This is a genomic window from Pseudoclavibacter sp. JAI123, assembly GCF_013409665.1.
In the GTDB taxonomy this organism is placed as follows: domain Bacteria; phylum Actinomycetota; class Actinomycetes; order Actinomycetales; family Microbacteriaceae; genus Pseudoclavibacter.
On sequence record NZ_JACCCM010000001.1, the window covers coordinates 564,849 to 790,248 of the forward strand.

The 225,400-nt window shown below is 68.9% G+C and carries 220 protein-coding genes, 1 pseudogene and 2 riboswitches (2 of these 223 only partly in view); of the genes and pseudogenes, 139 read left to right on the forward strand and 82 right to left on the reverse strand.

Features of this window, described 5'->3' with window-relative positions; translation table 11 throughout:
- The 5 genes in view from HDC34_RS02755 to HDC34_RS02775 are tightly spaced (at most 53 nt apart) and all read left to right on the forward strand, a layout consistent with a single transcriptional unit that may run on beyond the window.
- A protein-coding gene (locus HDC34_RS02755; RefSeq protein ID WP_179555748.1) for an ABC transporter substrate-binding protein crosses the window boundary here: on the forward strand, positions 1-342 show its 3' end. The gene continues 1,209 nt to the left of window position 1, outside the view; 342 of the gene's 1,551 nt are visible here — the last part of the coding sequence; its start codon lies beyond the left edge, outside the window; its stop codon occupies positions 340-342.
- Between the two features lie 53 nt (positions 343-395).
- Positions 396-1,337: an ABC transporter permease gene (locus HDC34_RS02760; protein WP_179555749.1), complete on the forward strand. Its 942-nt coding sequence runs from the start codon at positions 396-398 to the stop codon at positions 1,335-1,337.
- Positions 1,334-3,163 carry a dipeptide/oligopeptide/nickel ABC transporter permease/ATP-binding protein gene (locus HDC34_RS02765; RefSeq protein WP_218854867.1) on the forward strand — a complete coding sequence of 610 codons (1,830 nt, stop codon included), beginning with the start codon at positions 1,334-1,336 and terminating at the stop codon, positions 3,161-3,163. Before HDC34_RS02760 ends, HDC34_RS02765 begins: the two co-directional genes overlap by 4 nt.
- Entirely contained in the window at positions 3,160-3,990 is an 831-nt protein-coding gene (locus HDC34_RS02770) for an ATP-binding cassette domain-containing protein (protein WP_179555751.1), read from the forward strand. Before HDC34_RS02765 ends, HDC34_RS02770 begins: the two co-directional genes overlap by 4 nt.
- A complete protein-coding gene (locus HDC34_RS02775) occupies positions 3,987-5,450 on the forward strand; it encodes a glycoside hydrolase family 43 protein (RefSeq protein ID WP_179555752.1) in 1,464 nt (487 codons plus the stop codon). The genes HDC34_RS02770 and HDC34_RS02775 overlap by 4 nt, the downstream gene beginning before the upstream one ends.
- On the opposite strand, the gene HDC34_RS18130 is transcribed toward HDC34_RS02775, so the two are convergent.
- Complete coding sequence (locus HDC34_RS18130; protein WP_179555753.1) at positions 5,426-6,046, reverse strand: TetR family transcriptional regulator; 621 nt, start codon at positions 6,044-6,046, stop codon at positions 5,426-5,428. The genes HDC34_RS02775 and HDC34_RS18130 overlap by 25 nt on opposite strands.
- A gap of 99 nt (positions 6,047-6,145) precedes the next feature.
- Between HDC34_RS18130 and HDC34_RS02785 the strand changes: the two genes are divergently transcribed.
- The 10 genes from HDC34_RS02785 (at position 6,146) to HDC34_RS02830 (ending at position 18,567) form a co-directional block, all read left to right on the forward strand.
- On the forward strand, positions 6,146-7,372 hold the full coding sequence (locus HDC34_RS02785) for a glycoside hydrolase family 1 protein (RefSeq protein ID WP_179555754.1): 1,227 nt from the start codon (positions 6,146-6,148) through the stop codon (positions 7,370-7,372).
- A 14-nt stretch (positions 7,373-7,386) separates the two neighbouring features.
- Entirely contained in the window at positions 7,387-8,658 is a 1,272-nt protein-coding gene (locus tag HDC34_RS02790; protein ID WP_179555755.1) for an MFS transporter, read from the forward strand.
- Between the two features lie 87 nt (positions 8,659-8,745).
- Positions 8,746-10,539 carry a beta-glucuronidase gene (uidA, locus tag HDC34_RS02795; RefSeq protein WP_179555756.1) on the forward strand — a complete coding sequence of 598 codons (1,794 nt, stop codon included), beginning with the start codon at positions 8,746-8,748 and terminating at the stop codon, positions 10,537-10,539.
- Between the two features lie 32 nt (positions 10,540-10,571).
- Positions 10,572-11,810 (forward strand): D-mannonate dehydratase ManD, encoded by a 1,239-nt coding sequence (gene manD / locus HDC34_RS02800; protein ID WP_179555757.1) that lies wholly within the window; start codon positions 10,572-10,574, stop codon positions 11,808-11,810.
- Positions 11,800-12,336, forward strand: coding sequence for a gluconokinase (locus HDC34_RS02805; RefSeq protein WP_179555758.1), 537 nt, complete (start codon positions 11,800-11,802; stop codon positions 12,334-12,336). Before manD ends, HDC34_RS02805 begins: the two co-directional genes overlap by 11 nt.
- Positions 12,326-13,420 (forward strand): LacI family DNA-binding transcriptional regulator, encoded by a 1,095-nt coding sequence (locus HDC34_RS02810; RefSeq protein ID WP_179555759.1) that lies wholly within the window; start codon positions 12,326-12,328, stop codon positions 13,418-13,420. Before HDC34_RS02805 ends, HDC34_RS02810 begins: the two co-directional genes overlap by 11 nt.
- Positions 13,405-14,403 (forward strand): Gfo/Idh/MocA family protein, encoded by a 999-nt coding sequence (locus HDC34_RS02815; protein ID WP_179555760.1) that lies wholly within the window; start codon positions 13,405-13,407, stop codon positions 14,401-14,403. Before HDC34_RS02810 ends, HDC34_RS02815 begins: the two co-directional genes overlap by 16 nt.
- A 120-nt stretch (positions 14,404-14,523) precedes the next feature.
- Complete coding sequence (locus HDC34_RS02820; protein WP_179555761.1) at positions 14,524-15,999, forward strand: MFS transporter; 1,476 nt, start codon at positions 14,524-14,526, stop codon at positions 15,997-15,999.
- 41 nt (positions 16,000-16,040) lie between these two features.
- On the forward strand, positions 16,041-17,525 hold the full coding sequence (locus HDC34_RS02825) for a carboxylesterase/lipase family protein (protein ID WP_179555762.1): 1,485 nt from the start codon (positions 16,041-16,043) through the stop codon (positions 17,523-17,525).
- Between the two features lie 31 nt (positions 17,526-17,556).
- Positions 17,557-18,567: an SDR family NAD(P)-dependent oxidoreductase gene (locus tag HDC34_RS02830; protein ID WP_179555763.1), complete on the forward strand. Its 1,011-nt coding sequence runs from the start codon at positions 17,557-17,559 to the stop codon at positions 18,565-18,567.
- A gap of 83 nt (positions 18,568-18,650) precedes the next feature.
- Here the strand turns inward: HDC34_RS02830 and HDC34_RS02835 are convergent, their stop codons facing one another.
- Positions 18,651-22,157 carry a glycosyl hydrolase gene (locus tag HDC34_RS02835; RefSeq protein WP_179555764.1) on the reverse strand — a complete coding sequence of 1,169 codons (3,507 nt, stop codon included), beginning with the start codon at positions 22,155-22,157 and terminating at the stop codon, positions 18,651-18,653.
- Positions 22,158-22,320: 163 nt separating this feature from the next.
- Here HDC34_RS02835 and HDC34_RS02840 point away from each other — a divergent pair, with 163 nt between their 5' ends.
- The gene (locus tag HDC34_RS02840) at positions 22,321-22,944 is read left to right on the forward strand and encodes a TetR/AcrR family transcriptional regulator (RefSeq protein WP_179555765.1); all 624 of its coding nucleotides are present in this window, start codon (positions 22,321-22,323) and stop codon (positions 22,942-22,944) included.
- 100 nt (positions 22,945-23,044) lie between these two features.
- Here HDC34_RS02840 and HDC34_RS02845 read toward each other — a convergent pair whose 3' ends face one another.
- The 3 genes from HDC34_RS02845 to HDC34_RS02855 form a co-directional block, all read right to left on the reverse strand.
- Entirely contained in the window at positions 23,045-26,662 is a 3,618-nt protein-coding gene (locus HDC34_RS02845) for a glycosyl hydrolase (RefSeq protein WP_179555766.1), read from the reverse strand.
- A 119-nt stretch (positions 26,663-26,781) separates the two neighbouring features.
- Positions 26,782-27,570 carry an SDR family NAD(P)-dependent oxidoreductase gene (locus HDC34_RS02850; protein ID WP_179555767.1) on the reverse strand — a complete coding sequence of 263 codons (789 nt, stop codon included), beginning with the start codon at positions 27,568-27,570 and terminating at the stop codon, positions 26,782-26,784.
- A complete protein-coding gene (locus HDC34_RS02855) occupies positions 27,570-28,403 on the reverse strand; it encodes an SDR family NAD(P)-dependent oxidoreductase (protein ID WP_179555768.1) in 834 nt (277 codons plus the stop codon). Before HDC34_RS02855 ends, HDC34_RS02850 begins: the two co-directional genes overlap by 1 nt.
- Positions 28,404-28,484: 81 nt before the next feature.
- Here HDC34_RS02855 and HDC34_RS02860 point away from each other — a divergent pair, with 81 nt between their 5' ends.
- From HDC34_RS02860 to HDC34_RS02885, 6 genes are all read left to right on the forward strand, one after another.
- Entirely contained in the window at positions 28,485-29,093 is a 609-nt protein-coding gene (locus tag HDC34_RS02860) for a TetR/AcrR family transcriptional regulator (RefSeq protein ID WP_179555769.1), read from the forward strand.
- 178 nt (positions 29,094-29,271) lie between these two features.
- Complete coding sequence (locus tag HDC34_RS02865; protein WP_104310154.1) at positions 29,272-30,780, forward strand: sugar ABC transporter ATP-binding protein; 1,509 nt, start codon at positions 29,272-29,274, stop codon at positions 30,778-30,780.
- Positions 30,780-31,832 (forward strand): ABC transporter permease, encoded by a 1,053-nt coding sequence (locus HDC34_RS02870; RefSeq protein WP_374757217.1) that lies wholly within the window; start codon positions 30,780-30,782, stop codon positions 31,830-31,832. The genes HDC34_RS02865 and HDC34_RS02870 overlap by 1 nt, the downstream gene beginning before the upstream one ends.
- Entirely contained in the window at positions 31,829-32,902 is a 1,074-nt protein-coding gene (locus tag HDC34_RS02875) for an ABC transporter permease (protein WP_179555770.1), read from the forward strand. The genes HDC34_RS02870 and HDC34_RS02875 overlap by 4 nt, the downstream gene beginning before the upstream one ends.
- Before the next feature lie 96 nt (positions 32,903-32,998).
- Entirely contained in the window at positions 32,999-34,030 is a 1,032-nt protein-coding gene (rhaS, locus tag HDC34_RS02880) for a rhamnose ABC transporter substrate-binding protein (RefSeq protein ID WP_104310157.1), read from the forward strand.
- 282 nt (positions 34,031-34,312) lie between these two features.
- On the forward strand, positions 34,313-34,645 hold the full coding sequence (locus tag HDC34_RS02885) for an L-rhamnose mutarotase (protein WP_179555771.1): 333 nt from the start codon (positions 34,313-34,315) through the stop codon (positions 34,643-34,645).
- Positions 34,646-34,848: 203 nt separating this feature from the next.
- Here HDC34_RS02885 and HDC34_RS02890 read toward each other — a convergent pair whose 3' ends face one another.
- Both HDC34_RS02890 and HDC34_RS02895 read right to left on the reverse strand, forming a co-directional pair.
- On the reverse strand, positions 34,849-35,364 hold the full coding sequence (locus tag HDC34_RS02890; protein WP_104310158.1) for an adenine phosphoribosyltransferase: 516 nt from the start codon (positions 35,362-35,364) through the stop codon (positions 34,849-34,851).
- Between the two features lie 70 nt (positions 35,365-35,434).
- Positions 35,435-36,307, reverse strand: a complete 873-nt coding sequence (locus HDC34_RS02895) for a LysR substrate-binding domain-containing protein (protein ID WP_179555772.1) — start codon at positions 36,305-36,307, stop codon at positions 35,435-35,437.
- 68 nt (positions 36,308-36,375) lie between these two features.
- Here HDC34_RS02895 and HDC34_RS02900 point away from each other — a divergent pair, with 68 nt between their 5' ends.
- Positions 36,376-36,858, forward strand: a complete 483-nt coding sequence (locus HDC34_RS02900; protein WP_179555773.1) for a GNAT family N-acetyltransferase — start codon at positions 36,376-36,378, stop codon at positions 36,856-36,858.
- Positions 36,859-37,072: 214 nt separating this feature from the next.
- Here the strand turns inward: HDC34_RS02900 and HDC34_RS02905 are convergent, their stop codons facing one another.
- Positions 37,073-38,083, reverse strand: coding sequence for a LacI family DNA-binding transcriptional regulator (locus tag HDC34_RS02905; protein WP_179555774.1), 1,011 nt, complete (start codon positions 38,081-38,083; stop codon positions 37,073-37,075).
- 257 nt (positions 38,084-38,340) lie between these two features.
- Between HDC34_RS02905 and rhaI the strand changes: the two genes are divergently transcribed.
- Genes rhaI through HDC34_RS02925 form a run of 4 tightly spaced genes read left to right on the forward strand, consistent with a single transcriptional unit; the run spans position 38,341 to position 44,359 of the window.
- On the forward strand, positions 38,341-39,507 hold the full coding sequence (gene rhaI / locus HDC34_RS02910; protein WP_104254704.1) for an L-rhamnose isomerase: 1,167 nt from the start codon (positions 38,341-38,343) through the stop codon (positions 39,505-39,507).
- 58 nt (positions 39,508-39,565) lie between these two features.
- Positions 39,566-41,602 (forward strand): bifunctional aldolase/short-chain dehydrogenase, encoded by a 2,037-nt coding sequence (locus HDC34_RS02915; protein ID WP_179555775.1) that lies wholly within the window; start codon positions 39,566-39,568, stop codon positions 41,600-41,602.
- On the forward strand, positions 41,599-43,080 hold the full coding sequence (locus HDC34_RS02920; protein WP_179555776.1) for a rhamnulokinase family protein: 1,482 nt from the start codon (positions 41,599-41,601) through the stop codon (positions 43,078-43,080). The genes HDC34_RS02915 and HDC34_RS02920 overlap by 4 nt, the downstream gene beginning before the upstream one ends.
- 19 nt (positions 43,081-43,099) lie before the next feature.
- Complete coding sequence (locus tag HDC34_RS02925; protein WP_104310164.1) at positions 43,100-44,359, forward strand: alpha-hydroxy acid oxidase; 1,260 nt, start codon at positions 43,100-43,102, stop codon at positions 44,357-44,359.
- Between the two features lie 298 nt (positions 44,360-44,657).
- Here the strand turns inward: HDC34_RS02925 and HDC34_RS02930 are convergent, their stop codons facing one another.
- From HDC34_RS02930 to HDC34_RS02940, 3 genes are read right to left on the reverse strand one after another with little or no spacing between them, the layout of a single operon-like run.
- A complete protein-coding gene (locus HDC34_RS02930; RefSeq protein WP_179555777.1) occupies positions 44,658-45,521 on the reverse strand; it encodes a Cof-type HAD-IIB family hydrolase in 864 nt (287 codons plus the stop codon).
- A 10-nt stretch (positions 45,522-45,531) separates the two neighbouring features.
- Complete coding sequence (locus HDC34_RS02935) at positions 45,532-45,744, reverse strand: DUF2945 domain-containing protein (protein ID WP_179555778.1); 213 nt, start codon at positions 45,742-45,744, stop codon at positions 45,532-45,534.
- Positions 45,741-46,001, reverse strand: coding sequence for a hypothetical protein (locus tag HDC34_RS02940; RefSeq protein WP_179555779.1), 261 nt, complete (start codon positions 45,999-46,001; stop codon positions 45,741-45,743). The genes HDC34_RS02935 and HDC34_RS02940 overlap by 4 nt, the downstream gene beginning before the upstream one ends.
- A 94-nt stretch (positions 46,002-46,095) precedes the next feature.
- Here HDC34_RS02940 and HDC34_RS02945 point away from each other — a divergent pair, with 94 nt between their 5' ends.
- From HDC34_RS02945 to HDC34_RS02955, 3 genes are all read left to right on the forward strand, one after another.
- Entirely contained in the window at positions 46,096-46,440 is a 345-nt protein-coding gene (locus tag HDC34_RS02945; protein ID WP_179555780.1) for a PadR family transcriptional regulator, read from the forward strand.
- Positions 46,437-46,871 (forward strand): hypothetical protein, encoded by a 435-nt coding sequence (locus HDC34_RS02950; RefSeq protein WP_179555781.1) that lies wholly within the window; start codon positions 46,437-46,439, stop codon positions 46,869-46,871. The genes HDC34_RS02945 and HDC34_RS02950 overlap by 4 nt, the downstream gene beginning before the upstream one ends.
- 76 nt (positions 46,872-46,947) lie before the next feature.
- Complete coding sequence (locus HDC34_RS02955; RefSeq protein WP_104310170.1) at positions 46,948-47,196, forward strand: hypothetical protein; 249 nt, start codon at positions 46,948-46,950, stop codon at positions 47,194-47,196.
- Between the two features lie 33 nt (positions 47,197-47,229).
- Here HDC34_RS02955 and HDC34_RS02960 read toward each other — a convergent pair whose 3' ends face one another.
- From HDC34_RS02960 to HDC34_RS02980, 5 genes are all read right to left on the reverse strand, one after another.
- Complete coding sequence (locus tag HDC34_RS02960) at positions 47,230-47,505, reverse strand: hypothetical protein (RefSeq protein ID WP_179555782.1); 276 nt, start codon at positions 47,503-47,505, stop codon at positions 47,230-47,232.
- A 77-nt stretch (positions 47,506-47,582) separates the two neighbouring features.
- On the reverse strand, positions 47,583-48,605 hold the full coding sequence (locus HDC34_RS02965; RefSeq protein ID WP_179555783.1) for a nitronate monooxygenase family protein: 1,023 nt from the start codon (positions 48,603-48,605) through the stop codon (positions 47,583-47,585).
- Positions 48,606-48,623: 18 nt separating this feature from the next.
- A complete protein-coding gene (locus HDC34_RS02970; protein ID WP_179555784.1) occupies positions 48,624-49,259 on the reverse strand; it encodes a Type 1 glutamine amidotransferase-like domain-containing protein in 636 nt (211 codons plus the stop codon).
- A gap of 64 nt (positions 49,260-49,323) precedes the next feature.
- Complete coding sequence (locus HDC34_RS02975; RefSeq protein WP_179555785.1) at positions 49,324-50,781, reverse strand: amino acid permease; 1,458 nt, start codon at positions 50,779-50,781, stop codon at positions 49,324-49,326.
- A 91-nt stretch (positions 50,782-50,872) separates the two neighbouring features.
- Entirely contained in the window at positions 50,873-52,420 is a 1,548-nt protein-coding gene (locus tag HDC34_RS02980) for an aminotransferase class I/II-fold pyridoxal phosphate-dependent enzyme (protein ID WP_179555786.1), read from the reverse strand.
- Between the two features lie 75 nt (positions 52,421-52,495).
- On the opposite strand from HDC34_RS02980, the gene HDC34_RS02985 reads away from it, so the two are divergent.
- Positions 52,496-53,401, forward strand: a complete 906-nt coding sequence (locus HDC34_RS02985) for a LysR family transcriptional regulator (protein WP_179555787.1) — start codon at positions 52,496-52,498, stop codon at positions 53,399-53,401.
- On the opposite strand, the gene HDC34_RS02990 is transcribed toward HDC34_RS02985, so the two are convergent.
- The 3 genes from HDC34_RS02990 to HDC34_RS03000 are packed head-to-tail and all read right to left on the reverse strand — an operon-like array spanning position 53,367 to position 55,910.
- A complete protein-coding gene (locus HDC34_RS02990; RefSeq protein WP_179555788.1) occupies positions 53,367-53,879 on the reverse strand; it encodes a GNAT family N-acetyltransferase in 513 nt (170 codons plus the stop codon). The two genes, HDC34_RS02985 and HDC34_RS02990, sit on opposite strands and share 35 nt — an antisense overlap.
- Positions 53,880-53,910: 31 nt before the next feature.
- A complete protein-coding gene (locus HDC34_RS02995) occupies positions 53,911-54,936 on the reverse strand; it encodes a beta-propeller fold lactonase family protein (protein WP_179555789.1) in 1,026 nt (341 codons plus the stop codon).
- A complete protein-coding gene (locus HDC34_RS03000) occupies positions 54,933-55,910 on the reverse strand; it encodes a Gfo/Idh/MocA family protein (RefSeq protein ID WP_179555790.1) in 978 nt (325 codons plus the stop codon). Before HDC34_RS03000 ends, HDC34_RS02995 begins: the two co-directional genes overlap by 4 nt.
- 303 nt (positions 55,911-56,213) lie before the next feature.
- On the opposite strand from HDC34_RS03000, the gene HDC34_RS03005 reads away from it, so the two are divergent.
- Positions 56,214-56,438 (forward strand): hypothetical protein, encoded by a 225-nt coding sequence (locus tag HDC34_RS03005; RefSeq protein WP_068477982.1) that lies wholly within the window; start codon positions 56,214-56,216, stop codon positions 56,436-56,438.
- Between the two features lie 18 nt (positions 56,439-56,456).
- Here the strand turns inward: HDC34_RS03005 and HDC34_RS03010 are convergent, their stop codons facing one another.
- Positions 56,457-57,986 carry an RNB domain-containing ribonuclease gene (locus tag HDC34_RS03010; protein ID WP_179555791.1) on the reverse strand — a complete coding sequence of 510 codons (1,530 nt, stop codon included), beginning with the start codon at positions 57,984-57,986 and terminating at the stop codon, positions 56,457-56,459.
- A 162-nt stretch (positions 57,987-58,148) separates the two neighbouring features.
- On the opposite strand from HDC34_RS03010, the gene HDC34_RS03015 reads away from it, so the two are divergent.
- Both HDC34_RS03015 and HDC34_RS03020 read left to right on the forward strand, forming a co-directional pair.
- Positions 58,149-59,123, forward strand: coding sequence for a squalene cyclase (locus HDC34_RS03015; protein WP_179555792.1), 975 nt, complete (start codon positions 58,149-58,151; stop codon positions 59,121-59,123).
- Positions 59,124-59,179: 56 nt separating this feature from the next.
- Positions 59,180-60,223, forward strand: coding sequence for a hypothetical protein (locus tag HDC34_RS03020; RefSeq protein WP_179555793.1), 1,044 nt, complete (start codon positions 59,180-59,182; stop codon positions 60,221-60,223).
- 171 nt (positions 60,224-60,394) lie between these two features.
- Here HDC34_RS03020 and HDC34_RS03025 read toward each other — a convergent pair whose 3' ends face one another.
- Positions 60,395-61,147 carry an IclR family transcriptional regulator gene (locus HDC34_RS03025; protein ID WP_218854870.1) on the reverse strand — a complete coding sequence of 251 codons (753 nt, stop codon included), beginning with the start codon at positions 61,145-61,147 and terminating at the stop codon, positions 60,395-60,397.
- 164 nt (positions 61,148-61,311) lie between these two features.
- Between HDC34_RS03025 and HDC34_RS03030 the strand changes: the two genes are divergently transcribed.
- The 4 genes from HDC34_RS03030 to HDC34_RS03045 all read left to right on the forward strand — a co-directional run bounded on the left by HDC34_RS03030 (position 61,312) and on the right by HDC34_RS03045 (position 65,542).
- Positions 61,312-62,667 (forward strand): RraA family protein, encoded by a 1,356-nt coding sequence (locus tag HDC34_RS03030; protein ID WP_179555794.1) that lies wholly within the window; start codon positions 61,312-61,314, stop codon positions 62,665-62,667.
- A gap of 87 nt (positions 62,668-62,754) precedes the next feature.
- The gene (locus tag HDC34_RS03035; protein WP_179555795.1) at positions 62,755-64,104 is read left to right on the forward strand and encodes a TRAP transporter large permease subunit; all 1,350 of its coding nucleotides are present in this window, start codon (positions 62,755-62,757) and stop codon (positions 64,102-64,104) included.
- Between the two features lie 12 nt (positions 64,105-64,116).
- Positions 64,117-64,380 carry a hypothetical protein gene (locus HDC34_RS03040; RefSeq protein WP_179555796.1) on the forward strand — a complete coding sequence of 88 codons (264 nt, stop codon included), beginning with the start codon at positions 64,117-64,119 and terminating at the stop codon, positions 64,378-64,380.
- A gap of 79 nt (positions 64,381-64,459) precedes the next feature.
- The gene (locus HDC34_RS03045; RefSeq protein ID WP_179555797.1) at positions 64,460-65,542 is read left to right on the forward strand and encodes a DUF4870 domain-containing protein; all 1,083 of its coding nucleotides are present in this window, start codon (positions 64,460-64,462) and stop codon (positions 65,540-65,542) included.
- Positions 65,543-65,691: 149 nt separating this feature from the next.
- Here HDC34_RS03045 and HDC34_RS03050 read toward each other — a convergent pair whose 3' ends face one another.
- From HDC34_RS03050 to HDC34_RS03065, 4 genes are all read right to left on the reverse strand, one after another.
- Positions 65,692-66,495, reverse strand: coding sequence for an ABC transporter permease (locus HDC34_RS03050; protein ID WP_179555798.1), 804 nt, complete (start codon positions 66,493-66,495; stop codon positions 65,692-65,694).
- Between the two features lie 38 nt (positions 66,496-66,533).
- A complete protein-coding gene (locus HDC34_RS03055; RefSeq protein WP_308807246.1) occupies positions 66,534-67,388 on the reverse strand; it encodes an ABC transporter permease in 855 nt (284 codons plus the stop codon).
- Between the two features lie 98 nt (positions 67,389-67,486).
- Complete coding sequence (locus HDC34_RS03060; RefSeq protein ID WP_179555799.1) at positions 67,487-68,668, reverse strand: ABC transporter substrate-binding protein; 1,182 nt, start codon at positions 68,666-68,668, stop codon at positions 67,487-67,489.
- 68 nt (positions 68,669-68,736) lie between these two features.
- Positions 68,737-69,807, reverse strand: a complete 1,071-nt coding sequence (locus tag HDC34_RS03065) for an ABC transporter ATP-binding protein (protein ID WP_257023062.1) — start codon at positions 69,805-69,807, stop codon at positions 68,737-68,739.
- A gap of 115 nt (positions 69,808-69,922) precedes the next feature.
- Here HDC34_RS03065 and HDC34_RS03070 point away from each other — a divergent pair, with 115 nt between their 5' ends.
- The 3 genes from HDC34_RS03070 to HDC34_RS03080 all read left to right on the forward strand — a co-directional run bounded on the left by HDC34_RS03070 (position 69,923) and on the right by HDC34_RS03080 (position 72,086).
- Entirely contained in the window at positions 69,923-70,723 is an 801-nt protein-coding gene (locus tag HDC34_RS03070; protein WP_308807247.1) for a GntR family transcriptional regulator, read from the forward strand.
- A gap of 59 nt (positions 70,724-70,782) precedes the next feature.
- A complete protein-coding gene (locus HDC34_RS03075) occupies positions 70,783-71,283 on the forward strand; it encodes a DUF5956 family protein (protein ID WP_179555802.1) in 501 nt (166 codons plus the stop codon).
- A 107-nt stretch (positions 71,284-71,390) separates the two neighbouring features.
- Positions 71,391-72,086 (forward strand): cache domain-containing protein, encoded by a 696-nt coding sequence (locus HDC34_RS03080; protein ID WP_179555803.1) that lies wholly within the window; start codon positions 71,391-71,393, stop codon positions 72,084-72,086.
- Between the two features lie 176 nt (positions 72,087-72,262).
- On the opposite strand, the gene HDC34_RS03085 is transcribed toward HDC34_RS03080, so the two are convergent.
- The gene (locus HDC34_RS03085; protein ID WP_179555804.1) at positions 72,263-72,643 is read right to left on the reverse strand and encodes a hypothetical protein; all 381 of its coding nucleotides are present in this window, start codon (positions 72,641-72,643) and stop codon (positions 72,263-72,265) included.
- A gap of 200 nt (positions 72,644-72,843) precedes the next feature.
- Between HDC34_RS03085 and HDC34_RS03090 the strand changes: the two genes are divergently transcribed.
- Complete coding sequence (locus HDC34_RS03090; protein WP_179555805.1) at positions 72,844-73,272, forward strand: VOC family protein; 429 nt, start codon at positions 72,844-72,846, stop codon at positions 73,270-73,272.
- On the opposite strand, the gene HDC34_RS03095 is transcribed toward HDC34_RS03090, so the two are convergent.
- The 4 genes from HDC34_RS03095 to HDC34_RS03110 form a co-directional block, all read right to left on the reverse strand.
- Positions 73,269-73,655 (reverse strand): hypothetical protein, encoded by a 387-nt coding sequence (locus HDC34_RS03095; protein WP_179555806.1) that lies wholly within the window; start codon positions 73,653-73,655, stop codon positions 73,269-73,271. The genes HDC34_RS03090 and HDC34_RS03095 overlap by 4 nt on opposite strands.
- Before the next feature lie 174 nt (positions 73,656-73,829).
- Complete coding sequence (locus tag HDC34_RS03100; protein WP_179555807.1) at positions 73,830-74,084, reverse strand: hypothetical protein; 255 nt, start codon at positions 74,082-74,084, stop codon at positions 73,830-73,832.
- A 94-nt stretch (positions 74,085-74,178) separates the two neighbouring features.
- On the reverse strand, positions 74,179-74,979 hold the full coding sequence (fabG, locus tag HDC34_RS03105) for a 3-oxoacyl-ACP reductase FabG (RefSeq protein ID WP_179555808.1): 801 nt from the start codon (positions 74,977-74,979) through the stop codon (positions 74,179-74,181).
- A 118-nt stretch (positions 74,980-75,097) separates the two neighbouring features.
- Entirely contained in the window at positions 75,098-76,066 is a 969-nt protein-coding gene (locus HDC34_RS03110; RefSeq protein ID WP_179555809.1) for an aldo/keto reductase, read from the reverse strand.
- A gap of 328 nt (positions 76,067-76,394) precedes the next feature.
- On the opposite strand from HDC34_RS03110, the gene glnT reads away from it, so the two are divergent.
- The 4 genes from glnT to HDC34_RS03130 are packed head-to-tail and all read left to right on the forward strand — an operon-like array spanning position 76,395 to position 80,928.
- Entirely contained in the window at positions 76,395-77,834 is a 1,440-nt protein-coding gene (glnT, locus tag HDC34_RS03115) for a type III glutamate--ammonia ligase (protein WP_257023063.1), read from the forward strand.
- Positions 77,835-77,884: 50 nt separating this feature from the next.
- On the forward strand, positions 77,885-78,793 hold the full coding sequence (locus tag HDC34_RS03120; RefSeq protein WP_179555810.1) for a glutamine amidotransferase: 909 nt from the start codon (positions 77,885-77,887) through the stop codon (positions 78,791-78,793).
- A complete protein-coding gene (locus HDC34_RS03125) occupies positions 78,781-79,530 on the forward strand; it encodes a protein glxC (RefSeq protein ID WP_179555811.1) in 750 nt (249 codons plus the stop codon). The genes HDC34_RS03120 and HDC34_RS03125 overlap by 13 nt, the downstream gene beginning before the upstream one ends.
- A gap of 21 nt (positions 79,531-79,551) precedes the next feature.
- Entirely contained in the window at positions 79,552-80,928 is a 1,377-nt protein-coding gene (locus tag HDC34_RS03130; protein ID WP_218854872.1) for an FMN-binding glutamate synthase family protein, read from the forward strand.
- 100 nt (positions 80,929-81,028) lie between these two features.
- Here the strand turns inward: HDC34_RS03130 and HDC34_RS03135 are convergent, their stop codons facing one another.
- Complete coding sequence (locus HDC34_RS03135; RefSeq protein WP_179555812.1) at positions 81,029-81,592, reverse strand: AAA family ATPase; 564 nt, start codon at positions 81,590-81,592, stop codon at positions 81,029-81,031.
- A 427-nt stretch (positions 81,593-82,019) separates the two neighbouring features.
- Between HDC34_RS03135 and HDC34_RS03140 the strand changes: the two genes are divergently transcribed.
- The 8 genes from HDC34_RS03140 to HDC34_RS03175 all read left to right on the forward strand — a co-directional run bounded on the left by HDC34_RS03140 (position 82,020) and on the right by HDC34_RS03175 (position 92,840).
- Positions 82,020-83,033, forward strand: a complete 1,014-nt coding sequence (locus HDC34_RS03140) for a LacI family DNA-binding transcriptional regulator (protein ID WP_179555813.1) — start codon at positions 82,020-82,022, stop codon at positions 83,031-83,033.
- Positions 83,034-83,164: 131 nt separating this feature from the next.
- Positions 83,165-84,514, forward strand: a complete 1,350-nt coding sequence (locus HDC34_RS03145) for an extracellular solute-binding protein (RefSeq protein ID WP_179555814.1) — start codon at positions 83,165-83,167, stop codon at positions 84,512-84,514.
- A gap of 147 nt (positions 84,515-84,661) precedes the next feature.
- The gene (locus HDC34_RS03150; RefSeq protein WP_179555815.1) at positions 84,662-85,660 is read left to right on the forward strand and encodes a carbohydrate ABC transporter permease; all 999 of its coding nucleotides are present in this window, start codon (positions 84,662-84,664) and stop codon (positions 85,658-85,660) included.
- Positions 85,657-86,601, forward strand: coding sequence for a carbohydrate ABC transporter permease (locus HDC34_RS03155; RefSeq protein WP_104310210.1), 945 nt, complete (start codon positions 85,657-85,659; stop codon positions 86,599-86,601). The genes HDC34_RS03150 and HDC34_RS03155 overlap by 4 nt, the downstream gene beginning before the upstream one ends.
- Positions 86,602-86,653: 52 nt before the next feature.
- The gene (locus HDC34_RS03160) at positions 86,654-88,168 is read left to right on the forward strand and encodes an alpha-N-arabinofuranosidase (RefSeq protein ID WP_179555816.1); all 1,515 of its coding nucleotides are present in this window, start codon (positions 86,654-86,656) and stop codon (positions 88,166-88,168) included.
- A gap of 61 nt (positions 88,169-88,229) precedes the next feature.
- Complete coding sequence (locus HDC34_RS03165) at positions 88,230-89,474, forward strand: FAD-binding protein (RefSeq protein WP_179555817.1); 1,245 nt, start codon at positions 88,230-88,232, stop codon at positions 89,472-89,474.
- Between the two features lie 181 nt (positions 89,475-89,655).
- Positions 89,656-90,330, forward strand: coding sequence for a TetR/AcrR family transcriptional regulator (locus HDC34_RS03170; protein ID WP_179555818.1), 675 nt, complete (start codon positions 89,656-89,658; stop codon positions 90,328-90,330).
- A 14-nt stretch (positions 90,331-90,344) separates the two neighbouring features.
- A complete protein-coding gene (locus HDC34_RS03175; protein WP_179555819.1) occupies positions 90,345-92,840 on the forward strand; it encodes a YhgE/Pip domain-containing protein in 2,496 nt (831 codons plus the stop codon).
- A gap of 1 nt (position 92,841) precedes the next feature.
- Here the strand turns inward: HDC34_RS03175 and HDC34_RS03180 are convergent, their stop codons facing one another.
- Positions 92,842-93,579 carry a GPP34 family phosphoprotein gene (locus HDC34_RS03180; protein WP_179555820.1) on the reverse strand — a complete coding sequence of 246 codons (738 nt, stop codon included), beginning with the start codon at positions 93,577-93,579 and terminating at the stop codon, positions 92,842-92,844.
- 77 nt (positions 93,580-93,656) lie between these two features.
- Entirely contained in the window at positions 93,657-94,316 is a 660-nt protein-coding gene (locus HDC34_RS03185) for an XRE family transcriptional regulator (RefSeq protein ID WP_179555821.1), read from the reverse strand.
- 101 nt (positions 94,317-94,417) lie between these two features.
- On the opposite strand from HDC34_RS03185, the gene HDC34_RS03190 reads away from it, so the two are divergent.
- The 3 genes from HDC34_RS03190 to HDC34_RS03200 all read left to right on the forward strand — a co-directional run bounded on the left by HDC34_RS03190 (position 94,418) and on the right by HDC34_RS03200 (position 96,372).
- A complete protein-coding gene (locus HDC34_RS03190; protein ID WP_179555822.1) occupies positions 94,418-95,008 on the forward strand; it encodes a hypothetical protein in 591 nt (196 codons plus the stop codon).
- A complete protein-coding gene (locus tag HDC34_RS03195) occupies positions 95,005-95,538 on the forward strand; it encodes a ferritin (RefSeq protein ID WP_104310218.1) in 534 nt (177 codons plus the stop codon). The genes HDC34_RS03190 and HDC34_RS03195 overlap by 4 nt, the downstream gene beginning before the upstream one ends.
- A 114-nt stretch (positions 95,539-95,652) precedes the next feature.
- Positions 95,653-96,372: a CoA pyrophosphatase gene (locus HDC34_RS03200; RefSeq protein WP_374757218.1), complete on the forward strand. Its 720-nt coding sequence runs from the start codon at positions 95,653-95,655 to the stop codon at positions 96,370-96,372.
- A gap of 218 nt (positions 96,373-96,590) precedes the next feature.
- On the opposite strand, the gene HDC34_RS03205 is transcribed toward HDC34_RS03200, so the two are convergent.
- Complete coding sequence (locus HDC34_RS03205; RefSeq protein ID WP_179555823.1) at positions 96,591-97,427, reverse strand: exodeoxyribonuclease III; 837 nt, start codon at positions 97,425-97,427, stop codon at positions 96,591-96,593.
- A gap of 97 nt (positions 97,428-97,524) precedes the next feature.
- On the opposite strand from HDC34_RS03205, the gene HDC34_RS03210 reads away from it, so the two are divergent.
- From HDC34_RS03210 to HDC34_RS03255, 10 genes are all read left to right on the forward strand, one after another.
- Positions 97,525-98,250, forward strand: coding sequence for a hypothetical protein (locus HDC34_RS03210; RefSeq protein WP_179555824.1), 726 nt, complete (start codon positions 97,525-97,527; stop codon positions 98,248-98,250).
- Positions 98,247-98,552, forward strand: coding sequence for a transcriptional regulator (locus HDC34_RS03215; protein WP_104310221.1), 306 nt, complete (start codon positions 98,247-98,249; stop codon positions 98,550-98,552). Before HDC34_RS03210 ends, HDC34_RS03215 begins: the two co-directional genes overlap by 4 nt.
- Before the next feature lies 1 nt (position 98,553).
- Positions 98,554-99,516: an ABC transporter ATP-binding protein gene (locus tag HDC34_RS03220; RefSeq protein ID WP_179555825.1), complete on the forward strand. Its 963-nt coding sequence runs from the start codon at positions 98,554-98,556 to the stop codon at positions 99,514-99,516.
- Positions 99,517-99,521: 5 nt separating this feature from the next.
- Positions 99,522-100,274, forward strand: coding sequence for an ABC transporter permease (locus HDC34_RS03225; RefSeq protein WP_179555826.1), 753 nt, complete (start codon positions 99,522-99,524; stop codon positions 100,272-100,274).
- A 175-nt stretch (positions 100,275-100,449) separates the two neighbouring features.
- Entirely contained in the window at positions 100,450-101,544 is a 1,095-nt protein-coding gene (locus HDC34_RS03230) for a peptidoglycan-binding protein (RefSeq protein ID WP_179555827.1), read from the forward strand.
- The gene (locus HDC34_RS03235; RefSeq protein ID WP_179555828.1) at positions 101,535-102,137 is read left to right on the forward strand and encodes an ATP-binding cassette domain-containing protein; all 603 of its coding nucleotides are present in this window, start codon (positions 101,535-101,537) and stop codon (positions 102,135-102,137) included. Before HDC34_RS03230 ends, HDC34_RS03235 begins: the two co-directional genes overlap by 10 nt.
- A gap of 131 nt (positions 102,138-102,268) precedes the next feature.
- The gene (locus HDC34_RS03240; protein ID WP_179555829.1) at positions 102,269-103,219 is read left to right on the forward strand and encodes a hypothetical protein; all 951 of its coding nucleotides are present in this window, start codon (positions 102,269-102,271) and stop codon (positions 103,217-103,219) included.
- A 66-nt stretch (positions 103,220-103,285) separates the two neighbouring features.
- Positions 103,286-103,600, forward strand: coding sequence for a hypothetical protein (locus HDC34_RS03245; protein WP_104310229.1), 315 nt, complete (start codon positions 103,286-103,288; stop codon positions 103,598-103,600).
- Positions 103,601-103,616: 16 nt separating this feature from the next.
- Positions 103,617-104,324, forward strand: a complete 708-nt coding sequence (locus HDC34_RS03250; RefSeq protein WP_179555830.1) for a hypothetical protein — start codon at positions 103,617-103,619, stop codon at positions 104,322-104,324.
- A gap of 81 nt (positions 104,325-104,405) precedes the next feature.
- Complete coding sequence (locus tag HDC34_RS03255) at positions 104,406-105,131, forward strand: GPP34 family phosphoprotein (RefSeq protein ID WP_179555831.1); 726 nt, start codon at positions 104,406-104,408, stop codon at positions 105,129-105,131.
- A 172-nt stretch (positions 105,132-105,303) separates the two neighbouring features.
- Here the strand turns inward: HDC34_RS03255 and HDC34_RS03260 are convergent, their stop codons facing one another.
- Together HDC34_RS03260 and HDC34_RS03265 are read right to left on the reverse strand one after the other, a co-directional pair.
- Positions 105,304-110,082: an NAD-glutamate dehydrogenase gene (locus HDC34_RS03260; protein ID WP_179555832.1), complete on the reverse strand. Its 4,779-nt coding sequence runs from the start codon at positions 110,080-110,082 to the stop codon at positions 105,304-105,306.
- A gap of 89 nt (positions 110,083-110,171) precedes the next feature.
- Complete coding sequence (locus HDC34_RS03265) at positions 110,172-111,215, reverse strand: Gfo/Idh/MocA family protein (RefSeq protein WP_179555833.1); 1,044 nt, start codon at positions 111,213-111,215, stop codon at positions 110,172-110,174.
- A 136-nt stretch (positions 111,216-111,351) separates the two neighbouring features.
- Here HDC34_RS03265 and HDC34_RS03270 point away from each other — a divergent pair, with 136 nt between their 5' ends.
- The 5 genes from HDC34_RS03270 (at position 111,352) to HDC34_RS03290 (ending at position 117,586) form a co-directional block, all read left to right on the forward strand.
- On the forward strand, positions 111,352-112,842 hold the full coding sequence (locus HDC34_RS03270; protein ID WP_179555834.1) for a hypothetical protein: 1,491 nt from the start codon (positions 111,352-111,354) through the stop codon (positions 112,840-112,842).
- 233 nt (positions 112,843-113,075) lie between these two features.
- On the forward strand, positions 113,076-114,158 hold the full coding sequence (locus HDC34_RS03275; RefSeq protein WP_218854873.1) for an amino acid ABC transporter permease: 1,083 nt from the start codon (positions 113,076-113,078) through the stop codon (positions 114,156-114,158).
- Positions 114,155-114,973 carry an amino acid ABC transporter ATP-binding protein gene (locus tag HDC34_RS03280; RefSeq protein WP_179555835.1) on the forward strand — a complete coding sequence of 273 codons (819 nt, stop codon included), beginning with the start codon at positions 114,155-114,157 and terminating at the stop codon, positions 114,971-114,973. The genes HDC34_RS03275 and HDC34_RS03280 overlap by 4 nt, the downstream gene beginning before the upstream one ends.
- An 89-nt stretch (positions 114,974-115,062) precedes the next feature.
- Positions 115,063-116,085: an ABC transporter substrate-binding protein gene (locus HDC34_RS03285; RefSeq protein WP_179555836.1), complete on the forward strand. Its 1,023-nt coding sequence runs from the start codon at positions 115,063-115,065 to the stop codon at positions 116,083-116,085.
- Positions 116,086-116,188: 103 nt separating this feature from the next.
- A complete protein-coding gene (locus HDC34_RS03290; RefSeq protein ID WP_179555837.1) occupies positions 116,189-117,586 on the forward strand; it encodes an MFS transporter in 1,398 nt (465 codons plus the stop codon).
- Here HDC34_RS03290 and HDC34_RS03295 read toward each other — a convergent pair.
- Positions 117,570-118,634, reverse strand: a complete 1,065-nt coding sequence (locus tag HDC34_RS03295; protein ID WP_308807249.1) for an alpha/beta hydrolase — start codon at positions 118,632-118,634, stop codon at positions 117,570-117,572. The two genes, HDC34_RS03290 and HDC34_RS03295, sit on opposite strands and share 17 nt — an antisense overlap.
- Before the next feature lie 170 nt (positions 118,635-118,804).
- On the opposite strand from HDC34_RS03295, the gene HDC34_RS03300 reads away from it, so the two are divergent.
- From HDC34_RS03300 to HDC34_RS03335, 8 genes are all read left to right on the forward strand, one after another.
- Positions 118,805-119,338, forward strand: coding sequence for a hypothetical protein (locus HDC34_RS03300; protein ID WP_179555839.1), 534 nt, complete (start codon positions 118,805-118,807; stop codon positions 119,336-119,338).
- 54 nt (positions 119,339-119,392) lie between these two features.
- On the forward strand, positions 119,393-120,130 hold the full coding sequence (locus HDC34_RS03305) for a lysophospholipid acyltransferase family protein (protein ID WP_179555840.1): 738 nt from the start codon (positions 119,393-119,395) through the stop codon (positions 120,128-120,130).
- Positions 120,127-121,347: a glycosyltransferase family 2 protein gene (locus tag HDC34_RS03310; protein WP_218854875.1), complete on the forward strand. Its 1,221-nt coding sequence runs from the start codon at positions 120,127-120,129 to the stop codon at positions 121,345-121,347. Before HDC34_RS03305 ends, HDC34_RS03310 begins: the two co-directional genes overlap by 4 nt.
- Positions 121,348-121,395: 48 nt before the next feature.
- The gene (locus HDC34_RS03315) at positions 121,396-122,220 is read left to right on the forward strand and encodes a hypothetical protein (protein ID WP_179555841.1); all 825 of its coding nucleotides are present in this window, start codon (positions 121,396-121,398) and stop codon (positions 122,218-122,220) included.
- Between the two features lie 140 nt (positions 122,221-122,360).
- Entirely contained in the window at positions 122,361-123,131 is a 771-nt protein-coding gene (locus HDC34_RS03320; RefSeq protein WP_179555842.1) for a copper resistance CopC family protein, read from the forward strand.
- Between the two features lie 49 nt (positions 123,132-123,180).
- Positions 123,181-123,786 carry a copper chaperone PCu(A)C gene (locus HDC34_RS03325; protein ID WP_179555843.1) on the forward strand — a complete coding sequence of 202 codons (606 nt, stop codon included), beginning with the start codon at positions 123,181-123,183 and terminating at the stop codon, positions 123,784-123,786.
- Entirely contained in the window at positions 123,786-125,051 is a 1,266-nt protein-coding gene (locus HDC34_RS03330; protein ID WP_179555844.1) for a Dyp-type peroxidase, read from the forward strand. Before HDC34_RS03325 ends, HDC34_RS03330 begins: the two co-directional genes overlap by 1 nt.
- Positions 125,048-126,604, forward strand: a complete 1,557-nt coding sequence (locus HDC34_RS03335; RefSeq protein WP_179555845.1) for a PepSY domain-containing protein — start codon at positions 125,048-125,050, stop codon at positions 126,602-126,604. Before HDC34_RS03330 ends, HDC34_RS03335 begins: the two co-directional genes overlap by 4 nt.
- Here HDC34_RS03335 and HDC34_RS03340 read toward each other — a convergent pair.
- Positions 126,540-127,040, reverse strand: a complete 501-nt coding sequence (locus tag HDC34_RS03340) for an MSMEG_6728 family protein (protein WP_179555846.1) — start codon at positions 127,038-127,040, stop codon at positions 126,540-126,542. The genes HDC34_RS03335 and HDC34_RS03340 overlap by 65 nt on opposite strands.
- Positions 127,041-127,153: 113 nt before the next feature.
- On the opposite strand from HDC34_RS03340, the gene HDC34_RS03345 reads away from it, so the two are divergent.
- The gene (locus tag HDC34_RS03345) at positions 127,154-128,611 is read left to right on the forward strand and encodes an HNH endonuclease signature motif containing protein (protein ID WP_179555847.1); all 1,458 of its coding nucleotides are present in this window, start codon (positions 127,154-127,156) and stop codon (positions 128,609-128,611) included.
- A 137-nt stretch (positions 128,612-128,748) separates the two neighbouring features.
- Here HDC34_RS03345 and HDC34_RS03350 read toward each other — a convergent pair whose 3' ends face one another.
- Complete coding sequence (locus HDC34_RS03350) at positions 128,749-129,702, reverse strand: manganese catalase family protein (RefSeq protein WP_179555848.1); 954 nt, start codon at positions 129,700-129,702, stop codon at positions 128,749-128,751.
- A 129-nt stretch (positions 129,703-129,831) separates the two neighbouring features.
- Complete coding sequence (locus HDC34_RS03355; RefSeq protein WP_179555849.1) at positions 129,832-131,172, reverse strand: APC family permease; 1,341 nt, start codon at positions 131,170-131,172, stop codon at positions 129,832-129,834.
- Between the two features lie 154 nt (positions 131,173-131,326).
- Positions 131,327-131,393: riboswitch (guanidine-III (ykkC-III) riboswitch) on the forward strand.
- A gap of 10 nt (positions 131,394-131,403) precedes the next feature.
- On the opposite strand from HDC34_RS03355, the gene HDC34_RS03360 reads away from it, so the two are divergent.
- From HDC34_RS03360 to HDC34_RS03370, 3 genes are all read left to right on the forward strand, one after another.
- Positions 131,404-131,718 carry a multidrug efflux SMR transporter gene (locus HDC34_RS03360; protein WP_179555850.1) on the forward strand — a complete coding sequence of 105 codons (315 nt, stop codon included), beginning with the start codon at positions 131,404-131,406 and terminating at the stop codon, positions 131,716-131,718.
- Between the two features lie 2 nt (positions 131,719-131,720).
- Positions 131,721-132,083, forward strand: a complete 363-nt coding sequence (locus HDC34_RS03365; RefSeq protein ID WP_179555851.1) for a multidrug efflux SMR transporter — start codon at positions 131,721-131,723, stop codon at positions 132,081-132,083.
- A gap of 424 nt (positions 132,084-132,507) precedes the next feature.
- Positions 132,508-133,170, forward strand: coding sequence for a lytic murein transglycosylase (locus tag HDC34_RS03370; RefSeq protein ID WP_308807251.1), 663 nt, complete (start codon positions 132,508-132,510; stop codon positions 133,168-133,170).
- Here HDC34_RS03370 and HDC34_RS03375 read toward each other — a convergent pair.
- From HDC34_RS03375 to HDC34_RS03385, 3 genes are all read right to left on the reverse strand, one after another.
- The gene (locus HDC34_RS03375) at positions 133,167-133,493 is read right to left on the reverse strand and encodes an ATP-dependent DNA ligase (protein WP_257023066.1); all 327 of its coding nucleotides are present in this window, start codon (positions 133,491-133,493) and stop codon (positions 133,167-133,169) included. The two genes, HDC34_RS03370 and HDC34_RS03375, sit on opposite strands and share 4 nt — an antisense overlap.
- A 70-nt stretch (positions 133,494-133,563) precedes the next feature.
- The gene (locus tag HDC34_RS03380) at positions 133,564-134,142 is read right to left on the reverse strand and encodes a hypothetical protein (RefSeq protein ID WP_179555852.1); all 579 of its coding nucleotides are present in this window, start codon (positions 134,140-134,142) and stop codon (positions 133,564-133,566) included.
- A gap of 142 nt (positions 134,143-134,284) precedes the next feature.
- Positions 134,285-135,553 (reverse strand): ammonium transporter, encoded by a 1,269-nt coding sequence (locus HDC34_RS03385; RefSeq protein ID WP_104310262.1) that lies wholly within the window; start codon positions 135,551-135,553, stop codon positions 134,285-134,287.
- A 233-nt stretch (positions 135,554-135,786) separates the two neighbouring features.
- Here HDC34_RS03385 and HDC34_RS03390 point away from each other — a divergent pair, with 233 nt between their 5' ends.
- The 10 genes from HDC34_RS03390 to HDC34_RS03435 all read left to right on the forward strand — a co-directional run bounded on the left by HDC34_RS03390 (position 135,787) and on the right by HDC34_RS03435 (position 144,135).
- A complete protein-coding gene (locus HDC34_RS03390; protein ID WP_179555853.1) occupies positions 135,787-136,653 on the forward strand; it encodes a DUF1684 domain-containing protein in 867 nt (288 codons plus the stop codon).
- A complete protein-coding gene (locus HDC34_RS03395) occupies positions 136,650-137,756 on the forward strand; it encodes an LLM class flavin-dependent oxidoreductase (protein WP_179555854.1) in 1,107 nt (368 codons plus the stop codon). The genes HDC34_RS03390 and HDC34_RS03395 overlap by 4 nt, the downstream gene beginning before the upstream one ends.
- Complete coding sequence (locus HDC34_RS03400) at positions 137,753-138,817, forward strand: GNAT family N-acetyltransferase (RefSeq protein ID WP_179555855.1); 1,065 nt, start codon at positions 137,753-137,755, stop codon at positions 138,815-138,817. Before HDC34_RS03395 ends, HDC34_RS03400 begins: the two co-directional genes overlap by 4 nt.
- 116 nt (positions 138,818-138,933) lie before the next feature.
- Positions 138,934-139,770: an alpha/beta fold hydrolase gene (locus HDC34_RS03405; RefSeq protein WP_179555856.1), complete on the forward strand. Its 837-nt coding sequence runs from the start codon at positions 138,934-138,936 to the stop codon at positions 139,768-139,770.
- A 303-nt stretch (positions 139,771-140,073) separates the two neighbouring features.
- On the forward strand, positions 140,074-140,280 hold the full coding sequence (locus HDC34_RS03410) for a hypothetical protein (RefSeq protein WP_179555857.1): 207 nt from the start codon (positions 140,074-140,076) through the stop codon (positions 140,278-140,280).
- A gap of 30 nt (positions 140,281-140,310) precedes the next feature.
- Entirely contained in the window at positions 140,311-140,859 is a 549-nt protein-coding gene (gene pyrE, locus HDC34_RS03415) for an orotate phosphoribosyltransferase (RefSeq protein ID WP_179555858.1), read from the forward strand.
- A gap of 38 nt (positions 140,860-140,897) precedes the next feature.
- Positions 140,898-141,398 carry a septum formation family protein gene (locus tag HDC34_RS03420; RefSeq protein ID WP_179555859.1) on the forward strand — a complete coding sequence of 167 codons (501 nt, stop codon included), beginning with the start codon at positions 140,898-140,900 and terminating at the stop codon, positions 141,396-141,398.
- 39 nt (positions 141,399-141,437) lie between these two features.
- Positions 141,438-141,863, forward strand: coding sequence for an SRPBCC family protein (locus tag HDC34_RS03425; protein WP_179555860.1), 426 nt, complete (start codon positions 141,438-141,440; stop codon positions 141,861-141,863).
- Between the two features lie 113 nt (positions 141,864-141,976).
- A riboswitch (FMN riboswitch) is annotated at positions 141,977-142,103 on the forward strand.
- 101 nt (positions 142,104-142,204) lie between these two features.
- Positions 142,205-143,014, forward strand: coding sequence for an ABC transporter permease (locus tag HDC34_RS03430; protein ID WP_104310272.1), 810 nt, complete (start codon positions 142,205-142,207; stop codon positions 143,012-143,014).
- A 56-nt stretch (positions 143,015-143,070) separates the two neighbouring features.
- Positions 143,071-144,135: an ABC transporter substrate-binding protein gene (locus HDC34_RS03435; protein WP_179555861.1), complete on the forward strand. Its 1,065-nt coding sequence runs from the start codon at positions 143,071-143,073 to the stop codon at positions 144,133-144,135.
- On the opposite strand, the gene HDC34_RS03440 is transcribed toward HDC34_RS03435, so the two are convergent.
- The 5 genes from HDC34_RS03440 to HDC34_RS03460 form a co-directional block, all read right to left on the reverse strand.
- Positions 144,132-146,525: a beta-glucosidase gene (locus tag HDC34_RS03440; RefSeq protein WP_179555862.1), complete on the reverse strand. Its 2,394-nt coding sequence runs from the start codon at positions 146,523-146,525 to the stop codon at positions 144,132-144,134. The genes HDC34_RS03435 and HDC34_RS03440 overlap by 4 nt on opposite strands.
- The gene (locus HDC34_RS03445) at positions 146,522-147,919 is read right to left on the reverse strand and encodes an aldehyde dehydrogenase family protein (protein ID WP_179555863.1); all 1,398 of its coding nucleotides are present in this window, start codon (positions 147,917-147,919) and stop codon (positions 146,522-146,524) included. Before HDC34_RS03445 ends, HDC34_RS03440 begins: the two co-directional genes overlap by 4 nt.
- Positions 147,916-148,827 carry a carbohydrate ABC transporter permease gene (locus tag HDC34_RS03450; RefSeq protein ID WP_104310275.1) on the reverse strand — a complete coding sequence of 304 codons (912 nt, stop codon included), beginning with the start codon at positions 148,825-148,827 and terminating at the stop codon, positions 147,916-147,918. The genes HDC34_RS03445 and HDC34_RS03450 overlap by 4 nt, the downstream gene beginning before the upstream one ends.
- A gap of 1 nt (position 148,828) precedes the next feature.
- The gene (locus tag HDC34_RS03455; RefSeq protein WP_218854876.1) at positions 148,829-149,701 is read right to left on the reverse strand and encodes a carbohydrate ABC transporter permease; all 873 of its coding nucleotides are present in this window, start codon (positions 149,699-149,701) and stop codon (positions 148,829-148,831) included.
- Between the two features lie 103 nt (positions 149,702-149,804).
- Entirely contained in the window at positions 149,805-151,130 is a 1,326-nt protein-coding gene (locus HDC34_RS03460) for a sugar ABC transporter substrate-binding protein (RefSeq protein ID WP_179555865.1), read from the reverse strand.
- Between the two features lie 121 nt (positions 151,131-151,251).
- On the opposite strand from HDC34_RS03460, the gene HDC34_RS03465 reads away from it, so the two are divergent.
- Genes HDC34_RS03465 through HDC34_RS03475 form a run of 3 tightly spaced genes read left to right on the forward strand, consistent with a single transcriptional unit; the run spans position 151,252 to position 153,969 of the window.
- Positions 151,252-151,914, forward strand: a complete 663-nt coding sequence (locus tag HDC34_RS03465) for a GntR family transcriptional regulator (protein ID WP_179555866.1) — start codon at positions 151,252-151,254, stop codon at positions 151,912-151,914.
- A complete protein-coding gene (locus HDC34_RS03470) occupies positions 151,907-152,836 on the forward strand; it encodes a dihydrodipicolinate synthase family protein (RefSeq protein WP_179555867.1) in 930 nt (309 codons plus the stop codon). The genes HDC34_RS03465 and HDC34_RS03470 overlap by 8 nt, the downstream gene beginning before the upstream one ends.
- On the forward strand, positions 152,833-153,969 hold the full coding sequence (locus HDC34_RS03475) for a mandelate racemase/muconate lactonizing enzyme family protein (RefSeq protein WP_179555868.1): 1,137 nt from the start codon (positions 152,833-152,835) through the stop codon (positions 153,967-153,969). Before HDC34_RS03470 ends, HDC34_RS03475 begins: the two co-directional genes overlap by 4 nt.
- Here the strand turns inward: HDC34_RS03475 and HDC34_RS03480 are convergent.
- Positions 153,966-154,616 (reverse strand): TMEM175 family protein, encoded by a 651-nt coding sequence (locus HDC34_RS03480; RefSeq protein WP_179555869.1) that lies wholly within the window; start codon positions 154,614-154,616, stop codon positions 153,966-153,968. The two genes, HDC34_RS03475 and HDC34_RS03480, sit on opposite strands and share 4 nt — an antisense overlap.
- A 17-nt stretch (positions 154,617-154,633) precedes the next feature.
- A complete protein-coding gene (locus HDC34_RS03485) occupies positions 154,634-155,212 on the reverse strand; it encodes a sugar O-acetyltransferase (RefSeq protein ID WP_179555870.1) in 579 nt (192 codons plus the stop codon).
- A 118-nt stretch (positions 155,213-155,330) separates the two neighbouring features.
- Between HDC34_RS03485 and HDC34_RS03490 the strand changes: the two genes are divergently transcribed.
- Positions 155,331-156,254 (forward strand): site-specific DNA-methyltransferase, encoded by a 924-nt coding sequence (locus HDC34_RS03490; RefSeq protein WP_179557074.1) that lies wholly within the window; start codon positions 155,331-155,333, stop codon positions 156,252-156,254.
- A gap of 43 nt (positions 156,255-156,297) precedes the next feature.
- Here HDC34_RS03490 and HDC34_RS17605 read toward each other — a convergent pair whose 3' ends face one another.
- The 6 genes and pseudogenes from HDC34_RS17605 to HDC34_RS03520 all read right to left on the reverse strand — a co-directional run.
- Positions 156,298-157,014 carry a DUF805 domain-containing protein gene (locus tag HDC34_RS17605; RefSeq protein WP_179555871.1) on the reverse strand — a complete coding sequence of 239 codons (717 nt, stop codon included), beginning with the start codon at positions 157,012-157,014 and terminating at the stop codon, positions 156,298-156,300.
- 41 nt (positions 157,015-157,055) lie between these two features.
- On the reverse strand, positions 157,056-158,219 hold the full coding sequence (locus tag HDC34_RS03500; RefSeq protein ID WP_179555872.1) for a cysteine desulfurase family protein: 1,164 nt from the start codon (positions 158,217-158,219) through the stop codon (positions 157,056-157,058).
- Between the two features lies 1 nt (position 158,220).
- The gene (gene nadC, locus HDC34_RS03505; protein WP_179555873.1) at positions 158,221-159,108 is read right to left on the reverse strand and encodes a carboxylating nicotinate-nucleotide diphosphorylase; all 888 of its coding nucleotides are present in this window, start codon (positions 159,106-159,108) and stop codon (positions 158,221-158,223) included.
- Entirely contained in the window at positions 159,108-161,021 is a 1,914-nt protein-coding gene (locus HDC34_RS03510; RefSeq protein WP_179555874.1) for an L-aspartate oxidase, read from the reverse strand. Before HDC34_RS03510 ends, nadC begins: the two co-directional genes overlap by 1 nt.
- Before the next feature lies 1 nt (position 161,022).
- Complete coding sequence (gene nadA, locus HDC34_RS03515) at positions 161,023-162,321, reverse strand: quinolinate synthase NadA (protein WP_179555875.1); 1,299 nt, start codon at positions 162,319-162,321, stop codon at positions 161,023-161,025.
- A 37-nt stretch (positions 162,322-162,358) separates the two neighbouring features.
- Positions 162,359-163,042 (reverse strand): annotated as a pseudogene (locus tag HDC34_RS03520) (NUDIX domain-containing protein); the annotation flags it as partial.
- A gap of 75 nt (positions 163,043-163,117) precedes the next feature.
- On the opposite strand from HDC34_RS03520, the gene HDC34_RS03525 reads away from it, so the two are divergent.
- Complete coding sequence (locus tag HDC34_RS03525; RefSeq protein ID WP_179555876.1) at positions 163,118-163,765, forward strand: TrmH family RNA methyltransferase; 648 nt, start codon at positions 163,118-163,120, stop codon at positions 163,763-163,765.
- Here HDC34_RS03525 and HDC34_RS03530 read toward each other — a convergent pair.
- On the reverse strand, positions 163,762-164,412 hold the full coding sequence (locus HDC34_RS03530; protein WP_179555877.1) for a TetR family transcriptional regulator: 651 nt from the start codon (positions 164,410-164,412) through the stop codon (positions 163,762-163,764). The genes HDC34_RS03525 and HDC34_RS03530 overlap by 4 nt on opposite strands.
- Positions 164,413-164,481: 69 nt before the next feature.
- Here HDC34_RS03530 and HDC34_RS03535 point away from each other — a divergent pair, with 69 nt between their 5' ends.
- On the forward strand, positions 164,482-165,120 hold the full coding sequence (locus HDC34_RS03535; RefSeq protein WP_179555878.1) for a biotin transporter BioY: 639 nt from the start codon (positions 164,482-164,484) through the stop codon (positions 165,118-165,120).
- 14 nt (positions 165,121-165,134) lie between these two features.
- On the opposite strand, the gene HDC34_RS03540 is transcribed toward HDC34_RS03535, so the two are convergent.
- Complete coding sequence (locus tag HDC34_RS03540; protein ID WP_179555879.1) at positions 165,135-165,725, reverse strand: TetR/AcrR family transcriptional regulator; 591 nt, start codon at positions 165,723-165,725, stop codon at positions 165,135-165,137.
- Between the two features lie 22 nt (positions 165,726-165,747).
- Here HDC34_RS03540 and HDC34_RS03545 point away from each other — a divergent pair, with 22 nt between their 5' ends.
- From HDC34_RS03545 to HDC34_RS03575, 7 genes are all read left to right on the forward strand, one after another.
- A complete protein-coding gene (locus tag HDC34_RS03545; RefSeq protein WP_179555880.1) occupies positions 165,748-166,992 on the forward strand; it encodes an MFS transporter in 1,245 nt (414 codons plus the stop codon).
- Positions 166,993-167,207: 215 nt separating this feature from the next.
- Positions 167,208-167,297: a potassium-transporting ATPase subunit F gene (locus tag HDC34_RS18135; RefSeq protein ID WP_104310291.1), complete on the forward strand. Its 90-nt coding sequence runs from the start codon at positions 167,208-167,210 to the stop codon at positions 167,295-167,297.
- Positions 167,298-167,311: 14 nt separating this feature from the next.
- On the forward strand, positions 167,312-168,979 hold the full coding sequence (gene kdpA, locus HDC34_RS03555; RefSeq protein ID WP_374757236.1) for a potassium-transporting ATPase subunit KdpA: 1,668 nt from the start codon (positions 167,312-167,314) through the stop codon (positions 168,977-168,979).
- Positions 168,980-168,981: 2 nt separating this feature from the next.
- Positions 168,982-171,099: a potassium-transporting ATPase subunit KdpB gene (gene kdpB / locus HDC34_RS03560; protein WP_179555882.1), complete on the forward strand. Its 2,118-nt coding sequence runs from the start codon at positions 168,982-168,984 to the stop codon at positions 171,097-171,099.
- Positions 171,100-171,138: 39 nt separating this feature from the next.
- Positions 171,139-171,807, forward strand: coding sequence for a potassium-transporting ATPase subunit KdpC (kdpC, locus tag HDC34_RS03565; RefSeq protein WP_179555883.1), 669 nt, complete (start codon positions 171,139-171,141; stop codon positions 171,805-171,807).
- A 3-nt stretch (positions 171,808-171,810) separates the two neighbouring features.
- Entirely contained in the window at positions 171,811-174,381 is a 2,571-nt protein-coding gene (locus HDC34_RS03570; RefSeq protein ID WP_179555884.1) for an ATP-binding protein, read from the forward strand.
- A complete protein-coding gene (locus tag HDC34_RS03575) occupies positions 174,378-175,079 on the forward strand; it encodes a response regulator (RefSeq protein WP_179555885.1) in 702 nt (233 codons plus the stop codon). The genes HDC34_RS03570 and HDC34_RS03575 overlap by 4 nt, the downstream gene beginning before the upstream one ends.
- Here the strand turns inward: HDC34_RS03575 and HDC34_RS03580 are convergent.
- The 3 genes from HDC34_RS03580 to HDC34_RS03590 form a co-directional block, all read right to left on the reverse strand.
- Complete coding sequence (locus HDC34_RS03580) at positions 175,076-175,381, reverse strand: hypothetical protein (RefSeq protein WP_179555886.1); 306 nt, start codon at positions 175,379-175,381, stop codon at positions 175,076-175,078. The genes HDC34_RS03575 and HDC34_RS03580 overlap by 4 nt on opposite strands.
- A 173-nt stretch (positions 175,382-175,554) precedes the next feature.
- Positions 175,555-175,701 (reverse strand): hypothetical protein, encoded by a 147-nt coding sequence (locus tag HDC34_RS03585; protein WP_167516425.1) that lies wholly within the window; start codon positions 175,699-175,701, stop codon positions 175,555-175,557.
- Positions 175,702-175,803: 102 nt separating this feature from the next.
- The gene (locus tag HDC34_RS03590; RefSeq protein ID WP_179555887.1) at positions 175,804-176,418 is read right to left on the reverse strand and encodes a LysE/ArgO family amino acid transporter; all 615 of its coding nucleotides are present in this window, start codon (positions 176,416-176,418) and stop codon (positions 175,804-175,806) included.
- A 70-nt stretch (positions 176,419-176,488) separates the two neighbouring features.
- On the opposite strand from HDC34_RS03590, the gene HDC34_RS03595 reads away from it, so the two are divergent.
- Positions 176,489-177,427, forward strand: a complete 939-nt coding sequence (locus HDC34_RS03595) for a LysR family transcriptional regulator ArgP (RefSeq protein WP_179555888.1) — start codon at positions 176,489-176,491, stop codon at positions 177,425-177,427.
- Between the two features lie 35 nt (positions 177,428-177,462).
- Here HDC34_RS03595 and HDC34_RS03600 read toward each other — a convergent pair whose 3' ends face one another.
- Positions 177,463-177,960: an SRPBCC family protein gene (locus tag HDC34_RS03600; protein ID WP_179555889.1), complete on the reverse strand. Its 498-nt coding sequence runs from the start codon at positions 177,958-177,960 to the stop codon at positions 177,463-177,465.
- 125 nt (positions 177,961-178,085) lie between these two features.
- Between HDC34_RS03600 and HDC34_RS03605 the strand changes: the two genes are divergently transcribed.
- On the forward strand, positions 178,086-178,370 hold the full coding sequence (locus HDC34_RS03605) for a hypothetical protein (protein WP_179555890.1): 285 nt from the start codon (positions 178,086-178,088) through the stop codon (positions 178,368-178,370).
- Positions 178,371-178,403: 33 nt separating this feature from the next.
- Here the strand turns inward: HDC34_RS03605 and HDC34_RS03610 are convergent, their stop codons facing one another.
- From HDC34_RS03610 to HDC34_RS03620, 3 genes are all read right to left on the reverse strand, one after another.
- Positions 178,404-178,733, reverse strand: a complete 330-nt coding sequence (locus HDC34_RS03610; RefSeq protein ID WP_179555891.1) for a DHCW motif cupin fold protein — start codon at positions 178,731-178,733, stop codon at positions 178,404-178,406.
- Positions 178,734-178,780: 47 nt separating this feature from the next.
- Positions 178,781-179,794 (reverse strand): LLM class flavin-dependent oxidoreductase, encoded by a 1,014-nt coding sequence (locus tag HDC34_RS03615; protein ID WP_179555892.1) that lies wholly within the window; start codon positions 179,792-179,794, stop codon positions 178,781-178,783.
- Between the two features lie 74 nt (positions 179,795-179,868).
- Complete coding sequence (locus tag HDC34_RS03620; protein ID WP_179555893.1) at positions 179,869-180,510, reverse strand: SRPBCC domain-containing protein; 642 nt, start codon at positions 180,508-180,510, stop codon at positions 179,869-179,871.
- A 107-nt stretch (positions 180,511-180,617) separates the two neighbouring features.
- Between HDC34_RS03620 and HDC34_RS03625 the strand changes: the two genes are divergently transcribed.
- A complete protein-coding gene (locus HDC34_RS03625) occupies positions 180,618-182,252 on the forward strand; it encodes a bifunctional 3'-5' exonuclease/DNA polymerase (protein WP_179555894.1) in 1,635 nt (544 codons plus the stop codon).
- 18 nt (positions 182,253-182,270) lie between these two features.
- Here HDC34_RS03625 and HDC34_RS03630 read toward each other — a convergent pair whose 3' ends face one another.
- Both HDC34_RS03630 and HDC34_RS03635 read right to left on the reverse strand, forming a co-directional pair.
- Entirely contained in the window at positions 182,271-183,431 is a 1,161-nt protein-coding gene (locus HDC34_RS03630; protein ID WP_179555895.1) for an AAA family ATPase, read from the reverse strand.
- Positions 183,432-183,534: 103 nt separating this feature from the next.
- Positions 183,535-184,905 carry an NAD-dependent succinate-semialdehyde dehydrogenase gene (locus HDC34_RS03635; RefSeq protein ID WP_179555896.1) on the reverse strand — a complete coding sequence of 457 codons (1,371 nt, stop codon included), beginning with the start codon at positions 184,903-184,905 and terminating at the stop codon, positions 183,535-183,537.
- A gap of 222 nt (positions 184,906-185,127) precedes the next feature.
- Here HDC34_RS03635 and HDC34_RS03640 point away from each other — a divergent pair, with 222 nt between their 5' ends.
- The gene (locus tag HDC34_RS03640; RefSeq protein ID WP_179555897.1) at positions 185,128-186,804 is read left to right on the forward strand and encodes an AAA family ATPase; all 1,677 of its coding nucleotides are present in this window, start codon (positions 185,128-185,130) and stop codon (positions 186,802-186,804) included.
- A gap of 5 nt (positions 186,805-186,809) precedes the next feature.
- On the forward strand, positions 186,810-187,226 hold the full coding sequence (locus tag HDC34_RS03645; RefSeq protein ID WP_179555898.1) for a hypothetical protein: 417 nt from the start codon (positions 186,810-186,812) through the stop codon (positions 187,224-187,226).
- Positions 187,227-187,253: 27 nt separating this feature from the next.
- On the opposite strand, the gene HDC34_RS03650 is transcribed toward HDC34_RS03645, so the two are convergent.
- Genes HDC34_RS03650 through HDC34_RS03660 form a run of 3 tightly spaced genes read right to left on the reverse strand, consistent with a single transcriptional unit; the run spans position 187,254 to position 189,045 of the window.
- Positions 187,254-187,712, reverse strand: a complete 459-nt coding sequence (locus HDC34_RS03650) for a nuclear transport factor 2 family protein (protein WP_179555899.1) — start codon at positions 187,710-187,712, stop codon at positions 187,254-187,256.
- Entirely contained in the window at positions 187,709-188,212 is a 504-nt protein-coding gene (locus HDC34_RS03655) for a nuclear transport factor 2 family protein (RefSeq protein ID WP_179555900.1), read from the reverse strand. Before HDC34_RS03655 ends, HDC34_RS03650 begins: the two co-directional genes overlap by 4 nt.
- A gap of 2 nt (positions 188,213-188,214) precedes the next feature.
- Complete coding sequence (locus HDC34_RS03660) at positions 188,215-189,045, reverse strand: SDR family oxidoreductase (protein WP_218854879.1); 831 nt, start codon at positions 189,043-189,045, stop codon at positions 188,215-188,217.
- A 244-nt stretch (positions 189,046-189,289) separates the two neighbouring features.
- On the opposite strand from HDC34_RS03660, the gene HDC34_RS03665 reads away from it, so the two are divergent.
- The 10 genes from HDC34_RS03665 to HDC34_RS03710 all read left to right on the forward strand — a co-directional run bounded on the left by HDC34_RS03665 (position 189,290) and on the right by HDC34_RS03710 (position 197,042).
- Complete coding sequence (locus HDC34_RS03665; protein WP_179555901.1) at positions 189,290-189,853, forward strand: MarR family winged helix-turn-helix transcriptional regulator; 564 nt, start codon at positions 189,290-189,292, stop codon at positions 189,851-189,853.
- A gap of 77 nt (positions 189,854-189,930) precedes the next feature.
- Positions 189,931-190,116, forward strand: coding sequence for a hypothetical protein (locus HDC34_RS03670; protein ID WP_179555902.1), 186 nt, complete (start codon positions 189,931-189,933; stop codon positions 190,114-190,116).
- Positions 190,117-190,247: 131 nt separating this feature from the next.
- A complete protein-coding gene (locus HDC34_RS03675; RefSeq protein ID WP_249312679.1) occupies positions 190,248-190,691 on the forward strand; it encodes a PaaI family thioesterase in 444 nt (147 codons plus the stop codon).
- Between the two features lie 92 nt (positions 190,692-190,783).
- Positions 190,784-191,221, forward strand: coding sequence for a DUF3151 domain-containing protein (locus HDC34_RS03680; RefSeq protein WP_179555904.1), 438 nt, complete (start codon positions 190,784-190,786; stop codon positions 191,219-191,221).
- A 146-nt stretch (positions 191,222-191,367) separates the two neighbouring features.
- A complete protein-coding gene (locus HDC34_RS03685; protein ID WP_179555905.1) occupies positions 191,368-192,654 on the forward strand; it encodes an adenylosuccinate synthase in 1,287 nt (428 codons plus the stop codon).
- A 73-nt stretch (positions 192,655-192,727) separates the two neighbouring features.
- Complete coding sequence (locus tag HDC34_RS03690) at positions 192,728-193,531, forward strand: alpha/beta hydrolase (protein WP_308807258.1); 804 nt, start codon at positions 192,728-192,730, stop codon at positions 193,529-193,531.
- Between the two features lie 78 nt (positions 193,532-193,609).
- A complete protein-coding gene (locus HDC34_RS03695) occupies positions 193,610-194,017 on the forward strand; it encodes a DoxX family protein (RefSeq protein ID WP_179555906.1) in 408 nt (135 codons plus the stop codon).
- A 48-nt stretch (positions 194,018-194,065) separates the two neighbouring features.
- On the forward strand, positions 194,066-195,646 hold the full coding sequence (locus HDC34_RS03700; RefSeq protein WP_179555907.1) for a CYTH and CHAD domain-containing protein: 1,581 nt from the start codon (positions 194,066-194,068) through the stop codon (positions 195,644-195,646).
- A 41-nt stretch (positions 195,647-195,687) separates the two neighbouring features.
- A complete protein-coding gene (locus HDC34_RS03705) occupies positions 195,688-196,482 on the forward strand; it encodes an SDR family NAD(P)-dependent oxidoreductase (protein ID WP_179555908.1) in 795 nt (264 codons plus the stop codon).
- The gene (locus tag HDC34_RS03710; protein WP_179555909.1) at positions 196,479-197,042 is read left to right on the forward strand and encodes a pyridoxamine 5'-phosphate oxidase family protein; all 564 of its coding nucleotides are present in this window, start codon (positions 196,479-196,481) and stop codon (positions 197,040-197,042) included. Before HDC34_RS03705 ends, HDC34_RS03710 begins: the two co-directional genes overlap by 4 nt.
- A 21-nt stretch (positions 197,043-197,063) precedes the next feature.
- On the opposite strand, the gene HDC34_RS03715 is transcribed toward HDC34_RS03710, so the two are convergent.
- Entirely contained in the window at positions 197,064-198,251 is a 1,188-nt protein-coding gene (locus tag HDC34_RS03715) for an ROK family protein (RefSeq protein WP_179555910.1), read from the reverse strand.
- Between the two features lie 174 nt (positions 198,252-198,425).
- Here HDC34_RS03715 and HDC34_RS03720 point away from each other — a divergent pair, with 174 nt between their 5' ends.
- From HDC34_RS03720 to HDC34_RS03740, 5 genes are all read left to right on the forward strand, one after another.
- Positions 198,426-199,955: a sugar ABC transporter ATP-binding protein gene (locus HDC34_RS03720; RefSeq protein ID WP_104310319.1), complete on the forward strand. Its 1,530-nt coding sequence runs from the start codon at positions 198,426-198,428 to the stop codon at positions 199,953-199,955.
- Positions 199,952-201,046 carry an ABC transporter permease gene (locus HDC34_RS03725; RefSeq protein ID WP_179555911.1) on the forward strand — a complete coding sequence of 365 codons (1,095 nt, stop codon included), beginning with the start codon at positions 199,952-199,954 and terminating at the stop codon, positions 201,044-201,046. The genes HDC34_RS03720 and HDC34_RS03725 overlap by 4 nt, the downstream gene beginning before the upstream one ends.
- Positions 201,047-201,138: 92 nt before the next feature.
- Positions 201,139-202,212 (forward strand): substrate-binding domain-containing protein, encoded by a 1,074-nt coding sequence (locus HDC34_RS03730; RefSeq protein ID WP_179555912.1) that lies wholly within the window; start codon positions 201,139-201,141, stop codon positions 202,210-202,212.
- Between the two features lie 87 nt (positions 202,213-202,299).
- A complete protein-coding gene (locus tag HDC34_RS03735) occupies positions 202,300-203,532 on the forward strand; it encodes a Gfo/Idh/MocA family protein (protein WP_179555913.1) in 1,233 nt (410 codons plus the stop codon).
- Positions 203,533-203,535: 3 nt separating this feature from the next.
- Entirely contained in the window at positions 203,536-204,546 is a 1,011-nt protein-coding gene (locus HDC34_RS03740) for a sugar phosphate isomerase/epimerase (RefSeq protein ID WP_179555914.1), read from the forward strand.
- 14 nt (positions 204,547-204,560) lie between these two features.
- On the opposite strand, the gene HDC34_RS03745 is transcribed toward HDC34_RS03740, so the two are convergent.
- Positions 204,561-205,061: an Lrp/AsnC family transcriptional regulator gene (locus HDC34_RS03745; protein ID WP_104310324.1), complete on the reverse strand. Its 501-nt coding sequence runs from the start codon at positions 205,059-205,061 to the stop codon at positions 204,561-204,563.
- Positions 205,062-205,152: 91 nt separating this feature from the next.
- Between HDC34_RS03745 and HDC34_RS03750 the strand changes: the two genes are divergently transcribed.
- The 4 genes from HDC34_RS03750 (at position 205,153) to deoC (ending at position 208,245) form a co-directional block, all read left to right on the forward strand.
- On the forward strand, positions 205,153-205,785 hold the full coding sequence (locus HDC34_RS03750) for a YitT family protein (RefSeq protein ID WP_179555915.1): 633 nt from the start codon (positions 205,153-205,155) through the stop codon (positions 205,783-205,785).
- A 702-nt stretch (positions 205,786-206,487) separates the two neighbouring features.
- Positions 206,488-207,093: a GNAT family N-acetyltransferase gene (locus HDC34_RS03755; RefSeq protein WP_179555916.1), complete on the forward strand. Its 606-nt coding sequence runs from the start codon at positions 206,488-206,490 to the stop codon at positions 207,091-207,093.
- A 34-nt stretch (positions 207,094-207,127) separates the two neighbouring features.
- Positions 207,128-207,553, forward strand: coding sequence for an organic hydroperoxide resistance protein (locus tag HDC34_RS03760; protein WP_104251527.1), 426 nt, complete (start codon positions 207,128-207,130; stop codon positions 207,551-207,553).
- Positions 207,553-208,245 carry a deoxyribose-phosphate aldolase gene (gene deoC, locus HDC34_RS03765; RefSeq protein ID WP_179555917.1) on the forward strand — a complete coding sequence of 231 codons (693 nt, stop codon included), beginning with the start codon at positions 207,553-207,555 and terminating at the stop codon, positions 208,243-208,245. The genes HDC34_RS03760 and deoC overlap by 1 nt, the downstream gene beginning before the upstream one ends.
- Positions 208,246-208,630: 385 nt before the next feature.
- Here the strand turns inward: deoC and HDC34_RS03770 are convergent, their stop codons facing one another.
- From HDC34_RS03770 to HDC34_RS03785, 4 genes are all read right to left on the reverse strand, one after another.
- Positions 208,631-209,008, reverse strand: coding sequence for a hypothetical protein (locus tag HDC34_RS03770; RefSeq protein WP_179555918.1), 378 nt, complete (start codon positions 209,006-209,008; stop codon positions 208,631-208,633).
- Positions 209,008-210,063 carry a DUF2599 domain-containing protein gene (locus HDC34_RS03775; RefSeq protein WP_179555919.1) on the reverse strand — a complete coding sequence of 352 codons (1,056 nt, stop codon included), beginning with the start codon at positions 210,061-210,063 and terminating at the stop codon, positions 209,008-209,010. The genes HDC34_RS03770 and HDC34_RS03775 overlap by 1 nt, the downstream gene beginning before the upstream one ends.
- A gap of 151 nt (positions 210,064-210,214) precedes the next feature.
- Complete coding sequence (locus tag HDC34_RS03780; protein ID WP_179555920.1) at positions 210,215-210,850, reverse strand: GntR family transcriptional regulator; 636 nt, start codon at positions 210,848-210,850, stop codon at positions 210,215-210,217.
- Positions 210,847-211,908: a cation diffusion facilitator family transporter gene (locus tag HDC34_RS03785; protein WP_179555921.1), complete on the reverse strand. Its 1,062-nt coding sequence runs from the start codon at positions 211,906-211,908 to the stop codon at positions 210,847-210,849. Before HDC34_RS03785 ends, HDC34_RS03780 begins: the two co-directional genes overlap by 4 nt.
- A gap of 87 nt (positions 211,909-211,995) precedes the next feature.
- On the opposite strand from HDC34_RS03785, the gene HDC34_RS03790 reads away from it, so the two are divergent.
- Positions 211,996-212,331 (forward strand): chorismate mutase, encoded by a 336-nt coding sequence (locus HDC34_RS03790; RefSeq protein WP_104251534.1) that lies wholly within the window; start codon positions 211,996-211,998, stop codon positions 212,329-212,331.
- 27 nt (positions 212,332-212,358) lie between these two features.
- Here HDC34_RS03790 and HDC34_RS03795 read toward each other — a convergent pair whose 3' ends face one another.
- Positions 212,359-213,546 carry a MalY/PatB family protein gene (locus HDC34_RS03795; protein WP_179555922.1) on the reverse strand — a complete coding sequence of 396 codons (1,188 nt, stop codon included), beginning with the start codon at positions 213,544-213,546 and terminating at the stop codon, positions 212,359-212,361.
- 99 nt (positions 213,547-213,645) lie between these two features.
- Between HDC34_RS03795 and HDC34_RS03800 the strand changes: the two genes are divergently transcribed.
- On the forward strand, positions 213,646-214,947 hold the full coding sequence (locus tag HDC34_RS03800) for a PLP-dependent transferase (protein WP_308807259.1): 1,302 nt from the start codon (positions 213,646-213,648) through the stop codon (positions 214,945-214,947).
- 199 nt (positions 214,948-215,146) lie between these two features.
- Here HDC34_RS03800 and HDC34_RS03805 read toward each other — a convergent pair whose 3' ends face one another.
- Together HDC34_RS03805 and HDC34_RS03810 are read right to left on the reverse strand one after the other, a co-directional pair.
- Positions 215,147-216,679: an HNH endonuclease signature motif containing protein gene (locus HDC34_RS03805; protein WP_179555923.1), complete on the reverse strand. Its 1,533-nt coding sequence runs from the start codon at positions 216,677-216,679 to the stop codon at positions 215,147-215,149.
- Positions 216,680-216,893: 214 nt separating this feature from the next.
- On the reverse strand, positions 216,894-217,433 hold the full coding sequence (locus tag HDC34_RS03810; RefSeq protein WP_179555924.1) for a CGNR zinc finger domain-containing protein: 540 nt from the start codon (positions 217,431-217,433) through the stop codon (positions 216,894-216,896).
- A 26-nt stretch (positions 217,434-217,459) separates the two neighbouring features.
- Here HDC34_RS03810 and HDC34_RS03815 point away from each other — a divergent pair, with 26 nt between their 5' ends.
- Complete coding sequence (locus HDC34_RS03815) at positions 217,460-217,777, forward strand: hypothetical protein (RefSeq protein WP_179555925.1); 318 nt, start codon at positions 217,460-217,462, stop codon at positions 217,775-217,777.
- A gap of 105 nt (positions 217,778-217,882) precedes the next feature.
- Positions 217,883-218,350, forward strand: a complete 468-nt coding sequence (locus HDC34_RS03820; RefSeq protein ID WP_179555926.1) for a hypothetical protein — start codon at positions 217,883-217,885, stop codon at positions 218,348-218,350.
- Between the two features lie 250 nt (positions 218,351-218,600).
- On the opposite strand, the gene HDC34_RS03825 is transcribed toward HDC34_RS03820, so the two are convergent.
- Entirely contained in the window at positions 218,601-219,065 is a 465-nt protein-coding gene (locus HDC34_RS03825) for a DIP1984 family protein (RefSeq protein WP_151421980.1), read from the reverse strand.
- Between the two features lie 53 nt (positions 219,066-219,118).
- The gene (locus HDC34_RS03830) at positions 219,119-219,412 is read right to left on the reverse strand and encodes a hypothetical protein (RefSeq protein ID WP_179555927.1); all 294 of its coding nucleotides are present in this window, start codon (positions 219,410-219,412) and stop codon (positions 219,119-219,121) included.
- Positions 219,413-219,672: 260 nt separating this feature from the next.
- Between HDC34_RS03830 and HDC34_RS03835 the strand changes: the two genes are divergently transcribed.
- From HDC34_RS03835 to HDC34_RS03845, 3 genes are all read left to right on the forward strand, one after another.
- On the forward strand, positions 219,673-220,746 hold the full coding sequence (locus tag HDC34_RS03835; RefSeq protein ID WP_179555928.1) for an aminotransferase class V-fold PLP-dependent enzyme: 1,074 nt from the start codon (positions 219,673-219,675) through the stop codon (positions 220,744-220,746).
- A 32-nt stretch (positions 220,747-220,778) separates the two neighbouring features.
- Complete coding sequence (locus HDC34_RS03840) at positions 220,779-222,455, forward strand: threonine/serine exporter ThrE family protein (protein WP_179555929.1); 1,677 nt, start codon at positions 220,779-220,781, stop codon at positions 222,453-222,455.
- A gap of 99 nt (positions 222,456-222,554) precedes the next feature.
- Entirely contained in the window at positions 222,555-223,595 is a 1,041-nt protein-coding gene (locus HDC34_RS03845; RefSeq protein WP_179555930.1) for an NAD(P)-dependent alcohol dehydrogenase, read from the forward strand.
- Positions 223,596-223,761: 166 nt separating this feature from the next.
- Here HDC34_RS03845 and HDC34_RS03850 read toward each other — a convergent pair whose 3' ends face one another.
- Positions 223,762-224,943 carry a Gfo/Idh/MocA family protein gene (locus HDC34_RS03850; protein WP_179555931.1) on the reverse strand — a complete coding sequence of 394 codons (1,182 nt, stop codon included), beginning with the start codon at positions 224,941-224,943 and terminating at the stop codon, positions 223,762-223,764.
- A 146-nt stretch (positions 224,944-225,089) separates the two neighbouring features.
- Between HDC34_RS03850 and HDC34_RS03855 the strand changes: the two genes are divergently transcribed.
- Positions 225,090-225,400: the beginning of an excinuclease ABC subunit UvrA gene (locus tag HDC34_RS03855; protein ID WP_257023068.1), read on the forward strand. 2,266 nt of this gene lie beyond the right edge of the window; the window shows 311 of its 2,577 coding nt (coding positions 1-311); its start codon is at positions 225,090-225,092; the stop codon falls past the right edge of the window.

Below are 225,400 nucleotides of genomic sequence, written 5' to 3' on the forward strand. Positions count from 1 at the left end.
CAGTCCGCAGTCTCCTCCGGTCAGTACGGCCTCTCGTACCAGATCCTGGGCTTCAGCTCCGACCCCGCCGATGCGGCCACGAACTTCTCGGCATCAGGCTTCGGCAACCCGCGCGGTTTCACGGACCCGAAGATCGACGAGCTGTTCGCGAAGATCAACAGCACGATCGAGTTCCAGGATGCGGTTCCGACCTACCAGGAACTCAACGCGTACACCGTCGACCAGGCCTTCCAGATCCCCATCGTCTTCACGGGCTCCAACTGGGTGACCACGGATGGCATCGTCTTCGAAGCCGAGGCGAACACGCTGTCGACCTGGCGCTTGTTCAAGATCGCCGAGTAATGCGCCGCGGGGCGGTGGATCCTTCCACCGCCCCGCAAGCCCAGGAGGCACCAATGACCACATACATCCTTCGGCGACTCGGCACCGGCATCATCCTCGCGCTGCTCGTCACGTTCATCACCTTCATGCTCCTCAGCACCTCCTTCGAGGACGTGGCCCGCACCATCCTCGGGCCCTCCGCGACACCGGAGACCGTGGCAGCGCTCATGGAAGCCCGCGGCTGGGACCGGCCAGCGATCGTCCAATACGGTGACTGGCTGCTCCACGCCCTGCAAGGAGACTTCGGGCAGTCCGTCTACACGAGCCTGCCCGTGCTGCCGTCAGTGCTGCAGCGCCTCGCCGTCACGCTGGCGCTCATCGTGCCCGCGCTCGCACTGACCGTCCTCCTCTCCACCGTCCTCGGCGTGTGGGCCGCCTCCCGCGGAGGCTTCGTCGATCGTTTCGCGCAGGGCATCTCGCTCGTCGGCTACCTCATCCCCGCCCTCCTGCTCGCGATCGGGCTCGTCGTCATCTTCGCGGTCCAGCTCAAGTGGCTCCCCGCCACGGGCTACACGCCACCGACGGAAGACCTCGGCGGCTGGATCCGAAGCATCACCATCCCCGTCATCGTGCTCACGATCGGCGGCGTCGCCAACATGGCGGCGCAGGTCCGCGGCCGGATGATCGACGAGCTTCGCCGAGACTACGTCCGCACTCTGCGGACTCGAGGAATCTCCTCGAAATCGATCGTGCTCAAGCACGCGCTCAGGGGCGCGGGCGGACCCGCGCTGACGGTCATGTCGCTGGAGTTCATCCAGATGTTCGGCGGCGCCCTCATCATCGAGAACGTCTTCGCCCTGCCCGGCTACGGCAGCTTCGCCTTCAACGCCTCGCTGCAAGGCGACATCCCCGTCATCCTCGGGGTCGCCGCATGGAGCGTCATCCTCGTCACCGTCGTCAACCTCGCCACCGACCTCGCCAACGGCTGGCTCAACCCGAGAGCGAGAGTCAATTGAGTCTCGAACAACCCCCGAAGACCGAAGCGGTCTCCGTCCCATCGACCGAGACCATCGCCACCGTCGAGAATGCCGCAGACGTCGCCAGAACGTCGATCTGGCGCCGCCTGCTGAAGGACCCGCAGGCAGTCGTCACTGCATCCATCCTCTTTATCATCTTCGCGCTCGGCGTGCTCACGCCTCTGCTGACTCAGCACGGCCCGAACGAGGCCGACTTGAGCATGGTGAACGCGCCGGTCGGCACGCCCGGCTACCCGCTCGGCGGCGATGAAGCAGGCAGGGACATCTGGACCCGCCTGCTGCACTCGGTGAACACCGCAGGCATCTCCGCGCTCATCGGCACGAGCATGGCGCTCCTGGTCGGCGTCGTCGCCGGTCTGGTGGGCGGCTACTTCGGCCGGAGACTGCAGGGAGCCACGGAATGGCTCTTCAGCCTCATCATGACCTTCCCCGGCGTGCTCCTGCTCATCATCCTCATGCCGGTCACCGGTGGCGACTACCGGGTCACGATGCTCATCTTCGGTGTGCTCCTCGCGCCTGGCGTCTACCGCATCGTGCGGAACCTCGTCCTCGGCGTCAAGAACGAGCTCTACGTCGACGCGGCCCGAGTATCCGGGCTCGGCAACTTCCGTATCCTCAGCCGCCACGTCCTCTTCGTGATCAGGGGCCCCATCATCATCGCGGGCGCATTCATGGCAGGCTCTGCGATCGCCGTGCAGTCTGGGCTCGCGTTCCTCGGCGTCGGGTCCGTGCAGATCCCGAGCTTCGGCGCCATGATCGCCTCCGGATTCCGCAACCTGTACATCGAGCCGACCCAGTTCCTCTGGCCGAGCCTCACACTCGGTGTGATCACCGCCTGCCTCGTCCTGCTCGGCAACGCGCTCCGCGACACGCTCGAGGGGTCGAAGCCCAAGGCCGTGAAGATGGGCAAGGGCCAGCGGGTCATCGAGGATCTTCCCGAGGAAGAGCCCGTCGACGGGGAGCGAGAGGTGCTGCTGCGCATCCGGGACCTCATGGTGGCCTACCCGAGCCCGAGCGGTGAGCTCAACGTGGTCGTGGACAGCCTGTCCCTGAACGTGCGCCGCGGCGAGATCATGGGCCTCGTCGGCGAGTCCGGCTCCGGCAAATCGCAGACCGCCTTCGCAACGCTCGGTGTCCTCCCTCCCGAGGCCGTCATCGTCGGCGGCTCCATCCGGTTCGACGGACGCGAGCTCATCGGGCTCACCGATCGCGAGATGCGCGCCGTCCGCGGCACCGAGATCGCCTACATCCCGCAGGAGCCCATGTCGAACCTCGACCCGAACTTCCGGGTCGGCGCGCAGCTCGTCGAGGGCGTACGGGCGGCGATCGGGGGGTCGAAGGCCGAGGCCAGACGGATCATCCTGGAGCTCCTCCAGCGCTGCGGCATCGCCGACCCGCAGCGCACCTACGACTCGTACCCGTTCGAGATCTCGGGCGGCATGGCGCAGCGGGCGCTCATCGCCGCTGCGATCGCGAGCCGACCGAAGCTGCTCATCGCCGACGAGCCGACCACGGCACTCGACGTCACCGTGCAGGCAGAGATCCTCGACCTGCTGCGAGACCTGCAGGAGGAGCTCGACATGGCCGTGCTGCTCGTGACCCACAACTTCGGCGTCGTCGCCGACGTCTGCGACAACATCACGGTCATGCAGAGCGGCGTGGTCTTGGAGACAGGGTCTGCCGTCGACATCTTCCAGCGACCCGAACACGAATACACCAAGATGCTGCTCGGGGCGATCCTCGACGAGGAGACCGTTCGAGCAGACCCGCCAGTGGCGGCTGCAGGAGAAAGGCACGCACGATGACGCTGCTCGATGTCCGCGACCTGAAAGTCGCATTCCCTGGTCGTGGGTGGCGGGCGAAGCCCGTGGAGATCCTCCACGGTGTCTCGCTGCAGGTCGGACGCGGAGAGTGCCTCGGGCTCGTGGGCGAGTCAGGCTCGGGCAAGACGACGATCGGTCGTGCCGTGCTCGGGCTCGTCCAGCCCTCCGGGGGTGAGATCGACTTCGATGGGCAGCGGATCGACCACCTGCCGGTCCGTGCCAGACGGGCGCTGTCGAAGGACATCCAGGTGGTGTTCCAGGACCCGTACACCTCGCTGAATCCGTCGATGACGATCGGCGACATCCTCGCGGAGCCACTCGTCGTCGAGGGCGCGACTGGAAAGGATGCTCGAGCGAGGGTCAGAGTGCTCCTCGACCAGGTGGGGCTCCCCTCGAACGCGATCGAGCGTCTCCCGAGGGAGTTCTCCGGCGGGCAGCGCCAGCGTGTCGCCATCGCCCGCGCTCTCGCCCCCAAACCCAAGCTGATCGTCTGCGACGAGCCCGTCTCGGCCCTGGATCTCTCGACGCAGGAGCGTGTCCTCGACCTGTTCATCGAGATCCAGCGGGCAACGGGAGTCGCCTACCTCTTCGTCTCCCACGACCTCTCCGTCGTCCGGCACATCAGCCATCGTGTCGCGGTGCTGTACCGCGGCGATCTCGTCGAGACCGGTCCTGCGGCGAAGGTCACCAAGGATCCAGACCACGCGTACACGAAGAAGCTGCTGCTGGCAGCACCCGTCGCAGACCCGATCGCCCAGCGCGCGCGGCGTGAGGAGCGGCACCGACTCGCTGAGGTGGCCACAGCATGAGCGGCGCACCCATCCTCGCCGGCTTCTACCCGGACCCCACGATCTGCCGGGCTGGCGACCGGTACTACCTCGCCAACTCGTCCTTCGAGTACTTCCCGGGTGTTCCGATCTTCGAGAGCGCCGACCTACGCACCTGGACACAGGTCGGCAACGCGCTCACCACGAGCGAGCAGCTCGACGTCCGACCTGGGATCGACGGGGCAAGCGGAGGGATCTACGCGCCGACGCTCCGATTCCACGACGGGCGATTCTGGTTGATCACGACGAGCATCCACAGCGTCGCGGAGGGGCACCTCCTCTACACCGCCGTCGATCCGGCGGGTCCCTGGAGTGCGCCCGTTCGCATCCCTGGCGCGATCGGCATAGATCCCGACATCGCCTGGGACGACGATGGAGTCTGCCATCTGACGTGGAGCGACGTCATTCGAGGCGGGATCTCGCAGATGCCGATCGACCCGCACACCGGCGAGTCGCTCGGTGAGGTGGTCGCTCTCTGGAATGGCACCGGTGGCTCGAACATCGAGGGGCCACACATCATCCGGCGCGGCTCCTGGTGGTACCTGCTCGCGGCGGAAGGGGGCACCGGGCATGGGCACATGGTGACCGTCGCCCGCGCCGCCTCCATCGACGGTCCCTATGCAGCAAATCCGGCCAACCCGATCCTGACGCATCGGAGCACCAGTGATGCCGTCCAGTCCACCGGGCACGCCGACCTCGTGGAGCTCGTCGACGGCAGCTGGGCGATGGTGCACCTGGGGACTCGGCCGCTCGGCTCCTTCCCCCGCTGGCATGTGCTCGGCCGGGAGACGTTCCTGGTCGGCGTCGATTGGGTGGACGGCTGGCCGGTCGTCGACGAAGCCCGCTTCGAGGCGCCCGCGGGCCAGCACGGATTCACCGACGAGTTCCGCGAAGACGACCTCGACCCCCGCTGGGTCGCGCCCGGGGTGGATCCCACCGGCTTCGCCAAGCCGAGCGCCAGCGGTCTGCGCCTTGCGCAGGCTGCTGGGGGCGCTCCAGAGGCCCCTGCTCTCCTCGCCTGTCGAGTTCAGGATCACGCCTGGGCGGTCGATGTCGTCGCCGATGGCGACCTGGCGCTGAGCGTGCGCATCGACGAGCTCCACAGCGTGGCAGTGCGACGACTCGACGGCCGCCTGGACGTGCTCATGGTCGTGGGGCCCGTCGAGCAGGTGCTGCACTCGACCCCGCTGTCCGCCGGTGCGGTCGACCTGTCAATCCGGGTGGCGCCGCAGCAACGCGTCTCCGCGTCCCGGATCGGACCTGACACCATCAGCCTCGGGTGGTCGTCCGCCGGCTTCTACCAGGAGCTGGCAGCAGTGGACGGGCGCTCCCTCTCCACTGAAGTCGCCGGCGGCTTCACAGGTCGCGTGGTCGGCGTCGAAGCTCTCGGCGGCGGCGTCACGGTGCGACGGTTCAGCTACATGCCACGATCGGCGTCCTGAGCGAGCTCTGGCACGAGCACCGACAGCAGTCCGCGAACCAGCTTCTCGGTATCGATCTCAGCTGGCGTGAACAGCCACTGCGTCTGCAGGCCGTCGATGGTCGCGATGGTGACGGCCGCCATCTCCGCCGGGCTGAGCGCTCCGGAGGTGCGTCCCTCGTCGTGGAGGCGCGTGAACAGGCGCGTCAGGAACGAGCGGATGTTCGCGAACCGGGCCACGAAGTGCTCATGAGCCGGATGCGCGGTGCTCGTCGCCTCGCCGACGAGCACGGCCGTGAGCTGGATGAGTCCCGGCTCGGTCCTGCGGTCGAGCAGCATGGCGCTCAGTTCGCGGAGCACCTGCACCGGGTCGGCGTCAGCCGCGAAGGTGCGGTGCTCGCGCAGGAACGCTGCGCGCCGTTGGTCCTCGAGATCGAGGACTGCCGTGAGGAGCTGCTCCTTGCGTGGGAAGTGGTGCAGGAGGCCGGTGTAGCTGATCTCGGCGTCGCGGGCGATCTGGGCCATGGAGCTGCCATGGAACCCGGACTCCTTGAACACGCGGGCGCAGGCGTCGATGATTCCGGCGCGGATGCGCGCACTCTTCGCATATTCGGCCACTGCCGTCCCCCAAAGTCGTAGACGTTCACTACTTTATGCTACGGTCATGCAACCGGTTGTCAAAACCGCGGTCCCAGATCGAAGAAACGAGGATGTCCGATGACGAACTTCCCAGCAGGATTCCTGTGGGGCGCTGCGACCGCCCCCCATCAGATCGAAGGCAACAACGTCAACAGCGACTGGTGGGTGCGCGAGCAGCAGATGCCAGGTATGGAGCTCTCCGGCGACGCGTGCGACAGCTACCACCGCTATCGCGAGGACATGCAGCTCCTCGCAGATGCCGGGCTCACCTCATACCGGTTCGGGCTCGAGTGGGCCCGCATCGAGCCGCTGCCCGGTCGGTTCTCGAAAGCGGAGCTCGCGCACTACCGACGCATGATCGACACCTGTCGGGAGCTGGGCCTCGAGCCCGTCATCACGCTGCAGCACTTCACGACCCCGAACTGGTTGGCCGAACAGGGCGGATGGTCCTCGCCCGAGGCGCTCGAGCTCTTCACCCGTTTCGTCCGAGAGGCCTGCGGAATACTCCATGACGTCCAGTGGGTCGCGACCATGAACGAGCCCAACATGCAGGCGGCGATCATGACCGCCATGCAGCGCATGAGCCAGCAGCAGGACGCGACCTGGCAGAGCCCGACGGTCGACAGCGAGCAGTCGGACGAAGATCGCAAGCGTTCGTCTCGCAACTTCCTCGCGAACGCGGACCCCGCCATCGGTCGCAGGTTCGTGGAGATCCATCATGCTGCACGCGACATCGTCCGAGAGCTGACGAACGCCAAGGTCGGCTGGACCATCGCGGCGGGTGCCCTCGTCGCCCAGCCCGGTGGGGAGGAGCGGATGCTGGAGATCCGGTACGGCAAGGAGGACGTCTTCTGGGAGGGCAGTCGCGGTGACGACTGGGTCGGCGTGCAGGCCTACTCGAGCCAGGAGGTCGACGCCGACGGCCTCGTCCCCCATCCTGACCGCCCGGACAATACCCTCGTCGGGACGGCGTACCGCCCTGATGCCCTCGAGATGGCTGTGCGTCACGCGTGGGATGTCACCCAGGGGGTGCCGGTGCTCGTGACCGAGAACGGCATCGCCACCTCCGATGACGAACAGCGCATCCGCTACACGGACGAGGCGCTGCAGGGGCTGCAGCGGGCGATGCGTGACGGTATCGACGTGCGCGGCTACCTGCACTGGTCGCTCCTGGACAACTTCGAGTGGGGTCACTGGGAGCCGACCTTCGGGCTCGTCGCGGTGGACCGGGAGACCTTCGAGCGCACGCCGAAGCCCAGCCTCGCCTGGCTTGGAGCTGTCGCAGCCCGCAACGAACTCGGCTGACCGGCGTCCTCGTCGTGGTCGATGTCACGCAGGAGGACGGGATCGCGATTCATCGCGACCCCGTCCCCTGGTGGGCGGTCGTGCTGGTCGTCGCCGCGACCTTTGGGGCGGGCATGGCGATGCTGGTGCCCATGACGTACACGCTCGCGGTTCGGCTCGACCAGCTCGCTCCGGGGCAGGTGGGTGCGCTTGGCGTCGTCCTGGGTATCGGCTCGGCCACGACGCTGGTCGTCGCCCCGCTCTCGGGCATCCTGAGCGACCGCACCCGGACGCGCTTCGGTCGGCGCAGGCCATTCACGGTCGCAGGTCTCGCCCTCGGGCTGCTCTCGGTCGGGATCATGATCGCGGCGCCGAACGTCGGGGTCCTCACCCTCGGCTGGGTGGTCGCGGCCGCGGGCTGGGGGACTGCGACCGGCTCCATCGGGAACTGGCAGGCCGACCGTCTTCCGGTCAAGCAGCGCGGCTCGGTGTCCGGCGCAACCGGGTTGGCCATGCAGGTCTCGCCGGTCGTGGGGATGCTGGTCGTCGCCCCGCTCAGCGGCCGCACGGACCTCGCGTTCCTGGTGCCCGCGGGTGTGGCCCTCGTCTTGGTCGGCCTCTTCGTCATCTTCGCGCCGGAGCAGGACACTCGCGGGATGGCACTGGAGGAGGAGCGCCTCACCGTGCGGATGGTGCTGCGTAGCTTCCTCTTCAGTCCCCGCGCGGCACCGGACTTCGCCTGGGCCTGGCTCGGCAGGTTCGTGTTCTTCCTGGGGTTGACGGCGACGACGAGCTTCACGGTCTACTTCATCGCGCAGCGTCTCGACCTGGCGGTGGCAGACGTGGTCGGAGTCATGGCGCTCGTCTCGGCGCTGAGCATGATCACGGCCACGTTCGGGTCTCTGGGCGGTGGCTGGCTCAGCGATCGTCTGGCTCGCCGGCGACCATTCGTCTTCCTGGGCTCGCTCCTGTTCGGCGCAGGGAGTCTCGTGCTCGCCTTCGCCGGCGATTTCACCTCGATACTGACCGGCATGCTCATCAGCTCGCTCGGTATCGCGTTGTTCTCGACCGCGGGTCAGGCCCTCGTGCTGGACGTCCTGCCGGATCGGGATTCGCAGGCTGGCCGGTACATGGCCATCACGCTCTTCGCACAGAAGATCCCCGGAGTCCTCGCTCCACTGCTCGCGCCGCTGCTCCTGCTCGTCGGTGGCGGCGATGAGAACTTCACGGTGCTCTACGGAGTGTCGGCACTGCTGGCGGTTGCCGGCGGCGCCGTCATCGCCACTCGGGTCACGGGTGTGCGCTAGACCACGCCGTGCAACCGATTGCCAACCTTTCCTATTTCTGATTGACTCGACCCACACCACATCGCAATGAAGCGCAGAGAGGCCCACATGCTGAAGCCAAAGCCCACACCCACCCGCGAGCTCGTCAACCTCGACGGCGTCTGGAAGTTCGGCATCGACACGCGACTCGGCGACGAGCCCTGGTCGGGCCCGTTGCAGACGCCACTCGAGGCAGCCGTCCCCGCGTCGTACAACGACCTCTTCACCGACCCTGAGATCCGCAACCACGTCGGCTGGGTCTACTACCAGCGCGAGGTGCGGGTGCCCCGCGGGTGGGGGAGCGAGCGCGTCCTGCTTCGCTTCGACGCGGCAACGCATGCCGCACGCGTCTACGTGGGTGACCAGCTCGTGGGCGAGCATGTGGGTGGATACACGCCCTTCGACATCGACATCACCGACCTGGCACCCGCCGGCTCCGCCTTCCGGCTGACCGTGGCCGTCAGCGGCGACCTCACGAACGAGACCATCCCACCTGGCAAGATCGAAGTGGGGTTCGATGGGAAGCGCAAGCAGACGTACTTCCACGACTTCTACAACTACGCGGGCCTCGCGCGCTCGGTGTCGCTGCACAGCGTGCCCGTCCGCAGCATCAGCGACGTCACGGTGCGAACGACGTTCGAGGACAAGGTCGGTGCCGTCGACTACCAGGTGGATGCGGCCGACGGACTCGACGTGCGTGTGCGACTCGCGGACGCATCCGGAGCAGTCGTGGCGACGGCAGACGGCGCAGCCGGCGTGCTCACCGTGCAGGATGTGACGCTCTGGCAGCCGGGTGCCGCCTACCTCTACGAGCTCACCGTCGAGGCGCTCGACGGCAGCGATATCGTCGACAGCTACCCGGTCCCCGTCGGGGTCCGCACGGTCGAGGTGCGCGGGGCCGAGTTCCTCGTCAACGGAGAGCCGTTCTACTTCACCGGCTTCGGCAAGCACGAGGACACGACGGTGCGGGGCAAGGGGCACGACAACGCCTACCTCGTGCACGACTTCCAGCTGCTGGAGTGGACCGGCGCGAACTCCTTCCGCACGTCTCACTACCCGTACGCCGAGGAAGTCCTGGAGTTCGCCGACCGCCACGGCATCCTCGTCATCGACGAGACGGCCGCCGTCGGCCTGAACATGGGCGTCGTGGGCGGCATGTCGGGAACGCCCCCATTCCCGACGTTCTCCGAGCAGTACGCGAACGAGCGGACCCAGGCGGCGCACGAGCAGCACCTGCGGGAGCTCATCACGCGGGACAAGAACCACCCGTCGGTGGTCATGTGGTCGATCGCGAACGAGCCAGCCTCGAACGAGGACGGCGCTCGCGAGTACTTCGAGCCGCTCGTGAACCTCGTCCGCGAGATGGACCCGACACGTCCGATCACCTACTCGCTCGTCATGTTCGCGACGTTCAAGAACGACCAGATCATCGACCTCTTCGATGTCGTCAGCATCAACCGGTACTACGGCTGGTACGTGACGGCCGGGGACCTCGCGAGCGCGGAGCTCATGCTCGAGGGCGACCTCAGAGGTTGGATCGAGCGCACCGGCAAGCCGATCATGATGTCCGAATACGGGGCGGACACGCAGGAGGGTCTCCACTCCGTCTGGGACCAGGTGTGGACGGAGGAGTACCAGGCTTCGTTCCTCGCGATGTACCACCGGGTCTTCGACCGCCTCCCGGAGTTCGTCGGCGAGCAGGTCTGGAACTTTGCGGACTTCGCGACGACCAACGGACTCCACCGCGTGGGCGGCAACCGCAAGGGAGTCTTCACCAGAGACCGCAAGCCGAAGGCAGCCGCCCACGAGCTCCGCCGACGGTGGCGGGGTCTCGACGGACGCAAGCCCGGCAGCGACGACTGAGCCGCGACAACCGCGAAGGAACAGGAACCATCATGATCATCGACAAGGCAGAAGTCATCGTCACGAGTCCCGACCGGAACTTCGTGACGCTGAAGCTCACGACGGACGACGGGCTCACGGGCATCGGCGATGCGACCCTCAACGGCCGAGAGCTGGCCGTGGTCGCCTACCTCAGCGAGCACGTCGTGCCGCTCCTGCTCGGCAGCGACGCGCACCGCATCGAGGACACCTGGCAGTTCCTCTACCGGAGCGCGTACTGGCGGCGCGGGCCGGTGACGATGGCCGCCATCGCCGCCGTCGACATGGCGCTGTGGGACATCAAGGGCAAGGCCGCGGGCATGCCCGTCTACCAGCTCCTCGGCGGGGCCTCGCGCACGGGGCTCCTCGCCTACGGGCACGCTTCCGGCAAGACCACCGACGAGGTGTTCGACTCCATTCGCTCGCACCAGGAGCAGGGGTACCGGGCGATCAGGGTGCAGACGGGGGTGCCCGGCCTCAAGTCCATCTACGGCATCGCCTCGAACGCCACCTACGAGAGCAACAAGGGTGTGCGCTACGACCATGAGCCCGCGCAGCGGGGCGCGCTCCCCAACCAGGAGGACTGGGACACCCGCAGCTACCTGCGTCACGTCCCGACGGTCTTCGAGGCGGTCCGCAACGAGTTCGGCCCAGAGCTGCCGCTGCTGCACGACGCCCACCACCGGCTCACTCCCATCCAGGCGGCGAGCCTCGGCAAGTCGCTCGAGCCGTACGACCTCTTCTGGCTCGAGGACGTGACTCCGGCAGAGAACCAGGAGGCGCTGCGCCTCGTGCGGCAGCACACGACCACGCCGCTGGCCATCGGCGAGATCTTCAACACCGTCTGGGACTACCAGACGGTCATCCGGGAGCAGCTCATCGACTACGTGCGCAGCGCGGTCACGCACACGGGCGGCATCACGCACCTCAAGAAGGTCCTCGACTACGCCTCGCAGTACCAGATCAAGTCGGGCATGCACGGTCCGACCGACATCTCGCCGGTCGGCATGGCCGCCGCGATGCATCTCGGCCTGTCCATCCACAACTTCGGTATCCAGGAGTACATGAAGCACGGTGCGAAGACCGACCAGGTCTTCAAGCAGAGCTTCACGTGGGAGAACGGCATGCTCCACCCCGGTGACGCTCCCGGGCTGGGCGTCGAGCTCGACGTGGACGAGGCTGGCAAGTACCCATACGTGCAGGCCTATCTCCCGTTCAACCGACTGCACGACGGGACCGTCCATGACTGGTGATCCCCCTCCTGCGGGCGTCGGGGGGCCGCGCATCGTCGTGATGGGCGTCTCCGCTGCCGGAAAGAGCTCGGTCGCTTCTGGGCTGGCGGCGAGACTTGGCACTCGGTGGCTGGATGCGGATGACCTGCATCCGGCCGCGAACATCGAGAAGATGGCCGAGGGGATTCCGCTCGAAGACGAAGACCGTTGGCCGTGGCTCGACGACGTGGCAGCGCGGATCGAGGCGGAGGGTCGGGCAGGTGGCATAGTTGTCGCATGCTCGGCGCTCCGCCGGGTCTACCGCGATCGCATGCGCGCGCGGGCAGCCGATCTGGTCTTCGTGCACCTGGTCGGCAGCCGGGAGCTCCTCGCGAGGCGTGCGGTCTTGAGAGAAGGGCACTTCATGCCAGCGAGCCTGCTCGATACGCAGCTGAACACCTTGGAGCCCCTCGACTCGGACGAAGCGGGGTTCACGCTCGACGTGAGCGGCACCATCCAGGAGATCGTCGACGAGGCAGCCGAGCGAGTCGCCCAGCATGCCCGCTGAGCAGAGAAGTGCCCTCGACGCGGAGGATGCGCTGCCGGACGAGCTGCCACCTGAGCTCGCAGCGAGGCTGCAGAAGCGGGGCGGAACTGCGACCATCTACGACATCGCCGAGCTGGCGGGGGTGAACCCGTCGACCGTCTCGCGGGCGCTCAGCAAGCCGGGACGCATCAGCGCGAAGACGGAGAAACGCATCCGCGCCGCGGCAGAGCGACTCGAGTTCCGGTTCAACCCGATGGCTCGTGCCTTGCCGACAGGTCGGACGCATACGCTCGCGCTGGTCGTCGCGGACATCACGAACCCCATGTTCTTCGGTATCGTCCGCGGGGCCGAGCAGGCGGCTTCTGCCGCCGGGTACACGCTCATCATCACCGAGTCCCAGGAGTCGGGGGCGAACGAGGCCGAGGCCATCTCCCGCGTCCTGCCGAGCGTCGACGGGCTCGTGCTGGCGACCACCCGTCTCGACGACGAGCGCATCTCCGAGATCGCAGCTCGCAAGCCCCTCGTCGCCATCAACCGCGACATCGGCGGCGTCGCGAGCGTGCTGCCTGAGATCGAGGCAGGTGTCACCGACCTCCTCGAGCATCTTGTCGGGCACGGTCACCGCACTGTCTCGTACCTCTCCGGCCCGGAGAACTCCTGGATCAGCCGCCGCAGGTGGGAGATCCTCCTCGACGTCGCGGAACGACTCGACGTCGGGCTGGTCGAGATCGGGCCGAATCCTCCGACGATCGAGGGTGGCCGGGCTGCGTGGCGTCGCGTGATCGCAGCGCGCCCCACGGCGGTCATCGCCTTCAACGACCTCATGGCGATCGGCGTGATCCAGTCGGCCGCTGCCGCGGGTGTCAGCGTGCCCGGCTCGCTCAGCGTGGCTGGCTTCGACGACATCTTCGGCAGTGAGCTCATCGTTCCGGCGCTCACGACTGTCCGGGCCCAGCTTGTCCTTGCGGGGCAGCTCGCGGTTGAGAAGCTGCTCGGGCAGATCGATGACGACGCGGATGTCGCCGTCGACGAACCCCTCGCGACGAAGCTCATCGTGCGCGAGAGCACCGCGGAGGCTCGGTCCGGTCCGTGGTCGACGGGATGATCGCCTCGGGGCTTCGCTGGGCGGTTGTCGGCACGGGGGACATCTCGCGGCGAGTGATCGCGGATCTGCGCGAGGTGTCGATGGGCTCCATCACGGCTGTCTGGGGGCGATCCGAGGAGCGTGCGGGACTGTTCGCCGCCGAGTTCGGGATCCCATCGTGGACCAGCGAACTCGCTGAGCTGCTCGGGCGCGGGGACGTCGACGTCGTCTACATCGCCACTCCCTCAGAGACGCACTGCGAGATCGCCGTGCAGGCCCTGAGAGCAGGAAAGCACGTGCTCATCGAGAAGCCGATTGCCATGTCGGCCGCCGAGGCGCGCGAGATCTTCGATGTCGCGGCAGGGCAGGGCCTCTTCGCGATGGAGGCAATGTGGATGAAATTCAATCCGCTGCACAAGGAGATCGAGCGACGTGTTGCAGCGGGTCTGCTGGGTGAGGTGAGCTCGGTCAGGGCGAGCTTCGGCACGCCTTTCCATGCACGTGGCGGGCGCACGAGCCCTGCCCAGGCCGGAAGCGCCCTGCGGGATCGCGGCATCTACACCGTGACCCTCGCGCACTGGTTGCTGGGCGAGGGTGGTGTCGGCTATGCAGAGGGGACGCTGCTCGACGGCGTCGATGTCCGTGGTTCGGCCGTGCTGCGCTTCGGCGCGACCCCACACGCTCAGCTGGCATGGTCGGGGACGGAGTTCCTGGACCTGTCGGCGGCGGTGAGCGGAGATCGGGGGTGGGTCGAGTTCGAGGCGATGTTCTGGGCTGGCACAAGGGCACGCATCCACGCTGGTTCAGCGGAGCGGATCTTCGTGACGCCCGAGGTCGTGGACTTCCCGCGCGTGGGAAACGGCTACCAGCCCATGCTCCGCGAGGTCGAGAGCATGATCTCAGACGGCGCGATCATGCATCCCCGGCACGCGCCGGACGCCACCATGCAGGTCACGCGCACGCTGGATTCCATCGAGCAGGCGGTCCGAGCGCAAGCAGAGTAGGTGCCGGCGGGCCTCTGATGGTCGGGACGGGTCCTGTCGATGCGCACGCCGCGGCTCCTGCATGAGAGTTCTTGACAACCGATTGCCAAATGGATCGCGAAGTGATTGGATTGCCGCATCATGCAACGGCGCATCCGACGAGACTCCAGACCTGAAACGACCAGCGCTCCCCAAGAGGAGGAGCGACGCTGGACGACCTCCATCGCGGTCCACTACGAGGAGAAGAAGCCGACCAGCAGGTACATCCGCTGGTACCTGCTCGTCGCGCTGGTGATCTCCGCGATCTGGGCCTCGGTCAACGGCATCCTCATGCCGAACCAGGTCCAGCTCCTGGAATTCGGACGGCTGTTCGTGGGCCCGGATGCAGGTGTCGACCTGACGGCGCTGACGGAGCTCAGCCGAGCCGTCGCAGCTGGCGAGGTCCAGCCGTCCGCGGATGAGACCAGGCAGCTGGCGATCCTCACAGACTTCGAGACGGCGCGCGCGGCGAGTCTTGCCGTGGTCACGACGGTCAGCGCCATCGTCGTCATGCTGCTGCAGCCCGTCATCGGCGTGTTCTCTGACCGGACACGCTCTCGGCTCGGACGTCGAGCCCCCTGGATCCTGTACGCGGGCCTCCTCGGCGCGCTGCTGCTCGTCGCCGTCAGGTACGCCCCATCCGTCGCCGTGCTGGTCGTGCTGTGGACCTTCACCGAACTGGTGATCAACGTCGTCAGCACCCCGTTGCAGGCGACGGTCGCCGACCGTGTGCCGCGTGAGCGCCGCGGCCGTGTGACCTCGTACACGAGTCTCGGCGCGATCGTCGGCGGGCTCCTCGGAGGTATCGGGGCGGGGGCGCTGTTCGGCATGATCGGTCTCGACTTCTACTTCGTGCTGGCCCTGCTCTTCGCGCTCGCCGTCGTCCTGTTCGTCGCGCGGAACCGTGACGAGTCCTCCGTCGAGATGGAGCGGCAGCCGTTCCGCTGGGGAGAGTTCATCAGGGGATACGCCAGCGCTCTGAAAGCGCGGGACTTCCGCTGGCTCTGGATCTCCCGTGCACTCTTCTTCTTCGGCTACAGCACCTCGACGGTCCTGTCCCTCTACATGCTGCAGAGCTACATCAGCCCGGCCTTGAGCGCTGAGCAGGCGTCCGCGACGGCGCCCCTCATCTCGATGGCGTCGCTGCCGGCGACGCTGATCGCGGTGACGGTCTCCGGCCGCTGGTCAGACCGCGTCGGGCGGCGCAAGCCCTTCATCATCGCCGCATCCCTGCTCATGGCGATCTCGATGACGGTGCCGCTCATCTCGCCCACATTGCCTGGCCTCTTCACGCAGGCGATTCTCACGGGACTCGCGTTCGGCATCTACCTCCCCGTCGACAACGCGATGTTCATCGACGTGCTCCCAGACCCCGAGCGAGCAGGCCGAGACCTCGGCCTGTCGATCGTCGCCACCAACCTCGGACAGTCCATGGCTCCGGCGCTGGCCGCGGTGATGGTCGCCATCACCGGCGGGTACGCGATGGTGTGGGTGGCCGCCGCCATCCTCGTGGCCGCCGCGACCCTCACCATCTCGCCGATCAGGGAACGCCCCAGACGCACGCCCGTGGCGGCCTAGATCATCGCTGCGCATCGTCCGCGCGCCAGGGAGCTGAAGGCATGAGATATCGCGAGGTGACGACGACGGCCGGAGTCCTCCGCGGGGTCGAGGCCCAGGGCGTCTTCACCCTGCTCGGTGTGCCGTATGGCGAGGATACGTCAGGCCAGGGAAGGTTTCGCGGCCCGCAGCCAGTGCCCCACTGGGATGGGGCGCGGGACGCGATGCAGTTCGCTCCGGCCGCGCCCCAGCACGACACTCGGGGCGCTCTCGAGCTGCTCATGCATCCGAGAGGCGGGTCGCCCCTGGAGGGGGGTCCGATCAGCGAGGACTGCCTGCGCCTGAACGTCTGGGCGCCTGCTGGACGCGACGCGGCAGAGCTGCCCGTGCTCGTCTGGCTGCATGGAGGCGGCTTCCTCAGCGGCACGGGCAATGAGATGTGGTTCAACGGGGACGTGCTCGCCGCCGACAGCGACGTGGTCGTCGTCACCGTGACCCATAGACTCGGCGCCTTGGGCTTCGCGGATCTCCGAGATCACGGGTATCCCGACTCAGCGCATGCAGGCATGCTCGACATCGTCCAGGCACTCAGGTGGGTCCACGAGAACATCGCTGCGCTCGGCGGTGACCCGGGCCGCGTGACCGTCGCTGGACAGTCTGGCGGCAGCGCGAAAGTGGCCGCGCTCCTGGGCATGCCAGCCGCCACCGAGCTGTTCGCCCGCGCCGTCATGATGAGCGGTCCCTTCGCCAGGGTCGTGCCGCAGGTCGCCGCGTCCGGATTCCGCGACCGCTTCCTCGATCACGTCGAGTTCTCGGATGTGCGCGAGCTCGAACGCATTCCCCTGAAGGAGCTCATACAGGCTCAGGCGGCAGCACTGGCGGGAGGCTCGATCGGGGCCTTCAACGCAGAGGCCATGGAGTCCTTCGCGGGCGTCGGGCCGGTCATCGATCCCGTGCACCTCCCCGAGCATCCGTTCTGGCCGATCGCCACGCCGCTCATCGAGGGCAAGGAGCTCATGGTGAGCTGGACCGCCCACGAGGTCACCGCCTTCTTCGAGCGTGATCCAGGCTTCCATCCGGGGCTCACACAGGGCGAGGCGATCGAGCGGCTCAGTGGGTTCGGCATCCCCGGTGCAGCAGACCGCTTCGACGCCAGGGCGCGGTCCGTGCCGGGCGACGACCCGCACCTCGTCTTCGCGGGCATCGTGAGCGAGCTGCTGTTCGCAGCCCCGGCGCGCGACCTCGCGACTCGCGCGGCGGCGTCCGCCGCCTCAGTGTGGGCCTATGAGTTCGCAGAGCCGAGTGACGCGATGGATGGGGTGCTCGGGGCTTGTCATTCGATCGACATCCCGTACGTCTTCGGAACCGGCCCGCGGATACCGCTCGTGGGGGAGACCCTCGAACGTCGCGCTCTGTCGAAACGGCTCCGCGCGCACTGGGTCGCGTTCCTCGACTCCGGACGCCCGGCGGCTGGCGACGACGACTGGCGGCCCTGGTCCGATGGTCTCAGCGAGCCCATGCACTTCACGACCCGACCATCCATCTGACATCAGACCCCGAGAGAAAGCAGCAGTCCCGATGACCAACGAAACACCCATCACCGCGCAATCCAGCATCGGCCAGTGGCTCGACCACCCGACCGGTGGCCCGCTCATCCGATCACTCCTGGAGCAGTCGGGCACGGACCCGGCGATGCTGGCACCCATGCGCAGCCTCCCGCTGCAGCAGCTCGTCGCGGCCAGCGGCGGGCAGATGCCGCAGTCCGTCGTGGACGACCTCGTCCTCGCCGCCAACGGCGGCGTCGCGCCGGAGCCCGGTGCCGGTCCGCAGGGCGAGCTCGTCTTCTCAGGTCGCTTCGCCGGGAAAACGGTCGTCGTCACCGGCGCCGCATCCGGCATCGGGCGCGCAACCGCATCCCGCGTCGCCAGGGAGGGGGGTCGGGTCGTCGCCGTCGACGTCTCGCAGGAGCGCCTCGATGAGCTCGTCGCCAGCCATGCAGGCGCCGACATCGTGGCCGTCCGTGCAGACATCACGGTGCAGGCGGACGTCGACGCGATCGTGACGGCTGCCGACGGTCGCATCGATGCGCTCGCCAACGTCGCCGGCATCAACGACGACTTCTCGCCGGCGCACGAGACCAGCGACGCGGTGTGGGACCGAGTCCTGGCCATCAACCTGACCGGTGCGTTCAAGGTGCTGCGGGCTGTGCTCCCGACGATGCTCGAGGCTGGCGGCGGATCGGTGGTCAACGTCGCCAGCGAGGCCGCGCTGCGCGGCAACAGCTCAGGCAACGCCTACACCGTCTCCAAGCACGGCATCATCGGCCTCACGAAGTCCTCGGCCTTCATGTACGGGCCTCAGGGCATCCGGGTGAACGCCGTCGCACCCGGTGGCGTCGCGACCGGCATCCCTATGCCGCCGAACATGTCGGAGCAGGGCTCCGCGCGACTCCAGCCGTTCCAGGCGATGATCCCGACCATCGCGACTGCGGAGCAGCTCGCGGCGTCCATCACGTTCCTGCTGTCGGACGACGGCGTCAACATCAACGGGGCCGTCCTGGCCTCCGACGGTGGCTGGTCCGTCCAGTAGGAGAACTGGTCCGTCCAGCGAGAGCAGAGAAAGCGGCCTCCCTCCTCGAATCGAGGAGGGAGGCCGCTTTCTCGTTGCGGCGGCTACTCGCTGGTCACGCGTCCTCGGCGCTTCTTGATGAGGAACGCCGCTCCGGTTCCCGCGAGCAGAGCCCCGAGGAGCGCGAGGAAGCCGGCGAGGCTGCCGTCGACGCCCGTCGTGGCGAGGTCGCCGTCCTGACCGCCGGCGTCCGAGCCGCCGGAACCGTTGCCGGAACCGCCATCGCCGCTGTTGCCCGGCGTCGACGTTGGCGCGGTCGTGCCGCTGCCATCAGTAGAGGTCGGCTGCGGCGTCGGCTCGGTCGTGCCGGTCGGCTCCGGCTCTGGCTCCGCGATGCTCTCGACTGCGCTGTTCAGCGTGACGGGACCTGTGAGGCCAGCCGGGATGAGGCCGGATCCGCCGTGCACGCTGTTGTACGCCTGGTACTTCACGTTGGCGGCGGGATCGCTGTTGTACAGCTCTTTGAGGCCTTCGCGGCGGTTGCTCTGCACGGGCTGCACGTCGATCTCGATGATGTTGGAGCCGTTCACGAGCGCCGGCGCGATGTCGACTTCGTAGGGTGCGGCGTACAGCTGCGTTACGAGCTCGTGCTCGGTGCCGGGGTTCACGCGCACCGTCGCGGCGTTGTGCACGGTGCCGAGGTTCAGCACCGCTCCGCCTTCGAGCAGGTCGGCTGCATCCGGAATCTCGACTGAAGTGCGGTAGGTGCCCGAGTCGGTGACGTACCGAAGCTCGTGGCCGAGGAAGCCGTCGGCGCTCCAGTCGCCGAGCACCTCGCCGGTGTACTTGGACGTGCTCGCCTCGCCTGGCGCGTTCGAGCCGATGTTGTCGGCCGTCACCTCGAGCGAGAACGCCCCGAGCTCGTGGGTGACGCCGCGTTCGGTGGTGTCGATCGATGACGGACTTCCGTCGGAGACGGCGGCGTCGGCGATGCCGGTGCCGGCTGGCTCGCAGAGCAGGGCGACCGCTCCGCTCGCGTCGAGCGTCGCCGAGACGACGTTGCCGTCGACCTGTGCGTCGAAGATCTCGCCCGTCTCAGGGTCGAGCCACCAGCACGCGTCGAGGCCATCGCCGACGGTGAGGTTCACACCCGTGGCCACTTCCGCGAAAGTGTTGCGCACGTAGGCGAGCTCGCCTCCGGTCGGGAGCGTGCGGCGCCCGAAGCGGATGTCCGTGTTCTCCTCGTAGGAGATGGGCGCGTCGACCGAGGCCGCGAGGGCCGCGGGGACGGCAGCCGCATCGACGGCGCCGCCCATGGCCGCGGCGATCTCGCCGACCTGTGCGTCCAGGGCTGCGTAGTCGCCGCCGGCGTAACCGGGCTGTGCGGCGGGAGCGGTGCCCACGAAGACGATCGGAGCGCCCGCGTCCTTGAGCTTCTGCAGCGCCTGCATCGTCTCGAGCGGCACGGTGCCGCTCTCGACGAGCATCGCGTCGAAGGATGCGTTGCCGCCGTTCGCGACGAGGTGCGAGCCGTCCCAGCTGAGGCCGGTCTGGATCGTGTCGTCGTTGATCGCATCCCACGCCCAGCCGTTCGCCTGGGCCGTGGTGACGGATGCGAGCGGCGTGGAGCCGCCACCGAACCCGCCGCCGCTGGCCAGCGCCCCGAAGAGCGGCATGTAGATGGCGACGTCGCTGCTGTTGGTGCCTGACTGCATCAGGTAGTTCGCACGCGAGGCGTAGGAGTTCATCGACGCGTAGTAGTCGGCGATGCCCGCAGTGTCGGCCATCTCGACGCCGATCGTGGGCCAGGCGCGCCAGCCCTCCTCGGCGTAGAGGTTGTCGTCGGAGGTGAAGGCGGGGTCGTCGTTGCCGCTGTAGGTGGCGCTGAGGCCGTGGTAGAAGAAGTTGTTCACGCCGCTCGTGGCCATGAGGTCGTAGCCCTGCTTCATGAACTCGGGCGTGATCTGGAACGGCACCGAACCCAGCGTGAAGACCTCGGAGGTGACGAGGTTCTTGCCGTAGAGGTGCGCTCCGGATGCGACGCGCTTCAGCGAGTACTCGTCGAGCCCCTCCGTCTCCGGGATGTCGACGTACTGCGACGACTTGAGGGTGTCGATGGGTGGGTTGTACGCCTGCTGGCGGTAGTCGATGCCGTACTCGCCGAGGGTCGTCGAGAAGGCCTCGAGGCCCTGCAGGAACGAGTCGTTCAGGAGCACGCCGTAGTCGTGCACGATTCGCTGCGACTCCTCCTCGCTGAGGTTCGAGGCGAGGAGCGGGACTCCGCTGCCGCCGCCGAAGCGGCTGACCTCGGGGGTCTGCATCCCGAGGGCCGCGTACTCGGGCTTGACCGTCGGGGTGCCGTCGATGAGGAACGAGTCCTGGTAGAGCGAGTAGAGGGAGGGGAGGTACGGGGTGATGTCGTAGCCGAGCAGCTCCTGCGACTCCGCCGCGGCCTGAATGAGGTCGTTGTAGTGGCGGTCGGTGTAGAACTCGTAGCTGTCGTTGAAGGCGGCGCGGATGTCGCGCGACTCGACGATGTCGTTCAGCGCCGCTTCGCCGAGCCAGCCGTCGACGAGCTTCGTGATGGCGACCGGGTTGAGGTGGTCGACGACGTAGTTGCGCTTGTCGGTCGTCGTGTTCTCGATGATCGAGTTGAAGCCGTAGGCGCCCGTCGCGGCGCTGTAGAGCGCGACGACCTCGTAGTCGCCGGCTTCGAGCTTCGAGGTGTCGACGCCGAAGGTCGTCTGCCCGTCGCTCGGGTAGGAGAGCTGGGCGGCGTCGAGATCGAGGACTGGCTGCTGCTCGTACGTCTTGACGGCGCTGAGATCGGAGGTGAGTGTCTGGTTCGCCGTGGTCAGGTCGGCGCCCTGGCCGGTGATCGGGGCGAGCATGACCGAGTTGAGGTGGACGTTCGCCGGGTCCCACTCGCCGAAGTCGAAGCCGAACTTCTCGGAGGCGAAGAGCGGGCTGACCTCCGGCTTCGGGATTCCGAGTGAGACCTGTCCCGTCCCAGAGGGAACCGACACGTCACCCGACACGAGGGTGAGCGCTCCAGTCGCGTCCACGCGAACGGTGGCCCGGCCGAGCGCCATCGTGTTCTGGCTGTCCTCGAGGCCGATGGAGTCGTCGCTCGCCAGGTACCCGCTGCCGATGTTGAGGTCGACCGTGATGCCGAGCTCGTTCGCGCGGGCGACGACCGCGTCGAGCTTCGCGAAGTACTCGGGCGACTCGTAGCCGAGGATCGCCTCGGTGTCGTGACCCGGGGCGGCGTCGTAGATCGAACCTCCGTTGCCTCCGTTGCCGGCGATGCCCTCCTCGGTGAGGAATCCCTTGGAGAAGGCGACGATCTCGACGGCGCCGAAGCCGTTCTCGTGCAGGTAGTCGACCTGGGCGAGCAGGTCTTCCTGGCTGGCCGCGTTGCCCGGCCACCACCAGCGCACGCCGGGCCGGAAGTCGACACCCGGCTCGGCGAACTCGGTGGGGTCGATGGCACTGGTCGTCGTGGAGTGCTCGTCTCCGATGGCGGGGCCCGCGACCGCGAGCGTGCAGGCCACGGAGAAGGCCGCCCCGAGCGCAAGCGCCCGTCGACCTCTTCTTCGTTGATCGTTCATCTTTGGACCTCTCTGGCATCGTTGCCAATGACGGGGTGTGAACTGTCGCGCGGGCGCACACCGTGGGGGAGAGCTGCGGTGTGCGGCGCGAACCGCTTCGATTGAATCGATTCACGGGTGAACCTAACACGTGTTAGGGAACGCGGCAAGAGACAATGAGGACATGCCTCCAGGCCTCAGCTACAGCTCCATCCCGCGGTACTCGCGACGGGACGTCACCCCGCATCCGCGACGCGACGAGATCCTGGACGCGGCAACGCGTGTGTTCACGGTCAAGGGCTTCAACGCGGCATCGATCCGCGAGATCGCCGTCGAGGCGGGCATGTCCCACACCGGTGTGCTCCACCACTTCCCGGACAAGGCCGTGCTGCTCGAGACGCTCCTCGAGCGCCGCGGCCAGCGGGCCGCTACGGAGGTCGGCCTCGACTTCTCCACCGGGCTCTCCTACCTGCGGGGGCTGCTTGCGCTCGCCACTCGCGACGTCGCCAAGCCAGAGGGACTTCTGATGTTCAGCATCGTGTCGGCCGAAGCGCTAGCTCCCACGCATCCAGCACACGCCTCGATAGCGCGCTGGTACGAGTTCCTGCGCTCGACGGCACTCGACGCGCTCGCGGACCTGCAGGAGAGAGGGCTCTACGCTCGCGCCGACGTTCCGCTGGAGCTCGCGGCAGTCCAGATCGCCGGCCTCAGGGCAGGGCTGACGCAGCAGTGGCTCCTGGCGCCCGAGGTGGATGCGGTAGGAGCGTTCCGCGTGCAGTTGCAGTCCTACGTGACCGAGCAGCTCTGAAGCAGGAAGCGCGCCAAGAACCCGCGAGCTTGTGGACCCAACGCGGCCCCTGCATCCACACGTTCGTGGATGCAGGGGCCGCGCTCGGTTCTGCTCTGGACTACTCGATGGTCGCGCGTCCGCGGCGCTTTTTGATGAGCAGCGCCGTCCCTGCGCTCGCGAGGACAACCCCGAGGAGCGCGAGGAAGCCGGCGAGGCTGCCGTCGATACCCGTCGTGGCGAGGTCGCCGTCCTGTCCGCCAGCGTCAGAGCCGCCGTTGCCGGGGCCGGCTGTCGGCGCGGTCGTGCTCGTGCCGTCAGTCGAGGTCGGCTGCGGCGTGGGCTCGCCCGTCGGCTCGGGGCTCACGGTCGGCTCGGGCGCGGCGAGTGCCACCGTGTCGCGGTAGGGGGTCAGCGTGATGGGACCCATGAGTCCGGTGCGCTGGCTCTCGGCGGTCTGGTAGTTCGAGTCGCCGGTCGCCTTGACCGCATTGAACATGGTGGTGGCGACGCGCACGACGACCGAGTTGTCACCGGGCTCGAGGTGGTGTCCGAGATCGATGCGCGAGCGGTCGGCCTGGTTCACCGTGACCTGCTCGCCGTTCACCCAGACCTGGGCGGTGTCGAGCACGTCACCGAGTCCGAGGTAGGCACCGTCCGCTTCCTGCCAGGTGTCGGGCAGGGTCACCGTGGTGCTGTAGGTTCCGAGTCCGGATGCGCTGCTCAGGTCGACATCACCGGAGATCTCGAGCCACGACGGCAGCTTGCCGTCAGCGTCTGCGGAGATCTCGATGGCCTGCTGGTCGGTCTTGAGTGTCTTGGACGCCGTCATGCCGGTGGAGTCCGGCCCTGGGCCCCACGTCTGCGCGGCCAGCGACCAGGTCGTCAGTCCCTGAGCCGGGGCCAGCCCGCTGACCTCGGTCTTCGTGGACGTGCCGTCGCTGAACTCAGTGCGGTACGTGCCGTCACCGGTGGCGCGCACGGAGACACTGCCGTCGCCTGCCGGTGCGAGCACCTGCGCGTCGCTCGCGACCGCATGCGTGCCCGGCTCCGTCTCGTCGACGAGCGCGAAGATGGCCGTGTCGTGAGCGGCGACGTCGATGGAGATCGTGACGCTGTCGCCGTCCTGCGTGAACTCGCCGACCGGCGTCACCTCGCCGGACCACGGGTCGAGGTGGTAGGGGCGGCCGGTGCCCGCGAGGGTCAGCGTCTGCTGGACCGCCTCGCCGGATCGGTTGTAGACGAAGTCGTACGTGACCCCGTCGGCGGCGCGACGCACGAAGCCGAGCGCCGAGCCCTGATCGCTTGGGGATACGGCGGGCGTGATCGAGTCGCTGCTGAGAGCCGAGGGCAGCTCGGCCTCGCTGCCGAGCTGCGTGACGCTGGGCTGCGCGAGGAGCTCCGCGACGACCGTCGCCAGCTCGTCAGCTCCCGGCTCAGCGCCCGTTAGCTCGCTCGGCGCCTGGCCGACGACATACACGCGGAGCCCCTGCTTCGCGAGGTCGCGCAGTGAGCGCGCCCCGTCGAGGGAGATCGTGCGCTGGTCGTTGAGGACAACCGCCTTGTATCCGGAGCGGTCGCCGAACAGGCCGCCCTCCGCATCCGGCGCCAGGCCTTGTTCTGCGAGGAACTGGGGTGCGAAGTAGTCGTAGGTGTACCCGGCGGATGAGGTGGCGGAGTCGGTGCCGAGCATGTGCTGCTCTGCCTGCTGGCCGCTCACCGACGAGCCCTTGAGGCCGAGATCCTCGTAGTAGACGCCGAGGTCGAGCTTTGCCTGGCCTTCGCGCAGCACGTACTGGGTGCGGGCGAGGGCGTCGTTGACGCCCGTCATGTCCTCCCAGTTGGCCTGCCGAGGCCCGAACACGTCGTTCACGTTGAGCGCGCCGAAGATGTCCCACGGCTGGTAGCCGGGCCAGGTGCCGCCGTCGCGACCGGCGGTGCCGACCCCGGTCGGCGCATCCGGGTACGCGAAGCCGTGCCACACGAGTTGGTTCACGCCACCCGCGTAGCTCTTGTAGACGCTGTCGAGCAGGCCCTGCGAGTACTTGCCGCCGAGGACCGAGCCCTCGCCGCTGTCGGAGAACTGCCCGCCGATGTTGGGGCCGGCCATGCCGGAGCGGTAGCCGCCGAAGAACACGGCGCAGCACTCGACCGAGACGATGTCCTTGCCTGCGAGGTGCGCGCCCCCGCTGACGGCTCGGTAGTTCTGCTCGGCGCCCAGCGGGTTGGGGCTGCCGAAGTTCAGTGACTCGCCCTCGGGGATGCCAGCTGCGGAGGAGGCGTGCGACGTCGAGGTGGGGAGCCCGTACGCCTGCACGCGGAAGTCGAGGCCGTGTGTCTGCGCCCACGACTGCATGGGGGTCACGTACTCGTCGATGAACAGGTCGCTGACCGTCTCGCGGTAGTCCTCGCGGGCCTTGTCGCCGACCTCGCCGATCTCGAACGCCGCCTCGTGCGACCCCTGGATGCCGATGCCGGCCAGGGCGGGAAGGACCTCGGTCGCGTCGTAGCCGCGGCGCTCCTCGAACTGGTCGAGGAAGCTCCACGTCCATTTCTGGGATTCGCCGAGCTCGAGGGAGTCCTCGAAGATGGCGCCGCCGCCGACCTCGTCGAGGTTCGCCTTCACTGCGTCGGTGAGGATGTTCTCGTCCCAGAAGTCGGCCTGGATGTCGACGCCGCCTCTGCCGAGGTGATCGACGACGTAGTTGGGCTGCGTCGCCGTGTAGCCGCCGCGCTGCCCGACGAGGCCGGATGCGGTCTGCTGGAAGTCGATGACCGCCCAGCGGGTGCCGTCAGTCGGGAACGTGTAGTCGAGCTGCCCGTCGACGACCTTGTCGGTCACGTCGAGGATGCTGCCGGGCACAAGCGCGGCGGGACCCTCGCTGCCGGGTGCGCAGTCGGCTTCGCACTGTGCGATCACCGTGCGGAGGCGAGTGGTCTCCGCGACGTTCACGAGGGGCGCGTCGACCGCGTGATCGGCCGAGATCGGGGTCACGGTCAGGGTTCCGGTCGCACCGAGGCGGTCGCCGACGGCAGTCACGGTGACCTTCTCAGCTGATCCATCTGCCCCGAGCGTCACGACGTCGCCGACCGCGAAGCCGCCGAGACTCGCGACGGTCAGGCTCGTCTGGCCTGCGGTCGCCGCCTCGGCGAGCTTCGTCGCGACCGAGGGTGGTGCCGTCAGGGGCGCCGGGAGGGCGCCGGCGATCGTCTCACCAGGCGCGTGAGCTGACCAGCCGAAGATGAGCTGCTGCTCTGCTTCCGGCTGGTTGAAGCTGTTCAGGGTGGGGACGGTCGGCGGGTAGTGGGGCCCGAGGTTCTGGTCGACGATGAGGCCCAGCTCGGCGGCCTTCGCTGTGATGACCTCCATCTTGTGGGCCCAGGCGGGTGTGCCCCAGCCGTACTCGGCCAGGAACGCGTTGCTCTGGTTGCCCTCGCCGGCGACGATGAACGGCGCGACCTCGACGCCGCCGGCGCCGGAGGCGGCGATCTGGTCGAGCTGCTCGCGCAGCACGCTGTCCTCGGTGTAGGCCAGCGGCATCCACCACCGGAACATCGGTCGGACGGATGCGGGTGGATCGGCGAACGCGGCGGCATCGATGACGGGTGTCGTCGCCGGGGGAGCGGTCGGCTCGGCAGTCGCCGGGGCGGCGAGCAGCGGAGTGAGGAGGACCGAGAAGGTCGCTGCCGCCGCGAGCGCGACGGTGCGGCGCTGGCGGCCTCGAGTGGGTTGGGGCACGGGTGTTCCTTTCCCTGCGCGAGGCAGGATGTGTGGGTTCGATTCGCCTGTGAAACGATTCATGTGAAGGTCGGAAAACCCCGCTCCCTCGACTGCTCGGGGGAGCGGGGGTGACGAGCTCAGGCCTGGATGACAGCCCCGCCGTCGGCGTTGAAGTTCTGGCCGGTGATCCAGCGGCTGTCGTCGCTGGCGAGGAAGATCAGCACCGGGGCGATGTCCGCGGCCGGGTCGCCGAACCTGCCGAGCGGATTGACCGACATCTGCTGCTTCACGAATTCGGAGTACTCGGGTGCGAGTCCGTGCAGGATCGTGTCCGTGAGTGCGACCGGCGCAAGCGTGTTCACGCGGATGCCGCTCGCTCCGAGCTCCCGGGCGGCAACCATCGAGAGGCCCCGGATCGCAGCCTTGTCGGGGACGTAGGACGCGTATCCCTCCATCCCCGTCTCGTACACGCCGGAGACCAGGTTGATGATGGAGGCTGTCCCCTCCGTCCTGGCCATGTGCGGGTGGCAGAGCTGCATGAGCCGCCACACGGCCATCACGCCGACTTCGAACGCGGTGCGAAGCGACGAGATGTCCTGCTGCAGGAAGGGGGTGAGCTCAGCTTCGAAGTTGGCATTGTTGACCAGCACGTCGATACGGCCGAAGCGCTCGACGGTTTGCGTGACGTAGTTCTCGAGGTGCCCCACATCGGTCACGTCGCAGACCACGCCGAGAACCTCTGCCCCTTCGGCTTCACAGAGCGCAACGGTCTCGAGCAGCGCCGCCTCGCTGCGTGCTGAGATGGAGAGCTTCGCTCCGGCCTTCGCCAGCTCGATGGCGTTCTGTTTGCCGAGTCCCTTGCTCACTCCCGTCATCATGACGACCTTGCCGTGAAGGCGCCCCTGGTTCTGGTTCTCCGTCGACATCAGATCGTCTCCCCGGCGTCGGCGAGCAGCGTGCTGCCCGTCATGATCACCGACAGGTCACTCGCGGCGAAGAGCACGACGCGGGCGATGTCATCCGGAGTGCCCGTGCGGCCGATCAGGCTCTGGTTCATGACGTCGAGATCGGGCAGTTCCACGCCTGCGGCCTTCGCTGCTTCTATTCCGGCGGCTGCGGCGGCGATGTTCCCTTCGGTCGGCACGTAGCTCGGGGCGACCCCGAGAACGCGGATCCCCATGGGCGCGAGGTCGAGCGCGAGCGACTTCGTGAGCCCTCGGGCGGCGTGCTTCGAGCTCGCGTAGGCGGCCATGCCGGGGAAGCCGACCTTGAACCCAGCCGTGGAGATGATGTTGACGATCACGCCACCCGAGTCGCCTTGGCTCATGTGCCTCGCGGCCTCGCGGGAGCCCAGGAAGGTGCCTCGGGTGTTCACGGCGAAGACCTGATCCCACATCTCAGCTGGCATGTCGAGCACGGGGGCGTTCGGGAAGATGCCGGCGTTGTTGACCCAGATGTCGATCCCACCGAGCTGGTCGACGGCGAGATCGGCGGCCGCGGCGATGGATTCCGTGCTGCTTACGTCGGCCGCGGTCGCGAAGGCTTGTATCCCGTGCCGTGCTCCGATCTCGGTGGCTGCGGCCTCCGCGCGTTCGAGGTCGAGGTCGAGGATGAGGAGGTCCGCCCCGGCTTCGGCGAGCCGTTCGCAGATGGCGCGGCCCAGGCCCTGGGCTCCACCGGTGACGACTGCGCGGCGCCCTCTCAGTGAGATGAGGTCGGCGATGGGCGCTGTCGAGACGTCGGGGAACGGGTACGGCATGAGACCTCCACGTTGAGTTCTGAGCGAGTATTGGCAGAGTATGTCAATACTCCGACCTCGGCAAGGAGGAACAATGTGGCTATGAGTGAGACACGACGGCCTGGTCGTCCCGCGTCCGCGGATCACGGGCAGCTCCGCATCCAGATGCTGCAGGTCATCCTCCGGGATGGGTACGAGCACGTCACGATGGCGCAGCTCGCCGCGGAGGCCGGCATCAGCGTGCGCACGCTGCATCGCCATTTCCCGTCCAAGGCCGACATCGTCTGGCAGGGCGCGGAAGGCGGGCACGAGGCGTTGAGGCGCGAACTCGGCACGGTGGATCCCGAGCTTCCGGTGCTGCAGGCGCTCGCGGTCGCCGTCGGCAGGGTGTTCGAACTCGAGGCGGAAGATGAGCCGACCGCGCGTCTCCGGCTCCGCGCCATCGCGGCGATGCCGCCTGAGCTGTCATCCCGCCCCGATGCGTACTCGGGGTGGCGGGGGGAGACGGCGGTGTTCCTGGCGCGCAGGCTGGGCCTCGGTCCGGACGACCTGGTCGTGCGGGCGGCGAGCGCGGCCGTCCAGGCGACGATGGCAGAGGCTCTCTCGTGGTGGGCGACGAACGCCGGTTCGCACGAGAGCGCCCACTCGGCGATCGAACGGGCATTCCTGGGGTTGGAGCGCGCGCTGGTCCCGAGGGGCGGGCGCGCGTGACGCGTCCGTGTAACAAGTCCGCATCCCCCGCTTGACGTTTTCTGCGAGCGTCGCGTAGTGTCACATCCAGTCGCTTGAAACGATTCACAAAGTAGGTGAACGACAAGCGGATCACCACGCTCACCACCGAGCATCCCCTCGATACCCCGCAATACTCAACGAAGAGAACGGAGCCACCGTGACGAGTTCGCAAGTCGTACTCGAGCTGCGCGATGTGCAGAAGTCATTCGGATCCGTCGTCGCACTCCGATCCGGCACGATCGCCGTCGAGTCCGGTTCCATCCACGCACTCGTGGGTGAGAACGGCGCCGGCAAGTCCACGCTCGTCAAGATCGTCGCTGGCCTCTACCAGCGCGACGCCGGCACCTTCCAGCTCGGCGGCGAAGACGTCAACTTCACATCCACGGCCCAGTCGAAGGCCGCGGGCGTCGCGGTCATCTACCAGGAGCCCACGCTCTTCCCCGACCTCTCGGTCACCGAGAACATCTTCATGGGCCGCCAGCCCACGAACCGCTTCGGCCGCATCAACCGCGCAGCGATGCGCGATGAGGCGAAGGCGCTGTTCGCCAGACTCGGCGTCAACATCGACCCCGACCGCCCGGCCGAGGGTCTCTCGATCGCCGACCAGCAGGTCATCGAGATCGCCAAGGCCGTCTCGCTCAACGCGAGAGTCCTCATCATGGATGAGCCGACCGCCGCCCTCTCCGGCGTCGAGGTCGACCGCCTCTTCGCCATCGCGCGCAGCCTGCGCGATGAAGGCCGAGGCCTCATGTTCATCTCCCACCGCTTCGACGAGGTCTTCGCGCTCTGCGACAAGGTCACCGTCATGCGCGACGGCAGCTACATCGCCACGAACCTCATCAGCGAGACGACGGTGGATGCGCTCGTGCAGCAGATGGTCGGCCGCGAGGTCACCGAGCTGTTCCCGAAGCAGGACGCCGTCATCGGCGAACCCGTCCTCGTCGTCGAGGACCTCGAGAGCCCCGGCATCTTCCACGACATCAACTTCACGGTCCGCTCCGGCGAGATCGTCGGCCTCGCCGGCCTCGTCGGCGCCGGCCGCAGCGAAGTCGCCCGCGCCGTCTTCGGCGTCGACAAGTACAAGTCGGGGCGTGTCACCGTCGACGGCAAGACCGTCAAGCCGGGCTCACCCGTCGCCGCCATGCAGGCTGGCCTCGCGCTCATCCCCGAAGACCGCCGCAAGCAGGGCCTCGTCGTCGACTCCGGAGTCGGCGAGAACATCACGAGCGTCATCCTGAACCAGCTCACCAAGCTCGGCGTCATCAGCGGCCGCAAGCAGAACGACGACGCCCGCGAATGGGCAACGAAGCTCGAGGTGAAGGCGCAGGCGCTCGACACGATCGCCGGCACCCTCTCCGGCGGCAACCAGCAGAAGGTCGTCATCGCCAAGTGGCTCGCGACGAACCCCAAGCTGCTCATCATCGATGAGCCGACGCGAGGCATCGACGTCGGCACCAAGTCAGAAGTGCACCGCCTGCTCTCCCAGCTCGCGGGCACCGGGATGGGAATCCTCATGATCTCCTCGGAGCTCCCAGAAGTCCTCGGCATGGCCGACCGCGTGCTCGTCATGCACGAAGGCCGCATCGCCCAGGAAATCGATCGCAGCCAGGCCACCAGCGAGAGCGTCATGCGCGCCGCGACCGGCGCAGTGACGGTGGTGCTCTGATGGCCACGACCACCACCCAGGGGCCGCACCCCACCGCCGGCGCACCCATGCCGCCCAAGAAGGCCCTCCGCTTCGGCAACTTCGGCAAGGCGCGCGAGCTCGGCATCCTCCTCGCCCTCGCGATCGTCCTCATCGTCGCGACCGTCGCCAACCCGAACTTCCTGTTCAGCCCCGACGGCTGGCGCGACCTCTTCCTGACGCCGTCCATCCTGCTGCTCGTCGCAGTCGGCCAGGCCATCGTGCTCATCACCCGAAACGTCGACCTGTCCGTCGGCTCCGTGATCGGCCTCACCGCCTTCCTCACGGGCCGCCTCTTCATCGACTTCCCGGGCATCCCGATCCCCGTCGTCGTCATCGCGGCCGTGCTGTTCGGCGCGATCCTCGGCTTCGTCAACGGCGCGCTCGTCGCCTACGTGCGAGTCCCCGCCATGGTGATCACCCTCGGCACGCTCTACGCCTACCGCGGCATCAACGTCATGTGGGCTGGATCGAGCCGCATCAATGCAAGCGACATGCCCCGCGACTTCCTCGGGCTCGGCACCGGTCAGATCCTCACGATCCCGATCCTCACGATCGTCGCCGTCATCGTGCTCGCCATCGCCGCCTGGGTCATGAAGAACACCCGCCCAGGCCGCGAGTTCTACGCCATCGGCTCCGACCCCGACGCCGCGAAGCTCTACGGCCTCCCCGACGTGCGCCGCGTGCTCACCGCGTTCGTGCTCTCCGGCGCGCTCGCCGGACTCGCCGGAGTGTTCTACGTGGCCCGCTACGGCACCGTCAGCTCCCAAGCCGGAGCCGGTTGGGAACTGGATGCCGTGGGCGCTGCCGTCATCGGCGGCGTCGCCATCACCGGTGGCGTCGGAACGCTCTGGGGTGCAGCCATCGGCGCGATGCTCCTCATGACCATCAACCGCGTGCTCCCGCTCGTCGGCATCCCGGACTTCTGGCAGCGCGCCGTCGTCGGTGTGCTCATCCTCGCCGCGATCGTGCTCGACCGCGTCCTCGCCATCCGCCAATCCCGCAAGCTCGTCGAAGCGAGGGAGGAATCATGACCGCTCTCACGACCCCAACGTCGTCCGCTGCCACGCAGCGCACCATCGAGAACTACTCGCAGCCAGCCTGGCGGCGGATGCTGTTCACCCGAGAGATGGCGATCGTCGCCCTCCTCGTCGTGGTGTGCGTCGTCTCCATGGCCGCGGTGAAGGGCTTCTCGCAGCCCATCACCATCACCTACCTGCTCATGGACGTCGCCGCGGTGCTCATCATCGCCCTCCCGATGACGCTCATCATGATCACCGGCGAGATCGACCTGTCGGTCGGCTCCATGGTCGGACTCTCCAGCGTCACCACCGGCGCCCTCTACCAGGCGGGCCTCCCGTTCGAGGTCGCAGCCCTCGCCGCGATCATCGTCGGCGTCATCGGCGGAGCGTTCAACGGCTTCCTCGTCACCAAGGTCGGCCTGCCATCGCTCGCCGTCACCATCGGTACGCTCGCCCTCTTCCGCGGCATCGCGGTCGGCGTCCTCGGCACCGCGGCGGTCACGTCGTTCCCCGAGTTCTGGACCGACATCGCGAAGGCCAAGATCGTGGGCACGCCCCTGCCCGCCATCATGATCCCGTTCCTCATCCTGCTCGCGATCTTCATCATCGTGCTGCACTACACGCCCTTCGGACGCGGGGTCTACGCGATCGGCCTCTCCAAGGAAGCCGCCCACTTCTCGGGCGTCCCCGTCGGCCGCACGAAGTTCATCCTGTTCGTGCTCTCCGGCGCCCTCGCGGCCCTCGCCGGCATCTACTTCACGCTGCGCTACGGCTCAGCGCGAGGCGACAACGCGACCGGCCTGGAGCTGCAGGTCATCGCAGCGGTCGTGCTCGGCGGCGTCTCCGTCTTCGGCGGACGCGGCAAGCTCTTCGGAGTCGTCGCAGCCGTCCTCCTCATCGGCGTCCTCGCGAGCGCCCTGCGCCTCGCCAACGTCACCTCCGACGTCATCAACATCATCACCGGAGTGCTCCTCATCGCCTCCGTCGTCGGAGCAAGCCTCCTGCCCAGGATCCGCCGCAAGCGGCCCAGGGTAGAGAAACCGCTGGTCGGCACGACCAGCGGGACAGCTCCGAAGGCCTGAGCGGCCCCACGACCTGAAGCTCACATCCACCCACACACGCAACACCCCAACCGTCGCCCGGAACACCGAGCGGCTCAGTACCCGAAGGGAAACCCCATGAAGCTCGCAACGAAGCGGCTGAGCGCAGCTGGCGCACTCGCAGTGAGTGCAGCACTCGTGCTCACTGGATGCACCACCGGCGGCGACGACACCGCAGCAGGCGGCGGAGACACCGGCAACCTCACCGTCACCTTCCTCCCCAAGAACCTCGGAAACCCGTACTTCGAGGCGTCCAGCGTCGGCGGCCAGGCCGCTGCCACCGAGTTCGGCGGCACCTTCGCCGAGGTCGGCCCGTCGGAGGCAACCCCCGACGCGCAGGTCAGCTACATCAACACGCTCACGCAGCAGGGCGTCGGCGGCATCGTCATCGCCGCCAACGACCCCGAAGCCATCTGCGACGCCCTCAACGAGGCCCGCGACGCCGGCACGAAGGTCGTCACCTTCGACTCCGACACCAACCCGGAGTGCCGCGACCTCTTCATCAACCAGGCCGACGCCGACGGCATCGCCAAGGCGCAGATCGACCTCATCGCCGAGCAGATCGGCGGATCCGGCGAGATCGCCATCCTCTCCGCAACGGCCAACGCCACGAACCAGAACGCCTGGATCGAGAAGATGGAAGAGTACGTCGGCACCGAGTACCCCGACATCACCATCGTCGAGACCGTCTACGGCGACGACGACGACCAGACCTCGTTCGACAAGACCGCAGCTCTCCTCCAGACGCACCCCAACCTCAAGGGCATCGTCTCGCCCACGACGGTCGGCATCGCGGCTGCAGCACGCTACATCCAGACGTCCGACTTCAAGGGCAAGGTCGCGGTGACCGGTCTCGGCACGCCGAACCAGATGCGCGAGTTCGTCGAGGACGGCACCGTCACCTCGTTCGCCCTCTGGAACCCGGAAGACCTCGGCTACCTGTCGGCCTTCGCAGCCCAGGCACTCATCGCCGGCGACATCACCGGCGCTGAAGGCGACACCTTCACCGCAGGCGAGCTCGGCGAGTACACGGTCGGCGCCGACGGCACCGTCCTCCTCGGAGAGCCCTTCGTCTTCGACAAGGACAACATCGGCGACTTCAGCTTCTAAGAACTGAGCAGCTGAAGGCGGGCGCCAGTCGCCACGCCGAACCGAACTGCAGACGCCGCGCCGGGGCCACCTCCCGGCGCGGCGTTTGCGCGTCCCGCTCACTGCGCGCCCGTCGTTCCCCGCGCATCCCCCCCCGAGCGCATCCATGCGGGAGATGCATGCTCGTCGCGCAACGCAGCTGCGCCTCCCGGATGTTTGCGGAGGTGGGTGGTGGCGGACGGGTCGGCAGATGCGGAACGGCACTCACTCAGGCCAGCCGCCAAACCAGATAGGAAGAACCTCATGCCAAGAATCGGATTCCAGCTCAAGGTCGCACCGCAGCACATCGACGAGTACGTCCGTCGTCACGCCGAGGTGTGGCCCGAGATGCTCGCCGAGATCGCCGCCGCAGGGCGACGCAACTACTCGCTGTTCCTCGCCCCGGACGGCACGCTGTTCGGCAGCTACGACGTCGACGACGAGGCCGCCGCCAACGCCTACCTTGCGGCCTCCCCGGTCGCCGCCCGCTGGGAGGCTGACATGTCCCAGTTCTTCGACGGACTCGACGGCCGCGCCGATCAGGCGGCGTCACCCCTCGTCGAGGTCTTCAACCTCGAAGACCAGCTCGGCGCCTAGCGGCCACCTGTCGCGGGGAGTCGGCGCGGCCCCGCCGCTGATAGGTCGCTTTCATCCCGTCCAGGCGCCCGATACGGGGCGAAAGTGCCCCATCCGGCGAGGGGTGCGTCGATGCGGCACGCTGAGGGCACGCAGAGGGCTGGCAGGGGCAGGCGGCGCGCAGGTTGGGGCCGCGCAGCGGGCGAGCGCAGGTCGAGCCGAGCTCAGACCTCGAAGAGACTGTGCACGGGGCCGCAGATACGCTGACCGTCGAGCTCGAGCAGCTCCATCAGCACGGCCGTGCCGGCGAGCGTGTAGCCCAGCTCTTCGAGCAGCTGCTGCCCGGCGCGGAGCGTCCCACCAGTCGCGAGGATGTCGTCGACGAGGAGCACACGTGTGCCGGCGGGGAGGTCCTTCGACGCCTCGAGCCGGTCCGTCCCGTACTCGAGGTCGTAGGTGACTGAGACTGCGGGGCGCGGCAGCTTGCCCGCCTTCCGGATGGGGACGAGGCCGACGCCCGTCGCGTTGGCGATGGCGCCTGCGAGCAGGAACCCTCGCGCCTCGACGCCTGCGACGACGTCGAATGTTCCGGCGAAGGGCTCGATCACGGCGTCGACGGCGGTGCGCAGGGCAGGCCCGTCGGCGAAGAGCGGGGTGATGTCGCGGAACTGGATGCCCGCTTCCGGGAAGTCGGGGATCGTCGCGATGAGCGACTCGGCGCGCGCGAGCTCAGGGTTCACGCGTCAAGGATACGTGTGGGGAGCGAGCGGGCACGGGTCGCGCGGGCCCCCGACCCCCGGCGATGATCTCTCAGTCCACGTCGATGAAGGCGCGCAGGATGGGCCGGTGATCGTCGGCGCGCGATGCCCACGCGAGCTCACTGAAGGCGCCGGTGTCCTTCAGACCGAGCACCGCGATGCCTGGCGGCGGGGAGAGGACGGTGCTCGCGGGAGCCACGGTCACCCCGATGCCAGCCGCGACGAGGTGCAGCAGCGTCGTCCAGGTGCTCCCCGTCTGCACGATGGTCGGCATCCGCCCGCCTGCCAGCACTGGCGCGAGGTTGCGTTCCGTCGCCAGCGCCCCGGCTTCGGCGGGGAAGAACACGAAGGGGTCGCCGGCCAGCTCACTCGCGCGGATGCTGCCCCGCGTCGCGAGTGGGTGCGCGAGGGGCACGGCTGCCACGAACCCTTCCGCGCGGAACGGCGTCAGCCGCACACCGTCGACGGGGTCCGGGTCGCGGACGATCGCGAGGTCCAGCTCGCCGAGCGCGACCTTCACGAGGAGGTGCGCCGTCCATCCTTCGAAGAGCTCGATGTGCACTCGAGGGAATCGTGCTCCGAACCGCTGGACCCGTTCGACGGGGCCGAGCGGGAGTGCTGAGCTGACGAACCCGACGTCGAGTCTGCCCTGCTCTCCGCGGCCGATGCGGGTGACCTCATCCACGATGCGTTCGGACTGCGCGACCAGCGAGATGGCCCGCTCGCGGAGCACGACGCCCGCCGCGGTGAGGCTCACGCTGCGGGAGGAGCGGGCGAACAGCTCGACGCCGAGCTCCGTCTCGAGTCGCTTGATCTGCTGGGACAGCGCGGGCTGCGCCACGTGCAGCGCGGCCGCGGCCCTGCCGAAGTGCAGTTCGTCGGCGAGCGCGAGGAACGACCGAAGCGCTCGAATCTCCAGATCCATGCATCCAGCTTATGGATGCGTGCGCATCCGTATTGGACTCGCGGCCTCCGCTTCGCGAAACTCAGCTCATGACGACGACGACCATCACCTTCGCCCCGCTGCAGGATGACGCGGACGCGGCGGCATTCCGCACCCTCAACGAGGAGTGGATCACCACGTTCTTCGCGCTCGAGGACGCCGACCGTGCCGTGCTCGGTGACCCTCAGCGCGCGATCGTCGACCAGGGCGGGACGGTGCTGATCGCACGCGACGGTGAGGCGCGCGTGGGCTGCGTCGCGTTACTGCGGGTCGGCGAGGGCGTCGCTGAGCTGGTCAAGATGGCGGTCGCCCCGGAAGCCCGCGGGGCGGGGATCGGGCGGATGCTCATCACGGCCGCGATCGAGACTGCGCGCGAGCAGGGCCTCACGAAGCTCATGCTCGAGAGCAACCAGTCGCTGGCTCCGGCCGTTCGCCTCTACGAGTCGGTCGGATTCCGACACGTGCCAGCATCGGCGCACGCACCGACGCCATACTCGCGTGCCGACGTCTTCATGGATCTCGACCTGGTCTGAGGGCACAGGCGCCTCTGAGCGTCTGCTGCCTGCCTGCCTGCTGCCTCCGCCCCGGTTGCAAGACCTGGGGCTTGAGCATCCGCACCATCGGATGCGCGTGCGCAACCCCGAGGTCTGCGCGCGGGTTGCCGTTAGGCCTGGGGGTTGTGCATGCCGGGCGGCGCGGGGAGGTGCGCGAACCCCAGGTCTGCAGGAGGTTGAGCGGCGCGGGGCGCTAGACGCGGGGCGTTGTGGACGCGCGGGGCACGAGCTCCGGAGTGAAGCGGATGTGCTCAGGGCTGGCTTTCGGGTCGCGGGCGGAGGCGACGAGCAGGTCCATGGCCTTGGAGCCGATGAGGTGCGCCGGCTGGTGGATGGAGCTGAGGGAGGTCGATGCGAAGGCGGCGAAGTCGATGTCGTCGTAGCCGATGAGGGCGATGTTCTCCGGCACCCTCGCATGGCTGGTCCCCTGCAGGCTCTGGAGGAGGCCGAGCGCGAGCATGTCGTTGGCGGCGAAGACCGCGTCCGGCAGCTCTGCGGCGCCTCGCTCGGCGAGGACGAGCCCCGCGCGCCGACCCTCTGACATGGAGAGCGCATCCGTCGCCAGCACCTCGAGCGTCGCGCCGGCGACCTCGCTCACCGCGTCGCGGGCTCCCTCGAAGCGGTCGGTGACCTGCTGGATCTCCATCGGGCCGCCGACGAACGCGATGCGTCGGTGCTCGGTCTCGAGGAGGTGCTCGACGGCGATGCGGCCGCCCGTTCGGTCGTCGACGGCGACGGATGGGTAGCGTTCGTCGTCGCTCTCGCGGTCCACGAGCACGACCGGCGTCCCGCGCTTGTGCAGGAGCTCGAGCTGGGGCATGTTCGCCGCCATGGGCGTGACGAGCACCCCGAAGACGCGCTGCTCCTCGAAGAGCCCGAGGTGGGTGCGCTCCCGCTCCTCCTGTTCGTCGCTGTTGGCGACGAGCACTGAGAAGCCAAGCTCGGCGGCGCGCTCTTCCGCGCCGCGTGCGACCTCGGTGAAGAAGGGGTTGCGGAGGTCGAGCACGATGAGGCCGACGGTGCGGCTCTCGCCGGCGCGCAGCTGCCTGGCGGCGTCGTTGCGGACGAAGCCGAGCTCCTCGATGGCCGACTGGACGCGCTCGACGGTTGCCTCGGACACCTTCTCGGGGTGGTTCAGGACGTTCGAGACCGTGCCAACGGAGACGCCGGCGAGAGTCGCGACGTCGCGCACGCTGACTGCCATGGGCCTCCTTTGGTGTACTGAGCAGGATAGGCCACGGGTGAGCGCTCCCGGACCTCGTCCTCGGCGCGGCGTCGTGCGTTCGGCGGGCAGTTCTGCCCCGGCGCTGCGACGCGATTGAAACGTTCTTGACTTCGCGGACGCCGCCTCGTAACCTGAACGCACTGAAACGATTCAATACCTGATCGTGTTCCCGGAGCCGTGGACGACGTCGTTCGGCCCGGGGCAGACCCACAACCGACCAATGAAGGCGACGAACCGTGAGCATCCTCTCCGCAGACCAGCTTGCAGCGCTCGAAGGACAGGGCATCGAGCTCCCGTCCTGGGCGTTCGGCAACTCAGGCACCCGATTCAAGGTGTTCCAGACGGCAGGAACGCCGCGCGACCCGTTCGAGAAGATCTCCGACGCGGCCCAGGTCAACAAGTACACCGCGCTCGCCCCCAGTGTGGCCCTGCACATCCCATGGGACGTGGTCGACGACTTCGCCGCCCTCCGCAAGCACGCTGAAGACCTCGGCGTCGAGCTCGGCACCATCAACTCGAACACGTTCCAGGACGACGACTACAAGTTCGGCGCCCTCACGCACGAAGACGCAGCGGTGCGCCGCAAGGCCATCGACCACCACCTGCGTTGCATCGACGTCATGGACGAGACCGGCTCGCGCGACCTGAAGATCTGGCTCGCCGAAGGCTCCAACTACCCCGGCCAGGCCGACCTGCGCGGCCGCCAGGACCGCCTGCACGACTCGCTGCAGGAGATCTACGCCCGCATCGGCGACCACCAGCGCCTCGTGCTCGAGTACAAGTTCTTCGAGCCGGCGTTCTACCACACGGATGTTCCGGACTGGGGAACGAGCTACGTGCAGGTCGCGGCCCTCGGCGAGAAGGCCATGGTCTGCCTCGACACCGGCCACCACGCGCCTGGCACGAACATCGAGTTCATCGTCATGCAGCTGCTGCGCCTCGGCCGCCTCGGCTCGTTCGACTTCAACTCGCGCTTCTACGCCGACGACGACCTCATCGTCGGCTCGGCAGACCCGTTCCAGCTGTTCCGCATCCTCGCCGAGGTCATCCGCGGCGGCGGGCTGAACAACCCGGACGTGGCCTTCATGCTCGACCAGTGCCACAACGTCGAGTCGAAGATTCAGGGCCAGATGCGCTCTGTCCTCAACGTGCAGGAGATGACGGCGCGCGCGCTGCTCATCGACAAGGACGCCCTCACGGCGGCCCAGAAGTCGGGCGACGTGCTCGTCGCGCACGAGGTCTACATGGATGCGTTCTCGACGGATGTGCGTCCCGCCCTCGCCGAGTGGCGCGAGTCGCGCGGCCTGCCCGCGAACCCGCTCGCCGCGTTCCGCGCATCCGGTTACGAGCAGCAGGTCGCCGAGGAGCGCGTCGGCGGCGTCCAGGCCAGCTGGGGCGCGTAAGCGCCACCGCGCCGACCAGCCCCCGACTTCACGACCTCAGAGCTTCGAAGGAACTGACATGACGAACCCAGCAGCAGCCGATCTCATCTCGCGCAGCAACCGCCTCGGGAAAGACCCGAAGAACACGAACTACGCGGGTGGCAACACGTCCGCGAAGGGCACCGAGACCGACCCCGTGACGGGTGAGCCCGTCGAGCTCCTCTGGGTGAAGGGCTCCGGGGGAGACCTCGGCACGCTCACCGAGCAGGGCCTCGCCGTGCTGCGCCTCGACCGCTTCCGTGCGCTCACGAACGTCTACCCGGGCGTCGAGCGCGAGGACGAGATGGTCGCGGCCTTCGACTTCTGCCTCCACGGCAAGGGCGGTGCGGCCCCGTCGATCGACACAGCCATGCACGGCCTCGTGGATGCGGCGCACGTCGACCACCTGCACCCCGACTCCGGCATCGCGATCGCCACGGCCGCCGACGGCGAGGAGCTGACGGCGAAGATCTTCGGCGACAAGGTCGTCTGGGTGCCCTGGCGTCGCCCCGGTTTCCAGCTGGGCCTCGACATCGCGAACATCAAGGACGAGAACCCGCAGGCCATCGGCTGCATCCTCGGCGGCCACGGCATCACGGCCTGGGGTGACACATCGGAGGAATCGGAGCGCAACTCGCTCTGGATCATCGACACTGCAGCGGCATACATCGATGCACACGGCAAAGCCGACCCGTTCGGCGGCGTCGTGAGCGGCTTCGAGGCGCTCCCCGCAGACGAGCGTCGCGCTCGTGCGGCGGCACTTGCACCCTCGATCCGCGCCGTCGCGTCGCACGACGCCCCGATGATCGGGCATTTCACCGACGACGAGCGGGTGCTCGACTTCCTCGCGAGCGAGAAGCTCGCCGAGCTCGCCGCCCTCGGCACGAGCTGCCCCGATCACTTCCTGCGCACCAAGGTCAAGCCGCTCGTGCTCGACCTGCCGACCACGGCATCCGTCGAAGAGCAGCTCGCCCGCCTCGAAGAGCTGCACTCGGCGTACCGCGCCGACTACAAGGCCTACTACGACAAGTTCGCGACGGCCGAGTCGCCCGCCATCCGCGGCGCCGACCCGCTCATCGTGCTCGTCCCGGGCGTCGGCATGTTCTCGTATGGCAAGAACAAGCAGACCGCACGCGTCGCCGGTGAGTTCTACTTGAACGCGATCAACGTGATGCGCGGCGCCGAGGCGCTCTCGAGCTACTCCCCGATCTCGGACGAGGAGAAGTTCCGCATCGAGTACTGGGCACTCGAGGAGGCGAAGTTGCAGCGCATGCCGAAGCCGAAGACGCACCAGGGGCGCATCGCGTTCGTCACTGGCGCCGCATCCGGTATCGGCAAGGCCATCGCTACCCGTCTCGCGGCAGAGGGCGCGTGCGTCGTCGTCGCCGACCTCGACCTCGAGAAGGCGCAGGCCGCAGCGGCTGAGCTCGGAAACACCGACGTCGCGATCGGCGTCGCGGCGAACGTCGCGGACGCAGCCGGCGTGCAGGCCGCCATCGACGCGACCCTCCTCGCGTTCGGCGGCATCGACCTCGTCGTCAACAACGCCGGCCTCTCGCTCTCGAAGCCGCTGCTCGAGACGACCGAGAAGGACTGGGACCTGCAGCACGACGTCATGGCGAAGGGCTCCTTCCTCGTGTCGAAGGCCGCCGCCAAGGCACTCATCGAGCAGAAGCTCGGCGGCGACGTCATCTACATCTCCTCGAAGAACTCCGTCTTCGCCGGCCCGAACAACATCGCCTACTCGGCGACGAAGGCCGACCAGGCCCACCAGGTCCGCCTCCTCGCGGTCGAACTCGGCGAGCACGGCATCCGCGTCAACGGCATCAACCCCGACGGCGTCGTGCGCGGCTCCGGCATCTTCGCGGCAGGCTGGGGCGCCAACCGCGCCGCGACCTACGGCGTGAAGGAAGAAGACCTCGGCCAGTACTACGCGAACCGCACCATCCTCAAGCGCGAGGTCGTGCCCGAGAACGTCGCCGACGCGGTGTACGTGCTCACGGGCCCGGAGCTCACGCGCACGACCGGCCTGCACATCCCCGTCGACTCGGGCGTCGCGGCGGCCTTCCTGCGATGACCGAGTCTGCTGCGAAGGGGACGGCTGCCGGCGGCCGCGGTGGGGCGGATGCGCCTCGCACGGTCGCGGCGGTCGACCTCGGCGCCACGAGCGGTCGTGTCATCACGGGCACGATCACGGATGGCGTGCTCACAATGCGTCACGAGGCGCGCTTCCCGAACAACCCGGTGCGCACCCGCGATGGGCTGCACTGGAACCTCCTCGGCCTGTACCAGCACGTCCTCGACGGGCTGGCGGCGGCGGAGCGGGATGCGCCCGGCCAGATCGCGAGCATCGGCATCGACTCGTGGGCCGTCGACTACGCGCTGCTGCGCGACGGTCGTGTCCTCGGTGTTCCGTACGCGTACCGCGACGAGCGGACCGCGCGCGGCGTCGAGGCCGTGCACGCCATCGTGTCGCCGGAGGAGCTCTACCGCCGCAACGGCCTCCAGCACCTGCCGTTCAACACGGTCTTCCAGCTGGCCACCGACGGCGAGCTGCTCGAGCTCGCCGAGCAGATGCTGCTCCTGCCCGACCTGCTCGCCTACTGGCTGACGGGCGCGCAGGTCGCGGAGCGCACCAACGCCTCCACGACCGGTCTGCTCCGCGCCGACACTCGCGAGTGGGATGCGGAGCTCGCAGAGCAGGTCGGCGTGCCCGCGCGCATCCTGCCGCACCTCGTCGACCCGGGCGCCGTGCTCGGCTCGCTCAAGGGTGAGGCCGCTCGGGTTGTCGGACGCGACATCGACGTGGTCGCGGTCGGCTCCCACGACACCGCCTCCGCGATCGTCGCCATCCCCAACACGGGCCGCGACTTCGCCTACGTCTCGTGCGGCACGTGGGGACTCGTCGGCCTCGAGCTCGACGAGGCCGTCGTCACCGACGCCGCCCGCGAGGCGAACTTCACGAACGAGGGCGGCGTCGACGGCCGCGTGCGCTTCCTGCACAACGTCATGGGCCTGTGGCTGCTGTCCGAATCGCAGCGCCACTGGGAGCCCGCGTCGACGGATGCGCAGCGCTCGAGCACCCTCCAGCAGCTGCTCGCAGACGCGGCGCAGGTCGCCGGCGACGTGCCGATCTTCGACGTCAACGACCCCGTCTTCATGGCGCCGGGCGACATCCCCGGACGCATCACCGCCTGGCTCACCGAGCGTGGCCTCGAAGCGCCGACGACGCCCGCCGGCATCGTCCGCTCGATCGTCGAGAGCCTCGCGCAGGCCTTCGCCGACGCCGTCGCGACGGCGTCGAACCTCGCCGAGCATCCGGTGAGCGCCATCCACATCGTCGGCGGAGGGTCGCAGAACACGCTCCTCTGCCAGGTGACGGCCGACCGCTCGGGCCTGCCCGTGCTCGCCGGCCCCGTCGAGGCGACCGCCATGGGTAACCTGCTGGTGCAGGCACGCGCACACGGCTGGGTTCCCGACAGCCTCGCCGAGATCCGATCCATCGTCGCGAGATCGACGCAGATCATCCGCTACGACCCGAAGCACACCCGATAGAAGCGAAGGCAGCTGCCCCATGGTGAAACGTCAAGCCCCCAAGCCCCTTGAGCTGCTCGAGCTCATGCAGTTCAAGAAGCCCGACCTCAACGGTCGCCGCCGTCGCCTCAACTCGGCGCTGACGATCGAGGACCTGCGCCGCATCGCGAAGCGCCGCACCCCGAAGGCGGCCTTCGACTACACCGACGGCGCCGCCGAGGGCGAGCTGTCGCTGCGCCGCGCGCGCACCGCGTTCCGCGACGTGGAGTTCAACCCGTCGGTGCTGCGCGACGTCGCGAACGTCGACACGTCCAGCACGGTCCTCGGCGGGCCGATGGCGATGCCGTTCGCGATCGCCCCGACCGGGTTCACGCGACTCATGCAGACCGAGGGCGAGACGGCCGGAGCCGGTGCGGCCGCGGCCGCGGGCATCCCGTTCACGCTGTCGACGCTCGGAACGACGACCATCGAAGAGGTCGCGAAGGTCAACCCGAACGGCCGCAACTGGTTCCAGCTGTACGTCATGAAGGACCGCTCGATCTCCTACGGCCTCGTCGAGCGTGCCGCGAAGGCGGGCTTCGACACGCTGCACTTCACGGTCGACACCCCCGTCGCGGGCGCCCGCCTGCGCGACAAGCGCAACGGCTTCTCCATCCCGCCGCAGCTGACGGTCGGCACGATCATCAACGCCATCCCGCGCCCCTGGTGGTGGATCGACTTCCTCACCACCCCGAAGCTCGAGTTCGCGTCGCTCGCGACGACGGGCGGCACGGTCGGCGAGCTGCTCGACTCGGCCATGGATCCGACGATCAACTTCGAGGACCTCAAGGTCATCCGCGAGATGTGGCCGGGCAAGATCGTCATCAAGGGCGTGCAGAACCTCGAGGACTCGAAGACGTTCGCCGACCTCGGCGTCGACGGCATCGTCCTCTCCAACCACGGCGGGCGGCAGCTGGATCGGGCTCCGATCCCCTTCCACCTGCTCCCCGCCGTCGCACGCGAGGTCGGCAAGGACCTCGAGATCGGCGTCGACACCGGCATCATGAACGGCGCCGACATCGTCGCGTCGGTCGCGCTCGGCGCGAACTTCACGATGATCGGCCGCGCCTACCTGTACGGCCTCATGGCCGGCGGACGCGAGGGCGTCGACCGCACCATCGCGATCCTCTCCGACGAGATCATCCGCACCATGAAGCTCCTCGGCGCGCACACGCTCGAAGAGCTCAACCCGTCGCACGTCACGCAGCTCAAGCGCTACGTGCCGACGTCGTTCATCGAGGCGGCACCCGACCGCGCGTAGTTTCGGACGCTTCGCTGACCGGCGGATGCGCCCGCCGATCGCGGAACGTTGTGGCACTGTGCTGCTCCCGCTCCGGGGAACAGCACAGTGCCACAACTGCTTTGGGCTGGGCTGGCCGCCGGGCTGGCTCGGTTCCAGCCGGTCAGATTGATGGGTTTTCGCGACTGGTGATGGGAAAATACCCACCACCAGTCGGCGTAACCCATCACGCTGGTCCGGCGGAACCCATCACCGGTTGGCAAAACCCATCAGAGTCGAAACTGCGTTGCGCGACGCTAGGTGGAGGTCGCTTCGACACCTATCCCTTCGCGTCCAGCAGCGCGCTCACGACGGTGAGCACACCCTGCTCCTGGTTGGAGGGCGCGAGGTACCGCGCTAGCTCCTTCACCTCTGGATGCGCGCCCGCCATCGCGTAGGAGCGGTCGGCCTCGCGGAACATCTCGACGTCGTTGAAGAAGTCACCGAACACTGCCGTCTGCGCGGCGGTCACGCCGAGGCGCTCCTGCAGCTGCCGAACCGCCCTGCCCTTGTTGGCCTCTGGCGGCATGATGTCCATCCAGTGGTGGCCGGAGACGACGACTCGGTGGGATTCGCGGAGCTCGTCGACCTCGGTGGCGGCGCCCGTCTCGACCTCAGCGAAGTCGTAGACGGCGATCTTCACGTACTCGTCGTCCGTGTCGAGCACGTCGTCGACGACGGTGAGCGCCTCGTAGTAGTTGCGGGCCTCGGCGATGAACTCGTCGTCGCCGCGTTCGATGTACGCGGACTTCTTGCCGCACAGCACGAAGCCGAGGTCGTGGCCACTTGCGGCGAGGCCCCGCAGGAGCGCGATCGCGCGCGCGATGAACGCGGTCTCGAGCGTTAGCGAGCTGACCTCCGCTCCATCCCGCACCACGAAGGTGCCGTTCTCGGCGATGAACGACATGCCCTCCGAGTCACGCTCGAAGAGCTTCGCGAGCGTCGCGTACTGGCGGCCGCTCGCTGGCGTGAACTCGACGCCTGCCTCGCGCATCCGCGTCAGCAGCGCCCAGAACTCGTCGGGAACGGTGTGGTCGTCGAGGAGCAGCGTGCCGTCCATGTCGGCGACCACCAGCCGCACGTCGTTGCCGTCGAGCGACGTCTCGTAGTGGCGATCGGCGGTCTCGAGAACGGTGTCTGCCATGCGGGCAAGCCTACGAGAGCTTGCGGAGCGCTGACCCCTTGTGCGCGGCCTTCGCCCCAGTCTTCTCCGACTCGATGAGGTATGCGGGCTCGTCCGTCGATGCGGTGAACTTCTGCCCGTCGAACTGGAAGTCCGTGGTCTTCTTCTCGATGATCTTGCCCTGCGTGCGCCCCTGCGACGTGTTCCAGCTCACGCGGTCGCCGTTGCTGAAGTCTGCGGTCATGGTGTCTCCTCGCTGCTGCTGCTGCTGCTGCTGCTGCTGCTGTCGCTGCTGTCGTTGCCGTCGGTTTCGTTCGGGCCGTCAGAGTGTGGATCGGTTCGTGTGCTCGGGTTCGGCTTGCGGTACGCGATGATGGCGAACACCACGCCGAGCGCGAACCAGACGATCCAGATGCTGCCGTCGTTGCCAAGATCTATGAGCGCGACGATGAAGAACGCGAGCGCCACCCACGCGTATGTGTTCAGCAGCAGCTTCCTCATGTGCGCATCCTGCCCGTCCGTGCTGGACGTGGAATGGATGCGCCGCGAAGCGGACTAGATGCGAATGCGCACTAGTCCGTGCAATGATCTAGTCATGACTTCGACTGACTGGCCGGGCGAGTGGGTGCGAGCTGCCCTGCCCGGAGCGGTGCTCGCACTCGTGAGCGAAGAGGACGCCTACGGGTACCTCATCGCGCAGCGACTCGCGACGGCAGGGTTCGGGACGATCAAGGGCAGCACCCTGTATCCGCTGCTGGCTCGCCTCGAGCAGGACGGTGTCCTCGCCTCGACGTGGCAGGACGGTTCCGGGGGGCCGGGGCGCAAGTACTACTCGATCACCGATGCTGGCCGGCACCGACTCCAGGAGCACCGACGCTTCTGGCAGGACTTCACGACGACGACGGCGGCGGTTCTCGCCGAGAAGAGGAACACGAGATGAGCAGCGGACAGCTGGACGACTACGGTGATCAACTGACCGACGAGCTCGAACTTCGCGACGTCCCGATCGATGCCATCGAGCGCATCGTTCGGGAGGTGCGGAGTCACACGGCGGAATCCGGGGAGGACCCGCTGGATTCGTTCGGGACACCTCAGCAGTACGCGGACCATTTCGCGCCGCGGACCTGGACGCGCAGGGCTCTCTGGTGGATCGTCGCGCTCGCGGGGCTGCTGGGGGCGGGGGCCGGGTTCCTCATCCTCAGCGGGATCTTCGGTCTGTTCGATTCCTCGGCTCAGCTGTGGGGGCTGCCTCCTGGCGTCCGCCTCGGGGGCGGGGTGCTGTGCCTGGCGGGGTTCATCGGTTTGCTGGTCTGGATGGCGATGGGATCGCGCCGCCGCTCCGCGACGTGGCGGGTGCAGGAGTCGACCTGACGCCGCTTCGGCGAGCGACTCTGCCCTCCGGGTGCAGACTCACATTCGGTTCGGGTGAGAGTGCGAGACTGCCGCCATGACTGAGCAGACTCCCCACCACGTGACACTCGATCTGACCGACGAGGGACGCCACGCGGTCCTCATCGCCGCTCTTCAGGAGTACGCCGACGCCGCCCTCGACAGCGTTGAGCGCGACGAGAGCACGACTGCCGAGCGCGATCACTTCCAGATCATTGCGACCACCGCTCAAGGGCTCGTCGACGAGATCATGGCTGCTGGCGGACATGCTGTTCCGGTCGCGGCCCCGGATCTGTCATCGAGCTGACTCCACGCTCGCCCTACCGGCGACGACCTCCGATCACAGCTCGGGGGCACCTGAGCCGTAGCCGGTCTCGCGCTCGCGGGCTTCCCGGGCGTCATTCTCCAATTCCTGCTGGCGCCTCTCCTTGCGGCCGCTGGAGTAGCTGGAGAAGCCGACAATCGTGACGCACACTCCGGTGGCCACGTTCAGCCAGCTGGCGTTGCCCGTCGCCAGGAGCACTGCCGAGACGATCGTGAACGCCGCGCCCGTTATGAGCAGGACCAGCCCGAAGGTTCCGGCGTTCCGCTTGCTCTCATTGCGCATGGACTGCATGGACGGCACTGTAGCGGTCTCTCCCTCATGCTCGGGTTCTCGGTCGGGGTGCTGCCGCCCGGTTGAGGGGCACCGTCTCAAGGCTCCAGGGCATCCAGGATCGCGACGATCGGGCCTTCCTCGGCGTCGCGCCACCCTTGTCCTGCCCAGAGGTTGACGAGCGTGCTGTCACCCGCGGCCGTCGCGTTCGCCCGCATCGCGCGGGTCAGATGGTGGAGAGCTGGATACCCGACGGGCGCATCCGCGTGGCTTTCGACGAAGGCGTTCACGAGCGCCCGTGCGGGGCGGCCGGTGAAGGCACGCGTGAGGGTCGTCTCGGTGTAGCGGTCATCCGCGAGTGCCGCCTTGTGCGTCGCGGACGCTCCGCTCTCGTCGGACCGGAGCACCGCGGTTCCGACCGCGGCCAGGTCTGCGCCCGCGTCGAGGACCTCGCGCACCCGGTCGCGACGAGTGATACCACCCGATGCGATCAGCGGCAGGTCCGTGACCGTGCGCACGCGCTCGACGAGCGTCGCGAGCGGGACGTTCTCCGGGAAGGTGTCCGCATCCCAGACGCCGCTGTGACCGCCGGCGTCGTACCCCTGAACGGTGAGGGCATCGGCGCCGGCTGCTGCAGCCCGTCGCGCCTCGTCGACGGACGTCACCGTCTGGATCGTGAGGATCCCAGCGGTCTTCAGCCTCCGGAACACGTCCGGTGAGGGGAGCCCGAACGTGAAGCTCACCACCGGGGTTCGACTGCGGATGAGAGCATCCAGCTTCTCCGCCCATTCGTCGTCGTCTTCCAGCCTGGGCGCCATGGTCGCGGCGTCGTCGTGCGTGGACGCGTGCTGCCGGATGCGCTCCCAGTACGCGGCGTACCCCGCTTCGTCGATGGGGTGTGGGTTGGGGACGAAGAGATTGACACCGAACACCGGCACCCCTGCCTCGGTCACCTCAGCGATCTGCGCCTCCAGGGCCGCCGTTGTCTTGTACCCGCCAGCGAGCTGCGCGAAGTGTCCTGCTCTTGCGGCCGCGATGACGAGGGCGGGGGAGCTCGGGCCGCCAGCCATGGGCGCGACGGCGATGCGCTTGAACGTGTCCAGGGGCGAGGGGAGGGGCATTGTCGAACCTTTCCGTGATCACCCCGTGCAGGGTGACTCGATCACTTTCGCACCAGTTCCAGTGGCGACGAGCGCCTGGTCATCGGCGAGGGGGAGCAGCGGGTAGTCGGGGCCGTAGGCGTCCACGGTTCTGCGGATCAGCTCCGGCGGGTAGGGCGGCAGCTGCCCGTCCGCGTGCGGGATGACCGTCTGCTCCACCAAGCCGAGGCCGGCGAGATCCGTGAGCGTCGGCCCATCCGCAGGATCATCCATCAGCGACGCAGGCGTGACGTCGGGCCCCGCGATGATCGACCCGGCGCTGGAGCCGACGTAGGGGAGCCCCGCTCGCACGAACCTGACCAAGGGCTCGTCGCAGCCGGAAACGCGCAGCCCCTCGAGGAGCGCGAAGGTGCTCCCGCTGGCCACGTACACCGCATCCAGCCCTTCCAGCACGCGCTCGAACTCGGTCGGGTCCAAGTCGCGAACGGTGATCCGGACGATCTCATGGCCGAGCTTCGCCACCGAATCGCGTTCCGCTCGCACGAACGGAGCCTCCGCGAACGCCGCCTGAGCGTCGTCGATGTAGCCGAGGCGGAGCGGAGCTGCCCCACCAGTCGAGTCGGCGAGGAAGGGTGCCAGCGCACCCGTGCAGCGAGAAAGCAGCAGGATGTTCACGCCGGGAACGGTACCAGCCACCCCCGACAACGGCGCCGACCCGGTGTCCGCGACACGGGCCGCGCTACTCGTCCTCGTCGAGCGGATGCGCGATGGTCGGGATCGGGGCCGTGAGCGGTCGCCCTTCCCGCTGCAGCTTCCGTTTCTGCAGCTGCCAGAGCACGGCGAGGATGAGGAACCAGACGGGGGCTGCGAGGAACGGCAGGCGCGTGTCGTCGCCGTAGATGAGCGTGCCGGCGATGAAGACGAAGAACGCGAGCACGAGCCACGGGGCGACGCGGGCCAGCGGCATCTTGAACTTCGACGCGCGGTGCTTCTCGGGGTAGCGCCGCAGGTACACGATGTAGCTCACGACGATGGAGCCCCACGTGAAGAGGATGAGGGTCGCGCACATCGACGAGACGAACGTGAAGGCGGCGATGACCTCGTCGCCGGCGAAGAGCAGCGGGATGGCGGAGAAGAGGAAGACGCAGGTGAAGAAGACGGCCTTCGTCGGCACGCCCTGCCTGCTGGTCATCGCGAACCCCTTCGGGGCGTGACCGTCCTTCGAGAGCCCGAAGAGCATCCGGGTGCCCGAGTACAGGCCGGAGTTGGCGCTCGACGCGGCCGAGCTGAGCACGACGAGCTGGATCGCGAACGCCGCGAGGCCGAAGCCGGCGATCGCGAGCGTCGACACGAAGGGGCTCTTGCCCGGCTCGATCTTGTCCCACGGCGTGACGCTCATGATGACGATGAGGGCGCCGACGTAGAAGATGAGGATGCGTGCGACGATCGAGTTGATGGCCTTCGGCAGCGTCTTGCGGGGGTTCTCGGTCTCGGCGGCGGCAGTGCCGACGAGCTCGACCCCGATGAACGAGAAGATGCCCATCTGGAAGCCGAGCACGAACCCGCTCGCGCCCATCGGGAACATCCCGCCATGCTCCCAGAGGTTCCAGAGGGTCGCGGTGTCGCCGTCGGGGCTCTGGAATCGGGTGAGGATGAGCACGATGCCCACGGCGATGAGGCCCAGGATGGCGACGATCTTGATGATCGCGAACCAGAACTCGGTCTCACCGAACCACTTCACGGGCTGCAGGTTCAGGACCGTCAGCACGACAACCGCGATGAGGGCGGGCAGCCAGCTCGGGATGTCGGCGTTGAACCACTGCACGTACGCGGTGATGGCGACGATGTCGGCGACGCACGCGATGACCCACGAGAACCAGTAGTTCCAGGAGACGAAGAACCCGGCCCACGGGCCGAGCATGTCCTTCGCGATGTCGCCGAAGGTCTTGTAGTGGAGGTTCGAGAGCAGCAGCTCTCCGAGGGCGCGCATGATGAAGAAGACGAAGAACCCGATCACCATGTAGACGAAGATGATCGACGGCCCGGAGACGCTGATGAGCTTGCCGGAGCCGAGGAAGAGCCCCGTCCCGATGGCGCCGCCGATGGCGATGAGCTGCAGGTGGCGGTTCTTGAGGCCGCGCTGCATCTCGCCCTGCGGCGGTTTCGTGGCGGTTGTCGCGCTGGTTGTCGTGGACATGACACTCCCTTGTGCTGATGCCTTGATGCTGAAGTTGACTGCTGAGGTTGACGGCGGATCGAGGTCTGGCGGCCGCGCCACGGCCGCAGGGTCAGGCGACCACGCGGAACGTGCTGAGCTCTGCGTCGTTCGCGCCGCGGACGTACCCGGAGGGGGCGGCTCCCGTGTGCCGGAGGAAGTCGACGACCTCCTGGCTGAGGACCTCGCCGGGCAGCACGTTCGGCACACCTGGCGGGTAGGCGGCGAGGGAGTCCGCGGAGATGCGGCCGACCGCCTCCGTGTACGGCACCGTCTCGACGGGGCTGAAGAACGCGTCCGAGAGGCCCATGGCGCGCTCGCAGCTCGCGGGCAGCGAGACCGGGCGAACGGGCTCGACCTCCGCCTCCGGCAGCGCCTGCAGCGCACCCCACAGCCGCTCGACATCGACCCGCGCCGTCGCGCCGACGAGCACGAGCAGAGCTGACGGGGTCGACAGCTCGCAGTACACGCGGTGGTCGCGCAGCAGCTGGTAGTGCGCATCCGTGCCCGTGATGCCGGCGCCGCGCGTGTCGATGGCGATCTTGAAGGGGTCGTTCGCGATCGCATCCGGGCTCGCGAGGATGTCGGGTGTCGCGTCACGATAGCGGCGGTCGTCGTGCACGAGCCCGCGGATGCGCCGGGCGGCGGCGAGGGCCGCTTCGACCGCATCCGGCCGAGTCACCAGGTGCCTTCTCGCCTCGTCGAGCGAGGCGAGAAGGAGGGCGCTGCAACTCGTTGACTGGTACGAGCGCACGACCCGGTCGACGAGCGACTCGATGCGCCGCGCCTGCGGTCCGTGCCCGAGCTGCAGCATCGCCGACTGCGTGAGCGAGCCCGCCCCCTTGTGGGTGCTGGAGATGACGAGGTCGGCGCCGAGCCGCACCGCGTTGGTGGGCAGCTCCGCGTGCATCCCGAAGTGCGAGCCCCACGCCTCGTCGACGATGAGCGGCACCCCGTGCCCGTGCGCGACGCCGGCGATCGCGGCCACGTCGGCGACGGCGCCGAAGTAGCTCGGGGTGACGATGTAGACGGCCGCAGACTGGGGATGCTCGGCGAGGGTCGCAGCGACCTGCGCCGCGGTCACGCCGTGGGCCGCCCCCAGCCCGGAATCGACGGCCCCGTGCACGAAGTTGGGCGTCAGGCTGGTGTGGGTGATGCCGTCGATGACGCTCGAGTGCACGCTGCGCTGCACCGCGAACTCTGTGCCGAGGCCGCGCACGACGGTCGTCGCGACGTGGTTGCCGCCCGATGCGCCGTTGGTCGTGAACCAGACGCGGCTCGCACCCCACGCATCCGCGGCGAGATCTTGCGCCCGCATGAGCGGGGTGACGCGGCCCGGCGTCGTGAGGCGCCACGTCTTCTGATCGACGCCGCTGAACAGCATGGGGAAATCGAGCGAGAGCGCGTCTGCGCCCACGAGGCTCGCCACGCCAGGTGCGTTCACGGCCTTCGCGTGGTGGGCTGGCACGTGCATCCGCTGCCAGTCGTGGGAGGCGAGGGAGCGGAGTGCGTCGGCGTACGGGGTCTCGAACTGCGCTCGCGGGATGTGCCGGTCGGCTGTGGTCGTGGTGTCGTCGTCCTGAGCAACGCTGCTCGCGACGGGTGCGTGGAGGATGGACATGGGTTCAGGCTAGGAACGAAGTCACGACGGCGATATAGCAGGATCCTGCCGCCAGTGACATACGGTCTATGTGTGATGAACCTCCAGCAGTTTCGGGTGCTCCTCGCCGTGCAGGAGCACGGGAGCCTGACGGGAGCGGCGAAGGCGCTGCAGTACGGGGTGCCGACGGTGACGCACCACCTGCGAAGCCTCGAGTCGCACCTCGGCGCCCGGCTCGTCGTGCGCGGACGGCGCGGCACGTCCCTGACCCCGCTCGGGGAGTCGTTCGCCGCCGACATCGCGCAGGCGGTCGCGCGCATCGACCGGGCGGAGCAGGCGGTCGCCGACCAGCGCGACGCCGGCGTCGTCACCCTGCGGGTCGGCACGTTCGCGTCGATGGGGTCGCGCCTGCTGCCCGCCGCGATCGCCGCCCTGCAGAAACGCACGTCGGTGCGCGTCGAGGTCGTCGAGGGGGAGCCGACCGAGGTCGTGCGGATGCTGAGGAGCGGCGAGGTGCACGCGGGGCTCATCTTCGACGTGTCCGTCGAGCCCGCGTTCGTCGTCCCCGATCTCGTGCTGCAGCGGCTGCTCACGGAGCCGTACCGCGTCATGGTGGCGCGCGACAGCGAGTGGGCGGCGCGGGAAAGCATCGACTTCGCCGACCTGCGGGAGGTGCCGTGGGTGTTCAGCCGCAGCAACGACGAAGCATCCGACCGCGTGCTTCGCCGTGTCGGCCAGTCGCTCGGCTACCCCGTTCGCGAGCTGATGCGCACCGACGACCTCTACATGATCCATGGCCTCGTCGCCGAAGGGCTCGGCTTCGCGCTCTCGACGGATGCCGCCATCGACCCCGACTTCGACGTCGTGCTGCGCCCCGCCGTGCAGGACCTGGGGGAGCGGCACGTGTCGTTTGTCACCCGCCGGGGATCCGTGCCGAAAGCTGCGGGCTGGCTCGCGGAGATCCTGCTCAGCGGCCGAGCGCCTGCAGCGGATCGCCCGTGAGCCGGAACGTGTCCCACTCATCCATCGGGAACGCCCCGAGGCTCCTGTAGAACCCGATCGACGGCTCATTCCACTTCAGCACCGACCACTCGAGGCGCCGGTACCCCTTCGCGACGCACTCCTGCGCGAGCGAGCTGAGCAGCGCCTTCCCGATGCCCCCACCGCGCGAATCCTCCCGCACGTAGAGGTCCTCCAGCCAGATGCCGTGCTCACCCTCCCACGTCGAGTAGCTCAGGAACCAGAGGGCCATGCCGTCGAGGCGCGCGGGGTCGGTGCCGGCCCTGGCCCCTGTCTCGTGCGGCGCTTCCGCGACCGTCGCGAAGACCGCCGGTTTCTCGCCGAAGAAGCTCCGATGGAGCTGCTCCTCGGTGGTCTTGACCGCGTCCGGTTCGCGCTCGTAGATCGCGAGCCCGTGGATGAGGTCCAGGATCTGCGGGACGTCGGCGGGGGAGGCGGGGCGGATGAGCGGCTCGGTCACGGCACGACGCTAACAGCCGGTGCGCCAGGCGTCAGACCCAGCGCACCCAGTTCGCGCCGCTGCCCGTCTCGACCTGCTGCAGCTCGGTGAGGTGGTTGCCGTGGACCTCGTACAGCGACACCTGCGTGGAACCCTCGCCCGCGGCGACGAGGAAGTGCCCGTCGGGGCTCATCCCGAAGCCTCTCGGCTGCTGCTGCGTGACCGTGAACGCGCGCGCGTCCTCGAGTGAGCCGTCCTCGGAGACCTTGAGGGGCGCGAGCGTGCTCGTCGTGCGCTCCGAGGTCCAGAGGAACTGCTCGTCCGCACCCCAGTGCACGTCAGCGCCCCAGATGGAACGGGGCTCGAGCGGATTCGCACCGAGAGTTCCCCGCTGGAGGCCCTGGAGTGCGTCCGCGAAGCTCGCCGCGTCGACGAGCGACAGGATGCCTGTGGCCTGGTCGCGCGCGAAGCGCAGCACCTCGCCGCTGAACTCGGTGATCACGTAGGCGTCGGTCTCCGCGCCGTTGAGCACGATGTGGCGGGGCCCGCTGCCGGCCGGTGCTGCCGCGCCGACGGGGTCGAGCGGCTCGAGCTCGAGGTCGTCCGTGATCTCGTACTGCCCTACGAGGTCGTCGCCGAGCGAGACGAAGTACGCGAAGCGGCCGTCGCTGCTCGGGGCCACCGAATGGAGGTGCAGGTGCTCGACGACGGCCGTCGGCTCGCCGACCTCGCCGTCATCGACCGGCGCGATGAGGCCGTAGTTCGCCGAGTACGCGGCACCGAGCAGCGCGGACCCGTTCTTCGTGAGCGCAACGTAGTTGAGTCCACCGCGGGGCGTATCGCGCCGCGAGACCTGCGTCAGCTCGCCCGACTCGCGGTCGAGGCGCAGCGTCACGATTCCCGCCGGGCTGCCCTTCACCGCGGCATAGACGAAGTCGCGGTCGGTGTCGACGACGAAGTTCGAGCATCCGGTCAGCCCGGAAGCGACGGAGAGCCGCTCGAGGGCGGTGCCGTCGAAGCGGAAGACCGAGATCGAGCCTTCGCCGGCGTTCGCGACGAGTACGAGTTGGGTGGTCATGCAGTCTCCTTCTGTGTTGCGGTGGCCGCGCGCGCAGCCACGACGACCGAGAGCACGTCGGCGCTGTGGTCGAGACGACGGTCTCGCGCGTCTGTGTCGTGCTCGCGGATGATGCGCTCGAACTCCTGGAACTCCTCCACCATGCGGTGCGGGTACTTCGTGAGGTCGACCTGCTCGGCGCCGCCGCCGCGGGGCGCGTAGCTCACAGAGGCCATGACGTTCGGCGGGCCGTCGACGACGATCCAGCCGTCCTCGCCCTGGATCTTGCTCCGGATGGGGCCGTCAGAGTCCTTCGCGCAGACGCACACGGCGGTGGTCTCGCCGTAGTCGAGGACCAACACGCCTGACGTGTCGACGCCGCGCTGCACGTTCGGCGTGTAGCTCACGTGCTTCGGCCGACCGAGCAGCCCGACGACGAAGTGGATGGCGTAGATGCCGAGGTCCATGAGCGCTCCGCCGCCCTGCGCGGGGTCGAAGGCCGGCAGTACCGTGCCGTCGCGGAAGGCGTCGTAGCGGGACGAGTACTGCGAGTAGTCCGACTGGATGAGCTTGACCTTGCCGACCAGGTCGAGGTGCTCCCTGATCCAGCGGTAGTTCGCGAGGTACTGCGTCGTGATCGCCTCGATGAGGATCAGATCGCGTTCCGTCGCGAGGGCTCGCAGCTCCTGCAGCTCCGATTCCTCGAGCACGAACGGCTTCTCGCAGATGACGTGCTTCCCGGCCTCGAGCGCCTTCCGGGAGACTTCGAAGTGCAGGGAGTTGGGCACGGCGACCCAGACCGTGTCCACGGATGCGTCGGCGAGGCAGTCGTCGAGGTCCGTGTAGACCCGCTCGATGTCGAACTGGGCCTGGAGCTTCTCGAGGTGCTCGCGTCGACGTCCCGAGATGGCGGCGAGCTCGAGCCCCGGAACGTCGGCGACGTGGGGGAGGAAGTCGGCGACGATCTGCCCGGCGCCGATCACGGCGAGCCTCATCGGCGGGTCCTCGGGTGCGTGGCGAGCGTGGGGGAGATCGTGGGATGCACGCTGTCGATCCTATTCGGGGCGTGACCCGTGCTCGTCGTCCGTGCCCGTTCGCGGAGTTCGACTAGCACCGCCGCCTGCGAACGAGGGCGAGATCGCGGAGGAAACATCCAGGGCCTCGCCGACTCGCGCGCCATCGCGGGGAGGGGAGTTCTCCCCGCCTCCCGCACGCGCCCTGCAGTGCGAGTGCATCGCAATCTGCGGGTCTACGCTCGCCGACATCCCGGACCAGCCGGGCCTGTCGAAGGAGTTCTCATGCGTCGAATCGCCTCAAGCATCACCGCAGCCCTCTTCGCCGTCGGCATCGCCGTCTCCGCTCCGGCGATCGCGAATGCCGGCACGGAGCAGATGTACTGGACCGGCGGATCGCTCGCCGACTGCCAGGCAGTGCAGCGCACGTACATCAGCTCGTGGACGAAGATCACAGAGTCCTGCCACCGCAACGGCAACGGCTACTCGTTCACCTGGACCTCCATCTAGGCGCCCAGGGCCGGGCGTTCAGCGCTCGAGTTCGGAGGCGCCCGGCGAGACGACGCTGAGTGTGACCGTCCGCCTGTCCGGGTCGACCGACTCGACGCGAACCACGACCGGGGCGCCCAGCTCGAGCGCCGAGGCGTCGCCGACGACCCTCGCCCTCACCGCCGGATCGCGCAGCAGCACGGTCGCCTTCGCCCGTCGCTCCGTGGCTTCACCGGTCGGTGAGGACTCGACGACGATCCCGTCGAGCTCCTCGCCGACCAGTGGTCCGAGCAGCACTGCCTCGAGCAGGTCGACGGTTCCTCGCTCGTACGCGTTCGCGCGCTGCGACCCCGCTGCCATCTCAGCCGGGAGCGCGCCGAGCGCATCCACCACCCAGGACGGCACCTCTCGGCCGGCGCAGAACGCCAGCGCGATCTCGGTGCCGTACCGGTCGACGAGGCGTCGGAGGGGCGCCGTGACGTGCGCGTACTCGGCCGCGATAGCGCTGTGCGATGCGCCGCGCGGGACCTCAGGATGCTCCGGCGTTCCGAACGCCGCGTATCCCGCGCCGCGGAACAGTCGGGTCGCCTCGGTCGCGAACGCCGCGTATTCGGGACGCGACGTGTCGATGGTTCGCACGAACTCGGCGTAGGAGGAGCTCGGGGTCCAGTCGAACCCGAGGGCCGTGGCGACACGGCGCAGGCGCTCGACATCTTCGGGGCGAGCCTCATCGAGGGTGCGCCAGATGCCGACTCCGGCGAGGCGATGCATCCTCGCCGCGGCGATGCCGGTGAGCAGTGACAGCTGCGCGTTGAACTCCTCGCTCGCCAGCGGCTCGCGCAGCACCAACCGGTAGCGGGTCCCATCTTCGCTGCGCTCGATCTCCTGGTCTGGGACCTCGAGCGTTGCGCCCCCGCGCGTGAACTGGGCGTCGATGCGCAGCTGACCCACCTCGGCGAGAAGCTGCAGCAGCTCGTCGGCGGTTCCGTCGTCGAGCTGTCGCTGTACCGACGCGTAGTCGAGCTGCGCCCGCGAACGGACCACGGATCGACGTACGTCGATGTCGTCGAGCAGCTCACCCGACGCGTCGAGCCGCATCCGCCACACCACAGCCGGTCTGTCGACGTCGGGGAGCAGGCTCGCGGCACCCTCGCTGAGGACGGTCGGATGCAGGCCGAAACGGCCGTCGGGGCCGTACACGGTGAGGGCGCGCCGGTGGGTCTCGGCGTCGAGCGCGCCACCCGGCTCGACGAACGAGGCGACGTCGGCGATCGCGTAGAACACCTCGAACCGGGCGGGTTCAGCGTCGGCTGCCGCGACGCGTCGGAGGAAGAAGGCCTGGTCGAGGTCGCGGGACCCGACGGGGTCGAGGGTCACGAAAGGCAGGTCGCGGAGGTCCTGCCTGACGGAGTCTGGTCCGGCGTGGAACTCGAGTGCCGCAGCTGCCTCGGCCTCGAGCAGCGCGTCGGCGGGGTAGTCGACGGGGATCTCGAGTTCGGTGCGCAGCCGCTCGAGGTGCGGGGCGAGCACATCGGCGGCCGCGCCGGCCTGCACCGCGCGCTTGCTCATCGGGTGCTCAACTCCGGAGCGTGGACTCGGCTGTTCGACTGCATAGCGTCAACGTAGCCGGTGCCGCCGACATTCGAGCCGAGCATGCATCCCGCGCCGAAGCCACCTCTCGATCTCGCCCCCGTCCGCGGATACGCTCGGTGCGAGGACGAGGAGCGCCTGATGGACACCCAACTCGAGGCTTGGCTGCTGGACTCCGACCCGTCACTGCGGTGGCAGGTCGAGCGAGACCTGCTCGGTATGCCAGAGCAACGCTGGCGGGCGACCCGCGCCCGCGTCGCGAGCGAGGGGTTCGGGGTAGAGCTGCTGTCGCATCAGGACCCGGAGGGCACGTGGGCAGGCGGCGCGTTCTTCCCCGAGGGGTGGGAGTTCGAGCACCAGCAGCCCCAGCCGTGGACCACAACAACCTGGGTGCTCAAGGACCTGCGCGAGTGGGGGCTGGAGGCGCGGGTGCTCGAGGGCACGGTGGAGAAGCTGAAAGCCGTCACGTGGGAGTACGACGACCTGCCCTATTGGCAGGGCGAGGTCGACTGCTGCATCAACTCCTGGACCCTGTCGAACGGACTCTGGCTCGGGGCCGACGTCGACGGCATCGTCACCTGGTTCCTCGAGCACCAGCAGGGTGACGGCGGCTGGAACTGCGAGTGGGTGGAGGGATCTGCGACATCGTCGTTCCACTCGACCCTCAACTCGCTCATCGGGCTGCTCGACTACCAGCTCGCCACCGGCGACGCGGAACGCGTGCGCGCATCCCGCCGCCGCGGCGAGGAGTATCTGCTCGAGCGCTCGCTGTTCCGCAGGCTGTCGACGGGGGAGCCGTTCTCCGAGCAGGCGACGAGTCTCGCCTACCCCCGCCGCGCCTGGTACAGCGTGCTCGGCGCGGCCGACTACTTCCGCGCGGCGGCGCTCGCGGACGGCATGCCGCCGGACACCAGGATGTCCGAGGCCATCGAGATCATCCGCGCCCTGCGCCAGCCGGATGGTGCCTGGCTGCAGGGCCACCGGCTCGCCGGAGACGTGTGGGTGCACGTGGATGCACCCACAGGCGAGCCGTCCAAATGGGTCACCTTCCAGGCGCTGCGAGTGCTCGACTGGTGGGATGGCGCCAGCCGGCGTGACGCGGCCGCAACGCTCTGAGCGGAACCGGATGCGCTCCATACGTTTTCCATAGGCCGGTGGGTCACGATAAGCGCATGGTTGACTTCAACAAGATTCTCGGCGCGGCCTCCAAGGCCCTCGGCAACTCCGGTGGCTCCGGCAACTCCGGCAACCGGGGCGGCGGTAAGAGCGGCTCCGGGGACTGGAAGGACATGGTTCGCAAGGTCGCCGATCAGGTGACCGGCGACGGCCAGCAGTCTCGCGGCCAGCAGGGCTACCCGAGCCAGCAGGGCTACCAGAACCAGCAGGGCCACCCGGGCCAGGCGCCCCAGTACGGCCAGCAGGGCCGGTACGACCAGCGCCCGCCGAGCGCTCCGAGCCACGGCTCACGTCCCGGTGCGGGCGCCGGGTCGGGAAGCGCCGCCGACAAGGCGGCCATCGCGAAGTACGACTACCTGCTCAAGACGGCTGCGCCCGATCAGCTCGAGCAGGCCCACCGCGAGGCGTTCCAGCGCCTCACCCCTGAGCAGCGCGACCAGGTGCGCGAGCGTCTGAGTGCCGAGTCCGGCCCGTACGACCGCCCCCAGTCGAGCTCGCCAGACGACCTGGCGCGCGCCGCGACGCGCGGAGAAGTGCAACGGCCCGGCTTCATGGCGAAGGTGCTCGGCGCGGGCAAGCGCATCGCCTCCTCGCGAGGCGGCGGGAACTTCACGCCAGGATCGAGTCGCGGCGGTTCCTCCCGCTTCGGCCGAGGGATGGGGGTCGCGGGAGCCGGGGCGGCCGCTGCGGGTGCGGGAGCGCTCGGCGGAATCGCGCTCGGCGTCGTCGGAGGCGCCGTGGCGAGCTCCGTCGCCTTGCCTCTGCTCGGTGACGCGATGGCATCCGGTATCGACTTCGACGGCATCGCCGCGTCCGGTATCGAGGGCTTCGAGGGGCTCACCGCCGACCTCGGTGAGTTCGGCGGCATCGGCGAGACCGTCTCCGGTCTCGGCGATCAGGTCGGCGGGTTCGGTGACCAGTTCGCCGGCGCCGGCGAGCAGCTCTCAGGAGCCGGCGATCAATTCCTCGGCGGCGTCGAAGAACAGGCGGGCAACTTCGGCTTCGACATCCCCGGCCTCGGAGACCTCTTCGGCAAGTAGCTCACGCCTACTCGGGGGTTTCACGCCTGGCGCTGACCAACTCCCGTGATGGATGAGCGTTCGCGCTGCCCCTGAGCTCGCGATCCGCGAATCCATCACGGAAGTTGGCCGCCTGGGCATCACGGAAGTCGGCCACCTGACGGCGAGACCGGCGCTGGAGCTCCAGAGTTCCTAGAGCTGCTCGCCGATGACGCGAGCGGCTTGGATGACGCGCGACCGGAACTTCGCGAGTCCGTTCTCGGTGATCGTCTCTTCCGTGGTCACGAGGTTCACGACGCCGATGACGCTGCCGCGCGAGTCCGTGGTGGCCGCCGTGAGGCTCACCGTTCCCGGGTAGCGCTCGGAGTGGCTCTCGTAGGTGCCCGTCGCGGCAGCTTCGGCGAGCTCCGCTCGGAGCGAGTCGGCGGTCTGCTGGCGTCCGCTGGCGAGCGCGAGCCCCGCGTAGTTCGCCAGGAACTCGTCGAGCTCCTCCGGCGGGACCGCCGCGAGCAGCACCTTCCCGCCGCCGACGTCGAGGTCGAGGCGCTGCCCGATCGGGAACCGGTAGCGGAGCGATTCGGGTGGCTCGACGCGCGCGACGAGGATGCGCGACCAGCCAGATCGCACATAGACCGACGACGTGAATCCGGTCGTCTCGGTCAGGTTCTGTAGCACTGGATGTGAGACGGCGGCGAGCCGGTCCTGGAGCATGAACGCGTGCGCGTGGGCGAGGACAACCGGGCCGAGCGTGTAGCCGGCCTCGGTAGAAGCGAGGTACCCGCGCCGCGCGAGGGTCGTCGTGATGCGCTGCGTGGTCGTGATGTGCAGTCCGGTGGCCTTGGATATCTGCGTCAGCTTCATCGGCGTCCGTGACGCCTCGACGCACTCGATGACGTCGAGCGCTCGTTCGAGCGTCCGGCCCTGATTGACGCGCTCAACGCTCACTCGGATCGCCCTCTCTGCCAGCTGGTTCTTCAACGTACCACCGGGTGCAATGCGCCCCCATCCGAGGCTCGTCCTAGCCGTGGACACGCACGCCTGCTATCGTTACGCGAAATCAAGTTGCGCAGAGTGATAGAAGCCTCTGCCAGATGACAACGGAGTCGTTCATGAGAATCGCTGTCCTCGGCCTCGGTGAAGCCGGAAGCATGTACGCGAAGGCGTTCGTCGACGCGTCGTGGGACGTTGTCGGCTTCGACCCCAGGGGAGTCGAGATCCCCGGAATGGCAACCGCCGGCTCGATCGCCGACGCGGTCGCGGGGGCGGATGCGGTGCTCGGCCTCACGACGGCGGCCCACGCCGCAGGTGCCGCGCGCGATGCCGCCCCGCACCTCCAGCCCTCCGCCGTGTTCCTCGACCTCAACGCGGGGTCTCCGCAGCTCAAGCAGGCCGTCGCCGCCGAGATCGGCGACCGCGCGAAGGTCGTCGACGGCGCCGTGATCGGCTCGGTGAAGAAGTACGGGGCGCAGGTGCGTGTCATCCTCTCCGGGCCGGACGCCGAGTCCGCCGCCGAGGTGCTGCGTTCGATCGGCGCGACGGCCGACGTCGTCAGCGACGCCATCGGCGACGCATCCGGCCGCAAGCTGCTGCGCAGCGTCTACATGAAGGGGCTTGGCGCGCTCATCAGCGAGTCCATGGCCGCCGGCCGCGCAGCGGGCGAAGCAGCGTGGATGCGCGCGCAGATCGTCGAGTCGCTGGCCGACGGCGAGGCCGCCACGTCGCGGCTCGACGAGGGGACGCGCATCCACGCCGACCGGCGCGCCCACGAGCTCGGCGACAGCCTGGAGCTGCTCGGCTCGCTTCCCGGCAACTGGCCCGTCACCGAGGGCGCACGCCGCCGCCACCTCGACCTGGCCTTCGAGGCGAAGCCGGACTTCGCCGCCGAGCTCGAGGCAGTGCCGACGGCGGCGCTCGGCGACGGCGGCGACCGACTCGGCTTCGCGAACTCCCGCATCAAGCCCATCTGGGCGTCGGGCCCGATCGCCGGCCCTGCCCGCACCGTGCTCGTCAATCCCGGCGACAACAAAGCCCTCCACGAGGCGCTCAAGGTGGTCCGACCCGGTGAGGTACTGGTCGTCGCGGGCGGCGGCCACGAGGAGCGGGCGCTCCTCGGTGAGCTCATCGCGGAGCGCGCCGTGAACGCGGGCGTGCGGGGCATCATCGTCGACGGCGCCGTGCGCGACGTGTCGGCCATCGCCGAGATCGGCCTGCCCGTCTGGGCCGTCGCTGTCTCACCGGCCGGCCCATACAAGTCGGGCCCGGGGCGAGTCGGCGAGACGATCTCGCTCGGTGGGGCCGTCTGCTCGACGGGCGACTACGTCGTCGCGGACGAGGACGGCGTGCTTGTGCTCCCCGTCGACCGCGCATCCGCGGCGCTCAAGGCGGGCCGGGCCGTGCTCGCCGACGAGGCGGGCCGCCGCGCCGAGATCCTGCGCCAGCGCGCCGAAGCCAATCCCAGCGCCTGACCCGGCGCACCAGACCATAGACAGCAAAGGAGCTGCCATGTGCACCACCTACCAGGGGCCCCCGCCCCGCCGACGTGAGGGAGGGTCATGCCTGTCGCACTGATCGCCCTCGTCGCGTTCATCGCCACCATCGTCATCTGGAACGTCGTCGTCAAGCGGAACATGGCGGAGGCCATGATCCTCGGCTTCCTCGTCACGCTCGCGTTCGCCGGCTTCAACGCCCCCGAGTACGCCGTGACCGCGGTCGTCGACGCGTCGGAGAACCAGGTCCTCTACGCCGCCGTCGCGTTCGTCTTCATGACGCACTTCGTCGAGCGCACCGGCGTCATCGACCGTCTCATCGCCATCCTGTCCTCCCTCTTCGGGAAGCTCCCCGGCGGCCCCGCGATCGTCGACACCCTCGCATCCGGTGCCATGGGCGCGGTCGCGGGCGGCTCCAACACGGGCAACGCGGCATCCTCTGGTTCCATCACCGGGCCGTGGATGGTGCGCACCGGCTGGAAGCGCTCGCGCGCAGCCACCGTCATCGCCGGCAACGCGGGCCTCGGCACGGCGCTCCCGCCGAGCGCCTCCATGGTCATCATGATCGGCTTCGCGGGAACTCTCGTCACGACCAGCGAGGTGTACCTGGCGCTGCTCGTGGCCGGCATCTACCAGTTCGTGTTCCGGATGGGCCTCATCGGCTGGTTCGTGAAGCGCGACAAGATCACCGCCGCGTCCGGCCCCGAGCTCCTGCCGTGGCGACGCGCGATGAAGCGCGGCGGCTCGTCGACGCTCATCTTCCTCGGCGCCCTCATCCCGATCGTCATCTCGGTCGGTCCGCTTGCGGACTTCCTGCAGGCGACACCGGCGCTCTCCGAGGCGATGGGCTCGATCTCGCTCATCGTGTGGATCCCCGTGCTCATCATGTTCTTCGCCGCGATCGTGGCTTGGAAGGACCTCCCTCGCTCGCCCCGCGGCTGGTGGGAGCTCATCACGAGCGGTGCGCCGAAGTTCTCCACGATCGTCGCGCTCCTCTTCTTCGCGGTCGTCGCCAGCGAGGTGCTCGCCGAGCTCGGCCTCGCCGAGGACGTCGACCAGTTACTGAGCGGCGTCGACATCCCGCTGTGGCTGCTCGTGACGTTCATCGGTCTGCTCATCGTGCTCGTCGCGGGCCCGCTCTCCTCGACCGCGACCCTCACGGCCGTCGGCCAGGTATCGCTGTTCACGCTCATCGCCGCTGGCATCGACCCGCTGCTCGCCGTCATCGCGATCCTCGTGTTCGCGTCGACGGAGGGTGCATCCCCGCCGGCCTCCGGCGCCATCTTCGTCGCGAGCGGACTCACGGGTGCCAAACCCGAGTCCACGTTCGTGCCGCTCATCATCTACTACGTCGTGCCGTTCTTCGCGCTCGGCGTCCTGATCGCGCTGGGGATCGTCCCGGTTCCCGGCGGATAGGAGTCTGAAACCATGCGCACCGCACTGCACCGCATCCTGCATCCACTCTTCGGCATCGCCATGATCGTCTTCCTGCTGCTGGCGTTCGTGCTCGTCTTCGCCCAGGTCATCGGCCTCGTCTTCGTGCAGCCCTGGCTCATCGAAGGCGCGTCGGAGACGCTGCTGCACCCGGCCATCATCTCGGCCATCGTCGTCGGCCTCATCGGCTACGCCCTCTTCAACTGTCTGCCCAAGGTCGAGAAGAAGGCCGAGCTCGCGGAGGAAGACGAGGACTGACCTCACCCGCCCCGATACCCGCGTCCGGGGTCGCCGACCGCGACCCCGAGACGAGGGCGTCGGCCGTTAGGCTCGGATGATGGCGAACCGCAGTTATCTCTACGTTGTCGACGAGATCCCAGGTCAGGGGGACCCGCTCAAGCGGGTCACCGGTCTCTCGGAGTGGAAGTGGGATGTGCCGCTCGTGCACGAGCTGCTCGTCTCCGGGTCCGGCCGCCTCGTTCCCTCGACGATCTGGGATGCGCCCGCCATGGCGATCCTCGGCGACTACGACCAGGGCGTCGCCAACCTCGAGCGCCTCTTCGCGCAGCTCCCGCACGACGAGGAGACGCAGCGACAGATCGCCGAGGCGCGCAACGCGCTGAACGACCCCGCGAACCGCGGTCGCTACCTGCTGCTCGAAGTCGCTGAGATCCACGTGCTGGGCGTCACGGACGACGACAACCCCTTCCCGGAGATGCTGACCGAGGCGCAGGGCATGGTCCGCGACGACGAGGCGAGCGTGGACTCGCTCATCCGCTACGCGCTCGGGCTTCCCGCCGAGAAGCGCCAACAGCTCACCGGTTCCGGGTCGTGGGCCAACAACCTGTACTTCGCGCCATCCGGGGCACCGCAGCAGGAGCCTGCCGCGGCACCGGATGCCCAGCCAGAAGTCCAGCCAGCACCGCCGGCCGCCGCCCAGTACGCAGCGCAGACCGAGCAGCAGGCGCCGCAGTTCCCGCCGCCGACGGGACAGCCGCAGCAGGTCCTTCTCGTCAGGCCTCTCGCGAACGGGGCCGTGCAGTGGGGCGTCGGGCTGCTCGCGCTCATCCCGTTCCCGTTCGTGAGCGCCATCGTCGCGGGAATCGTCATGACGGCGGTCGGACGGTCGCGCGCACCGGCGACCGAGGCCGGGGAGCGGAACCGGACGAACGCCGCCAACTGGGGGATCACCTACCTGATCTCCTCAGTCATCCTCATCGCGCTGCACATCGCGTTCCTCATGACCTTGGACGAGTACTCGTCGACGTTCTACCCGATCGGCATCCCCATCACCATCTGGTTCGCCCTCTCGGTGACGCACGTCGTGCTCTCGATCGTGGGCCTCGTGAAGGCCTCGCGGGGCGTCGTCTTCAAGCCCATCGCGCTGCCGTTCTTCAGCCCCCGCGCTCAGGTTCGCTGACTACGCAGCTGCCCGTGAGCTCGGCGTCTGCGAGCGGCCCCTGTCCAACTTGCGTGATGGATGGCCGAATCCGGTGTCTCACGGCGAACAACAGGGCATCTCGTCCCGGAAGTTGGCCGGTGGGCAAGACCGGAGACCCGCCCGTGGCGCTAGTCGTCGCCGCGGGTGAGGCGCTGCGAGAAGTAGACGGGGATGAACGACAGCAGGATGAGGACCGTCGCGGCGACGTTCACGAGGCTCGCCTCGTTGGGTCGGCCCATCTGGTTCATGATCCACAGCGGCAGGGTGTCGACGCCCGGCGGGGCGGTGAAGATCGTGACGACAACCTCGTCGAAGCTGAGCGCGAAGGCGAGGAGCGCGCCGGCGATGAACGCCGAGCGGAACTGCGGGAACGTGACGAGGCGGAAGGTCTCCCAGATGCCAGCGCCGAGGTCCATCGACGCCTCCTCGAGGCTCTGGTTCATGCGCCGCAGCCTCGCGAGCACGTTGTTGAAGACCATGACGATGCAGAACGTGCCGTGGGCGATGATCATCCCGAAGTAGCCGAGCTGGATGCCGATGGGGTCGAGGATGCTCGAGTACGTGTTGCTGAGAGCGACACCGGTGACGACGCCGGGGAGCGCGATGGGCAGCACGACAAGCAGGTTGACAGCGTCGCGCCCGAAGAACGAGTACCGCTGGAGCGCGAAGGCGACGAGGGTCCCGAGGATGCAGGCGATGATCGTCGCGCCAGTCGCGGTGATGATCGAGTTCAGAATCGCCGTGTGCAGCGACGTCTCGCCTGCCGCCTTGATCCACCAGTCGAGCGAGAAGCCGGGGATCGGCCAGGCGGAGATGCGGGCGGAGCTGAACGAGTTGGCGACCACGAGCAGTAGCGGCACGTAGATGAACCCGAGGACGGCGATGACAAACGCCCCGAGCGCGAAGCGCGCGGTCTTGGAAAGCCTGAGCATGCTGACTCCTTGAAAGAGGCGCTTCTTTGGGAGAGGCGCTAGAGCCGCTCGAGCGCGCCGGTGCGGCGCACGGAGAGCAGGTAGATGAGGACAAACGCGATGGGGATGACGGAGAAGGCGGCGGCGAGCGGCGGGTTGAGGTTGATGTTCGAGGCGATGATGCTGCCGATCATCTGCGTGGAGCCGCCCACGAACTCGGCGGTGATGTAGTCGCCCAGGCTGAGCGAGAACGTGAAGATGGAGCCGGCGATGAGCGCAGGCACGATGAGCGGCAGGACCACCGAGCGGACCGTCAGCCAGTTGCCGGCGCCGAGGTCGGACGCTGCGTCGAAGAGATTGTCTGGAATCTGCCTGACGGCCGTGTAGACCGGCATCGCCATGTACGGGAACCACAGGTAGCAGAGCGTGAGGATCACGGTCGGGATGCTGAAGCCCGGCCCAGAGATGCCGAACGGGTTCATGAGCCAGTTGAAGAGGCCGTCTTCCGTGAAGGTGATGCGCATCGCGAGCACCTTGACGAGGTAGCCGGCCCAGAGCGGCATGGTGATGGCGATGACCAGGAGCTCGCGGTTGCGTGGGCTGGCGATCTTCGCCATGAAGATGCCGAGCGGGATGGCGATAGCCGCGCAGATGAGGGTCACGGCGATCGCGATGCCGAGAGTGCGGAAACTCGTCGAGAGGTAAGCGGGCGTCGTGATGATCGCCTCGAAGTTCGCGAGCGTGAAGCCGGGCTTGACCTTCGACGTGAACGGGTCGGTGACCCAGAAAGCCGTCACGAGCAGGAAGGCCAGCGAGAAGATGTAGATGCCGACGAGCCACAGCATGGGAGCTGCGAGGAGCCCGCCGAGCCGCGCGCTGCGGTGCCGGTGGAGCCACGAGTCGAGTGTCGTCACGAGGGGTGCCTTTCAGTGGTCGACGGCTTGGGTGGGCGATGCCTGAGGGGTGGTCGGCGGCGGCTGTCTCGCCGCCGCCGACCGGGGTGGAATGGGGCTTAGCCCTTCACGGACTGCCAGGCGTTGGTCCACTCCTGGAAGTTCGTGCACTGCACGTCGGTGCGGCCGTCAACGCACTGCTCGATGGGGGTGGTCCAGAACCACACCTTCGAGAAGTACTCCTCGTCGAGGGCGTGGAACTCCTCGCAGTGGGCGGTCGCCTCGGCGTTGAGCTCGCAGAAGGCGCCGTTGGCCGGGGCCATGCCGAAGTTCATCGCGATCTGGCCGTTGACCTCGGCTGCGCTTGTGTAGTCCATCCACAGGTAGGCGCAGTTCGGGTTGGCGGATTCAGCGGAAACCATCCAGGCGTCGGACCAGCCGGTTGAGCCTTCCTCCGGCAGCACACCCTTGAGGCGGTCGTCTTCGGAGAGCTTGCGGAGGACCTCCCACGAGGTGCCGACGACCGACGTACCGCCCGTGAACGAGGTGATCTGCGCAACCGGGTCGCTCCAGTACTCGCTGACGATGCCGTTCTGAGTCTTGAGCAGCTCGACTGCCGCGTTCAGCTGCGTCTCGTCGAGCGCGTACGGGTTGGTGATGCCGAGGTCGGGTTGGGTGGCCATGAGGTACACGGCGGCGTCGGCGATGTAGATGGGGGCGTCGTACGCGATGATCTGGCCGGCGTACGGGCTGTCGGCCTCCCAGGCGACGTTCCAGCTGGTGGGCGCCTCGGTGACGACTTCGCTGTTGTACTGCAGGATGTTTGCGCCGCGGCCGATCGGGACGCCGTAGCTCTTCCCGTTGATCGTGTCGTACACCTGGCCCTTCATGCCCTCGACGATGTCGTCGCCGAAGTTGGGGATGAGGTCGACGTTGATGGGCGCGACGTCGCCGCCCGCGATGAGTCGCAGGCTCGCGTCGCCGGAGGCCGAGACGAGGTCGTACTCGCCCGTGCGCATGAGCGTGACCATCTCGTCACTGGTGCCGGCGACGCGGCGGTTGACGACACATCCGGTCTCTTCCGTGAACTGGTCGCTCCAGGCGGGCTCGACGAATCCGCTCCAGGCGACGATGTTAACCTGCCCCTCGCCCTCGCCGAGCTCCTCGAGCATGGGCACGTCGGGGACGTCGATGCTGAGGCCGCCTTCGCCGCCCCCGCCTCCCGCGTCGGAGCTGCAGCCCGTCAGGACCAGGGCGGATGCGGCGGCCATGGCAGCGAATGCCACGTGCGATTTCTTCATGGGTGCTGTCCTTCGGTTTGAGGGTCAGGTGGTGGGGTGGAGCGGGTGGAGAGAACTGGGAAGACGGGTCAGGAGATGACGGCGACGTGCTCTTCGTGCCAGGTCGCCCGTACCGTGGAGCCGCGCGCGAAACCGCGGCCCGTGGTGCTCGTCTCGGTGTTGTGCATTTCAGAGATGAGGCGCACATCCGTGTCGGTGCGGATGATGAACCGGGTGCTCGGGCCCGTGTAGACGACTTCTTCGATGACTCCGACGGCCCCGTGCAGGCCGGGCGAGACGGCCTCGTCGATGGCGTGCAGCGTGATGCGTTCCGGGCGGATGCTGACGAGCCCGTCGATTCCGGTGGCCGACTTGGCCGCATCCGCTTCGAGGAGGTTGGAGACGCCGAGGAACCCGGCGACGAACGGGGTCGCGGGGGAGTCGTACACCTCGATGGGGGTGCCGATCTGCTCGATGCGGCCCTTGTTGAAGACGGCGATGCGGTCGCTGAGGGTCAGCGCCTCCTCTTGGTCGTGCGTGACGAAGATGAAGGTGATGCCGATCTCGCGTTGGATCTGCTTGAGCTCGATCTGCATCTGCTCGCGCAGCTGCTTGTCGAGGGCGCCCAGGGGCTCATCGAGGAGGAGCACGCGGGGCTTCAGGATGAGGGCGCGCGCGAGGGCGATGCGTTGGCGCTGCCCGCCGGAGAGCTGGCTGGGCTTTCGATCGGCGAGGTGCGCGAGCTGCACCTGCTCGAGGGCCTGCTGTACCCGCTCGGCGCGCTCTGCCTTGCTCGCTCGGCGCACGCGGAGGCCGTAGGCCACGTTCTGGGCGACGGTCATGTGCGGGAAGAGGGCGTAGTCCTGGAAGACGGTGTTCACCTCGCGGCTGAACGGCGGCACGTTGGTGACGTCGGTGCCGCCGAGACTGATGGTGCCCGCTGTCGGCTGTTCGAATCCGGCGATCATGCGCAGCACGGTGGTCTTGCCGGAGCCGGATGGGCCGAGCATCGAGAAGAACTCGCCGGAGCGGACCTGCAGGTCGAGCGATTCGACGGCGGTGAAGTCGCCGAACCTCTTGCTGACGCCCGTCAGGGTGACGCCTGCGGGTGCCTGGGCTGGCTGGTTGGTCACGCCTTCGCGTGTGTCGGTGGTCGACAAGTGGGCCTCCTTGGAACGGCGCTGTCTGCGGATTAAGCGCAAACATATAGTTCCAGAAGTCATATTTCAAGCTCGTGTCCAAGTTGTAACAGTGCGGATGCGCCACAATGGCGAGGTGCCGCAGATCCCTCAGACAGAACCCGAAGCTGGGGTGCCGTCGCGCCTGCGCAATGCCGTCTTCCAAGCGGTCGCTGACGAGGGCAAGGCGGCCCTGGTCGAGCGGCGCCTGAGCGTCGCCATCAACCGCGGCGTGCTGCAGGCGGGAGAACGGCTCCCGCCTGAGAGTGAACTCGCGAAGTCGCTTGGAGTCTCGCCGGTCACCGTCCGTGAGGCGCTTGTCCTGCTTCGGCAGCGGGGCCTCGTCACGACGAAACGCGGACGCGGAGGTGGCAGCTTCGTCACCGCAGGCGCCGACCCCGCTTCACACGCCGCTGACGAGCTCGCCTCCATCTCGCGCACCGCCCTGCGCGACCTCGCCGCGCACTACTTCGCGGTCACGGCAGGCTGCCTGGAACTCGCCGCATCCCGTGCTGCACCAAGCGAAGTCGATGCGATCCGTTCCAGGCTCACGGCGTTCGGTGGGCGGCTCGCGCAGGGCCCGGACGGCCAGGAGAGTCAGGCAACGCCGGCTCAGTGGCGCCACGTCGCAGACGACGTGGTCGTCGAGCTGTGCGCACTCGGGCAGTCGGTGAGGCTCACGAAGGAGCAGATGCGGGTGCAATCGGAGGTTTCGCCGTTGCTCGGGCTTCTTGCTGTGGATAACGCAGAGCGCGAGGTACAGCGAGGCGAGATACTGAGGCTTGTCGACGAGGTCGAGCGGGGTGATGTTGTCGGTGCGCGCGAAGCGCTGCGCTCGACGATGGTCGACGTCGTGGCACGGCTCGAGCTGAAGCGCAGGTCGCTGCTCGAGCAGTAGGTCTCTCAATCGTGCGAATCGGTTGAGAACAGGGGGAATGATGGCTGGGGGGCCAAGAGATGCCGATCAATGACAACGAAGTGCGCGCCGCCGCGCTCGCGGGACTTCCTACGTGGTCGTGGGGTGACTTCCCGCAGGATCCGCCGCAGACCGCACAGCTCATGCGTCTCGAGCCGAACGGGTGGCTCGCGCTCATCGCATTCCTTGCCGGCCCGAGTTGGGTGTACCAGGAGGCTGCACGGTACGAACCGGTCGTCGCGACTTTCGGTGGTGGACAACGCGTCGGTGGACCTGCCGACATGTCGGCGAGCGAGGCCGTCATCACAGAGATCCACGACGACATGGTCGAGTACCTCGCGGAAGCGGGAGTCTCCGAGCCGCCCCGGGCGGTGCAGTGGATGCTGTGCCTGCCCGAGGGGGTCAGCGAGGGGGAGATCAATGGCGTGTGCAACCTGGCGGTGCAGGACGTCGCCCCTGACGATCTCCGCGGCCAGGCCCTCGAAGTGCACGCTGCCCTGCGGGTGCTCCTGAACGGGCGGATGCCACCGCTGTCGTGGTGAGGATAGGTGCGCCGCGCTCTCCCGGGAGGGTGTCCGCAACGCCACCTCTGTGCAAGCAGCGCTCGGCTGTGTAACATCGGCCATCACCGATGCAGAGGAGCGCCTCCATGACGATCGACGCCACTGCGGTGCGACACGGGCCCGCGCCGATCCTCGATGAGTACTTCAAGGCGACCCTCGCTGTGCTCGCCTCGGTGAGTGCCGACCTCGGCTCTGTGCTCGGCGATCTCGAGGCTCGGGGTGAGCTCACCGACCGGCACCTCGACGAGCTTGTCGAGCCGCTTGCGCTCGCGGTCTTTCAACGCACCTCGTCCGTCGCTTTCGGGGCCGGATTTGTTGCATCCCTCGACCTCAGGGGTCCGTCGCGCGGCCACTTGTCCTGGTGGCAGGGGCCCATGCGCTCGCAGCTGCGGCTCGCGGCGCAGAGCCCGAGCCGAGAACACATCGACTACAGCGGCTTCGAGTGGTTCCGGGTGCCGCACGAGACTGGCGAGGGGCACGTCGCAGGCCCGCATGTCGACTACCTCTGCAGCGACGAGTACACGCTCACGGTCAGCCTGCCCGTGTGGCACGGGAAGCGTTTCCTGGGGGTCGTCGCCATGGACCTCCTCGTCGACGACGTCGAGCGGGAGCTGCTTCCCGCGCTGCGCGAGTTCGGCGACGTGAGCGTCGTGAACGCGTCCCAGCGGGTGCTCGCGTCGACCGAGGCGCGGCTCGCTCCGGGCGACTCGGTGCGCGCTCTTGAGGGCTACGCGAGCAGCGACTGCGCCCTCGCCGGGCTGCGGGTGCTCACGCGCGGCTAGGGCCTGTCGCCTGTGACGCCGATCGGCTCGGGGGCGCCCTGCGTCTTCGTCGGGGTATCCCCGTCAGCTTCCTTGGCTAACTTCCGGGATGGATGCGCTTCTCCGGGCGTTTGCGCGCACCGGAGCGCGGTTTCGTCACGGAAGTTGGACAGAGCACAGCGGGGTGAGGCTCTGCCTCAGAGTTCGAGGGCGACGGCGAGCGTCAATGCTGCGAGGACCACGCAGGCCGGCGTCATCGTGGCCCGCTCGGCGCGACTTCGAGAGATGCCGTTCATGACGATGCCGATGACGAAGTAGCCGAACAGCACCCAGGTGGACACGACCGCAAACGTCGAGTTGCCGCCAGGGAGGGCACCTGCTCTGCTGAGCAGCAACACCGCGAACGCCGCGTAGAGCAGCACGGAAAGTGCACTGCCGATGCGGAGGTTCTTGGGGAGAGTCTCGTGCTGACCGCCCCACAGGAGGTGGCCAACCGGCGTGCCCAGGGCACCGAGCACTTGCACGACGGCGATGCCCGCGAGCACCGCCGTGGCGATGACAGCGAAGAGCGCGCTCATGATCCCGCCTCGGTTGTCTCCAGTTCGCGCAGCCATTCGAGGGCGAGTCGCGTCGAGCGAACCCCATAGTCGAGGGTCGTAAACCCTAATAGGGATATAAGCCTAGCTTGCCTGTGGCCGGTCAGCGTGTGCGGGCGGCCCACGTGTAGTGCGAAGTTCTGTGCGCGGGCGTGTTCGGATCAACGTGCGACGATGCAGGCATGAGTCCTGATTTCACGCCGGCCCTTGTGCCGGAACTGCTGGTCACCGACGTGCGCCGGAGCCTGGACTTCTGGGTCGGTGTCTGTGGTTTCACGGTCAAGTACGACCGGCCGGAAGAGGGGTTCGCGTACCTCACGCTCGGCACGGCGCACCTCATGCTCGAGCAGCGCGGCGTCGGACGCAACTGGGTGACCGGCCCGCTTGAGGTCCCGCTTGGCAGGGGTATCAACTTCCAGATCGCCGTGCCGGACGCGGATGTGATCGCCGGCGCCATCCTGGAGTCTGGCCGCGAGCTCTTCATGCCGCCGGAGACGAAGTGGTACCGGGTCGGCGAGGACGACATCGGGGTCCGTCAATGTCTCGTGACGGACCCCGACGGTTATCTCATCCGCTTCCAGGAGAGCCTGGGGCGGAGAACAGCTGACTAGTTCTGCGTGACCGCGGGCGCCTGGCGGCCGCGGCGGGCGGCGATGAACGAGCGCACGCCGGCCGTGATGAGCGCGACGAGCAGGACCAGCATGATCGTGCTGCTGATGATCGCGCCCGGGCGCTCGGCCGTGCCGGCGAAGAGGTCGCCGAGCTGAGCGACGTTCATGAGCGAGCCGAGGGCGCCCAGCAGTGCTACGGCGAGCGCGCCGTGGATGGCGTGCTTGCGGAGCTTGGGGTTGCGGGCGATGAGGCCTGCGATCACGAGCAGGACGCCGACTGCTGCTGGGATGAGGGCCGTGAGGCTGCCGGTGTCGCTGACGAAGTACGCGACGGCACCCGTCACGACGAGGAGGGCACCGATGAGGATGGTGAGGAGAGGCATGCGGGATGGGATCCAATCTCGCGGTAGGCCAGCGGCATCCCAGGCGGACCGCTTCGCGCGGGCTCTGCCCTGGCGCGTGACGGCCGGCGACGGGGGAGTCGCTGGTCGTTGGTGTCTGGTCCCGCCAACTTTACCAGTCGGTCGGTTTCGACCCGCAGTCTGGAACCCAGATCGTCAGCGGGCTGCGCCCTCGATCGCGTCGCGCCCGGACTCGCGCGATTCGAACGCGCCGAGGAAGGTGCCCTGGCCGTCGTGGGCGCGGAACTCTCCTTGCACGAGCTCGACGAACCCGGCGAAGTCGTCACCGGTCGGGGTCTCGCGCATGGCCACCCAGAGGCCGTTGGCGGGTGAGAGCCAGCGCAGTTGGCGAGGGGTCGCCTCCACTGCCGACTGGGGTGTCGACGGTCGGGGGATCTCGAGCAGGCTCATGGGGTTCCTCGGTTCGAAGTGGTTGGCCGGATAGTTAGGCTAGCTAGCTATTCCTGGGAGTGGGCATAGGGTTGTCTGAGGGCGGTGCTGCGGATCAGGCGACGGCGTCGGGTGATTCGGGGAGCGTCTGTCCGCCATCGACGACGATCGTCTGACCGGTGATGAATGCGGCTTCGCTGCTTGCGAGGAACGCCGCCGCGAAGCCGATCTCCTCCGCGCGGCCGAGTCTCCGCAGCGGCACGGCCGACGTCATCGACGCGAGGTACTGCTCGCCCATCTCCTCGAGTCCAGCCGACTCGACGTTGCCTGGCAGCACGGCGTTGACGGTGATCGCGTGCTTGGCGAGCTCGATCGCCGCCGTGCGCATGAAGCCCAGCTGGGCCGCTTTGGACGCGCCGTAGTGCGACCATCCCGGGTAGCCGGTGATCGGGCCCGTGATGGATGAGGTCATGACGACCCGGCCTCGCCCCGATTCCTGCAAGGCGGGCAGGCACGCCTGGACGGCGTAGATCGTTCCCTTCACGTTCGTGTCGAGCACCTCGTCGAGCTGTGCCGGCGTCATCGTGGCGAGCTCGGCCTGCGGGAAGATGCCAGCGTTGGCGCACAGCACATCGATACCGCCGAGCAGGTTGGAGGCGGATGCGGCCAGGGTGCGGCACGACTCCGGGTCGGCGACGTCGACCGTGAAGCCGACCACGCGTCCTGGTTCCTCCGGCCCCGCAAGCTCCTCGAGCGAGGCGACGGCCGCATCCACTCCCGTCTGAGAGCGGCCAGCGACGGCAACGCGCGCGCCCGCCTGCACGAACACGCTGGCGATGCCGAAGCCGATGCCCTTCGTGCCGCCCGTGATGACGACGCGGGTATCGGACAGGTCGAAGAGCGGTGCAGCTGGCATGGGGCGCCTTTCGTGGATGGGCAGGTGTGGCCATTCCATCGCGACGAGGAGCTGCGGCGGGCGGTGCGAAACCTCCCGGCGATCGCTCGTAACCCAGTGTTTACGCCGAGCCGCGCCGTCACCACCAGAACGGAGGCTGGGTGACGTAGGGCGCCTCGAGCCGCGCCACCTCGTCATCGGTGAGCGTCAGCTCGAGCGCGGCGACGGCGTCGTCGAGGTGCCTGGCCTTCGTCGCGCCCACGATCGGTGCCGCCACCGTCGGGTTGCGCAGCACCCAGGCGAGCGCGACCCGAGCCATCGGCACGTCGCGTTCTGCGGCGATCTGCTCGACGACATCGATGATCGGGCCATCGGCGTCGGCGTCGAACGCCTTCGCGACGGCGTCGACCTCGGCGCGTGACGACGATTGGCCGCGCGGGCGGGTCAGGCGCCCCTTGCCGTTCGGCGAGTAGGGCACGAGGCCGACGCCCATGTCGGCGCACATGGGGATCATCTCCCGCTCCTCCTCGCGCTTCAGCAGGTTGTACTGGTCCTGCATGGCGACGAAGGGCGTCCATCCGCCGACGGCCGCCGCCTGCTGCAGCTTCGCGAACTGCCACGCGTACATCGACGATGCGCCGAGGTAGCGCACCTTGCCCGCGCGTACGAGGTCGTCGAGCGTCTGCATCGTCTCCTCGACCGGGGTCGCGTCGTCGAACCGGTGGATGTACAGCACGTCGACGTGGTCGGTGCCGAGCCGCTCGAGAGAGGCGTTCGCCTGCTCGAGGATGGCCTTCCGGGAGAGGCCCGAGCCGCCGGGGCCGTCGTGCATCTTGCCGGAGACCTTGGTCGCGAGCACGATGTCCTCGCGTCGGCTGAAGCGGCGCATCGCGCGGCCGATGATCTCCTCGCTGGTGCCCTGCTGGTAGACGTTCGCGGTGTCCCAGAAGGTGATGCCGAGCTCCACCGCCTGGCGGAGCAGCGGCGCCGCCGCGTCGTCATCGAGGGTCCAGCTGTGCAGGCCGCGATTCGGGTCGCCGAAGCTCATGCAGCCGAGGGCGAGGCGACTGACGCGGAGGCCGGTTCGGCCGAGGTTCGTGTACTCCATGCCAGGAGCGTATGGCGGACCACCGACATCGAGGGAGTTCCTGCGAGTACCCGTTACGCAGTGCCCGGCTTGCTGGCTCTCGCCACCCGACGCCAGACCTGGGGGTTGTGCAGGTGAAGGTACGCGCGGGGATGTGCAACTGCGAGGTCTGCGGATGTGGCTTCGCCAGACCTGGGGGTTGTGCCTGCCTTTCGGCGCGCCCGGGTGCGCAAGGGCAATGTCTGCGCGCGCCGCCGCCGCCCGCGCCGTGCCACCGCCGTAACCCAGTGTTTACAGGGGCGAACGCTCTGGAAACATCCGCATGTCTACTATTGGCGAACAAGGTTTCATGTCAGGTAACATCGACAACATGCGGGAGACGACCATGACGCAACTAGCCCCCAAGCTGGTCGAGGCCACCCCACCAGGCGGGGACAGCCTCGCGGCTGGCGACCGCATCACGCTCCGCGACCTGGCGCAGGCGCACGGCGTGCACTTCATCCTCGCCACCTTCGTCGACCTCAACGGGAAGCCGTGCGCGAAGCTCGTGCCGACCTCGGCGGCCGACGAGCTCGAAGCGGGCGCCCTCGGGTTCGCGGGCTTCGCCGCCGGCCTCATCGGCCAGGAGCAGCACGACCCCGACCTCATCGCGATCCCCGACCTCGACTCGTTCACGCCGCTGCCGTTCGTTCGCGAGGGGCTCGCGCTCGTGCACTGCGACCCGCACGTCGACGGCAAGCCGTGGCCGTACGCGCCCCGGAACATCCTGAAGCGCGCCATCGCCGAGCTCGCCACACGCGGCATGACGGCCAAGGTCGGCGCCGAGGTCGAGTACTTCCTCGTCGACCGTGCAGAAGACGGCACCCTCGCCCCGGCGGACAAGCGGGACAACGGTCCGCGCCCCTGCTACGACGCCCGAGGCGTGACGCGGATGTACGACCACCTCGCATCCGTCTCGACCGCCATCAACTCGCTCGGCTGGGGCAACTATGCCAACGACCACGAGGACGGCGCCGGGCAGTTCGAGCAGAACTTCGACTACGCCGACGCGCTCACGACGGCCGACCGGGTCATCACGCTCCGCTACATCCTCAACGTGCTCGCCGAGGAGCGGGGCATGACGGCCACGTTCATGCCCAAGCCCTTCACCAACCGCACGGGCACGGGCCTCCACCTGCACCTCTCCCTCTGGAGCGAGCAGGACGAGCCGCTCTTCCCCGCGACGACGGGCACCGACAGCGAAGCGGATGCGCGCGGCCTCGGCCTCTCGCCCGTCGCGTACGGCTTCGTGGCCGGCCTCCTCGAGCACGCCCCCGCGCTGCAGGCGTTCCTCGCCCCCTCGGTGAACTCGTACAAGCGCATCGGCACGGCCACCTCCAGCTCCGGGGCGACCTGGTCGCCGCGCAAGGCGTCGTACGGCGGCAACGACCGCACGCACATGGTGCGCGTGCCGGACAACAAGCGCGTCGAGCTCCGTTCTGGTGACGGCGCCGCCAACCCCTACCTCGCGGTCGCGACGGCCATCATGGCGGGCATCGACGGCATCGACAACAGCATCGACCCGGGCAACCCGTCAGGGCCTGGGCAGGCGCCGGAGGGCGCGGCCGTGCTCCCCGCAACGCTCCTCCACGCCGTCGAAGCGCTGCGCCGCGACCCCGTACTCCTCGCCAGCCTCAGCGGCGACGAAGCCACCGGCCGTTACTTCGCCGACGCCAAGGAGACCGAGTTCCTCACCTGGCACGCACAGGTCAGCGACTGGGAACTCGACACCTACCTCACCGCCTTCTAGCCCCTCGCTCTCTGAAGAACAACCAGCTCAACCTCGAAAGGACCACGCCCGTGTGTGGAATCGCCGCGCTGCAGTTGCGCAACCCCCAGCTCAGGCCGCAGATGGGCGACCTGCTCTCGACCATGCTCTGCGAGATGGTCGACCGCGGACCCGACTCCGCCGGCCTCGCCGTCTACGACAACCCAGACCTCACCGGCAGTGCGGCGTCGACCCTCAGCCTGCTCGGGGGCACGCAGCTGCTCACCGCAGAAGAGCTGACGGCCGAGCTCGAGCGCACCCTGCCTGCGGGCGCCGCCCCCAAGGTCTCGGTCGTCGGGGACACGACGCTCGTCAGCGGGGAGCTGTCGACGAGCCTCCTCGCGGATGCGGTCAGCGCGGCCCTCCCGACCGCCACGATCATCGGCCGCGGCGGCCACCTCGCCGTCATGAAGAGCGTCGGCAACCCCATGGATGTCGCCTCCAACCATGGCCTCGAGTCGATGTCAGGCAGCCAGGGCGTCTCGCACACCCGTATGGCCACCGAGTCGGCCGTGACTGCCGGCGGTACGCATCCGTTCGCCGTCGCAGACGACCTGTGCCTTGTGCACAACGGCTCGTTCTCGAACCACGCGTCCATCCGCCGCGAGCTGAAGCGCACTGGCGTGCAGTTCGACTCCGAGAACGACACCGAGGTCGGGGCGCGCTATATCGCCTCCCGCCTGGAGCAGGGTGACACCCTCGAGGAGGCGCTCATCAACCTCGGCGAGGTCTTCGACGGCTTCTACACGCTTGTCGTCACGACCGCCGACAGCATGGCCATCGTGCGCGACCCCATCGCCTGCAAGCCCGCCATCGTCGCCGTCACCGACGACTACGTGGCCATGGCCTCCGAATACCGCGCCCTCGCGCAGCTCCCCGGCATCGAATCGGCCGACATCTTCGAACCAGTCCCCGGAAAGGTCTACACGTGGTCACTCTAGACAGCACCCAGTACGCGGCAGCCCCAGCGGTCGCACCGGCCCCCGTCACGTCTCCGGCGGCAGCCGCTACCACCACCATCGACCTCGCGGGCCAGGATGTGCGAGTCGTGAACGCGGCGGTGCAGACGGCCGAAGGCGGAACCAGGTGGAGCATCCAGCACCCCGCCGGGAAGCACAACGTCGCGGTCGGCATCACCTCCGCCATCGACGTCACGATCGACGGGCACGTCGGCTACTACGCCGCCGGGATGCACCAGCAGGGCTCGGTCACGATCAACGGCAACGCCGGCGTCGGGCTCGCCGAGAACATCATGAGCGGCACCGTGCACGTCACGGGTGACGCCTCCCAGTCGGCGGCCGCCACCGGCCACGGCGGTCTCGTCGTCATCGACGGCAACGCGGGGGCCCGCTGCGGCATCTCCATGAAGGGCGTGGACATCGTCGTGGGCGGCAGCATCGGCCACATGTCGGCGTTCATGGCGCAGGCCGGACGCCTCGTCGTGTGCGGCGACGCGGGGGAAGCGCTCGGCGACTCCATCTACGAGACGCGCATCTACGTGCAGGGCACCGTCGAATCGCTCGGCGCCGACTGCATCGAGAAGCCCATGCGCGACGAGCACCTCGCGGAACTCGCCGAGCTGCTGCTCGCCGCCGGCCGCGACGACGACCCGGCGGCCTTCAAGCGCTACGGCTCGGCCCGCAAGCTCTACCACTTCAACGTCGACAACGCCTACTAGGCCGAGCAGAGAGAGCCAGCCATGACGCTCATCGAACAGCCCACATCCACGGCCACCGCAACGGCCACCCAGTCGCCCGCGCAGCTCGCCGAGCTCGGCCTCCGCGAGTCGGCGACCTTCGACCGCGCGACGATCTCCGACATCCAGCGCGCCGCCCGCACCGGCATCTACGACATCCGCGGGTGGGGTGCGAAGCGGCAGCTGCCGCACTTCGACGACCTGCTGTTCCTCGGCGCATCCATGTCGCGCTACCCGCTCGAGGGGTACCGCGAGCGCTGCGGCACCGACGTCGTGCTCGGCGACCGCTTCGCATCGAAGCCGCTGCACCTCGACATTCCCGTCACCATCGCGGGCATGAGCTTCGGCGCCCTCTCAGCCAACGCGAAAGAGGCCCTCGGGCGAGGCGCCTCCGAGGTCGGCACCTCCACGACGACCGGCGACGGCGGCATGACGCCGGAGGAGCGCGGCCAGTCGAAGCACCTCGTCTACCAGTACCTGCCCTCCCGGTACGGCATGAACCCAGACGACCTGCGCAAGGCCGACGCGATCGAGATCGTGCTCGGGCAGGGCGCGAAGCCGGGCGGCGGCGGCATGCTGCTCGGGCAGAAGATCACCGAGCGTGTGGCCGGGATGCGCACCCTGCCCATCGGCATCGACCAGCGCTCAGCGAGCCGTCACCCCGACTGGACGGGCCCGGACGACCTGACGATCAAGATCGCCGAGCTCCGCGAGATCACCGGCTGGGAGAAGCCGATCTACGTGAAGATCGGCGCATCTCGCCCCTACTACGACACGGCGCTCGCGGTGAAGGCCGGCGCTGACGTGGTGGTGCTCGACGGCATGCAGGGCGGCACCGCTGCAACGCAGCAGGTGTTCATCGAGAACGTCGGCATCCCGACGCTCGCCGCGATTCCGCAGGCCGTCGCGGCGCTGCAGGAGCTCGGGATGCACCGCAAGGTGCAGCTCATCGTGTCCGGCGGCATCCGCACGGGCGCCGACGTCGCGAAGGCCATGGCGCTCGGCGCCGATGCGGTCGCGATCGGCACGGCCGCGCTCATCGCGCTGGGCGACAACGACCCCCGCTACCAGCAGGAGTACGCCGACATCGGCTCGGCCGCGGGCTTCTACGACGACTTCCAAGACGGGCGCGACCCGGCCGGCATCTCGACGCAGGACCCGGAGCTCGCCTCCCGCCTCAACCCGGTCGAGGGCGGGCGACGCCTCGCGAACTACCTGCGCGTGCTGACCATGGAGGCGCAGACCATCGCCCGCGCGTGCGGCAAGTCGCACATCCGCAACCTCGAGCCGGAGGACCTCGTCGCGCTGACCGTCGAGTCGGCCGCCATGGCCAACGTGCCGCTGGCCGGCACCAGCTGGATCCCCGGCAAGCAGTACTGAGGGCAGGCGGGCCTCCTCCGCCTCTGACTGCCGCAGCCTGGCCAACTTCCGTGACGAGACGACACATCTGAGCCTTGAAGCCTCGGATGCCCAGGTTTCATCACGGAAGTTGGTCAAGTGTCGAGTACCGGACGGCGGCCTCCTCGAGTCGGGCGAGACGCTCGACCCGGTCGCCCGCGAGCTCCACGACGCGGCGCCCGACGAACTCCGGCTCGGCGGCGAGGTCGAGGAGGGCTTCGTCCATGGCATCCCGAAGTTCGAGGTCCTCGTCCTCGCCGACCGCGATCTGGTCCCGATAGGCGAGGGGCACGAGGGCGACGAGATCGATCTGCTCGGCGGCCTGGCGCGTGAGCGCGGCGCCGCGCTCGATGGCCGCGCGCGACCGCCCGGGCCTGCGAAGCGCCTCGAGCGCGTGCAGGTAGGCGAGGAAGTCGAGAGGCCCGCGCTCGGCGATGACCTCGGAGCCCGCCGGAAACTCGGCCAGGCGCCGGGCTGCGATCTCGAGCTGCCGTGCGAACAGGTTCGCGTCGAGTTCATCGAAGCGGTCGTCGATGAGATCCTCGAACGGGTCCGGCAGCACGAGGTGCTCAGGATGCGCGGCCGCGAAGTCGCTGATGAGCGTGCTCTTGCCACTCGCATGGGTTCCCGACACGACGATCCGCATGGCACGCGAGCCTAGGGCGTCGCACGCGCCACCGCCATCGCCCACCGATATCGGCGCCATCGCTGTTCTCGCCACAGCCGTCGCGTCCGCCGCGCTTCGGTGTCACCAGCTCGCGTTCGCCTGACCAACATCAGTGCGATATCGGCCCGTTTCCGGCGTTCGGCGCCCGTCTGGCCCGATATTGCACTGATGTTGGACACGAGCTCCTGCTTTCCCGGCAGTCATCGCTTGGCTGGCGCAACTTGGTCGTGGCATCGCCAGCGCCTTTGCCTCCGAATATCAGTCGCCGACCGCCCCGCCGCGCCCGCCGATGCGCGCAAACGATGCGTCTGCAACGTTGTAGAGTGACGCGCACGAGCATCCCTGCAACGGCGCGCGCTGTGCTCGGAACCTGCAGCGCGCCGCCTGAAGAGAGACGACCACGCCCATGGCTGCGACCCTCCATGACGTTGCCCGAGTGGCGGGTGTGTCGATCAAGACGGTGTCGAACGTCATCCACAACTATCCGCACATCCGTGACAACACGAAGCAGCGGGTGCTGGATGCGATCGCCGAGGTCGGGTACCGCCCGAACCTGGCCGCTCGCGGGTTGCGTCTCGGGCGCACTGGCGTGATCAGCCTCGTCATCCCGGATCTGCGGAACGCCTACTTCTCGGAGCTGGCCGAGGCGGTGATGCGTGCGGCGGCTGCCCACGATCTCTCGGTGCTGATCGAGCAGTCCGGCGGTTCTCGCGAGAGCGAGATCGCGGCGCTGAAGGGACCGAGGGCTGAGTTCGTTGACGGGATCCTGTTCAGCGTGCTCGAGCTGGGGGAGGAGGATGCGCCGTTGCTGGCTGACGTGCGCGTGCCGATGGTGCTGCTGGGGGAGCGCATCTTCAACGGTCCCACTGACCATGTGACGATGCGCAACACGGAGGGCACGCGCGCCGCGACGGAGCATCTCATCGAGGTGGGATGCACGCGCATCATCGCGCTCGGCTCTCACCCGGACGAGGAGGTCGGGTCGGCTGCGCTGCGAACGTTGGGGTATCGGCAGGCGCTCGAAGCCGCCGGCCTGCCCTTCCGCGACGAGCTGGTGAGGCCGGTCGGCACGTGGCATCGCTTCGACGGTGCCGAGGCGATGCGGGAGGTGCTGGCGTCCGGCATCGAGTTCGACGGCATCGTCGGGTTCAATGACTCGCTCGCGCTCGGCGCAATGCGGGTGCTGAGCGAGCGGGGCATCCGCATGCCCGAGGATGTCGCCGTGGTCGGCTTCGACGACATCGACGAGACGCGGTACTCGCTGCCGACGCTGACCACGATCGCGCCGGGCCGCGACGAGATCGCGAAGCGAGCGGTGGAGATGCTCGTGGAACGCATGGACAACCGGGATGCGCCGCCCGAGCCGCGAGAGCTGCTGACGGAGTTCACGCTCGTGCGCCGGGAGTCGACCGCGCGCTGAGCTCGTCTCGAATCGGGCCTTGACAGGGTCGATCTCTTTCGGCAGGATCGCATTTACAACGTTTACCTACAACGTTGTAAATCGCAGAGGCGATGACAATGACGTTTCATCCTCGAGAGGTTCGCTCCCCCATGAACAAGAGAACTCTGACGGCCATCAGCGCCGCAGCACTCACGGCCGTCGCGCTGAGCGCATGCTCGTCTGGCGGAGGCGGTGGCACCGCTGCTGCGGACGCCACGTGCACGAACACGATCGTGAACGAGGACGCCCCGCAGGTGCTCGTCTGGGCTTGGTACCCCGCGTTCGAGCAGGTCGTCGACCTGTACAACCAGACCCACGACGATGTTCAGGTGTGCTGGACGAACGCCGGCCAGGGGAACGACGAGTACACGAAGTTCTCCACCGCCATCGAGGCCGGCTCGGGAGCCCCCGACGTGATCATGCTCGAGAGCGAGGTGCTCTCGAGCTTCACGATCCGGGATGCCCTGGTGGACATCAGCGAGTTCGGTGCGAACGACCTCTCCGGCAGCTACACGGAGGGTGCCTGGAGTGATGTGACGAGCGGCGACGCCGTCTACGCCATCCCGGTCGACAGCGGCCCCATGGGCATGCTCTACCGCCAGGACCTCTTCGACGCGGCGGGTATCGCCGTGCCGACGACATGGGACGAGTTCGCCACGGCAGCGCAGCAGCTCAAGGACGCCGGTTCCGGCGGAGTCCTGGCCAACTTCCCCACAAACGGTCGCGCCTTCAACCAGGCGCTCTTCGCGCAGGCAGGCTCCGAGCCGTTCGTCTACGACAAGACCAACCCCACCGAGGTCGGCATCAACGTCAACGACGACAACGCCAAGGAGGTGCTCGCGTACTGGGACGACCTGGTGAAGAAGGACCTCGTCACGACGGACGACGCCTTCACCGCCGACTACAACACGAGCCTCGTCGATGGCACCTACGCCGTCTACCTCGCCGCGGCCTGGGGTCCCGGCTACCTGCAGGGTCTGTCGGACGCCGACGGCACCGCCGAGTGGCGCGCGGCCCCGCTCCCGCAGTGGGATGCGGCCAACCCCGTCGACGTGAACTGGGGCGGATCGACCTTCGCCGTCACGGAGCAGGCCGACGACAAGGCGCTCGCCGCCCGCGTCGCCATGGAGATCTTCGGCACGGAAGAGGCCTGGAAGATCGGCATCGAGGAGGGCGCGCTGTTCCCGACCTACACCCCGGTCCTCGAGTCGGAGTACTTCACCGAGCTCGAAGCAGAGTTCTTCGGGGGTCAGCAGGTCAACAAGGAGGTCTTCCTCCCCGCGGCCGCCGGTTACTCCGGCTTCACGTTCAGCCCGTTCCAGAACTACGCCTTCGACCAGCTCACCGAGCAGCAGTACGCGATGGTGCAGGGCCAGAAGTCGTCTGACCAGGCGCTGGACGACCTGCAGGCGTCGCTCGTGCAGTACGCCACGGAGCAGGGCTTCACCGTCACCGAGTAGTCGGCAGCGCCGACCCCCGTCCGGGCATCGGCGTCGACCGCCGCGCGACAGCGGCCGACCCGATGCCCGGACGCCTCCTCCAGTGCGCCCACCGCAGCACCGGCTTCGTGATGACAGACAGCGTGATGACAGACAGAAGGACTCGAAATGGCTACTCCGAATGCCGTGATCGTGCCGAGTGCACGTGAGGCGGAACCGGGCGAGCAGGAAAGCGCCCCGCCTCCTCGCAAGCAGGGCAGACCCCGCAAGCCGCGGGCAGTGATCGGCCCCATCGAGCGTCGTCGGCAGCGCATCGGGTGGCTGTTCGTCGCCCCGTTCGCGGTCGTGTTCGTGACGTTCCTGATCGTGCCGCTCTTCTACGCGTTCTGGATGAGCCTGCAGACGTCGACGCTCGCGATGGGCACGTCGTTCACGTGGTTCGACAACTACGCGAAGGCGTTCACCGACCCGATCTTCCTCGACGGCCTGCTGCGCGTCGGACAGTTCGCGCTCGTCATGATCCCGCTGCAGATGCTCGTGGCGCTCATCGCCGCGCTGGTGCTCGACAGCCTGACGACGTGGGCGTCGAAGTTCTCACGGCTCATGATCTTCCTGCCGTACGCCATCCCGGTCGTCATCGGGGCGCTCATGTGGGGCTTCCTCTACAGCCCGCGCTTCGGTCCGGCCAGTGACCTGTTCGAGCTCTTCGGGCTCGCGGCTCCCGACTTCCTCGCGCAGAGCGCCATCTTCGGCAGCCTCGTGAACATCGTCACCTGGCAGTGGGCCGGCTACTACATGATCATCATCTACGCGGCCCTCCAGGGCATCGACCGCTCCATCTACGAGGCGGCCCGCATCGACGGCGTCACCTCGCTGCAGATGGCGCTGCGCATCAAGGTACCCATGATCTCGTCGTCGATGGTCATGGTGCTCATCTTCGCGATGATCGGCACGCTGCAGTTCTTCACCGAGCCGCAAGTGCTCCGCGGCATCGCGCAGGGCGCGATCCCCGTGTCGTACACGCCGAACATGTACGCCTACTCGCTGGCCTTCTCCTACAGCCAGTTCAACTACGCGTCGGCGATCTCGTTCGCGCTCGGAGTCGTCGTGTTCATCGGCTCCTACTTCTTCCTCTTCCTCACACGCAAGCAGAGCGGGCTGAAATGACCACGGAGACCGCGGCGAGTTCCACGCTCACCCCACGACAGCAGCGCAGCTTCGCGCGCGCCCAGCGCAACGCCGACCTCCGCAGAGGCGGGTCGAAGGCGAAGCGCACCTTCTCGCACATCCTGCTGCTCGCATTCGTCATCTACTTCATCATGCCGCTGTGGTGGCTCATCGTGGCGTCCACCAAGGACACGGCGGGGCTCTTCACCGGCAGCGGCGGCCCGCTCTGGTTCGACGACAGCTTCAACCTCTTCGACAACATCGCGCAGCTCAGCACCCACCAGGGCGGCATCTACTGGCGCTGGCTCGGCAACTCGTTCCTCTACGCCTTCACGGGAGGCATCGGGGCGACGATCCTCGCGGTGTTCGCCGGCTACGGCTTCGCGAAGTACCGTTTCCGCGGCCGCACGGTCTTCTTCAACGTGCTGCTCGGCGCTGTCATGGTGCCGCTCACGGCCTTGGTCATCCCGACCTTCGTCCTCCTCAGCGAGGCGGGCCTCGTCAACACGATCTGGGCGGTCATCCTCCCGTCGCTGCTGAACCCGTTCGGCGTGTACCTCATGCGCATCTACGCCCAGGATGCGGTGCCAGACGAGATCCTGGACGCGGCACGAGTCGACGGGGCGGGGGAGATCCGCATCTTCTTCCAGGTCGCGCTGCCACTGCTGCGCCCCGCGATCGTCACCGTCCTGCTCCTCAGCGTCGTCGGCACGTGGAACAACTTCTTCCTGCCGCTCGCCGTGCTGAGCGACCCGAACCTCCTCCCCGTCACCGTCGGTCTCAACAGCTGGACGGCGCTCTCCAACGCGGGAGCCGGCGGCGAGCAGGTCTGGAACCTCATCGTCACTGGCGCCTTCCTCTCCATCGTGCCGCTTGTCATCGCCTTCCTCTCGCTGCAGAAGTACTGGCAGGGCGGCCTCTCGCTCGGCGCAGTCAAGTAACCCCGCGCATCCGCAGCTCTCACCCCTCGACAGAAAGACAGCAGAACACCCCATGGTCACTGCACGACTCACCATCGACCCCCACTTCGCAGTCGGCGACATCAACCGCCGAGTCTTCGGCTCGTTCATCGAGCACCTCGGACGCGCCGTCTACGACGGCATCTACGAGCCAGGCCACCCGACGGCAGACGAGAACGGCTTCCGCTGCGACGTCATCGACCTCGTCAAGGAGCTCGGCGTCTCCGCCATCCGCTACCCCGGTGGCAACTTCGTCTCCGGCTTCCGCTGGGAGGACAGCGTCGGCCCCAAGGCTGAACGCCCGCGCCGCCTCGACCTCGCCTGGCACTCGACCGAGACCAACGAGGTCGGACTGCACGAGTTCGCGACCTGGCTCGACAAGGTCGACAGCGAGCTCATGCTCGCCGTGAACCTCGGCACGCGCGGCACATTGGAAGCCCTCGACCTCCTCGAGTACTCCAACATCCCCGCAGGCACCGCACTCAGCGAGCAGCGCATCGCCAACGGCAGGACCAACGCGTTCGGCGTGAAGATGTGGTGCCTCGGGAACGAGATGGACGGGCCGTGGCAGCTCGGCCACCGCTCGGCGGACGACTACGGCAAGATCGCATCCCAGACAGCGAAGGCCATGCGCCAGATCGACCCGACGCTCGAGCTCGTCGCCTGCGGCTCGTCGAGCGCGCAGATGCCGACCTTCGGCGAGTGGGAGCGCGTCGTGCTCACGCACACGTACGACGACGTCGACTACATCTCCTGCCACGCCTACTACGAGGAGAAGAACGGCGACCTCGACAGCTTCCTCGCCTCCGCGGTCAACATGGATGGCTTCATCGAGTCGGTCATCGCGACCGCCGACCACGTCAAGGCCGTCAAGGGCAGCGACAAGACCATCAACATCTCGTTCGACGAGTGGAACGTCTGGTACCTCGACCGGTACCACGACGTCGACAAGGTCGAGGGCGTCGACAACTGGCCCATCGCCCCGCGCATCCTCGAGGACGTCTACTCGGTGGCCGACGCGGTCGTCTTCGGCAACCTCATGATCTCGCTCCTCAAGCGCGCCGACCGGGTGACCAGCGCCTCCCTCGCGCAGCTCGTCAACGTCATCGCGCCCATCATGACCGAGCCGGGCGGTCCGGCCTGGAAGCAGACGACCTACTTCCCGTTCGCCCTCACCTCGCGCCTCGCCAAGGGGCAGGCGCTCGAGGTTCGCCTCGAGAGCCCCACCCACACGACCGAGGTCTACGGCACCGTCGCGACCCTGGACGCCGTTGCCACCCACGATGCCGAGACCGGCTCGACGGCGCTGTTCCTCGTCAACCGCAGCCGCGACGAGGAGGCGGTCGTCACGATCGACATCGCCGCGCTGGGCGGGGCAAGGGTCGTGGATGCGCAGACGCTCGCCGACGACGACGTGTACGCCAAGAACACGCTCGAGGACCCGGAGCGGGTCGGACTCGTTGCCAACGACACCGCCCGTGTCGATGACGGAGTGCTGACGGTCACCCTGCCCCCCGTATCGTGGACGGCGGTAGAGCTCCGAGCCTGACAACCTGGCCGAGCCCCGCCGGGTGCATCCACTTCGCAACGTCGCAGAAAGCAGGACAGCAGTGACCTCCAACTGGGCTGGCAACATCACCTTCGAGGCGGAGCGCGTCGCCGCCCCGACGAGCACGGCCGAGGTCAGCGAGGTGGTGCGCGCCGCGGTGGCCGCCGGTCAGTCGGTGCGGGCCCTCGGCAGCGGCCACTCGTTCAACCGGATCGCCGACACGAGCGGAGTGCAGGTGTCGACGCGTGGACTGCGCAGCCCGCTCCGCATCGACGAGGACCGGCGGTGGGTGTCGATCGGCGCTGGCACCCGCTACGGCGAGCTCGCGATCGACCTCGCCGAGCACGGCCTGGCGCTCGCGAACCTCGCCTCCCTCCCGCACATCTCGATCGCCGGGGCGGTCGCGACGGGCACGCACGGTTCCGGAAACACCAATCGGAGCCTGGCCGCCGCCGTCGCCGCGATCGAGTTCGTCGCGGGAGACGGGGAAGTGGTGGTGCTCGAGCGGGGCGACGAGGGATTCGACGGGGCGGTCGTCTCGCTGGGTGCCCTCGGGGTCGTGACGCGCATCCGCCTCGACGTCGTGCCGCACTTCGAGGTGCGGCAGCGGGTCTTCGAGAACCTGCCGTTCACGGCACTGCTCGAGAACTTCGACGAGATCACGGGCGCCGGCTACAGCGTGAGCGCCTTCACGACGTGGGCGGAGCCCGAGGTCATCGACCAGGTGTGGGTGAAGCAGCTCGCGAGCGAGCTCGCGCCGGGCGACTTCTACGGGGCCGCGCCCGCGACCGAGGCGCTGCACCCCATCCGTGGCATCTCCGCCGTGGCCTGCAGCGAGCAGTTCGGCGTCGCCGGCCCCTGGTACGAGCGGCTCCCGCACTTCAAGCTCGAGTTCCAGCCGTCCAACGGGGCCGAGCTGCAGAGCGAGTACCTCATCCCGCGGCTCCGGGCGCAGGATGCGCTGCTCGCGCTCGCGGGCATCGCCGACCGCATCCGCCCCCACCTGCTCGTCAACGAGGTGCGCACGGTCGCGCGCGACTCTCTCTGGCTGAGCCCCATGCACGGCAACGACGTCGTCGGCCTGCACTTCACATGGAAGCAGGACCCGGAGGTCGCCGAGCTGCTGCCGCTGCTCGACGAGATCTTCGAGCCACTCGGCGGTCGCCCGCACTGGGGCAAGGTCTTCGACGAGCGGATCGACGTCGCCGAGCGGTACCCGCGCATCGGCGACTTCCGGAAGCTCGTCGGGCGCTACGACCCGAACGGCGTCTTCGCGAACGACTTCACGCGACGCGTGCTGCGGTAGGCGCGGGGCTGGACGCGATTCGAGCCCTGGCGCGCGGAACGGCCCGTTTCTGCACTGAGGTTGGTCACGGGGGAGTTTGCTGAGCGCTGCCGCGCCCCACTGCGCCTCGAACTGACCCTGTTGTGATCTCGCACGATCGTGCTAATTTACATATGTAAATTAGTTACGAGCGAGGAGTGCCGTGATCCAGGAAGATGCGAGGTTCGTCCGTTCACGGGCGGCGCTCATCGCTGCCGTCGTCGAACTGCTTGATGAGGGGCGTGACGCAGCTCAGCTGAGCATCACCGACATCGTCGGTCGGGCCGGAGTCAGTCGTCCCACGTTCTACAAGCACTTCGACGACACGGCGGCGCTCATCCGCGAGGCCGCCCTCCGCCGCCTGCAATCGGCCTTCGATCGGATTCCGAGCGTCGGCGACGACCCGTCGTGGCCGACCTTCGTGCGCGGCACGCTTCGCGCGCTCCTCCGCGAGCTCGACGCAGACGCTCCCTTCTACCGCTCGGCCCTCGAGAGCAGCTTCGGCCTCCTCACGGGCGACGTGATCGCCTACCTCGCCACGAGGCTCCTCGAGTCGTCGCCGCTCGGCCCGGTCATCCGCCGGCGCCCAGGCCCCGACACCCCGCAGGACCGCGCCGAGTTCCTCGCGGCCGGCGCGATGTGGCACGTCACGCGGTGGCTCTTCGCTGATGCCGACGTCACAATCGAAGCGGACACGACCTCGACCGCCGACTCCTCGACCGCTGCTCGCGCATCCACCGATGAACTCGTCGAGCGCCTCTCGTCCCTGCTCCTCGCATCCTCCGGCGCGACTGTCGCCGAGCTTGACGCCCTCCGCGCCGAGCACGTTCGCTCATAGGACTTCACACCCACATGCGTTCCTTCTCACTTCCCGCCTTCGTGCGCTCGCGCCGGCGGACGCTCATCGTCATCGTCGGCATCGCGCTCATTCCCCTCATCTACGCGGGCTCGCTGATCTGGTCGAACGAGGACCCGACGCACCGCCTCGACCACATCAACGCGGCCATCGTGAACAGCGACCAGGCGGCGACCCCCGCGACGACCACCGAGGGGGAGCCGGCCGAACCCGTCGATCTCGGCGCGACGCTCACCGAGAAGCTCGTCGACAGCACCGAGTCGAACAACTTCAGCTGGCACGAGATGTCGGCTGATGAGGCGCAGAGCGAGCTCGAGTCGGGCAAGGTGCTCGCCGTGCTCGATATCCCGGCGGGCTTCTCTGCGGCGGCCGTCTCGGCAGGTGGTGACGACCCCCTGGACGCGGCCATCGCTCGCCTCTCCATCACCACGAACGACGGGGCGAACATCATCGTCGGCAACATCGCATCGACGGTCGGCACGACGGTCGCCGACGAGCTGGCGACAGAGGTCTCCGACGAGTACCTCCGCAACGTCTACGTGGGCTTCACCGACATCCACGAGAGCGTCTCCGAGGCTGCCGACGGCGCGACCGAGCTCAACGACGGCGCCGAGCAGGCGCGCACCGGCTCTGGCCAGCTCGTCGTCGGGCTCGGCCAGCTGCGCGAGGGCGGGCTCACCCTCGCCGACGGCAGCGCGACGCTCGCCGACGGCGCGGCTCAGGTGGATGCGGGCGTGCAGCAGCTCAACGCCGGTCTCGTCACCGCCAACTCGGGTGCACAGACGCTCAGCTCCGGCGCCGCGGACGCCAACGCGGGCGCGCAGCAGCTCAGCGCGGGCGCTGCGACCGCGAACACGGGTGCACAGGAGCTGAGCACGAAGCTCGCAGAGGCGAGCTCCGGTGCGCAGCTCCTCAGCGCTGGGCTCGCGGAGTTGAACTCCAAGACGAGCGACCTGCCTGCGAGCGTCACGACGCTCACGGAAGGGGCGACGACTCTCGACGCTGGAGCGGCGGCTCTCGCCGGTGGCCTCGAGACGGCCCTCGGAGCGAGCAGGGGCCTCGACGACGGCACCACTGCCCTCGTCGCTGGTGCAGGGGACCTCTCAGGCGGCATCGATTCGCTGCTTGCCGACTACGACTCGCTGTCCGATGCCCAACGCAAGGAACTGCTGACGCAGCTCTCCACTGCTGGACAGTCCCTCGGTGCGAAGGCCGGCGAACTGAGCGCCGGGACATCCGCGCTCGTCGGTGACGCCGCCGCGGGGACCGGGCTGAGCTACCTCCAAGCGAAGTCGACCGAACTCGCCGCTGGCGCCACCCAGCTCTCCGACGGCGTCTCACCGCTCAGCGGCAAGGTCGACGAGCTCGTTGCAGCGGTCTCGACCGTTTCGACGAAGTCGGCGGAACTCGCCTCCGGAACCCAGCAGCTCTCCACCGGCGCTTCCACGCTCGCGACGGGCACCCAGTCGCTCGCCGACGGAACGTCGACGCTGGCGACCGGCACCCAGTCGCTCGCCGACGGCGCATCCTCGCTCGCGACGGGCACGCAGACACTCGCGGACGGCGCATCCACCCTCGCGCAGTCGACGCCGAAGCTCGCGTCGGGTGCCTCCGAGCTCTCGTCGGGTGCGACAACCCTCGCCGACGGAACCGCCGACGCCGAGTCGGGCGGCGCCGAGCTGAACGACGGCATCACGCAGCTCGCCGACGGCAGCAAGACGCTCGCGGATGGCCTCGACGACGGGGTCTCCGACATCCCGAGCTACACGGATGCACAGGCCGACCACCTCGCCGGCGTCACGTCGACGCCAGTGGAGATCACGAAGACCCGACTCAACGAGGTGCCCGCGTACGGCTACGGTCTCGCGCCCTACTTCATGACGCTCGGCCTCTGGGTCGGCGCGCTCGCCTTCTACCTGATGTTCCCGCCGCTGCGCGAGCGTGTTGTGCTCGGCCGTCAGCCCGCGATCGTCGTGGCGCTGCGCAGCTTCGCGCCCGGCGCGATGCTCGGCGCCGCGCAGAGCCTGCTCATGCTCACGATCGTCCGCTTCGGGCTCGGGCTCGAACCCGCCGACATGCTCGGCCTCATCGCGCTGGCGCTGCTCACGAGCGTCACGTTCGTCGCCGTCAACCAGGCCTTCAACGCGCTCCTCGGCCCTCCCGGACGCTTCCTCGCGCTCATCATGATCGTGCTCCAGCTCTCCTCAGCCGGCGGCACCTACCCGGTCGAGACGGCACCCGCGTTCTTCCAGCTCATCCACTCGTGGCTGCCGCTGAACTACGCCGTCACGGCGTTCCGTTCGCTCGTCGCCGGCGGGTCGATCGGGATCGGGGAGGCGTACGGGATGCTCACCGTCTGGCTCGTCGCGGCCCTCGCCCTCACGACGCTGTCGATCGTCATCAAGCGCCGCCGGGAACGCCTGAAGCCGGCCGCAGCACCCGCTCCTGCGCGCATCCCGAAAGCGCTGTCAGGCGGGCCGCGGCGCCCGTGACCTAGTTGTTCGCCGCGTTGGCGGCGACGCTCGCCGCGACTGCAGCGTTGATCGTGATGGCGTTCAAGGTGCGGGAGACGGCCGAACTGGCCGCGGTGGCTCCCCAGTCACCTTGCTCGAGGGCCTTGGCGCGGTTGATGACGTCGGTCTCCCAGGGGATCTCCCGGTGCAGCGTCGGCATCGACCCGCTCGCGGAGATGAGCGCCGCGAGGGCAGCGGTTCGCGCGTCGGGTTCCGCGCCGTCGATGAGCACGGACTGCACGCGGCTCATGAGCGTGGCACGGCGTCCCGTATCGCCCAAGCTGAGCGTCGTCTTCGGGATGAACCCGAAGGTCTTGCCCTGCTTGCGGGTGAGGTCGCCGCGGAAGATGAGGCTCTCGAGCAGCTGGCCGCGGAGGTTCGGCCCGATAGCGGCGAGCATGCCCTGCACCTCGCGCCGCTTCTCCCGCGAGTACTCCCAGGCCGACCGCAGAATCTCGTCCTCGGGCGCCGCATCGCCGACCGAGAGCACACGCGTGCCGCGAAGCCCCGCCTGCTCGATTCCGATCTGGTCGTTCAAGGCCAACTCAGTGAGCACCGCCCCGCCGAGCACGTAGAAGAGGGTGCCTTCGCCGCCGATGGTGCCGTCGTCCGGGTTGAAGAGCAGCAGCAAGAGGTCTTCTGCGAGCAGCGGCTGCGGCTCACTGGCGTGGTCGGCGCCGGTGTCGTCGGCGTCGTGGATGCGGTCGGGCTGTTCCATGGATCCCCCTGGCTGGTGCGCGAGTCGTCGTGCGCGCCAAGCTAGCATCCGAGCCTCAGGCCGATTCGTGGCGCGCCTCAGCCTTCGGCGCGGTCTCCGTACGCGGTGACCGACAGGAAGCGGGCGGGCAGCTCGATGAGCTCTTCCGGCCCGTGGGGGCCCTCGCCGTCGAACTGGAGGGTGTCGCCCGGGCCCATCTCGTAGCGCGCATCCCCGTGCCCGTAGGCCATGCGGCCTTCGAGCATGTAGAGCAGCTCGGTGCCTGGATGCTGGAACAGCGGGAAGACCTCGCTCGCCTCGGTGAGGGTCACAAGCACGGCCTCCATGCGCTTGTGCTGCCCGCGCAGGGCGCCGAGGAGCTCGTAGAGGTGGCCGGATCGGGAGCCGCGGCGCACGATCTGCGCGCCGTGGCCGGCTGGCACGTAGACGGCTTCGCGGTCGGAGTCGACGCCGCGGAAGAGCGCCGTGACGGGCACGTCGAGGCCGTGCGCGAGGCGGCCGAGCGTGGTGAGGCTGCAGGAGGTGAGGGCGTTCTCGATCTTCGACAGCATGGCCTTCGAGATGCCCACCTTCTCGGCCATCTCGGCGACGGACAGGCCGGTCGCGAGCCGGTACGCGCGCACCTGGGCTGCGATGGCCCGCTCGAGGTCGCCCGGCTGCGGGCCGACCGTGGCCGGGTCGACCTCGCGGTCCACCGAACCCACGCCGATCTCGTCGTGGTCGTGTGCGTCGCTCATGCAGCCTCCGGGGTTTCGTTCAAGCCTAGCTTTCGAGCGTTGGCGAGCCGGACGCCTGGCATCGTTTGGTGTTGGGTGCGCCTTGCCCCTAGCGTTGCGGCATGACGAGCGCGAGCGCAGGGGCAGAGCGTGGCTGGGTTCTGCGCGCGGCGATCAGGGCCGGGCTGCTCGCGGTCATCGCCGGGTTCCTTGCCTACATGCTGCTGATCTTCCCAGGGGCGGCGGCCGCATCCGACGTCGATCGCGACTCGGCCGAGGGCGCCCGACTCGCCGGCACGCTCATCCCGATCGCCGTGGCGAGCATCGCTGCCGCGCTGGTGCTGGGGGTCTGGCTGACGCTCGACGTTGCTCGGGCGATCAGCCTCAGCTTCCGGCGCGCGGTGTCGAGGGGTGAGCGGATGCGGCTGCGAGCGTCGCTGCCGTGGGTCGCCGCGCTCGCGGTGCTGGTCGCGGTGGGCTGTGCGACGCTCAGCGTCGCCGTCATCGTGGACAGCATCGTCGCCGGCATCGGCGTGGATGCGGATCAGACCAAGTACTGGGGGAGCACCGGCGCGATCATCGGGGACGCGTTCGGTGCAGCCTGCATCCCGTTCGTGGTCGCGACCGGTGTCGCGCTGGTCACGTGGACGATCCGCGCGGCAACGAAACTTGACCGCCACGCGAAACACGCCGGGAGTAGCGTTGCGGCGTGACTTCTTCTTCGTTCAATGACCTTCTGACCGCCCAGATCGGCAACGAGTTCTCGGCATCGCAGCAGTACATCGCGATCGCCGTGTGGTTCGACAACCACGACCTCCCGCAGCTGGCGGCGCACTTCTACCAGCAGTCGGTCGAGGAGCGCAATCACGCGATGATGCTCGTGCAGTACCGCCTCGACCGCGACCTCGGCGTCACGATTCCCGGCGTCGCCGCCCCCAGGACCGAGTTCGCGAACGTCGTCGAGCCCATCGAGCTCGCGCTCGAGCAGGAGCGGGAGGTGACGTCGCAGATCGAGGCGCTGTTCCGCGCGGCACGTGCGGATGGCGACGCGATCGGCGAGCAGGCGATGCTCTGGTTCCTGAAGGAGCAGGTCGAGGAGGTCGCCTCCATGTCGACGCTCGTCACGATCGCGAAGCGCGCCGGCGACAACCTCTTCGACATCGAGAACTTCATCGCCCGCGAGACCGTCGGCGACAGCGGCCAGGACGCGGATGCTCCTGCCGCGGCCGGCGGGGCGCTCTAGCAGCTCGCGCTCGTGAGTCGCCCCAGATGGTCGCCATGCATGCGCACTGACGACCCTTTGGGGTGACTCGTGGATGTCGGCGGTCGCGCTGGCGACCCCGCGTACGCTGAAGCCGTGCATCCCGAACCAACGACGAAGGCCGCGCGTGCGCAGCTGACCGAGCTCGCCGAGTGCGCGGCTGCGGGCCTCGAGCCCGCCGTGCCGCTGTCGCCCGTGGATGAGCGGCTCGTGCGCGTCTCGCGATCTGCGGCCGTGCTCATCCTCTTCGGGATGCTCGACTCGCTCCCAAGCGACCGCGACGCCCAGTCGGGGGCCGTGTCTCGTGACCTCGACGTGCTGCTGCTCGCGCGCGCGTCGACGCTGCGCTCGCATCCTGGACAGGTCGCGTTCCCGGGCGGACGCGTCGACCCGGAGGACCGCGACGCGGTTGCCGCGGCCATCCGCGAAGCCGTCGAAGAGACGGGGCTCGACGCCGACGGCATCGACGTGCTCGGCCCCCTCGAGCCCGTGCCACTCACGTACTCCCGCCACCTCGTGACGCCGGTGCTCGCCTGGTGGCGGCGCACCTCCGCCGTCGGGGTCGTCGACGAGGCGGAGTCAGCTGCGGTGTTCCGCGCCCCCGTCGCCGACCTGCTGAACCCCGCGAACCGCGGCGTCACCGTGCTGCGCCGCGACGGCGAGGAGTGGCGCGGCCCAGGTTTCCTGGTGCGCGACGACAGCGGCGAGCACCTCGTCTGGGGCTTCACGGCGATGCTGCTCGACGGCATCTTCGACCGCCTGGGCTGGACCGAGCCGTGGGACGAGGCGCAGGAGTTCGAGCTGCCGGAAGGCTGAGCGCCCTCGCATGCTCCTGCCCACGCGGCACGCGTGTCCGAGAGCGGGCGCGGATCGGGCTGCCGCCGCATCCGCCCGCATTCTCGGGATGGAGAACTCGCTTCGTGCTGGGAAGTTTCCCGCAACGAAGTGAGGTTGCCATCCCGAAGTCGGAGCGCGGTCGGTCAGAAACCGGGGGTGGTGGATGCGAGGTGCTGTCGCATCCGCTTCGTCGACGCCTAGAAGATCATCGGGCGGTCGTCGTCGAGGGAGGTCTCGAGGTCGAGCTCCACGACGACGGGCACGTGGTCGCTCGGGCCGTCGCCCTTGCGCTCGTCGCGTTCGATGGACGCATCCACGACGAGGTCGTCGAACTCCGGGGTGCCGAGGATGAAGTCGATGCGCATGCCCTCGTTGCGGGGGAATCGAAGCGACTTGTAGTCCCAGTAGGTGTAGCCCTCGACGCCGCGCGATCGCACGGTGTCGACGAAGCCGGCCTCGAGGAATGCCTCGAACGCGGCACGCTCGGGTGCCGACACGTGGGTCGAGTCGACGAACGCGGCCAGGTCCCAGACGTCGATGTCGAGGGGAGCGATGTTGAAGTCGCCCATGAGTGCAAGCGGGGTGTCTGGATGCGCCTGCCGCCACGCGGTCATGTCGGCGAGCAGCGCCTTCAGCCAGGCGAGCTTGTACGGGTAGTGGTCGTTGGTGAGCTCGCGGCCGTTCGGCACGTAGAGCGACCAGAGGCGAACGTCCTCGACGGTGACGCCGAGGGCGCGGGCTTCGAGCGGAAGCGTGCCCTCCGGCGTGGGCTTGCCGAAGCCTGGCATGTCGGCGAACGTGATCTCGGGGTCGCTCATGGGGAGGCGGCTCGCGAAGGCGACGCCATTCCACTGGCTGAGGCCGTGGATCTCGAGCTCGTACCCAGCCTCTTCGAACACCTCGCGGGGGAACTGCTCGGGCTTGCACTTGATCTCCTGCATCGCGAGCACGTCGATGTCGGCACGCACCATCCAGTCGATGACTCGTCCCGAGCGGGCGCGGATGGAGTTGACGTTCCAGGTGGCGATGCGCATGGGGTCAAGGCTATCGCCCGGGGCTCTCAGGGAACTCGCATGCGCACGCCAGCGCTCGACATTGACGCAAAGTAGTTTGTAGCGCAAACTGGTTTGCATGGACACCAACGAACGCCGGACCCCCGCCGATGGCAGCATCCCGCAGGCGAGCGACGACGACCGTGCCCTCGCGCCGAGCGAGATGCTCGCCCTCATGCGCGACCAGCAACGCACGACGCGCACCCGGCTCGACCGGGCGCTGTACATCCTCCTCGGCACGTGGGCGGTCGCCTGGTTCGTCGGCTTCCAGGCGCTCTGGAGTGCCGAGGATGGGGGAGCGAGCCCGATCGTGCGCATCCCCACCGCCACGGCCTTCATCATCTTCGGGGTGGCGATGATCGTCGGCGTCATCGTGTCCGTGGTCTCCGGCGTCTCGATGGGGCGTGGGATGCGCGGCCGCAGCAACACCGCGGGCACGCTCTACGGCTTCTCGTGGTCGATCTCGATGATGGGCGCCTGGTTCTTCGCGGCGTCGCTGCTGCGTCAGGTCCCGGACCCGGCCCTCGCGCCGCTGCTCATGCCCGGCATCTTCGTCGTCACGATCGGCGTGCTCTACATGGCGGGCGCCGCGATGTCCCGCTCCGGGGCCCAGTTCGCGCTCGGGGTCGCCGTCATCGTGCTCGCCGTCGTCGCCACCGCGCTGGGCGCGCCCACCCACTACCTCGTCTACGGCACGGCGGGCCCGCTCATCTTCATCGCCTTCATCGTGCTGCTACGCACGGGGGTCATCTCGAGCGAGCCGCCCCTGCGCGAGACCACTCCGCGGGGCGAGGTGCACGCATGAGCGACCCGAGCGCCGAGTTCGACCCGATCATCCACGCGCCCGCCCGACTGCGCATCATGACGACCCTCGCCGAGAGCCTCGACGACGGCGACGAGATGACGTTCTCGAAGCTGCGCAGCCTCCTCGACATGACGGCGGGCAACCTCACGACGCACCTCTCGAAGCTCGAGGACGCCGGCTACGTCGTCATCGACAAGGCCTTCGCGGGCCGCAAGCCCGTCACGTATCTGACCATCAGCCCCGCCGGTCGAGCCGCGTTTCGCAGCTACCGGACGGCGCTCCTGAAACTCCTCGGGGGATGACATGAACGCCCAGCCCGCCAACGCCCGGCTCGCCAGTGCGCGGCCTTCCACGATCGTCGAGGTCGACGAAGTGGTCAAACGATTCGGCCAGCAGGCGGCCCTCGACGGAGTCTCGCTGAACGTCACCGCCGGTGAGTGCGTCGGCCTGCTCGGGCCGAACGGCGCGGGCAAGACGACGCTGCTGTCGCTCCTGCTCGGGCTGCGCTCGCCGACGACCGGCACGGTGCGACTCTTCGGCGGCGACCCGCTCGACGTCCGCACGCGCATCCGAGTGGGGTCGACGCCGCAGGCCAGCGCGCTGCCGGAGGCGCTCAAGGTTGCGGAGGTGCTCGACTACGTTGCGGCCCACTACCCGCAGCCCGCGGCCAGGAACGAGCTGGTGGATGCGTTCGACCTGGGCCCGCTGCTCGGCAAGCAGTGCGGCTCGCTCTCCGGCGGGCAGCAGCGGCGTCTCGCCGTGGCGCTCTCGTTCGTCGGCGACCCCGACCTCGTGCTCCTCGACGAGCCGACGACGGGCCTCGACGTCGACGCGCGTCGCAGCCTCTGGGACGCGCTCCGCGCCAAGCACCGCGCCGGCTGCGCCGTCATCGTCACGAGCCACCACCTCGAGGAGATCGAGCAGCTCGCCGAGCGGGTCGTCGTCATCGACCATGGCAGCGTCATCACGGACGGCAGCCTCGCCTCGGTGGTCGGCAGCGTCTCCCGCCGCAGGGTCACGATGCGGGGCGTCGATGCGGCCCGCATCCAGGCCATCGACGCCGACGCCCTGACCGAGGCAGCGGATGCGGGGCTCGTGACCGCGCTCGTGCGCGACTCGGACGCGTTCATCCGCTCGCTCGTCGCATCCGGCGCGCCCTTCACGGACCTGACGGTGCGCGGGGCGACGCTCGAGGAAGCCTTCCTCGCCATGACGCAGAACGACGAGGCCTCGCCCGCCGTCAAGAGCGCACAGAACGGGCGTTGAGGACCATGTCCACTGCAGCACTCATCGCCACGCACGTGAAGTACTCGCTCATCGAGACGGCGCGCGTGCCGATCGCCGTCATCGGGTCGCTCGTCTTCCCGACGCTCGCGTTCTGCTTCTTCGTGCTGCCGCAGCGCGCGATCGCCGAGGATCCGGTGATCGCCACGCAGGCCGTCGCGTCGATGGTCGTGTTCGCCTTCATGACCAACGGGCTCTTCAGCCTCGGCCTCGACCTGGCTGAGCAGCGCTCGAAGCCGTGGGTGCCGTACCTGCGCACCCTGCCGGGGAAGCCGTCCGCGCGCATCGCGGGGCTTGTCATCGGGACGCTCGTGATGGCGGTCGTCTCGATCGTGCCGCTGCTCATCGTCGGCGGGCTCTTCACGGCGGCCGCCCCGACCCTCATGCAGGTGGTGTTCGGCCTCATCGCGGTGGTGCTCACGGCGGTTCCGTCCGCCCTCATCGGCGCGATCGTCGGCACGACCGCGGGGCCGAAGGCGGCGATCGCGATCACGCAGGTGCTCATGTTCCTGCTCGCCTTCGGAGGTGGCCTGTTCCTGCCGCCCATGATGTTCCCCGGCTGGCTGGATGCCGCCTCGAAGGTGCTGCCCGTGCGGCAGGCGCGCGAGGTGGTCATCGCGGTGGTCTCCGGCGGGCAGTTCCCGATGTGGGCGCTCTTCTGCCTCCTGGCGTGGACGGCCGTCCTCGGCTTCCTCGCGGTGTTCTTCTACAAGCGAGACGAGGGTCGGAAGTTCTCGTAGGGGCCGTGGACAGCCTGGCTATGAACGCTGAAAATCTCCATCAATCTGGCCGAGGGAACGCCGCTTAGACGGAATCCATGAGAATGGATCTTCTTCGTTTGTTGCGGTCCAGAATCACCGCTACATTGATCCGCGTCGGCGCAAAGTGGCCCGACTCGGATCGAGGGGTGGCAGGGTGAAGCACGCGCAGCCTGGCAACGAAGACGTGGTCAGCGTTGTGTCGGACAGCGACCGGCCTGCCCGGCGCCGGGGCTTCTCTGCCACCGTCGCGCTGGTCATCGTCGCCACGCTGGCGGTAGCCGCATCCCTCGTCGCCTTCTCCGTCTTCCGCCCCACCCCGCCCGGACTCGCAACCGCCTCCGTGCCTTCAGAAGTGCAACTCGTGGCCGAGGAACTGACCGACGCACGAGCCGTGGAGCTGACTGCACAGCTGGGTGACGACGCCTCCTTGCCGTCACCGACGAGCGGCACGCTGACCGACTCGTCCTGCATTGCAGGCGGCGACCTCGTCTCAGGGGGGAGCTCCTTCAAGGTCGGCGAGACTCCGCTCGTGAGTCTCCACACGTCCACGCCGCTCTGGCGGGACCTCAGCTATGGCCTCAAGGGTCCCGACGTCACCGCACTGCAGGTGGCGCTTGCGGGCCTCGGCTACGACGTGTCCGAGACTGACACCTTCGACTGGCAGACGTGGTCTGCCTGGGACGACCTCGTCGAGTCGGTGTACGGCGACACCAAGCAAGGCGAGCTGGCACTCGCACAGGTGCTCTGGCTCCCCTCGGCGACGATCTCGGTGCAGTCCTGCCCGGTCCCGCTCGGACAGACAGCCGCGCAGGGCGAGGCTCTTGTCGACCTCGCGAACCCACTCCTATCGGCCTCCGTGAAGAGCTACCCGACAGACCTCGTGCCCGGTGCGCGAAAGCTGACGCTTGAGGGCGTCGACGTCGCGATCGACGAGGCGGGAGCCGTGACGCCTGAAGGGCTCTCCGTGCTGGCCGGCACGAATGCGTTGGCGAAGTACGCGGCGAGCCCTGACGATGCGAGCATCCAAGCCGAGCTCGTGCTGGTCGGTGCGACCACCGTCTACGCGGTCCCCCCGGCCGCGGTCGCGATGACCAGCGAAACAGGTGGATGCGTCGCGACGCCGGACGGCGGGTCGCTCCAGGTGGCCGTCGTGTCCTCGAAGCTCGGTCGCACCTACGTCTCGTTCCCGGAGCCGCCGACAGCCGCGGCCGTCAAGGCCGTCGCGAAGAAGGACCTGGCATGTTCGTGACGCTCGCCGACGTCGGACATCGTTACCCCGGCCATCCGCTGCTTTTCGAGAACGTCTCCGCGCGCCTCGACCCTGGCCATGTCTACGCGCTCACGGGCCCGTCCGGATCAGGCAAGTCGACGCTGCTTGGGATGCTCGCCGGCTGGATCCCACCCGTGCTCGGCAACATCACGCGTGTCGGCGTGGAGCGGATCGGCTGGGTGTTTCAGAACCCGCACGGCGTTGCGCGGAGGACGGCGCTCGACCACGTGGCGCTTGCGTTCGTCGCACGGGGGGAGACAAGAACACGTGCGGATGTTCGCGCTCGGGAACTGCTCGAACGCTTCGGCCTGGGACACGCGGCCGATCGCCAGTTCAGGGCTCTCTCCGGAGGCGAGGGGCAGCGGCTCATGCTCGCACGCGGCATCGCCGCCGCCCCCGACCTGCTCCTGGTCGACGAGCCGACGGCCCAGCTCGACCTGCGCACGGCAGCTTCCGTCAGCGACGCTCTCGGGCGCATCGCCACCGACGGCACGATCATTGTCGTCGCCACGCACGACGCCCGCACGAGAGACGCCTGCACGGACGTCATCGACCTGGGGGTGTTCCAATGAGCGCGATGCGGTTCCGCGAAGTGCGGCGGGAGGCTGGCCGAAACCTGTCGTCCGGAGCGAGTCGCGCGGTGTTGCTGATGCTGCTTGTCGCCGCCGGCTCAGCCACGCTCGCGGCGTTGGACACTGCCGAGATGACCGGCGTCATCCGGGCCGCGGAGGACTTCCGCGCTCGTGGCGCATCGATCACAATCCTGGTGGCTGAGGACAGCATTGACGGGCGCGCGTGCGACGCACTCGGCCGGGTGGACGGGGTGCGCGCGGCGGGCGCGCTGGCCGAGCGCGAAACGCCGCTCCGCGTGGCGAGCATCCCGCAGAACCCGCTCACCTACTTCGAGTCGTCACCGGGCTTCGCGACGATGCTCCCCGCCGCGACGGGAGGCACGGAGCCGGGGCTGCTCATGCCGATCGCGGTCGTCGAGACGCTCGGTCTCACGCTGGGTGACCCGATCCAGACAGCCGACGGGCCAACGACCCTCGGCGGGACGTACGAGTACCCGGACGACGGGCGCACGACCGGAATGGGGTACGCGGCGATCGCGCCGATCGCGCCTGACTCCAAGTTCGATGAGTGCTGGATCGACGCCTTCCCGGTCTCGCAGGCAACCACCGACCTGCTCTACACGGCCATCGCGGCCGACTCGAATCTGCCTGACACGGGGCCGCAGCTGAGCCAGCACAACCTGCAGCTGGGGAAGCCGGTCAACCCGGAGTCTGCGTTCGCCGGTAGGTCGACTGGCGCGTTCCCGCTCGCGGGCTTCGGCATCGGCGCGATGGTCGGCTTCGGGGCCGTCTGGCTGCGGCGGCTCGAGATCGCTTCGGCCTTTCACGTCGGGGTGCAACGAAGCGACCAGACGGTGACGCTCCTGCTTGAGGCGCTCGCGTGGTCGTGTGCCGGGGCATTGGTGGCATTCCCTGCGATCGCCCTGCTGACACAGAACCTGGCGGCGAGTGACCTCATTCCGGTCGCCGCGACCGCCGCTTTGACTCCCGCGCTGACCGTCTCCGGGGCGATCCTCGGAACGCTGGCGGCGGCCCTGCTGGTGCGAGAACGACGGCTGTTCTCGTACTTCAAGGGTCGTTGACGGTACCGGTCAGCGCGGGTCGGCGCCGCCAAGGGGGAGGCGTCGGAACACAGAAAGGGGACGAAGATGTCCACCATCACACTGAAGAACAAGGTCGGACGCAAGCTCGGCACGCTGCTGCTCGCCGGAGCGCTCGCAACCGGAGGGGTCGCGGTCGCGCAGGTCGCAGCTGCGCCGGAAGCGGAGGCGGCGGTCTGCGGGTCGGTCTCGGCGCGGCCCGGTTACGCCTACGCGAGCAACGGCTGCGGCTATGCGCAGGCCTCTGTCGGACGCATCGTCAGCGGAAAGGGGAAGTCGGTGACGGCGACCAAGTACCGCGGCTGGGTCTCGGTGTCGTACAAGGCCGGTTCGCACTGGTACTCGCAGGGCAAGGTCTGGTAGCGCCGAGGGCGGTCTAGTGCAGGCGGGGCCCCGCGACCTCAACGCGGGGCCCCGCTTCCGAACATCCATTGACGGGGAGAGACAGATGGTCATTTCACACGCACGATTGATGTGTACGTCGGTTGCCCTGCTCGCGGCGGTCGCGCTGACCGGTTGCGCGCAGGCGGACACCTCTGACGAGGGCATGACACAGACGGGCGGGTCCCTCACACTGGAGCAACTCCTTGATGAGGGCCTGGCGAACTCGAAATCGGATTTCCAGACGGAGGTGCTCACGGCCGCTCGTGAGTCCGGGGAGATCTCCGAGGCAGATTGGAAGGAGGGAAACAACCTGAGACTCCAGTGCCTTCAGGAGAAGGGTTTCGACGCCGAACTGCTGTATGAAGGTGCCGAGGTCTACTTGCAGACGGATGCCGATCCAGGGGCAGCAAGCCCCGACGAAGGGGATTCTGAGCTGCAGGCTGCGGATCTGGACTGTTACGAGAAGACCACTGCGTTCATCAACGAGGCATACTCACTCATCAACGGCGGCCAATCTTCGGTGGATCCAGACGAGATGCAGCGTGCCGTACTGCAGTGCCTCATCGACCGTGAGCTCGTGCCGGCCGACACCACGTACGAGGAGTTCGTTGCCGACCTCGAGCAGAACGAGGGAAAGCAGTACTCGCCGCAGAGCACCGAAGCGAACGACCCCGTCGCGGCCTGCTGGATGGAGAACTCCTAGGTGCGTTCGGCGGCGACCTCCAGCCTCGTTCCCTAGCGTCAGGTCATGGACGCCACTGGGGAAGAGACTGTAACCGCTGCCGTGACCGTGCCACAGGCCGTGTTCCTGCTGGCCCTCGACGATGAGACGGGGAGGCCGCTCGTCGACAGGTCTGCGCTGGCGCAGGTGCTGTCGGCGGCGGGTCTCGTCGAGCTGATCATGCTCGGCCGGCTCCGCATCGCGGGCCCGACAAAGACCGAGTCGGGGGTGGATGCTGACGCCAAGCCCGGCACGTTCGTGGCGGTCGGTCAGCCGCTCGACCCGGCTGGTGCTGACGCCGACCTCGAGGCGCTCGTCGAGACTGCTGTCGGTCGCAAGCCGGACTCGGCGGTGAAGCTCATCGTCGGCTTCGGCGGACCCAAGTCGGAGGCGACGAAGCTCAAGGAGGGCATCGCCGAGGAGTTCGTGGACGCGGGCGTGCTCGGCCACGAGGAGAAGAAGTTCCTCGGCGGCACGTTCTCGGAACGCTGGCCGCGCGGGGAGAACGCGCAGCTCGAGGACTCCATCCAGGCTGAGGCCAGGGCACTGCTCACAGGTGAGGTCGAGCCGCGAGAGACCGACCGGGTTGCCGCGGCCCTCGCGCTCCTCCACGCGGTCCGCGTTCTGCCGCGCGTCTTCCCGGATCTCGACCGTGCATCCATCTCGAAGCGCGCCGAGGAGCTCATCGACTCGGCCGCCGTCGCGGGTGAGCTCGGGAAGATGATCAGGGAGGCGCAGCTCGTGATGATGACGACCATCGCGACGCTGGTCATCACGACGCGAGATTGACAGCTCCCGAGCCGCCGACGCTTGCTGCCTCGGGCCCTCACCTCTGAAACTCGGGATGGCAAAGTCGCTTCGTGTTGGGAAGTTTTCCTCAACGAAGCGACTTTCCCATCCCGAGACGGATCGCCGGGCGGGCGGACCCGGACGGGAGCGCGACCGGCCGCGCGCGCCCCCCCTAGCGCACGAGCGAGCGGAGGCGGCGCAGCGCGACGGACAGCGTGGCGAGGCCCGTGTCGTCGCCGGCGTGCACCGCATCCGATGCCTCGTCGAGCGCGCGCGTGGCGGTGGGGCCGAGCCCGGCGATCCACGCGTCGACGCGTGAGTCGGCCTCGGCCTGCTCGGTCTGAGCGATGACGGATGCGGCGAGCTCGACCATGACGGCGTACAGGTCGTCGCGCATCGCGGCGCGCGCCATGGACCCCCAGCGGTCGTCCTGCGGCAGCGCGGTGACGCGCGTGAGCATGTCGTCGAAGCTGACGCGGGCCGACAGCGAGTAGTACACGCCCGCGAACTCCTCGAGGTCCCACCCCTCGTTCCCGGCGCGCTCGATGATGTCGAGCAGCGGCATGAGCTCGAGCAGGCCGGCTCCGCGCAGCGCGAGCTCCCGCGGTACCCCGGCCGCCTCGAACTCGCTCACACGGTCCGCGAAGCGCTCGCGTTCCACGCCCTGCTGCAGCTCGCCGATCCGCGACGCGAACTGGGCGACCGGCTCCGTGAAGCGGGTGATCTCCTCGCCGATGTCGATGCGGTCTGGCCTGTGCTGCACGAACCAGCGGGTGGCGCGGTCGAGGAGTCGGCGGAAGCCGAGGTACAGCTCGGTCTGCGTGGAGGTCGAGACGAGGTTGTCGGTCGCCTCGACTTCGACGACGAACCCGCGCAGGTCGAAGATCTCGCGGGCTGCGACGTAGGCGCGTGCGATCTCCTCGCTCGTGGCGCCCGTCTCGTCAGCGGCGCGGTAGGCGAACGTGATGCCGCCCCGGTTGACCATGGAGTTCACGACGGAGTTGACGACGATCTCCTGCCGCAGCGGATGCGCGTGCAGATCGGGCCCGTACTGCTCGCGCACCTCGGCCGGGAAGTACTCGGCGAGGGTGTGCGAGAACCAGGGGTCGTCGGCGAGCTCGGTCGTGGCGAGGTCGCTCTTGAGGGCGAGCTTGGCGTAGGCGACGAGCACCGAGAACTCTGGCCTGGTGAGGCCGCGGCCATCCTCGATGCGGCGCTTGATCTCGGCGTTCGACGGCAGGAACTCGAGCTCGCGGTCGAGCTCGTCGCGCTCCTCCAGCCACGTGATGAGGCGCTTGTGCGATGGCAGCATGGATGCGGCGTTCGAGCGCGAGTTGCCGAGGAGCACGTTCTGCTCGTAGTTGTCGCGCAGCACCTGGGTTGCGACCTCATCCGTCATCGCGCGCAGCACCTCGTTGCGGGCCTCACGGTCGAGCCGCCCGTCGCGCTCGACGGCGCCGAGGAGGATTTTGATGTTCACCTCGCGGTCGGAGGTGCCGACGCCCGCGGAGTTGTCGATGGCGTCGGTGTTGAGGCTGACCCCGGCCATGGCGGCTTCGATGCGGCCGCGCTGGCTGACTCCGAGGTTGCCGCCTTCGCCGACGACCCTGAGCCGCAGCTCGCGGCCGTCGACGCGGATCGCGTCGTTGCCGCGGTCGCCGATCTCCGCGTTCGTCTCGTCGCTCGCCTTGATGTAGGTGCCGATGGCGCCGTTCCAGAGCAGGTCGACCGGGGCCAGGAGGACGGCCCTCTTGAGCTCGAGCGGGGTGACCCGCTGCACGTCGGCTTCGAGGCCGAGCGCCTCCCGCATCTGCGGGGTCACGGGGATGGACTTCTGCGTGAGCGGGAAGACCCCGCCGCCTTCCGACATGACGGTGCGGTCGAAGTCGTCCCATGACGAGCCGGGGAGGTCGAAGAGTCGCTGGCGTTCGACGAACGTGGCCGCGGCATCCGGTGTCGGGTCGATGAACACGTGCCGGTGGTCGAACGCCGCGACGAGGCGGATGTGCTCGGAGCGCAGCATGCCGTTGCCGAAGACGTCGCCCGACATGTCGCCGACGCCGACGACCGTGAAGTCCTCGGTCTGCGTGTCGTGGTCCAGCTCCCGGAAGTGCCGCTTGACCGATTCCCACGCGCCTCGCGCGGTGATGCCCATGCCCTTGTGGTCGTAGCCGGCTGAGCCGCCGGACGCGAACGCATCCGCCAGCCAGAAGTCGTAGCTCTCGGAGATGCCGTTGGCGATGTCCGAGAACGAGGCGGTGCCCTTGTCGGCTGCGACGACGAGGTACGGGTCGTCGCCGTCGTGGCGGACCACGTCGGTCGGCGGCACGATGTCGGTGCCGACGCGGTTGTCGGTGATGTCGAGGAGGCCGCGGATGAAGGTGCGGTAGGCCGACTTCCCGGCCTCGAGCCACGCGCCTCGGTCGCTCGGGGAGGGCAGCTGCTTCGCGAAGAAACCGCCCTTCGACCCGGTCGGCACGATGACGGCGTTCTTCACCATCTGCGCCTTCACGAGCCCGAGCACCTCGGTGCGGAAGTCCTCGCGGCGGTCGCTCCAGCGCAGCCCTCCTCGGGCGACGCGGCCGAAGCGCAGGTGCACGCCCTCGACCTCGGGCGAGTACACCCAGATCTCCGCCATGGGATGCGGCTTCGGGAGCCCGGGGACACGCGTGCAGTCGAGCTTCATGGAGACCCAGTGCTTCGGCTTGCCTTCCGCATCCACCTGGTAGAAGTTGGTGCGCCAGGTCGCGTCGACGATGCCGATCATCGAGCGAAGGATGCGGTCCTGGTCCAGGCTGGCGACGTCGTCGAGCGCCGCCTCGAGCCGTGCCGCCACCGTGGCGAGCTCGGCGTCTCGGTCGCCGCCCAGCTTGGGGTCGAACTTCGTCTCGAAGAGCCGCACGATGTCGGCCGCGATGGCGGGGTTCCCGGTGAGCGCCTGCTCGATGTACTCGACGGAGAAGGTCGCGCCGATCTGGCGCAGGTACATGCTGATGGCGCGCAGGATCACGATCTGGCGCCAGCGCAGGCCGCCGAGCAGCACAAGCGAGTTCAGCCGGTCGGTCTCGGACTCTCCCGACCAGACGGCGCTGAACACCGACTCGAGCTCCGCGCCCCAGTCGGCGTCGTTCCAGACCTCTGCGGCAGGGGCTGTCAGCCCGAAGTCGGAGATGTGCAGGTTCGTTCCGTCCGGCAGGGTGATGACGTACGGGTGCTCGTCGACGACGTCGACCCCGAGGTCGGTGAGGGCGGGAAGCACTCTCGTGATGGGGTACACGTGGTGGGAGGCGAACGTGAAGTAGCGCTTCCCCGGTTCGTCGCGTTCTGGCGCGTAGAGGTGCACGGCGAAGGGTGTCTCCGCGTCGAGCTGCTCGAGCAGCGCGATGTCGTGGACCGCGTCCTCGGGTGGGATGTTCTCCTTGTACCCCTCGGGGAATGCGGACGCGTACCGGCCGAGGATCTCCGCCGCACGCTCCTCGTCGTAGATGCGGTGCAGGCCATCCACGAGCTCCTCATCCCAGCCGCGGATGGCGCGCTCGATGCGGGGCTGCAGGTCCTGCTCGCTGACGTCGGGCAGCGGTATGCCCTTGGGCGCGCGCACGACGAAGTGCAGCTGGGCGAGCGGGGATTCGCCGACCCGGGTCGCGTGGTCGACCTGGCTCGCGTTGAAGGTCGTGCGCAGGAGCTCCTCGATGCGGAGGCGAACCGTCGTGTTGTAGCGGTCGCGCGGCAGGTAGATGAGGGCCGACGCGAAGCGGCCGAACTCGTCGCGGCGCAGGAAGATGCGGTAGCGGCGCCGCTCGCGCAGGCGGCTCACCTCGGAGGCCACGGCGTGCAGGTGCTCGACGCTGTCCTGGAAGAGCTCGTCGCGCGGGTACTGCTCGAGGGTCTGCAGGAGGTCCTTGCCGGAGTGCGAGTTCGGGGCGTGCCCGGACGCGCGCAGCACGGCCCGCACCTTCGCGCCGACGATCGGCAGCGTGAGCACGGACGCCGCGTAGGCGACCGACGTGAACATCCCGAGGAAGCGCAGCTCGCCCGTGACGTTGCCTGCCTCGTCGAAGCTGCGGATGCCGATGTAGTCGAGGTACACGTCGCGGTGCACGGTGGCTCGCGAGTTGGCCTTCGTGATCGTGAGGAGGCGCGGTTCCCGTGCGGTGCGCTGCGCCTCGCGGGTGAGGCGGGTGCTCGCGGTCGAGGGCCTGCGCAGGATGCCGAGCCCGGTGTGGGGGAGCGGGCGCAGCACCTCCTGGCCCTCCTCGTCCGTCTCGAGGGCGTATTCGCGGTAGCCGAGGAACGTGAAGTTGTCTTCGGCGAGCCAGGTCAGGAACTCGACGGCTGAGGCGATCTCCTCCTGCGTGACGCTCGTCGGCGGCTCGGTGCGCAGGTCGGTGACGAGGTCGAGGCAGGCGCGGCGCATGGGGCGCCAGTCGGCGACCGCCGCGTGCACGTCGGCGAGCACGTTGCGCAGTCGCTCGGCGAGCTCTTCGCGGCCCTCATCGGTGGCGACGCGGTCGATTTCGAGGTGGATCCACGACTCGAGCTCGCCGCCGTGCGTGTGCATCTCGAGCAGCTCGCCGTCGTCGTCGCGGCGCACCGAGACGACGGGATGCGCGAGGAGGTGCACGGCGAGCCCCTGCCGCGCGACGGCGGCCGTGACGGAGTCGACGAGGAACGGGGCGTCGGCCGTGCAGATGTCGACGATGGTGCGTCGCGAGCTCCAGCCGTCCTCCTTGAGGGTCGGCGTGAAGACGGCGATGAGGGTCTCGTCGCTGCGGCGGCGCGACGCGAGCCTCCGCATGGTGGCGGCGGCTCCGACGATGTCGCGCGGTTCGCGAGTCGCGATGTCGTCGGCGTCGACGTCGTCGATCAGCCGTTCGAGGCCTGCGCGGATGCTCGGCTCGACGTCGTCGAGCGCCTCGCGCAGTCCGGTGAATTCAGTTCCGTGGATCATGCCCTACCCCTTTACAGGCGGGCCCTCATTGGCCCGCCGTCGCACCCCGTGCCTCGATGGTAGCCGGGGTGGGAGGGCTCGGGTGCCGCTCAGAGGGTGACGGTGAGTCCCGTGCGAGCGCTCTCGCGGGCCGCATCCAGGATCTCGACCGTGTGCACGGCCTGCTCGAGCAGCACCGGGGGAGCGGCTTCGCCTCGGACGGCGGCGAGCAGCTGGCGGTAGAACTCGGAGTAGTCGCCGCGCGCCGAGGGCACGGGCGTGCTGCCCTCCGCGGTGTGCAGCACGCCCCAGCGTTCCTCGGTCTCGACGCCCCAGTCGGCGGCCGCGGCGGATGCGGGTCGCAAGCCGGCGTCGATCTGCGAGGTCTGCACGTCGTCCATGCGCGACTCGTACGAGCCGAGGTCGCCGTAGGCGATGAGCTCGCGGCCTTCGAGGTGGTTGATCTTGCTGGACGCGACACGGGAGAAGACGCCGCTCGCGTGGTGGAGGGCGACGTCGAAGCCGCAGTCGACGTCGACGCCACCGACCGAGGTGATGTCGAGGTGGGCGCTCACGCGCTCGACGGGACCGAAGAGGAACGCCATCTGGTCGACGAGGTGGCTGCCGAGGTCCCGCAGGAGGCCGTGAGCCGGCCCGGTCTCGAGGGTGCCGGAATCGTCCTGGTCCATGCGCGAGGAGACGCGCCAGATCTCGCCGAGCCTCCCCTCGTCGATGACCTGCTTGAGCGTGACGAGGTCGGTGTCCCAGCGGCGGTTCTGGTAGGCGGTGAGGATGCGCCCGCTGCGCTCGGCGGCGGCCTGCAGCTCGCGCGCGCCTTCGACCGTCGGCGCGAACGGCTTGTCCGCGACGACGTGGACTCCCCGCTCGAGGGCGTGCAGCACGAGCTCGCGGCGTGTGTCGGGCGGGGTGGTGATGACAACCGCGTCCACACCGGCGTCGAGGAGCGCATCCAGGGAGTCGAACGCGGGGACTCCCGGGGCTTCGGTCGTGAGGATCGCGCGCCGCGCTGGTGAGCGGGTCACGACCCCGGCCAGCTCCCAGCCCGCCACGGCCTGGATATACGGCACGTGGAAGCGGTGGCCGCCAGCCCCGTAGCCGACGACGCCGATGCGGGACGGTGTGGATGCGCTCATGGGGCTCTCTCTTCTGCGCGGGCAATTGGTGCTAATGACAGGACAAGGCTAGGGCCTGGGTGGCCGGGCGGCAACGGCTCGACTGTCGGAGGTGTGGTGTTGAATGAGCGCAGACAGGAAACAAGGGGGTGCGACCGTGGTTGAAGGCAAGAACGGATACACGCCGCCGGCGGACTACCGGGCACCCGACTTCGTGCGGCAGTGGTCGGACTCCGCGACGCGGGGTGCCGATCGCATCGAGCAGGAACGCGAGCAGCGCACGAGAGACGGCGAGCGCGACGCCGCTCAGCGCGCCCAGGACGGGCAGCGTGCGCTCGAGCAGAGCTCGCAGGACGCGCAGCGAGCCGCAGGTCAGGCAGCTCGGGACGCGCAGCGTGCGGCCGAGCAGCTCGCACGCGATGAGGGGCGGGCCGCGACGAGCACCGCCGCGCGCGCCACGTACGACCTCGACCGAAGCGGGGAGGGTGCGCAGCGCGGACTGGCCTACTCGCACGGCTCCGCCAACGACGCGCTGCTGCGTCGTCGCGCGCAGCTGCCGACGCAGGCGCAGGCGCAGGCGCCGTCGTCGGCCCCGGCTCCGCCTGCTGGCCAGGTGTCCAGCCCAGGTCCGGCCCCGACTTCTCCATCTGCTCCGCAGCCAACCACGCCGGGCGTGCATCCGACTCCCGCCGTCCCCAAGAGCCGAGCGGCCAGGGGCCCCGCCGCGAAGAACGCCGCACATCTCGGACAGCCGGGCCTCGGGCCTGGGGCCGCGGTCTTCGCCGGGCTCGCGGCCATCGTCGCGGCGTTCCTCGGCTACTGGATCCCGGTCGTCATCGCGATCCTGTTCTCGATGGCGCCCATCAAGCGCGGCTTCGCGTCGGGTGCCAAGGGCATCGCGGCCGCGATCCTCGCGATCCTGCTGCTCGCATCCGCCGCCTTCGTCCAGGTCGTGCAGGTGCTGCCAGGCGCCTTCGGAAGCGACGAGACCGAGGTCAGCACCGAGCCGACGCCCGTGGGGCTCGAGGGCGACCCCATCGAGTCCGGAACTCTCCCCGAGTTCACGTTGCAGGCCGGAAACCCCGTCGGAGGATTCGGCGAGGCCAACCTCGATGTCGTGCTGCCCGAAGGCGACGGACAGCTGGCGGTGCTGCAGGTCGACGACAAGGTCGGTGGCCTCAGCGCCTCGATGTACAGCGGCGATCAGGTTGTCGAGTTCCAGTACCTGGAGCGGGCGACCGGCGGAACGGCGCGATGGCTCATCAACACCCAGGCGGCCTTCGAGCAGTCGTTCGGCGACGACCCGACGTCGCTGGTCGTCGACCGCATCACGATCATGAGCGAGGGGGAGTGGACGGCCGAGATCCTGCCTGTCTCGGTGCTCCCTCCGTTCGACGTGGCGCTCGACGGGGTCGGCCCGGGGGTCTACCTCTACACGGGTGCGGGCGGCGAGGCCTCGATCACATCGAGCGACTACGGCAACTTCGCGATGACCGTGCACGGCTCGGAGTTCGACTACATCACCGCCGAGATCCCTGAGGTCGAGGCGAGGGCCTGGCCGGCGGGCCCCTTCGTCATCGAGGTCGTCGAGGCGACCAAGATCGACGGCACACCGCTGCCCTGGAGCATCCAGGTCGTAAGCCCCTAGTTCCATCCAAGACCCCACCGCGTGCGCTTCGAGGCGCCCAGACGGGCCTCGCTGACTCTCCACCCGGTGACGGCGTGACCTTCTGTGACGCAGCACTGCGCCGCGCGACTCTCTCGGAACTCCCGCGTACCGGCCGCTACTGACGGGCATCCGCTCGCCAATACCTTCTCGACAAGCCCTCACATCTGAGGGTCAGCCCCTCCGCCCGGAGGGTCCGCCGAGAGGAGAACGCGATGTCACAGATCGACACCGCACCGACCACCGACAGCCCGCCGTCGACGCCGCCGGACGACGCCACACCCGTGGCGAGCCGCCGGATGCAGACGCTCGGGCCCGGTGAGCACCTCAAGGTCGTGCACCCCAAGCACTGGGTGCTCTGGATCCTCTCCGCCGTCGCCGTGTTCGCGGTCGCCCAGTTCGCGTGGTCGCTCGTCACGAACCAGCGCTACGAGTGGAACGTCTTCGGCGAGTACTTCTTCAGCCCGATCGTCGTCAACGCGCTCATCCTGACCCTGCAGCTGACGGTGCTCTCCGGGGCGATCGGGTTCATCCTCGGCGCCCTCCTCGCCGTCGCCCGCCTCTCGAAGTCGCCGCTGCTGAACTCCCTCTCGTGGAGCTTCATCTGGTTCTTCCGCTCCGTGCCGCTCGTCGTGCAGCTCGTGGTCTGGTACAACCTCGGCTACCTGTACCCGACGCTCGGCCTCGGGACCCCGTTCACGACCGACTTCTGGCTCGTCGAGTTCCCGACCGTGCAGCTCATCTCCTCGTTCGCCGCCGCGACGCTCGGCCTCTCCCTGCACCAGGCGGCCTACTCTGCGGAGATCATCCGCGCCGGCATCCTCTCGGTCGACCAGGGCCAGCTGGAAGCATCCGCCGCGCTCGGCCTCCCGCGCCGGTACCGCTTCTTCCGCATCATCCTGCCGCAGGCGGCCCGCGCCATCACGCCGAACGCGTTCAACGAGATCATCGGGCTCGTGAAGGGCACCTCGGTGGTGTTCGTCGTCGCGCTGCCCGAGCTGTTCTACACGGTGCAGGTCATCTACAACCGCAACCAGCGCATCATCCCGCTGCTGCTCGTCGCGGTCGTCTGGTACGCCATCATCACCACGCTCCTCTCGATCGCGCAGTACTACATCGAGCGCCACTTCTCGAAGGGCGCGCACCGAGAGCTGCCGCCGACGCCCATCCAGAAGGCGAGGGCCTGGATCTCCGAGAAGTGGGCGCTGCTCGACGACGACAAGAGCGATGAGGACCCGGAGAAGCCGGACGGGCAGACGAAGACGCTGAAGACCAAGAAGGACGTGAGCGAAGCATGAGCCAGGCAACCATCACCCGGAACGTCGAGGCCGAACTCGAGCGCCGCAGCGCAGCATCCGGGCAGGTCAGCGTGTGCGGCGTGAGCAAGTCGTACGGCACCCACGAGGTGCTGCACGACATCGACCTCGAGATCGAGCCCGGCGAAGTCGTCGCCCTCCTCGGCCCGTCGGGCTCCGGCAAGTCGACGCTGCTGCGCACCATCAACCACCTCGAGTCCGTCGACGGCGGATCGATCCTCATCGATGGCGAGTACATCGGCTACGTCAGGAAGGGAGACCGCCTCTTCGAGCTGCGCGAAGCTGAAACGCTTCGCCGCCGGACGAGGGTTGGCATGGTCTTCCAGAACTTCAACCTGTTCCCGCACCTCACCGCGCTGCAGAACATCACGGCGGCCCCGGTCGCGCTGCAGCGGGCCTCCAAGGCGGATGCGGATGCGCAGGCCAGGGGACTGCTCAAGCGGGTGGGGCTCGAGGGCAAGGAGTACCACTACCCGCGCCAGCTCTCCGGCGGCCAGCAGCAGCGCGTCGCGATCGCGAGGGCGCTTGCCCTCAAACCGGATGTGCTCCTCTTCGACGAGCCGACGAGCGCGCTCGACCCCGAACTGGTCGGCGAGGTGCTCGACGTGATCCGCGAGCTCGCCCACGGCGGCACGACGCTGGTCATCGTGACGCACGAGATCGGCTTCGCGCGAGAGGTCGCCGACCGCATCGTGTTCCTCGACGCCGGTCGCATCATCGAGCAGGGCACGCCGGAGCAGGTCCTCACGAACCCGCAGCACCCACGCACGCAGGACTTCATCCGCAAGGTGCTCTAGCTCGCAGCGGGCCGAGCTCTGCCCGCATTCCTCTCCTCTCATTTCTTTCCAGAACTTCAGCAACGCATCCACCCCGAAAGGTGCCTCTCATGGCAAAGCTCAACAAGAAGAAGGTCGGCGTCATCGCCGGCGGTGTGGCGGCGCTCGCCGTCATCGGCGTCGTCGCCACGACCCTCATCGTCAACGGCCAGTCGGCCCCGGTCACGGCAGCCGAACCCGACGGTGCCCAGCCGGCAAGCGGGCTCATCGAGTTCGACCTGACCAGCGCCAACGTCGACGGCCGCCCGCAGATCGACCCGGTGCCAGAGGCCATCGCCGCGCTTGAGGCGTCCGGCTGGCAGCCCGCTGAGGCCGGGAAGCTCACGGTCGTCGGCAGCGCGTACATCCCGCCGCTCAGCTTCCTCGCCGAGGACGACAACGTGACGCGCCTCGGCAGCGAGGCGGACTTCGCGCAGCTCATCGCCGACGGGCTCGGCCTCGAGCTCAAGGGCGAGGTCGCCGCGTGGGCCGACTGGCCCCTCGGCGTGCAGTCCGGCAAGTACGACCTGATCACCTCGAACGTCACCGTCACGGAGGAGCGCAAGGACCTCTTCGACTTCGCCACGTACCGTGAGGACGTGCTCGGCTTCTACGTGAAGGCCGACAGCGAGATCGAGTCGATCACCGAAGCCAAGGATGTCGCGGGCCTGTCGGTCATCGTCGGCGCAGGCACGAACCAGGAGAAGATCCTCGTCGCGTGGGACGAGGAGAACCAGGCAGCCGGGCTCGAACCGGTCGACTTCCAGTACTACGAGGACGACGCGGCGGGCACGCTCGCGCTGCAGTCCGGGCGAGTGGATGCGACCTTCGGTCCGAACGCGACGGCCGCGTTCAAGGCGGCGAGCGACGGCGAGACGAAGCTCGTCGGCACCATCAACGGCGGCTTCCCGGCCAACGCGCAGATCGCCGCGGGCACGGCGAAGGACAACGGCCTCATCGAAGCCGTCGAGATCGTCCTCAACCACGCCATCGAGAACGGCCAGTACGACGCGATCCTCGACCGCTGGGGCCTGCAGGATGAGCGCATCGACGCCTCCGAGGTGAACCCGGCGGGCCTCCCGCGCGAGGAGTAGCCATCTCGCTTCCGTCAGCGACCGAACCCGTCGCGTCCTCGAAGTCCGAGGCGCGGCGGGTTTCGGTGCGCCGTCGGGCGCGCCCAGCCGCACCGACGGGCTCGTGCTCGCACTCGGCGTGGCGACCGCGTTCACGACCCTCCTCGACCAGGCCGTGTTCAGCTTCGCCGTGCCGAGCATCCAGCGCTCCCTCGGCGCCGATGCCGCGCAGGTGCAGTGGCTGACCTCGTCGTACTCGCTCGCGTTCGGCCTCGCGCTTGTCGGCGCTGGCCGCCTCGGCGACCTGCTCGGGCGGCGCTCCCTGTACATGCTGGGGCTCGTGCTCTTCGCGGTGGCGGGGTTCGCGGCGGCGCTTGCCGACGACGCGACGACCGTGATCGTGGCCCGCCTCGTGCAGGGCTTCGGGGCCGGCGTCGTGAATCCGCAGGTGCTCGGACTCTTCCAGGACACATTCCGCGGCATCATGCGCTCGCGCGCGCTCTCCGGCTACACGACCGCGGGTTCCGCGGCCGGGCTCATCGGTCCGCTCGGCGGCGGCCTGCTGCTCACGCTCCTGCCAGACAGCACGGGGTGGCGCCTCGTCTTCCTCCTCGCCGTCCCCCTCGCGGTGGTGCTCATCGTCGCGGCCGTGTTCGTGTTGCCGAGGCCCGTTGCGGTGACCGGCGGCGTGCGCGTCGCGCTCCGGCAAGTGGATGCGATGGGCGTCGTCCTGCTCGGGGCTGGAACGCTCGCGCTCCTGGTCGCGGCGGCGAGCGGCGGCTGGCTGGTCGCGGCCCTGGCGGTCGCCGGCCTGGCCTTCTTCGTCGCCTTCGCCCTGTGGGAGCGGCGCGCGTATGCGAGGGGCGGCGCCGCGGTGCTGCATCCGGCGCTCGCGCGCAGCCGCGGCTACCTGCTCGGCACCGCGGTCGCGACCCTCACGTTCGGCTCCGCGCTCGGCCTCGGGCTGCTCACGACGCTCTTCCTCATCGACGGGCTCGGCTACTCGCCGTTCGTGGCGGCGCTCATGCTCACGCCGCGCGCGCTCGGCATGGTGGTCGGCTCGATGCTGAGCTGGCGGCTCGTGCGGCGCTTCGGGCGCGGCGGCATCACGTGGGCGCTCGGGCTTGCACTCGCGGCGGTGACCGCCGAGGTGGCGCTGGTCGCCTCCGGCTCGGAGCCGCTCATCCTGCTCGGCGTGATCGGCGCGGGTGCGCTGCAGGGCTTCTTCGCCGGGCTCTTCACCCCCTCGAACCAGTCGCTGACGCTCAACGAGGCCCCCGCAGGTGTGAACGGGGTCGCGGCTGGCTTCTTCCAGCTCAGCCAGCGGCTCTCGGCGGCGCTCGCGCTGTCGATCTACGCGGGCACGTACCTGGCGGTCGGGGCCACGATGCCAGCGAGCTTCGCATTCGGGGCCGCCGCGTCGATCACGATCGCGGCGTCGCTCGGCGCGCTGCTCGTCTCGGCGGCAGACGGCAACCGCCGGCACCGACCGGACGAGCCCGGCGTCACTCGGGCGACGTGACCGACTTCAGGAAGTCGATGGTCGACGCCAGCGCGCTCTGCGCATCCGCCCCCGCGAGCTTGAACTGGTACTCGTGCTGCAGCGCCGGCTCGTGGTCCTCCGGGTAGAAGACCGCGGTGACCGGCACGCCGAGACCCTGCAGCTTCGTCGCGAACGGCTGCGATTGGTTCGCGGTCAGCGGGTCGGCGTTGCCGCCCGAGATCCAGGTCTGCGGGAAGTCGGCGGTCACGTAGTCGAGGGTCGACATCTCCTGCCCTGCGGGGGTGTCAGCCCAGTCCTTGTCGCCCTGGTACGCCCACAGCGCCACGCGGAAGCCGTAGCCGCCGAGGCCAGGCGCGCTCGGGATGCCGCTCACGTCGTAGATGCCGCAGTTCAGCACCATCCCAGCGAGCTGGTCGGCGGCGAGCGCCGGGGCGAGGCCGACGAGCTCCGCGTACTCGGGGTTCGTGGCGAGGGCCGCGAGCTGGCTCGCGAGCTGCGCGCCCGCGGAATCGCCCGCGAGGACGATCTGGTTCGGGTCGATGTTGTACTCGGCCGCGTTCGCCGTCAGGTGCGCGAGCGCCTCGTTGAGCTGCGTGAGCGCCGTCGGATAGGTGGCCTCCGGCGCGACCGTGTAGTTGACGGCGACCGTCGTGAACCCCTCCGCGGCGAGGATCTGCACATACGGGTCGACGTTCTGCTTGCCACCCGAGATCCACGCGCCCCCGTGGATCCACACGACCGTCGGCAGTGCCTCGGTCGTGTCGGCGGGTGAGTACAGGTCGAAGGTCGTGTCCGAACCGCCGTCGCCGTACGGCACATCGAGCTGCGACTGCAGGCTGTCAGCGGTCGGCGCGAAGGCCTCCATCTCGGTGACGGTGCGCTTCGCATCCAGCTCGAACAGGCCGCGGATGACCATGGCAGCGGGCCAGGGCGTCGACACCCAGATGATCGCGCCGACAAGGCCGGCGGACAGCACGCCGAGCGGCACCGTCCTGCTCTTGCGGCGGTACCAGGGCTTCGCTGCGTTCCTGGCTGGTCTCGGCGTGACACTCGGGGGGATGCTCACCCTCGCATTCTTCCAGTACCACGATCCATGCAGACGCACACCGCCGTGTTGTCCGCGAGCCCGGGTATGCAATATGTTGCAGATCACCCCCTCCTCGATGCAGCGATGCAGCGCCGACCGCCCAGATCGGTGGCGCTCCTGCGAGCATCCCGACGCCGAACGGCCCATGCATGTACGCCCTCCTCGTGATCCTCCAGACGGTGGTGCTCCCGCTGCTCTTCGGGGGCGTGCACCTGGGCGTCGCGGGCGGCAATCCAGCGCTCGTCTTCGGGATCTGGTTCGCGTTCTGGGGCGTCGGGTCGCGCCTCATCGTCGCGGGCATCAGTCAGCTCACGAACCCCCTGCGAACCACGCAGACCATCCTCGGGGCCGCCGCCGCCGACGAGAGCGATGAGCCTGAGGAACACGCTGCCGGTACGCGCATGCAGACGCTCAACGCGACCGGCGCCGCGACCGCGCAGGTGGTGCAGGAACTCGGGCTCGCGAACCTCAGCCTGGGCACCGTCGCACTGGTCTCCTCGCTGGTCCCCGGTTGGGGACTCGTGGGCGCGCTTCCCGGCGCGATCTACCTGGGCATCGCCGGCATCCGGCACCTCGCGAAGCGCGGCAAGAGCACCAACGAGCTCGTCGCGACCTGGACCGACCTGCTCGTCTTCGTGATCGTCGTGGGCGGCGTCGTCGCGGCCGCCCTCCGCGGCTGGTGAACGACCCGCTTCCCGGCTTGTCGCGTCGCGTGCTGCGATAGCGTCGAGCACACCATGATGCTTCGCCTGGCTCGCGCGCTGCTCGTGCGCAGCGCGGTGCGCGACGTGCGGACGGGCCTGCTGTCGATCGCGGTCACCGGCCAGCCTCCGAGCGGCGGCGCGGTGCTCGCCGCCAACCACGGCTCATGGTGGGACGCCTACCTGATCGGCCTCTACGCCAGGAACACCGGGTTCGACGTGGCCGTCATGATGGGCGACGAGCAGCTGCGCCGCTTCCCATTCCTGCGCCTCGTCGGGGCAGTGCCCCCGCGGGCGGTGCGTACGCTCGCCGCCCGTGCGCGCGCCGGCGACTGGTCCCTGATCTTCCCGGAGGGCGAGCTGCGCGCGGGCCGCGGGCTCGCGTCGCTGCACCCGGGCGCCGAGTGGGTCGCGGCGCGCGCCGAGGTTCCGCTGGTCCCCGTCGCCATCCGAGTCGTCATGCGCGGGGCGGCCAAACCCGAGGCGTTCGTCCGCTTCGGCGCACCCGTGCGCCCCGAGCAGCTCGCGGCAGCACTCGGCTCGATGCTCGAGGAGCTCGACCGGGCCCTCGACGCCGCAGACCCCGCACGGCCCCTGCCGGGCTACCGCATCGTGTTCGACGCGCAGCGATTCCGCCGCGACCGAGTCGGCTTCGCCGGGCGGATGCTCGCGTTCCTGACCAGGCCGGAGGGCTTCAGGGCTCGCCGGGCTCAGCGGACCCACCGGGCTCGCCCGGCTCGTCCTGGTCGTCAGGGCGAGCGGGGCCGCGAGTGAACCGGTCGCTCGTGAGCCGCGTGGTCGCCGGAGTCTCCCTCGCGTACCTCGGCGCGAGGGCGATCGTGCTGCTCGCGAACGCGCTGACGCAGCGGAGCCTGCGGGCGGCGGCCGGGACGGCAACCGGGACCAGCCGTGCCCGTGCCCGTGCTGGGACCGGGCGTGGATCGTCGGCCTCACCAGCTCCAGCTGAGCGCTCGGGCCACGCATCCGCGCCGCGGGTCGCGCTGCTCATCCCTGCCCGCGATGAGGAACCGACGCTGCGGGAGACGCTGCCCGGATTCCTCGGTCAGGGAGCCGACGAGGTGGTCGTGCTCGACGACGAGTCGGCCGACGCGACCCGCGCGGTCGCCGAGGCCGCGGGTGCCCGCGTGCTTCGGGGTGCGCCGCGCCCCGAGGGGTGGACGGGCAAGAACTGGGCGTGCGCGCAGCTCGCCGCCGCCAGCGAGGCGCCCGAGCCGCCGAGGCCCGACGATGTGCTCGTCTTCACCGATGCCGACGTGCGCTGGAACCCCGGTGCGCTAGACGCGCTGCTGGTGACCATGCGTGCATCCCGGGCCGACCTCCTCACGGTCTTCCCACGTCAGGAGACTCGGACCCTCGGCGAGCGGCTCATCACGCCCCTCAACGACGCGGTCGTGCTCGGGTCGGTGCCGATGGCCCTGCACGGGCGCAGGGCGCCGGTGGTTGCGAACGGCCAGGTCATGGCGTTCACGCGCGCCGCCTACGCCCGCGTCGGAGGCCACGCGGCGGTGAGCGGTGAGCTCGTGGAAGACATGCGTCTCGCCGAACGGATGCGCGCCGCTGGCGGCCGAGTCGTGACCGTGCGGGGTGGGAGCGCGATCGGGGTGCGCATGTACGACGGGTACCGGAGCTCGGTGCGCGGCTTCGCGAAGTCGCTCCTCGGCCTCCATCACGGGTCGCGGGCGCTCATGCTGGCGACGAGTCTCCTGACGGTCTGCGTCTACTCGCTGCCGTGGGTCCTGCTCTTCTTGCCCGGTGCGGGGGAGTCGCGCGCAACCGGGCGCATCCTTCGGCTCGTGCGGTTCGTGGGCCTGCTCGATCGCACGGTCTCCAACCTCGTCGCGGGGCGGCGACGCCCCCTCGACCTCGCCGAAGGGCTGCTCGGCCCGATGAGTCCGCTGCTCGTGCTGCCCGTGTACGCGTTGGCGGGGCGCCGCAGCGTCGCCTGGAAGGGCCGCGCCTACGAGGCGTGACCAACCGCCGCGTCTACGAGCAGTAGAAGACGTGCGTAGACTTCTGGCGTGACCTCCGCCGGCCTGCTGACCCCCGCCGTGGGGGAAGTGGACCCGCTCGACCTCGACCTCGACCTCGACCTCGATCTCGACCGAGACCCCGCCCTGGCCCCGCCCGTGGATGCGCGGCCGCGAGACGCCGCACGGGTGCGCCGAGTTCGGCTCGCGTTCGTCGCAGCATCGGTCTCCACGTTCATCGCGCTCGCCTCGCACGTCTTCGCCGGCGGCGGCATGCCCGGCCTGCTCGGCGTCGCGTTGCCGTTTGCGCTGGCCGTGCTCGCTTGCCTGCTGCTGGCGCGCATCCGCACCGACTCGCTCCGCCTCGCGCTGTCTGTCGGCGCGAGCCAGTTCCTCTTCCACACGCTGTTCGTGCTGGGCACGCCGCCGGCCGCCAGCGGTTCGGCCAGCGCAGCGGATGCGCATGCCGGGCACGCGGGTCACGGCCAGCTCGCGGCCTCGTCGGCGATGGCGGACTTCGCGTCGGGCTCGGGCGTCAGCTCCCCGACCGCCGCCCTGCACCTCGGACACGACGGCCCGTTCATGTGGGCGATGCACGCGTTCGCCGCGGTGCTCACGGCGCTTGCCCTGTACTTCGGGGAGGCCCTCCTCGCGAGTCTCGCGCGCGTGAGGCACGCCGCCGTCGAGCTGCTTCGGCCGCTCGTTCGCGGCATCTTCCTGCTCCTCGTTCGCGCCGTGCGCCCCGCCGCGGTGATCGACTCGGCGCCGCTCGAGTTGCCCTGGGTGCCCGCGCTGCCGGTGCGCGCTGCGCGCACCCTGCGGCGCCGAGGCCCGCCCGCGGTCGCGATGCTCCCAGCATTCGCGACCTCGAACTAGCGCCACAGCTCTCGTCTCAGCTTCCCTGCTGAGGTGCTGTCTGGTGCCGGTCGGCGTCGATCATTCTCCGTCCGTGACGTTCGCGCGCCTTCCGCGCGACGCCTTCGTGCGCGGGCGGACAGACCCGAGGAACTCTCGAGATGTCTTTCGACTCAGCACCAACATCCACGACGCGCCGGACACTCCCGACGCGCAGAACATCCACGACCGGCAGCACACCGACCACAGCAGCGCCGACAGCACCGAGGAGACTCGCCGTCACGGCCATCGCGCTGCTCATGGCCTGTCTCCTGGGGTTCGCCGGTGCGACCCCAGCGCAGGCGCACGACCAGCTCATCGCGAGCTCGCCATCGCCGGACGCGTCGCTCGACGCGTCGCCGGCGGGCATCACCCTCAGCTACTCCGCGAACATCATGGAGATCGGCCCGATGATCGTGCTGCAGGACGCCGCGGGCCGCGACTGGGCGACCGGCGAGCCCGTCATCGACGGGACGACGGTCACGAGCGCCGTCGACGACACCCTGCCCGACGGCGCGTACACCGTCAACTGGCGGGTCGTCTCCTCAGATGGGCACCCGATCACGGGCACCATCCAGTTCACGGTCGGCGATCCCACGGCGGCGGACGCGCCCGCGGCACCGGCACCCTCGGACCCGGCCACCGCTGACCCGACGACGGCCGACCCCGCCCCCACTGACGCGGCGCCCTCCGAATCCGAGTCACCCTCCGGCGCGACGACCCAGCCGACGTCCGAGATCACCTCGCAAGCGGCGTTCGACGTGCCGCGGATGCTGCTCATCGGCGCGCTCGGGGCGCTCGTCGCGCTCGGCGTCGCCTGGCTGATCGTCCGGGCACGCAAGGGCGGTCAGGCGCAGCCTGAATCGGCTGAGGCCGACACCGATGCGCGCTGACGCCGCCGCCACTCCTTCTCTCTTCTCTCTCCGCAAAGGAACCACGCTCATGACCCGTACCACCACGAACCTCCCTCGCCCCCTCGCAGCGGCCGCCCTCCTCGCTGCTGCTGCGCTCGCCCTCACCGGATGCACGGCCGCCGGGTCGACGGCCACCCCCGACGCCGCCTCGGCGGGTCCCGCCGCCGAATCCGTCACCGTCGAGAACGCCTGGGTGAAGGCCGCCGACTCCGGCATGTCAGCGGCGTTCGGCGAGATCGAGAACACGGGTGCGGGGGACGTGACGATCGTGTCGGTCGCGAGCCCCGCATCCACCGCGCTCGAACTGCACGAGACCGTCGAGAACGAGACGGGCGAGATGACGATGCGTGAGAAGGGTGGCGGGTTCACGATCGCCCCCGGCGAGACGCTGACGCTCGAACCCGGGGGCAACCACATCATGCTCATGGACCTGCCCGAGCCCGTTGTCGCGGGGGACGAGCTGAGCTTCACGCTCACGTTCTCGGACGAGTCGACCCTCAATTTCACTGCCCCGGCCAAGGACTACGCCGGGGCCAACGAGAACTACGAAGACGGCGACATGGGCGGCGACATGGAGATGGACCACTCCGACATGGACCACGCCGAGCACGGCGACGACGCGGACAACAGCTAGTGCCCGGCGACCAGAGCCCTGGTCGCCCCCGCCCGACTCGGCGACAGCTCCTCTTCGGGGGTGCTGTCGCCGGGTTCGGCGCGGTCGCGGCCGTGGGCGCCGACCAGGCGCTCCGTCTCGCGGGACGCCAAGAGCCAGCGGGCGCAGCGGATGCGGCTGCCGACGCGAGCCCGGCCGGTGCCGGTGAGCTGACCGGGTCAGGCGTCGTCCCGTTCTACGGGCCGCACCAGGCGGGCATCGCGACCGTGCCGCAGGCGCACGCGACGCTCGCCGCCCTCGATCTGCGAGACGGCATCGACCGCGATGGGCTGCGGCGACTCATGCAGCTCCTGACGGACGATGCGGCGCGCCTCACCCGGGGTGAGCCGGCACTGGCCGACTCCGAACCCGAGCTCGCGCACCTGCCGGCCAACCTGACGGTGACGTTCGGGTTCGGTCCTGAGTTCGTGCGGCGCGCATCCACCACTGCAATGCAGGCGCCCGCCTGGCTGCGCCCGCTGCCGCCGTTCGGCATCGATCGGCTCGAGGCGGCGTGGAGCGACGGCGACCTGCTGCTGCAGGTCGCGTCCGACGACCCGTTCACGGTCGCCCACGCGTTGCGGATGCTGCTGAAGGACACGCGCAGCTTCGCGACGGTGCGGTGGACGCAGCCCGGGTTCCGCCGGGCGCGCGGGTCGGAGGCCCCGGGCACCACGATGCGGAACCTGTTCGGGCAGGTCGACGGCACCGTCAACCCGGCGCCTCCGACGCTCGACTTCGAGCAGCTCGTCTGGATTCGCGAGGGCGCGTTCGCGGGTGGGACGGGCATGGTCGTGCGGCGCATCCGCATGGACCTCGACAAGTGGGACAGGCTCGACCGCAGCGGTCGCGAGCAGTCGGTTGGCCGCACGCTCGCGAACGGCGCCCCGCTGACCGGCACGGACGAGCACGATGAGCCGGACTTCTCGGCCGAGAACGCGGCCGGGTTTCCCGTCATCGCCGAGTTCTCGCACATCCGGCGGGCGCGATCCGAGGACGCGTCGGAGCGGTTCTTCCGTCGCGCCTACAACTACGACGATGCGCCCACGGGGGAGGAGATCTCGAACTCGGGGCTGCTCTTCATCGCCTTCCAGGCGGACGTGGATGCGCAATTCGTGCCCATCCAGCAGCGGCTCGACGAGCTCGACCTGCTCAACGAGTGGACGACGCCCATCGGGTCTGCCGTGTTCGTCGTGCCGCCCGGATGCGCGGAAGGCGGTTACGTCGGCGAGGGGATCCTCGGATGAGCGGACCAAGACCGCGCGCCCGGCGCGTCTCGAGCACGGGATGGGTCGGGCAGCTGCTGATGCGCCTCCACTTCCTCGCGGGCGTCTTCGTCGGCCCGTTCATCCTCGTGGCGGCGCTGAGCGGCGCACTCTACGCGCTGACCCCGCAACTCGAGCAGCTGGTCTACGATCACGAGCTGCATGCGCCGGTCTCCGAGAGCGCCCTGCCGCTCGGAGAGCAGATCAAGGCAGCAGACGCGCACGTCGGGCAGGACGAGACGATCGTCGCCGTGCGTCCGGCCCCGAACCCGGGCGATACGACGCGGGTCATGTACGCGGATGCGACGCTCGGGGAGAGCACGACGCGGGCGGTGTTCCTCGACCCCGCGACGGCAGAGGTGCGCGGTGACCTGCCCGTCTACGGCACGTCCGGTTCGCTGCCGCTGCGCACCTGGATCTCCGAGCTGCACCGAAGCCTGCACCTCGGTGATGCTGGCCGGCTCTACAGCGAGCTCGCGGCATCCTGGCTCGGGGCCGTCGCGCTTGCAGGGGCAGGGCTCTGGGCCACCAGGTACCGGCGGGCGCGAACGGCGAAACGGGCGACGCAGCAGCGCAACCTGCTGCGGCCGAACCTGCTCGCGACGGGGTTCGCGCGCACCCGCAGCCTGCATGCATCCACCGGCATCTGGGTGCTGGCCGGGGCGCTGTTCCTGTCGGCCACGGGCATCACGTGGTCGCAGCACGGGGGAGCGAACTTCACGGAGCTGCGAGCCGCGGTGGGATGGACGACGCCCGCGCTGAGCACGAGCCTCGACGGCGCCGGCGCCGCGGCCGCAGATGAGCACGCAGAGCACGCTGGCCACGGGCACGGGGGTGTGACACCGAGCCTCGATGCTGGCGAGCTGAGCCCGGGCGCCTACGACTCGGTGCTCTCCATCGCGCGCGAGGTGAACGTGAACACCGGGCTCGTCGAGATCCGGCCGCCGGCGGAACCCGGCACGGCGTGGGTCGTGCAGGAGATCCAGCGCAGCTTCCCGACGGAGGTGGATGCGGTTGCCATCGACGGCACGACCATGCAGGTGGTCGACCGGGTCGACTTCGCAGAGTTCGGGCCGGTCGCGAAGCTCAGCCGCTGGGGCATCGACCTGCACATGGGTTCGCTGTTCGGCCTCGCCAATCAGCTGGTCCTCTTCGCGGTTGCGGTGGGTATGGCGGCGATGGTCGTGTGGGGGTACGTGATGTGGTGGCAGCGTCGGCCGAGGCACGACCCGTCGCGGTTGGTCGGTGCCGCTCCGCCTCGTGGAGCGCTGCGCCGCGCGCCGAGGTGGGGCATGCTGCTCGCGCTCGCCGTGGCCGTGGCGCTGGGCATGTTCCTGCCGCTGATGGGCGTGAGCCTGATCGTCTTCCTGGCCGTCGACGTCACGGTCGGGATGCTCGCTCGTCGGCGATCGCGATCGCGATCCGGGGCGCGGCCGTCCGACCTGACGCGCGGTCAGCGGGCCGGCGGGGTCAGTCCCGCGAGCGATGGCTCGAGTGCGGGTCGGAGCGTGGGTTCGAGCTTGGACTCGAGGTGACGCCGGGCCACACGTAGTCGAGGCCGCGTTCCGCGTCGGGGAACAGAGCGCCGTAGAACTCCTCGTCCTTGGCGATGAGCTTCGAGCGGTGCGACTCGTGGAGTGCCTCGTCGCCCAGCCAAGGTGGAGGGTCGGACACCCTGAAGTCCGGCCCTCTGCTGGTCGCCGCCTCCTCGAAGACGGCAAGCGTCTTCTCGGCGCAGGTGTCGGCGTAACCGCGTCCCACCCATTCCGCGCAGAACGCGCCCTGGTAGTCGAGGAGGGCCCGTTCGTAGCCGATCCACATCTTCACGACGGGATGCTGCTGCCACCCGTAGCCGGGCACGGTCAGCGCCTTCATGACCTGCAGGGTCTCGACGCGCTGCTTGCCGAGGCGCTGCCGGTCGAGCACCCGCGCGGATTCTGCGAAGTCTGCATAGGGGAGGAACGTCTGCATCGACCTGTTGTACCGCGCGAGCATCAGCGGATGCGGGGAGGGTGTCGGCAGCTTCCCGAACGATCTCCTCGGACCGGACCAAGAATGTCGGTGGTCGGGTGGAAGCTGATCGCATGATCGATGAAGCACTCGCGACGAGAATCCCGGAGGGGTGGAGGCCACCCGACTCGCTGGTGGAGCGCGTGCGAATGCTCGAGCGCTTCCTGGTGGTCCGGTCGATCGCCGATGCCGACGCTGATCTCGCCCGTGCCCAGGCTGAGCAGGCGCGCGTCTACGCACTCGCGGCGCGGACGGCCCTCGCAGAGGACGAGCGCCAGGGCACACTCGAGCAGGAGTGGGCGCTTCGCTCGTGGAAGGCGGAGATCGCCGCGGTCACGAAGACTTCGAGGCAGGCGGTGTCTGGCATCATGGGCCGCTCGGCGATCCTCACTGAGGACTTCCCGCTCGTTCATGCCGCGCTCGCGGCGGGCGAGGTGTCGATGGCGCATGCCCGCATCGTGTGCGAGGCGGGAACGATCGTCGTGCACGAGGACCCCGCGGAACAGGCCGCGCGCCGCGAGCTGTTCGTGCAGCTCGCGCTCGAGAAGGCGCGTTCGACGTCACCTGGCAGGCTGAAGGACTTCGCCATCAAGCAGGCGGAGCGGCTGACGGCGTCGTCGCTCGAGGAACGCTACGAGCAGTCGATGACGTCCCGGGCCGTGCTCGTCTTGAGTGAGGCGGATGGCATGGGCTCGCTCGGCGCTCGGCACTCGCTGCCGGTGCTCACGGCGATCGATGGGCGGTTGTCCGAGATCGCGAAGGCCATCATCGCGGCGCGGGGCTCTGATTCCGACGACCCGCGGACCTTCCACCAGGTGCGGGCCGACGTGTTTGCCGAGCTGCTGCTCACGGGCAGGCTGACGACCTGTCCGGAAGCGGCGGGCATCACCGCGAAGGTGTCCATCACCTTGCCGGTGCTCGCGATGCTCCACGCTCAGCACGGCGACGTCGACGGCGACGGCCGTGCGCTCGATACGACGCCCGCGCTCCTCGACGGCGTCACGCCCATCCCGATGAGCGTCGCGAAGGCGCGCGCAGCCAACGCGCCGGCCTCCGAGCGCATCCTCACCCACCCGATCACTGGAACGGTCGTCGAGGTCGACCGCTACCGGCCGACGGAGGCGATGCGCGCGTGGCTGCGGGCTCGAGATGTGCACTGCAGGTTCCCGGGATGCCGGCTCCCCGCAGAGCGTTGCGACCTCGACCACACGATCCCGGCATCTGAAGGCGGGCCGACGAGCCTCGTGAACCTCGCTGACCTCTGTCGCTGGAACCACACGGTCAAAGGCAACACCGGTTGGGAGGTCTGCCAGCTGCCCGGCGGAGTCATGGAATGGATATCGCCCACGGGCATCCCGCTGAAGGATGTTCCCGAACCGAGGGGCGTCACCTTCGGACCCTCCCCGCCCGGCGAACCGGGCCTCGAGATCGGAGGAACTGCCTACCGGGTGCAGCAGCCCGGGCCCGGGCTTGGACCAAGGACCGGCGAGGAGCCGGGCATCATGCCGGGCCTCGACCCTCCACCGTTTTGACCGGGCTCCGATTCGTTGCCCGCCTCTCGTGAACGCCCGCAGCTCCCCGCCGCCGCGCGGTGCGGCGACAAGGAGCTGCAGAGCGGAGGAGCTGCGGTGAGGAGCTGGGCTGCCCTGCCCAGGCCTGTGCCCCGGACTTACGCTGTCGTCGGCCCGTAGAACCCGTTGATCTCGGAGAGCTCGAGCTCTGCGGTCGCCTGGATGAGGGCGAGCAGGTCGGTGTCGAGGCCAGGCGCGAACTCCTCCAGACGCTCGTGGGCGATGAACGACGGAGCTCCGGCGGGGGCCTGCTCCGAAGCGTCCAACGTCGTGCCGTCCTTCGAAGGCGAGTCGCCCTGGAAGATCTTCCCTGCCTCCGACTTGCCGTCGAGGTCGAACGAGTACTGCTTGCTCTGCAAGCCCAGGTCGAGCAGCTCCTTCACTTCGGGGAACGACTCGGCGTTCGTCTTCGGGATGGGCAGCAGCGACTTCCAGTTCACGCCGAGCGTCTCGAGGGCCTTCGCGTACGCGTTCTCGTGCGCCTGGTCGCGCACGATCAGGTAGGCGATCGTGCCACGCGCCGTCGGGTTGTCGGTCATCTCGTAGATGCGGCACTTCTGCAGGCGCCCCGTCGACTCGAGCATGAGGTTGTAGAGCAGGTCGAGGGGCAGGTTGCCGGAGTTGTAGACGTAGCTGCCGCTCCACGGGTTGCCCGCCGCGTCCACGGGCAGAGCACCCTGAGCGCCGACCAGGTAGTGGTGGATGTTGCTCGTGTCGAGGGCGATCTTCAGGGGCGTCGCGCCGCCGGCACCCGGCTTGTCGAGCGGGTCCGTGAGCTTGCCCGTGTATTCGGGCGACCCGTCGAGCAGCCGGGAGATGGTCGTGCCGATCAGCTCGACGTGGCTGATCTCCTCGGTGCCGATGCCCTGGATGAGGTCACGGTACGGCTTCGCCGTCGGGCCGCGGAAGTTCATCGCCTGGAAGAGGTACTGCATCATGGTGCGCATCTCCCCGAACTGCCCGCCGAGCCCCTCCTGCAGGGCATTCGCGGCCGCGGGGTCTGGCTCGCCGTCGGCGATGTCGTTGATCCAGGTCTGTGCGTGGAAGTACATGGGGGAGTCTCCTCGTCATCGTTCCGGTTCGACGCGGATGCGCCGCTCCCGCGAGACCATCAACTGCACCTGGGTTTTCGAGAGGGGTACCGCGAACCGGGGCTGAGGGTGTAGAACGCGCGACACCGGCTACTCCACGGGCGTCGCCGCTCGCGAGTTCTTCGAGCGCCGGACGGCGCGCAGCACGACGTACGTGACGACCCCGACGGCCACGATGATGCCGCCGCGCAGCCACACCTCGCCGCTCTGCTGGGTGAGGAGCACGATGCAGGAGATGATCGCGAGCACGGGGAGCACGGTCCAGGCCTTGAAGTGCGCGTGCTCGACCTTGTCGCGGCGCAGCACGAGCACGGCGAGGTTCGTGCTGAGGAACACGATGAGCAGCAGGATGACGACGGTCTCGGCAAGCACGGCGATGCCGCCCGTCGCGGTGAGCACGATCGCGAAGACCGTGGTGACGACGATCGCGACCCACGGGGTGCGTCGCCCGGGGAGCACGCGCCCCAGCATGCGAGGCAGCAGCCCCTGGCCCGCCATGCCGTAGGTGAGGCGGCTGGCCATGATCATGGTCAGCAGCGCGCCGTTGGCGACCGCGATGAGGGCGATCGCGCTGAACAGCCAGGCCGGCACGGGCACCCCGGTCGCCTCGATGACGTTGAGGAGCGGACCGGTGGACTCGGCGAGCTCGTCGGAGGGGACGGCGATGGATGCTGCGGTGCCGACGAGCATGTACATGAAGCCCGCCGTGAGCAGCGAGAAGAACAGCGCCTTCGGGTAGACCTTCGACGGCTCGCGCACCTCCTCGATGAGGTTCGCGCTCGTCTCGAAGCCGACGTAGGAGTAGTACGCGAGGAGGGCCGCGCCGAGCACGGCGGGGAACGGGTTGATGTCGTCGCCGAACGACACAGCCCGGCCGATGTCGCCGCCGCCGTTCCCGACGAGCACCCCGACGAGCACGACCACGAGGACGAGGCCCGTCAGCTCGATGCAGGTCATGACGATGTTCGAGCGCAGGGACTCCTTGATGCCGCGCAGGTTGACGAGCGCGATGAGCACGAGCAGGAGGGATGCGCCGACGACCGGCGGTAGGTCGATGAACGTGGCGAGGTAGTCGCCGCTGAACGCGAGAGCAAGGCTGGCCGCGCTGACGACGCCCGCCGCGAGCATGCAGAACCCCACCATGAACGACACGAACTCGGAGCGGTACGCGCGTTGCGCGAACACCGCCGAACCGCCCGCCTTGGGGTACTTCGTGACGAGCTCGGCGTAGGACGCGGCCGTCAGGAGCGCCATGCCGAGCGCCACCAGCAGGGGCAACCAGGTGACGCCGCCCACTTCGCCCGAGATGGTGCCGACGAGGGCGTAGATGCCAGCCCCGAGCACGTCGCCGAGGATGAAGACGAACAGGAGGAGCCCCGTGACGTCGCGTTTGAGGGCCGGGGTCGACGACGGGGCAGGTGTGGGGGACATGCCCCGATTGTTGCGCGCATCCGGAGGGCATTCCTCGCCCTTGTCAGGTGCGCCACCGTGTGCAACTGCGCCGGGTGCATCCGCTGCCCTGTGCATCCGCACTGCACGCGGCTCTGGCCTGGCCAATGGGCGGGCCTGTTGCTACCGTTGGACCTTGAAGCCCCGGAATCGGGCTTGCGGACGAGGGAGCAGTACCCGCACCACGACAAGACTGACTCAGAAGGAGCCGTCGTGGCTTGGTTCGTGTTGATTCTGTCTGGAATGCTGGAGGCCGTCTGGGCCTCAGCGCTCTCCGCCTCGAAGGGCTTCAAGAGGCCCGTCCCCGTCGTCGTCTTCCTGGTGTCGCTCACCATCAGCATGGCCGGCCTCGCGTGGGCGATGACGCAGCTGCCGACCGGCACCGCGTACGCGGTCTGGGTCGGCATCGGGGCGACGCTCACCGTCATCTGGGCGATGTTCACCAAGCAGGAGCGGGTTTCCGTCGCACGGGTCCTGCTGCTCGTGCTGCTCGTCGGCTCGGTCATCGGCCTCAAGGTGGTGAGCTGACCATGGCGTGGATCGCACTCGTCATCAGCGGCATCCTCGAAGCCGTCTGGGCCACCGCCCTCGGCCAGTCGGAGGGGTTCACGCAGCCCCTCCCCACGATCGTCTTCTTCGTCGGGGTCGTGCTCAGCATGCTCGGCCTCGGCTGGGCGGCGGCGCGCATCCCGATCGGCACCGCCTACGCCGTCTGGGTCGGCATCGGGGCGGCCCTCACCGTCATCTACGCGATGGCGACCGGGGACGAAGCGTTCTCCCCGTGGAAGGCCGTCTTCATCTCCGGCATCATCCTCGCCGTCATCGGGCTGAAGCTCGTGCCAGACAAAAAGAAGGAAGCGGTCGCTGAGCCCGTGGCGCCTCCGGGGCTCTGACCTGGGCCGCGCGCTGATCGCAGCCCACCTCCTCCTGGCGGACAGCCGTGCGGCAAACTTCGGTGACAACTCGCGCCTGACGGACGCTCAACGGACGCGAACGCCCCCGTCGTCACCGAAGTTTGCTGGTCGCGTCGGCGACCGGAGCTGCGAGCCGCGATCGTGGCGGCCCTCGGCGCGCATCCAGTCGAGCGTCCGTGGCCGCACGTACGCTGTCCCTTTCGACCCCAGGCACCCCCACGTCCCGACCCCAGGAAGGGCCCGCATCATCGTCTCGTCCGCAAGCTCCCCCGCTCGCGCCCGTCTCCTCACGGCTCTCGGTGCCGGCGTCGCGTCGGCCTCGTTGCTGACGGGATGCGCCGGGTCGTTCTTCTCGCCCGCGTACGGCGAGGACGAGGTGGGGAGTGGGGTGCAGGAGCCGCAGGTGCAGACGGAGCCCTACCTCGACCCTGCCGCTGAGGGATACCCGGTGGCGCCGCCGCAGCAGCTGCCCGAGTCGGCCGGGTTCGGCATCTGGGATGTGCCGGTTGCGGAGCTCGCTTCGCCCGCCTGGGTGCAGGCGACGTCTGATGCGACGGGCATCCCGGTCCGCGCCCTCTCGGCATACGCGGGGGCCGCGATCCGGGTCGCGGAGACGCGGCCGGAGTGCGGCATCGGCTGGAACACGCTCGCCGGTATCGGCGCGGTCGAGTCCAAGCACGGCACCTACGGCGGGTCGCAGGTGCTGGACTCCGGCCAGGTCGAGCCGCCCATCATCGGGGTGCCCCTCGACGGCAGCGAGGGATTCCTCGCGATTCCTGACACCGACGGCGGCGCCCTCGACGGTGATACCGAATGGGACCGGGCAGTCGGCCCGATGCAGTTCATCCCGGAGACGTGGGCGAAGCACGGGCAGGACGCGAACTTCGACGGAGCCGCCGACCCCCACCACATCGACGACGCCGTGCAGACGGCGGCCGCCTACCTGTGCGAGCGGGGCGGCGACCTCACCACCGACGACGGGTGGAACACGGCGATCTCGGCATACAACCTGCCGGCCGAGTACGCGCGCGAAGTCGCGGGGTACGCGGAGCTCTACGCGAGCTAGAGCTCTTCTGCGCTCGGCGCCACGACGCCGCCCGGGCTGTTGGCCATGCGAAGCAGGTGCGCGAGGACTCGACGGTCGAGGTCGGTCGGCCGCTCGCCTCGGTAGTTGAACAGGACCGGGACGTTGGCGCTCATCCAGACGGCGTCGCGGCCGCCGCCAGTGAGCGCGTCGTTGCGCCAGCTCAACAGGAACGACTCGCCGCGCCTGAGTTTCGTTCCGACGACGGCTTCGAGGTGCGCGAGCACTCGGTCGTCGAACTCGGTTGGTGTGTTGTCATAGATGAAGGTGCCCATAGTGTTGTCTGGCGCGGATGCGGTGAGCATTTCCGCGCCAGACGACGCTATTGAACCTGGCAGTTAGCGCCGAATCTCTTGACAAATCATAGAGTTTCCTCTACTTATGGCCGACCTCGACGCAGGGAATCGCCATGGTCGCGACGAACGCCCCGTCCGAGTGCATGACCGGTGGGGCGGACTCGTCGAAGATCGCGGCCTCGCCCTCGGCGAGCTCGGTGCCGCCGAGGCTCAGGCGGCCGCTGATGAGGTAGATGGCGCGAACGTCGGGGTCGAACTCGATGGGGTCGCTCACGAAGACCCGGCCGAGGATGATGGGCTGCATCTCCGACTTGCGGGTCACCCGCAGCAGCCTGGTGCTCTTCGCGCGCCCGATGGAGCTGCGCAGCAAGAGAAGCGGGGTCGTCGACTCGACGACGATCTGGTGGTCGGCCCGCACCTTCTCCTGCCGGGTGCCATCCACGAGTCGCAGCTGCGGGCCGCTGATGCCGAGCCAGTGGTCGACGGTTCCCTCGGGCCGGTGCAGCGACTTCACGTTGCGTTTCACGTCGACGAGCGACAGGCTCCACCTCGGATCGACCTCGTCGTCCGGGTCGCGCCAGATCTCGTGCACGCTCCCGGAGCGAAGGTCGGTGCCGAGCCGTTCCCGTGGCAGCGACTGCGGCGTGACGATCTTCATCGAACGGCATCCAATCTACGAAGCTCAGTTGCTGGGGAACCCCGCTGTCGGGGGGGGAGAGGCCAGAAGGTGGCGGCCAGTCTGCAGACTGTGCCGCCACCTTCATGGTCAGTGAGCGGATGCTCGTCGTGCGGGGCGGATGCTAGACGCGGGCATCCTCGAGCACGTAGCCGGCCTCACCGTGCGAGACGGTGTCGAGGCCTGCGATCTCGTCCTCGTCCTTCACGCGGAAGCCGATCGTCTTGTGGATGACGAACCCGATGATGAACGCGCCGACGAAGGAGTAGGCCATGACCGCGAAGGCTGCGATGGCCTGCACGAGGAGCTGTGTGCCGTCACCGCCGAGGAAGAGGCCGGTTCCGTTGGCGAAGAAGCCCAGGTAGAGGGTTCCGATGAGGCCGCCGACGAGGTGGATGCCGACCACGTCGAGCGAGTCGTCGAGGCCCAGCTTGAACTTGAAGTCGATCGCGAGGGCGCAGACCGCACCGGCGATGACGCCGAGGAGGATCGCCCAGACCGGGTCGAGGGATGCGCAGGCCGGGGTGATGGCGACGAGACCGGCGACGGCACCGGACGCGGCACCGACCGAGGTTGGCTTGCCGTCGCGGATCTTCTCGACGACGAGCCAGGCGAGGAGCGCCGCCGCGGGGGCCGCGATGGTGTTGACGACGGCGAGGGCGGCGACGCCGTCAGCGGCGAGCTCGGAGCCGGCGTTGAAGCCGAACCAGCCGAACCAGAGGAGGCCGGCGCCCAGGAGGACGAAGGGCGGGTTGTGGGGGACGTGCGCTCCCTTGCCGAAGCCGACGCGACGCCCGAGGACGAGGGCGAGGGCGAGGGCCGCCGCACCGGCGCAGATGTGCACTGCCGTGCCACCGGCGAAGTCGATGACGCCGACGCCGAACGTCTCCTGCAGCCCGTAGGTGATCCAGCCGCCGTAGGCGAAGGAGCCGTCGTCGGCGAGGCCGAAGTTGAAGACCCAGCTGGCAACGGGGAAGTAGACGACGGTCGCCCAGATGCCGGCGAAGATCATCCACGAACCGAACTTCGCGCGGTCGGCGATGGCGCCGGACACGAGGGCGACGGTGATGATCGCGAAGGTCGCCTGGAAGGCGGCGAACGCGAGCGGCGGGTAGGCGGCGTCTTCCGGGACCTCGAGGAGGCTGGAGAGCCCCATCGCGGACGGGTCGATCGCGAAGAGCGGGCTCAGGCCGTCAGCTGCCGGGAAGGCGATCGAGTAGCCGTAGAGCACCCACAGCACGCCGATCAGGCCGATCGCGCCGAAGCTCATCATCATCATGCTGATCACGCTCTTCGCCTTCACGAGGCCGCCGTAGAAGAAGGCGAGTCCAGGTGTCATCAGCAGCACGAGCGCCGCCGCGAAGAGGATGAATGCGGTATTTCCTTGATCCATCGTTGTAGACCTCTCTGCAAGGGGACGCCGTGGGCGTCGGGGTGCACTCAGCTTGCGCTCAGGCTGTTTCGCCTGTGAGGCCGTGGTGTTACGCGAACGAATGAAGTTCATGTCCGGCGTGTTTCCGCGGTGTCGCACGAACCGCGGTCTCGCCTTGCGCTATGTGACGCCCTGAGTAGTCCGGCGTAGCTGCGGTCTTACGGTTGCGGGCGGGGTCTGCCTACCATCCCCGCATGAGCACCTCGGCCTCCCTCGTCCAAGACGCATCCGTCGATCGCGCCCAGTTCAACCGAGACTGGGAGGCGTGGCACGTCGAGCACGAGAAGCGGCGCACCGACGGGCACGGCTTCCTCGCGGTGACGAGCCTCACGTTCCTCTCGGAGGAACCGCAGGCCATCGAGGGCATCCCAGGTGCCTGGTCGCTTGAGGATGGTCAGGCGGTTGTCGACCTCGCAGACGGCGAGACCCTCGAGGCCGACGGGCTGCTCCTGCAGGGTCCGCGCCTTCACCGCTTCCCGTGCATCGCCGAGCGCGACGGGGTCAGCGCCCGCGCCGGGAAGGTGCTCATCGAGATCGCCAAGCGCGGCGGCTTCACGATCGTGCGCCCCCGCGACCCCGACTACGACTATCTGGCCTCCTACTCGGGCACCCCCACGTACCTGCCCAACCTGCGCTGGCGCGCCGAGGGCAGCTTCGAGGCGTTCGACGAGCCCCGCGACGTCACGGTCGGCGCGGCCGTCGAGGGGCTCGAGCACGTGTACTCCTCTCCGGGCAAGGTCACCTTCGAGCTGCGCGGGGAGCGGTTCTCGCTCACGGCGTTCAACGGTCACGAGGCGGGTTCACTGCTCGTGCTGTTCACGGATGCGACGAGCGGCCTCACGACGTACGCCGCGAACCGCGCCCTGTCGGTGTCGGCCCCGGATGCGGACGGCCGCGTCACGGTCGATTTCAACCGCGCCGTGAACCTGCCGTGCGCGTACACGGTCTTCGCGACGTGCCCGCTGCCGCCCGCCGAGAACCGGCTGCCGGTGGGCATCGAGGCTGGCGAGAAGACGCCGCTGTCCAAGGCCGGCGACGACGCGGGGAGTGAGCCCGCGTGAAGTTCCAGGTCCTCGACATCGTCCCGTACGTCGCGAACCCGGTCACGGGGGAGCAGCTGACACCGTCGGAGCGCCTCCACGAGACGCTCGAGTTCGCGCGCAGGGCTGAGGAACTCGGCTTCGACGCCTTCTCGGTGGGGGAGCGCCACGCCGGCCGCTTCCTGTCGTCGTCGCCGAGTGTGCTCCTGGGGGCCATCGCCGCGCAGACGTCGACCATCCGCCTGCAGACGGGGGTGACGGTGCTGTCGATCCTCGACCCCGTCCGGGTGGCCGAGGACTTCGCCACCATCGACCAGCTCTCCCGCGGCCGCCTGGAGATCACGATCGGCAAGGGCAACGAGGTCGCCCAGTTCCCGCTGTTCGGCCTCGAGATCGACGACCAGTGGGAGCTGCTCGCTGAGAAGTACGCGCTCCTACGGGAGCTGTGGCGCGAGACCGACCTCGACTGGCCTGGCACCGAGTTCACGCGCCCGCTCGCGAACGTCACCACCCTGCCGCGGCCCTATGCCGGACCGCCGCGTGTCTGGCACGGCTCGGCGACCACGCTCGCATCCGCGGCCCTCGCCGCGAAGTGGGGCGACCCGCTCTTCTCGGCGAATGCCATCCAGCCGCTGCGCAATTACGAAGTGCTCGTGCGCCACTACCGCGACGAGTTCGAGCGACACGGACACGACCCGAACACGGCGTACGTGGGCGCCGGGGCCGGATCTCTGTTCATCGCGGACACCAGCCAGGCGGCGAAGGAGCAGTACGGCCCCGTCTACGAGGCCCTCGTCGCCGCGACGAACGTGCCCGGCAACAACTCCGTCTTCCGCGACATCGACCACGCCATCGCCGAAGGGCCCGCGCTCGTCGGCAGCCCGCAGCAGGTGATCGACAAGATCGGACGCTTCCACGGGGCCTTCGGCCACGACCTGCAGTCGATCAGCCTGCCGACGACGCTCCCGCACGAGCAGCAGCTGGAGCAGCTCGAGTACTTCGCGACGGCCGTCATCCCCGCGCTCCGCGAGGAGTTCCCCACGACGCTCTGGGGCGACGGCGACGGCGACGCGCAGCTCGGTCGTGCCTTCAGCGCAGAGCCCGTTGGAGCATCCGCCGCATGACGCAGACCGCACCCGTCGCGACCCAGGACGCGCACGCGACGCCACCCGCCCCACTGCGGGTTCGCGAAGCGCAGCCAGCGGACTGGCCGGAGGTGGTCAGGGTCAGCGAGGCTGCCTTCGCCGCTGGCCCCTACGGTCACCTGCCCGTCGGCGAGGAGCGGCGGCGCTTCGTGCAGGACGTGGAAGGCCGGGTCGCGGCGGGCAGCGTGCTCGTGGCGGAGCGCGCGGGCGAGATCCTCGGCACGCTCAGCATCGCCCGGGCGGGCACGGGACCGTCACGGCTGGCGGTCGCCGACGAGGCCGAGGTGCGGCTCCTGGCCGTCTCGCCCACCGCCCAGCGGCTCGGCGTGGCGAGGCGCCTCATGCTCGCGGCGAGCGAGACCGCCCTCGGCTGGGGCGCATCCGCGCTTGTGCTCGACACGGGAGACCGCAACTTCGGGGCGCAGGCGCTCTACGAGGGCCTCGGGTACCGGCGCACCAACGAGCCGCGCCAGTCCGACGAAACCGAGGGACGCATCCCGCACGTCGACTACCGGCTGCAGCTGCAACCCGCCCCGGGCGTCGTCGTGCGGCTCGTGCGGCCCAGCGAGGTCGACGCCGTCGCCGAGCTGTCGCTGCGCGCCTACGAGCTCGAGTACACCATCTCCGGCAACTACCGCGACGACATCGTCTCGGTCGGCGAGCGCGCGGCGGCCCACCAGGTGTGGGTGGCGGTGGACGCGCGGAGCGGCGAGCTGCTCGGATCCGTCGCGACGCCGAAGCCGGGGGAGCACCTCACGTCGCTGCCGCAGAGTGATGACGAGCTCGACTTCCGACTGCTCGCGGTCGACCCGGGTGCCCGCGGGCGCGGTGTCGGGGCCGCGCTCACGACGCTCGTGATCGAGCTCGCACGGCTGCGCGGACTCCGTCGAGTCGTCATGAACAGCGGACCGCAGATGGTGCGCGCTCACCGGCTGTACGAGCGCCTCGGGTTCTCGATCCTCGAGTCGCGCGTGCGCACCGTCGATCCGGGTGACGGCCGCGCGCCGTTCCAGCTGCTCGCGTTCTCGATCGACGTCTGACCTAGCGAGCCACCCCGCGCGAGTCTGGACGTTGCCCAGGAGCCACCGATCCGACGCGGAGGTCGGTTCCGAATGATGGTGGAAGCGTCGCAGGGTGCGGCGCGGGAAGGCAACCAATGACTGAGATCCTCGCTCACCACGGCCTGCTCACCGACACGAAGCTCCACGTCGACGACACGGGCGGAACGGGCCGCCCTGTTGTCCTCATCCACGGCTGGCCCCTCTCGGGAGAGGCCTGGAATCACCAGGTGCCGGCATTCGAAGCGGCAGGTCACCGCGTCGTGACCTACGACCGTCGCGGCTTCGGCCGCAGCGACAAGCCGCTGACCGGATACAGCTACGACGACTTCGCGGACGACCTGCAGGCCGTCCTCAAGGCCCTCAACCTGCGGGACGTGACGCTCGTCGGCTTCTCCATGGGTGGCGGCGAGGTGGCCCGCTACCTCGCCAAGTTCGGCGACGAGCGCGTGCACAGCGTCGTCTTCGCATCCGCAGTGCCGCCGTACCTGCTGAAGACGCCCGCCAACCCGGACGGCCCCCTCGAAGCGGGGGAAGCCGCGAAGATGACGGCCGCGCTCACCGCGAACCAGGAGTCGTTCTACGACGACTTCATCACCACGTTCTACTCGGTCGACGGCACGCTCGTCGTCTCCGAGGCGGAGCGCCAGGCGGCCATCGACCTCACGAAGCAGGCATTCAAGCCCGGCGCGCTGCAGGCCATGGCGGCGTTCGCGAACACCGACTTCCGCGACGACCTGCAGGCGGTGAAGGTGCCGACGCTCGTCATCCATGGGGACAGCGACGCCACCGTGCCGTTCGAGGGCTCCGGGGCCCGCACCAACGAGGCCATCGCCGGCTCTGAGCTGCACGTCGTGGCGGATGCGCCCCACGGCGTCAACGTCAGTCACGCCGAAGAGTGGAACCGGGTCGTGCTGGATTTCCTGAGCCGCTGACCCTCGCCCCGTGTTGACCCCGAGACCCGCTCGCCACCTCCTGGCGGGCGGGTCTTCGGCGTCTCACGGGCACCTCACAGAGGGCGTGCGCCCGGTGGCAGCGGATGCACCGACATCGCCGTCATCGCAGGGCTCGCAAAGTTCGCTGGGAATCGCGGACCGTGCCGCGCAGACGCCGATGAGCCCCCGATTCGTTTGACAGCAGGTCGACCGGCTTGCTGGGCTGGCCTCAGATCGACTCGCAGGACCGGAAGCATCCCGAGACAACGAAAGGCCAGCCAGGCGCCGGCCGGAGGAGGCGTGATGAAGACGAAGAGCGTGACGAAGACCAGCGAGATCGACGCGACCACGTCGACCGCCGCAGACGATGCCAGGCCCGCCGCAGCAACTGGCGGTGGCGGCGCGACCCCGAGCCGCGATGCCCACGGCCTGCCAACGGGGGCCGCCCTCCGGGAGTGGCGTCGCGCGCATCCGAGGGCCACGATCGCGGACGCCATCGCGGCGCACTGACGGGCGCGGCGGACGATTAGGCTTGGCCCCGTGACGACAGACCGCGACGCCCTCATCGAACTCATCCGCGACGAAGCCGTGTTCCACGGTGACTTCACCCTCACGAGCGGGAAGAAGGCGACGTACTACATCGACCTCCGCAAGCTGAGCCTCGACCACCGCGCGTCTCCGCTCATGGGCCGCGTGCTGCTCGACCTCATCGAGGAGTTCGGGCCCGTGGATGCTGTGGGCGGCCTCACGATGGGCGCCGACCCGCTCGCGAGCGCCGTCATGCACCAGGGGCTCGCGCAGGGCAAGGTCGTCGACGCGTTCGTCGTGCGCAAGGAACCGAAGGACCACGGCCGCGGCCGCCAGGTCGAGGGCCCCGACCTGGAGGGCAAGCGGGTCGTCGTGCTCGAGGACACCTCCACGACGGGCGGCTCGCCGCTGAAGGCCATCGAGGCCCTCGAGAAGGTCGGCGCGAACGTCGTCGGCGTCGCCGTTATCGTCGACCGCGCCACGGAAGCGCAGGGCATCATCGAGGCTGCGGGCTACCCGTACCGCGCCGCCATCGGCCTCGAAGATCTGGGCCTCGCCTGAGTACCACCGAACAGGCTGCGAAGCGCCGCAACCGCGGCGTGCTGGCGACGCTCGTCGCTGTGCTGCTGCTCGGCGGGGTCGCGCTCGGAGTCTGGCTCCAGCCGTTCGGCGACGGGACCGTGCCGCCAGAAGAGACCGCCGGCCCGCCCGCGACGACGGTGCCGCTCGCCGGCGTCGATGCCTCCCTGCTGGAGCCCGGCCAGTGCATCCAGGACTTCGTGTCGGCGTGGGAGCCACGCTTCGAGGTCGTCGACTGCGCCCTCGAGCATTCCGGACAGCTGCTCGCCGAGGTCGAGGCGACGCCCCTCTCCGAGAGCGACGAGTATCCGGGCGAGGAAGCGCTGCGCGACCGTGCCCAGATCACCTGCCAGGCGACGGACGTCCTCGACACGACCGTCGCGGCGACCGTCCCCGGACTCGTCATCGAGGCCAGCTACCCGCTGAGCCAGGGCGACTGGGACGCAGGACAGCGCAGCTACCGCTGCTTCGCCTCCACACCGGGAGCATCCACGACTGGCTCGCTCGCTGCCAGCGAGTAGTCCGGCGGCAGCCCAGGGCGCGACGACTACCCTGATCGCATGACCTTCGTGAGTGAATCCATCGACATCGATGTACCCGTCGACGTGCTCTTCAGCCTGTACGCGGAGCCGGAGTCGCTCCCCAGCGTGCTCAGCATCGTGAAGCACGTCGAGGTGCTTGGCCCCGACCTCATCCGCTGGGATGTGGAGCTCGTCGGCCAGCGCCGGTCCATCGACGCGAGGGTCGTCGTCAACGAGCCGGGCGAGCGCCTGCGCTGGGAGTCGGTCGAGGGGCGCGCGTCGTTCGCCGCCGAGGTGCGCACCCAGGCGATCACGCCAGCCAGCACCCGAGTGACGGTGGACGCGGAGTTCGACGCGGGCGGCATCGCCGAGCGCCTCGGCCTCGCGAAGCCCATCGCCGCTGCCGCCATCGCCAGCGAGCTCCGCAACGCGAAGAAGAGCGCGGAGGCGCAGGCCGCCAGCTAGGTCGTGTCTCGGGGCGGGGACGTCGCCGAGGTATACCGCAGGGCTGTTCGCTTGACGCGGAGCGTCACGAGGTCGCGCTTCGCAGGGACCTGTCGTACTCTGACAGCAGAGTCCACGTGCTCCGGGGTCGGTGTAATTCCGAGCCGGCGGTGATAGTCCGCGACCTGCTCCCGCAAGGGAGTGGCTGATCTGGTGAAATTCCGGAACCGACGGTGAAAGTCCGGAAGGGAGGCGCACGTGACGGCACGCCTCGGCGTACCGTCAGCTCGTGGAATCCGCTGACCTGTTCGGCGAACCCACGCGCCTCGTCATCCCCGGAGCTTTCCACGAAAGCCGGGTAGATGAACACGACGTCAGCACGCATCTCCGCACCGATCTCGGTGGCGGTCGCGGTGCTCGCTGTGTGGTGGGCCGTCACGGCCGCCGGTCTCATCTCGCCGCAGTTCCTCCCCGCGCCGGGACAGCTCGCCGAGCGCTTCTGGCTCGACGTGACGCAGGGGCCCATGCTCTCCCACGCCTGGGTGACGCTCTCCGCGGCCCTGCTCGGCAGCCTCCTCGCGATCCTCGTCGCCGTCCCGCTCGGGTACCTCATCGCGCGCCTGCCCTGGGTCGACGTCGCGATCACCCCGTACGTCGCCGCGTCGCAGGCCGTGCCGGCCATCGCGCTGGCCCCGCTGCTCGTGCTGTGGATCGGCTACGGCCTCGCACCCACGGTCGTGCTGTGCGCCATCATGTCGTTTTTCCCGATGATCGTCACCACGGTGCTCGGGGTGCGGCAGCTGCCGCAGGACGTCATCGAGGCCGGACGCATCGACGGCGCCAACTGGTACCAGCTGCTGTGGTGGGTCGAGGCCCCGTTGGCGCTGCCCAGCGTGCTCGCCGGGATCCGCGCCGGCGTGACGCTGTCGATCACGGGTGCCGTCGTCGGCGAGTTCACGATGGGCGGCCGGGGCCTCGGGATGCTCCTCACCCTCAACCGCGACGCCAACGACATCCCTGGCATCTTCTCCACGCTCCTCATGCTCGTCCTGCTGGCCGTCGCGCTGTACATCCTCATGCGCCTGTTCCAGAACGCCGTCACCTGGAACGACGACGAGCCCAAGACGAAACGACGAGCCCGCGTGCTCGCCGACGAACCCCTCCCCGCCTGACCCGAACCCCCCTGACCAAAACCGCCTGACCCGCCCATCTCGACCAGGAGACGCCCATGAACCTTCACCTCAACACCGCAGGCCGCGCTCGCGGCCCTCGGGTACTGCGCTCCCTGGTCGCTGCGGGTGCTGTGGCGGCCATGGCCGTGCTCGCCGGATGCTCGACCTCCCCCGATGGCAACGCCACAGACGTGACGGCCGAGCCCGCGGGAGCCGCCACCATCGGCCTCACGTACACCCCGAACATCCAGTTCGTGCCGTTCTACGTGGCCGAGGCGAAGGGCTTCTTCGAGGATGAGGGCGTCGATGTCGAGCTGCGCCATCACGGCGAGGGCGAGGACCTCTTCGGGGCTCTCGCGAACGGCACCGAGGACTTCGTGTACGCGGGCGGCGACGAGATCACGCAGGCCCGTGCCGCAGACATCCCCGTCACCTCGGTCGCGACGCTCTACAACACGTACCCGGCGACGCTCATCGTGCCGGAGGACTCCGACATCAAGACGGCAGCGGATGCACGCGGCAAGACGATCGGCACGCCAGGACCCTACGGGCAGACGTACTTCGCGCTGCTTTCGCTGCTCCAGAGCAACGGGCTGACGGCGGACGACGTGAAGATCGAGCACATCGGCTACACGCAGCAGGCGGCGCTCACGACCGGCGCCGTCGACGGGGTCATGGGCTACGTCAACAACGACGCGGTGCAGTTCGAGAAGGCCGGCTTCCCGGTGCGCACGATCGAGATCGCGCCGGCGGACGCGCCGACCCTCGTCGGGCCGTCGCTCGGCGTCGCCGACTCGATCATCGAGGGGGACGACGCCACGATCAGACCCGTGCTCGAGGCGCTTGCCCTCGCGACGCAGTACGTGATCGACAACCCGGACGAGTCCATCGACATCGCCGCCGAGTACATCCCGACCCTCTACACGGACGAGGCGAAGAGCGACGCGCTCGCGACGCTCGAGGCGACCATCCCGTTCCTGTCCGCGCAGGACGGGCAGCCGCTCTTCACGAACGACGCCGAGGTATGGGCCACGATGGCGACGTTCATGAGCGAGCAGGACCTGCTCGAGAAGCCCCTCGAGGGCGACGCCTTCACGAACGCCTACGTGCCGCAGGGCTAGGAGGCGGTCGGCGCGGAGCGGTTCGGCTCCCGGTCCTGCTGCAGCTCTGTGACGCGGGCACGATGCTGCCGCTCGAACCCGAGCCGCCGCATCGTGCCGGTCAGCGTGACGTCGATCGCGAACTCCTCGTCATCGGCCGATCGGGCGATGACGAGGCGCACCGGGCCGGGCGTGACGACCCGCCTCAGGTCGGAGTCCGTGTATGAGGTGAGGTCGGCGGGGATCTCGAAGCGCAGCTCGGTGCTCGCCCCTGGGCCGACGACGGTCTTCGCGAACGCGATGAGTCGCCTCTCCGGCAGCACCACCCCGCGCCCCTGCTGCTGCAGGTACACCTGCACCACCTCGCTCGCCGCACGCCCGCCCGTGTTCGTGACGCGGACGCCGACGTCGATCGTTCCGTCGACGGCGACGGCCAGCTCGCGTCGTCCGGTCGAGGCCCAGTCGGTGGCGCCGTACCCGAGCCCGTGGCCGAAGGGGAAGGCGGGGGTCGGGTCCACGACTGTTATGCCGTCGGCCCGGTGGCCGAGCCGAGGCTGCAGGTAGGTGGAGAAGACCCGGCGGTCCTGTGGGATCTGAACGGGCAGGCGACCGGATGGCTCGACGCGTCCGCTGAGGACGCCGCTGATCGCCGACGCACCCTCGACTCCGGGGAGGAACGCCTGGAGGATCGCGTCGACGCGTCCGGTGTACTGCCCAAGCGCGTAGGGTCGGCCGGAGACCACGACGAGGACAACCCGAGCTCCCGTCTCCAGGACCCGCTCGATGAGCTCATCCTGACGCCCAGGGAGTGCGAGGTCGTAGGCGTCGCATCCCTCCCCGGACGTGCCAGCACCGAAGAGGCCGGAGCGATCGCCGACCGCGAGGATCGCGAGGTCGCTGGATGCTGCGAGAGCGACGGCCGCATCCAGTGCGTCGGAGTCCTCAGGCCCGCCTTCGGCGTGGCCAAGGCTCGAGGGACCAGCGGCGTGAGCGAACTCCACGGCGGGGAACTCCTCGGCGACGGCGGCTCGCAGGGTCGCGATCGGCAGGCCCGGGTCCGTACCGGGGTGCGCTGAGAGCACGTGATTCGGGAAGGCGTAGCAGCCGAGCATCGTGACGGCGTCGTCGAAGATGGGGCCGAGCAGCGCGATCCGTTCGCTCGGAGGCGGGTCGAGGGGCAGTGTGCCCCGGCCGTTCTCCAGCAGCACGACGGACTCCTCCGCCAGGCGTCGGGCCACGTCCCGATTCTCGGCAGCGTCGAACGAGAGCGCGTCCGCCGAGCTGGGGACCAGCTTGTGGTCCGGGTCGAGGAGCCCGAGCTGCACCTTCTGCAGGAGCACTCGCCTGACCGCCACGTCGATGAGCTCGCAGACGTCCGGATCGGTGGCGGCGAGCGCCGCCAGGCCCTCCGCGTAGGACACGCTGAAGGGGAGCTCCACGTCGATTCCCGCGCGCAGGGCGAGGACGCCAGCCTCGAGCTCGTCAGCGGCGACCCCGTGCGTCGAGTGGAGGAACGGGATCGCCCAGTAATCGGAGACGACCGTGCCGGTGAAGCCCCACAGCTCGCGCAGCAGGTGGCGCAGCAGGCGAGGGTCTGAGGCGACCGGAACCCCGTCGATGTCCGTGTACGAGTTCATGACCGACCGCGCACCGCCCTCGCCGAGCGCGGCCTCGAACGGGGGCAGCATCACATCGGCGAGCTCACGGGGACCGATGGAGACCGGTGCGTGGTTCCGCCCGCCGCGCGAGGCGCTGTAGGCCGCGAAGTGCTTCAGGGTCGCGATGAGGCCCGTCGATTCGAGGCCACGGACGTACGCCGTCCCCAGCGCACTGACGAGGTGGGGGTCCTCACCCATGGTCTCCTCGACCCGCCCCCACCGGTAGTCGCGGGCGACGTCGAGGACAGGCGCGAGGCCCTGGTGGATGCCGGCCGATCGGAGGTCGCCGCCGATGCGGGTCGCCATCTCCTCGACGAGACGCGGGTTGAAGGATGCGCCCCACGCGAGCGGAGTCGGGTAGGCGGTCGCGGCCAGGGTCGCGAAGCCGGTGAGGCATTCCTCGTGCGCGATGGCGGGGATGCCGAAGCGCTGCGCGGCGACGACCCGATCCTGCAGCGAGCGGAGCCGCTCCAGCCCTTCGGCAGGGGAGACGGGACCTGTGCCATACGCGCGGGTGATCTGCCCGATCCCGTGCGCAATGCGCTCGTTGAGGGTCTTCTCGTCCGAGATCGAGTCCTGCATGGGAGCCACGCTGGCGCCGGCCGCGTCGGGATCTGCGTCCTCCTGCGGCCAGATCGAGCCGAGCTGGGCGATCTTCTCCGCAGTCGTGAGCGCAGCCAGGAGGAGGTCGGCGCGGACGCTGTCGTCGAGAGCCGTGTCGTTCCAGGCGTTGCTCGTCGGCGCCGTGCTCATGCGCCCGCCCGATCCCATTCGCCGTCGACTCGACGGGGCACGCGCGACCTCGGATCCTCCCTGAGCTCGTCCGGCAGGAATCGATCCGGAGTGCTCTGCCATGTCACTGCTCGCATCCACCTGTCGATGGCCGATGCCCCGACGGAGGTGCTGGAGGCGTTCGTCGATGCCGGGTACGGGCCTCCGTGCGTCGTCGCCCAGGCCACGCGGACACCCGTCGGCACGCCGTTGACGATGACCCGGCCGCTCGTCGATGCGGCCGCGTCGAGCAGTTCGTCGATCGCGTCGAGGTCCTGGCCTGTCGCGCGAACGGTCGTCGTGAGCTGACCCCCGAGCGCACGGAGCGTTCCGGGGACCTCGTCAAGCGACCCGTAGGTGACCAGCAGCGCCGCCGGGCCGAAGACCTCCTCCTCCAGCGTGCCCGCGAGCTCGCCCAGCGAGGTGATCCCGAGCATCGGCGTCTGGCCCTGCGACGTCGCCCGGCCGTCGACGAGGGCCCGCACTCCCGCCCGCCGCCAGTCATCGAGACGGTGCTCGTATCGCTCCGTGATGCCGGGGGAGAGGAGCGGCTGCGGCTCGACGTCGGCGATGCGCCCGGAGATGGTGGCGATGAGCGTCGCCGCCGGCTCCGGGATGAAGATCAGCCCCGGCTTCGTGCAGAGCTGTCCGGCGCTCGCGGTGACGGCGGCGGCCAGCTGCTCGGCGAGCTCCTCGGCATCGGTCTCGGCGGCCTCTGGCGCGACGACCGTCGGATTGGTGCTGCTCATCTCCGCGAACACCGGGATCGGGGTCTCCCGCGACGCAGCGAAGTCGAAGAGCGCCCGCCCGCCTGACGCCGAGCCGGTGAAGCCGACGGCCGCCACGGAGGGATCCTCGACGAGTGCGCGGCCCGCATCCCGGTCGGTCACGATCCGGAGGGCACCGACCGGGAAGCCGTTCGACTCGAGCGCGTCGCGGACCACCAGGTGGGTCGCCCTGCTCGTCTCGGGGAGATCGGGATGCGTCTTAACGACCACGGGGCAACCCGCGGCGAGGGCGGAGACCGTGTCCCCGCCGAAGACGCCGAAGGCGAATGGGAAGTTGCCCGCCGCGAAGACGGCGACCGGCCCGATCGGTACGCGCATTCGGCGCAGCTCCGGCGCGCCAGGCGCCTCGTGGTCGATCGCCGCGTCGAGGTAGCTTCCTTCGTCGATGAGGTCGGCGAACAGCTCGGCCTGCGAGGCCGTGCGTTCGATCTCCCCACCGAGGCGAGCTGCACTGAGGCTCGTCTCGGCGGCCGCGATTGCGACCAGCTCCGATGCGTCCTCCCGGATGGCGGCCGCCGCGGCGCGGAGCCCACGGGCGCGAACACCGCGTTCCGTGTTCCGGAGGAGGGTCCAGGCGTCGACGCTCACCCCTTGACCGCCCCAGCGCTGAGGCCCTGAACCAGGTACTTCTGCACGTAGGCGAAGACCGCGACGACGGGCACGACCGCGACGACGCCGCCGGCTGCCAGCGCGCCGAAGTCGGTCCCGAACTCGCCGAGCAGGTAGCTCAGCCCGACCGGGATCGTGAACTGGTCCTGGGAGGTGATGAACATGATCGCGAAGAGGAAGTTGTTCCACGCGCTAATGAAGGCGAACGAGCCGACGGCGACGATGCCCGGCTTGAGCAGCGGCAGGACGACGGTGATGAAGGCTCTGAACCGAGAGCATCCGTCGACCCACGCCTGCTCCTCCAGGTCGATGGGCACGTTGCGTATGAACCCGGCCATCAAGACCAGCGAGAGCGGCAGCTGGAAGACCGTGTCGGAGATGATGAGCGCCCAGAGCGAGTTCGTCAGGCCGAGCCCGTTGAAGACCTGGAACAGGGGGATCAGCAGCATCGCACCTGGGATGAACTGCGTGCAGAGCATGATCAGCACGAACGCCGACTTGCCCTTGAAGGCGAACCGGGCGAGCGCGTAGCCGCCGAGGAGGCCGATGACGGTCGAGATGACGAGGCTCACACCGGCCACGTACAGGCTGTTGAGGAAGAAGACCCCGAAGCCGTTCCCGTTCCACACCTTGATGAAGTGGTCGAAGGTGATGGGCCATGGCACCAGCGAGGTCGAGCCGGCTGGGCGGAAGGCGAACAGCAGCATCCAGTAGAACGGCACGAGCGTGAAGATCAGCGCGATCGTCAGCGGCACGGCGAGCAGGAGCCGGTCGAGCAGCGACTTCGGCCGCGGCTTGTTGAGCGGAGCCTCCTTCTTGCTCGTGGGCGTTTCGGGCTCTGTGGGCGCCGGAAGGCCCTGCGGCTGCGCGAGTGTGGTGAGGGACATGTCAGTTCTCCCGTCCGAAGCGGTTCGCTCGGAGATAGATCACGGTGAACACGATGAGGATGATGAAGGCGATGACGGTCAGCGCCGACCCGTAGCCGAACTCGCGGTCGAAGATCGCGGTCTGGGCGACGTAGAGGGGAAGCGTGGTCGTCGAGCCGGCAGGCCCACCGCCCGTCAGCGTGAAGAGGAGGTCGACGTTGTTGAACTCCCACACCGCCCTGAGCAGGGTCGCGATGACCACGGCCTGGCGTACGTGCGGCCAGGTGATCGACACGAACTTGCGGATGCGCCCCGCGCCGTCCATCTCGGCGGATTCGTAGAGGTCCTGCGGGACCGACTGCAGGTCGGCGAGGATGAGGATCGCGAAGAAGGGCGCGCCCTTCCAGAGTTCAGCCAGGACCGCGGCCCAGAAGGCCGTCCCTTCTCCGGACAGAAGCGAGGTGCCGTACTGGACGAGGCCCATGTCGGCGAGGTAGCGCCCCAGGCCCGTGGTCGGGTTGTAGATGAGCAGCCAGATCGTGGTGGTGAGGATCCCGGCGACCGCCCACGGTGTGAAGACCAGCGAGCGCACGATGCCTCGGCCCTTGAACGCCTGGTTGATGAGGAGGGCAAGGATCATCCCGAAGATGAACTGGAGGCCGACCTCGACGATCACCCACTGGAAGGTGAAGCCCAGGCTGCGCCAGAACTTCTCATCGGCGGCGATGTCGGCGAAGTTGCCGAGCCCCACGAAGCCGTTGTAGATCGGGAACGTCGGGTTGTACTGCTGGAGGCTGTAGTAGAAGACGCTGCCTACGGGGTAGACGAGGAAGATCAGGACCAGCGCGGCGGCCGGGGCGATCAGTGCGTACGGGTACCACTTCGTGCGGTTCATCTTCGGCCTTGGCGGCTTCGTCTGGGGGACCGTTTTCGTCATCATTTCCTTTCCGCCGTGGCGGGAGAGAGAGCTCCCGCCACGGCGCGGCTTGATCGCAGGATCAAGATGTGAGTTCCTGGTACCGTTCGTTGGCCTCGGTGAGGGAGTCCGCCCACTTGGTGCAGAACTCGGTGACGGTCATCTGGCCCTGCAGGACGCGCTGCCAGTCGGGGAGCATGTCGGTGCCCGTGATGGACGTCCACTCGGGCAGGTAGTAGGGCACGTTCATCGACACGGCGTCGGGGTTCTGGCTCGCCGTGATGGCTGCGGAGATGGCCGGGTTGTCCTGCACCCACTGGTCCTCGAACACCGCGGTGTTGCCGGGGATGTAGCCGGAGGCCTGGGCCCAGAAGCTGTTGCCTTCCTGGCCCATCGTGAACTCGAGGAACTTCGAGGCGGCCTCCTTCTTCTCGCTCTGCTCGAACATCGCGAACCCTGTGGTGAGGCGTCCGATCACCTCGACGCCGTTGTCTGACTCGTACGGGGTGTTGACGGCGATCTGGTCCGGCTCGAGGGTCTGCAGCATGGTCGGGTACGAGCCGATCGAGTGGCTGAGCATCCCGGCGCCGCCGCCGGTGAACTGCGCGATCATGACCTTGAAGTCGGCCGTCAGGTCGCTCTCGGCGGTCGTCGTCTTGTAGAGGTCGACGTACTTCTGGGCGGCCTCGATGACCGCCGGGTCGTCGAGGGTGGCCTTGCCGCTCTCGTCGAAGATCTCGGCGATGCCTGCTCGCGTGTAGACCATCTGCATGAACTGCGGGAAGAAGCCGTTGCCGCCGCGAATCGTGTATCCGAACTGTCCGGAGGACTGGTCGGTGAGTGCTGCAGCGGCCGCGTCGAACTCCTCCCAGTTCTCGGGCACGCCGAGGCCCGCATCCGAGAGCCAGTCTGCTCGGTAGTAGATGGTGTCGGCGATCGCCGTGGCCGGTGTCATGTAGAGGGCTCCGTCTGGGACGGCCTTGCGCGTGCTGTCGACCAGACCAGGGTCCAGCTGCTCCTCCCAGCCGCCGGCCTCGATGAGCTCGTCAATGGGGGCGAGCGCACCCTGGGCGACGAGGCCGGAGAGGTCGGAGGCCTTCGGGGTGACGAGGTCGGGGGTCGAGTTCGTCGCGATCGCGGTGCCGATCTTCTGCATGTAGGAGTCGGTCGGGAGCCCGAGGTACTCGATCTTGATGTCCGGGTTCTCGGCCTCGAACATGGAGATGAGCTCTTGGAGGCTCTCCGTCCGCTCCGGCCTGGTGTCCGTATCCCACAGCTGCAGCGTGACGACGCCGTCCTCCGCGACGTCGCCTCCGCCCGCGCAGGCTGTCAGCGCGAGTGTCGCGGTGAGTGCGCCGGCAAGCGCTGCGGTGGTGAGCTTCCGTCTCCGGGGGTGAGAACGCGTCATTGCGATTCCTTTCGTGGCCTCGTTGCCGTTGCACCGTCGAGCGGCGATGCGGTCGATCATATACTAGACACCATACATGCTCTATCAGATCGTGCTAGTGTCCATTTCGAAGGAGGGCCACATGAGCTTTGAACCCTTGGCCCCGATGGCGACGCCGTTGTCGCGTACTGGGCATGTAGTTGAATCGTTGAGGAAATCGATCCTCTCTGGAGCACTTCGAGCGGGGCAGCCCCTGGTCGAGTCAGAGCTCGCCGCGAGCTTCGGGGTGTCGAAGACCCCCGTGCGCGAAGCGCTGAAGACGCTGGCGGGACTCGGCTTGGTCACGATGATGGAGTACCGCGGCGCCGTGGTCCGCTCCGTCGACTACGAGATGGCGCGTGCCGTCTTCGAGGTGCGCTGCCTGCTGGAGCCGGAGGCTGTCAGGCTCGCGGTCGGCAACGGCATCGATCTGGCCGCGGCGCAGCACGCGCTCGAGCGCTCCGAAGCCGCGAAGGACAGCGCCGAGCGGAGCATCGCCAACCGCGACTTCCACCGGCTGACCTACGCGAGCTGCGGCAACCCCCTCCTGCTCTCCATGCTCGACGACCTGCGCGACCAGACGGCGCTCATCAGCGTGACGGCCTGGCAGAACGGGATCACCTGGGTCCACGAGGCGCACGAGCACGTCGCGATCCTCGAGGCCGCCGCGCGAGGCGACGCCGAAGAGGCCAAGCACCTCGTCGACCTCCACATCCGACGCTTCACCGAACACGCCCTCACTCTCCTGGAGGAACACCATGCATGAGCAAGCAGCCCGCCTCTCGGACGTCGTGGCGATACCGGTGACGCCGTTCGCCGACGGCGCCATCGATTTCCAGACCCTGAGATCAGTGCTCGACCGGATGCTCGACGCGGGCGTTCGGGTCCTCACCCCCAACGGGAACACTGGCGAGTTCTACGCGCTCCGCCCCGACGAGCGCCTCGACATCGTGCGTGCCGTCTCGACCCACGCGAGCGGCAGGGCGCTCATCGTCGCCGGAGTGGGCTTCGACACCGACACGGCGATCGCTGATGGCCGGGCGGCGGCGAAGGTCGGCGCCGAGATGGTCATGATCCACCAGCCCGTGCATCCCTACATCTCCCGCACGGGGTGGATCGACTACCACGCGACGATCGCGGACGCGCTCCCCGAGCTGGGGGTCGTGCTCTACGTCCGGAACCCATGGGTGGACGGCTCGATGATCGCGGAGCTGGCGGCGCGGAGCCCGAACGTCGTCGGCGTCAAGTACGCCATCGCCGACCCGGTCATGTTCGCCCGGGTGCGCAGCGCAGCCCCGCAGCTCGCCTGGATCGCTGGCCTCGCCGAGCCGTACGCGCTTTCCTACTTCGCGCACGGGGCGACCGGCTTCACCTCCGGCCTCGTCTGCGTCAACCCGGGCCTCTCCCTCGAGCTGCTGGACGCGTTGCGGGATGGCGACACGGCGACCGCGCGTCGGCTCACGGAATCCATCCGCGAGTTCGAGGAGCTCCGTGCCCTCGACTCCAACGCCAACAACGTGAGCGTCATCAAGGAGGCGCTCTTCCAGCTCGGCGTCGGCTCACGAGCCGTCCGCCCGCCGAGCGCGGAGGTCGACGCTGCGACGGCGGCCCACGTGTCGCGCATCCTCACCGCGTGGTCGGCCAACCACGAGCTGCACTCGCACGCGGACCTCGCGGCGAGCGCATGAAGATCGTCGGGCTGGAGGCCTTCCTCGCCCGGGTCGGCGACCGGCCGCGCGTGCTTGTCCGTCTCGACACGGATGAGGGCATCTCGGGCTGGGGTGAGGCCTACAACCACGGGCCGGACGAGGCGCTGTTTCCCATCTTCCAGTTCCTGCTCGAGCAGATCCGGAACGAGGACCCGACGCGGGTGGAGCACGTCACCCAGAAGCTGCTTCGGCTCGCCCGCTTCCCCCCTGGCGCGATCGGGCTCGCCGCGATCGCGGCGCTCGACCACGCGATGTGGGAGATCAGCGCCGTCTCGCTCGGGGTGCCCGTCTACCGGCTCCTCGGGGGACGGGTGAGGGACAGGGTCGGCGTGTACTGCGGGCTGTACTCGGCCCCGGACCCGGAAGATGTGCGCGACCGCACCGCGGAGCTCAACGAGACCTACGGTTTCACGTCGTTCAAGCTCAGCCCGTGGCGGACCGACATCCACGACCGCAGGTGGGGGCTCGTCGTCAACGAGGTCGCGTCCTACTTCGGCGCCATCCGTGAGCACGCGGACCCGCGGTGGGAGTTCGGGTTCGACGCCCACGCGCAGGTCTTCGAGCCGTACAAGGCCATCGAGCTCGGCAATGCGCTCGCGCCGTTCCAGCCCATGTTCCTCGAGGAGCCGCTGCGGCCAGAGCACTTCGCCTCGTGGGGGCACCTCCGGGACCGGCTCGACGTTCCCCTCGCGACTGGGGAGAGCCTCTACTCCGCGCACGAGTTCCTCTCGCTGTTCAACGCGGGCGGCGTCGACATCGCACAGCCCGACATCGCCGTCGTCGGCGGCCTGTCGCAGATGCGTCGCATCGCGACGGTCGCGGAGCTGCACAACGTGATGCTCGCGCCTCACAACCCGATGGGTCCGCTGGCGACCGCGCACAACGTGCACTTCGCGGCGGCCTGCAGCAACTTCCTGACGCTCGAGTACAAGTTCGACGAGACCACGTGGTGCCCGGATCCCTATGTTCCGGAGGGCGGCTACCTCGAGCTGCGGGACGACCGACCGGGCTGGGGTGTGACGATCGACGAAGACGCGCTGCGGGCGTCCGACACCACGGTGTGGCACCGGCGCCTGGACATCAGGCCTGATGGGGCCTGGGGCTGGGCCTAGCTGTCCGCTGTCCCATCCCCGTCGCGTTCCGCCATCCGCTTCTGGATGGCGGACGTGACGGGGCCGGTCAGGAGCAGCAGCAGCCACGTGTAGCGCGCCGGGTCTGGCCCGAAGAGGAACGCGACCGGGATGGACAGGGCGAACACGGCCGGCACGACGAACGTGAAGGCCGAGCGGCGGCGAGCCGCGACCGAGTCCTCCGTCAACCCGCGGCGCACCGCGATGACCCAGATCACGTGCTGCGCGAGGGACGCGCAGATGATGCTGATGGCGTAGACCACGACGGGCAACGGCTGCGAGTCGACCGTCGACTCGCTCATCGACGCCGTCGTGAACGGCAGCACGACGATGAAGAACATGGCCACGATGTTGGCGTTCAGCAGGGCGCCGTCGAGCGCGTCGACCTGCCCCATGAGGCGGTGGTTGACCTTCCAGAAGTTCGCGATCACGAAGAAGCTGATCGTGAACGCCAGCAGCTGGTCCAGCACACCGGAGCCTGCGAAGGCATCCCAGCTCGTCCAGTGCTCGGCCGTCGGCGGCTTGATGTCGACGATCAGCAGGGTGATCGCGACCGCGTAGATGGCGTCGAAGAAGGTCAGCCCTCGGTCGAACTCGATGGTGCCGCGTGCGTAGCTGCGTGAAGCCATGTGGGGGATGCTCCGTGCTAATCGAGGGTGCGGATGACCCGCGCCGGGTTGCCGACGGCGACGACGTTCGACGGCAGGTCCTTCGTCACGACGGCTCCTGCACCCACGACCGTGTTCTCGCCGATCGTGACGCCCGGGCAGACGATGACGCCCCCGCCGAGCCAGACGTTGTCGCCCAGCGTGATCGGCTCCCCTGCTTCGTAGCCGGCGCGCCGGCGCTCCGGGTCGAGCGGATGCGTCGGCGTCAGCAGCTGCACGTTCGGTCCGATCTGACAGTGCGCCCCGATCGTGATCGGTGTCACGTCGAGGGCGACGAGACCCACGTTCACGAACGTGCCGGCGCCGATCGTGATGTTCGAGCCGTAGTCGACGTACAGGGGCGCCTTCACGGCGACCCCCGCGCCGACGCTGCCGATGAGCTCCGCGAGGATCTCGGACGCGCGCTCCCCGTCGACCGGGAACGTCGCGTTGTACTCGGCCTGCAGCCGGGTGGCGCGTTCCGCACCCGCCGCCAGCTCGGGGTCGTCCGCGAGATACAGCTCACCGGCGAGCATCCGCTGCTTCATCGTGCGGCCGTCGTCGAAGTTCACCGTCATGCCACAAGACCCTAGCCTGCGCCCTCACACCGCAGAGGCACGTTAATCTCGACAGGTGACCTCGCTGTGGAACGCCGCCGGCCCCGACCTCGTGGTGCACGGCGACAACCTCGACGCCATGCGCCGCCTCCCCGACGGCGCCTTCCAGGTCATCTACCTCGACCCGCCCTTCAACACCGGCAAGCAGCAGAGGCGCCAGTCGATCAAGGTGAAGCGGCAGTCCCCGGCTGAGGAAGCCGTCGAGGCCGCCGAACTCGGCGAGGCGCTCGCACACGACGAGGCCCCAGCATCCACCCCGCTGACCCGCACCGGGTTCCAGGGCCGCAGCTACGAGCACACCCTCGGCGAGCTGTCGGCGTTCAACGACGAGTTCGCCGACTACTGGGGCTTCCTCGAACCGCGGCTCGTCGAGGCATGGCGGCTGCTCGGCGAGACCGGCACCCTCTACCTGCACCTCGACTTCCGGGAGTCGCACTACGCGAAGGTCGTGCTCGACGCGCTCGTCGGGCGCGACAAGTTCCTGAACGAGATCATCTGGGCCTACGACTACGGGGCCCGCACCTCGAAGCGCTGGCCCGCGAAGCACGACACGATCCTCGTCTACGTGAAGAACCCGAAGCGGTACCACTTCGACGCCGCCGAGGTCGACCGGGAACCCTACATGGCACCCGGTCTCGTGACCGAGGCGAAGCGCGAGCGCGGCAAGCTGCCGACCGACGTGTGGTGGCACACGATCGTGTCGCCGACCGGCAAGGAGCGCACCGGCTACGCGACGCAGAAACCCGCCGGGCTCCTGCGTCGCATGATCCGCGCATCCAGCCGCGAGGGCGACTGGGTGGCCGACTTCTTCGGCGGATCCGGCACGACGGCAGCCGTCGCCCGGGAGTGCGGCCGCAGAGTCGTGACCGTCGACGCCTCAGTGGATGCGCTGCGCACGATGCGCGGGCGCCTCGGCCCGGAGGGCGTCGAGTACCGCAAGCTCACGAAATACGGCTCGCGCCTGCTGTCGGCCGCACCGAAGCGCTCCAAGCGAAGCCGCTGAGCCGCTGCAAGCCTGATCCGGAGGCCCGGTCGCGAGGCCGGGGCTAGCGTGTCTGGTCGGGGTCCGTTGAGGACGGGCCGTTCCAGGTATCCGGAGCTGAGTACGGGTCAGACTGCGGAGCTGGCGGGTACTGGTTCGGTGCGTTGTACTGGCCCGGTGCCTGGTACTGCCCGGGAGCTTGGTACTGGCCAGGGGCCTGGGGCTGTGTCGGCTGCTGGCCGTACCCCTGCACTGGAGCCTGGTACGGCTGGTTCGGGAACTGCCCCGGGAACTGCTGACTCGGGGAGTACCCCTGGTTGGGTGCGGGGTACTGGCCGGTCCCGTCGAAGCGAGCGCCGGCCGGCACGGACGGCAGGCAGGCGAACACGATGAGCGTGATCGGACCGAAGAAGGGGACGAGGCCGAGGAACGCGAAGAAGCCGGAGAAGTTCGCGTCGTGGAGTCGACGCACCTGGATGGAGATCGTGGGCAGCAGCAGCGCCAGGTTGACGAGGAGGCTGAAGAGGCCGAACAGGCCACCGCCGATCGCGACCCAGGTGGGGGTCGAGCCGCTGCTGAAGTCCAAGCCCATCGAGATCGCGTTGAAAGCGATCGTGACTCCCGCGAGGGCCAGCGCGACCCACCAGTACTCGCTGCGGCTCGCCCGCCCGCGGTAGACGAACGTCTTCTTCACGAAGCGCGTGATCGCTTCGGGGAACGGAGCCCCGTAGTACGGCTGGTCAAGAGCCGGCTGGCCGGCCGGAGCGTGTCCGTAGGTCATGTCGTTCCTCCGTGGTCGCGCGAGTACTGCAACGCCACACCCTAGTGCAGCGTGGTCGAGCGGCTCAGGGCGGTGACCGTCTCGTGCACGGCAGCGAGGGTCTCCGCGACGCCGCGGAGGTCGTCCGAGGTCGTGGATGCTCCCCACGTGAACCGCAGGGCGGTGCGGGCGTCGTCCTCGGGGATCCCCAACGCGAGCAGCACGTGCGACGGCTCGTCGTGCCCGGCCGCGCAGGCCGCCCCCGCCGACGCGAGCACGCCTCGCCGCTCGAGCTCCAGCAGCACCGTCTCGCCGTTCACCCCCGGCAGCACGAACGAGGCGTGGCGGGGGAGGCGAGCCGATGCGTGGCCCGTGAGCCGTGCGTCAGGCACAGAATCCAGGACAGCGGCCACAAACGCATCCCTGGCGCTCGCGGCCGCGTCGCTCGTCGCGGCCGCCAGGCGCTCCTCGTCGGCGAGCCGCAGCGCCACCGCGAACGCCACCGCAAACGCCACGTTCTCCGTGCCGGATCGGCGCCCTCGCTCCTGCCCGCCGCCGTGGATGAGGGGCTCGAGCGGCAGCCGCGACCGCACCGCGAGCACGCCGACCCCCTTCGGGGCACCCAGCTTGTGACCCGACAGGCTCACCGCATCCACGCCCGTCGCGGTCAAGGACACGTCGAGCGAGCCGGCCGCCTGGATCGCGTCGGTGTGGAACGGCACGCCGCGGGCGTGGGCGACGGCGGCCAGCGCGGTGATGTCCTGCACAGTGCCGACCTCGTTGTTCGCCGTCGCGAGCGACACGAGGGTCGTGTCCTCGCGGAGGGCGGAGGCAAGCGATTCCTCGCTGACCAGGCCAGACGCATCCACGTCGACGAACGTCACCTCGAAGCCATGGAGACGCGCGAGGTAGTCGGCGGATGCGAGCACGGACTCGTGCTCGAGGCGGCTCGTCACGAGGTGCCGCCCGCGTGGAGCCCCCAGGGCGATGCCCTTGATCGCGAGGTTGTTCGCCTCGGTGCCACCCGACGTGAAGACCACCTCGGCGGGCCGGCAGCCGAGGACACCGGCCACTGCCTTGTGAGCGTCGGCGAGGGCTGCAGAAGCCTGCTCGCCGAGCCCGTGCGTGCTCGACGGGTTGCCGAACGACGCCGTCAGGAACGGCCAGGCCGCGGCGAGCGCGTCCTCCCGGACCGGGGACGTCGCGGCCGCATCGAGGTGGAGCACGTCAGCGCCTGGCCTCAGGTGCGGGATCGGCCGCGGGCTCGAGCGCCATGTCGAGGCCCAGGTCGATGGCCCGCGCGCTGTGGGTGAGGGCGCCGACCGAGATGACATCGACGCCCGTCTCCGCGATCGCCGCGACCGTGTCGAGGTTCACTCCGCCACTCGCCTCGACGACCGCCCGCCCGTTGATGAGCGCGACGCCCTCGCGCAGCTCGGCCAGCGAGAAGTTGTCGAGCATGATGGTGTCCACCCCGGCCGCGATCACCGGAGCGACCTGGTCGAGCCGGTCGACCTCCACCTCGAAGTGCGTCGTGTGGCCCAGCTTGTCCTTCGCCGCCAGCACCGCTTGCGTCAGCCCGAGGCCGGACTGCTGCAGGAGCACGGCGAGGTGATTGTCCTTCGCCATCACCGCGTCCGACAGCGAGAAGCGGTGGTTGCGGCCTCCACCGTTCGCGACGGCGTGCCGCTCGAAGGCGCGCAGTCCCGGCGTCGTCTTGCGCGTGTCCGTGATGCGCGCCGACGTGTGCGCGACCGCGTCGACGTAGCTGCGAGTGAGCGTCGCGATGCCGCTCATGCGCTGCGCGAAGTTCAACGCCACCCGTTCCGCCGTGAGCACCGACCGCGCGGGTCCCGCGACGGTCGCCAGCACATCCCCTGGGGCGAACTCGTCACCGTCGTCGGCGTGCAGATCGACCTGGATGCGCGCGTCCGTCAGCCGGAAGGCCGCCGCGAACACCTCCATCCCCGACAGCACACCCGCCTCGCGCGCGACGAGGGTGGCGCTCGCGGTGGCGTCGTGCGGGATGAGCGTCGAGGCCGTGATGTCACCCCAGGGGGCGTCCTCGAGCAGGGCGGCGCTCACGGTGGTCATGATGTGGGCAGGAGTGAGCATCAGTGCGCCATGGCCTTCGGCTTGAGAGGGAGTGGGCGTGGGTGTGGGTGTGGGTGTGGGAACAGGCTCGGGGACAAGGGCGGCGCCTGGGCGTGAGGCTCGCGGGCGCTGGGACGGTCAGCTCGGAAGTGGGCGCCCGCCGACTCGCCGCGGGCCCGGGCGGCCGCCACGGTGAGCTGGGCGAGCGTGAGCAGATTGGTGTCCTCGCGCGCGGCGACCGACAAGTCCGGCCCCGCCGCGTCTCGGTCGTCGGCCCAGACTGCGAGGGCCCGCGCAGCGTCGTCGAGTGCGGGGCCGCTGCGATGCAGGCCCGCGGACGCCCACATCAGCGTCTGCAGTGCCGGCCGCGAGAATGCGGGAGCGCGTCCGCTCGCCGTTCGGTGTCCAACATCAGTGCGATTCTGGCCAGAAATCGCCCGAAGCGCTCGAATCGAGGTGTTTTTGCACTGAAGTTGGTCAGGGGTGGGGGAGACCGCAACGTCCGAGACGCGGTCAAGCTGGGCCTGCTCAGGCTGGGCCTGGCCGAGCAGCGTCTGGCCGTGCGGCGCCTGCTCGCGGAGCGCCTCCGCGACGCGGTGCCCGAAGACGGTGCCCTCGAGGAGCGAGTTCGACGCGAGGCGGTTCGCGCCGTGCACGCCGGTGCGGGCGGTCTCGCCCGCGGCGTAGAGGCCGGGGATGCTCGTCCGCCCGAGCAGGTCGGTGACGACGCCGCCCATCAGGTAGTGCGCCGCGGGCGTGACGGGCACCGTCTCGCGCGACCAGTCGAGTCCGGCCTCGTCGAGGCGGGCCGTGATGCTCGGGAACCGGTGCTCGAGGAAGCCCCGGCCCAGGTGCCGCGCGTCGAGGCGCACTGGCCGCCCGCCCTGCTTCGCCATCTCGTCGGCGATGCCGCGAGCCACGACGTCTCGCGGGGCGAGCTCGGCGTCGGGGTGCACGCCGACCAGGAAACGCTCACCCGCGTCGTTGAGCAGGAGGGCGCCCTCGCCGCGCACCGCCTCGGAGATGAGCGCACCCCCTGATCCGGCGAGCACGGTCGGGTGGAACTGCACGAACTCCAGGTCGGCGATCTCAGCTCCGGCTCGGGCGGCGGCGGCGATGCCGTCGCCCGTCGCGACCGCGGGGTTGCTCGTGTGCGCGAAGAGCTGGCCGGCGCCGCCCGTCGCGAGCACGACCGCGTCGGCCTCGAAGAAGCCGGGCGTTCTGTCATCCGGGCCGAGCAGCCACGCGCCGACCACACGCGTGGCTGCTGGATCGACGTCGTCTGCTGCGGTGCTCACGGCGAGGTCCACGAGGAAGGTGTGCTCCAGCAGCCGGAGCTCGCCGCGTTCGGCCGCCGCGCGGGCGGCGTCGCTCAGCGCTCGCTGGATCTCGCGACCGGTGCCGTCTCCGAAGGCGTGCAGGATGCGCGGATGCGAGTGCGCGGCCTCGAGCCCGCGCGCGAGTTGCCGCAGATGGTCGCCATCTGCGACGGGAAGCGGCCCTTCGGGGCGACTCGGCGAAGAGCGCGAGGGAGAAGGTTCTGCCGTGTCGGCCGCGGCGGCGGCCTCAGCGTGGGGAACCCGGTCGAAGCGCGTGCCGAGGGCGACCAGGTCGCGGATGCGCGCATCCGCCGAGCCGCACAGCACCTCGATCGCGCGCCGGTCGCCGAGCCCCGCGCCAGCTGCGAGCGTGTCGCGCACGTGCGACTCGACGCTGTCACCGGCGCTCGCATCAGCACCAGCCGCGAGCACTGCCGCGATTCCGCCCTGAGCATGCGAGGTGGCGGTATTGCCGAGCGTCGCCTTCGTGGCGACCATCACGTCGTGCCCGTCGGCGGCCGCCGCCAGTGCTGCGGTCAGCCCCGCGATGCCGCTGCCGACGACCAGCACCCGCAGCCGAGCGTCAGCGCCCCGAGCATCAGCGCCCGCGCCCATCTCAGGACGCCATCGTCGTGTCCGGCCGGGCCGCGAGCATCCGCTCGACCGCGACCCTGGCGGGCTCGGCGACACTCGCCGGCACGCTGATCTGGTTGCGCACCTCGCCGGCCACGAGTCCCTCGAGCACCCAGGCGATGTAGCTGGGGTGGATGCGGTACATCGTCGAGCACGGGCACACGACCGGGTCGAGGCAGAAGATCGTGTGCTGGGGGTACTCGGCGGCGAGGCGCTGGACGAGGTTGATCTCGGTGCCGATCGCGAAGACCGAGCCGTCGGGGGCGGCCGCGATGGCCTTCGTGATGTAGTCGGTGGAGCCGTACTCGTCGGCGGCGTCGACGATCGCCATGGGGCACTCTGGGTGCACGATGACGCGCACCTCCGGGTACTCGGCGCGGGCCTTGTCGATCTGGGCGACGGTGAAGCGCTTGTGCACGGAGCAGAAGCCGTTCCAGAGGATCACCTTGGCGGCGTCGAGCGTCTCGGGGGTCTGGCCGCCGAGGGGGCGGCGCGAGTTCCAGAGCGGCATCTCCTCGAGCGTCACGCCCATGGCCTTCGCGGTGTTGCGGCCGAGGTGCTGGTCGGGGAAGAACAGCACCCGCTGCCCACGCTCGAAGGCCCACTGCAGCACGGTCTCGGCGTTGGAGGAGGTGCAGACGATGCCCCCGTTGCGCCCGCAGAACGCCTTGAGCTCGGCGGAGGAGTTCATGTAGGTGACGGGGATGACGGGCACGCGCCCAGCGGCGTCCGGTTCCGTCCCGTAGAGGTCGGCGAGCTGCTCCCAGCACTCTTCGACGGAGTCGCTGTCGGCCATGTCTGCCATCGAGCATCCGGCGGCGAGGTTCGGGAGGATCACCGCCTGCTCGGGGGCGGACACGATGTCGGCCGTCTCGGCCATGAAGTGCACGCCGCAGAACACGATGGCCTCTGCCTCCGGCTTCGCTTTCGCGGCGTTGGCGAGCTGGAAGGAGTCGCCGATGAAGTCGGCGTACTGCACGACCTCGTCGCGCTGGTAGAAGTGGCCGAGGGTCACGACGCGGTCCCCGAGGGTCGCCTTGGCGGCGAGGATGCGGGCGTGGATGTCCGCGTCAGTCGCGGTCCGGTACTCCTCGGGCAGGAGCTCCTGCCTTGGCGCCGTCGGCGGGAGCCTGTCGGCCATTGACGCCCCAGGCCCGTAGGACGGAGCTTGCAGGTCGAACACCCACGGCGACTTCACGAGCTCCGGAGAGCAGCTCTCGCCGGCCTGCTTCCCGGTCTGGATGCGCGTGATCGTGGTGTGCACTGAGGCGGTTGTGGTCATGGGGTCTGCCCTTCGCGGCGGGGGAGGTCGTGAGGAGGGGGCTCTGCTCGGACGGGGCGGGGGCCTCGATGTACCTGTAGAGCTTCGGGGGTCGGTGCCTGGTGCCGGCGAGGGTCTCGCCGGTCTCGGCGAGCGACTTCGAGGCGAGCATGTCGCGGCGGAAGTTGGCGACGTCGATGGGGCGGTCGAGGACGGCTTCGTAGACCTCGCGGAGCTGGGCGATGGTGAAGGATTCGCCGAGGAAGCTGTGCGCGATGGAGCTGTACTCGACCTTGTTCCGCAGTCGCCAGAGGGCGTAGTCGACGATGCGGCGGTGGTCGAAGGCGAGGGGTGGGAGGTCGTCGACGGGGTGCCAGCGGACGTTGTCGCCGAGGCGCGCCGAGCTCGCTTCCTCGTTGCCGACGAGCGCCCAGTAGACGACGGACACGACCCGCGGGTCGGCCCCGAAGACGCGGTCGGCATCGCCGAAGGCGTAGAGCTGCTCGAGGTACTTGGGGGCGAGTCGCATCGTCTCGAAGAGGGTGCGTGACGCGGCGGTGGCGAGGTCTTCGTCGCCGAGCGGCCCGCCTGGCAGGGCGAGGAGGTCGATGAACGGCTGCCGCTGCCGTCGTACCAACGGCACCCAGATCGTGGGCGCGGGAGCGCGGTGTGACGAGGGAGGTGACGGACGCAGCGCGAAGATCACCGTGGAGACGGCGAGGGTCGCGTTGTCGGATGGCATCCTCCACCTCCTCTCTGACTTAGAGTCAGTTCGACTCTAAGTGCAGTGTACGCCACGCCCGCCTAGGCTGTGGCGGTGAGCGATCAGCAGCAGTTCGGCAGCGAAGACGACGCCCCGCACGGGGTCGGCCCCTGGCCCGGTGGCCGCGGTGAGTGGCCGGAGGGGCCCTGGTACGACGCGGAGCTGCTCGAGAATGGCGACCGGCGCAACGTCATCGACCGCTACCGGTACTGGTCGATGGATGCGATCGTCGCCGACCTCGACACGAAGCGCCACGCCTTCCACGTCGCCATCGAGAACTGGCAGCACGACATGAACATCGGCTCGATCGTGCGCAGTGCGAACGCGTTCGCGGCCGACACCGTGCACATCGTGGGCAAGCGCCGCTGGAACAAGCGCGGCGCGATGGTCACGGACCGCTACCAGCACGTCGTGCACCACGAGACCGTCGCAGCGTTCATCGACTGGGCGCGGAGCGAGGAGATGCCGGTCCTCGCCATCGACAACGTGCCCGGCTGCGTGCCCATCGAGACCTACGAGCTGCCGGAACGGTGCGTGCTGCTCTTCGGGCAGGAGGGGCCAGGGGTCTCGGAGGAGGCGGTCGAGGTCTCGGATGCGGTGCTCGAGATCTCCCAGTTCGGCTCGACCCGCTCGATCAACGCCTCAGCTGCGGCGGCTGTCGCGATGCACACGTGGGTGCTGCAGCACGTCGACTTCGCCTAGGGGGCGGTGGTCGGCTCGTCCGTCGCCAGTCCCGCAGCGCCGGCGAGGATCAGATCCAGGCCTGCCGTGAAGCGATCCGTGGGGTCCTGTCGGCTGAGCGGGTCCGGTTCACGGGCCTGGAGGGCGCCGACTGCTGCGGCATGGGCCTGCTGCTGCTCGTGGAAGACCTGCCCGATCGTGTAGTGCACGACCGCGTCCGCGCACGTGCGCCCGCCCGCGCCGGCGAGCTTGAAGTCGCTGCGCGCGGCGCCGGCGATCATCCGCACGAGGTCGACCGTCAGCAGGTCGAGGGCGAATGAGCTCGAGACGAGCTCGGCGCCATCCCTGCGGGAGAGAAGCGCTGCGCGGAGCTGTATCGCGAGGGTGCGGGTCTGGCGGGGGCCGGGCTCGACCCCGGCCCCTGGGGGCCGCCATGTCTCGGCGGTGAGGGGATGCAGGATGCGGTCGCTCACGGCCGCGAGCAGCGACTGTTTGTTGGGGAAGTGCCAGTAGAGCGCGCTCGGCTGCACCTCGAGGTAGTCGCTGATGCGTCGCATCGAGAGGTTCGGCAGGCCGTGCTCGTCGAGCACCTCGAGGGCGGTCGTGACGATCTCTGTCCGGCTGAGCTTCTCGAGGCCGGAGCCTCCGGCTGGACCGCGGGGTGTCATGCCGCTAATCTACTGAACACTGTTCACTGAACACCGTTCAGGAAATTCCAGAGAAAGGTCCCACCCCCTATGAGTGCCGATTCGATCACCGCCGCCGGGCGTCCCGCCGGGCGTCCCGCCGGCCGCGCCGTGCCCCGCGTCCTTGCTGACCTCGTGGCCGGGGCTGGCACCCATGCCCGCGCTCGAGGCGGGGCTCTCCGGAACGCCGCGCTCGTGCTCGGCGGCACTCTCTTCCTCGTCGCCGCGGGCTTCATCGTCATCCCGCTGCCGTTCACGCCCGTGCCCGTCTCGCTCGCGACCTTCGCGGTCCTGCTGACCGGCGCTTCCCTCGGCCCGGTCCGTGCCGCCGCGAGTGCTGGCCTGTACCTCGCGCTCGGCGCGCTTGGGGCGCCGATCTTCGCCGACGGCGCATCCGGGGTCCTGTTCCCGTCGTTCGGCTACATCGTCGGCTACGTGCTCGCCGCGGTCGCCGTCGGGGCGCTCGCCCGTCGCCGAGCTGACCGCCACGTCCTCTCCACCGTCGGTGCCTCGGTGCTCGGGACGCTCCTCGTCTACGCGGCCGGCGTCCCCTGGCTCGCCCTCTCGCTCGGCGTGGACCTCGGCACTGCGCTTGCGCTCGGCGTCGTGCCGTTCCTCATCGGCGACGCCATCAAGATCGCGGCCGTGAGTGCCCTGCTGCCCTCCGCCTGGAAGCTGCTCAAGCGTTGAGTGCCCGTGGATCGCTAGGCGTCTGAGTCCGCGGCGGCGTGCTCGCGGAGGAGTGCCGTCGCGATGCGCCGGGCTGATGCGGTCGTGTGTCCCGGGTCGCGGAGTCGCATCGCGAGGTCGCCGGAGACGACCAGCAGCAGCTCGTCGGCGAGCTCTCGGTCGCGGCTGGTCGCGTTCAGCGCGTCGTCGGTGATGGATGCAGTGAGTCGCCTTCGCAGCGAATCGGTGTCGGTGTCGACGGCCGCGCGCACCTCTGCCGGTGCGTCTGCGTACTCGGCGGCAGAGCCGAGGAACGCGCACCACTGGGCGCGCACGGGATGCTCGCGGAACGTGTCGAGGGCGTCGAACACGGCGAGGACGCGTCCCTCCCACGAGTCCTGGCGGGCGATCGCCGCATCCCAGGCCACGAGCCACTCCGCGTGCCGACGAGCCAGCGTCGCCGCCAGGAGTGACTCCTTGCTCGCATACCCGCGGTACATGGTCGCCGCCGACACTCCCGCGCGCTCGATGACGGCGTCCACCGGGGTCGCGTGGATGCCCCGCGTGAAGAACAGCTCCTCGGCGGCATCGAGGAGCTTCGTCGCGCTCGATGTGCGGATGCTCATGTACACACCCTAAGCTCCAAATATGAAACGTACGTTTTCGTTTGGGGATATCGTCCAGCAGAGCCGGGGGCAGGGCACCCGGCAGCGGCGCTCGCAGCGACTCCTCGTGGTGGGCGGCGTCGGCCTGATCGCTGCCTGCTACGGCCTCGTGCGCCTCGCGTACGGGCTCTACCTGCCGGATGTGGAGGCCGAGCTCGGCCTCGACGCCTCGATGGCCGGCGTGGTCTCGGGCGGCGCGTCCGCGATGTACTGCGCTGCCGCGATCGTGGGGTTCTTCCTGGCAGGCCGCATTCCGCGCATCCTCGTGGCAGGCGCCGCGTCGACGGCCGGTGGCGGTGCCCTCGGCATGGCACTCGCGTCACAGGTCGAGGGCTTCGCCGCTTTCGCCATCGTCAGCTCAGCCGGGGCCGGCCTCGCGTCCCCCGCCCTGGTCGAGCTCCTCAGGCGGGCCGTGAGCGGAGACCGCGGGCAACGCCTCCAGGTCGTCGTCAACGCGGGCACCGGACCGGGCCTCGTGCTGGCAGGAGCACTCGCGTTGCTCCTGCTGCCCGACTGGCGCCTGGCATGGGCGGCCGCGGCGGTCGTCACGTTCCTCTCCGCGTTCGCTGTGCTCATGTCGACCGCGCTGCCCTCGACCGCGCTGCTCTCGACGGTGCTGCCGTTGTCGGGTCGAGCGCGGCGCCAGGACGCGTCGGCAGCAGTTCCGCCGCGCGCCTGGTTCGGGCAGCACCTGCGTGTGATCTGCGCAGCGTTGCTCCTCGGGGCAGGCTCGGCCGCCGTGTGGACGTTCGGGCGCACGGTGCTCGTGGACGGGGGCGCCTCCGGCGACTTCTCGGCGCTCGCATGGATGTGCCTGGGGCTCGGCGGGGCTCTCGTGCTGCCGCTCTCGGCCGCCGTGCGCCGCCTCGGTTCCACGCGGGCGTGGATGCTCACCGCGCTCGTCGTCGCAGCGTCGACGGCACTGATCGGGCTCTTCCCGGGCGTGCGGCCCCTCGCCCTCCTCGCGTGCGTCGCCTTCGGCTGGGGCTACACGGCGGCGACCGGGGCCCTCATCACGTGGACCTCCGAGATCGACGAGCGGCGCGCATCCGCGGGCACCGCGCTGCTCTTCGTCGTCCTGGTACTCGGTCAGGGCCTCGGCGCCGCACTGGCAGGGTGGGGGCTCGGCGCTGCGACACCCGGGCTGGTGTTCGTGGTCGCGGCGGCACTGTCTGCAGCGGCGATCGTGCCGGCCCGACCGGTGGCCTCGATCGTTCGCGTTCCGTGAGGAGTTGCACGCGTCCCGTATGGGTTCCGTGAGGGCGAGCACAGCGGCGCCCCGCGAGGAGTTGTATCGGGGACTGCGCCTGAACGGCGCGCAGCCACGCTCACCGCTGGCTGCACACCTCCGAACGGAGTCTCAGTGCTCGACCTCGTCTTCGTCGCGGGCATAATCGCCCTCTTCACCGCCATCGGCCTCCTCGGCAAGGCGGTCGACAAGCTGTGATCGTCTTCGAAATCATCGCCGCCGCCCTCGGCGTCGCCGCGATCGCCTACCTCGTGGTGGCCCTCGTGCATCCCGAGCGGTTCTGATGGACGCGCCCACCATGCTCCACGCCAGCCTCGCGTTCCTCACGGTCGCGCTCATCCTCGCCGCCCTCCACCGCCCGCTCGGCGACTGGATCGCACGCGTGTACTCATCCACCGACGACTGGAGGATCGAACGGGGCGCCTACCGGCTCATCGGCGTCGACCCGTCGTCGGCGCAGACCTGGCAGGCCTACCTGCGCGGAGTGCTCATGTTCTCCACCGTCGGAGTGCTGCTCGTCTACCTCCTGCAGCGCACGCAGCAGTGGCTGCCGTACTCGCTCGGGCTGCCGGCCCCCTCGGAGCACCTCTCGTTCAACACGGCCGCCTCGTTCGTCGCGAACACCAACTGGCAGTCGTACTCGCCAGAGGTGACCCTCGGGTACGCCGTCCAGCTCTCGGCGCTCACGGTCCAGAACTTCGTCTCCGCCGCGGTGGGACTCGCCGTCGCGATCGCCCTCGTGCGGGGCCTCGCAGCCCGCCGCTCGGGCACGCTCGGCAACTTCTGGGTCGACCTCATCAGGGGCACCCTCCGCCTGCTGCTGCCCCTCTCGGCCCTCGCCGCGCTCGCGCTCCTCGCGGGTGGCGTCATCCAGAACTTCAACGGCTTCACCGAGGTGAGCACCCTCACCGGCGCGACCCAGTCGATACCGGGTGGCCCCGTCGCCTCGCAGGAGGCGATCAAGCTCGTCGGCACCAACGGCGGCGGCTTCTTCAACACGAACTCCGCGCACCCCTTCGAGAACCCCAGCGCCATCACGAACCTGCTCGAGGTCATCCTCATGCTGGCGATCCCGTTCTCCCTGCCCCGCACCTTCGGGGTCATGGTGGGAGACCGCCGTCAGGGCTACGCGGTGCTCGCCGTCATGGCGACGCTCTTCACCGTGTCGTTCGCCATCCTCACCGCCGTCGAGTCCGCTGGCATGGGCTCGGCACCGGATGCGGCGGGCGGCGCCATGGAGGGCAAGGAGCAGCGGTTCGGCATCGTCGGGTCGACGCTCTTCGCGACCGCCAGCACCGGCACGTCCACGGGCGCCGTCAACTCCATGCACGACTCCTACACGGCGCTCGGTGGGCTCCTGCCGATGCTCAACATGATGCTCGGCGAGATCGCGCCGGGCGGGGTCGGCTCCGGCCTCTACGCCATGCTGGTGCTCGCGATCATCGCCGTCTTCATCGCAGGCCTCCTCATCGGGCGCACCCCCGAGTACCTGGGCAAGAAGATCGGGCCGCGTGAGATCAAGCTCGCCAGCCTCTTCATCCTCGTCACCCCGGCGCTCGTGCTCACGGGCGTCGCCCTCAGCTTCGCGATCCCCGGCGTCCGCGACGAGCTGGCGGCGACCTCCATCTGGAACCCGGGCGTGCACGGCCTCTCCGAAGTGCTCTACGCCTTCACCTCGGCCGCCAACAACAACGGCTCGGCCTTCGCCGGCCTCACCGCGAACACTCCATGGCTGAACACCTCGCTCGGGGTGGTCATGCTGCTCGGCAGATTCGTCCCCATCGTGCTCGTGCTGGCCCTCGCCGGGTCGCTCGCAGCCCAGGACAAGGTGCCGTCGACGGTCGGCACGCTCCCCACCCACCGGCCTCAGTTCGTCGCGCTCCTCGCCGGCGTCAGCGTGCTCATCACCGCGCTCACCTACTTCCCCGTGCTCGCACTGGGCCCCCTCGCAGAAGGACTCTCCTGACCATGCAGAGCATCCCATTCGCAGCCTCGATGACCGGCGCGATCCGCAAGCTCGACCCGCGTCAGCAGTGGCGGAACCCCGTCATGTTCATCGTGTGGGTCGGCGCGGCGTTCACGACCGCGCTTGCCATCGCCGAGCCGTTCCTCGGTGGGCCCGCCGACTCGGGCGGCACGGTCATCCCCGCCTCCTTCACGTGGGCCATCGCGGTCTGGCTCTGGCTGACGGTGCTGTTCGCGAACCTCGCGGAGGCAGTCGCCGAGGGCCGCGGGAAGGCGCAGGCGGAGACGCTCCGCCAGACGCGCACGAGCACGGTCGCGCACCGCGTCGACACCTACGACGCCGGGACCGACCCCGCGGCCGAGCGCGTCGGCAGCGTCGACGTCTCCTCGGCCGACCTGACCCTCGGCGACGTCGTCACGGTGGCGGCGGGCGAGCTCATCCCCGGCGACGGCGACATCGTCTCGGGTATCGCCTCCGTCGACGAGTCGGCCATCACCGGCGAATCAGCCCCCGTCATCCGCGAGTCCGGCGGCGACCGCAGCGCCGTCACGGGCGGCACGCGCGTGCTCTCCGACCGGATCGTCGTGCGCATCACCTCGAAGCCGGGGGAGACGTTCGTCGACCGGATGATCGCGCTCGTCGAGGGGGCGTCGAGGCAGAAGACGCCGAATGAGATCGCGCTCTCGATCCTCCTCGCGTCGCTCTCGATCGTGTTCGTCATCGTCGCCCTCACCCTCAACCCGATCGCCTCCTACGCGGCGAAGCCGGTCAGCATCACCGTGCTCATCGCGCTGCTCGTGTGCCTCATCCCGACCACCATCGGGGCGCTGCTGTCGGCCATCGGCATCGCGGGCATGGACCGCCTCGTGCAGCACAACGTGCTCGCCATGTCCGGCCGCGCGGTCGAGGCCGCCGGGGACGTGACGACGCTGCTCCTCGACAAGACCGGAACCATCACGTACGGCAACCGTCGGGCGTCCGAGTTCGTGCGGATGGCCGGGGTGCGCGACCAGGACCTGATCCGGGCCGCCGCACTGTCGTCGCTCGCCGACCCGACCCCAGAGGGGGTCTCGATCGTCGAGCTCGCGCGACTGGAGGGCGTCGACGTCGAAGCCCAGGCAGCCGATTCGAGGCGCGGCGAGATCGTGCCGTTCACGGCCCAGACCCGCATGTCCGGACTCGATCTGGCGGACGGCGCGCGCATCCGCAAGGGGGCAGGCTCAGCGGTCACCGCCTGGCTCGGCGACCAGGGTGCACCCCTGAGCCCAGCGCAGCTCGCCGAGCTGGAGGATGCGACGGGTCGCGTCTCGCAGAGCGGCGGCACCCCGCTCGTCGTGGCAGTGATGGATGCGCCCAGCCCTGAGCGGGGACGGCCGGCCGGCAGTGTCCTCGGGGTCGTGCACCTCAAGGACGTCGTGAAGGAAGGGCTCAGCGACCGCTTCGCCGAGCTTCGCGCCATGGGGATCCGCACCGTCATGGTGACGGGCGACAACCCGCTCACGGCCGCCGCGATCGCCAGAGAGGCCGGAGTCGACGACTTCCTCGCCGAGGCGACGCCGGAGCAGAAGCTCGCCTACATCCGCCGAGAGCAGGACGGCGGCAACCTCGTCGCGATGACGGGGGATGGCACCAACGACGCTCCCGCGCTCGCGCAGGCCGATGTGGGTGTCGCCATGAACACGGGCACGTCCGCGGCGAAGGAGGCGGGCAACATGGTCGACCTCGACTCCGACCCCACGAAGCTCATCGACGTGGTCCGCATCGGCAAGCAGCTCCTCATCACGCGGGGCGCGCTCACGACGTTCTCCATCTCGAACGACATCGCCAAGTACTTCGCGATCATCCCGGCCATGTTCATGGGCGTCTTCCCGGGGCTCGGCGTCCTCAACATCATGGGGCTGCACTCCCCGGCGTCTGCGGTGCTGTCGGCGATCGTCTTCAACGCCATCGTCATCGTGCTGCTCGTCCCGCTCGCGCTCCGGGGCGTGAAGTACCGGCCCGCGAACGCCTCGAGCACGCTCGGCCGCAACCTCCTCATCTATGGGCTCGGCGGCATCGTCGCCCCATTCGTTGGGATCTGGCTCATCGACCTCGTCGTGCGCCTCATCCCGGGCTTCTGAACCCCGACCCGACATCTGCCCCAGAAAGGGACTCCCACCATGAACTCCGCAACCCGCGCCACGGCGCGCACCGCCTGGGTCGCCGTCCGCGCGATGCTCCTCTTCACCGTCGTCCTCGGTATCGGATACACCCTGGTCATCACCGGCCTGGGCCAGGCGGCCTTCGGCGCCCAGGCCAACGGATCGGCGGTGCGGGACGGCACCGGCGCGGTCGTCGGCTCGAGCCTCATCGGTCAGTCGTTCGTCGACGCCGACGGCAACCCGCTGCCCGAGTACTTCCAGTCGCGCGCATCGGCGGCGGGGGACGGCTACGACGCGGGCGCGTCCTCCGGCTCGAACCTGGGGCCGGAGAACCCGGATCTCGTGGCCGCCATCGAGGAGCGGCGAGCGCAGGTCGCCGAGTTCAACGGGGTCGCGCCTGACGCCGTGCCGGTGGATGCGGTGACGGCGTCGGCCTCAGGGCTCGACCCGCACATCAGCCCCGCGTACGCGGACTTGCAGGTGCAGCGCGTCGCGGCGACGCGCGCGCTCGACGCCGCCCAGGTCCGTACGCTGGTCGCAGCGCACACCGTCGCCCCTCTGCTCGGGTTCCTAGGGGAGCCCACCGTCAACGTGCTGGAGCTCAATCTGGCGCTCGCGGAGCTGCAGGCGAACGCCTCGGCCCCCACATCCACCCCCACATCCACCCAGGAAGGCAAGGAGCTCTGACCCATGGCGAAGCGGGGACGGCTGCGGGTGCTGCTCGGCGCCGCCCCTGGCGTCGGGAAGACGTTCGCGATGCTCCACGAGGGCACCAGGATGCGCGAAGCAGGCAAGGACGTGGTGGTCGCGGTCGTCGAGACCCACGGCCGGGCCGCGACGGCCGAGGCGGCCGCCGGGCTCGAGGTGGTGGGACGCGCGACGTACCTGCACCGCGGCGTCGAGCTCACGGACATGGACCTCGATGCGGTGATCGGGCGGCGTGCGGAGGTGGCGCTCGTCGACGAGCTCGCGCACACGAACGCGCCCGGTGCGCGCAACCTGAAGCGCTGGGAGGACGTGGAGGAGCTCCTCGACGCCGGCATCGACGTGGTCTCCACCGTGAACATCCAGCACATCGAGTCCCTGAACGATGTGGTCGAGCAGATCACGGGGGTGCCGCAGCGCGAGACGATCCCGGACGACGTGCTGCGGCGAGCCGATCAGGTCGAGGTCGTCGACCTGTCTCCGCAGGCGCTGCGGGATCGCCTTGCCGGCGGGCTCGTGTACCCGGCTGAGCGCATCGACGCGGCGCTCTCCAACTACTTCCGCCTCGGCAACCTCACGGCGCTGCGCGAGCTGGCGCTGCTGTGGCTCGCCGACGACGTCGACCAGTCCCTCAAGCGCTACCGGGATGACCACGGCATCGACGCGACGTGGGAGGCGCGCGAGCGGGTCGTCGTCGCGCTGACCGGGGGAGCGGAGGGGGAGACGCTGCTTCGGCGCGGCGCCCGCATCGCGGCGCGGTCCGGCAGCGGCGAGCTGCTGGCGCTGCATGTGACGAGCCAGGACGGCTTGCGCGTCGGGGATCCTGGGCATCTTGCACGGCAGCGGGCGCTTGCGGAGCAGCTGGGCGGCACCTACCACCAGGTGGTCGGCGAGGACGTGCCGGCGGCCCTCATCGAGTTCGCGAGGTCGGTGAACGCGACGCAGCTCGTCATCGGCGTCAGTCGTCGCAATCGGGTTGCCGCGCTGCTCACTGGCGCGAGCGTGGGCAGTGCCGTCACTCGGGACGCCGGCACCATCGACGTGCACATCGTCAACCATGCGGATGCCGGCGGCCGGCTCAGGCTGCCGAGGCTCGGCGGGGCGCTGACCCCGCGTCGCCGGATCGCCGGCTTCGTGCTGGCCCTCGTCGCGGGTCCGCTGCTCACCTGGCTGCTCGCGTCCCTCGGCAGTGTCGACTCGTTCACGACGCACGCCCTCAGCTACCAGGTGCTGGTCGTGGCCGTCGCCCTGGTCGGCGGCCTCTGGCCAGCGCTCTTCGCGGCCGTGCTGTCTGGCGTCACCCTCGACTTCTTCTTCGTCGCCCCGTTCGGCACCGTCCTCATCACCGACCCGAGCCATGTCACGGCGATCGTGCTGTATCTCGTCATCGCCGCCCTCGTGAGCTTCGTCGTCGACCGGGCGGCGAGAAGGGCGCGCGAAGCCCGTCGGGCGGCCGCGGAGTCCCAGCTGCTGCAGACCGTCGCCGGCAGCGTGCTCCGTGGGCAGAACGCGATGCAGGCCCTCGTCGAGCGGACGCGCGAGGCGTTCGGCCTCGCGGGCGTGCGGCTCGTGGATGCGCGAGGCGTGGATGCGCGGGGCGACGAGACCGAACCGCGCGTGCTCGCGAGCTGCGGTGAGCCGGTGCGCGGGGACCGGCACACCTCGATTCCGGTCGCCCCACCGTCGTCCGGTGGCTCGGGAGTCGCCCTCGAGCTGCACGGTCGCGAGCTCGACGCCTCGGAGCGCCGGCTGCTGACCGTCATCGTCGCGCAGCTCGGCGCGGCCGTCGAGCACCGCGAGCTGCGGGAGGCGGCCGACGAGGTCGCCCCGCTCGCCGCCTCTGACAAGGTCAGGCGGGCGCTGCTGTCCGCGCTCAGTCACGACCTCCGGCGTCCCCTGGCATCCGCGACAGCTGCGGTCACCGGCCTTCGCGTTGCGGGCGACGAGCTCGACGACCACGACCGCGACGAGCTCCTGGAGACCGCGGACGAGAGCCTCGGCACGCTCGCCACGCTCGTGACCGATCTCCTCGACGTGAGCCGCCTCCAGTCGGGGGCGCTCGCCGTCTCCCTCATGAGCATCGACCCGGCCGATGCGATCCTCCCGTCCCTGGACGAGCTGGGGCTCGGCCCGGCCGACGTTGAGCTCGCGCTCGACCCCGTCGTCGCATCCGTCGCCGCCGACCCGGCCCTGCTGCAGCGCGTGCTGGTCAACCTCCTCGCCAACGCGGTCCGCCACTCGCCGCCGGGTCGACCGGTCCGGCTCGCGACCAGCCAGTTCGGGGGCGACGTGCAGATCCGGGTCGTCGATCACGGGCCGGGGATCCCCGCCGAGCGACGCGGTGAGGTCTTCGAGCCGTTCCAGCGCCTCGGCGACACCGACAACACGACCGGCCTCGGGCTGGGGCTCGCCATCTCGAAGGGCTTCGTCGAGGGAATGCAGGGCACACTGATTCCCGAGGACACCCCGGGGGGCGGGGTCACGATGGTCGTGACACTGCCGATTGACGCGGCGGCGACCGCCGAACGAAAGACAGGGGAGGGGAGGCGCGCATGAAGATCCTCATCGCGGACGACGACCCGCAGTTGCTTCGCGCCCTGCGCATCACCCTCACCGCCAAGGGATACAAGGTGCTGATCGCCCGCAACGGGGCGGAAGCCATCTCCGTCGCGATCGACCATCGCCCGGACCTGTACCTCCTCGACCTCGGCATGCCGGAGCTCGACGGGCTCGAGGTCATCGAGGCCATCCGGGGTTGGTCTGAGGCGCCGATCCTCGTCGTCTCGGGGCGCAGCGGGGCGGGCGACAAGGTGGATGCGCTTGACGCGGGCGCGGATGACTACGTCACGAAGCCGTTCTCCATCGACGAGCTGCTCGCGCGCATCCGAGCGTTGTCGCGCCGAGTCCCGCAGGCTGGCGGTGAGCCGGTCGTCGTGTTCGGCGACGTGTCGGTCGACCTGGCGGCGAAGAGCGTCGTTCGCACCGTCGGCGGGGAGTCGACGCACGTGCGCCTCACGCCCACGGAATGGCAGGTGCTGGAGCTGCTCGTGCGCAACGCTGGGCGTCTGGTGACCCGGCAGATGCTGCTCACCAGCATCTGGGGGTCGGAGCACGTCAACGACACCGGCTACCTGAGGCTGTACCTGTCGCAGCTGCGCAGGAAGCTCGAGCCGGTGCCGTCGGCGCCGCGCCACCTGCTGACGGAGGCGGGCATGGGGTACCGGCTCGTGCTCCAGCCGGACGGCGTCGCCTAGTTCGTCGCAGCGTCGTCCGAAGGGGCTGCCCGGCTCGCCTCCTCGGCGCTCGGGAAGTTGATGTCATCCACGTCGACATCGATGTCGCCCACGTCGTCCGGGCCGCCCGTGCCGGGGCGCACGTTCACCTGGTCGGCGTCGATGTCGTTGTCGACGCCACCGTCGACCTCATCCACGCGCTCGGTGCTCGTCTCCTGCTTCTCCTGCGTCTCCGTCTCGCTGCCGGGGGAGTAGCTCGTGTCCTTCTCGAGCTGGTCGCTCTCGGGGAGGCTGTCTTCGCTGTCGTGCATCTGATGGCTCATCGTGCGAGCTTGCGGTCTCGTCCTGGGTGCGCGCGCAATTGTGCGTGTGCGGAGGCCGTGAGTCGCTGAGGGTCCCGGGGTAGGCGTGCCCGCGTCAGGCGCCCGCGCAGGCGAAAGGGCCGGGCCGCAGTTTGCTGCGCCCGGCCCTTCGTCGCGAGTCGACCTCGCTCTCGTCAGTCCTCTTCCGGCTCGAACGTCGAGGCGTCCGGGTCGTAGCCGACCGCGACCCCGTCGTCGGAGTCGGGGATCGTGCCGTCTTCGCCGAGGCCGTTCGGCTTCTCGTCGCCGTCGCTGTCGTGGGAGATGTTCTGGTCGCTCATCGTGGGCCTTCCGTTCGGGGTCTGCTCTGACTTGTGGCGACGATAGCGCTCGACGCTGAAGGGTTTTCCGGATCCGCGCGGGCGAGGCGAACCAGACGTTCCTCACAGCCCGAGCAGCAGCGACGCCGCGATGCCGACCATGACGACGGCGATGATGGCGTCGAGGACACGCCAGGCGACGGGCTTCGCGAACACCGGCTGCAGGAGGCGCGCCCCGTAGCCGAGGGCGGCGAACCAGACGACGCTTCCGACAGCCGCGCCCGCACCGAACAGCCAGCGCGCCTCGCCGTGCGTGTTCGCGACCGACCCGAGCAGCACCACGGTGTCGAGGTACACGTGCGGGTTCAGCCAGGTGAGCGCGAGGCACGTGAGCACGGTCGGGAGCAGGGCAGAGGATGCCGCCGGGCTGTCCGCATCCATCGCCTTCGGCGTCATCGCCCGGCGGGCCGCGAGCAGCGCGTAGCCGAGCAGGAACGCTGCCCCAGCGATGCGCACGACGGTCGTCAGCCAGGGGAGCGCGGTGAAGACGATGCCGGCTCCGCCCACGCCGAGCAGGATCAGGAGCGCGTCGGAGAGCGCGCAGACGGCGACGACGGCGAGCACGTGCTTCCGGAGGAGCCCCTGCCGAAGCACGAATGCGTTCTGCGCGCCGATCGCGACGATGAGCGACAGGCCGAAGCCGAAGCCGGCGAGAGGGGTGAGCAGATCCAGGGTCATGCCGCGACGATATGGCGCGTTGAATATCCGGGTCCAGCTCATTTTCCTTGGCAATCATTAGTATTGCTTCATGCCAATCGCTGCGTCTGCGTTCGACCCCCAACGTCTCGCCGCGCTCCGCGCCGCCGTTGAGACGGGCACCTTCGAAGCCGCGGCCCGCGAACTGCGCGTGACCCCGTCCGCGATCAGCCAGCGCATCAAGGCGCTCGAGAGCGAGACGGGTCGGGTGCTGCTGCAGCGCAGCAAACCCGTCGCGCCGACCGAGTCCGGTGAGGTGCTCCTGCGCCTCGCCCGGCAGCTCGAGGCGCTCGGACGGGAGGCATCGAGCATCCTCGGCCGCGTGGGGGTCGGTCCCGGAACCGGCACGGTCGCGGACCACGCGAGTCCCGCCCTCGAGCGTCTCCCCATCGCCGTCAACGCCGACTCCCTCGCCACGTGGTTGCTACCCGCGATCGCACCGCTCGCCGACGAGATCGCGTTCGAGCTGCGACGGGCCGACGAGACGCAGACCACGGAACTGCTGCGGCGAGGAACGGTGACGGCCGCCATCACCGCCGACCCGGCCCCAGTCCAAGGCTGCACCTCGGTGCTGCTCGGCGCCATGCGCTACGTGCCCATGGCATCTCCCGGCTTCGCCGCGCGCTGGTTCGAGGTTCCAGGGGAGACGCTGACGGATGCCCTCCAACACGCACCGGTCGTGGTCTTCGACCGAGCCGACACGCTGCAGGACCGCTACCTGCAGGCCGTGGGGGTCGACCCCGGAAGCCCGCCCTGCCATTACGTGCCGTCGTCCGCCGACTTCGTCACGGCGATCCGCTTCGGCTTCGGCTGGGGGCTCGTCCCGGAGCAGCAGCTCGACGACGAACCTTCGTTGGTGCGGATCGACCCGCGGGGCTGGGTCGACGTGCCCCTGTTCTGGCAGCAGTGGCAGCTGCACACGCAAGCGCTCGGCAGGACAGCGACGACCGTCGCTGCCGCAGCACATGGCGCACTCCGGGCCTCGGGATAGCTCCCCGCGAACTCCCCGCGCGAGCGGTCAGCGGGTCAGCTGTCAGCGGCGACCGCCGCGAGCACCACCGGGTCCGCGCATCCTCGGGCGAATCCGCGGATGCGACGGTCGATGTCGCGTTGCAGGATCGCCCCGCCGATGCGCTCGGCGAGCGGGGCAAGCCATCTCGGCCTGCAGGCGAAGTTGTACCGCCAGACGGCGAGTGTCGCGGGTCTGCCGTCGCCGGACTCGTCCTCGGCGGGGCTGAACCGCCAACCCCCGCCGAGTCGTTCGAAGAACCAGGATCCTCGTGTCATCTTCATGCCGACGTTCGACGGCGGCTTGTAGGAGACGTACTCGCTGATCATGCGGAACCCGAGGCGGTGGACGGTGAAGGTGCGCACCCCTTTCGCCGGCCGTTCGGCTCCGTCGAGGAATCGCTGGCGGCGGATGAACGGGTCCCATCGCAGTCGCACGTCCCCGGTCGTCTGGGATACGGCGAAGGCTGTCGCGGGGTCGACGGGGACAACGCAGCGGGACTCGACGACGGGCATGCCCCATCGTCACACGGGGCTATCCCGGAACGTGCGGAGGCGCTCGCGGATGCGCCGTCTTGTCAGGTTCGCGGAGGATGACGTGCTTGCCTGGTGGCTGACGGATGCAAACGGTGGGAGCAACCATGAAGGACAACCAGCACAGCGACGAGCGACTCGGGGACTCGATCCCGGGCGATCCGATCGGAGACCCCGCGGACCTGACTGCCAGCGAGGAGAAGTCGGGCGCGGAGCCGGCCGGTGAGAAGGGCGACGTGCTCGGGGCTGTGGGCAAGCTCGCGAACGTGTTCGCGTTCGGGAAGCTCTCCGACGCCTCGTCGGCGACCGCGACGGCCGACGGCACGTTGCCGTCGGACCCTGACGACGACGGCACCGGTGGCACTGGCGGCGCGCGCCGCGCCGGGGCTTGACGAGTCGCACGGGTCAGGCCCGGCCGTCTTCGATCAGTCGACCATGAACAACCGCGCGCCGGCCTCCGTGCGCGAGCGGTGGGCCTCCATGTCGGTCCCGACCTGGTAGCTCTGGCCAGCGCTCAGCGTCACCAGGCGGCCATCGTCGAGCTCGGTGTCCAGCGTGCCGTCGAGCACGAATAGCACGTGTCCGCGTGAGCACCAGTGGTCGGCGAGGTAGCCGGGAGAGTAGTCGACCATCCGGATGCGAGTCTCACCGATCTGCTGGGTCCGCCACCGCGCCTCGCCCGTGGTGCCCGTGTGGACGGTCGGCTCCAGCGAGGCCCAGTCGGTGGTGGTGAAGGCGTGCCCGAGAAGATCCATGGCTCGACGCTACCGCCCTGCGCAGCCGCCCTGCACCGCCGGTCGGGCTACCTGTCGGCGTTCTCGAGCGGCTGGGATGCGCGCATCGCCTCCGCGGTGATCTCGAGCGACCGGACGCGGTCGGCGCTCTGCAGCGCGCCGTGTCCGATGATCAGCTCGTCGGCGCCGGTCGTCTCGGCGAACTCCGTGAGATAGTCCCGCACCTCCGGCCCGGTGCCGACGGCCGTGTAGCGCATCATGTTCGCGATCTGCTGCCCCTGGGGGCTCGCCAGGATCTGGTCCATCTGCTCGTCCGTGAAGTCGGAGTTGGGTCCTCGGAGGAGAACGCTGCGGAGGCGGGACCTCCTGGAGCGAGTGAACTGCTCCTGCGCTTCAACCGCGTCGAGTGCCGCGACGACGTTGACGCCCACGATCAGGTGGGGTGCCTCGAGCTGCTCCGACGGCTGGAAGCGCTCGCGATACAGGGCCACGGCCTGGAAGAGCTGGTCTGGCGCGAAGTGCGACGCGAACGCGTACGGCAGTCCGAGCTGCGCCGCGAGTTGCGCGCCGAAGAGGCTGGATCCGAGGATGTAGAGGGGCATGTTCGTGCCCCCACCTGGCACTGCCTGCACGCCCGGGATGGTCGACTCACCGCGGAGGAAGGCCTGCAGCTCGAGAACGTCCTGCGGGAACTCGTTCGCGGACGCGGGGGAGCGGCGCAGGGCCCGGAACGTCGCCTGGTCACTGCCGGGGGCGCGCCCGAGTCCGAGGTCGATGCGGTCCGGATACAGGGTCGCGAGGGTGCCGAACTGCTCGGCGATGACCAGCGGGGAGTGGTTGGGGAGCATGACGCCGCCGGCCCCGAGCCGGATCGTGGAGGTCTGCGACGCGATGTGCCCGATGAGGACGCTCGTCGCGCTCGACGCGATCGTGGGCATGTTGTGGTGCTCGGCGTACCAGACGCGGCGGTACCCGGATCGCTCGGCGGCCTGGGCGAGCTCGACGCTCGCTTGGAAGCTTTCCCTGACGGTCTGGCCAGGGGCGATGGGGGCGAGGTCAAGGATGGAGAGAGGAACAGTCACCTTGGATGCAACCGACGAGCCCCGTCAGGTGTTCCCACCGGCGGGCGGTCGCGTGTCGTGCGCAGCCCGTGTGGCTATTCGTCGCCCAGGTAGAAGGAGGCGGTGCGGGCCGCGGAGTGGTGTGCGTCGTCGGGGTCGGCACCGGCGCTGAGGTGGGCGGTGCACCAGCGGTCGGCCGCGGACTCGATGAAGCGCTTGCCCTCCGCAGTGTCGTTGAAGGCGGAGAGAGCCGCCTGCACGTCGGTGCCGGAGTCGCCGAGAGCGAGTGCGAGGGCGAGGAGGGCGCCGTCCCAGCCGATGCCGGTGGCGGCCGGGCCGTATTGAGCCCAGTGCTCGTTGTCCGGCACCGTGTGGTGCAGCGTCAGGCGAGTGCCCGGTCCGGCGGGGTCGAGTGTCAGGCGGACTCGGCTGACGTCGCCGTCGTACTCCCACGTCACGCGGAGCTCCGTGTGCGGCTGGCAGTGCTCGATGGTGCCGGATGTGCCGCTGGCGGTCAGCCGGTACCTCCCGCCCTCGGCGAGCTCGCCGTCGGCGGGTTCGAACCAGCGCGAGAGGCCCTCTGGTGTTGTGCACGACGTCCACACGGCTTCAGCCGAGGTCGGGAAGGTGCGCTCGAGCGTGACGACGTAGCTCGTGCCGTCTCGCGCGACGCTGCGCGTGACGTTCTCCAGGCTCTCGGTCGACGCTCCGGCGGGGGACACCGGTTTCGTTTCCATGTGGTCAGCGTGCCTGGCGTTGTTGTGGAATGGCGCAGACCCGGGGAATTGCGCAAGGGCGCGGCTTCGAGGCGGATCTCGTCCGTGGTCTGCCCCACAATGAACGGATGCACATCCTGGTCACGTCGCTCGAGCGCGGCTTCGCGCTCGAAGATCGACGCGACGCCGCACCCACCGCCGACGCTGCTTCCTCGCACGCCCCTCGCGTGCGGATCGTCCCGGACGCCATCGGGCTCGCGCAGCTGGTGTCCGAGTGCGAGCGGTCGGCCCCAGCAGGCGACCCGATTCGCTGGGTGTGGAACAGCCAGGACATCGTGCCCCGGCTGCTCGCCCACGGGGTACGGGTGGGCCGGTGCCACGACCTTCGGCTCGCGGGCCGCATCCTCATCACAGCCGGCTATCTCGATGCGAGCCTCGATGTGGCGGACGCGCGAGGCGGGTCTCACCCGGGCGAGGGCCTCTTCGACCTCGACGCCGAGAACCCGGGCACGCCCGCCGCGACCCGCGAGCTCTTCGAAGCGCAGCTCGCGGCCCTGGAGGCCGCGAACCACGGGGGATCCCGGAAGGGTGCGCTCGCGTTCCTCGTCGGGGTCGAGAGCGCGGGAGCCCTGGTCGCGGCGGAGCTCCGGGCTGCTGGCATGCCGTTCAGCGTCGAGCGCCACGAGCGTGTCCTCGTGGAGGCGCTGGGGTCGCGGGGCGCTGGCGGCAGGCCCGCGAAGCTCGAGGCCGCGGCATCGGTGGTGCGCTCCGCGCTGGACGAGCCGACCCTCAACGTCGATTCTCCCAAGGACCTGCTCGCTGCACTGCGCCGCGCCGGGCTCGACGTGGCAAGCACCAGCAAGTGGGAGCTGTGGGGCAAGGACCATCCGGTCGTCGAGGCGCTCCTGCACTACAAGCGTCTGCATCGGCTGTTCACGGCGAACGGATGGACCTGGCGCGACGAGTGGATCCATGGCGGACGCTTCCGGCCCGACTACGTTCCGGGTGGCGTCGTGACGGGACGCTGGGCGACCAGCGGCGGCGGGGCCATGCAGCTCCCCAAGGAGATCCGCAGCGCGGTCGTGGCCGACCCGGGTTGGAAGCTCATCGTGGCCGATGCGGCGCAGCTCGAGCCGCGCATCCTTGCTGCCATGTCCGGCGATGAGGCCATGGCAAGAGCGGGCGCGCAGCGCGACATGTACACCGCGTTCGTAGATCGGGGCGTCGTACCCGACCGCGATAGTGCGAAGGTGGCGATGCTCGGCGCGATGTACGGCGCGACGAGCGGGCAGAGCGCGATCCTGTTGCCGGGCCTCGAGCGCGCCTACCCGCACGCGATGGCGCTCGTCGCTTCGGCCGCCCGCTCTGGGGAACGGGGACAGCAGGTGCACACCTGGCTCGGACGAACGTCTCCGTGGCCGCCCGCCGAGTTCTCGCCGCGCGACTTCGGACGCTTCACCCGCAACTTCATCGTGCAGGGCACGGCCGCCGAGTGGGCGCTCACCTGGATGGCCGGCATCCGGCAGCGGCTGGCCCGACTCGGAGTTGGATCGGTTGTGGATGCGCCGCTCGAGCGCAGCCCGCACCTGGCGTACTTCCTGCACGACGAGGTAGTGGTGCACGCGCCCGCCGAGCTGGCAGACCGTGCAGCGGCTGAGGTCGTCGCGGCAGCCGCCGAGGCCGGACGACTCCTCTTCTCGGGCAGCCAGGTCACCTTCCCCGTGGTGGCGCACGTCGTCGACAGCTACGGCGAGGCGAAGTAACTGAGTGTAGGAGCGCGTTCAGCGCTTCGGCCACACCCACTGCGGACCCTCGAACTGGAGTTGGTCGCGGATGCTCGTCGAGCCCGCCTCCTTCTCGAGCTCGATGATGTTCGCGTCGTCGCGGAGGCCCTCGACGAGCGGCAGCGAGTGCGTGACGACGATGACCTGCGTCTGCTCGGATGCGCTGCGGATGAGGCCCGCGAGCGTCGGGAGGAGGCTCGGGTGGAGGCTCGCCTCCGGCTCGTTGAGCACCAGCAGCTCGGGCATGCGGGGCGACAGCAGGGCGGTGGCGAGGAGGATCATCCGCAGCGTGCCGTCGGACAGCTCGCGGGCGTCGAGCGGCCTTGCGAGGCCGGGTTGCGACATGACGAGCCGGGCCATGCCGGACGCGTCTTCCTCGATGCCCACCCGGGAACCGGGGAAGGCGGCATCGATGGCGGCGTGGAACGCTCTCGCGTTGCCGACCCGCTGCACCGTCGCGAGGGCCGCGGGCAGGCGCGAGCCGTCATCCGGCAGCACTGGGGTGAAGGTCGCGGGGCTCGGCAGCCTCGCCGGGGCTGCCGCGTCGGTCCGGAGGTAGTCGAGGAAGCGCCAGCCGCGCGCCGACTCCCGGAGCGCGTAGAGCTCGGGCGCCGTCGACGGGTCGGCGAGGGTGGCGAGCATCGACTCGGCCTCGCGCACGCTCCACTCGGCACGCACCAGCTTGAAGTTGGCGTCACGCACCTTGACGAGGTTGCCTCGCCGTTCGACGAGGGTCGTGGAGGGCCGCAGCAGCTCACTCGACCAGACGAGCTCGCTCTTCACGACCGGGTCGAACGGGAAGTCCGAGATGACGGGGATGCCCAGGTCGATCGCGAAGTTCTGCAGGGGCCTCGGGTGCTCGCTTTGCGGCATGCCGAGGTCGGTCGCGTACGAGGCGGTCGAGGTGCGCAGGCCGAGCTTGAGGGTGACGGGCGTGCCACGGGAGCGCTTGCCCGCGTGCAGTGCAGCCCGCAGCCCGCCTTCCATCGCGAGCGACGACAGGGCGCCCTCGCGGATGATGTCGTGCAGCAGGCGCAGGGCTCGGTAAAGGTTCGACTTGCCGCTGCCGTTCGCGCCGGTGATGACGTTGAGGCGTTCGAGTGCCACCGTGACGCTCTTGATGGACCGGTAGTTCTCGATGGCGAGGAGTTCAAGCATGCTCACACGCTAGGAGGTGCCACCGACAATGTCGCTCGAGGGAGCGGAAGAGCCCCTCCGGCGGAGGCGAACTCCGGCCCGAGGGGCTCCCGGTCGACCAGGACTACTTGACCTGGCGGATGAGCTTCTTGTTGACGAACTCCTCGATGCCGAGCGAGCCGAGCTCGCGGCCGAAGCCAGAGCGCTTCACGCCGCCGAACGGCAGCTCTGGGCTGTCGAGGCCGACGCCGTTGATGTAGACCATGCCGGCCTCGATGGCGTCGGCAACGCGCTGCGCCTGCTCCTGGTCGGTCGTGAAGAGGTACGAGCCGAGGCCGAACGGGGTCGCGTTGGCGAGTTCGATGGCCTCCTCTTCGCTGCTGACCTTGTAGAGCGCCGCGACGGGGCCGAAGAACTCCTCGGTGTAGGCGTCGTTGTCGGGCGTGACGCCGGCGAGCACCGTCGACTCGAAGAAGTTGCCGTCGTGACCGCCGCCTCCGAGCAGCTGCGCGCCCTGAGCGACCGCGCGTTCGACCTGCTCCGCGAGGTTCTTCGTGGCGGGTGCCGAGGAGAGCGGGCCGAGCTCGGCGTCGTCCTTGGTCGGGTCGACGGGCGCCACGGAGGTCATCGCGGCCGTGAACTTCTCGGCGAACTCGTCGTAGAGCGAGTCGATGACGATCATGCGCTTCGCCCCGTTGCAGGCCTGGCCGGAGTTGTCGAGGCGGGCGGCGACCGCGGCCTCGACGGCCTCGTCGACGCTGTCGGTGCTGAGCAGGATGAACGGGTCAGACCCGCCGAGCTCGAGCACGACCTTCTTGAGGTTGCGCCCTGCGATCTCGGCGACGGCCGCTCCGGCACGCTCGGAACCGGTCAGCGAGACGCCGTGGATGCGGTCGTCGGCGATGATGTCGGCGATCTGCTCGTTGGTGGCGAAGATGTTGACGTACGCGCCCGTCGGGAAGCCCGCATCCGCGAAGATCTGCTCGAGCGCAGTCGCCGACTCGGGGCACTGCCCGGCGTGTTTCAGCAGGATCGGGTTGCCGAGCACGAGGTTCGGGCCGGCGAAGCGGGCGACCTGGTAGTACGGGAAGTTCCACGGCATGATGCCGAGGAGGGGCCCGATGGCCGAGCGCCGGATGAGGGCGGTTCCCTCGCCGCCGAGCAGCTCGATCGGGGCGTCCTTCAGGAAGTTCTCCGCGTTGTCGGCGTAGTACTGCAGGATGTCGGCGCTGAAGTCGACCTCGCCGTACGACTGCTCCATGGGCTTGCCCATCTCGCGGGTGATGATCTGGGCGAGCTCCTCGCGGCGCTCGCGGTGCAGCTCGGCAGCACGGCGCATGAGGGCGGCGCGCTCTGCGACGGTGCTGGGCTTCGACCACGTGCGGTACGCGTTATCGAGGCTCTGCAGTGCAGTCTCGATGCCGTCCTCGGTGACGAGCGGGAATTCCTCTCCCTGCTCGCCGGTCGCTGGGTTCACAACTACGTAGGTGCTCAAACTCACTCCAGACATTGGATGCGTGCGCGCAGCATCGCGCGATTGGGTGAAGCCTAGGAGATGTGGCCTTGGAAACCCAGGGTTCGCGTCGAATTAACTGAATATCGTTCATTTAGGTCGTGGCATGCCGGATGCTCGGAGGGGGTGTTCCCGAAGCGCCCGTTCAGCACGGCCGCCCTAGGCTCGCGAGCGGCGGGACGAGCCCGCTGGTGAGGGGATGGCATGAGCGAGCCACACGAGTCCGGCGCTGGCATTCGACCCGCAGACGGACAGCCGCAGGCGGACGCGGATTTCCTCCGCTCCTTCAAGCGGTTCCTCGAGCGGGTCAACGAGACGCCGCCAGACGCGAGGGTGCAGCGAACGCCGTTCGGCGAGGAGCTGAGCGACTTCCTCGGTGCGGATGCCGAGGCGCTCCCTGTGGTCGTCGAGGAGTTCGCGAGCTACCGAATCGTCGACGCCGACATCGCACTCGAGGAGATCGCCGGCCGCGGGGAGGCTCGCCTCGTCGGTGTCGCGGGTGGTTCGGCCCATGCGCACGCCGGACTCGCCGAGCTCATCTCGAGCCCTCACCTCCCCTTCAAGCCGGGCCCGGCCGAGTTCGCCGAGAAGGCGACCGGGCCGAAGACCACCAGGCAGGTCGTGAGCTTCGGTGCCCGACTCCTCTCCTACCGCGGGGCGCGGGTCGTGATCATGCAGCGCGCATCCCGTCCCGACATGGGGCGGCCGCAGAGCCAGCTCGAGGTGCTCACCACCGCCGAGCCGGCGCTCGTCTCCGAGCTGCTCGGTGAGGTGCGCTCGCTCATGGTCGAGCGCAGCGTCCTGCGCGGCAAGGTGCTGGCCTTCGAGAGCAGCGACTTCCGGATGGATGCCGGTGCGACGTTCTTGGAGCGGCCGGACGTCGCCGAGGGCGATGTCATCCTGCCGTTCGGCGTGCTCGAGTCCGTGGTCGCGCACGTCATCGAGATCGGACGCCAGCGCGAGGTCCTGCTCGCCGCGGGCCAGCACCTGAAACGTGGCGTGCTGCTCTACGGTCCGCCCGGGACCGGCAAGACGCTCACCGTCAGGCACCTCCTCAGCCGCACGGAGGGGGTGACCGCCGTGCTGTTGACCGGGTCGAGCATCCAGCACATCAGCGCGGCCGCGGAACTGGCCCGCACCCTGCAGCCGTCCATCGTCGTGCTCGAGGACATCGACCTCGTCGCCATGGAACGGCACGCCTCGCCCCAGCCGCTGCTGTTCGAAGTGCTCGACGCGCTTGACGGGCTGGACGGCGACGCCGATGTCGCCTTCATCATGACGACGAACCGCGTGCAGGTGCTCGAGCGTGCTCTCGTCTCCCGGCCGGGTCGCGTCGACCTCGCCGTGGAGATCGCGCTGCCCGGCGGGCCGGAGCGCTTCCGCCTGCTCGAGAAGTACGCGGCGGGGCTGCCGTTCAGCGAGGCGGCGCTGGCTGAGGCGGCGCAACGCGCCGAGCAGACCACCGGCTCGTTCTCGAAAGAACTCGTCCGGCGGGCAGTGCTCACCGCGGCGAGGAAGGGCGTCGAGGTCGACGACGACATCCTGCTCCACGAACTCGACGAGCTCATGTCGGCGCAGTCCGCCCTCACGCGTCGGCTCCTCGGCGACGGCAGCGAGCCTGACGGGATCGGCGACGACAGTGACGACGAGGGTGGGATGTCAGCCGCAGCGGCTCAGGCGCGGGCGGCGCTGTTCGAGGGCACGGGGCCGGCACGGTACTCGACGACGTACGTTCCGCTCGGCGTCCAGTCCGACTTCGGTTGGACCGCGCACGTCCCCGCCTCGGGCGACAGCGACCAGCCAGGCGCGACGAGCGTGCCATCGGGGTCGGAGCATCCGGACACGAAGCATCCGGATGCGCAGCGGCCGGACGGAGCGTGAACGCGGTGGCCGTCAGGGGCAGATCTGTCGGGGCCGTGTGCGTCGGCGTCGGCGCGCTGCTCGCGGTGAGCGGATGCTCGATCCTCATCCCGCAGTACGGGCTCACGATCAGGCAAGCGGTGATTGACGCGGAGTACACGGGCCCGGACTACGCGAGCAACCCCGTGGAGATCACGGAGTCGGCCTGCGGCGACGAGGTCGACTGCGTCGAAGCATGGTCGACGGACCAGGCCGACTACTACCGCTTCGCGACGCGTGACGGGGCGACCGAGTTCGCCGAAGGGCTCGCCGACGGCGCGCAGTCGCACTTCATCGTGATGGACTTCTCTGGCAAGACGGGCGTCGATCGCAGCGATCAAGAGTCGGCGTCGTGCCAGTTGCGCGGGGTCCACTTCGATCATGAGGGCCCCTGCATCGACTGATGCTCCGGCTCCCGGCCGCCGAGATCCTCAACTGGCGGCTGCCCGCCAATGCGCTGAGGTGAAGGTGCGGGTGGATGCGCCGCCCGGGTCGCTCGGTGGGCGTGCGCCGCGGCTGACGTCGCGAACGCGGATGCGCCAGCCGGCCGGGGTGCGCACGAACGTGTCGATGTAGTCCCCGCTCGCGGTCGTGCCGTCGGTGCGGACGAGGAGGAACTTCGACCACGCCTTGATCGTCTCGCCGTCGATCGGATGCAGCACAGTGTTGGTCGTGTAGTGCGGGTGGTAGGGCCTCACCGTGTTGATGACCTGCGCGAGCGCCTCGTCGCCACGCACCGCGCTTGGCCCGGTGCCGAACGAGAAGTCGGTCGTGAAGACCAGCCTCAAGCGGTCCCAGTCGCGGTTGTCGATGACCTGTCCGTAGCGTGCGAGCACGTCGAGAATCTCGGCGGCGTGCTCGGCGGACACCGGGGCTGGAGCTCCGGTCATCGCTCGGTTCCGGACGTCCCGAACGCCTCGAACGTCGCGAACGTCTCCGCGCCGGCCGTCGAGTACTCGCCGCCCGGCCGCTCGCGGTTCCGCTCGGTGACTCGGCGGCCCGTGAGCACCCAGGTGCCCCCGCGCTTCTCGAGCGTGTCGAGGTAGTCGCCGCCCGCGGCCGTGGCCTCGTAGGTGACGAGCACGTAGCGGCTCCACGCGACGGCCGTGCCGGGCTTCTCGCCGGGCCGCACGATGGTGTTGAGCGTGTGGTGGGAGGGAAGCCGCCCGCCGAGCGAGGTGGCGAGTTGCTCCTCGAGGCTCCGCACGCCAGGCGGCCCCGAGAACTCGCCGGCCTGCGTCTCGAGGCGCGCATCCGCTGCGACGATCGTGGCGAGGAGCTCCCACTCTCCGTTGTCGACGAAGTGCCCGTAGAGCGCGAGCGTCTGCTGGACGCCCCAGCGGTCGTCTGCCGTCAGTTCAGTGGTGATCTCAGTGGTGAGTTCGGTCACGTTCAACCCCATTTCGTTGTCGAGCCAGCGTCGATCGGCAGCTGGATTCCGGTGATGTAGCGGGCCTCGGGCGAGGCGAGGAAGAGCACGGCGTTGGCGACGTCGACGGGTTCGATCCAGCCGATGTCGAGGAGCTTGCCCCGGCTCCAGAGCTCCCGGACGTCGTCGGGGGTCGGGTGCTCGAGGTCGGGCCGTGAGGCGCGCAGGTTGGCGTCGTTCATGACGAGTGGCGTCGCCACGGCGGTGGGATGGATGGTGTTGACGCGCACCCCGTACGGCCCGAGCTCGTGCGCCCACGCCCGGGCGAGCCCGACGAGTCCGTGCTTCGCGGCGGCGTACGTGCCGCCGCCGCCCGCTGCGCGCAGGCCTGCACTCGACGAGGTGATGATGACGCTGCCGGGGCTGCCCTCGGCCTTGAGCACGGGGATCGCCGCCTTCAGGGTGCGCCACACACCGCCCAGGTTCACGTCGATCTGCGCGTTCCAGTCTTCTTCCGTGACGTTCTCCGCGAGCCCGGAGCCGATGACTCCGGCGTTCGCGAAGACGATGTCGAACGCGCCGAGCTCGGCGACCGCGTGCTCGACCGCCGCATTGAGCGAGGCCTGCTCGGTGACATCCGCGTGCACCGCGAGGGCCCGCACACCGAGGGCTGTGACCTCGGCGACGACCTCGGCCAGGCGCGCGCCGGATGACGCTCGGTCGAGCGCCACGACGTTGGCGCCCTCCTCCGCGAGTCGGCGTGCGGTGGCACTGCCGATGCCGCCGGCGGCGCCCGTGATAAGGGCGGTCGACCCCGTGAGTCTGCCCGTGATGTTCGGTACTGCCTGCGTCATGCCTGCCCGTCCCTGCTGCTCTGAACTGCCGATCTCTCCGTCACTGCCGAAACAGTCTCACCACCCACCGACACTGCTGCTCGCCCGTCGGTCGTGGAACTTCCGGGGGCGTCACGAGCGGAAATCTCGACAAGCAATCTGCACGTGCGTGCTTGATCTGGGTTTTGTGCCCGGTTGCGCATCCACCTTTGCTAGTTTGATGAACTAGCTTCCTGGCGTTCGGTGCGCCAGCACGAGGAGGATCATGGCGCAGAAGCCAGCCGAGCACTCGTCCGGGTACTGGTACCCGACGGGAGGGCAGCACGCGACGTCGGTCGACGTGCTGAACCTGCTCCGTGAATACCGTGAAGCTGAGGCGAAGATGCGTGCGCGGACACGGTCGTCGATGCGCATGAACGAGAACGACCTCCTGGCTCTGCGCTTCCTCCTCCAGCAGCAGCGCCACGGCAAGGTCGTGGTGCAGAAGGACCTGGGGCAGCGCCTCAACATCTCCTCTGCGTCGGTGACCGGTCTCGTTGACCGACTCGTGAAGAGCGGGCATGTCGAGCGTCGCCCGCACCCCACGGACCGTCGGGCCTCGATCATCGCCCCGACGGTCGAATCTGACCGCGAAGTCCGAGAGACGTTGGGGGTCATGCACAAGCGGATGATCGCGGTGGTCGACTCCCTCAGCACCGAGGAACTCGATGGCGTCGCCAAGTTCCTCTCTGGCATGGTGGGGTCGGTCCAAGCGCCCGCCGCTCACGATGCCCCGGAGGTCGACGGCGTGGCGGATGCGGCGCCCGTCATGGTCGTGCATCGCTCCTAGTCGGCTCGCGGGATACCCGTCGCATGAGCGGGCGTCAACCCTTGAGCAGATCTTATTTAGTTAAATAAGCTACATATATGCTCGGACAACGACGAAGGCTCACCCGCACTGCAGTAGCCGACGCTCGACGACGCGCTGAAGACCGCTACTGGGATGTCTACCAGCGGACCGTCATGCCAGGTGAGCTCCTCGCCCTCTGCTTCGTCGGCGCCACGATCTCGATCGGCGTCGCCGTGTCCTTCTTCACCTTCATGCCCTGGTAGCCAGGCGCAGGACCGTCGCGAGCGTGCTCCCGGCCGCTTGGATGTTCGGCACAATCGGCTGGTTCGGCTGAAGGATCGGTGCGAGGCTCCCTGTGTGCATCCGCCTGGGTGCGATGGCGCAAAGGAGCGACATGACCGACCCAAGAACGTTGAGCGGACTCGAGCAGCTGCAGGCGCACCTCGCCAGCGGTGCGGAGATCGCTCCCATCGCCCAGCACTTCGGCATGACCGTCGTGAGCTTCGCCGCGGGCGAGGTCGTCTTCGAGGGGGTGCCCGACCGAACGCACTACAACCCGATCGGGACCGTGCACGGCGGCTTCGCCGCCACCCTGCTCGACTCCGCCTGCGGCACCGCTGTCCACACGACCCTCCGCCCAGGCCAGGCCTACACGTCGTTGGAGATCAAGGTCAGCTTCCTGCGGCCCATGACGGCGGATACCGGGCCCGTGCGCGTTCGCGGTCGGGTCGTGAAGTCCGGAGCGCGCGCGGCGTTCGTCGAGGCGGAGCTTCGAGACTCGACAGACGTGCTCCTCGCCACCGCGACCAGCACCTGCGCGATCTTCCCGGTGAGCTGAGACGCGGCGATCCGCCGGGCAAGCGGAGCGCGCTCTCCACAGCAATCCGCCCCGACCGCGCCCCGAAACATCCACAGGATAGAATCGGGCCCGTGACCGGAACGAATCTCCTCGGCATCCCCGAGACACGCCTCGCTGCTGAGCCAGAGGTCGTCGACGACCTCTCGAACCTGCCTCACGACCAGGCCGCGCTCGCGGCCATCGTCGAGAAGCACCCGGCATCCTCGCTGGCCTGGGCGGCCCTCGCGGATGCGGCGCACGCCGACGGCAACACCATCGCCTCCTACGCGTACGCGCGGGTCGGCTACCACCGCGGCCTCGACGCCCTCCGCAAGGCGGGCTGGCGCGGGCAGGGCCCGGTGCCGTGGTCGCACGAGCCCAACCGGGGAGTCCTCCGTGCGTTCTACGCGCTTCGGCGAAGCGCGGCGGAGATCGGGGAGGAAGGTGAGCCAGAGCGGCTCGCCGATCTGCTGCACGACGCCGACCCTCAGGCGATCACCGAGATCGAGAGGATGCACGCGGCCAGCTAGGCGCCCACCGGCGCGACAGCTCGAGTCACGGCAACACCAGCAGGGAACAGGGCGGGGCCGTCGAGCCGGTCATTCCGACCGCGTGGCTGACGCCACGCACACGACAGGCGCGAGCTGCGCCGATCCGACAGAGAACAGGGGCACACATGCCAGGCGTAGCGATTATCGGCGGCCAGTGGGGCGACGAGGGCAAGGGCAAGGCGACCGACCTCCTCGGCGACCGCATCGACTACGTCGTGAAGTTCAACGGCGGCAACAACGCCGGCCACACGGTCGTGATCGGCAACGAGAAGTACGCGCTGCACCTGCTGCCCTCGGGCATCCTCACGCCAGGCGTGACCCCGGTCATCGGCAACGGAGTCGTCATCGACCTCGACGTGCTCTTCCACGAGATCGACCACCTCGAAGCGCGAGGCGTCGACACCTCGAAGCTGCGCGTGTCCGCGAACGCGCACCTCATCACGGGCTACCACACCACCCTCGACAAGGTCACCGAGCGGTTCCTTGGCAAGCGCCAGATCGGCACGACCGGCCGCGGCATCGGCCCGGCCTACGCCGACAAGATCAACCGCATCGGCATCCGCGTGCAGGACCTCTTCGACGAGAACATCCTCCGCCAGAAGGTCGAAGCCGCGCTCTTCGGCAAGAACCACCTCCTCGTCAAGGTCTACAACCGCCGAGCGATCACGGTCAACGAGATCGTGGATGCGCTCCTCGTCCACGCCGAGCGCCTCCGCCCCATGGTCGGCGACACGTCGCTCGAGCTGTACGACGCCCTCAACGCGGGCCGCAACGTCGTCTTCGAGGGCGGCCAGGCGACGATGCTCGACGTCGACCACGGCACGTACCCGTACGTGACGTCGTCCTCGTCGACCGCGGGAGGTGCGTCCACGGGTGCAGGCGTCGGCCCGACCCAGATCAACCGCATCATCGGCATCGTCAAGGCGTACATCACGCGCGTCGGCGCTGGTCCCTTCCCGACCGAGCTGTTCGACGAGTGGGGCGAGCTGCTCCGCACGCGCGGCGGCGAGTTCGGCACCACCACGGGCCGCCCGCGCCGCACGGGCTGGTACGACGTGCCCGTCGCCCGCTACACGGCACGCATCAACGGCGTCACCGACCTCGTGATGACGAAGCTCGACGTGCTCAGCGGCATCGAGCGCATCCCCGTCTGCGTCGCCTACGACGTCGACGGTGTCCGCTTCGACGAGATGCCCGTCTCGCAGTCGGACATCCACCACGCGAAGCCCATCTACGAGTACTTCGACGGATGGACCGAAGACCTCTCCGGCTGCCGCACCTTCGACGAGCTGCCCCAGAACGCTCAGCTGTACGTGCAGGCGCTCGAGCGTCTCTCCGGCGCCCGCATCTCCGCCATCGGCGTCGGCCCGAAGCGCGACGAGATCATCCAGATCCACGACCTCATCGACTGACCTCAGCCGGCGGCGAGTCGCCACGTTGCGGGCGTGCGCGGCGGGGCTCTCGCGGCCTGAGACAATCGACGACGTGACTAGCGTTCCCGCCGCCCTGACCGTGCTACCCGACCCCCAGTTCGTGATGGTCGGCGACGGCCACCGCATCGCCACCTACACGTGGGGTGACACGGACGCGCCGACCGTGATCGTCGTGCACGGCTTCGCATCCAGCACGAAGGACAACTGGGTCGCGACGGGCTGGGTGCGGGACCTGCTGCGCGCCGGCTACCGGGTGCTCGGCCTCGACCAGCGTGGGCACGGGCAGAGCGACAAGCCCCACGAGGGCCGCGACTACGACATCCGCACGCTCGCCTCGGACGTCGAAGCAGTGCTCGACGCCTACCTCGTCGACACCGCCCTGTACGTCGGCTACTCGCTCGGTGCGCGCGTCGGCTGGGAGGTCGCGCAGGACTTCGCCGACCGTATCCCGCGGGTCGTCCTCGGTGGGGTTCCCGACGGAGTTCCACTGGGGCGCCTCGACATCGGCCAGGTACGCGAGCTCATCGACAATGGCACCCCCGTGCAGGACCCGGTGACGCAGAACTACCTCGCCCTGACGGAGCGGGTCGGCGGCAACGACCTCCGTGCGCTCCTCGCGATCGCCGAGGGGATGCGCGCTTCCGGCAAGGCCGACCCGGACCTCGGCCGCGTCCCGCAGCAGCCGGTCCTGTTCGCGACAGGATCGCTCGACGGCATCATCGAGGGGTCGAAGGCGCTCTCGGCCGCGACGCCACAGGCTCGCTTCTTCGAGATTCCCGAGCGTCACCACTTCAACGCACCCGGCTCGCGTGACTTCCGGGCGGCGGCCCTCGCCTTCCTCGCAGAGGAGAGCTGACCGCCCTCCGCGGCACGTAGCCGACGGCGCCGCACGGCGTCTGGGATGCCTCTCGGCCGCGGCGGGCAGGATGCGGGCATGTCGCCCACGTCACTCACGCGTCGCACCACCAGGCCTGACGGGTCGATCCCGTGGATCGTGGTCCTGCCGTTCGCCATCTCCGGTGTCATCCACCTCGTGAAGCCCGCGGTCTTCGAGCCGATCATCCCGGAGCCGTTGCGAGCGCGCGGACGCGAGCTGGTCGTCGCATCGGGGGCCGCCGAGCTCGCCTGCGCGGCCGGGCTCCTGCATCCTTCGACGCGACCCCTCGCCGGCCTCGCGAGCGCGGCCGTGCTGCTGGCGGTCTGGCCCGCGAACGCGCAGATGAGCGTCGACCTCGGGCGTCGCGCGCTCCGCAAGAGGAACGCATCCTCGTTCGCCGCGTTCGCGATCTCCGTCGCGCGCCTGCCACTGCAGATCCCGCTGATCAAGGCCGCGCTGCGCTGACGCGCTCGAGTCCGACTCCTCGCAAGTTGAGCGCGCTAGCCTTTTCGAATGAGCATCGAAGCGCAGAGCGAGCGGGTCAGGACGCCCTCCGAGCAGCGGGAGATCGAGCGGAAGTACGACATCCCCGAGGGGGCTGGTGAACCTGAGCTGTCGAAGCTCGGCGCTGGACTGCGCGCGGGTGGAGCCAGCACCGAGACGCTCGTCGCTGAGTACGTCGACACCCCAGAGCTCGCCATCCTTGGCGCCCGTTGCGTGCTGCGGCGCCGGACCGGCGGGGACGACGAGGGCTGGCATCTGAAGCGACCGCGAAGCGGAGACGAGCGCATCGAGGTCCACGCGCCCGTCGGCGCCCCGCGACGCATCCCGCCTGAGCTCCGCGCCGAGTTCGCCGAGCTCATCGGCGAGCGACCCGTGCTCCCGCTCGTCGAGCTGACGACGATTCGCACGACCACCGAGGTCCGCGGCGGAGGCGCATGGTCCGCCGGAGGCGCCAGAGATGACGACGACGCGCTCGCCGCCCTCATCTGCGAGGACGTCGTGCGCGCGCGAGTCCTTCGCATCGGCGATGAGCGAACGCTGGAGTGGCGGGAGTTCGAGGTCGAGCTGGCTGAGGGCGCCTCGACTCGGGTCTTCGACGAGATCGAGGCGGTGCTCTTCGACGCCGGCCTGACGCCGTCCGTGCACACGTCGAAGCTCGTGCGCACGCTCGACGGAGTCGAGGCCGCGCAGGCGCCCACGGGACAGGCGACCGCGGGGGAGGCCGTGGTCTTCGCGATCGCGGGCCGCTTCGGGGAGTTCCAGGCCCACGAGGACGGGGCTCGGCGAGATGCCCCGGATGCGGTCCACCAGGCGCGGGTCGCGCTGCGTCGACTGCGCAGCCTGCTGAAGGTCTTCGGCTCCCTCTTCGAAGCTGACGCGGTCAAGCCGCTTGCCGCCGAGCTGAAATGGGCTGGCGGAGTGCTCGGAGCGCCCCGCGATGCCGAGGTGCTTCGTGAGCTGGTCCTGGCGGAGCTCGACGCGGAGGATGATCTCGACGCGGGGCTCGAGGCCGTGGAGCGAGCTCGAACTCGCATCGAGCAGGTGCTCGCGGAGCGCCACGGCGCGGCCCTCGCGTCGTTCAGGGCCGAGGTCGACTCGGACCGCTGGGATTCCCTCCACGATCGTCTGGTCTCGTTCATCACGGCGCCGCCGTTCACGGATGACGCCGATCGACGTGCCCTCGGCGCGGTGCGGCGGTTGACCCGCGGGGCGATCGTCACGGTCGAGCAGCGTGCGGAGCGGGCGCGGAAGAAGCCGAGGAAGCTCGAGCGGTGGCATGACGTCCGCAAGGCGGCGAAGTCGGTTCGCTACGGGTACGAGGCCATCGACGAGCTGCCGGATGCGAAGGCGAAGAAGCAGCGCAAGGAGTGGAAGCACCTCGCGCAGGCGTTCGGCGAGCTCCAGGACGCCGCGATGCTCGACGCGGAGCTCGCCGTCATCATCCAGGACCTCGACGCCGATCACGAACGCGAGCAGGGTGACGCCGGCGCGGAAACGGTCGCCGTCCTCGAAGAGGTGCGCGAGCGCGTCCGGCGTCGCCGGGGCGAGGGCCTCGACACCGCTCGCGACGCGCTCGACGACGTGACCTGAGCTGCATGACGCGGTCAGGCGGTGGTGCCAGGATCGCTGCCATGAACATCGATCTGTCGAATCGCACCGCCCTCGTGACCGGTTCAACGCAGGGCATCGGACTGGCGATAGCCGCGGACCTCGCCGCCGCCGGAGCCACCGTCGTCGTGAACGGGCGCGGTGCGGACGGGGTGGCCGACGCGGTCGCCGAGCTTCGGGGTCGCCTGCCGGACGCGACCATCGAGGGGGTGGCCGCGGACCTCGCGACTGCGGAAGGCGCGTCCACCGTCATGGCGGCGTTTCCGGACATCGACATCCTCGTCAACAACCTGGGCATCTTCGGCAGCACGCCGGCCCTGGAGATCAGCGACGACGAATGGCGTCGCTACTTCGAGGTGAACGTGCTGTCGGCGGCGCGCCTCATGCGCGAGTACCTGCCGGGCATGACGGCACGCGGCTGGGGTCGGGTCATCTCCATCGCGAGCGATTCAGCGGTGGTGATTCCCGAGGAGATGATCCACTACGGCATGAGCAAGACGGCGCTCCTCGCAGTGTCTCGCGGGTACGCGAAGGCGGTGAAGGGCACCGGCGTGACGGTCAACGCCGTCATCGCCGGCCCCACGCACACGGGGGGAGTCGAGGGGTTCGTCGCCGAGATGGTCGGGGATGAGCTCCCCTGGGATGAGGCGCAGCGTGAGTTCATGCGTCGTCACCGACCCCAGTCGCTGCTTGAGCGCCTCATCGAGCCCGAGGAGATCGCGCACCTGGTCACCTACCTGGCGTCGCCGTTCGCCTCGGCGACGACGGGTGGGGCGTTGCGCGCCGATGGCGGCTACGTGGATTCGATCCTGCCGTGAGCCTCGACATCGGAACGGTCGAAATCCTGTGGGGCGTGCTCGAAGCGGCGACTGAGACGCGTACCCCGTTCACGCTCGGCTACCTCGGGACGGTCGGGGCGGCGGGGGAGCCTCGTGTCCGTGCGGTGATCCTGCGCGAGGTCGATGTGCGGGCGGGCACGGTGGCATTCGCGACGGATGCTCGCACCGCGAAGGTGCAGGAGCTGGGGCGGGATCCTCGGGTCGCCGTCACCTTCTACGACCCCGATCGCGACGTGCAGCTTCGTCTCGAGGGCACTGGGGAGGTCGTCCGAGATGCGGACGCGCGGCGTGCGGCCTGGGACGGGCTCGGGGAGGGGTCGAAGCGGCTGTACGACAAGCCGCTGGTGCCGGCCACGTCTCTCGCCGATGTCGTCTCCGACGGCCTGGGTGGGGGTGACGGGGCGGCGTTCGAGCGCTTCGCGTGGGTCCGCGTCGTGGTTGACGCGGTCGACGCCATCGACCTGTCCGGGGTCGAGCACGCACGCGTTTTGCACTCGCGGCGCTCGGACCGCTGGGTCAGGACACGGCTTGTTCCCTAGCAGGCGCGACGGGCAGGGGCGCTAGGCGAGCGCGGCGTCGATGGCCTCCGCCGAGAGCACGTGGTCGATGGCGAGGGCACTGGCCCCCAGGATGGCGGCCTCGCCTCTGGCACGCGAGGCCACGACTCGCAGGTGCTGCGTGGCGAGCGGAAGGGAGCGCGAGTAGACGACCTCGCGGATGCCAGCCATGAGCTGCTCACCGGCTTCGGCGATGCTGCCGCCGATGACGATCATGGACGGGTTGAGCATGCTGACGCACGCCGCGAGGACCGTGCCGACGTCGCGACCGGCCTGACGCAGCGCGCGCGCAGCATCGAGGTCGCCCGAGCGCACGAGCGCCACGATCTGGGCGCTGCCGGACACCTCGACGCCCTCCCTGCGAAGCCGGCGGGCGATGGCGTCGCTGCCGGCGACGGCCTCGAGGCAGCCGAGGTTGCCGCACCGGCAGGGGGTGTCCTCTGCTCCTGGCACCGCGATGTGGCCGATGTCACCCGCGGCTCCTCTCGCTCCGCGTCGCAGGGAGCCGTCGGCGATGATGCCGGATCCGATGCCGGTGGCGACCTTCACGAAGAGCAGGTCGGAGACGTCCGGCCACTCGCTGCGGTGCTCGCCGAGGGCCATGATGTTGACGTCGTTGTCGACGAGCACGGGCGCGTCGAAGTGGGCGCCGAGGCGTCCCGCGACATCGGCGTCGTCCCACCCGGGCATGATGGGCGGGTTGATGGGGCGGCCCGAGCTGAACTCCACTGGCCCGGGGAGGCCGACGCCGACGCTCACGAGCTCGCGTCGCCCACGCCCGGAGGCGGCGAGCATCTCGTCACCCTTCTCGCAGACCCACGCGAGCACCGTGTCCGGACCGAGGTCGATGGGCAGCTTGTCCTCCGAGTCGGCGATGATGTTCGAGGCCAGATCGGTGAGGGCCATCCGCGCGTGGGTGGCACCCAGGTCGATGGCGAGGACGACCCGGCTCTCGGGGGAGAACGCGAAGACCGCAGGCGGCCTGCCGCCTGTCGAGTGGGCCTCGCCGACCGTCACGATGAGGCCTGCCGTCATGAGCATGTCGATGCGAGTGGCAACCGTGGAACGGGCTTGTCCGGTGACGGATGCGAGCTCAGCACGTGTGCGCGGCGCCCCGTCTCGCAGCATCTGGAAGAGCTCCCCAGGTCCTGGCTGGCGCGACACCGGCTTCGGCAGCTGCTCGATGACCATCGGCGTCTCCCTTCTCGAATCGGCGGCCGGTGGGAACCGAACCGACTTCGCCACGTTACCCCGCGGCGAGTCGACGTCGACTGCGACGCTTCTGTGTGGCGGCGTATCTCAATTGTGCAACAGACGTGAGACTTTTGCTTGACCGTCGACAAAAGTGCGCGTAGCTTTCGACACATGGTCAACGAAGACCCCATCTCGGGTCCATCCCCCCTGCTGCAGATGCGCGGCATCGTCAAGCAGTTTCCCGGTGCCCGGGCGCTCGACGGTGTCGACCTCGACGTGCTCCCCGGCGAAGTCCACTGCCTGCTCGGCCAGAACGGCGCGGGCAAGTCGACCCTCATCAAGGTGCTCGCCGGCGCCCACCAGCCGACCGAGGGGCAGCTGCTCCTCGACGGCGAGCCCATCACGATCCCGAACCCCGTCGCGGCCCTCGGCCTCGGCATCGCGACGATGTACCAGGAGCTCGACGTCGTCGACGGCCTGACCGTCGCCGAGAACGTCTACCTCGGGCACGAGCTCGACACGGCGGGCGTCTCGCGGCGTGCCGAGGCGAAGCAGCGCACCAGGGAGATCCTGGCGCGCCTCGGCCACTCGGAGATCTCGCCGTCGACCGAGGTCGGCGAGCTGTCCGCCGCCGGCAAGCAGATCGTCTCCATGGCTCGGGCGCTCTCGCACGACGCGCGCATCATCGTCATGGACGAGCCCTCCGCCGTGCTCGACTCCGAGGAGGTCGCGAACCTCTTCCGAGTCGTCGAGGAGCTCACCAAGGCGGGCGTCGCGATCATCTACATCTCCCACCGTCTGGAGGAGATCCGCACGATCGGCGACCGCATCACGGTGCTCAAGGATGGCCGCACGGTCGCGCAGAACCTCCCGGTCAGCGAGACGCCGACCTCCGAGCTCATCACGCTCATGACCGGCCGCAAGGTCGAGTACCTGTTCCCGGAGTCGCCTGAGCTGCCAGCGGATGCACCCGTGCTGCTCGATGTGCGTGACCTTGCACTCGCAGACACCTTCTCGGACGTCTCCTTCACGGTGTCGGCCGGCGAGATCGTGGGCTTCGCCGGGCTCGTCGGGGCTGGGCGCAGCGAGATCATGGAGACCATCTACGGGGCTCGCACAGCGACGAGCGGCACGGTCACGGTGGAAGGGAAGGCGCTCAAGCGCGGCTCCGTCACCGCCGCGGTGAACGCGGGCATCGGCCTCGCCCCCGAGGAGCGCAAGAGCCAGGGGCTCCTGCTCGACGAGCCCGTCTACCGCAACATCACCCTCTCGACCTTCCAGCGCTTCGCCTCGTTCTCCTGGCTGAAGGAGAGCGACGAGCGCCGCGCGGCGAAAGAGCAGGCCGAGTACCTCGACCTGCGGCCTGCCGGCGTCGAGCGCGATATCCGCACGCTGTCCGGCGGCAACCAGCAGAAGGCGATGCTCGCCCGCTGGCTCGTGCACGGCTGCCGCGTGCTGCTGCTCGACGAGCCGACGCGAGGTGTCGATGTGGGGGCCAGGGCTGAGATCTACGCCCTCATCCGCAAGCTCGCCGACGAAGGGGCGGCGGTTGTCGTCGTCTCCAGCGAGATCCCGGAAGTCCTCGGCCTCGCCGACCGGGTGCTCGTCGTCTCCGAAGGACAGGTCGTCCACCAGGGCCCAGCATCCGCTCTCGATGAGCACGCAGTACTCGACATGGTTATGGAAAGCAGCGCAGCATGAGCACTCAGACTCCCCAGTCCCCTGCCCCGAATGGCGGCTCCCCGTACGATGACGGAGCGATCGCTGCCCCGGCCGCCGACGAGAGTCTTCGCGTCGAGCACGAGGTCGCGAGCGACAACGCCAAGCGGGGCGGCTTCTTCCGGGGCAGCTCGGCCCGCAACTTCGGCCTCATCCTGGCACTCGTCGTGCTCTGCATCGCGGGCACGGTCTCGGCGGGAGAGCGCTTCGCGAGCGTCGACAACCTCATGGTCGTGCTGAGCCAGGCCTCCATCATCGGCGTCCTCTCCATCGGCATGACCTTCGTCATCACGGCGGGCGGCATCGACCTGTCGGTGGGCTCGGTGCTCGGGCTCGCATCGGTCTGGGCGACGACGCTCTCCACGCAGGCCTACGCCGAAGCCTGGGGATGGTGGGTCATCGTGCTCACCTCGCTCCTCGTCGGCCTCGGCGCCGGCGTCGTCAACGGCGTCCTCATCGCCTACGGCAGGGTGGTCGCGTTCATCGCCACGCTCGCCATGATGGTCGCCGCCCGAGGGTTCGCCGAGCTCATCGCGGGCCGCCGCACGCAGATCGTCAACGTCGACTCGTTCCTCGAGACGTTCCGCGGCGACCTCCTCGGCATCCCCGTCATCGTGTGGATCTTCGTGCTCGTCGCCATCGGCGGCTGGTTCCTCCTGAACCGCACCACCTTCGGCCGCCGGACGGTCGCCGTGGGCGGCAACCCCGAGGCTGCGCGCCTCGCCGGCATCAAGGTGAAGCGCCACACGATGTACCTGTACGCGCTGGTCGGTCTCACCGCCGGCATCGCGTCCATCATGATGCTCGCCCGCACAACGGCGGGTTCGTCCACCAACGGCATGCTCTACGAGCTGGACGCGATCGCGGCGGTCGTCGTCGGCGGCACCCTCCTCATCGGCGGTCGCGGCACGATCGTCGGCACCGTCCTCGGCGTCCTCATCTTCGCCACGCTGACCAACATCTTCATCCAGGCGAACCTCGACAGCTCCGTCCAGGCCATCGCCAAGGGCGCGATCATCGTGATCGCCGTCCTCCTCCAGCAGCGCTTCTCGTCGCGGGCCAAGACCTCCTAGCCGCCGAGACGGGCGCGAGCCCTGCATCCCCCAGCTCACCGAACCTCACCAGACCAACTCCCACCAGTAGGACAGCATCAAAGGAGATCCCCATGTCCACGAGTTCCTTCAGGAAGACAGCTTCCCGGAAGCGCCGGATCCTCGCAGCAGGTGCAACGGCCGCTTCGGCGCTGCTGCTGCTCACCGGCTGCCTCTCGAACACCCCGCCAGCGGCAGAGGGCGAAGCGCCAGCCGGCGGCAACGCCACGGCGTCCGACAACGACGCGGCCGGCGAGCCGCTGGTCATCGGCTTCTCGGCCCCCGCTGCCGACCACGGCTGGATGGGCGCCATCACCTCGGCTGCCGAGGCGGAAGCCGCGAAGTACGAGGACGTCGAGCTGCGCGTCGCAGAGGGCACGAATGACGTGAACCTGCAGATCAGCCAGATCGAGGGCTTCATCAACGACGGCGTCGACGCCATCGTGCTGCTGCCCTTCGACGGCGCCGCGCTCACCGAGGTCGCGACGAAGGCGATGGAGGCCGGCATCCCGGTCATCAACGTCGACCGCGAGTTCACGAGCCCCTTCGCCGCCCGCACCACGGTGCTCGGCGACAACTACGGCATGGGCGTCAGCGCCGGCACGTACATGTGCGAGCAGCTCGCAGACAAGCCGGATGCCGTGGTCGCTGAGATCGCCGGCATCGACTCCCTGCCGCTCACCCAGGAGCGCAGCCAGGGCTTCGCGGACGCGCTCGGCGACTGCGGTCTCGAGGTCTCGAACCGTGTCGCAGCTGACTTCACCGTTCAGGGCGGCGAGCAGGCGGCCACGAACCTCCTCCAGGCCGCTCCGCAGATCGACGCGATGTGGAACCACGACGACGACCAGGGTGTCGGTGTCCTCTCGGCCATCGAGAACGCCAATCGCGACGAGTTCTTCCTCGTCGGAGGCGCGGGCTCGGCAAACGTGATGCGCGAGATCCAGGAGGGTGACAGCGTCGTCCAGGCGACCGTTGTCTACCCGTCGACGCAGGCGGCCGACGGCATCAAGCTGGCTCGCCTCATCGCGCACGACCGCTCGCTCGGCGACCTCACGTCGCAGAGCGTTCCGCGCCTCGTGCAGCTCTACGCGCCCGTCGTGACGAGCGAGAACGTCGACGAGTACATCGACGCGGCGTTCGAGTCGTAACCAGACGCCCACACTGTCCACGCGGGGTGGAGTTCTCCTCCTCTCTGACTCCACCCCGCGTCGGCCTCCTGAACGAAAGAGTGAACAATGAGTCAAGACGCACAGCCGGAACTGGGCATCGGGATGGTCGGCTACGCCTTCATGGGTGCCGCACACTCGCAGGCCTGGCGCAACGCGCCCCGGTTCTTCGACCTGCCGCTCGCACCTCGGATGCGTGTCGTCGCGGGTCGCAACGCCGAGAAAGCGGCCAAGGCAGCCGACAAGCTCGGCTGGGCGTCGAGCACCACCGACTGGCGTGAGCTGCTGACACGCGACGACGTGCAGCTCGTCGACATCTGCTCGCCCGGTGACACGCACGCGGAGATCGCGATCGCAGCGCTCGAAGCGGGCAAGCACGTCCTCTGCGAGAAGCCGCTCGCCAACACGGTCGAAGAGGCTGAGCGGATGAACGCGGCGGCCATCGCCGCGGAGGCACGCGGCGTGCGTGCCATGGTCGGCTTCACGTACCGCCGAGTGCCGGCGATCCGCCTCGCGCAGCAGCTCGTCGCGGACGGCCGCATCGGTGACATCCGGCAGGTGCGGGCGCAGTACCTGCAGGACTGGCTCGCCGACGAGAACGCGCCGCTGTCGTGGCGCCTCGACAAGGAGAAGGCCGGCTCCGGAGCCCTCGGCGATATCGGCGCGCACATCGTCGACCTCACCCACTTCATCACGGGACAGCAGCTCAGCGGCGTCTCCGGGCTCGTGGAGACGTTCGTGAAGGAGCGGCCCATCGCCGACGAGTTCGCGGGACTCTCCGGAACCGGCGGCAGCGAGCGGGGGCCGGTCACCGTCGACGACGCCGCGGTCTTCTTCGGACGCCTGCAGAGCGGAGCGATCGCCGTGTTCGAGGCGACGCGCTTCGCGCACGGACGGAAGAACGCCATCCGCCTCGAGATCAACGGCACCAAGGGCTCGCTCGCCTTCGACTTCGAGGACATGAACGTGCTCGAGTACTTCGACGCGACCGGCGACCAGACGACCGCCGGCTACACGCGCATCATCGTCACCGAACCCGACCACCATCCCTTCATCAAGGCCTGGTGGCCCGCCGGCCACGGCCTCGGGTACGAGCACGCCTTCACGCACCAGGCTGTCGAGCTCGTCGAGGACATCGCGGCCGACCGGGCACCCGCGCCTTCCTTCGCGGACGGCCTCGCCGTGCAGCGAGTGCTCGCGGCCGTCGAGGAGAGCTCGTCGAACGGCAGCTCGTGGGTCGCGATCCCCGTGTCCGCCACCTCAGCACCGACACCCGTCGAACCAGAACTCCAGAGGAGCTAGCGCATGTCTCGTCCTGTCACGTTGTTCACCGGTCAGTGGGCCGATCTGCCGTTCGAGGAGGTTGCTCGCCTTGCGGGGGAGTGGGGGTATGACGGCCTGGAGATCGCCTGCTGGGGTGACCACCTGGATCCGTGGCGGTGGGATGACGCCGAGTACATCCAGGGCAAGCTCAACGTGCTGGAGCGCAATGGTCTGCAGGTGTGGACGATCTCGAACCACCTGAAGGGGCAGGTGGTGTGCGACGACCCGATCGACGAGCGGCACCGGGACATCGTGTCCGACCGAGTGTGGGGTGACGGCGACCCGGAGGGCGTGCGGCAGCGTGCGGCGGAGGAGCTGAAGAACACGGCCCGTCTCGCGGCGGCGCTCGGTGTGAAGACCGTCACGGGCTTCACGGGGTCGAGCATTTGGAAGTACGTGGCGATGTTCCCGCCCGCCACGGAGGCGATGGTGGATGCGGGCTACCAGGACTTCGCGGACCGGTGGAACCCGATCCTGGACGTGTTCGAGGAGGTCGGGGTTCGGTTCGCGCACGAGGTGCATCCGTCGGAGATCGCGTACGACTACTGGACCACGAAGCGCGCGTTGGAGGCGATCGGGCATCGGGAGTCGTTCGGGTTGAACTGGGATCCCTCGCACATGGTGTGGCAGGACATCGACCCGGTGGGGTTCTTGTGGGATTTCCAGGACCGCATCTATCACGTGCACTGCAAGGACACGAAGAAGCGCCTCAGCAATGGCCGGAACGGGCGCTTGTCGTCGCACCTTCCGTGGGCTGACCCGAGGCGGGGTTGGGATTTCATCTCGACCGGGCACGGGGATGTGCCGTGGGAGGACTGCTTCCGCATGCTGAACGCGATCGGCTACGAGGGTCCGTTGTCGGTGGAGTGGGAGGACGCCGGCATGGACCGTCTCGTGGGTGCTCCTGAGGCGTTGGGGTTCGTGCGCAAGCTCTCCACGTACCGCCCGTCGGAGGCGGCCTTCGACTCGGCCTTCTCCACGAAGCAGGACTAGCGCACGACCGCGCGTCAGGCAGGCGCGGACGCGGGTGCGCCCTCGGCGATGTCGTCGAGGATTCGCGTCAACCGGTAGGGCACCACCTCGGAGAGCGAGACCGTGGTGCTGGTCCGGGTGACGCCGGGCAGCTCGAGCATCGCCCGCGTCACCCGGTGCAGGTCGCTGGTGTCCTTCGCCACGACGCGCACGAGCAGATCGGCGTCACCGGTCGTGGAATGCACCTCCACCACCTGCGCCATCTCACCGAGCCGCGTGTATGCCTCGTCAGCGGCGTTCTGGCTGAGTGAGAGGGCCACGAACGCGGTCAGGGGAAAACCCAGCGACGTCGCGTCGAGGCGGCGACTCTCAGGGGCGAGCATCCCCTCTCGCTCGAGGCGCGCGAGCCTGGCGTGCACCGTGTTTCGTGCGACGCCCAGCTCGCGGGCGAGGGCCAGCACGGAGGCTCCCGGCTGGTGGTCGAGCGCGCGGATGATCCGCGCATCCAAGGCGTCGAAGCCGCGCTGGCTGGTCATATCTCTCCCTCATGAACGGTCTCCTGGGCAGAATGCTCAACCCCAGCATCTTGTCTTGCGCAGACTACCTTCGGGGGGTGAAGCTTCGCGCATGACCGAAGCAGCTGTCCGTGCGCCTGAACTCGTCGAGCCCCCGCGGCACCGAGCCATCGACGACATCGCCGGCCTCGCGGTCGGTGCCCTCGTCATCTCCTTCGGGTTGTTCCTGCTCAAAGCCGGTGGGCTCGTCACGGGAGGTACTGCAGGCCTCTCGCTGCTCCTTGGCTACGTGCTGCCCATCCCCTTCGGCGTCATCTTCGTCGTCGTCAACCTGCCGTTCTTCGCGCTCGCCGCGAGGGGAAAGGGGTGGCGGTTCGTCGCGCGGAGTCTCGTCTCCATCATGCTCGTCTCGCTGCTCACCTCACTGCACGCCTCCGCGGTCGGCCCGCTGGAGCTGCACCCCGTCTACGCGGCGGTCCTCGGCAACGTGCTCTGCGGGGTCGGGTTGCTGATCCTCTTCCGGCACAACTCGAGCCTCGGCGGCTTCACGGTGGTCGCGCTCGTCGTGCAAGAACGGTTCGGCTTCCGCGCTGGGTACGTGCTGCTCGCCCTCGACCTGTGTGTCGTGCTCGCATCGTTCACGGTCCTCGCGCCCGTCCTGGTGCTGGTCTCTGCGCTGGGTGCCGGAGTCCTGAGCAGCATCATCATGCTGAACCACCGCCCGGGGCGCTATCGAGCGTCCTGACATTCGACGTCGGTTGATGACGGTCCCGGCATCTCTGCAGTGCAGAAGGGCGGCGAACCCGGTGGGTTCGCCGCCCTTGGACTCCCACAAGGCAGAAACGCATGCGCGCGATTGCCTGGTGAAAGTAGTGATGGGCACCAACCTCCCCCGAAGTTGGTGCCCATCGTCCCCTGCCGCGGTCGCCGTGGCGAGTGATGCAGTTGGGCGTCGTCCCCCGATGACGCCCACCCCGATGTCGATTGGGGCCCGCAATTCCTCAAACCGGGCGTTACACGCCGGCGCGGGGAGTATTTGGTTGCTCTCTGTTCCGTTGTTGATCTTGAGCCGAGACTCGAGATCGGGGGAGGTGATGTCGGTACTTCCAAACCCTGCTTCGCTTTCGCGGAGCGGCTCGGATTGAGCTTGTCTCGCTCATCACTGGAAGGAAACTAACACGACATGTGGCCGCAAATGCACTCCTTGGGGGTCCGAATAGGCGCATTTAGTCCATGGATATCGTCCGCGTGCCGTCTGGTCGGTCGGGGTCACGGAATCCGTCCCTGACCAGGGGAGTTCTGGAAATGGCAGCTGGACCGATCCACGCAGGCCAGGGGCGCTATCGCCGCGCCCCGGGGCTCTGATATCTGCCCCGCACGCCCAGTTGCGGAGGCCGATCTGTCGAACCATCGTGGGCGCGGCGGCTGTGTCGTGTTCTATGGACCTATGCAGCTTGATCCCCAGAAGTCGCTCAGCGGTCGCCACGTCGTGCTCCACCCTGCTGACCGTGCGGGGTGGGCGGAGCTCGGCGATGTCCTGTGCGTGCCAGAGGTGTTCGCGTCCGGATGGGGTGGTGGGCCTGCTGGGCTTCCAGCTCGCGCGGACTGGGTCGAGTGGGTCGCGGACTACACGCCCGGGCCACTCCTCGGCTGCACGTACATCATCCGCGCGGAGGGTGGGCCCCACCATGGCCGTGCGGTCGGGACCACCTCGATCGGACGTGTCGACCTCGCCAGCCAAGCGGCGGAGATCGGATGGACCGCGTACGATCCGGCCGTCTGGGGCAGCGTCGTGAATCCCGCGACCAAGCTCGTCCTGCTTGACCACCTTTTCGAGGTCGGGTTCGGGCGCGTGGCGTTCAGTGCGGACAACCGCAACGAACGCTCGCAGGCTGCACTCGCGAAGCTCGGCGCGACTCGGGAAGGCGTGCTGCGCCGGCACCGCCCTCGTGCAGATGGGAGTTGGCGAGACACGGTTCGCTTCTCGATCATCGAGTCGGAGTGGCCAGACGTTCGTCAGGGCCTTCTGGCGCGCGTCGAGTGCGAGGACTGAGCGTTTCCTTCACGAGTCGTGGTTCCATGGACTCATGACGACTCCTGTGTACACCGCAATTGCCCACGCTTCCGGTGGTGGCCGCGACGGCCACGTGCGTTCGGAAGACGACCGCATCGACCTCGACACGCGTCCCCCCAAGGAGATGGGCGGCAGCGGCGAGGGCACCAATCCAGAGCAGCTCTTCGCGGCCGGCTACTCGGCCTGCTTCCTCGGCGCGTTCCACGCGGCGGGCAAGCAGCTCGAGAAGGACACGAAGGATGCGGCGGTCTCGACCTCCGTGGGGATCGGGAAGCGCGAGCCCACGGGCTTCGAGCTCTCGGTCGTCCACGACGTGTACGCGCCGAACCTCTCCGCCGAGGAGACCGCCGAGGTCGCTCGCGTCGCGCACGAGGACATCTGCCCGTACTCGCACGCCACTCGCGGCAACGTCGACGTGCAGATCAACGTCGTCAGCTGATGACCGAGCTCAACGGACAGACGAACCCTGCCGACCAGGTCACGAGGGCCGAGCTGGCCAGCATCGTGGACCATACGCTCCTGAAGACGGACGCGACGCCAGACCAGGTCGTCGCTCTCCTCGACGAGGCCAAGGCGCTCAAGGCGTTCTCGATCTGCGTCTCACCCAACATGCTGCCCGTGCAGGGTGAAGCCGGAGACGTGAAGATCGCGACCGTCATCGGTTTCCCCTCCGGGAAGCACCACTCGGCGATCAAGGCTGCAGAAGCCGCGAGAGCTGTCGCGGATGGGGCTGACGAGCTCGACATGGTGATCGACATCGGCATGCTCAAGGCGGGCCGCGCCGACCTCGTGCAGGCCGACGTCGCTGCAGTGCGCGTGGCGGCGCCGCACGCCCTGCTCAAGGTCATCATCGAGTCCGCGGCCCTCACGGACGACGAGATCGTCGCGGCGTGCGAAGCCTCCGAGGCTGCCGGTGCCGACTACGTGAAGACGTCGACGGGGTTCTCGGCGGCCGGAGGAGCATCCACCCACGCCGTCGCGCTCATGAGGAAGACGGTCGGCGAGCGGCTCGGCGTGAAGGCGTCTGGCGGAATCCGCTCGACGGCTGACGCGCTTGCCATGGTCGAGGCGGGTGCGTCGCGGCTCGGGCTGTCCGGTACGGCAGCCGTTCTCGACGGCCTGCCCGCCTAGGCACTCGCTTGCGCGCGAAACGCGCGTCGCCCCTTCGGGCGACGCGCGTTCCGCATGTGTGGCGCTCATTCTGCGACGTGCAGGCGACGAAGCCTCGAGGTCACGGAGCGGTGGCGCTGATCGCCTCCGGATCTTCCATCCCCGACTGGAGCGCGTTCTCGAGGACGAAGGTCACGAATTCCTTGTCTTCGACGGGCACGCCCTCAGACCACCGCAGAGGAAGATCCCTCGCACGAGTTCGTCTTCCGGCTGCTTCGCCGCGGCAGCTAAACCGAAGTGTGAGATCAGTGATTCATTGGCGACCCCCGCTGCTTGTCGCTGCTAGGTGCCGTGGTCCGCGAGGAGCCCTGGATCGGTGATCGACCCAGGGCTTCTCGCGGTGCCCCTACTCGGAGGTCCCTGCGTTCCGGAGCATGTACTCGACGTACTCCTTATCCTCTGAGGGAACATCTTGCTTCCAGCGAATGATGAAGATGTCGCGAATCTGCACGTCATCCTCACTTCGGGCTGCGTCCGCGTCCTCTTTCGAAGAGAACTTGAAGGCATCCGCCTGGTCTGAGCTGAAAGCCTCCACACACGCGCCTGCACCTTCACAGGCCTGCGCTGTCACGTCCTCCTGTGACGTCAGGATCGTCGCGGCTTCTGTATCCCAAACCCCCGCGAGCGTCACGTCGTCCCGCAGGTAATCGCAAGCAGTCAGGAGAACTCCGGGCACAACCAGCAGAACTGCACACGACATCCACTTCAACGCCTGGTGCTTCACTAGGGATTTCCGTTGGAGTAGTTCCAGTTGCACTTGTGTCGGAACACCTCGTGCCAGTTCTCCTTGGGGAGCGACGGGCGATACGGCTCCAGGTCCCAAGTTGGGTTCGTCAGCACATCGATGCCGTAGACCGCGTGGCAGTAATACTGCTGCCGGGTCGAGTGGTTGATGTTGTATCGACCAGGCGACCTGTTCGCGAACTCATTCCATCCGTCGGCCATGATGATCGACAAGCCGATGTTCGGGGCCTGGGGCGTGTTCACCGCCCCCATGCGGATCGCGCGATTCCAGCCGGATGGCTTCAGGACGTGCACGCCGTTGATCCATCTGACGTAGTCGAACAGGTTGGTGCCCCAGAACGGGTCGGCGACGACTGGGTACTGGAAATCGCCGGCCAGATGCTCCACGACCTGAACGACCGTGGTCCCGGTCACTTCGTAGTGCGTCGGAACTTCGACGCCGTTCGCGTCCTTGGCCCAGGCCGGCGCCACTCCGCCGAGCAGCGAGCCGTCGGCAGCACGCAAGAAGAGCGCACCATCGTCGGACTCCTGAATGTAGGAGAGACCCTCTGCGTCGAATTCGTAGGGGATCTCCTCGGTCATCGTCCCGTCCGCAATGGTGGAGACCACCTGCACCGAGCCGTCTTCCTTGACCACCGCGGTGGAGCTGATGCCACTCGCGTGATCCGCGAAGAGCGTCCCTTGGTTCGTGATGTCGGCTGGCGTCTCTGCCCCCGTCGCCTGCACGAGGGACATCGTGACGGCGCTGCCGTCGGCTGGATCCACCTCGATGGAGCTCGAGCTGGCTTCCAAGGAGACGGTCATTCGCTCCGTCTGGTCGCCTCCGGGGTCGATCTCCGCAGTCGCTTCGGAGTCGCTGGCGACGATGTCCTCATGGAGGCTGTCGAAGACCTCCGGCGTGACCTCCTCGATGGCCTCCTGCGACTCCGCTTCGCTCGGTGTCTCCCCTGCCTGGTCTGCCTGTGCTGGTGCGGCGCTCATGATGGCGATGCCCATGAGTCCGGCCAGCGCGGCGGCTGCAACTTTTCGTTTCATGTTCCCCCCGGTTCGGTTCGAAAGTGCTACCTATGAGTAGCGCGGTCGACAGTACAGGGGGTGGGGCAGAAATTGGTACGGTCCATGACTACGCACGAGAATGCCGTGGCGTCCTCGGGTCCGCGTGCTGCCGGACTCGAGTACGGGCGCTTCAGGCGCGGGTCAGATGATGGTGCACCGCCGCGTGGATGCCCTCGATGTCGCCCCGCTCCGTGAGTTCGACGAGAGCTTCGTGGTGTGTGCTGAAGTCGCCGTGGGACGGATGCGCGCCGACGCCGTGCGACGAGCAGATCAGCGACTCGGTGGCGATCGTCGCGTACGCGCGGGAGAGTCGTGAGTTGCCGGCGCTGTCCACGAAGCGGCTGTGGAACTCGTAGTCGAGGCGCAGCGAACGCGCCTCCTGGTTCGCTCGGATGGCGGCGCTGAGTTCGGCGGCAATCGAGAACAGTGCGGCTGCGATGCGTGCGCGCTCGCCCGCTGGCTTGGCGGCGATCACGGCTGCCGCGGCGCATTCGAGCACCTCGCGGGCCGCGAAGATCTCCGCTGCGTCATCGTCGGTCAGCTCGCGGACGAACACCCCGCGGTTGCGTCTGCTCTCGAGGAGGCCCTCCTGCACGAGTCGCTGCAGGGCTTCGCGGACCGGTCCCCTGGACACCTGGAAGTCGCCGGCGAGGCGCGCCTCGTTCATCTGAGCGCCGGGCGCGTAGCTGCCATCGACGACGCGTTCGCGGAGATGCTCGGCGATGATCGCCGAGGTCGGCTGACTCTGCAGGCCTGTGGATGTCATGAGTGCAGCTGCCCCGAGTGCGCCTCGTGCCCGACGTGGGCGGCCGGTTCCACCTGGAACGTGCTGTGGCTCGTCTCGAAGTGCTCTTTCAAGCACGCGTCGAGTTCGCAGAGCACTGCGTCGAGCCCCCGCTCGTCGAGGGCCTCTGGTGCGACGACGACGTGGGCCGAGAACATGGGGACCCCGGAGGTGATGGTCCACGCGTGGACGTCGTGCACATCCACGACCCCCGGAACGGAGCGGAGGTGCTCGCGGGTGGCATCGAGGTCGACGTTCTTCGGCGTCGCCTCCATGAGCACGTCGACGACTTCGCGGAGGAGGCTGATCGCCCTGGGGAAGATGAGGATGGCGATGAGGATGGATGCGATCTGGTCGGCGACCATCCACCCCGTCACCCAGATGACGATGGCGGCGATGATGACGGCGACGGACCCCAGCAGGTCGCCGAGCACCTCGAGGTACGCGCCGCGCACGTTGAGGCTCTCCTTCTGTCCAGAGCGAAGCACCAGCAGGGACACGAGGTTCGCGAGGGCGCCGATGACGGCGGCGGCCAGCATGATGCCTGACTCGATCTCGACCTCCTGTCCGAATCGTCGGATCGCCTCGATGAAGATCGTCACGGCGATGACGCCGAGGATGAGGCCGTTGGTGAGGGCGGCGAGCACCTCGGCGCGCTGGAAGCCGAAGGTCCGGCGTGAGGATGCGGGCAGTGTCGCGACGTAGCTCGCGAGCAGCGCGACGGTGACGCCGGCCGCATCGGTCAGCATGTGTCCGGCGTCGGCGAGCAGGGAGAGCGAGTTCGAGGCGAAGGCGCCGACCACCTGCACGAGGAACACGCTTGCGGTGATCGCGAGCACGATGACGAGCTTCTTGCGGTGCTTGCCCGTCGCTGTGGTGTGGTCGCCAAGGCCGTGGCTGTGACCGTGCCCGTCGTCGCCCTCGGGTGCGCGGTCGACGCACGGATGCGCGGGGCTGAACGCCTCGCCGCCCGCGTGGTCGTGCTCGGACGGGTGCTCGCCGTGGTGGCTGGCGTCGTCTGGCTCGTGGGGGAGGGGCATGTGCCCAAGGTAGTCCGACTGTCGATTGTTGACAATCACCAGCTCGATGACTTCTCGTCGGTTCGTGACCCCCGCTAGGCTCGTCCCATGCCTTCTTCGACCGACGCCCCCACTCACGCAGAGCACGCGGCGGATGACGCGGCACTGCGTCGCCTGACCTCGATCCGGGGAAGCATCGACAACATCGACGCCGCGCTGGTGCACATGCTCGCGGAGCGCTTCAAGTTCACCACCCTCGTCGGTGAGCTGAAGGCTGAATACGGCCTCCCGCCCGCGGACCCCGACCGGGAGCGTCGTCAGATCCTCCGATTGCGTCAGCTCGCGGAGGAGTCGCACCTGGACCCCGAGTTCGCGGAGACCTTCATCAACTTCATCATCGCCGAGGTGATCCGCCACCACGAGCGCATCGCCGAGCAGGGCTAGCGGTCGAGGGGTCGCTCGCGCCGGCTCCTAGCGAGCGGCGAGCGCATCCGCCATGCGCTGGATGATCTCCTCCAGCACCGGCTTGGGGGTCGCGAAGACGATGCGCACGTACTGCTCGAAGCCGGCCCCGCAGGAGGCGCCCGCCGTGAGGGTGACGCCGGCGTTGTCGAGGAAGAACTTCGCAGGCGGGCCCTCGATGCCGAGCGCTGACACGTCGAGCCAAGCGACGTAGGTCGACTCGGGCACGATGGTGCGCACGCCGGGGAGGTGCTCAGCGATGAGCGCGAAGAGGAGCTCTCGGTTCTCGATGAGCGCCCCGTTGACGTCGTCGAGCCACTCGTCGCTGCTGCTGTACGCGGCTTCGGCCGCGAAGGCGCCGAGGATCGAGGACCCCCAGACGACGCCGAAGCCGAACGTTCGGTAGTGCTCGAGGTCGTCGTCGTTCGTGAAGATGATCTGGGCGGATTTGAGGCCGGCGACGTTCCAGGCCTTCGAGGCGGCCGTCGACGTCACGGAGTGACGCGCGGCTTCGGCGGAGATGGATGCGTAGGGGATGTGTGGCGGCCCGTCGAGGGTGAGGGGCGCCCAGATCTCGTCGGCGAAGACGCGGCCGCCGCCGCGTTCGACGATGTCGGCCAGGCGGAGCAGCTCCTCGCGCGTGTAGATCGCGCCGGTCGGGTTGTGCGGGTTGACGAGGACGACGTTCGCAGGCCCGTTCGCGAAGGCGCGCTCGATGCCGTCGAAGTCGAGCGTCCACCGGGCGCCCTCGATCACGCCGGGCACTTCGATGGTCTCGCGCCCCTGCAGCGCCTCGGTCACGAGGAACGGCATGTAGGCGGGCGTCGGCACGATGATGGGGGAGCCCGGCGCGGTGAAGTGGCGCACGAACACGTCGAAGGCGCCCATGACGTCGGCGATGTGGTGGATGCGCTCGGGTTCGACCGCCCACCCGTAGCGTCGTTCGAAGTAGGCGGATGCCGCGGCCGTGGTCCGCGCCCAGGTCGGCGGGGCGAGGTAGCCGAGCTCGTCCTTGGCGACGGCGCCGAGGATCGCCTCGCGCACGTTCGGGGCCGTCCCGAAGTCCATCTCGGCGACCCACGCGCCGATCGTGCCCTCGTTGAGGCTCCACTTGCGACTGTCGGGGCGGTCGAGCTCGTCGCGGGTGATCGCGTCGAAGCGCGAGGTGGACTCGGTCTTGCTGGTGGGCGAGGGCATGGGGGAAGCGTAGCCACGTGAACGCTCGGGGCCCTCCGCGTATTTCCAAAGGTTTCGCCGCGGCTCCAAAAGCCGACGCGACTTCCGTACGTTGACCGTGTGGCCATTGAAGAGCGAAACGAACAGACCTTTGCGACCAGGCAGATCCACGCCGGCGCAGTCGTCGACAGCGACGTCGGCGCGCGTGTGACCCCGATCTACCAGAGCGCGGGGTACGTCTTCCCGTCGTACGACGAGGCAGAGGCGCGCTTCTCCGGTGAGAGCGTCGGGCGGGCGTACTCGCGCGGCGACAATCCGACGAACGTCGTCGCTGGCAAGCGCATCGCGAACCTCGAAGGTGGGCGCAACGGGCTCGTCGTCTCGAGCGGGCAGGCGGCCATCGCGATGACGCTCTTCTCGCTCGCCGCATCCGGTGACCACATCCTCTCCACGGCCAGCCTGTACGGCGGCACGCGCCAGCTCTTCGACGGCAGCCTCACGCGGCAGGGCCTGAACTTCGAGTTCCTCACGGCCGAGGCGACCGAAGAGGACTGGCTCGCCCGGGTGCGTCCGGAGACGCGCGCCGTCTACACCGAGTCGATCCCCAACCCCAAGAACGACGTCGTCGACCTCGAGCTCCTCGGCCGTGTCGCGGCGAAGGCTGGCGTTCCGCTCATCGTCGACAACACGGTCGCGACGCCCTACCTGTGTCGGCCCATCGAGTGGGGCGCGGACATCGTCATCCACTCGACGTCGAAGTGGCTCTCGGGCCACGGCTCCGTCATCGGGGGCGTCATCGTCGACGCCGGCAAGTTCGACTGGGCGGCGAACGCAGAACGGTTCCCTCACTTCACGAAGGGCTCCTTCGAGGGGGCGCCGTCGTTCATCGAGCGCTACGGCGCCGACACGTTCATGAGCTACGTGAAGTCGGTGACGGTGCTCGACTACGGCCCCACGGTGCCGCCCACGAGCACGTTCCTGCTGCTGCACGGCATCGAAACGCTGTCGCTGCGCATGGAGCGGCACGTCGAGAACGCGCAGCGCGTCGCGGAGTGGCTCGAGGCGCGTCCCGAGGTGGCATCCGTCGACTATTCCGGTCTGCCCTCGAACGCCTACTACGAACTCGCGCAGAAGTACCTGCCCGACGGTGCTGGATCGGTGGTCTCCTTCGACCTGCCGGGCGGGCCGGAAGCAGCGCGGAAGTTCGTGGAGGCCCTCGAGCTGGTCAGCCACATGACGCACATCGGCGACGTGCGGACGCTGGCGCTGCACATGCAGTCGACGATCTTCAAGCGCTCTTCGCAGGAGCAGCGCGACGAGGCTGGGGTGACGCCAGGGCTCATCCGCCTGTCGATCGGCATCGAGGGGATCGACGACATCCTCGCCGACCTCGAGCGGGGACTCGAGGCGACCAGGGTTTAACCGGGCGCGGCGTTGGGTCTGCGCTTGTGGGCCTGGGCTCGTGGGCCTGCGCTTGTGAGCCCACGCTCGTGGGCCTGCGGGGCGGTCTGCTCGTGGTGGGCAGCGGCTTCATCCTGGTGCCTCTCGTCATCGGCGGTTACGGATTTTTCGGGCACGCGCGCGAACGCCGCGAGGGAGATCCCGGCGTCGAACGGCGCGACTAAAACGGCGGCGCCTTGGGTGGTTGCTGGCGTGGCGGTGTTGGTGGCGCGGGCGGTGTTGGTGGCTCCGGGGTGTTGTCGACCGGGTCGCCGCGGCTGGTCGCGCCTGCGCGCGGGAGCTCGTCGCTTGGTCTGAAGATCACGCCGTAGGGTTCGGGCCGGTCGATGTAGATCTTCCCGCTGGGTGTGGTCCATTCGAGGACGCCGCCGCCGAGTTGTCGGACTTTCCAGGCGGTGTGGTGTTTCACGATGTGGTGTGCGAGGCAGAAGTCGCTGAGGTTCCAGACGGCGGTCTCGCCGCGGTATTGGTGGTCTTTGGTGTGGTCGAGTTCGCATCTGGCTGCGGGTTGTCGGCAGCCGATGAAGCGGCAGTGGATGTCGCGGGCTTGGAGGAACGCCCGCATCGCCGCGGTGGGCTTGTACGAGTCGACGGCCTGCACTGCGCCCGTCACGGGGTGCGTGAGCACGCGGATGAAGGCTGGGGTGGTGGCGGCGAGGCGTTTCGCCTCCTCGAGCGGCATGGGGGACATGCCATCGAGCAGCGCCGGGGCAAGGCCCGTGCTGCCTGGGCCGCCGGTGTTGGGCCCGGCCAGCATCGTCGTCGCGGGGATGCTGATGTGCGCGATGGCTTGGATGCCCTTCGCGAGGCTCGCCGCCATGGGGTCGCTCGTGAGGAGCATGTCCGCGATGACGTCGGACATGACCTGATCGAGGGTGCGTTCGTCGGGCGCGAGGGCCGTGCTGTCTTCACCGCTCGCCGCGTTCGACGGGTTCGCGTTCGCGTCGGCTGCTGCGCCCGCTCCGGTTGCCGCCTGCGCGCCGGGCTTGGGGCGGGCCTTGATGATCGCCTTCCCCTGCTTCCGTGCCCGGTCCAGGACCGCGTTCGCGACGAACGAGCTCATCAGCACGCGGAGCACGCTCATGCCGTCGCCGAGATCCTCGACCGTCGCGCGGCGGCGCTTCTTCGCTCGCTCGTAGCGCTCGTCGATGGACTCCCCGGTGAGCTCCTCCGCGACCCGCTCGGCCGCCTTCAGCAACGCTCTCGGCGGCAACGGCTCCACCCGCACCCGCTCCAGCATGACCTGCAGAAACTCCGCGCGCCGCAGCGCCTGCTCGGCGGGGTCCGCATGGTTCACCTTCAACCCGACACTCGCGAGCGTGGTGACCTGCGCGGGAGTCGCCAGGTTTTTCTCGAGCGCGAGCGCCAGTGCCGGGAACTCCCGCAACGTGACTGACGCGGACGCGAGGTGCCCCTGCGCGGTGCCAGCGGCGAGCTTAACGAGCAACCCCACCTCGTTCGCGATCGACCTCACGTGCATCGCCGACTCCGCGCATCCCTCAGCAACATCGAGTGCGTGCCCGAACTCGTACGCCGCCGCGTGCGCCCGCAACTGCAGTGCGGTGCCAGCCGCCAGCATCGCCGCAGCCGCCTCCTCCAGAGCCAGAACCTCCGACCGCCGGGCCGCGACCGACGCCGGATCCGAGGGGTCGAACCCCAGGTCCGAAACGTGGTCATCGCGGTGCTGCTGCATGCCCCCAACGCTACGGAGTACCACCGACATTCTGCGGGGTTGGGGATAACTTGTCCGACCGGGCGACGACGGCCACGGGGGTCCTTCTGTCCGATTCACTCGCTTTGGATGCAGCTAGAACCACGCATATCCGTAGATAGGTACGAACCGGGCGGTCTCTATCCGGTGAACGCAAATTAACGCGGCCTGTCAGTAAAGTTCCTCAGCATGTGCTTCACGCCCCCGCCGCGCGGGCCCGGTGCCGGCGAACGGCGGCCCGGTTCGCGCATCGCACCGAGCAGTACCGCTGGCGCCCGTTGCGGGTCGTGTCGACGACCACGTTCCTGCACTCGTCGCCGGCGTCCAAGCCGGCCGCGCACCTGCTCAGGCGGTGCATCCCGCGGGTGGTGAGGTGCAGTGCCGTGCCCACGGTGATCACCGCCAGCAGGATCTCGGGCAGCGACATGTCCCAGTCCCGGTAGTGGAGGTGCCATCCCTCGTTGTCGTGGTTCGTGAGGCGAGGGTAGGCGGTCGCGGATGCCATGAGGGTGTTCAGCACGTCAGCGCGCTGCTCGTCGGTGGGCGCGTCAACGACCCTGAGCCAGTCGTCGACCACCGCGCGTGTGCGCGTGTGGTCTTCGGCCTCGGGCGGGAACGGCATCGTCATGCCGTGTTCGCGAGTTCGGGCGAGCAGGGCAGGGCGGTCCGCTGGCCAGTCGTTGGCGAGGGATGCGGCGAGTTCGACCGCGTATTCACCGTAAGGGTTGAGATGCATAAGGCTATTACACCAGGCTCTAGGGTATGAAGAAGCTGACCCCCGCAGGCGACTCCGCAACACGCCCCATCCGGCTCCCGAACTCGGCCCGCCGCGCTCACCAGGACTCCCGCCTTCACCAGGACTCCCGCCTTCACCAGGACTCCCGCGCATCCGCAACGGGCTGCGTCGAGCATGGCTGGACGACGGCATCGCGCCACTCGACCTCGCTCGGCACGGTGATCTACAGCGAATGTGCAACCTGCGGGGCGCACCGGGCCGAGCTGCTCGAAGCGCGCGCCCTCTTCCCTGCACCCATCTCGCACGCGATCGCGAGCGCCCCAGTGCGGTCCGATCGTGCGTGAGTGCGCGCGCACGCGGTCCGGCCGCCCCGCATCCATCTTCGGGATGACCAAGTTCACCACTTCGGATGACGCGTTCGACCCGGTCCAACGCCTAGGTTCGATGACGTGCACCCCCGTCGAGCCGTCGCCTTCGCCGCCCTCAGCGTGCTCGCCGCGACATCGCTCTCGGCGTGCGCGACGCCCGAGCCCGTGCGGCTGCTCGACCACCTCTCGGTGAACGAGCTCTCGGCCACGATGGAGATCGACGAGCTGCTCCCCGACGACGCATCCGCGTTTGTGCTCGGCTGCCCGTACAGCAACGTGGACACGCTGGCCGCGGAATCCGGCATCGACCGCAACCTGTTCCGCATCGGCGACCGCCACCTGCCCGGGCTCAACACCGACGGCCCGATCGCCCTGCTGCCGGTCATCGACGGCAAGGTGCGTCCGGGGGTGTCCTACAACACGCAAGACGTGTCCATGTGCGGGACGCACGACACGACGGTCGTCGAGCGAGGCTCCACCCTCACGTTCGCTCAAGACGGCTACGGGCAGTGGTTCGCTGTCTCCGTGCAGTCAGGCAAGCAGGTCTGAGGCGCCGTTGCTCCGGCCGGACGCGGTGAGGTCCCCGATCCCGCCCTCGGCGTCCGGCCAGCACATGGTGATGAGGTGTCCTGCGTGCGCGGTTCCCGGTGAGGGGTGCTGGGCTGAGGTGTGACGGCCGAAGCCGTGACGCTGCCCACCGCGTCGACAGGTGGACTGGAAACCGCCAGCCCTCGGTGTGTGCTCGCGCCGTTCGCCTACCGACTCACCGCGTCTTCGTTCGCATGCTGGTTCTCGGGGCTCAGGCCTCGAGGAGCTCGACCTCCCAGTTCGTGCGTTGGATGACGACATCGAGCTCGCGCAGCGCCTGAGCGACACCGTCCGCCTTGGCTCGCACGTCGCGAACAGGCAGGGCCGACATCTGCCGCAGCTCGCTGCGCATCTGCCGCTGCCCCCACGACCCCGCCGCCGCATCCGCCGCCCGAACCAGGATGCTGTGCTGACTGCGCAGCGTCTCGCGCGCCGCGAGGAGGGCCGTTATCGTGCGCCCGTCCTCCGTCGGCGCGGTGGCGTTCGTGATGTTGATCGATGTGACGAGTCGCTCGAGCTGCAGCAGGCGCGTCGCGCACTCGTCGAGGAGCTCGGCGGCGTCTTCCGTCGGCTGCTCACCCTCCTGGTAGGAGGCGTTCGCGACGATGCGAGCCTGCAACGACTCGATGCGCTTCTGCAGGTCGGCGCGCTCCAGGAGCGCTTCGGCGAGTTTCATACGCCTAACGTTCTCATGAGGCGGCTGGCTCGATGGTGGCAAGCTCTGCCGCTTCAGGCATTGATCATGACCTCAGCATTCGAAGGGCCTCCGCAGATGTCCGTGTCGACGCGCTCCCATTCCGGTGAGATGAGCGTGTCGGTGATCACTGCGCCGTCGATGTCGAACTGGCGCACGGTGAGTTGTTCAGGATGGTACATGTCGACCGAGAATTTCCAGATGCCTCCGCTCGCGTCGCCGCTCGTGGGTAGCACTCCGCCAGTGAGCGCGAGATCGTCCCCAAGCGTGGAGATGCACGTCCCCTCGGGGCAGACCTCGACGGCGGCTATGCCGGAGTGGTCGCCCACGAAAACGAGCGTGAGCGTGTCATGCCAGCCGACCGCAGGGCAGGCGGCGATCGGAGGTGCCGCGCAGGCGCCAAGGCTGATTGCTGCGGTAAGCGCCACGATGCTCGCGCATGCGTGTCGCGACCGGGTCCGGACCGTGACGAGATGAGCGTCGTTGTCTCGGCATTTCATGGCCAGAGGCTAGCGCGTGATCGGCAGCGGTGCGCGGTGGATATGCGGAGTTTCCGGGATGCCCCGCGCGGGGTCGCTAGCCTGGCGACATGTCCTGGATCTACTCGGCCGCCTTCTCTGCGGAGCCCCTCTACCTGAACACCGCGTCGATGGGTCTGCCGCCGCAGGCGACGACGGACGCCTTGACGCGTGAACTGGTCGGCTGGAGTGCGGGGCGCAGGCAGGCGAACGACTACGACGGCACCGTCAGTCGGTCGCGGCAGCTCTACGCGGAGCTCGTGCACGTGCCCGCCCCGTGGGTGGCGATCGGCAACCAGGTCTCACCCCTCGTCGGGCTCATCGCCGCATCCGTGCCCGATGGCGCCGAGGTGCTCTTCGCAGAGAACGACTTCACGAGCGTCAGCTTCCCGTTCGCGGCCCACGCCGACCGCGGGCTGCGCCTGCGCGAGGTACCCGTGCACCGCATCGCGCAGGAGATCGGACCGGAGACGGCCTGGGTTGTCGTATCGGCCGTGCAGTCCCGCAACGGCGCCGTCGCCGACCTCGACGCCATCGAAGCTGCCGCCAAACGGCACGGTGCACGCACCCTTATCGACCTCACCCAGTCCGCCGGGTGGAACGACGTCGACGCGAGCCGGTTCGACGCGACCGTGTGCGCCGCCTACAAGTGGCTGCTCTGCCCACGCGGCACCGCGTTCCTGACGCTCACCCCGGAACTGCACGAGCGCATCCGCCCCCTCGCCGCGAACTGGTACGCGGGAGAAGACCCCTGGTCGAGCATCTACGGGCTGCCGCTCCGGCTCGCCGCAGACGCACGCCGCTTCGACGTCTCGCCCGCCTGGCACGCGTGGGTCGGTACGGAGGCCTCGCTCGACTTCCTGCTCGGCATCGGGGCGCCCGAACTGGAGGCGCACGCGCTCGAAGTGAGCGCCGCGTTCGCGTCTGCGGCGGGGCTCCCGGATGCACGCTCCGCGATCCTCGCTCTCGCCCCCGTCGAGGGAGCGGCAGACGAGATCAGGGACACGCTCGAGCGGCTCGACGTCATGGCCGCGAACCGCGCCGGTAACTTGCGACTCTCCTTCCACGCGCACAACACCGCCGAGGAAGTCGAGCCGCTCGGCGCGGCGCTGAGAGGTCTCGTGCACATCGTCACAGGGCGCTGACGCCGACCCCATCCCGCAACTAGACTCCGGCCGTGCGCGGTAAGAACTTCTTCGACAACCTGGCCAGAAAGGTCGGCGGCAAGACCCCGTCGACGACTGTGGGGCGCCGCGCGCAGCGTGCCCTCCTCGCCGAACGCAGCATCCGCGAAGTCCTCGAACTGGCCGTCCGCGTCGGCGAGACGATGCTCGCCCTCGGCGCGTCGGCGACCGACGTGACCGACGCCATCCGCCGCACCACGAAGGCCTTCGGCGTCGACTGCCAGATCGACCTCACGTTCACGTCGATTCTCGTCGTCCACGACGGTGTCAACGACGGGGCCGGCATCAGCCTGCTGCGCGTCGTCAACAGCCGCCTGCCCGACTACGACCGCCTCACCCGCGTCATGGAGCTGTCGCGCGAGATCGCCGCCGACCCGAACGACATCGACGTCGCCGAGACGATCGACGACCCGGCCAAGCTCGAGGAGGCCCTCAACCAGCTCGAGTCGTTCCACCAGCGCCTCGACGAGATCCTCGTCGCCCCGCAGCGATTCCGCCGCTCCATGGTGACGCTCTGGCTCGCCCTCATGGCGGGCGGCGTCGGCTTCCTCCTCGGCGGCGGCCCCCTCGTGTGCCTCCTCTCAGCAGCGACGACGGTGGTCGTCGACCTCGTGCTGCAGGCCCTCGGCCGCTGGGGCCTGCCCGCCTTCTTCCTGCAGATCGCCGGCGCCGCCATCGCAACGGGCGTCGCCGTCGGCCTCCTCGCGGCGCTCCCCGTGCTCCCCGGCGAATTCGCCGCCCTCCCGCCCGCGCTCGTCGTCGCATCCGGCCTGGTCGTGCTGCTCGCCGGGATGTCGTTCGTCGGAGCCGCCGACGATGCCATCAACGGCTTCCCCATAACCGCCATGGGGCGGCTCCTCGAAGTGGTGCTGCTCACGCTGGGCCTCATCGTCGGCATCGCCATCGTGCTCGACGTGGCCCGCGGCCTCGGCATCGACCTGCGCCTCGTCGAACGGTCCGTGCAGCCCTGGCCGTCCGCCGTGCAGGTCATCGGCGCCGCCATCGCGGCCGCCGCCTGGGCGCTCGCCTCCTACGCCACGATGCGCACCGCGTTCGTCGTCATGATCTTCGGCGGCATCGCCTACCTCGGCTACGACGTGCTCGTCACCGCAGGCACGGAGCCGCTCGTCGCGACCGCCGTGCCCGCGCTGATCATCGGCATCCTGGGCGAAGGCCTCTCCCGCAAGCTGCACATCCCCGCCACCATCACGACGGTCTGCGGCACCGTGCCGCTACTGCCAGGGCTCGCCATCTACCAGGGCATGCTCGACATCACCTCGAGCGACTCCTCCGACGACGGCGTGCTGCGGCTCGTGCAGGCAGGCTCCATCGGCATCGGCATCGCCGGCGGCGTCACCCTCGGCCGCTTCCTCGCCCGCCAGTTCAGGACCCGACGTCGCCGCCGCAACGCGACGCCGGAAGCGAAGGTCATGTCCAAGCGGCAGTTCCGCGGCACCGCAAGTGCCGGACCGGAGACACGCGCGCTGTACATGATTCCCGATGAGGTCGCCGTCGGCCTCGAGACCGGCATGCTGCGCATCGTCTCGGTCGACGAGGTCGTGGATGCAGGGCAGGCGGACGCCGAAGCCGCCGCGCCTCCCGCGCCTTCAGCCCGTCCGCATCCCAACGTCGCCCTCAAACGAGGCGACCTGAACGCCCGCGGGGAATGACTGTCGGAGGCGAGGCATAGAGTCTCCTCGGTCCCGCCGCGCTCCGAGAACCGGAGCAGGCGAGCGAACGACCTCCAAGCACAACCCGAAGGAGCACGAATGACGACCGCGAAGGCATACGCCGCCCCCTCAGCAACCGAGCCGCTCGAGCCCACCACCATCGAGCGCCGCGCCGTCGGAGAGAACGACGTGCTCATCGACATCGCATACTCCGGCATCTGCCACTCCGACATCCACACGGTGCGCGGCGAATGGGGCAAGGTGCCGTACCCGCTCGCCCCCGGCCACGAGATCGTCGGAACCGTCGCCGAAGTCGGAAGCGGCGTCACCAAGCACAAGGTCGGCGACCGTGTCGGCGTCGGCTGCATGGTCAACTCCTGCCGCGAGTGCGACAACTGCAAGGCCGGCTCCGAGCAGTACTGCACCAACGGCAACGTCATGACGTACGGAGGCAAGGACCGCGACGGCAGCATCACGCAGGGCGGCTACGCCACGAACGTGGTCGTCGACGCCGACTTCGTGCTCAGCGTTCCCGAGAGCATCCCCTACGAGAAGGCCGCGCCGCTGCTCTGCGCCGGCGTCACCACCTACTCGCCCCTCGCGCACTGGCAGGCGGGCCCAGGCAAGAAGGTCGCCGTCGTCGGCATGGGCGGCCTCGGCCACATGGCCGTGAAGATCGCCGTCGCCATGGGCGCCGAGGTGACCGTGCTCTCGCAGACCCTCAGCAAGCAGGAAGACGGGCTGCGCTTCGGCGCCAAGCACTACTACGCGACGAGCGACGAGGCCACGTTCTCCGAGCTGCGGAACACGTTCGACCTCATCATCAACACGGTCAGCGCGAACCTCGACATCGACCAGTACCTGAACCTGCTCACGCTCGACGGCACCATGGTCTACGTCGGCGCACCAGCCCAGCCCATCCCCGTGACCGCCTTCACGCTGTTCAACAACCGCCGCTCCTTCGCGGGGTCGACGATCGGCAGCATCCGCGAGACGCAGGAGATGCTCGACTTCTGCGCCGAGCACGACATCGCATCCGAGGTCGAGCTCATCGAAGCGGCCCAGATCAACGAGGCCTACGAGCGGGTCCTGAAATCTGACGTCCGCTACCGCTTCGTGATCGACGCGACGACCTTCTAGCGGCGGCGCGGCCGACGCTCTCGGCCAGACTGAAGTCTCGGGCTGGAGAACTCGCCTCGTGATGGAACCTTCCCGCAACGAAGTGAGTTCCCCAGCCCGAGACTCGTCGGGAGTCGGGAGTCGGGAGTCGGGAGTCGGGAGCCGGCAGCGGCAGCGGCAGCGGCAGCTACGTGCGGGCGGGGACGTCGTGCCAGCGGCCGTCTTCGATGGAGGCCTCTGCGGCCTCGACGATCTGCGCGGCGACGAGCCCATCGGCGACCGACGGCGCGACCTGCTTGCCGGTGACGACGCTCTCCAGGAAGCGGGCGGCCTCGATGGTCTTGAGGTCGTCGAAGCCCATGCCGGTTCCGCCGCCCGGCTGGAAGCGGTGGAACTCGCCGTGGCCGGGAGACATGTAGACGGTCGTGTAGCCGTAGGGGTTCGACGAGTCGAGGCAGACCTCGAGCTCGTTGAGGCGCTGGAAGTCCCACCGCAGCGAACCGTTCGTGCCGTAGACCTCGAGGGCGTACTCGGCGCGGGGCCCGCGCATGATGCGGCTGGAGTCCATGATGCCGATGGCGCCGTTGTCGAAGCGCATGAGCAGTGCCGCGTAGTCCTCGTTCTCGACGGGCTTCAGCTCGCCCGTACCCGGCGCCGATCGGTCGACGATGCCCGTGCCCGGCGCGGGGCGCTCGGTGATGAACGTCTCCGCCGTCGCCGAGACGCTGCCGATGCGGCCGACGACGTGCTGGGCGAGGTCGAGGCCGTGTGAGAGGAGGTCTCCGAGCACGCCAGAGCCGGCGCGTTCGCGTTCGAACCGCCACGTGAGCGGCGCGAGGGCGTCGGATGAGTAGTCGGCGAGGAGCGCGCCGCGCACGTTCGTGACCCGGCCGATCGTGCCCTCTTCGATGAGCTGCTTCATGTGCGCGATCGCGGGGGCGTTGCGGTAGTTGAACCCGACGGCGGTGACGATGCCGGCTGCATCCACTGCGGATGCGATGCGCCGCGAGTCGGACGCGTAGCGCCCCATGGGCTTCTCGATCCAGAACGGCTTGCCCGCTTCGGCGGCCGCGATCGCCATCTCGGCGTGGAGGAAGTTGGGCGAGCAGATCGAGACGACGTCGACCTCGGGGTCGGCGAGCACCTCGTGGTAGTCGGCGACGGTGCGCTCGAAGCCGAGGCGCTCCTCGGCCTGCGCGCGCGCCTCTGGCACGGGGTCGGCGGCGACGACGAGGCGCGTCTTGATGCCGAGCTCTGGGAAGTGGTCTGGCACGGCGCGGTAGGCGCGCGAGTGGAGGCGGCCCATCCAGCCGACGCTGATGAGGCCGACCCCGATGGTGCGGGGGCTGGTGGCGGTCTGGTCTGTCATGGGAACTCCTTTGTCCAGTTTGGAGCTGTCATATGTTCGGACAACGAGACATTTCTACTCCGTTCGCTCCCGTCGTAGCTCTGCGTAACCTTGCGTTACCTGAAGGCGCCCAGTTTCGGCGCACGCACGGCCGTCATGCTGGGTCGATGGTTTTCGCCGAGGGACAGATGTCAGCTGGGGCACCGGATCGAGTGGTCGTGCGGGGCGCGCGCGAGCACAACCTTCGCGGCGTGAACGTGGACATCCCGAGGAACGCGCTGGTCGCATTCACCGGCGTCTCCGGTTCGGGGAAGAGCTCGCTCGCCTTCGGCACGCTGTACGCGGAGGCGCAGCGCCGCTACTTCGAGTCGGTCGCTCCGTACGCGCGCCGCCTGATGAACCAGGTCTCCCCACCCGACGTCGACTCGGTCGAGGGCCTGCCGCCGGCGGTCGCGCTCCCGCAGCAGCGGGGCGGTGG

Bases quoted from the DNA above. Each gene is read 5' to 3' on its own strand.
- HDC34_RS02760 (WP_179555749.1), top strand. From the start codon at position 396: ATGACCACATACATCCTTCGGCGACTCGGCACCGGCATCATCCTCGCG.
- HDC34_RS02770 (WP_179555751.1), top strand. From the start codon at position 3,160: ATGACGCTGCTCGATGTCCGCGACCTGAAAGTCGCATTCCCTGGTCGT.
- HDC34_RS02775 (WP_179555752.1), top strand. From the start codon at position 3,987: ATGAGCGGCGCACCCATCCTCGCCGGCTTCTACCCGGACCCCACGATC.
- HDC34_RS02785 (WP_179555754.1), top strand. From the start codon at position 6,146: ATGACGAACTTCCCAGCAGGATTCCTGTGGGGCGCTGCGACCGCCCCC.
- uidA (WP_179555756.1), top strand. From the start codon at position 8,746: ATGCTGAAGCCAAAGCCCACACCCACCCGCGAGCTCGTCAACCTCGAC.
- manD (WP_179555757.1), top strand. From the start codon at position 10,572: ATGATCATCGACAAGGCAGAAGTCATCGTCACGAGTCCCGACCGGAAC.
- HDC34_RS02805 (WP_179555758.1), top strand. From the start codon at position 11,800: ATGACTGGTGATCCCCCTCCTGCGGGCGTCGGGGGGCCGCGCATCGTC.
- HDC34_RS02810 (WP_179555759.1), top strand. From the start codon at position 12,326: ATGCCCGCTGAGCAGAGAAGTGCCCTCGACGCGGAGGATGCGCTGCCG.
- HDC34_RS02820 (WP_179555761.1), top strand. From the start codon at position 14,524: ATGCAACGGCGCATCCGACGAGACTCCAGACCTGAAACGACCAGCGCT.
- HDC34_RS02825 (WP_179555762.1), top strand. From the start codon at position 16,041: ATGAGATATCGCGAGGTGACGACGACGGCCGGAGTCCTCCGCGGGGTC.
- HDC34_RS02830 (WP_179555763.1), top strand. From the start codon at position 17,557: ATGACCAACGAAACACCCATCACCGCGCAATCCAGCATCGGCCAGTGG.
- HDC34_RS02835 (WP_179555764.1), bottom strand. From the start codon at position 22,157: ATGAACGATCAACGAAGAAGAGGTCGACGGGCGCTTGCGCTCGGGGCG.
- HDC34_RS02840 (WP_179555765.1), top strand. From the start codon at position 22,321: ATGCCTCCAGGCCTCAGCTACAGCTCCATCCCGCGGTACTCGCGACGG.
- HDC34_RS02850 (WP_179555767.1), bottom strand. From the start codon at position 27,570: ATGTCGACGGAGAACCAGAACCAGGGGCGCCTTCACGGCAAGGTCGTC.
- HDC34_RS02855 (WP_179555768.1), bottom strand. From the start codon at position 28,403: ATGCCGTACCCGTTCCCCGACGTCTCGACAGCGCCCATCGCCGACCTC.
- HDC34_RS02860 (WP_179555769.1), top strand. From the start codon at position 28,485: ATGAGTGAGACACGACGGCCTGGTCGTCCCGCGTCCGCGGATCACGGG.
- HDC34_RS02870 (WP_374757217.1), top strand. From the start codon at position 30,780: ATGGCCACGACCACCACCCAGGGGCCGCACCCCACCGCCGGCGCACCC.
- HDC34_RS02875 (WP_179555770.1), top strand. From the start codon at position 31,829: ATGACCGCTCTCACGACCCCAACGTCGTCCGCTGCCACGCAGCGCACC.
- rhaS (WP_104310157.1), top strand. From the start codon at position 32,999: ATGAAGCTCGCAACGAAGCGGCTGAGCGCAGCTGGCGCACTCGCAGTG.
- HDC34_RS02885 (WP_179555771.1), top strand. From the start codon at position 34,313: ATGCCAAGAATCGGATTCCAGCTCAAGGTCGCACCGCAGCACATCGAC.
- HDC34_RS02895 (WP_179555772.1), bottom strand. From the start codon at position 36,307: ATGGATCTGGAGATTCGAGCGCTTCGGTCGTTCCTCGCGCTCGCCGAC.
- HDC34_RS02900 (WP_179555773.1), top strand. From the start codon at position 36,376: ATGACGACGACGACCATCACCTTCGCCCCGCTGCAGGATGACGCGGAC.
- HDC34_RS02905 (WP_179555774.1), bottom strand. From the start codon at position 38,083: ATGGCAGTCAGCGTGCGCGACGTCGCGACTCTCGCCGGCGTCTCCGTT.
- HDC34_RS02915 (WP_179555775.1), top strand. From the start codon at position 39,566: ATGACGAACCCAGCAGCAGCCGATCTCATCTCGCGCAGCAACCGCCTC.
- HDC34_RS02920 (WP_179555776.1), top strand. From the start codon at position 41,599: ATGACCGAGTCTGCTGCGAAGGGGACGGCTGCCGGCGGCCGCGGTGGG.
- HDC34_RS02925 (WP_104310164.1), top strand. From the start codon at position 43,100: ATGGTGAAACGTCAAGCCCCCAAGCCCCTTGAGCTGCTCGAGCTCATG.
- HDC34_RS02930 (WP_179555777.1), bottom strand. From the start codon at position 45,521: ATGGCAGACACCGTTCTCGAGACCGCCGATCGCCACTACGAGACGTCG.
- HDC34_RS02935 (WP_179555778.1), bottom strand. From the start codon at position 45,744: ATGACCGCAGACTTCAGCAACGGCGACCGCGTGAGCTGGAACACGTCG.
- HDC34_RS02940 (WP_179555779.1), bottom strand. From the start codon at position 46,001: ATGAGGAAGCTGCTGCTGAACACATACGCGTGGGTGGCGCTCGCGTTC.
- HDC34_RS02945 (WP_179555780.1), top strand. From the start codon at position 46,096: ATGACTTCGACTGACTGGCCGGGCGAGTGGGTGCGAGCTGCCCTGCCC.
- HDC34_RS02950 (WP_179555781.1), top strand. From the start codon at position 46,437: ATGAGCAGCGGACAGCTGGACGACTACGGTGATCAACTGACCGACGAG.
- HDC34_RS02955 (WP_104310170.1), top strand. From the start codon at position 46,948: ATGACTGAGCAGACTCCCCACCACGTGACACTCGATCTGACCGACGAG.
- HDC34_RS02960 (WP_179555782.1), bottom strand. From the start codon at position 47,505: ATGCAGTCCATGCGCAATGAGAGCAAGCGGAACGCCGGAACCTTCGGG.
- HDC34_RS02965 (WP_179555783.1), bottom strand. From the start codon at position 48,605: ATGCCCCTCCCCTCGCCCCTGGACACGTTCAAGCGCATCGCCGTCGCG.
- HDC34_RS02975 (WP_179555785.1), bottom strand. From the start codon at position 50,781: ATGTCCACGACAACCAGCGCGACAACCGCCACGAAACCGCCGCAGGGC.
- HDC34_RS02980 (WP_179555786.1), bottom strand. From the start codon at position 52,420: ATGTCCATCCTCCACGCACCCGTCGCGAGCAGCGTTGCTCAGGACGAC.
- HDC34_RS02985 (WP_179555787.1), top strand. From the start codon at position 52,496: ATGAACCTCCAGCAGTTTCGGGTGCTCCTCGCCGTGCAGGAGCACGGG.
- HDC34_RS02995 (WP_179555789.1), bottom strand. From the start codon at position 54,936: ATGACCACCCAACTCGTACTCGTCGCGAACGCCGGCGAAGGCTCGATC.
- HDC34_RS03000 (WP_179555790.1), bottom strand. From the start codon at position 55,910: ATGAGGCTCGCCGTGATCGGCGCCGGGCAGATCGTCGCCGACTTCCTC.
- HDC34_RS03005 (WP_068477982.1), top strand. From the start codon at position 56,214: ATGCGTCGAATCGCCTCAAGCATCACCGCAGCCCTCTTCGCCGTCGGC.
- HDC34_RS03010 (WP_179555791.1), bottom strand. From the start codon at position 57,986: ATGAGCAAGCGCGCGGTGCAGGCCGGCGCGGCCGCCGATGTGCTCGCC.
- HDC34_RS03015 (WP_179555792.1), top strand. From the start codon at position 58,149: ATGGACACCCAACTCGAGGCTTGGCTGCTGGACTCCGACCCGTCACTG.
- HDC34_RS03020 (WP_179555793.1), top strand. From the start codon at position 59,180: ATGGTTGACTTCAACAAGATTCTCGGCGCGGCCTCCAAGGCCCTCGGC.
- HDC34_RS03030 (WP_179555794.1), top strand. From the start codon at position 61,312: ATGAGAATCGCTGTCCTCGGCCTCGGTGAAGCCGGAAGCATGTACGCG.
- HDC34_RS03035 (WP_179555795.1), top strand. From the start codon at position 62,755: ATGCCTGTCGCACTGATCGCCCTCGTCGCGTTCATCGCCACCATCGTC.
- HDC34_RS03040 (WP_179555796.1), top strand. From the start codon at position 64,117: ATGCGCACCGCACTGCACCGCATCCTGCATCCACTCTTCGGCATCGCC.
- HDC34_RS03045 (WP_179555797.1), top strand. From the start codon at position 64,460: ATGGCGAACCGCAGTTATCTCTACGTTGTCGACGAGATCCCAGGTCAG.
- HDC34_RS03050 (WP_179555798.1), bottom strand. From the start codon at position 66,495: ATGCTCAGGCTTTCCAAGACCGCGCGCTTCGCGCTCGGGGCGTTTGTC.
- HDC34_RS03060 (WP_179555799.1), bottom strand. From the start codon at position 68,668: ATGAAGAAATCGCACGTGGCATTCGCTGCCATGGCCGCCGCATCCGCC.
- HDC34_RS03075 (WP_179555802.1), top strand. From the start codon at position 70,783: ATGCCGATCAATGACAACGAAGTGCGCGCCGCCGCGCTCGCGGGACTT.
- HDC34_RS03080 (WP_179555803.1), top strand. From the start codon at position 71,391: ATGACGATCGACGCCACTGCGGTGCGACACGGGCCCGCGCCGATCCTC.
- HDC34_RS03085 (WP_179555804.1), bottom strand. From the start codon at position 72,643: ATGAGCGCGCTCTTCGCTGTCATCGCCACGGCGGTGCTCGCGGGCATC.
- HDC34_RS03090 (WP_179555805.1), top strand. From the start codon at position 72,844: ATGAGTCCTGATTTCACGCCGGCCCTTGTGCCGGAACTGCTGGTCACC.
- HDC34_RS03095 (WP_179555806.1), bottom strand. From the start codon at position 73,655: ATGCCTCTCCTCACCATCCTCATCGGTGCCCTCCTCGTCGTGACGGGT.
- HDC34_RS03100 (WP_179555807.1), bottom strand. From the start codon at position 74,084: ATGAGCCTGCTCGAGATCCCCCGACCGTCGACACCCCAGTCGGCAGTG.
- fabG (WP_179555808.1), bottom strand. From the start codon at position 74,979: ATGCCAGCTGCACCGCTCTTCGACCTGTCCGATACCCGCGTCGTCATC.
- HDC34_RS03110 (WP_179555809.1), bottom strand. From the start codon at position 76,066: ATGGAGTACACGAACCTCGGCCGAACCGGCCTCCGCGTCAGTCGCCTC.
- glnT (WP_257023063.1), top strand. From the start codon at position 76,395: ATGTCAGGTAACATCGACAACATGCGGGAGACGACCATGACGCAACTA.
- HDC34_RS03130 (WP_218854872.1), top strand. From the start codon at position 79,552: ATGACGCTCATCGAACAGCCCACATCCACGGCCACCGCAACGGCCACC.
- HDC34_RS03135 (WP_179555812.1), bottom strand. From the start codon at position 81,592: ATGCGGATCGTCGTGTCGGGAACCCATGCGAGTGGCAAGAGCACGCTC.
- HDC34_RS03140 (WP_179555813.1), top strand. From the start codon at position 82,020: ATGGCTGCGACCCTCCATGACGTTGCCCGAGTGGCGGGTGTGTCGATC.
- HDC34_RS03145 (WP_179555814.1), top strand. From the start codon at position 83,165: ATGAACAAGAGAACTCTGACGGCCATCAGCGCCGCAGCACTCACGGCC.
- HDC34_RS03150 (WP_179555815.1), top strand. From the start codon at position 84,662: ATGGCTACTCCGAATGCCGTGATCGTGCCGAGTGCACGTGAGGCGGAA.
- HDC34_RS03155 (WP_104310210.1), top strand. From the start codon at position 85,657: ATGACCACGGAGACCGCGGCGAGTTCCACGCTCACCCCACGACAGCAG.
- HDC34_RS03160 (WP_179555816.1), top strand. From the start codon at position 86,654: ATGGTCACTGCACGACTCACCATCGACCCCCACTTCGCAGTCGGCGAC.
- HDC34_RS03175 (WP_179555819.1), top strand. From the start codon at position 90,345: ATGCGTTCCTTCTCACTTCCCGCCTTCGTGCGCTCGCGCCGGCGGACG.
- HDC34_RS03180 (WP_179555820.1), bottom strand. From the start codon at position 93,579: ATGGAACAGCCCGACCGCATCCACGACGCCGACGACACCGGCGCCGAC.
- HDC34_RS03185 (WP_179555821.1), bottom strand. From the start codon at position 94,316: ATGAGCGACGCACACGACCACGACGAGATCGGCGTGGGTTCGGTGGAC.
- HDC34_RS03190 (WP_179555822.1), top strand. From the start codon at position 94,418: ATGACGAGCGCGAGCGCAGGGGCAGAGCGTGGCTGGGTTCTGCGCGCG.
- HDC34_RS03205 (WP_179555823.1), bottom strand. From the start codon at position 97,427: ATGCGCATCGCCACCTGGAACGTCAACTCCATCCGCGCCCGCTCGGGA.
- HDC34_RS03210 (WP_179555824.1), top strand. From the start codon at position 97,525: ATGGACACCAACGAACGCCGGACCCCCGCCGATGGCAGCATCCCGCAG.
- HDC34_RS03215 (WP_104310221.1), top strand. From the start codon at position 98,247: ATGAGCGACCCGAGCGCCGAGTTCGACCCGATCATCCACGCGCCCGCC.
- HDC34_RS03220 (WP_179555825.1), top strand. From the start codon at position 98,554: ATGAACGCCCAGCCCGCCAACGCCCGGCTCGCCAGTGCGCGGCCTTCC.
- HDC34_RS03225 (WP_179555826.1), top strand. From the start codon at position 99,522: ATGTCCACTGCAGCACTCATCGCCACGCACGTGAAGTACTCGCTCATC.
- HDC34_RS03235 (WP_179555828.1), top strand. From the start codon at position 101,535: ATGTTCGTGACGCTCGCCGACGTCGGACATCGTTACCCCGGCCATCCG.
- HDC34_RS03240 (WP_179555829.1), top strand. From the start codon at position 102,269: ATGACCGGCGTCATCCGGGCCGCGGAGGACTTCCGCGCTCGTGGCGCA.
- HDC34_RS03245 (WP_104310229.1), top strand. From the start codon at position 103,286: ATGTCCACCATCACACTGAAGAACAAGGTCGGACGCAAGCTCGGCACG.
- HDC34_RS03260 (WP_179555832.1), bottom strand. From the start codon at position 110,082: ATGATCCACGGAACTGAATTCACCGGACTGCGCGAGGCGCTCGACGAC.
- HDC34_RS03265 (WP_179555833.1), bottom strand. From the start codon at position 111,215: ATGAGCGCATCCACACCGTCCCGCATCGGCGTCGTCGGCTACGGGGCT.
- HDC34_RS03275 (WP_218854873.1), top strand. From the start codon at position 113,076: ATGTCACAGATCGACACCGCACCGACCACCGACAGCCCGCCGTCGACG.
- HDC34_RS03280 (WP_179555835.1), top strand. From the start codon at position 114,155: ATGAGCCAGGCAACCATCACCCGGAACGTCGAGGCCGAACTCGAGCGC.
- HDC34_RS03285 (WP_179555836.1), top strand. From the start codon at position 115,063: ATGGCAAAGCTCAACAAGAAGAAGGTCGGCGTCATCGCCGGCGGTGTG.
- HDC34_RS03300 (WP_179555839.1), top strand. From the start codon at position 118,805: ATGTACGCCCTCCTCGTGATCCTCCAGACGGTGGTGCTCCCGCTGCTC.
- HDC34_RS03305 (WP_179555840.1), top strand. From the start codon at position 119,393: ATGATGCTTCGCCTGGCTCGCGCGCTGCTCGTGCGCAGCGCGGTGCGC.
- HDC34_RS03320 (WP_179555842.1), top strand. From the start codon at position 122,361: ATGTCTTTCGACTCAGCACCAACATCCACGACGCGCCGGACACTCCCG.
- HDC34_RS03325 (WP_179555843.1), top strand. From the start codon at position 123,181: ATGACCCGTACCACCACGAACCTCCCTCGCCCCCTCGCAGCGGCCGCC.
- HDC34_RS03335 (WP_179555845.1), top strand. From the start codon at position 125,048: ATGAGCGGACCAAGACCGCGCGCCCGGCGCGTCTCGAGCACGGGATGG.
- HDC34_RS03340 (WP_179555846.1), bottom strand. From the start codon at position 127,040: ATGCAGACGTTCCTCCCCTATGCAGACTTCGCAGAATCCGCGCGGGTG.
- HDC34_RS03345 (WP_179555847.1), top strand. From the start codon at position 127,154: ATGATCGATGAAGCACTCGCGACGAGAATCCCGGAGGGGTGGAGGCCA.
- HDC34_RS03350 (WP_179555848.1), bottom strand. From the start codon at position 129,702: ATGTACTTCCACGCACAGACCTGGATCAACGACATCGCCGACGGCGAG.
- HDC34_RS03355 (WP_179555849.1), bottom strand. From the start codon at position 131,172: ATGTCCCCCACACCTGCCCCGTCGTCGACCCCGGCCCTCAAACGCGAC.
- HDC34_RS03365 (WP_179555851.1), top strand. From the start codon at position 131,721: ATGGCGTGGATCGCACTCGTCATCAGCGGCATCCTCGAAGCCGTCTGG.
- HDC34_RS03375 (WP_257023066.1), bottom strand. From the start codon at position 133,493: ATGCTCACCGCATCCGCGCCAGACAACACTATGGGCACCTTCATCTAT.
- HDC34_RS03380 (WP_179555852.1), bottom strand. From the start codon at position 134,142: ATGAAGATCGTCACGCCGCAGTCGCTGCCACGGGAACGGCTCGGCACC.
- HDC34_RS03385 (WP_104310262.1), bottom strand. From the start codon at position 135,553: ATGGATCAAGGAAATACCGCATTCATCCTCTTCGCGGCGGCGCTCGTG.
- HDC34_RS03390 (WP_179555853.1), top strand. From the start codon at position 135,787: ATGAGCACCTCGGCCTCCCTCGTCCAAGACGCATCCGTCGATCGCGCC.
- HDC34_RS03400 (WP_179555855.1), top strand. From the start codon at position 137,753: ATGACGCAGACCGCACCCGTCGCGACCCAGGACGCGCACGCGACGCCA.
- HDC34_RS03405 (WP_179555856.1), top strand. From the start codon at position 138,934: ATGACTGAGATCCTCGCTCACCACGGCCTGCTCACCGACACGAAGCTC.
- HDC34_RS03410 (WP_179555857.1), top strand. From the start codon at position 140,074: ATGAAGACGAAGAGCGTGACGAAGACCAGCGAGATCGACGCGACCACG.
- HDC34_RS03425 (WP_179555860.1), top strand. From the start codon at position 141,438: ATGACCTTCGTGAGTGAATCCATCGACATCGATGTACCCGTCGACGTG.
- HDC34_RS03430 (WP_104310272.1), top strand. From the start codon at position 142,205: ATGAACACGACGTCAGCACGCATCTCCGCACCGATCTCGGTGGCGGTC.
- HDC34_RS03435 (WP_179555861.1), top strand. From the start codon at position 143,071: ATGAACCTTCACCTCAACACCGCAGGCCGCGCTCGCGGCCCTCGGGTA.
- HDC34_RS03440 (WP_179555862.1), bottom strand. From the start codon at position 146,525: ATGAGCACGGCGCCGACGAGCAACGCCTGGAACGACACGGCTCTCGAC.
- HDC34_RS03450 (WP_104310275.1), bottom strand. From the start codon at position 148,827: ATGTCCCTCACCACACTCGCGCAGCCGCAGGGCCTTCCGGCGCCCACA.
- HDC34_RS03455 (WP_218854876.1), bottom strand. From the start codon at position 149,701: ATGAACCGCACGAAGTGGTACCCGTACGCACTGATCGCCCCGGCCGCC.
- HDC34_RS03460 (WP_179555865.1), bottom strand. From the start codon at position 151,130: ATGACGCGTTCTCACCCCCGGAGACGGAAGCTCACCACCGCAGCGCTT.
- HDC34_RS03465 (WP_179555866.1), top strand. From the start codon at position 151,252: ATGAGCTTTGAACCCTTGGCCCCGATGGCGACGCCGTTGTCGCGTACT.
- HDC34_RS03470 (WP_179555867.1), top strand. From the start codon at position 151,907: ATGCATGAGCAAGCAGCCCGCCTCTCGGACGTCGTGGCGATACCGGTG.
- HDC34_RS03475 (WP_179555868.1), top strand. From the start codon at position 152,833: ATGAAGATCGTCGGGCTGGAGGCCTTCCTCGCCCGGGTCGGCGACCGG.
- HDC34_RS03480 (WP_179555869.1), bottom strand. From the start codon at position 154,616: ATGGCTTCACGCAGCTACGCACGCGGCACCATCGAGTTCGACCGAGGG.
- HDC34_RS03485 (WP_179555870.1), bottom strand. From the start codon at position 155,212: ATGACGGTGAACTTCGACGACGGCCGCACGATGAAGCAGCGGATGCTC.
- HDC34_RS03490 (WP_179557074.1), top strand. From the start codon at position 155,331: ATGCGCCGCCTCCCCGACGGCGCCTTCCAGGTCATCTACCTCGACCCG.
- HDC34_RS17605 (WP_179555871.1), bottom strand. From the start codon at position 157,014: ATGACCTACGGACACGCTCCGGCCGGCCAGCCGGCTCTTGACCAGCCG.
- nadC (WP_179555873.1), bottom strand. From the start codon at position 159,108: ATGCTCACTCCTGCCCACATCATGACCACCGTGAGCGCCGCCCTGCTC.
- HDC34_RS03510 (WP_179555874.1), bottom strand. From the start codon at position 161,021: ATGGGCGCGGGCGCTGATGCTCGGGGCGCTGACGCTCGGCTGCGGGTG.
- nadA (WP_179555875.1), bottom strand. From the start codon at position 162,321: ATGACCACAACCGCCTCAGTGCACACCACGATCACGCGCATCCAGACC.
- HDC34_RS03530 (WP_179555877.1), bottom strand. From the start codon at position 164,412: ATGACACCCCGCGGTCCAGCCGGAGGCTCCGGCCTCGAGAAGCTCAGC.
- HDC34_RS03535 (WP_179555878.1), top strand. From the start codon at position 164,482: ATGAGTGCCGATTCGATCACCGCCGCCGGGCGTCCCGCCGGGCGTCCC.
- HDC34_RS03540 (WP_179555879.1), bottom strand. From the start codon at position 165,725: ATGAGCATCCGCACATCGAGCGCGACGAAGCTCCTCGATGCCGCCGAG.
- HDC34_RS03545 (WP_179555880.1), top strand. From the start codon at position 165,748: ATGAAACGTACGTTTTCGTTTGGGGATATCGTCCAGCAGAGCCGGGGG.
- kdpA (WP_374757236.1), top strand. From the start codon at position 167,312: ATGCTCCACGCCAGCCTCGCGTTCCTCACGGTCGCGCTCATCCTCGCC.
- kdpB (WP_179555882.1), top strand. From the start codon at position 168,982: ATGCAGAGCATCCCATTCGCAGCCTCGATGACCGGCGCGATCCGCAAG.
- kdpC (WP_179555883.1), top strand. From the start codon at position 171,139: ATGAACTCCGCAACCCGCGCCACGGCGCGCACCGCCTGGGTCGCCGTC.
- HDC34_RS03570 (WP_179555884.1), top strand. From the start codon at position 171,811: ATGGCGAAGCGGGGACGGCTGCGGGTGCTGCTCGGCGCCGCCCCTGGC.
- HDC34_RS03575 (WP_179555885.1), top strand. From the start codon at position 174,378: ATGAAGATCCTCATCGCGGACGACGACCCGCAGTTGCTTCGCGCCCTG.
- HDC34_RS03580 (WP_179555886.1), bottom strand. From the start codon at position 175,381: ATGAGCCATCAGATGCACGACAGCGAAGACAGCCTCCCCGAGAGCGAC.
- HDC34_RS03585 (WP_167516425.1), bottom strand. From the start codon at position 175,701: ATGAGCGACCAGAACATCTCCCACGACAGCGACGGCGACGAGAAGCCG.
- HDC34_RS03590 (WP_179555887.1), bottom strand. From the start codon at position 176,418: ATGACCCTGGATCTGCTCACCCCTCTCGCCGGCTTCGGCTTCGGCCTG.
- HDC34_RS03595 (WP_179555888.1), top strand. From the start codon at position 176,489: ATGCCAATCGCTGCGTCTGCGTTCGACCCCCAACGTCTCGCCGCGCTC.
- HDC34_RS03600 (WP_179555889.1), bottom strand. From the start codon at position 177,960: ATGCCCGTCGTCGAGTCCCGCTGCGTTGTCCCCGTCGACCCCGCGACA.
- HDC34_RS03605 (WP_179555890.1), top strand. From the start codon at position 178,086: ATGAAGGACAACCAGCACAGCGACGAGCGACTCGGGGACTCGATCCCG.
- HDC34_RS03610 (WP_179555891.1), bottom strand. From the start codon at position 178,733: ATGGATCTTCTCGGGCACGCCTTCACCACCACCGACTGGGCCTCGCTG.
- HDC34_RS03620 (WP_179555893.1), bottom strand. From the start codon at position 180,510: ATGGAAACGAAACCGGTGTCCCCCGCCGGAGCGTCGACCGAGAGCCTG.
- HDC34_RS03625 (WP_179555894.1), top strand. From the start codon at position 180,618: ATGCACATCCTGGTCACGTCGCTCGAGCGCGGCTTCGCGCTCGAAGAT.
- HDC34_RS03630 (WP_179555895.1), bottom strand. From the start codon at position 183,431: ATGCTTGAACTCCTCGCCATCGAGAACTACCGGTCCATCAAGAGCGTC.
- HDC34_RS03640 (WP_179555897.1), top strand. From the start codon at position 185,128: ATGAGCGAGCCACACGAGTCCGGCGCTGGCATTCGACCCGCAGACGGA.
- HDC34_RS03650 (WP_179555899.1), bottom strand. From the start codon at position 187,712: ATGACCGGAGCTCCAGCCCCGGTGTCCGCCGAGCACGCCGCCGAGATT.
- HDC34_RS03660 (WP_218854879.1), bottom strand. From the start codon at position 189,045: ATGACGCAGGCAGTACCGAACATCACGGGCAGACTCACGGGGTCGACC.
- HDC34_RS03665 (WP_179555901.1), top strand. From the start codon at position 189,290: ATGGCGCAGAAGCCAGCCGAGCACTCGTCCGGGTACTGGTACCCGACG.
- HDC34_RS03670 (WP_179555902.1), top strand. From the start codon at position 189,931: ATGCTCGGACAACGACGAAGGCTCACCCGCACTGCAGTAGCCGACGCT.
- HDC34_RS03675 (WP_249312679.1), top strand. From the start codon at position 190,248: ATGACCGACCCAAGAACGTTGAGCGGACTCGAGCAGCTGCAGGCGCAC.
- HDC34_RS03685 (WP_179555905.1), top strand. From the start codon at position 191,368: ATGCCAGGCGTAGCGATTATCGGCGGCCAGTGGGGCGACGAGGGCAAG.
- HDC34_RS03695 (WP_179555906.1), top strand. From the start codon at position 193,610: ATGTCGCCCACGTCACTCACGCGTCGCACCACCAGGCCTGACGGGTCG.
- HDC34_RS03700 (WP_179555907.1), top strand. From the start codon at position 194,066: ATGAGCATCGAAGCGCAGAGCGAGCGGGTCAGGACGCCCTCCGAGCAG.
- HDC34_RS03705 (WP_179555908.1), top strand. From the start codon at position 195,688: ATGAACATCGATCTGTCGAATCGCACCGCCCTCGTGACCGGTTCAACG.
- HDC34_RS03715 (WP_179555910.1), bottom strand. From the start codon at position 198,251: ATGGTCATCGAGCAGCTGCCGAAGCCGGTGTCGCGCCAGCCAGGACCT.
- HDC34_RS03720 (WP_104310319.1), top strand. From the start codon at position 198,426: ATGGTCAACGAAGACCCCATCTCGGGTCCATCCCCCCTGCTGCAGATG.
- HDC34_RS03725 (WP_179555911.1), top strand. From the start codon at position 199,952: ATGAGCACTCAGACTCCCCAGTCCCCTGCCCCGAATGGCGGCTCCCCG.
- HDC34_RS03730 (WP_179555912.1), top strand. From the start codon at position 201,139: ATGTCCACGAGTTCCTTCAGGAAGACAGCTTCCCGGAAGCGCCGGATC.
- HDC34_RS03735 (WP_179555913.1), top strand. From the start codon at position 202,300: ATGAGTCAAGACGCACAGCCGGAACTGGGCATCGGGATGGTCGGCTAC.
- HDC34_RS03740 (WP_179555914.1), top strand. From the start codon at position 203,536: ATGTCTCGTCCTGTCACGTTGTTCACCGGTCAGTGGGCCGATCTGCCG.
- HDC34_RS03745 (WP_104310324.1), bottom strand. From the start codon at position 205,061: ATGACCAGCCAGCGCGGCTTCGACGCCTTGGATGCGCGGATCATCCGC.
- HDC34_RS03750 (WP_179555915.1), top strand. From the start codon at position 205,153: ATGACCGAAGCAGCTGTCCGTGCGCCTGAACTCGTCGAGCCCCCGCGG.
- HDC34_RS03755 (WP_179555916.1), top strand. From the start codon at position 206,488: ATGCAGCTTGATCCCCAGAAGTCGCTCAGCGGTCGCCACGTCGTGCTC.
- HDC34_RS03760 (WP_104251527.1), top strand. From the start codon at position 207,128: ATGACGACTCCTGTGTACACCGCAATTGCCCACGCTTCCGGTGGTGGC.
- deoC (WP_179555917.1), top strand. From the start codon at position 207,553: ATGACCGAGCTCAACGGACAGACGAACCCTGCCGACCAGGTCACGAGG.
- HDC34_RS03775 (WP_179555919.1), bottom strand. From the start codon at position 210,063: ATGAAACGAAAAGTTGCAGCCGCCGCGCTGGCCGGACTCATGGGCATC.
- HDC34_RS03780 (WP_179555920.1), bottom strand. From the start codon at position 210,850: ATGACATCCACAGGCCTGCAGAGTCAGCCGACCTCGGCGATCATCGCC.
- HDC34_RS03785 (WP_179555921.1), bottom strand. From the start codon at position 211,908: ATGCCCCTCCCCCACGAGCCAGACGACGCCAGCCACCACGGCGAGCAC.
- HDC34_RS03790 (WP_104251534.1), top strand. From the start codon at position 211,996: ATGCCTTCTTCGACCGACGCCCCCACTCACGCAGAGCACGCGGCGGAT.
- HDC34_RS03795 (WP_179555922.1), bottom strand. From the start codon at position 213,546: ATGCCCTCGCCCACCAGCAAGACCGAGTCCACCTCGCGCTTCGACGCG.
- HDC34_RS03805 (WP_179555923.1), bottom strand. From the start codon at position 216,679: ATGCAGCAGCACCGCGATGACCACGTTTCGGACCTGGGGTTCGACCCC.
- HDC34_RS03810 (WP_179555924.1), bottom strand. From the start codon at position 217,433: ATGCATCTCAACCCTTACGGTGAATACGCGGTCGAACTCGCCGCATCC.
- HDC34_RS03815 (WP_179555925.1), top strand. From the start codon at position 217,460: ATGAAGAAGCTGACCCCCGCAGGCGACTCCGCAACACGCCCCATCCGG.
- HDC34_RS03825 (WP_151421980.1), bottom strand. From the start codon at position 219,065: ATGAAACTCGCCGAAGCGCTCCTGGAGCGCGCCGACCTGCAGAAGCGC.
- HDC34_RS03835 (WP_179555928.1), top strand. From the start codon at position 219,673: ATGTCCTGGATCTACTCGGCCGCCTTCTCTGCGGAGCCCCTCTACCTG.
- HDC34_RS03845 (WP_179555930.1), top strand. From the start codon at position 222,555: ATGACGACCGCGAAGGCATACGCCGCCCCCTCAGCAACCGAGCCGCTC.
- HDC34_RS03850 (WP_179555931.1), bottom strand. From the start codon at position 224,943: ATGACAGACCAGACCGCCACCAGCCCCCGCACCATCGGGGTCGGCCTC.